This is a genomic window from Pedobacter suwonensis, assembly GCF_900111825.1.
GTDB classification, from domain to species: domain Bacteria; phylum Bacteroidota; class Bacteroidia; order Sphingobacteriales; family Sphingobacteriaceae; genus Pedobacter; species Pedobacter suwonensis.
This window is the reverse complement of record NZ_FOJM01000007.1, coordinates 57672-277668: the sequence shown is the minus strand read 5'-3', so window position 1 is coordinate 277668 and position 219997 is coordinate 57672. Positions and strand designations below refer to the sequence as shown.

Genomic DNA, 219997 nt, shown 5'->3' with positions numbered 1-219997 from the left:
TAACAGATTACAGTTTAATGAGGCTTACGGCTGAACTTGGTAACAATATTAAACAGTGGCCTTCAATAAAAAACTTTGTTTCCTGGTTGGGACTGGCTCCAGGTAAGCATCAGTCAGGAAAGATGAATAAAAGAAGTAAGAAAAAACCTGCAACCAGAGCGGGACAAATATTTAAACAGGCAGCCCAATCTATATTGTTAAGCAAACAGCCAGGGCTGGGAGCATTTGCCAGAAGACTTAAAGCAAAAAAAGGTTCTGGCATAGCTATAAAAGCTACGGCAAGAAAATTAGCAGAACTTTATTATAGAATATTTGATAAAGGGATGAATTATGTTGAACAGGGAGTAAAGAGATATCAAGAAAAGTTAAAAGAACAACAGATAATTTTCCTCCAAAAAAAAGCAGGTGAACTTAATTTGCAGGTTGTTGAAAATTAAACCATTATACAAATACGTCAATGGTAGCGGAGTCGAAGTTTTTTTTTACCGACGAACCTCACAGATGGTTTATTACCACGGAAACACAGAAAGCACGGAAAATACTTACTGTTTACCACTCGTTGATATGTCATCCTGAAGGGATAATTTATTTCGTAAAAATCTTATGAATGACAGATAAATTTTAAGTAGACAATGTCCATCGGGAAATCGTCATTCCCAACTTGATTAGGAGCCACGAGTGCTCATGAATACCATTGAATAAAAAACACTTATGAATAATCTTAAAACGCTCGCATTAAGATTCCCGCATGCGCGGGAATGACGACCTTACAAGTAAATTCTGTCAATGGTAGCCGAGTAGAAGGATCTTTTAACCACAGAATACATCGATCAATACAGATAGTTTATTGCCACGGAAACACAGAAGACACGGAAAATGAAAATCCAATAAAAGTTTAAAAATTTTCACCGAATAATGTTGTTTCCGAAGTTTTCAGATTGAGGGAAATACTGTCTGCTTTAATCAGCCCATCAATTTTATTTGAAGAGACCATAGCCTTATTAGCTGAAATCGTATTATTCGTTTTATTATAGGTGATTTTTGAACCACTAAGTTTAACACCATTATAAATAACCATCGCATCACCAAATAAATAAATGATGCTTTTATCCTTGCTCATTTTAACAGAATCCCTGGCAAGATATTCTACCTTCGCGTCGGCTTCGTTAAATGGCTGAACTAAAAGGGCATTTTTTAACTGCCGCTCTAAGCCAGGTTTCTTTGGATCCGCTGCTTTTCCGTTATCAGATGTCGCTTTAAAATTTCCATTTTTCAAATCAAAAACAATAACCGATGCTGTTAATGAATTTCCATCTTTGGTTTTTAGTACCGCATTTTTAGCTATCATTTTATTGTTTGGTTCATCCAGCTGTACATACTTAGCATTTAATCTGCAATCAACAATATCAATTACTGCATTTTCCATTAAAGAAACTTTTTCTTGTATGTATCCGGTTATTTTAGTAAAAGAGATTATTCGGGGTTTAACCGGTCGCGCTGATTCTTTTGAGTCCTTAAAACCAGGAAATTCTACAGCACCTTGTTTACCAGGTACCACATCACGCCTTTTTATATTTTTAACAGATCCCGCCATTAAATGCTTCGCAATAGTATCAGTATCATTTACTAATGATTGTCCAGGCTTGATAAAGCCTTGTTGAGATTTATTTTCAGTCCGGATTTGGCTAACAGCATACACAGATTTAACAGCAAATAGCCACAACAGCAGTAAAACCATAGGCAACATCAGGAGATAGGCATTTTTTTCTTATCTGGAGATTTTGAACTAAACAACATTTTAATGCGGGCTTTAATCGGGCTTTTCACAAAATTATGGATCAAGGGCATATCACTTTTGGCAATGGCCAGTTTCAATAACAGACTGGCATAAGCCTCACTTCCATAAGCTGCTGAAGTAAATTCATCTGCCTCATATTCATGCACCTGCTCTAAAGCTTTATCATATAGGTAAACTATAGGATTAAACCATAAAACGGATTTAAAAACCATTAAAATAATTTTATCTATCGAATGGTATTGCCTGGCATGCACCAGCTCATGTTTAAGTAAAACAGCTAAATCAGCATCACCTAATTTATCTCCATCAATAAAAACATAATTAAAGAAAGAGCAATTGGTAAAGCCAGCAGTTTTGTTGATCAGTTTTAAACCATCATCAGTTTCAGTATAGTTTCCAGTATATTTAATCAAGCCGAACAACCGCCAAATGCAAATAAGCAGCAAAACCAAAGTTATGGCGCCATAAGCGAAAGGAACTAAACTTAACCAATCTATTTCGGGCTTTGTTTCTGGTTGATATTCGACCGCTAAGGGTTGAATAAGCTGTAATGGTTTTTCAGCCATTTTCACTTCAGGCAGGTTGGCCACAGGATCTGTATCCACTGTCACCACTTCGTGCTTAATCTCAAATTGCAAAGCTGGAATTACAAAACTCAGTAGTAAAGTGACCAGCAGATAAAAACGATTGATTTTGAAGAAGGTAAGTTTTTGTAAAATCAATACATAAAATCCGAAGAATAATATAGTGCAGGCCGTAACTTTGAGCAGATAGAATAAAATCATGGTTTTGTATCCTGGTTAATGATTTTCTTAATTTCTTCTATATCTTTTTCACTTAGTTTTTCCTCTTTTACCATAAAGGATAACAAGCTGGTTGGAGAATTATCAAAATAACCTGAAAACAATTTGGAGAAGGTAGTTTTAGCATACTCATCCTTAGAAATGGCCGGAAAATATTCGTATGTTTTACCGTAAGCTTTATAGTTTACGTAACCTTTCTTTTCGAGCAAACGCACAATAGACGAAATGGTATTATAAGGCGGTTTAGGACTCTCTTCCAATTCATCTATCATGTCTTTCACGAATGCTTTCTGCAGTTTCCATAAAACCTGCATAATGCGTTCTTCAGCTTTGGTTAATTCTTCCATATCCAAATCTATAACTTATTTTTCAGTTAAACAACTAAAAAATAAGTTATACTACCTAAAAATCAGCTTACACACACAAAACACTGACTAACAGACAAATAGAATAATATATTTATTTCTTCCAGAAAAGCATCTATTCTACGTACCTAAACCCGATCGAAGCGGGATGCCGATTCTTCATCGGCAGAAGCGGGAGCGGGACCAAAGACCGCCAAAAGAAATGAACTGTTCATTTCCTAAAAACTGATATCTACTAAAGAATCTGCCAAGACCAAATCAAACTTCGTAAGTCTTTTAAAAAGAACTATTTACTTAAACCCGCCAGCGCATTGATCGTTAATGCTACAATTACGGTATTAAATATGAACGCAATTAAACTATGCAAAAGAGACAGCCGTCTGATTTCTCTATCCGAAATTTCAACGTCCGAAACCTGGAAAGTCATACCCAATACAAAGGAAAAGTAAGCAAAATCGATAAAATCAGGTTCATCACTGCCCGGAAACTCCAATCCTGAACCACCCTTTTCCGATTTTTCTTTCCGTTTGTCACCATAATATAAATGGGCATAACGCATCGTAAAAGTAGTATGCACCAAAAACCAAGATAAAAACATACCCAGTATGGCGATAACCAGATCAAGAGGCTCAACATCCTTGTTAATAAGCAGTAAAACTACGGCCAGTAAACCAGCAAAGGTAGAAACCACCACAATGGCGAAAATTTCTCCACGGGTTTCATCCTGCATTTTTGCTTTTAAATGCGTTTCGGCAGCAGAAGTATGAAAAAACATGTACCAATGCAGAGTATTGAGTACAAGGCAAAAAATATCCCACCCAAGCATAATATGCGTAAGGGCGTCCATTTTACTAAGAAACGAAAGCAGGTAGGCTGCAATGCCAGAGAAAAGGCTAATCAGCAAAACAAATAATGCCGATCGTTTTTGAATACCTGCCAGTTTTGGTTCCTGCATGGATAGTTAAAACTTAAGTTTAAAATGCTCTTTAGCCTGCCCCTTTTTGAAATACACCAAACCGATCCAAAACAAATCGATCGTCACGGTAACATCAGGGTGATTCTTAATTTCGGTCCAGGCTTCTTTCATACCTTCGCTCCAGTAAATATCATCAAAAATCAGCAACGAATTTTCCGTTACTTTTGGCAGGCACCATTTAAAATAATTTAAGGTAGCGTCTTTACGGTGGTTCCCATCAATGTAAACAAAATCCAGACTGGGCTGCCGGGCAATAATATCCGGCAAAATCAAATCAAAGTTCCCCACATGAAGTTCGATGTTTTCTAAATTCAGGTCCTGGAAGTTTTTTCTGGCAACCTCTGCGGTTTGTGGACACCCTTCTATTGTAATTACCTCGGTTTGGGCATCTGTTTTTGCTAAATAAGCAGTCGTAATTCCCAAACAAGTACCCAATTCGATCGCACTTTTTGCTTTGGTATTTTTAGCCAGCCGATAAATGAGTTTAGCTAATCTTGGGCTTTTTAACGCATTTTTGGCAATCTGACTTACCTTCTTTGTTCGGTTCTTATTGAGGTGAGACCCTGCACCGAGGTCGGTAACAGTAATGACGGAATCGTCATTAAAAAGTTTTTTTCGCTGCTCCTCTATATTTTTATATTCAGATTTATCGTTAAAATCGTAAATTACCTCATCAGCGAGCTTATACACAAATGGCGAATGCGTTCCGTGCCGGCTCTTAGCTGTTAAACGGTGTTTAAGGTAATCTATAATAAATTGAAATAACATAATATTGCAAAAGTAATTAAACACCGCAAACGTATGTATGTTTTATGGAAAATATCGCAGAGATAAGTGCTTTAGTTAAATTATTGGACGATCCCGACGAGGAAGTGTATCACCATGTGGAGAAAAAATTGCTTGAATATGGTGGTGAAGTTATCCATTACTTAGAAAATGCATGGGAACAATCCTTCGATGGACTGATGCAGGAACGCATTGAAAACATTGTTCATCAAATCCAGTTTAAAACGGTTAAAGAAGATCTAAACCTTTGGTATTTAAGTGGTGCTTTTGATTTATTGCAGGGCGCTTTGATCATAAACCGCTACCAATATCCTGACTTAGACGAACAAAAGGTAATTAATCAGATTGAAGAGATTAAAAGGGATATCTGGCTGGGCTTGCAATATGAAATGAGTTCGGTCGAGAAAGTAAAACTAATCAACCACGTTTTATACCAGCAATATGGCTTTAGTGGCAATACCAAAAACCACCATGATCCGCAAAACTCCTACTTAAACCAGGTTTTAGAAAGCAAAAAAGGCAACCAGATCTCTCTAGCCATTATTTATTCTACCCTGGCCCAAAAGCTAGACCTGCCCGTGTACGGGATCAATTTGCCGCAGCACTTTATTTTGGGTTATATTGATGACAGTAAGCAAGAGGGTACCGAGTATGGTGTACTTTTTTACATCAATGCTTTTAACCGGGGCAACATTTTTGGCAAACACGATGTAGATCAATTTTTGCGTCAGTTAAACTTAGAAGCTTTGCCCGAATATTATAAACCGTGCAGCAATACTGATATTATCCGCCGGGTGATCAGAAACCTGATTTCGGCTTATGAAAATGCCGGAGCCACTGAAAAAGTAGCCGAATTAAACGAACTTCAAGACATTTTAGCAGAAAAATAGTCCGTAAATACCGCCACCTGTGTTTAAAAATATCGGAAATCTATCCTTAATCTGTCTTTTAACGGCCTTCTCACTTTTCGCGGGCAATTTACAGGCACAAAAAACAGTTAAGCCAAATGTTATTGCTTACTATACAGGCCAGGGTTCAGTTATAGATAGTTTTCCGATTGAAAAGATCAGCCACCTGATCTATAGTTTCGGACACTTAAAGGGCGATAGTTTGAACATCAGGGCAGCCAAAGATTCGGCTTTGATTTCGAAAATGGTGGAGCTGAAAAAACGGAACCCCGACTTAAAGGTAATGATTGCCATGGGTGGCTGGAGTGGGTGCGCTACTTGTTCGGAAGTATTTGCCAGAAATAAAGGGCGAAAGACATTTGCCAAAACAACAAAAGCGCTTTTAGATTTCTTTAAGGCGGATGGGATAGACCTCGATTGGGAATACCCGGCAGTGTTGGGTTATCCCGGGCATCGGTATATGCCAGCTGACAAGCATAACTTTACTTTATTGGTTAAAGAACTCAGAAATAAACTCGGCAAAAAAGCAGAGATCAGTTTCGCGGCGGGCGGTACTCAAAACTGCATTGATTCTTGCTTCGAATGGGACCGGGTAATGCCACTGGTAAACCGCGTTAATGTAATGAGTTACGACCTGGTAAGTGGATATGCAACACAAAGTGGCCACCATACTCCTTTATATTCTACTCCGCAACAAACACTATCCGGAGATTATGCTGTAAAAGCTTTAATTGGTTTAGGTGTACCTGCACGGAAAATTGCTTTAGGCGCAGCATTTTATGCCCGTATTTTTGAAAACACTACAGATGCCGACCATGGATTATATCAGCCAACCAAGTTTTTAAAAGGTGTCTCTTTTAAAGATTTTGGCAAGCAATTTTCAACCGAAAATGGCTATACATATTTTTGGGACGGGACTGCTGAAGCACCCTATTATTATAATCCACAAACCCGGTATTTTGCTACTTTTGATGACCCTAAATCAGTTTCATTAAAAACCAAATATGCAATTGATCAGAAATTAAATGGAATCATGTTTTGGGAGTTAACTGACGATAAATATAATAATGGCCTGTTAGATGTAATTGACCAGACGATAAAAGATTATTTAGGACTCCCGAAAGTTACTACCCAATAATTTTTTGCCGTACCTACCCCTACCTCTTTACTTTTGGCATCCATCATGGCTTTACAATGGCTTACACTATTTTTCCATGCATTAATAACCTGATCCGCATCCGGATATCCTTTGGCTAAGTTTTCTGCCCTAAAATCGCCTTTGTAACCTGCGCTTGTTGCTCGTTCGGCGGGGGTACCGCCATCTGGAGACAAATGATCAAAATAGTTTTGCTCAGCCATATCTGTTGCATGTATGATTGCCGCATTTTGCAGCTGATTATTCACCGATAAATCAGCCACCGGAGGCATATATTCAACACCACAATTACATCCGCGCTGTCTTACCAGATTAATTTTGTTAACCAATAAGGCAAGACTATTTACCGGGGTTGTTATTCCATCTTTTTTGCACTGCACAAATAAAACGCAGAGTAATACAACGGCAAACATGGTCGAATATCTGTTCATATCTGATATGCTACAACGGAGGCAGCTTTACAGCTGCCTCCAAATTAGTTGTTGTTTAATTGACTAAAACGCCCGTTCTCTGCCCAGATAAATATTTCTACCAGTATAAATTGTATCGCCAGATGGACCAGGAGAGCCGCTGTCTCCTTCCATTTGCATATTGATGATTAACCACATCGGTTTATTTACCGAATTGCTCATGGTATGTTTGGCTACCCAAACATTATCGATATAATAATGGCAATCTACATCAGTTGCACTTACTTTGTTATACCAGCATTTGTAATTATGGTAAGAACCTGCATTGGAAACTGTTGTAAGTTTATTTTCCCAACCACCATCATAAGTGTTTTGCCAATTGGTGCTGTTGCCTTTAAATTCCATAATATCGCTTTCCGGAGGCCAGGAATTAACACCTGTAATCCAGAAGGCAGGCCAGGTACCTTTACTTGTTGGTACCGCAAAATCTCCTGAGATGGTATAACTCGGGAACTGATCGTTAATGACCACCTGCTGCTTGGCATGGCAAGCACCAGAGTTATACCAAATGGCCACATTGGTAAAACCATTAGCGGTACTGTTTCCTGGCGATGAAGCCAAACGGGTAGCTTTAATGGTTAATACACCTCCGCTTAAGGAGATTTGATTATGGTTAGAAGAGCTCCCTACCATACGTGCCGAGCCATTATGATCGGTACCCCATGGATAATTGTAATTCCATTGCGCCTCAAAATTAGCATAACTTGCAAAAGAGTTGCCGTCAATTAATGTTTCCCAGGCCTTAACCTGACCATTTTCAGATTTAATTTTAGTTTGATCTTTTTTACAAGATAAGAGGCTGGTAAACAGGCATACCAATAGCAGCCACCGTTTCATTGTTTCTGTTCTCATTTTTTTTAATTAGGTAAATATTTGGTTAATTATTTAAGTTTATACATGCCTAACCTTAAAAAACCTGAAATACTAATGCATGTACAGCTAAAAATTAAGCCCATTTGCAATTTACAGGTTTAGTCTTATTAGATCAACTATATTGTGCTACAATAAAATCACATCGATGTAGTCAAATATATACAAATCATTTCTAAAAAATAAGGGACGAAATCGTAAAAATAGAGTGGTAAAATGGGATTTACAGATTTTGGCTTGAAGAATCAAAAAACATTTTATTCAAAAAAAGCCTGACCAAAAATCATGATCAGGCTCTTACTCAAGTTAAAGCTATCTGCAGTTGTATGTCAATAAGAATTCTCCGGCGTAGCTTTCGGTTTCAACAGGTCCACCTGACGGATAAAACATAGAAGTATTGACGTAGTTTAAGGAGGTGGCATTTCCTTTGGCATCATATTGGTAAGTATAGGCCATGGTTTCATTGCTAAAAGGGCTACCATCCTGATCTACAGTTTTAGAAACGCTTTTAATCAATACATTTTTAGATTGCCTGCCAAAATATCCTCCGGGAAAATAATCAACATGATAAGAAAGAGGGTCGGAGATTTCGTACACGTTCATTGCAATTTCATTCGAGTAGCTGTAGGTTGTGGTTTCCTTATAACCTCCATGTGCCGCCAATGAAACTGCACTTACCAGATTACCATTTGCATAGGTCAGGTTATCAGTTGTGCTTAATTCGTTATTCAAATAATTCTTTACCTGAATTAAATATCCTTCAGCATTGTAGGTATATTTTCGCGAATAAGCATAAGAAATACCCCCTACTGTAACGATACCTTCAGCACCGCTTGAAATTGCCCGGCCATTCTCAAGCACAATTTCTGCTACTCGACCTGTTTCATCAGTAGCCGTGATTTTATTTGCGGCATAAACATAGGTATTGGTCTCTGCTCCACTGTTTAGCTTTGAAACACGACCTTGAGCATCATAGTTAAAGGTAATCGTATAGCTTCCCAATAAATCGATATCAGCCTTTAAACTCGCCAGCTGACAGCCATTCCCGTTAGGATTAAGCCTGGCATTCCAATTAATTTCTTTTTTACAGCCTGCCACAGCAATAATAGCAACCAGGGCTACCATTACATACTTGATTGTTTTTTGCATTTAAATTCCGGTTAAGAGGTTAAAATATCCGCAAAGATATTAAAACTTCTCCTTTTTTAACCAGCTGATCAGCAAGTTAAACCAATCCACATCAGAAGTTTTATTAATCAAACCAAATCCATGCCCACCGTTTTCGTATAAATAAATATCGGTATCAATATCGTGTTGCTTTAATGCCTCATTCATCAGTTTACTGTTTTCGTAAGGAACAGTTTTATCATCTTTAGCATGTACAAAAAAAACAGGAGGTGTTTTTTTATTTATATTTTCATTGGCCGAGAAATAACGTTTTAAACTATCGGCAGGATTTGGACCCAATAAATTCTTCATGGTACCGGTATGTACCGATTTTTCGAAACTGATTACAGGATAAATTAATGCGGCAAAGTTTGGTCTCAGATTAATCTTTTCAGGGTTAGAAATTTTAAGCTCTTTATAATGCGCCACTAAAGTTGAGGCAAAATGCCCACCGGCAGAAAAACCCATAATTCCAATCTTATTGGCCTTAATTCCATATTGCTTTGCATTTTTTCTCACTAAGTAAATGGCCTGCTGTGCATCCTGCAGCGGACCATAAGTTTTATCAACCATAATTTCATCGCTCGGCAAACGGTATTTTAATACAAATGCAGTAACGCCAATGGCATTGAAGCGTTTAGCTACATCTGTTCCTTCATGGCTAAATGCTAAACCACTATAACCACCGCCAGGGCAAATAATTACTGCCGTTCCGGTGGCAATTTCCTTTGGCGCAACAAAAACTGTCATCGTTGGTACTGATACTTTGGTAATGATTAGCGTACCATTGTTGCGCACTTCGGTATGCTCCACGTAGGTTGCCTGAGTAGGTTTTGCACCTGGAATGTCGCCAGTGTACAACGGGATTACTTCTTGGGCATTCGAATAGTTTATTGCCATGAGTAATAGCATTATAAGAGTGGATGATTTTCCCATTTGTTTTAGATTAAAACTCCATTAAATATGCCTTTAAAAAGTCGTTAATATCGCCGTTTAACACTGCATCAGGATTAGAGGTTTGGTAATTGGTACGATGGTCTTTCACGCGTCGGTCATCCAAAACATAACTCCTGATCTGCGAGCCCCACTCTATCTTTTTCTTCGATCCTTCTACTGCAGCAATGGCTTCGTTGCGCTTTCTTTCTTCTATTTCGAATAACTGAGATTTAAGTAAACGAATGGCATTTTCTTTATTCTGCAACTGCGAACGCGATTCCTGGTTTTTGATGATAATGCCAGATGGTTTGTGATATAAACGTACTGCCGTTTCAACTTTATTTACATTTTGTCCACCGGCACCACCAGCCCTGAATGTTTCAAATTCAATATCGGCAGGGTTAATATCAATCTGAATGGTATCATCAACCAAAGGATAAACATATACGGAGGCAAAAGAAGTATGTCTGCGGGCATTTGAATCAAATGGTGATATCCTAACCAAACGGTGAACACCATTTTCACCTTTGAGGTAGCCGTACGAAAAATCGCCATCAAACTGGAGTGTTACCGATTTAATACCTGCAATTTCCCCTTCCTGGCTATCCTGTTCTGTAATTTTATACCCGTTTTTTTCACCCCACATCAAATACATACGCATCAGCATATAAGCCCAGTCGCAACTCTCGGTACCACCGGCACCGGCGGTAATCTGCATGACGGCCGAAAGCTGATCTTCTTTACTGCGCAGCATATTTTTAAGCTCAAGATCTTCTACAGCTTGTTTACCGATTTCGTACTGCTCTTTCATTTCAGCTTCCGAAGCATCTCCGGACTGAAAAAAATCGAACATCACAGCTGCATCCTCAACCGCGTTATCGGTTTGGTTAAAACCATCAGTCCACTTTTTCTTTGAACTAATTTCTGCCAGAATTTTTTCTGCTTTTTTCGGATCGTCCCAGAAATTGGGTGCCATGGTTAATTTTTCTTCTTCGCGAATGGCGTAAAGTAGCTCATCAACGTCAAAGATACCTCCTCAGAGACGTTACCCTGTCTCTTAAATCCTGAATCTGTTCTTTCGTCATGAAACAAATATAGGAAATCGCTTTGAGCATAGCGCATGGCGGAAAGCGATTTCAATTAAAACTATCCGCCGACAGCTAACGGACTAGTTGATTTTCCCTGATCAATTATGCATGTAACAAATGAACTAACGCTTATCTCTTCATGGTCATATAATCCAGCGTAAGATTGGAAAGTAATTTGACGCCTAATACGAAACCACTTTCATCAAGGTAAAAATCGGGGGTATGATGTGAGGGCGCCTTTAAAGGATCTTTACCTTTAGGCATACCACCTAAAAAAACAAATAAGCCTGGTACTTTTTCCTGAAAGAAAGAGAAATCTTCTGCGCCGGTAACTGGCGGTTTTAACTTTACATGTTCTTTCCCTGCCGTTAACTGCATACTGGGCAGCATTTTTTCGGTAAGCGCAATATTATTGAAAGTAACCGGGTAATGGTTGCTGTATGGAATTTTTACTACCGCGGTTGCGCCCCCTGCCTCTGCAGTTTTGGTAGCAATGGTTTTGATCCGTTCAATAAACATGGCTTCATCTTCTTTGCTGAAATTGCGAACGGTACCCAGCATTTCTACTTTTTCAGGTATAATATTCGACCGAACACCACCGTTAATGGCACCGATGGTAACTACCCCTGGATTCTCGGTTACATTTAAATTGCGGCTAACAATGGTTTGCAGGTTATTGATAATCTGGGCAGAAACCACCACAGGATCAATACTGCTCCAGGGATATGCGCCATGAGCCTGCCTGCCGGTAACGGTAATCTTCATATCGTTTACAGCGGCCATGGTACCACCAGGACGGTAAGTTATATCGCCAACCTCAGTTTGTGAATTGATATGCAGACCGAAAATGACATCCACTTTTGGATTTTCGAGTACGCCTTCTTTGATCATTAAGGCTGCTCCGCCTTCCTCTCCCTCGGGCACTCCTTCTTCCGCAGGTTGAAAAATAAATTTAACCGTGCCTTGTATATCTTTTTGTATGGCGGCCAACACTTCTGCTACGCCCATTAAAATAGCCACATGACTATCGTGTCCACAGGCGTGCATTACCCCAACTTCCTGACCGTTGTATTGTGTTCTCACTTTAGAGGCAAAAGGGACATCAACCCGCTCGGTAACGGGCAAACCATCCATATCAGCTCGAAGTGCAACAACAGGTCCTGGCTTCCCTCCTTTTAATATGCCAACTACTCCGGTCTTTGCAATACCTGTTTTCACTTGTATACCTAAAGATTCTAAATGTTTCGCAATAATACCAGCTGTTCTTACTTCAGTATTTCCCAATTCGGGATGTTGGTGAAAATCACGTCTCCAGGTAATTACTTTTTGTTCTATGGCATCTGCTTTATTCGAGACTAATCGCCTTAAATCTGATTTTTGAGCGAAAGCATTTAATGCCAGGAATGAAAAACCGATCAGGTATATCTTCTTCATAAAATGGTAGTTTGGTTTAGGTGTTCTAAGCTAAACAATTTTATGGAGAGATAGAATTGCGTAAATGAACAAAAGCCATTCTGATGTAGAATGGCTTTTTAATAAATTTAGAAATCTAAGATGTTAACCCTTTTTAAATACAATTATCCTTCTGCCATAAACATCGCAGGCAAGAACATCTCCATTTGGCGCAACGGTTACATCTACTAAATTCAAAAATGAACCAGCACCTATTTTTTCTTGAATATCTCCATTCTCATCGGTTTTGATAATAACACTTTCGCCAGAATTGGCGATATAAATATTATCGCCAAAAGCACGTAGGCCAAAGAGGTAACCCTTTACAGCAAAAACTTTTAAGAATTTACCACTCTTGTCAAAAACTTCGATACGATTATTCCTTGTATCTGAAACATAAATTTTGTTTTTGAAATAGCAGATACCAAACGGGGCATCAAAGTCTCCTTCTGCTTTTCCCTGCTTACCAAATTTCAGCAATAAATTCCCATTCTGATCATATTTTTTAATCCGATGATTCACACCATCAACAATCCAAATATTTTGTTCATCATCAATGGTTAAACATTCGATATTCCCAAAGTTACTATCTCCTGTTCCGTAAGTACCCCATTCTCTGATTAATTGCTTATTTGAGTTAAATATCTGAACATAACTACTGCTCTGTGTTCGGGTAGCAACATAGTTTCCATTATCAAAAAATGCTATGGCTCTAGCCGCAGATCCAGTATAAAACTGCTCTATGAAACTTCCGGTAGCACTAAATTTAAGAACCCTATTCAGTTCTTCATCACTTACATAAACATTTCCGGTTTTATCAACCTCAATGTGCATATTAAATTTAAATTGTGAAGTACCATATCCTTCAGAGCCAAAAGTAAGCGCTTTATAATAGTTATACGCAGAAGTATAACCAAAATCTGCATCACTAAATCTACTAAACGACTTTATACCGTTGAAGGTTCTTACCTTATAAAAATTCTTGGTTAAGGATTTGCTAATAGTCAAATCATCAAAAGTTGTATCAGCTAACTCTTTAAGTAAAATATATTTCTGAGAAGTAACATCAAACTTAAATAATTGATATTTTTGAGCCAAGGGCATTGGTGTCCACGATACCGTAATACGCGAGCCATAAACACCTTTTGTTGCTTTTAAATTTATCGGGCGATCAACATCAAGGGTATCAATAATTCGTAAAGTATCTATTTTAGTTATCCCTTCTTTTTCGCATGAGGAGAAAAAGAAACAAGAAAAAAACAGCCAGCAGGCGGCCAAAAGAGAGAGCGATCTAAACATACTTTTATATTTTTTTACAAAGGTACTTATTTCAAAGCACGTAAAAGTAGGTATCTGATTTTTTTTAAAAAACTATTCGACAAACCTCTAAGGATTTCCCGCACTGAATCTCCCAGTTACATCATCCAAATTAGTCGACATATTATACATTGCGAAATTGATGAACCGCCAGCATTTTTTTTAGTTTATCATAAATTAAAAATTCTTAATGATTTAACACATTAAAAAGATCATTTTAAATTTTTGCTTTATTACTTTTACAAAAAACAAAGATTATGTTACCTAAAATAAATTTTACAGAAACTGAGGCCTACAAGTATTTAGCCGACCATTTTATAGATATTAATCAAAAGAGCATTAAAGATCTTTTTGCTGAAGATGCAGATCGTTTCAATAAGTTCTCTGTTTTTTTTGAAGATATCCTGCTTGATTATAGCAAAAACCGCATCAGCGACGAAACATTAGCCCTCCTGATTCAGTTGGCACGTGAGTGTAAATTAGATGAGGCCATAAAGTCGATGTACAACGGAGACAAAATCAATGAAACCGAAGACCGCTCAGTACTTCATATCGCTTTACGTAATTTAGGCAATACCCCGATTTTAGTTGACGGAAAGGATGTGATGCCAGAAGTAAATGCTGTATTGGCTAAAATGGAGAAGTTTAGCAACAGTATCATCAGCGGTGAATGGAAAGGTTATACCGGTAAAGCCATTACTGATGTGGTAAATATAGGTATTGGTGGATCAGACTTAGGTCCAGTAATGGTTACCGAAGCTTTAAAACACTATAAAAACCATTTAAATATTCACTTCGTTTCGAATATCGACGGTACGCACATTGCTGAAACTTTAGCCAACTTGAATGCTGAAACCACTTTATTCCTGGTAGCATCAAAAACTTTTACCACACAGGAAACCATGACGAACGCGCACTCTGCCCGTACCTGGTTTTTAGAAAATGGTGGTAAAGAAAACGATATTGCCAAACACTTCGCCGCATTATCTACCAATGCTAAAGACGTTTCTGCTTTTGGTATCGATACCGAAAACATGTTCGAATTTTGGGACTGGGTAGGCGGTCGCTACTCATTATGGAGCGCTATTGGCTTGTCTATCTCGTTAAGTATAGGTTTCGATAATTTTAAGCAACTACTAGCCGGTGCCCATGCTATTGATAACCACTTCAAAACTACAGAGTTTGAAAGTAATCTTCCTGTGATATTAGGCTTACTAGGCGTTTGGTACATTAATTTCTATAATGCAGAAACGCAGGTGATCTTGCCTTACGACCAATACATGCACCGTTTTGCGGCATATTTTCAGCAAGGCGATATGGAAAGTAATGGTAAACATGTAGATAGAAACGGTAATGACGTTGATTATGAAACCGGACCGATTATCTGGGGCGAGCCAGGGACAAATGGCCAACATGCTTTTTATCAATTAATTCACCAAGGCACCCGGATTATTCCTGCTGACTTTATTGCACTGGCACAAAGTTTAAATCCACTGGGCGATCATCACCCTATCTTATTATCGAATTTCTTTGCACAAACTGAAGCGCTAATGAACGGCAAGACCGCAGAAGAAGTAACTTCCGAGTTAAAGAAAGAAGGTAAATCTGATGCAGAAATTGAAAAAATCGCACCATTTAAGGTTTTCGAAGGAAACCGTCCGACAAACTCCATATTATTAAAGAAAATAACTCCTTATACATTAGGGAGTTTAGTAGCCATTTACGAACATAAAATATTTGTTCAGGGTATTATATGGAACATTTTTAGTTTCGATCAATGGGGAGTGGAACTGGGTAAACAACTGGCCAAAAAGATTCTTCCAGAACTGGCGGGCAACGAAGAAGTTTCGAGTCACGATAGTTCTACCAATGGCTTAATTAACCAGTATAAGGCCTGGAGATAAGCTTTTAATTAAATATTTATCCTGAAAGCCGTTCTGATGTAAAATCAGAACGGCTTTTTTTATTTTTTTATTACGGGCAACCATTCTGGATAAAGCCACGTAACGGTTAATATTTCAATTGTACCAAAATCAAACATCAGGATAGAAAAATGAATCCATCACTAGTTTTACTAATCGATTAACTATGAAAAAACAAAATGTAATCTTTTCGTTAGCCGCAATTACGGCCCTTCTTTTTGCCTGTTCTAAAAAACAAGCGGAAGAATTAAAACCAGCAACACCAACGGATCCAACCCCGGTAACGACAGCCAATGTAACCTATAGTAATTTTGCAGGCGCACTTTTTCAAACCAAATGCAGTAGCTGCCATGGTTCAAACGGAGCAATTGCATCAGTTTGGTTATTCAACGGCATAGCCTCGATAAAAAATGATGCGCGCGTAGTGAATGCTGTTCTGGTTACCAAAACAATGCCAAAAGGTGGAACAATAACCGCCAGTGAAAGAGCATTATTACAAGCCTGGGTTGATAAGGGTATGCCAGAATAACTCATCGAAATAACTCCGGTTTTTATTAGCAATTAAACATATTACAGATGCAAAAATTATTTTTCACATTAATAGCCCTGGTATTATGCACAGGTACAAAGGCGCAGATTCTGGTAAGTAAAAGCGTTAATTCTTCGTTTTTTTCTTCAACACCTGTAGAAGATATTGATGCCCAGAGCAAAACAGGCGCTTCGGCCCTTAATACCCAAACCAACGATATCATTTTTAAAATTAACAATACTTCTTTTCAGTTCAAGAAAAAACTGATGCAGGAGCATTTTAATGAAAATTATATAGAAAGTGATAAGTATCCGACTTCTGATTTCAAAGGAAAAATTGTAGAACAGATCGATTTTTCAAAACCTGGCACTTATCCGGTAACGGTTAAGGGTAACCTGCAGCTCCATGGTGTAACCAAAGCATATACCACAAAAGGATTAATCGTCATTACCGCCGACGAGGTGAAAGCTACTTCTGCATTTAATGTAAAACTGGCCGATCATGATATCAAAATCCCAACGATCGTTTTTAAACAGATTGCAGAAACTATCCAGGTAAAAGTAACCGCCATTTATCAACCCAAAAAATAAAATTTATGAAATTTCGTGTAAAATCTCTTTTATATCTATCCGTTATTCTTCTGCCTGCTTTGGCTTCTGCACAAGATTCGCTTGAGAAAGCACTGGAGCTACCTACCGAAAAAAGTAATGTAAAGGCAACTTTTAAAGCGCCCAAACTCATTAACATACAAACCAATGAAACCATTTATAAAAATGAGCTTGATTTTAGAGTAGATCACCGTTTTGGCGATATTGCCGGTAGTGCAGGTGGTACCAAAAACTTTTTCGGACTGGATCAATCGACAGATATCCGCATTGGTTTTGAATACGGGATCAGTGATAGACTTTCCGTAGGTTTAGCAAGGGCAAAAGGAGCTGGTGTAGTTACGCAGCTTTACGAAGGAAACTTAAAATACCGCTTGCTGGAGCAAACCGCTGATGATAAAATACCGGTGGCGGTAACTTTATTCGGGAGTACTACCGTTTCAGCAGCGAAAGCTTCAACAGATCCTACGGCTGCAAATGCATTTGACGGATTTAAAGACCGCTTGACTTATGTGGTGCAGGCGGTAATTGCACGCAAGTTTAACTCAAACTTTTCAATGCTGGTGATGCCATCGTATATACACCGCAATTTTACCGTTTTTGGCGACCAGAACGATATGCTTGCCCTATCCGTTGGCGGACGCATCAAAATTACCAAACGCATGGCTTTTGTGGCAGATTACACCATTCCATTCAGGGATAAAAATAAAGAAGCATATCTCGAAAACACATTGGGGACCAAATGCTACAAAACGCTTGGTGCCGGATTGGAATTCGAAACCGGTGGACATATATTTCACCTTAATTTCACCAATGCAACCGCCATTCAGGAATCGCAGTTTATTACCGACACCAATACTTCGTGGCTGAAAGGTCAATACCGCTGGGGCTTCAGTATAGCGCGAAGATTTTCATTTGATAAGAAAAAATCAAAATAGACCAAATTAAACAAAACTAAACAATTATGGAACGTAACGAATTTATTAAATCATTGGGACTAGGTGTTGCCATGGTTTGTACCGGAGCTTGCTTTTCTGCTTGCGGAAAAAAAAGTGATACACCAGAACCCATCCAGCCAAATGGCGGTGGTGTTCCTTCAGGCACTACAGCAAGTGTTGACCTGAGCACACAATTATTAACTGTTGGTTCATCTGTCACGGTAAACAGCATATTATTTATCCGTACTGCAACAGGAAATACCAGTACTTCATTTGTGGCTACACAAGCGGTTTGTCCGCACCAGGGAGGAGCATTAACATTTATTCAGGACAGTAATTACATTCAATGTGGTTTACATAGTTCGAGGTATACCACGTCAGGCAGCGTTTTAGCCCAACCGATTGGCGGTGGAACCACCAGCGCTTTAAAAGTTTATCCGATTACTGTTTCAGGAAATAAGCTGACCGCAACAGCTTAATTGGTTTTAAGGGAAAAGGGTTGTATCATAAATTGTAATTACTTGAATTTGTCACGTTGAGCCTGTCGAAACGCCTTATAAAATATTTAAAATAGGTGCTTCGACAAGCTCAGGGATGACAATTCTATATTTATGAGCAAGTCTCTTTTTTATGGAAGAACCTCTAGACCGTTACATTTTGTCCTTTAACATCAAAGGCATCACGTAAACCTATTGCAAGTACGTTAAAGGCATAAACCGTAAACATAATGGCTAAACCTGGTAAAATGGCGAGGTAAGCAGCATCCATAATAATATAGCCATAATGTTCTTTAATCATGCTTCCCCAGCTTGGCATAGGTGGCTGTGCACCAAAGCCTAAAAAGCTTAATCCGGTTTCGAGCAATATGGCCGATGCAAAATTAGAAGAGGCCACAACCAGTATAGGTCCGGCAATATTAGGCAATATATGTTTGATAATGGTTCTGGCTGTGCCAAAACCCAGGGCCCTTGCCGCTTCTACAAATTCTACTTCTTTTAAAGCCATTACCTGCCCTCGCACCAGTCTGGCCACATCTACCCAGGTTGATAAACCTACAGCGATAAATATCTGCCAGAATCCTTTCCCTAAAGCAAATGATATGGCAATAACGAGCAGAAGTGATGGCAGCGACCAAACCACATTCATAAACCAGCTGATGGAGGCATCTACCCGGCCTCCAAAATACCCTGCAATGGCACCTAAACTTACCCCAATAAAAAGTGAAATCAGCACCGCCATCAAACCTACAGATAACGACACACGGATGCCCAGAATCAATCGGCTTAACAAATCGCGTCCATAAATATCAGTTCCTAAAATATAGGTGCGAGTGTAGATGTTATTTTTTTCAAAAACTGCTTCTGGCGATCCTATTTTCGAAGGCAAAACACACCTTGGACATAAATCTTTAAGCTTGTATATCGTTTCTTTTGCTTTTTCATCATCCCCAATGTACTCCTGCACATAAACCGAATCACCTTCTATCTTATATGACGTGATCGGAATACCTTTAAAAGCAGGTGCTTGCCCATAGAACATCCGCTCCAAAAGGTTAACCTTTTCTACTTTTGGATTTCGACTGGTAATTAAGAATGTAAAGGTACTGCCCGGCTTCTTTTTGTTTAACTGGAGTGTTTGCACATTCGCATTTGGAGAATCATCAGGCATAATCAGATAGCCCAAAATGCCCATCAGCATCAAGAGTAAGATAAAGATCAGCCCGCCAAAGGCCAGCTTATTCCGCTTAAACTTTAACCAAACTTTTTTTGATGGGCTATTATCCATTACCTAACCATTCTGCCTTTCCAATTGTATTTTCCACTATTTCCGGCAATGCCGATATACACCATGTAAATTACATGGAGCATATTTAAAACAGGTATTAAAATGAGTAAACTGCGCCGCTTTGCAAAGCCCGTTACATCCCATAAAAATAGGGTTTCTAAAACCATTTTAACCAATAATTGATAAAATGTAATAACCAAAAAGCCAGGAATAAAAAGTCCGGTTATAAAATTTGCAAGAATAGAAAGATTAAAGATCCAAATCAGCACGCCCAAAACAATAATCGCCTTGTTTTTATAACGGGTACTTTTAGAGGCCCAGCGTTTACGTTGCTGGATAAATGCTCCCAGATTTTCTTTTGCATGGGTATACACGATGGCCTCTCTGTTTTTAAGGAAACCGATTTGATCTGGATATTTGGCAGCAATTTTATGCAGTAGTAATTCATCATCTCCTGATGCCAGATCATCTATACCCTGAAAGCCGCCAACTTCATAAAAAGTTGTTTTTTCATAGGCCAGATTTGCGCCGTTACAAGTTGAAGGCTGTTTATTTCCAATGGTGGAAGCCCCTAAACCAATCAGATAAAGAAATTCTAACGATTGTAAGCGCTCAAAAAAACTCTTCTCCTGAAAATAAGCAACGGGCGAAGAAATCATTTTATAGTTTTTCTCTTCATACAACTTTACAATCGTGGTCAACCAATTGGGCCCCATCCGGCAATCTGCGTCAGTAGTAATAATCAAGTCTCCGGTGCAGGTGCCAATAGCGGTTTGGATAGCTTTTTTCTTGTAGGAATTTAATGCCCGATCCTCATTCAACTTAATTAGTTTTACATTACGATCGGCATAACTTAGCACAATTTCTGCGGTCCTGTCAGTAGAATGGTCATCAATAATAATAATCTCCGTTAAAGCTTTTGGATATTTCTGAGCAATCAGATCATCAATCGTTTTGTTGATATTCTCCTCTTCATCTCTTGCAGCAACAATAATAGAAACCTTGGTTCGAGGATCAGATTTTTGTGGGCTAAAATATGTGAGGTTATGCCACCCCCTGATGAAGTTGAGCACCAAAAAACCATAAATTAAGGTCAGAGCAGCAGAAAATAAACTAGTTAGATTTAAGATTTCCAAAAAAATTGAGTTTAAAAACGAAATAAGTGCCTAAGATAGCAGGAATTATAATATTAATGAGCCAAATGCTGGCGGTACATGCAATAACGGCCACGTGCTGGTCGGTTACATGTTTAAAAAGCTCAACCGCAGTAACACTTCTGATGCCTACGTCAAAAAGATCAAGCGAAGGTAATGCCGACTGTACCAAAAATAGCAAACAGGTCATCATTACAATATCAGCATATTGCAGTCCCGGCACCAGCCAAACAAAAAGAATAAAGTACTGCGAACTGAATATCAGGTAACGGGCAAAACAATAAGTTATAATTTTAAAGAGTTCTTTTTTTCTGTAGCGGGCTAAAATGCTATAAAATTTTTTGTATTTCCGGGTGAATTTGAAAGACAATAAAATCCCGTTCAACCAACGGATATTAAAGTAAAAAACCAGAAAAAACAGACAAAAAATTAAAGCAAAGAAAACCAAAACGATAAACAGTACCCGATCAATCGGTATAAATCGATATACGAAAAAGCAGGTTGCAATAGCCCCAAAAACGTTGGTTAACACCAATTGACCGATGCTCCCTACACTCATGGCCACTATTCCAACAATTCTTCTTCGGGGAGAAAGAAAAAATACGCGACCACCATATTCGCCTAGCCTATTTGGCGTAAAAATAGCCAATGTTAACCCACAAAAAACAGATTCGACGGCCCTGTAAAAACTAATGGGCTCAATATGGCTCATCAGGTATTTCCATTTGCCAGCTTCTAAAAACCAGTTCACAAACATCAGCAGTACCACTACTCCGATTACCGTGATCATTTCTGCCTGGGGAATTCCCTCTAATAAGGTGCTAAAATCATGAAGATTTTTATTTGCAACGAGTTTATGGTAAATAAACCAAAAGGCAAATATTACAATTGCAACTTTGATCAGAATTGATACTATTTTTTTTTGCCTGCCAGTCAAGATTCTGTTTTTATTTGCAAATATGCTTAATATTGCCGTAATGTTGAACGAAAAAAAGGAACGGGTAATTATGGGCATCGATCCGGGCACTGCGGTGATGGGTTATGGCGTAATTCTGGAGAAGGGTAATAAAACGGAACTGATCAGTTTGGGCGTAGTTAAAATGACTCATTTAGACGATCCTTTTCTCAAGCTTCAGCGAATATTCGAAAAAACGGTAGTATTGATGGAGCAATATAAACCTGATGTATTGGCCATAGAAGCGCCATTTTATGGTAAAAATATACAGGTGCTGTTAAAACTTGGCCGTGCTCAGGGCATTGCCATTGCAGCCGCGTTATCTCGAAATGTGCCTGTAACCGAATATTCTCCACGCAAAATCAAACAATCCATTACGGGCAGCGGAAATGCCACCAAAGAACAGGTAGCGGCCATGCTGCAACGTTTGCTCAACTTTAAGGAAACACCTGAGTTTTTAGATGCTACCGATGGCTTAGCCGTTGCTGTTTGCCATTCCTTTCAGAAAATTACCGCAGGGGGTAAATCTAAAACCTATTCGGGCTGGGAATCTTTTGTAAGCGATAATAAAACAAAAGTGACCGGAATAAAAAAAGTAAATACTAAGCTAAAAGGTTAACCATAGCGTCTCAATCGTCATTGCGAACCGAAGCGCGGCATATGGTAAAGCGTGAAGCAATCTTTCCAGAGAAATAAAATGGTTCGTGCAGGACACGAACCATGGTGTATAAAATATCCCAATGTTAATTTTTAGCGCCAATCCGTCATTGCGAACCGAAGCGCTGGCTTATGGAAATAAAGCGTGAAGCAATCTTTCTGGGTAGAAAAACAATAACATGGTTCGTGCAGACACGAACCATGAAAAAAATTAAATCTGATTATTTCTAATTAGATTTTTTGTGGCCATTTTCCTGGCCATTTTGTCCTTTCTGATAAAATGTTTTATCACAACAAATATTAAAACACCTACTATTATCAACATCCAAAGGTTAGATACAGCAATAATAATCTCTTTAAAAATTGTCCAGCCATTTACAATTCCTAACCAAAGCCTGTTTATAAATGCCGGACGGTAATCATACAGGTTATCATTCGCCACAATCATGGTTTTTACCGTGTTATCCTGATAAAAATTAAGAGTAATGGTACTGAATTTAACCCGGTTATCAATCTGCATATTATCGATTCTTTTATCCACATAATCATCTTTGATGTAAAGCGATGATTCTACGTTGGCACTTTTCTTAGATGCTACTTTATTGATTTTTTCAATCGCATCTACTCTATTCTGCGCCTTTAGTTTATTGGCTAAATAAGCAATACTCTGATCATCCATTTTCATCGACTGATGATCGACAAAGACGGCGATTTTTGCAATCGTATTTGTAAATTCATCCAGCTTCTCAGATGGCACCTTCGCTACAAGATAACCTTGAGTGCGATAAGAAGTGATTTCTTTTAACGAATCGGTAGATTGTTTAATCTTATCAGTTTCCTGAATAGTGCTTTCTATAGAAAACTCAGCAACTGTTCCGCCTTCTGCTTTAATGGTTTGGCTAAGCTGCTCTTTGGTATTTTGAACATTTTTAACCCTAAACCGCATATCGGCAGTTTTGATGATTTTTTCAGCCGCAATGCTATCTGTAGGCACTCTTAATTCATTTGCATCGATAACGTCAGCGCTAGCATACTTTTCGTTCGATTTTTGGCAGCCAAAAATTGTTAAAACTATGGCTATAGCAATAATATTCCTTTTCATGATTGTGTGGTTCTAAATAAATAATCATTTTAATTATTTGCTTCAAATGGCCATCAGAAGTTTTGTGTTTTGGGTTGGTTTGTAACCCTCTTTCTCATTTAATACTATAATCTGCTTTAGGTAACCCAAAAACAAAATGTTTATATAACGATGTTACATAACCTGCGTTTCCATAAAGTAAAAAAAACGAAAATAGTAATTAACTTATAATCAGAAATTTACAAGTATATTTTTTTTTAAAAATACAGAAAGGTCTGCAAAAATACTTTGAACCTGACAGGAACCGGCATGAACGCAGTAAAGTAAAGCGGATGGCAGAGCTTCGGAACCGATAGAAACAGAAACCTACTTTCAAAAAAGAAGATTACATTTTTAATAACAAAACTGTTGATACCTGAAACCGTGGGTTGTTTTTTGGAAAGCAAATGCAGAAGCAATTGGGTTATAGCAGTCCCGCCTTTTGCTTTAGCCCTGATGCTATTTTAGTGCCGATTCATCGGTAAAGAATCAGGGGCTGCCGCTGCAGTCGGGTTTAGGATAGAAAGGTTTACCTAAGTAATTTAAACCTGACAGGAGCGGGCACGAACGCAGTGAAGTAAAGCGGATGGCAGGGCTTTCGGAACCGATAGCCACAGAAACCTGCTTTGCAAAAAAAGACGATTGTATTTCATCAACCTTACTGTTGATGCCTGAAACTATACGTTATTTTTTGGAAAGCAAATGCAGAAGCAGTTGGGTTATAGCAGTCCCGCCTTTTGCTTTAGCCCTGATGCTATTTTAGTGCCGATTCATCGGTAAAGAATCAGGGGCTGCCGCTGCAGTCGGGTTTAGGATAGAAAGGTCTACCTAAGTAATTTAAACCTGACAGGAGCGGGCACGAACGCAGTGAAGTAAAGCGGATGGCAGGGCTTTCGGAACCAATAGCCACAGGAACCTGCTTTTCAAAAAAAGAAGATTACATTTTTAATAACAAAACTGTTGATGCCTGAAACTATGCGTTATTTTTTGGAAAGCAAATGCAGAAGCGGTTGGGTTATAGCATTGCCGCCTTTTGCTTTAGCCCTGATGCTATTTTAGTGCCGATTCATCGGTAAAGAATCAGGGGCTGCCGCTGCAGTCGGGTTTAGGACAGAAAGGTTTACCTAAGTAATTTAAACCTGACAGGAGCAGGCGCGAACGCGGTGAGTAAAGCGGATGGCAGGGCTTTCATAACCGATTGCCACAGGAACCTGCTTTTCAAAAAAAGAACACTACGTTATTTAACAACAAAAAAGCCGATTATGAATGAACATAACCGGCTTTATATTTTGATAGCAGATCGCTTATGCGTCTAATATTTTGAATACACCTTTAATGGCAATAATTGCACCGATGAACAAAACAATCCAGGATGCTAAAGACACTTGCCACGAATCATAAGCGAAACGTGCGTAAGTACCCACTATGCAAACCAGTACACCAAAAATCATTAATTTATAAATTCCTGGCTGGTTAGCCGTTTTCATACTTTCTGTATTATGCTTTAATTCGTTGTTCTCCATAATGTTTATTTTTATGATGCAGCAAAAGTAATACTTATTGCTGAATATTTATAGAACTTAGTAACTTTTTAATCGTTCTAATCTTTGCTTTGCTTTATCCTTATCGCTTAGTTTTTCTCCCTGATACAAAGGCTTTTCCCAATCCCCGTACATAGGGTTCGGCAACATAATATATTTTGTTCCAAATAGGTTCTGGCTGGCGTTTACCTGATCGAAGGTATTTTTATTTTCGCGATAAAAAATGTTGCTGAAATCACTTAAATTGTCGCCACATAACAATAAAATATGGTGTGTTTCGCTAATCCGTTGGCGCCTTGGTTCTTTATTTGAAGTTCCTTTCGAAACCATTAAATGCGCATCATCAGCATAAGGGAAACCAAAATGTTGCAGATTTTTTAAAGTAGCTGCATAATCCTTTTCATCGCGGTTACTCACATAAAAAGTTTCAATGTTTTTTGATGCAGCAAATTTTAGGAAAGCCAATGCACCCGGAACCGTATCGGCCTGTGCCAGGTTGGTCCATTCGGTCCAGTCTGCAGGCACATAACTTAGTCCCTTTTTAATTTCATGGCCCTGAAAAGCGGAATTGTCTAAAACGGTTTCATCAATATCAACAATCACACACTTCGGCTTTTTACTTGTATCCGCCCATAGTGCTTCTTTTAATGATAAACGAGCAAAGTTGTAAGCCTGGAAACATAAGGCCCTGTATTCGCCCGAAGTTTGCTGCCAAAGCACGGCATTGGTATAATCCCTTGCCGGATTTTGAGCTTTAACAAAAAATGGAGCAGTGAATAAGATAAGGAGGATGTATTTTTTCATAACCTGAAATTAGGTTACAAAGATATGAAAAGGCAATAATTAAGCTAAAGATAAAATAGCCATCAATCACGAATTTAAAGAGATAAAAATGGAAACAAATACAAGTGAGTACATATCGGCCGACACCTACAGCTAATTATCCGGGTATATTTTTCATCAATTAAACCATTAGTTAAAAAATTTCGATAGCTTTGGAAACACACAAATAAAATCGCTACAATTATGAAATCTAACAGCTTTTTAGGGCTAGCTGTTGCCCTATTTTTCTTCGCGGCCTGCAAGAAGGATAACCCAGTTATTGAACCACCGGCAATTATTGAAAAAGAAGACGCTTTAGAATATGCTCGCGACAGCATTTCTTACAATATTGATGGGCTCACTTATAATTTTTCTGAATCCTCAAGTTTTTCCAGAGCAGGTAATCGTCAACCGCATTCAAAAGTAGATTCAATTGTCAACAACGCCTATTATATATCGGGTATTAAAGATTCTGTTTTATATTCAAGGAATTATGGAATGTATAATAATGGGAAAAAAGTCGATGTAACATTCATTAAAACTTATAAAAAAGCATCTATGTTACAATCAGTGATTTTGAGGCCAACAGATGTTATGGATTTGTTTACGGTGGGGACCAGAAATTACGTGCTTGATTACGGGAGAGACAATATACAAAATGGTATTGCGATAAGTATCTCCGGTGGATTTACGACATTTGGCTCAGATTCATTTAGTATGCCACCATTAAGTTCTGATGCCCAAAAGAATTCAAAATTTGAAATCACAAGTTTAAAGAAATTAAAATCTGGCACATATATACTAGAGGCGAAATTTAATGCCACAGTTTATAATTACCAAAATGTGAGTAAAAAATTAGAAAATGGATATTTAAGATTAGTTATGAAGAACTATGAATTAATCTGATAAATAAAGAGGGTACCCATCAAAATTTAAGAATAAGGACCTCAGTTTATCAAAGAATGATTTACCATTCAAAGGTCTCATTTTATCGTTTTTGACACCGATAATATTTCTGCTTTGAGATAGTATATTAAAAGTCGATAATTAAGCTCAGAAGTCCCAACAAACTGAAATGCAAATTAAAGATACTCCTTTAGGCATCCATTAACAAGCAGTAACAGAATACAAATCAACCAATCATGCCTAAAGCTATAATTTCAATAGCTTTAGGCAAACACAAATAAATCACCACATCATGAAATCTAAAAGCTTATTAGGGCTAGCTATTGCCCTATTTTTCTTTGTAGCCTGCAAGAAGGATAATCCGGTTATTAAAAAAGAAAACCCATTAGAATTACTTAAAGATTCAGCATCTTACTCTATTGATGGAAAAGCCTATCGTGCTATCGGCATTGAAAAGAATTGGACTTATACGACACAATCAAATCTTAAAATTACCTCTGGAGTAAACTTTAGGTATCAACTAGAAGGTGACAAAGATTCTTTATTATTTGTAAGAGAATATAGCATTAGAGCTTCCTACACTAACATTGCTATTTCATTTTTAAAAATATACAATAAACATGAAACAGAATTAACAAATGAAAACAATGGTGGCTATCTAAATTATCCAAAAAATAAAACAGATATATTTTCTCCTGGTTTATATAAATATTCAACTGAGTTTTTTAGAAGCAATTCTACTTCTGGAATCGCATTTACACTTATCAACCAACAAGGTGTATTTAAGTCATATAGCCAACCGGATTTAGGGAAACCGGCATCGGTTACACAAATTGATCAAAATGGATCTAAATTCGAAATTATCAGTTTACAAAAACGAAAATCGGATTATCTGTTAGAAGCTAAATTCAAACTTAATGTTTTTGATGAAAATAAAAAGCAACTAAAAATAGAAAATGGATATTTAAGAATAAGTATACTAAAATATTAATACTCTAATATAGTAGTCCACTTCAAATTAAGTGGTGGACTACTCTCTTTCATTGCCTGAACTTTTAACCATTCAAAAAACTTCCCCTATCGGTTTTCGATATCAACAATGTCTCTGCATCAGGGTAAGCATGTGTAAAGGTAAGCGGGATTTTATTTTTTCCCCTTTCGCTCCATTTAAATTCAACAGCCAAAAATTTCTCTCTTGTTTTTTCCACGTAATCTATTTCCTGCTGTTGTGTGGTACGCCAGAAAAAGCATTCAGCCTCTATCTGGTTCTGATGCAGAAACTTCATCCTTTCAGCAATCATATAATTTTCAAACAGTGCGCCAACGTCATTCCTATTGGCTAAGGAATTGAAATTTCGGGTAATGGCATTCACAATACCCGTATCGTAAAAATAGATTTTCTTATTTTTTTTAATCTCATTGCGCACATTGCCAGCAAAGGCAGGTAAACTAAACACCACAAACGCTTTTTCAAGCAGACTGATGTACTTATCAACTGTTTTCTGATCAGCCTTTACCAGCTGCGCCAGCTCAGAAAAGTTCACTTCACTGCCTACCTGCAGCGCTAAAGCTTTTACAATTTTTTCGAAAAGGAGTGGCTTTTTAACATCTTCTAAAGTAAAAAGATCCTTATACAGGTAACTATCTGCAAGTAACTTTAAATGTTCTTCTGCATTTTGTGGGTCATTAATAATTTCGGGATAAGAACCATAAATTAAACGTTGTTCCAAGGATCGTTCCTCAGTTATAAAATCTGTGTCACTTACCAGCTCCGCATACGAAAAAGGCAAAAGCATCATCTCGTACTTTCTACCGGTCAGCGGCTCGTTTATTTTACCCGAGAGTTCAAATGCTGATGAACCTGTAGCAATCACCTGAACAGACTTAAAACGATCTACAATAATTTTGATCAGCAAACCGACATCATTGATCCGTTGAGCCTCATCAATAAAAAGTACTTCGTAACCGGCGAGCATCTGCTGAACTTGTGCGGCATTCGGTTTGGCCAAAGTTTCCCTAACGTCTGCATCGTCTCCGCTTAGATATAATGTTCTTTTATCAACTTTTGCCAATAACAGTTCTACAAAGGTAGTTTTGCCGGTTTGTCTGGGTCCATATACAATAAAGGCCTTACCTTTAAAAAGCCTTTCCAGCGCATAAGCCAGCTGTTTCCTAACAATCATAAGTTAAAAGTATTCCACAAAAGTATAATAATTCTGGATTTAAATCCATAAATAACATAATAATTTTGGATTTAAATCCATAAATAACATAATAATTTTGGATTTATAACAGACTAAACAAAAAAAAACCCATCTCAGCTAAGAAATGGGCCTATATTATATTTAATTGTGTACTGCTAACTCAATATATAACTGTAAACTGTTATCCGTTCAATGCTGCTGCACCGCTTACAATCTCGGTTAACTCCGTTGTAATTGCTGCCTGACGTGCCTGGTTGTATGAAAGTTTTAAAGCTTTTAATAACTCACCTGCATTTTCAGTTGCCTTATCCATTGATGTCATACGTGCACCATGTTCAGAAGCATGTGAATCCAATACCGCTTTGTACAACTGGATTTTAATAGATTTAGGAATCAATTGTTCTACAATTTCTTCTTGAGAAGGCTCTAAAATATAATCAACGTTAGTTGTTTTCTTATCTACTTTTGTTTCATTTACAGGTTCAGCTTTTGGCAAAGGCAATAACTGTTCTGTAGTAATAAACTGTACAGCTGCGTTTCTGAAACGGTTGTACACCACCTCTACTTTATCAAACTCGCCTTTAACGAAACCAGCCATAATGGCATCGGTGATTTTGGTTACATTTTCAAAAGTTAAATCTGAAAATATTTCGTTATTGTTACCGATAACGTTGTACTTGCGTTTCTCGTAAAAATCCTGTGTTTTCTTACCGATAGAAATAATGCTCACATTACCGTTTTTCAACTGTTCGCTATACTTCTCAGCAATTAAATTATTGGCCGCTTTAATTACGTTCATGTTAAAAGCTCCAGCCAAACCACGGTTTGATGAAACAGTAACGATTAAAACCTTATTGGGCTCACGCTCCTGAATAAAAGGTGATGAAGAGCCTTCTAAACTTGCAGACAGATTACCTAAAATCTCTTTCAGTTTAGTTGCATAAGGACGTAAAGCGATAATTGCATTAGTGGCACGTTTTAACTTAGCTGCCGAAACCATTTTCATAGCCTTGGTAATCTGCTGTGTTGACTGTACCGACGCAATCCGGTTTCTTACTTCTTTTAAATTAGCCATTCTTTAGTTTTGCGTGGAGCGAAGGGCGTTGAGCGTCCGGCCATCGCCTAACGCTTAGCGCCCTGCACTTAGCTTATTAATATTTACTTGAAATTTCTTTTGCTACTGTATCTAAAACACCGGTAATGTTATCATCAAATTTACCAGCTTTTAAAGCTGATAGAGTTTCAGGATGACGCAATTCCAGCTGGTTTAAGAATTCAGTTTCAAATTCTTTTACTTTATCTATCGGAACATTACGCATTAAGTTTTTGGTACCTGCGTAAACAATTGCAACTTGCTTCTCAACAGTAAACGGAGAGAACTGCGCTTGTTTCAACATTTCTACGTTACGAGCACCTTTATCAAGTACCGATTTAGTTGCAGCATCCAAGTCAGATCCGAATTTAGAGAAAGCCTCTAACTCGCGGTATTGAGCCTGGTCTAATTTCAACGTACCTGCTACTTTTTTCATCGATTTGATCTGCGCGTTACCACCTACACGTGATACCGAGATACCTACGTTAATTGCAGGACGGATACCAGAGTTGAATAAGTTCGACTCTAAGAAAATCTGGCCATCAGTAATCGAAATTACGTTGGTTGGAATATATGCAGAAACGTCTCCCGCCTGTGTTTCGATAATTGGCAAAGCTGTTAATGAACCACCACCTTTAACGATGTGTTTAATCGATTCTGGCAAATCGTTCATGTTTTTAGCGATATCATCGTTAGCGTTGATTTTCGCAGCTCTTTCTAACAAACGGCTGTGTAAGTAGAAAACGTCTCCTGGATAAGCCTCACGACCCGGTGGACGACGAAGTAATAGAGATACCTCACGGTAAGCTACCGCTTGTTTAGATAAATCATCATAAACAATTAATGCTGGTTTACCTGTATCACGGAAAAACTCGCCAATTGCAGCACCTGCAAACGGAGCATAGAACTGCATTGGAGCAGGATCTGCAGCCGAAGCAGCAACGACAACAGTATATGGTAAAGCGCCATTTTCTTCCAGTGTACGTACAATGTTGGCTACAGTAGAATTTTTCTGACCAATAGCTACATAAATACAGAACACAGGCTGGCCTGCTTCATAAAATTCTTTTTGGTTGATAATGGTATCAATACAAACGGCAGTTTTACCAATCTGACGGTCGCCAATAACCAACTCACGTTGACCACGACCGATTGGAATCATTGCATCGATTGCTTTAATACCAGTTTGTAAAGGCTCGTTTACCGGCTGACGATAAATTACACCTGGTGCTTTACGCTCTAAAGGCATTTCGTAAGTTTCACCCAGAATCGGACCTTTACCATCTAAAGGCTCACCTAAAGTGTTTACTACGCGGCCAAGCATACCTTCACCAACTTTAATAGAGGCAATTTTCTTGGTACGTTTAATGGTATCACCTTCTTTGATCTCGTCAGAAGCACCCAAAAGTACCACACCAACGTTATCTTCTTCAAGGTTTAATACAATACCTTGCAGGCCGTTTGCAAATTCAACCAACTCTCCCGATTGAACTTTAGTTAAACCGTAAACACGGGCAATACCGTCGCCCACTTGCAACACGGTACCAACTTCTTCCAGTTCGGTTTCTGATTTGAAGCCCGCCAATTGCTGTCTGATAATTGCCGATACTTCGTCTGGTCTTACCTCTACCATAATTTTACTTTATATCTTTTTATAAATGTTTAGTGCTTAGCGCATGGCGCTTGGCGTTTTCCGTGCCATACGCTTATCGCAATATTCTTTGTGTTTGGAGGTTTGCGTTTGGCGTTTTAACGCTATACGCTTACCGCCTGGCGCTTACTGCGCAAATTCTTTTTTAAGTTTACTTAAACCGCTGGCAATACTGGCATCAAATTGCTTATCTCCAACTTTTAATATAAAACCACCAATCAGTTTCTCATTAATTTTTTCGTTAACTATAACCTGGTTGGCGCCTAATTCTTTTTTTACAATCGTTATAATCTGCTCTTTGGCCTCAGGACTTAAAGCAGCTGCAGTAGTTACATCAGCAGTAACAATACCTTTAATTAAATTATATTGTTGTATAAACTGTTTTGCTGTTGCAAATAAAATCGCCGAACGACCTTTGCTTACCACAACATTGAAAAAAGAGATGGTTAGTTTGCTTACTTTATCCGTAAAAATTCCGTTTAAAATACCAGTTTTCTTATCTAAAGGTACAATCGGGTTTTTTAATATTGCTTCTAGTTCAGGGGTTTCATCAACCACTTTCTCAAACAAAACCATATCATTATAAGCTGATTCTAACGCGTTGTTTTCAACGGCTAGGTCTATTAATGATTTGGCATATCTGCCTGCAACTTTAATTTCTGACATATATTTAGGTGTGAGATGGAAGATGTGAGATGTGAGATGTGAGATTGAGTATTCAGAGTAATCTCCTCTCTCATATCTAATGTCTCAAATCTAGTATCTCCTATCTATTTTCTCAAACTAGTTTAATTCAACGTCTTTTAACAAATTAGCCACTAAAGCTTCCTGTTTGGTTTTATCATCTAACTGCGTACGTAGTACACGTTCAGCAATTTCTAATGATAAAGTAGAAACCTGGTCTTTAACTTCAGCTAAAGCAGCTTTCTTTTGGTTTTCAATCTCGATTTTAGCTTTCTCGATCAATTTAGCACCTTCAACCTGAGCCTGTTTTTTAGCCTCATTTAAGATACTATCTTTTAAGGTTTTAGCTTCCTTTAAAATCTCATCGCGCTCCGCACGGGCCTGCTGCATTAAATCCTGATTCTGGCTGGTTAAACGAGCCATCTCCTGTTTAGCCAATTCAGCTTTGTTTAAAGCCTCATCAATGCTTTGCTCACGCTCGTGAATTGCACCTAAAATAGGTTTCCATGCGAATTTTCTAAGTAAGATCAATAAGCAGATGAATGCTAACGATGTCCAAAAAACCAATCCTATGCTTGGGGTTACTAATTCCATTTTTATCTAATTTTTAAAAACAATCTTTTTAATAAGGCGGGGTAAATAACCAATCGTTAAATACCCAGCCTGATTTTTTTCAGTGCTTATTAACCGTTTAAGCCTAATAATGCAACTACCACACCGAATAAAGCAGCACCCTCAATAAGGGCAGCAGCGATAATCATTGCAGTCTGAATTTTTGATGCAGCTTCCGGTTGACGAGCAATACCTTCCATTGCTTTACCACCTACTTGACCGATACCGATACCTGCACCGATTACTGCTAAACCGGCACCGATTGCCGCGATTGAACCTACCATAACTAATTTAATTTATATTAATTTGTAAAAAATAGTTTTCTGTTAATGATGTTCTTCTACTGCCATGCCAATAAACAGGGCAGTTAATAAGGTAAAAATAAAGGCCTGTAAAAATGCCACCAATAATTCCAACACATCCATAAACAATACGAACGCAACTGAAACCGGGGCAATAGCCAGTGTTTCGAAAATAAAGATTAAGGATATTAAACTTAATACGATAATGTGACCAGCTGTAATGTTTGCAAACAAACGCACCATCAAAGCGAAAGGCTTAGAAATGATACCGATCAATTCCACAGGAATCATAATCGGATATAACCAAAAAGGAACATCCGGTCTGAAAATATGTTTCCAATAATATTTGTTACCATTGATGTTAACGATAATCAAAGTACCTAAAGCCATTACAAAAGTTAGGGCAATATTACCGGTAACATTGGCACCACCTGGAAAAATCGGAATCAAACCGAATAAGTTATTAAATAGGATAAAGAAAAAAGTAGTCAACAAATAAGGCATAAATTTCGCGTATTTATGACCAATGTTGGGCTTAGCAATATCATCTCTTACAAAAAGAACTACAGGCTCAATAAAAGATTGCAAACCTCTTGGTGCTTTACCGGCGCGTTTTTTATAAGCTCCGGCAACCGAAATAAATACAATAAGGATAACCAGAATGGCCACAAACATCGCCGCAACGTTTTTAGTGATCGAGAAATCTAAAACAGCTTTACTTGCTTCCTCATCCACTTTACCATCAGCACCAACCACTTTAATATGATCCTCTTCTAAACGATAGTTATTGTATTTACCATTATAATCGTGTTCACCATGATGAAAATTACCTGATGAGAAAACCTCTAAACCATTAGGCGTATATAAAATTACCGGAAGAGGCAACGAAGTATGTCCCCAAAGATGCCACATGTGCGAGTCGGCAATGTGTTCCATAATTACTTTGGTAGGCTCGAATTTTTCTTTACCATGATTGGCCTCAGCTCCATGTTCTCCTGAAACAGCATGAGCAGATTCCGCAACAGCACTATCAACAGGTACAACAGCGCTATCAACTTGAGCGAAAGTATCAATTTTGATAGATAAAAACGCGATTAAAAGCGTAAAAACAATAGTTAGCCTTTTAACTTTAGACACAAAAACTCGGTTACAATCCATTTATTGGCAGTTTTTTACTTTAAATTTTGGTGGCGCAAGTTACGTAACAAACAGTAAACTTCAAAGACCGTAAACAATAAATATAAAGAAAAAAAATTAAGCAGAAACACAGACCCAATTCCCTTTGCTTTTATACTGTAAATCAACACGAAAGCCATACAAAAAATCATTTTCACAGCAATTGATCCCATTATAGCCATCACCCCCACTTCAGGATCGCGTTTTACACCGATATCAACCAACATGTAAGCGATATAAGTAATACCAGCCAAAAAGCCGAACATTACCCAAAAATTGTTTACATAAAGCTGCCTGGCCGGAAACACAAGGGATAGAACGGCGATCACACCTATTAACAGGCCTACGAAAATAAAATAGATACTGGTAAATTTGGCTAGGCTCAATGTATAATTTCTTAGCAGATAAAACTTTTTGCAAAGATAAGGTTTTTAGTATCAAGTAAGTAGTAACATAAGAAATATTGCAAAACTGCTTTGTTGTTTAACCATTTAACTGGTTAATCGGTTAACTGAAAACTGCTAACTGCAAATTGAAAACTGAAAACTGCCAACTAACCCCTGGTAACCTGTCTGATCGCCTGATAAAGTGCGATCCCTACGCCGGCCAGGGCAAAAGCTGCAGTAATTAAATTGGTTTTGCTGTTTCGGTGTTCATCAATTTTATAACCTATAAAAGTAAGCAGGCCTATGGTAGCGATCATCTGGAAACCAATGGCAGAATACTTTGCTGCTGCATTTACCTTTTTCTTTGTATCTTCTCCTCGCTGATTTTCCATTTTTTAATGCAATAATTAAATTAACTTTGAATAATTAAAATTTGTTACCAATTAAAATATTTTTCTATCTATATTGTTTATTATACATTACCTAAGAGATTGATCATACTTGAAAAATTACGCTGACAAAAACTTAAATCCCTTAATTATTCTCATCAGTATTTTTATTTATGGCTGTGTTGCAAATAAAGATACTGCAGTTGACCGTAGGTTTCAGAACTTAACCGCAAAATACAATTATATCTATAACGCCAATGTTTTACTAAGCGAATACAATGAGAGTTTGCTGCAAAGTTATGCGGATAATTACGAAAAGATTCTACCCGTCTACCTTGATCCTGAGCCACAGATAAATTTAGTACTCACACCCGGGGCTGCCAATAAACAGCTTGACGATGTGATTGCCAAAGGACAAACCATTATCAACGATAAAAGTTTCAGTAACTATATTGACGATGCCTACATGCTTTTGGGCAAGGCAAATTACCTTAAAGGGAATTATTTTATCGCATCAGAGTATTTTGATTACACGGCGAAAACTTATAATAGCGACCTGAAGACATTTATCATGGCTATGAACTGGAAAGCACGTAGCCAAATGGAACTCAACAATATGGTACTGGCCGATAAAATTATCGATACCATGCTACGCGCGTCCGATGAGTTAAAAAAGGACCTGGCCGAATCACTGGCTACAGCCGCCCAGATGCGCATATACCAGAAACGCAATAAAGAAGCCATCTTATTTTTAGAATCGGCCATTGCATTGCCTGCAGAAAAACAGCTACGCATCCGCTGGCGTTTTATATTGGCGCAGTTACAGGAAAAAGAGAAAAATATTCAGGATGCTTATGCCAACTTCACCAAAGTTGAAAAAAGCAATGCACCTTTTGAGATGTATTTCCATGCCAATTTAAACCGGATTAAACTGAAAGCACTGTTAAATGGAGAAAAACTTAATAAGGAACAGCAACTTTTAGCTTTATTGAAAGACGATAAAAATACTGATTATACCGATCAGATTTATTATCAGGTTGGAGAGCTTTTCTCGGCAGAGGGAAATTTTTTAAAGGCAGAAGAAAACTACCATAAGTCGGTTTTAAAAAGCACCAGAAACCAAACGCAAAAGGCGCTATCTTACTTAAGAATTGCAGATTTAAATTTTAAAGAATTCAACAACTATGTTAAAGCAAAACTGTACTACGATAGTACTGTGATGATTTTACCTAAAAACTTCCTTGATTATGATAACATTGTTAAAAAGGCAGATAACCTGCAATATTTAACAGACCGGTATACCATTATTGCAAAAGAAGATACTGCTCAGGCTTTTGCCAAACTTCCGGCTGCAGAACGGGAGGCTAAAGTAAAAGCTTATTTAACGCCAAAGGTTGAAGTGCGCGGTACAGAAGAGGTAATGAGCAACCAACTTTTAAATGATCCGGATTTTCCAAACAGAAGCTTAAATACGACAAACAATACCGTTGGCAACACTTTTTATTTCAATAATAATGCAGCAATTAGTAATGGTTTTGCTGATTTTAGAAAAAGGTGGGGAACAAGACAGCTAGAAGATAACTGGCGCCAAAGCATCCGGTCATCAGCACAGGAAACCAATCAGGTTTTAGCGGGAGGAAAGGTAGCTACCGAAATTATACCAGCAAATGGCCTAACCAACCAAACGGCAGCAGATCAAACCTCGCTGGAAAAGCAGTTTTTGGATGCTTTACCCACCACACCAGCACTATTGGCATTATCGGATCAAAAAATTATTGATGCCTATTTCGAAATTGCCAGTTTTTACCAACAAGAACTGAATGATAAGCAGGAAGCAAATAAAATATATCTGGAACTGATTAAAAGATATCCGGAAAATAATCATTTAGTTGCCATTTACTATAGTTTATATCTCAATTATAAAGGCATTGATGAAGTAAAATCTGAGCAGTATAAGCAATTGGTGCTGACCAAATTCCCGGAATCAAACTTCGCGAAGAATATTTTAGATCCATCGTACTCGGCCAAGCAAACACAGATGGAAAATATGGCCATTAACAATTACAACTCAACTTTCGATGCTTATATAAAAAAAGATTATGCCACCGTGGTAAAACAGGCTGATGACAATATCACCACTTTCCCTGAAAATGATCTGGCACCGCAATATGCTTATTTAAAAGCCATTGCTGTTGGACGTACAGCAAAGGTTGATCCGCTACTCACCGAATTGAACCTCATCACCAATCGCTATCCTAACGACAAAATTATTACGCCTTTGGTACGCGATCACTTGAAGTATATTGAGGCCAATCTTGACGAATTTAAACAGCGTCCTGTAGCCCTTGTTGATTTTGATGCAAATACGCCGCGTTTTGTAAGCCAGGCCGCCACAGTTTCAGTCCCAAAAAAACCGCTGGTGGTTGAAAATCCTGTAGCAAAAATAGCTGAACCAACTCCTGTAGCCAAACCAGTTGAGGTTAAGCCAGTTGATCCAACTAAACCTGCCAGTATTTTCAGTACGGCAAAATCAGAAGAATATTATTACGTAATAGACGTAGCTGACGCCACTTTAACCTTAAGTTCATCACGCTTCGGCATTGGCCAGTTTAACCGCGGAAATTATCCGGACAACGATCTGGAACATAAATTGGTAGAGTTGGATAACGATCAGTTGATTTACATTACCAGTTTTATCGATTTAGAGGATGCCAAACTTTACGAATCGAGCATTGTTGGTCAGTTAAAGAATATTATGAAAGTTCCGGCCAACCTGTATAAAGGCTTTATCATCAGTAAAGAAAATTTTGAAAAACTGACAGACAGAACAAGGATTAATGAATACCTGGAGTTTTTAAAAGACAATTACAAGTAAGCGAAAGTAAAATAACAAAACTCAAACACCAAAGCAAAAGGCATAAACACCAAAGCTTAAATTTGATTCTATAAAAAATTAATAAATTTGCATCCAAAATCACCTATCCTGGTGGTTTGGAAAATAACAACACAAAATGAACAAATCCCTTTCTCCACAGGATACAAAAAGATACAGTTTACTCATCTGGAAATTATTGATTGGTGGAATTGCCCTATTTGCTATTTTCATCTCCATGATCGGATTTGGGCTATTCGGTGCCCTACCCTCTTTCAGAGATATTGAACACCCGAAAAGCAATCAGGCATCCGAAATTATTGCCGAGGATGGCCGCCCTTTAGGTACCTATTTTGTTCAGAACAGATCGAATGTTACTTATAAGGATATTTCTGAAAATGTAATCAATGGTTTAATTGCGACAGAAGACACCCGCTTTAAAGAACATTCAGGTATCGATTTTAAACGTACATTTTCTATCATCGGTTATAATTTGATCGGTAAAAAACAGGGGGCCAGTACCATTACCCAGCAACTGGCCAAAAATCTTTTCCCACGCGAATCGAACCTTAATTTCTTCTCGTTGGTATTAACCAAATTTAAGGAGTGGATTGTTGCCGTTAAACTGGAGCGTAACTATACCAAAGAAGAAATTATAACGATGTATTTAAATACGGTTGATTTTGGTAACCAGGCTTATGGGATTAAATCTGCGGCAAGGGTTTATTTCAATACCACTCCCGATAAGTTGAATTTAACACAGGCTGCAACCCTTGTGGGTATGCAAAAAGGGATTACCATGTATTCGCCCACCCGCCATCCTGAGCGTTCCAGAGAACGCAGAAATACCGTTATGGCCCTCATGGTCAAAGCTGATCTCTTAAGCCAGTCAGAATTTGATCAGCAAAAGGAAAAACCTTTAAACCTGCATTTCAATGCCGCAACCGTTAATGATGGAATTGCACCGTATTTCCGTTCGGTATTGAAGAATGATATCAAAAATATTTTTCAGGAGCAATCCATTACCAAACCTGACGGTACGCCATACGATCTGGACCGTGATGGTTTGAAAATTTATACCACCTTGAATTATGATATGCAGGTATATGCCGAGGAAGCGCAAAAGGAATATATGAAAGTGCTACAGGCACAGTTTATCGCGAGTTGGAAGGGCAGAAACCCGTTTAAGGATAAAGCTTTACAGATTGAACAGGGAATAAAACGCTCTGATCGTTATAAAGCCTTAAAACTGGAAGGAAAATCGGATGAAGAAATCAAAGATGATTTCAACACCAAAACTGAAATGACCATTTTTACCTGGAAAGGTAATATCGATACGGTAATGAAACCGATCGATTCGGTACGTTATTATAAAATGCTGCTTAGGAATGCCATGATGACCATGGACCCGACCAACGGACATGTGAAAGCATGGGTGGGCGGAATTAATTACGAGCACTTTAAGTACGACCAGGTTAAGATGGGAACCCGCCAGGTGGGTTCAACAGCAAAACCATTTACTTACGCTGTAGCCATAGAAAATGGTTATTCGCCTTGTTATACCGTACCCAACGTTCCGGTAACGATTGAAGGTTATGGTGAGCCGTGGACACCCAGAAATTCGGGCAAACCCCTGCCAGGTAGTATTACCTTACAAAAAGCACTGGCCTACTCACAAAACTTTGTTACCGCCTATTTAATGAAACAGGTTGGTCCTGTGGCTGTATCTACCCTGGCTACAAAAATGGGTATTCCAAATGTTCCAGCGTTTCCGTCGATTTGTTTGGGCACATTCGATTCTTCTGTTTATAATATGGTGGGTGCTTATGGAGCTTTTGCCAATAAAGGAATTTATACCAAACCCATTTATTTATTAAGAATTGAAGATAAAAACGGTGTGGTATTATTTTCTCAAAAGGAAATACCAAAGCCCATTATGAGCGAAGAAGTGGCATATGTAATGACACGGATGCTTAAAGGTGTGGTAACCAACGGAACCGGATCGCGATTAAACTATAAATATAAAGTGAATGCACCAATCGGAGCGAAAACAGGTACTACTCAAAACAACTCCGATGGTTGGTTTATGGCCATTACTCCACAGTTGGTAACCGGTATCTGGACGGGTTGTGAAGACAGGGCTTTCCACTTCATCAGTACCAACCAGGGAGAAGGGGCCAATACAGCCCTCCCTATTTTTGCAGGCTTTATTAAAAGAGTATATGCCAATCCGGCTTTAAAAATCAGTCATGCTGATTTTGATGCACCAAAATCTGGCGTTTCGATTACTTACGATTGTAATCAATACCAGCAACAGGAAGAAGGAGCAACCGAATTGGATGAAAAGTTGGGTTTTTAGAAACTATTTACTCCAAAAGTTTCCACCTAAATTTTAGGAGATAAACATTAAATTTGTAATAGAAAATTGAAATATATGAGAGTTACACTGGAAATATCGGATTTTGATGAGATGAAAAAGCTTCTTTCTTTATTTCAGACCATGAAATTAGAGAGTATTAAAATTATTTCTCCTAAGAATGAGGCTAAGCCTAATATCTTGAAAGGGAACAAAACAATCAATCCAAAAGATCTTTTTGGCATTTGGAAAGATGCACCAAAAAATATAGAAGACATAAGAACTAAAGCCTGGGATCGTAAATAACAGTCATGGTTTTGTGCGATACTAATATTCTAATTCATGCATTTAATGGTAATGTGAATACCATAAAAGCTTTAGAAGAAATAGGCTTTGCAAACATTGTACTTTCGTCAATTACAACGATGGAGTTATTGCAAGGCATGGGAAATAAAGCAGAGCTAGCACAGATGAAGAAAAAGATTAAGTATTACGACATTATTCATTTTAATAGCCATATATCGCAGAAATCTATAGAACTTATCGAAGGTTTTAAGTTAAGTCATCATCTTCAAATTCCAGATGCAATTATTGGAGCAACCGCAATTGTTAACGAAATAGAATTGTTTACTTATAACAAAAAAGACTTCGATTTTATGCCCAATATTATGCTCTACTAAAATCACTTTAATTTTGCTCCATTAATCCCTTATGAGCAGTTTCGACCATAAAACAGCATTAACCACAATTCCACATAAACCCGGAGTATACCAGTATTGGGATGCTGATGGAAAGCTCATGTATATTGGTAAAGCGAAAGACCTGCGCAACCGTGTAGGTTCGTATTTTAACAGTGACAGGAACCAGTTTAATGGCAAAACAAGGGTATTGGTATCCAAGATCAGGAAAATCACTTTTACCATTGTTGATACGGAGATTGATGCCTGGCTATTGGAAAACAGCCTGATCAAAAAACATCAGCCAAAATTCAATATCAACTTAAAGGACGATAAAACCTACCCATGGATTATCGTAAAAAATGAAAATTTCCCGCGTATCTACTGGACACGCAAAGTGATTAAGGATGGCTCTACCTATTTCGGCCCCTATGGTTCTATAGGCATGATGCACACCATTTTGGATCTGATCAAAGAAACTTATCCTTTACGCACCTGTAATTTACCCTTAACGGAAAAAAACATAGATGAAGGTAAATTTAAAGTTTGCCTCGAATATCAGATCGGTAACTGCAAAGGCCCCTGCCAGAACTACCAGACCGAAGCTGATTACAATAAAAATATTGGCGAGATCAAGGAAATCCTGAATGGTAAAATCGGAAATGTCATCCGCGATGTTAAAGCAGTCATTAAATCCGCGTCAGAAAACCTCAATTTCGAACTTGCACATCAATATGCAAGGCGATTGGAAGTACTGGAAAAATACCAGAGCAAATCGACTGTGGTAAACAGTGCCATTACCAATGTGGATGTGGTGAGCATTGCTTCAGATGAACGTTACGCTTTTGTAAACTACTTAAAAGTGATGAACGGAACCATTATCCAAACCCAGACCATTGAGGTTAAAAAGCAACTGGATGAAAGTGATGACGAGATTTTGACCCTGGCGATGTTAGAGTTCAGAACCAAGTTCAATAGTACCTCTAAAGAAATTATTGTTCCTTTCGAACTTTCATTGGAAGACGAAAGTTTAAAATTTACAGTCCCCAAACTGGGCGAAAAGAAGAAGCTTTTAGAGCTCTCGCAAAAGAATGTACTATTCTTCAAAAAAGAGAAGCTTAACCAATACGAAAAACTAAATCCCGATTTACGCACTGATCGGATTTTAACCACTATGCAAAAAGATCTGCGCTTAACGCAGCTTCCGAAACACATCGAATGTTTTGATAACTCTAACTTTCAGGGAAAATATCCGGTTTCTGCAATTGTGGTTTTTAGAGATGCCAAACCTTCTAAAAAAGATTACCGCCATTTTAATGTGAAAACGGTTGAAGGCCCCAACGATTTTGCCACCATGGAAGAGGCCGTTTTCCGTCGCTACAGGAGAATGTTGGATGAGAACCAGTCTTTACCTCAGCTCATCATTATTGATGGTGGTAAAGGACAGCTTTCATCAGCGGTGAAGAGCTTAAAATTATTAGGCATAGAGAACAAAGTAACTGTTATCGGCATAGCCAAGCGGTTAGAAGAACTGTTTTATCCCGGCGATTCCTTTCCATTATATTTAGATAAGAAATCTGAAACCTTAAAAGTGATACAGCAACTGCGTGATGAGGCCCACCGTTTCGGAATAACCTTTCACCGCAAGAAACGCGACCAGGGCACACTTAAAACCGAGCTTGAACAGATTGAAGGTATTGGAAAAACGACTGCAGATAAACTGTTAACGCATTTTAAATCGGTTAAAAAGATTAAAGAAGCTACAGAAAAAGAACTGTCAGCAGTACTCAATAAAAAACAGGTGATTGCCTTACTTACCCATTTTAACGAAGTATAAATTCGTTAAAATAAGAGCAGTACAGCTGTAAAAATGTTAACATTTTGTTAATCTACATTGCAAAATATTCAAATTCTTTTCCTCTAATTTAGGGCTGTTCATACGCTCGTAAAAACATCCCTATTTACATGAATAATGAAATCTTGGCTACCATAAGCAAACTTTTGTTGGGCGTATGGTATTTTACTGAGTCTGAAAGCCCTTTTAAGGCAGCAGACTGGGGCAAAATTACACCTTCAGCACTATTGCAGAAAATTGCTATTCATTATAATGCTGATCCTTCCGATTTAAAACAAATCGATCAAGCTGCATTTTTTGATAGTTTAATATCAAACGTCGATAAAGCAGATGCACCAATGGTTGAAAATGCAGGCAAAATCGCCACTTGGTACACCTTTTTAAAGCAAAAACTATCCAATATTACAGTGGTCAGAGTAGAAGGCGCCAGCCGGATTCCTGTGCTTATTGTTGGTTATTTACCAGATGGTACCTGTATCATGATTGAAACTTTTGCTATCGAAACCTAAAACCCCTTACATCCTTTAAATAATCCTAAAAAAAATGAAAGCATTAAAAAAATTAAGCTTATTGGCTGTATTATGCCTTGGCCTTGCTGCCTGTAAAAAAGACGACCCAACGCAGCCGGGCAACAGCCAATTTGAGCAAAAGTTAAACAGTAAAGCAGCTACCGCTGGTACCCAGGCTGTAGTTTCTGGTTTCCCCGAAATATTCGAATCTGGCGGCAAAGGAAGTTACGCAGTTGGGTCAGTAACTTTAAGTAGCGGAAGCTGGAGCCTTGACGATGCCTTAATTGGAAATCTCGCTGGAGATGCTAAGAATGGCAGTCAATCAGTACGTATCCGTAACACGGGCACACTGAGCATGAATTTCAACGTAACTGGAGCTGATGTGGTAACCGTTGCTCACGCCAAATATGGTAGCGATGCCAATAGTACCTGGCAGCTTTGGTACTCTACCGATAGCGGTTCGAGCTGGCAACAAACCGGTAGCACCATTAGCACCAGCTCAACAACTTTAACTACCGCAACATTCAATGTATCCATTTCTGGAAATGTTCGTTTCCAAATCCGTAAAATAAGTGGAGGTACTGCCCGCATCAATATCGACGATTTTAGTATTTCAACCGGCGACGGTGGAACAACTCCTCCACCAACCACTTCTGGCGATGATAGTAACCTTTTACTGGGTAATCCGAGTAATGCTGTTGCCAGCACATCTTCTCCTGAAAATTACCTGATGGATCACACTTATTATACAAGTTCTTACAGTAGAAGCAGGGCTACACCAAACTGGGTCAGCTGGCATATTGGATCGTCTGATTTAGGTTCAAATTCACGTCAGAATGATTTCAGAGCCGATACTGCTTTACCTTCAGGTTGGTACGAGGTATCGAACAGCAGCTATTCGGGTTCAGGTTTCGATCGTGGCCATAACTGCCCATCTGCTGATCGGACTGCTTCCGTAACTTCTAACTCGTCCACATTCTTAATGAGCAACATGATGCCGCAGGCACCTAACAATAACCAGGGTCCTTGGGCCGACCTGGAAAATTACACGCGATCATTGGTTACAGCAGGTAACGAAGTTTATATCATTTGTGGTTCTTATGGTTCTGGTGGTACAGGAAGCAATGGAGGTGTTACCTATACCATTGATAATGGCCGTATTAACGTACCCTCAAATACATGGAAAGTTATTGTGGTATTACCAAACGGAAATAATGATTTAAGCAGGATTACATCTTCTACGAGAGTAATTGCAGTAAACATGCCCAATACAAATGGTTTAAATACCAACTGGAAAACATTCCGCACCTCGGTTAATTCAATTGAATCTGCCACAGGATATGATCTTTTATCGAATGTACCTACATCAATTCAAAATGTAATAGAAGCTGCTACTGATAACCAGTAGGCTAATTAGTCAAATTTAAAGCGGTAATCCATCGATTTGGATTACCGCTTTTTTATTTCATGTAATCCATATGTATCCTTTATCCTGATCAGATAGATACCCGATGAAATGAATTGCAAAGGACAAACTTATATTCTTCTGCCCATTTTATCAATTCAAAAGAAGTTAGTCATTTCGAATAAAGCGCAGTCGCAAATATTGGAGAAAGCGATCTATATCTAGGTAGATTTCTCGACTCCGCTTTAAAGCCAGCGAAGAGAAAGGGATTCATTGTAAACAAAAAGGCTCCGATGAAAATCGAAGCCTTTTTTATGAGATTAATATTCCCAAAGACCTTGTTCGTAATCCAGAACAGATTTTTTAATCCTTTCTGATTCATACAACCGCTCTTTAGGGTCTGCGATAATATCTCTGATTTTATTATCACCAGGATTCGATTCTTTTACAATATAACTGCTAAACAAGCGGCGGATAAAGAAATCATCGAAACTTAATGATGAAGCATCATTATTAGTATTAATCAGACGTTTCTTTGTCAAAATTTCCCTCGCTTCAGGATAGTACACCCAAAATACAGGCTGCCATTGTTTAGAAACCTCATTGTACTTTAATGGTGCGATGCCCACAATACGTGGCTCAAAAATAGAACGTTTTGTGTCGAAAATCCAATCTTCCTTTATTCTGAACTTTAAAAATAACTCCGGGTTAAAATCATTAACAACTGTAGTAACAGTTCCGGTTTTATTGTTCGAAACCTCCGCTGTACCTAAAGCTGATTTCGCAGCAGAGTCTGCAGACATTGGATTATTAAAAGCATCATCTTCATTTAAGGCACTATCAATTGGCGAGTATGCAGTTAGTTCATCTTTTTTAATTGCAGCAATCAAAACATCAATCAATCTTGATTTAGGCGATCTTAAAGCCGAGTTAACCGTATCACGTAAATCAATTTCTCTCCAGATCCGTTTTGCATAAAAAACATCCTCTTCCCTTACATCGGCCAAAGGAACCATCTCAGTACTGTCAATGTCCTTGCGGGCATAAAAACCATCTTTAGGTGGTACTTTGAGTTTCTTCTTAACCGTTTTAACAGGAGCTTTCACCGTATCTGCTGCAGGAGCAGCAGCCACCGGTGCAGCTTTTTTCGGTGCTAACTTCGTTGGCTTTTTTTGTGCATAAGCAAACGCGGTTAATAAAACTAAAATGGCAATACTTAAAATCCTTTTCATTTCTTTTATTTTACACTAAACGCTAATGAAGGCAATATCCTTTGACGCCCATCAGGCCCTACAGAAACAATATCTTCAAAAAACACCCTCGTACCAGGCGTAATTGAGTTCATGGCACCTTTAACTGCACCTGCAAAACTTCCACCGCTACCTGCAATGGTAACTGCATCTGAACGTGGTTTGATAATGGTTAATTTATAACGTTGTATTTTAAACTTAACATCAAAAGGAAAATCATCCAGATCTGCTTCAATCTCGGTTTCGCTTTTTAACTGCACCGAAGCAATATCGCCTCCCGCACGTCCGCCAACTTTTGCTACAGGCGCCGGAATGGCTTTCACCCTGAACTTTTGTGAACCAAGACTAACGGTTTTGCCTGCATTGTTTGCTGATACATTAATGGATACTTCCTGGCCTACCATGCTGCCCGGAACGTTTACATTGTAATTCCCGTTACTACCAGACATTGAACCTCCTGAAATGGAAGCACGAACACTTTCCAATGGAAAGCCTGCCGCTGACACGGTAAAGGGATTAGCAATACCTGCATAAATTACATTCAGTTTTGTTGAAGAAACAGATGCTGAAGGTTTCGCTACCTGATAAGTTTGTGGCTGAGTTTTGTATTCCTTCACCTGGCCATCAGTCTGGCGAACCCTGATCGTACCTACCCAGGTAAACTGTCCAACACTACCGGTACCACCGGTATAAGTTCCTTTACCATCTTTAACGGATAATTTATTTCCGTTAACCGTAATATCGGGCGTTGACCTCGAATCGCTGGCTGTTAAAAATACTTCGGCAGTATAAGGCTGCCCCTGAATTACGTAAGAAGTAGGTGCTACTGCAACCGCCGCAAACTGATCCAGGTTAACCTGGGCTTTATCCATATTTCCGAACAATCTCTTCACTACTTCTGCCTCAGCATTTTTAGTATCTGTTTGTAGTTTGGTTAAAATGGTCATGGCCGCGGTAAGTGGTGTTCCCTCACCAAAGTAAGTTTCCTGCCAATTTCCTTTTCTTTTGCTTATCGGGTCCTTAGCTTCAAGAGAGAACGAAACGTTCGCCCGATCGGCCGGATCTAATAAGGAGATTAATTTCTCTCTGGTGGCATTGATTCTCTTCTTTAATTCATCCGCTTTTTTTTGATTAATCATGATATTCTGTGCAATATCCTGATTGGATCTATTCACCAGATCTTCCGTTTCAGGGTCAATCCCGTCGCCCGCCTGAGTAAATTCTTTTTTAATGCTTTCGATGTAGTTATTTAAATCGTCAGCTGCCTTCTGCGCTTGCTTAGCCTTAAGGTAAATAGGCTGAGCACGTGCCGGCTCTTCTTTCAACTTCGAATTCTCGAAGGCAGAAAACAACTGATTAATACTTGTATTTACATTGTTTTTAGAAGTATCCAAACTATCGTTGATATTTTTGAATGCATCTAAAATGGTATCTGATACGTTTAAGGCGAGCATGGCCAACAATACCAAATACATGATATTGATCATCCGCTGCCTTGTTGTTTCTTTTCCGCCTGCCATGTTTGAGTAGCCTTTCCTTTAAAATTAAAAACTAAACAAATTATACACGTGGACCGTTCATGGCCGATAACATATTGCCATAAATTGCATTAAGCGATGACAGGTTTTTAGCCAGCTTATTCACCTCTTCTTTAAACTGTTTCGAATCTTCCATCGATTCGTTAAAGTTTTGCATGGTTAATGATAAGTTTGAATAGAATTTATTCATCGATTTTAAATGCGCGCTGGAATCTTGTAATTCCAATTCATAAACTGCATTTAAAGCCGATAAGTTCTTAGCTAAATTGTTAACCTGTTCGTGGTATGCCTGAGAATCTACATTGCTTTCGCCCATTGCTTTTAAATTGGCCGTTGCTTTTTCAAAAGATGCGCTCAAGTTATCAAAACCGGCTGATGCGGTTTTAATCTTACCGGTTAATTCGCTTGTTGCTGTAGATGCATCTGCAACATTTGAAATTGCAGCTACTTTATCGCCAAACGTGCGCAAACCGGTACCTAAGCTTTCAATTAACTCCGGACCAATTTTAGCTTCTGATAACATTTTATCCAAAGCTGCCGTATTAGACGGGGCCACTGCAGCAACAGGTCTGGCCGAAGCTGTTGGTAATTCTCCTTTATAATCTGCTTTTAGTTCAGGATAAACTCTTTCCCATGCCGGTTCTGGTTCTGGTGGAAAAAACCCGGTTAAAAAGAATAAAAATGCCTCTACGCCAAGACCAAGCCCAATCATGTAATTACCTAAAATCCCGCCGATGTGTAGGATTTTAAATAATGCTCCGATAATTACAATACTTGCTCCCCATGAAATTGCCACATGTAACCAGCCTGGTTGTTTTTTTGCTGCCATAAATTTGATGTTTTTCTTTAGTTTTAGTTGTTAGTAGGTTTTAACGTCTTAAATCAGTACCCGGGTAAGATGAAACGCATCTGAAACCAATATATGACCTTTGTGTATCCTGATATTCGTATGTAGCCACAGCATTTTGTAAAAAATAGCCTGTATCTTTCCAGGAACCTCCTTTTACCACTTTACGCTTTTTGTATTTGCTGTCGCCTGCACCAGCATCATAAGTAAAGTTGGGGTTTAGATCGTGTAATAGTGGGCTGGCACCTTTATTATAAGCAGTGATAGTCCATTCAGATACGTTTCCGGCCATATTGTACAGACCATAATCGTTAGGAAAATAAGATCTGACGCCTACCGTATAAATTCCACCATCGCTCGAATAATCGCCGCGGCCGGGTTTAAAGTTAGCCTGTAAACATCCTTTTGTATTCCTGATGTAAGGTCCTCCCCAAGGATATTTGGTTTTGGTATTACCGCCTCTTGCAGCATATTCAAATTCTGTTTCAGCCGGCAACCTGTAGTCTGATCTTGATCCAGCAGGCAGTTTCCTTGCTGTCGCAACACCATCGTACAATCTGGTTCTCCAGTGAGCAAAAGCTTTTGCCTGCTCCCAACTTACACCAACAACAGGATAGTCGTCATAGGAAGGGTGGTTGTAATAACCACGCACCATCGGATCGTTTTGTGAATAGGAATAATCTGTTTTCCAAACCATTGTATCAGGATAGATGGCAACCGTGTAACGATCGATATAATCCTGGCGTTTGCTGTTTGGATCTTTATGGCCAATAGCGGCTTTCTCCATATTTAATTCGGCATATGAATATTCGAATTTGCGAACATCCAGTTCTTTCTTACCTGGAAGGGCATCTAAGCCTGAATAGTACATACCGTCTAGCTGGCTTGCCTGGGCGGCCGCTGCCCCCCTGCCCTTATTACGCCAAATATTAACCCCGTTTGGGCCTACCTTTTTCCAATCGATGTATTTCTCTCCGCCAAGAGCCGTTGCCGCATTTCCTTTTGGGGTAATCATAAACTGTTGTGGATTGCCCATCATCACAATCGCAATAGAATCGCGTACCCAGTTGGTAAACTGGCGATATTCGGCATTTGAAATCTCGGTTTGATCCATAAAGAACGCACTGATCGTGGTCATTCTACTTGGTCCGTTCTGAGAAAAGGTGATATCTTCATCAGATCCCCCCAGTGGTGTATGCCCTGGTGGAATATAAACCATTCCTAACGGGATTCTATCGTTTTTAAATTTTCGGTTATAAGCGCCAACCAGCTCACCCTGGCCGCCATGGCCACAGCTTGCTAGCATTACAGTTATCCCTACAATAGCTAGAAGGTAGATTTTCTTCATATTTTCAAGGTTGTGCACAGCACGATTAGGAGCAATTTTATCAAAAATCACTGAAATTATCTACAAAAGCAAATATTTTACATGAAATCATTATCTAAACCCGGTTAAAGAAAGATTAACAATTGATCATCCGCCGATATGCGTTTTCAACAAAAGACATAACTCTCTTATTAACAGGAAAGTTATGCTTTTGTTGTGCTGACTTGAAAAAATATTTTTTATTGCTATTTATTAGATATTTTGATGTAATTCTCAATCGCCATGGTCATTGACGGAACACCTGGAGTTGGCGCGGCAATATCTACGATCAGATCCATATCCGTACAGGCTTTACTGGTATTGGTTCCAAAAGCCGCAATACGGGTATTGTTTTGTTTAAAATCAGGGAAATTTTTAAATAAAGATTGAATACTTGAAGGACTAAAAAATGCGATAACATCATAGAATACCTCGGCTAAATCGGATAGATCGCTCACTACAGTCCTAAATAAAACCGCCGGTGTAAAATTGTATCCGCTTTTTTCCAAAAACTTCATCGTATCTTCGGTTGCCACATCAGAACAAGGGTATAAAAATTTCTCGTTTGCATGTTTCTTTAACACTTCGGCCAAATCGGCTGCAGTTTGTTTACCAAAAAAGATTTTACGCTTACGATACTGGATATATTTCTGCAGATATAAAGCGATGGTTTCAGACAGGCAGAAATATTTTAATTCTGCCGGCACTTCATAACGCATTTCTTCGCAGATTCTAAAAAAATGATCTGCTGCATTTCGGCTGGTAAAAATCACAGCCGTAAAATCGGCCAGATTAATCTTATCCTTTCTAAAGTCTCTTGCGGGTACACCTTCAACGTGGATAAAAGACCTAAAATCAACTTTTAAGTTGTGTTTTTTGGCCAAATCATAATAAGGAGATTTTTCTGTTTCAGGTTTTGGTAAAGTAACCAAAATACTTTTTACTTTGCGGATTCTAGAGTCGTTCTTTTCTTGCATTTTTCCTTTTCCTGCTACAGTCCTATCGTTTTAATTAGTATGAGGACGGGACATATTTCAAGCGCGCAAAAGTACAAAAATAAATGCATTTTAGAAAACTTATTGTTAGAAAGTATCGTTACACCTGCCCTCAGGAGCTGAAAGGTAAAAATGACGCCTAACAACAAGAAAGCCAACACAATATAAACCGAACCGTATTTTAGCGGCGACAGGGCAAAAGCAACCACTAAGGGAATGAATAGCAATGACGCATTGAAGTAACTGAGATACAAAATTGAAATATATTCCCCTACTGGTTTCTGCACATTAAACAGATAACCTAAAAATCGTAAGATGATTAGTTTAAGGGCATAAAAAACAATAATCGTGATGGAAATACTAAAGAAAAACTTAAAGCCGTCTTTAGCTTGATACATATCATTCCACTGGGCAACCAGAAAAAAGAACATTCCAAAAACAAAACCAAATTGCACAAAAAGCAACAAAAACGGCCATGAACTAAACAGGTTATCTTCTTTGTTAATATTGTTCAAAATCCTGTTACTGAAAAAGGCCTGAACGATTGCCGATAATTGCTTAGAAAAAGCATTTTTTAAAATGGCAAAGATAATAAGCATACCAAAAATAAAGCCTAATAAGCCTACGTTTCCCTTCGGAATTTTGGTACCCAACTGGTAAGGATTTGCTTTCTTCTTTAAATGCTGATACTTTTTGTGCCATGCCCACAAATCCAGCTTCGGAGAAAGATATTCCTTTTCAATAGTATCCAGAAGCGCGTTTTTATTAATTAAGCGCTCAGGAAGTACCCAGGTATGATGAATTAACGAATCGGTAACATACCGCTGCCTGGCCAATGTTGCCGAATCGGGCCGGTATCTTCGATATTGGTATTGCTTCACGGCTACGCTATCTGTTTGAACAGGAGTTTCCTGTGCCGCTAAAAAATTAGCAGACCATACAAACGCGAACAAAAAGAAAATAAATTTTGGCATGCGGCAAATCAAAACTTCAAGATGCAAAAGTAGTTGAATAATCAGGGTTTACCTAAAGAAAATAAATTGATTGGTGAATATGCACAGTAAAGCCATTACTTAACATTACCAAACGAATAGTAAAGCTGTTACTTTACTTAGATTTGGAATTATATGCTGATGAGGCTTGTATATTATGACAATAAAGAAAAATTAACTTCGCTATCTTTGCAGCAATGTCCGGTATCTATATTCATATTCCTTTTTGTAAAAAGGCCTGCCACTATTGCGATTTTCATTTCAGCACTTCCTTAAAACATGCAGATGAAATGGTAGAAGCCATTTGTAAGGAAATAAAAATGAAAAAAGACCGGATTCACGGACAGGTTGGGAGTATCTATTTAGGCGGTGGTACACCTTCTATCCTATCTGAAAATGCGCTGCAAAAAATTTTTGATACGATTAACCATACTTTTTCGGTGGATGCAAATGCGGAAATTACCATCGAAACCAATCCCGATGATTTAACGGCCCGGAAATTAAAGGAGCTGAAACAATTGCCGGTTAACCGCTTTAGTGTTGGAGTCCAATCGTTTTATGATGAGGATCTGATCTGGATGAACAGGGCGCACCAGGCTCAGGAAGCCGAGGATTGCATCAGAAGAAGTCAGGATGCCGGTTTTGAAAACTTAACCCTCGATTTAATTTATGGTTATCCTTTGCTTACAGATCAAAAATGGCTGAGCAATATCCAAAAGGCCATTGAACTTGAAGTTCCGCACATTTCTGCCTACGCACTCACTGTTGAGCCCAGAACGGCTTTGGCCCATGCCATAACAAACAAAAAACAAACGCCCGTAAACGATAACCAAAGCGCTGCGCAGTTTGTAATTTTGATGGATAAACTGGTAAATGCCGGATTTGAACACTACGAAATTTCGAATTTGGCCAAACCAGGCCATTATGCATTGCATAATACCAATTATTGGAAAGGCATAGATTATATTGGCATCGGTCCATCTGCACATGGTTTTAACGGCCAAAACCGGTATATAAACCCTGCGAATAATGCCTCTTACCTGAAAGCTTTAAACCAGAATAAACTTCCTGAAATGGTTGAAGAATTAAGTGTGCATGATAGATTTAATGAATATATCATGACTTCGCTGAGGACAATGTGGGGAACTGATTTACAAAAAATAAATAGCGTTTTCGGAAAGGATTTTTTAGAAGAGACAAAATATAAGCTTAAAAATTTTGAGGATAAAGACTGGCTGGTGATTGATGGTGATCATATTTATTTAAGTCAGAACGGAAAATTGTTTGCCGATCATATTGCTTCGGAATTATTTATATTAGTAGATGAATGAGTAAATTGAGAACGATTGGATTGAAGAATAACTGAGTAGCGATCAAAACGACATTCACGCATTCAAAACTCAATCATTCAATAATTAGCAAAAATATGTCAAAAATTGTATGGATCACAGGCGCATCATCTGGTATCGGAGAAGCCCTGGTATATGAATATTTTAAAGCAGGCGATAAACTGATTATTTCAGGAAGAAACCGCGATGAATTATTCCGCGTTAAAGGAAATTGCCAAAATTCCTTTAATGTCCACGTTTTGCCATTCGATTTAAGCGAAACGGCTTCACTCGAAAATAAAGCAGCTGATGCCATCCGTATTTTTGGCAAGATTGATTTATTGATCAATTGCGGAGGTGTAAGCCAGCGAAGCCTGGCCCTGGCAACCAATCTACATACTGAACAGCAAATTATGGATACCAATTTTTGGGGTACGGTAGGGCTTAGTAAAGCGGTTTTACCCTCAATGATCGCCAAAGGTGGTGGCCAGATCGTAGTAATTAGCAGTCTTGTTGGTAAATTCGGTACGAAGTTCCGCTCTACTTATGCGGCCTCCAAACATGCGCTTCATGGCTATTTCGATTCACTCCGATCGGAGGTTTACGATAAAAATATTGATATCACGATTATCTGTCCAGGTTTTATCAAAACCAATGTAACCTACAATGCGCTCACTGGAGATGGCAACCCACTTAACATAATGGGTGATGCGCATGAAAACGCCATGACACCTGCCGAATGTGCTAAACAAATTGTGCAAGCTGCCAACAGCAAAAAAGAAGAGGTTTATATCGGCGGAAAAGAAACCAGGGCAGTATTATTGAAACGGTTTTTTCCAAAGATTTTTTCAAAAAAAGTGAGAACGGCCAAGGTGAATTGATAAGCATTTGGCGTCGGGCCGTAAGGGTGATCAGCGATTTGAGAAGCGCACAGATCACAAGTTTTGTAAGTACCGATCTTTTCATAAATAGGCCTAATCAGGCGACTCCATTTTTTTAATCGGATTAATGAAAACGTTAAAATACTTTCATATAAATCGCCAAAAACATCTTTTCAAAATTTAAAAATAAAATTTTAAACCGCTATTAATCAAAAACTTAATAGATAATTTTCAATTTCTAAAAACCAAGTATCTGTAAGCTGTCGTAAATGGAATCAAATAACAGAAACTTAAAATTAGAAATAATGAAAAATTTAATCTTATCCGCATTTGCCATCATTACCATGGCATTCACTAGTCAGGTTTACGCTCAAAAAAATCCAATGGTTGGTGGCGCTGCCATGTACACAACCAAGGATATTGTTGATAACGCGGTAAATTCAAAAGACCACACTACATTGGTGGCAGCAGTTAAAGCGGCAGGTTTGGTAGAAACATTAAAAGGTGCTGGTCCTTTTACAGTTTTTGCACCAACCAATGCTGCCTTCGATAAACTTCCTGCCGGAACCGTAGATAACCTGGTTAAACCAGAAAACAAAGCAACCCTTACCAAAATTTTAACTTACCATGTTGTTGCAGGCAAAATGGATAGTAAAGCAATTGCAAAAGCAATAAAAGCTGGTGGTGGCAAAGCAGAATTAACAACCGTAGAAGGTGGTAAACTTTGGGCCTGGATGGAAGGCAAAAAACTGGTGCTAAAAGATGAAAAAGGCGGAATGAGTACAGTTACAATTGCAGACGTTTATCAAAAAAATGGTGTGATCCACGTAGTAGACACCGTATTAATGCCTAAATAACATTAAAATACATCCTTATTATTAGCAAAAACGTTCTGTCGAAAGTAGGAACGTTTTTGTTTTTTAAACAGTTTATATCTACGCACCAGACATAACTATAATCAATAATTTAATACAACCTTATACCATTTGACTTTTTTTGATGAATTGTCAGTTTTTTTTCAAGTTTTTGTATTTGTCATGCTTAGTGTTCTTAACTATTTAATTTTGCCCAATTAATAGTTTTTTAACATGAAATTCCTTTTATCTCCTATCGATGTAGTTGAAGATATTTCCAAATCAGATTTCGAACTGAACTATCTTAAACCACGCAAACCTTTGGTAATAAAAAACATGGCCAAAAAATGGCCAGCTTACCAAAAATGGACGATGGAATACATGAAACAAGTAGTTGGGGATAAAACTGTTCCCCTCTACGACAGTTCCAAAGCTGATCCTTCCAAACCTATCAATGCATCTGCTGCCGAAATGAAATTTGGCGATTACATAGACCTGATTAAGGAAACTCCGACTGACCTACGCATCTTTTTATTTGATCCGATAAAGTTTGCACCTGAGCTGCTGGAAGATTACATTGCACCAAAAGATTTAATGGGTGGTTTTTTAGATAGTTACCCTAATATGTTCTTCGGCGGTAAAGGCTCAGTAACCTTTTTGCATTACGACATTGATTTAGCACACATTTTCCACACCCACTTTAACGGACGGAAGCATGTAATCTTATTTGATTATAAATGGAAAGAACGTTTGTATCAAATTCCATATGCCACTTATGCCCTGGAAGATTATGATGTAGAGAATCCCGATTTTGATAAATTTCCCGCATTAAAGGGTGTTCAGGGTATTGAAGCATTTTTAGAGCATGGCGATACTTTATTTATGCCTACAGGTTACTGGCACTGGATGAAATACCTGGACGGCTCATTTTCGATCAGCTTAAGGGCATGGGATAAAAGCTGGATGGTGAAAGCAAAAAGCTTGTATAACTTAACTTTACAGCGTAAATTTGACGACTTTATGAAAGCAAACTACCGCGAGAAGTACATGCAATGGAAAGAAAATCTTGCAGTTAAAAGAGCGGGCAGAGCGCTTGAGAAAAATTTACCGAAATAATAATGACTGAATCAATTTATCTTAAAGTTTCAAATATTCAGTCATTCACCTATCCAACATATGCATTCCAATATTCTAAAAATCCAAAAAGAAATTGAGCCGCTTAGGCAAGAGATTATCAACCATAAAGTATACTCGGCGATTAATGAGGTGGAAGATCTCCGCATTTTTATGGAACACCATATTTTTGCAGTTTGGGATTTTATGTCGCTGCTTAAATCCTTACAGATAAATTTAACCTGCACAAACTTACCCTGGTTCCCGGTAGGCGATCCCGTTACCCGGCAACTGATCAATGAAATTGTTGCGGGAGAAGAATCGGATGTGGATGCTGATGGAAACATAAAAAGCCACTTTGAACTCTATCTGAATGCCATGGAACAATGTAATGCAAATACTAAACCTATCCAGATCTTTTTGGCAGAACTGAAAAACGGAAAAAGCTTCGATGAGGCTTTTGAAATCGCCGGGGCACCAGCAAGTGCAAGGGATTTTGTGAATGCAACTTTCGAAACCATTAATAGTGGAAAAACCCATTTACAGGCAGCGAGTTTCACTTTTGGCCGTGAGGATTTAATACCAAACATGTTTTTTAGCTTGGTAAATGACTTGAATAGTACCCAGCCTGAACAGGTTTCGATCTTTAAATATTACCTGGAGCGCCATATAGAAGTAGATGGTGACCACCACAGCCATTTAGCGCTCAGTATGACGGAGAAGCTTTGTGAAAAAGATGAATCATTTTGGACAGAAGCCGAAGAAACTGCAAAAATGGCGCTACAAAAAAGGATCGAACTGTGGGACGCTGCCTATGCCGAAATGATCAAAAATAAAGTGGAGGCTTAATTATTAAATTGTTAAGTATTTACTAATTTTAGATTACGTGATTTTAGTCACATTTAGCTGTTAACAACAATTTTATAAAATAAAATTTACACATTTGTTGTTCGGCACAAATAACCGATTTTTAAAAGCATGAGTTTCATTTTAAAACCTGTTGATATCGTTGAGAGCATCACTCCCGAAGATTTTAAGAAAAATTATCTGAAAACTAAACGTCCGTTAGTAATCAGAGGCCTAACCAAAGATTGGCCTGCCAGAGAGAAATGGACGACTGAATATTTAAAGGAAATTGGTGGAGAACTCGAGGTGCCGCTTTACGATAACTCTAAGGCAGATCCGTCAAAGCCGATTAATGCGGCAACCGCACACATGAAATTTGGCGATTACCTTGACCTGATCAAACGGGAACCAACTGAGCTGCGCATATTCTTTTTTAATCTGTTTAAAAAAGTACCCAGTTTAATTAATGATGTTAAAATCCCCAAAGATTTAATGGGTGGCTTTATAGAAAGCATGCCTGCAATGTTTTTCGGCGGTTCTAACTCGGTAACCTTTTTGCATTACGATATCGATTTACCGCATATTTTCCACACACACTTTGGCGGCAGAAAGCACATCATCTTATTCGATTATAAATGGAAAGACAGGCTGTATTGCCTGCCAAATGCAACTTATGCTTTGGAAGATTACGATGTGGCCAACCCGGATTTTAAGAAATTCCCGGCACTAAATGGTGTTGAAGGTTATGAAGTGTTTTTAGAACACGGCGATACGTTATTTATGCCAACCGGAATGTGGCACTGGATGAAATATGTAGACGGTTCATTTTCGCTAAGCTTAAGGGCCTGGGATCAATCCATTACACGTAAAATCGCCAGTGTTTGGAGTTTATTTACCCATGGTGCCATTGACAGTCTGATTAAAATGACTTTCAAAGAAAAATATGCCCATTGGAGAGAGAAAAGAGCGGTTAAAATAGCCGAGAAGGCTTTGGCGAAAGGCAAGCCGTAAAATTAAAAAAAATTAAAATACAACGGGACATCGGTAAATGATAGTCCCGTTTTTTATTATTATTGCGAAAACACTTTAGCGGAATAAAAATCAGATTAGCAATGAACACCAATAAACTTACTGAAAAACAAAAAATGCTGAGTGGCCAAGCTTATCAGGCGGGTGATGCCGAACTGGCAAAAGAAAGATTAAAAGCCCGGGAACTGGTTTATGAGTTTAATCACCTGGCTCCCAAATTCATTAAACAACGCAAGGAATTACTAAAAAGGCTATTCGGCAAAACCGAAAGGATGTTTTATGTGGAACCACCCTTCAGATGCGATTATGGTTATAACATTGAAATTGGAGATAATTTTTACGCCAATTTTAACCTCGTTATTTTAGATTGTGCCAAAGTAAGTATAGGCAACAACGTTTTTATTGCACCAAATGTAGCCATATATACTGCCGGGCATCCAATCCATGCTTATTTACGTGATCAGGAATACGAATGGGCACAAGAAATTACCATTGGTAATAGTGTTTGGATCGGCGGAAATGTAGTCATTAATCCGGGCGTTAAAATAGGTTCTAATGTGGTCATCGGATCTGGAAGTATTGTTACCAGAGATATTCCGGATAACGTTTTTGCTGCGGGGAACCCATGCAGGATAATCCGCCAGCTAACAGATGCAGATAAAGATTATTATTACAAGGATTTTAAGTTAGGCGAATAGAGAATCGTCCCGATTTGCAATCGGGATGCGCGAGAATGGCGATTGTATCGCCTTAAAAATGACTCCCTTTCGCATTTGAAAATGCTAATCTCCCGAATCCCCGTTACAAACGGGGACTATAAAGGGAATGGCGATTGTATCGCCTTAAAATGACTCCCTTTCGCATTTGAAAGTGCTAATCTCCCGAATCCCCGCCAACAAACGAGGACTATTGGCTCATATATATAATCCGCCAATTAGTTGCAGATAAATTGTTATTAAATAGATTGTAAGTTAGACGAACACGAAATCGTCCCGATTTGCAATCGGGATGCGCGAGAATGGCGATTGTATCGCCTTAAAAATTATTCCCTTTCGCATTTGTAAAATGCTAATCTCCCGAATCCCCGTTACAAACGGGGACTATAATGATGATAATTTCACTTATGATTCAGCTCCTGTAAAGAGCATCCGGATTCTCGATTGCACTCCGCTCGAAATGACGACCCCTGGGAAATTTTTATTACCAACGCAACTTGGCCTCCATTTTACATCTTACTTCTTCCGTACTTAGCTACTATGATCAACAATTACTTTCCATTCGCCCTTAATTTTTTTAATCAATAAGGTAAAATATCCCTTAAGTTCATCCTTTTCACGTTTTACATTCCAGCTGCCGAGTACAAAAGCCAGATCAGGCCTCAAAAAATTGACCTTTTTTATGCCAAACACCAAAAACCCCATGGCAGATTTATCAGGATAACCCTTTTTATAATTATCCAATGTTTTTTGCCAGCCGTAAGTCGGTCCGCTTTTACCAACAAAAAGCAAACTATCCGATTTTTCATAACCTTGCATAAAGGCTTCGACATCGCCTTTGTTCCAATCGGTACGCTGCCTTTCAAGAAGATTAAGTATGGCCTGCTTATCTTTCGAATTTTGAGCAAAAGCGCCAAGAGAGGTAAAAATTAGTGCAATTAAAAGTATTTTTTTCATGATTATTGAAGTTAACGTAAAAATTAAAGATATGAAACAAATTATTTTGTTCCATGGGTAAAAATTCTTTATTTACAGCTCTATAAATCTACTATGCAAAATAAAGTAATTACAATTGGTGAAATACTCTGGGATGTTTTCCCAGAAGGGAAAAAAGCTGGCGGCTCTAGCATGAATGTTGCGCTCAATTTGCACAAGCAAGGTATGGAGAGCCAATTTATCAGCGCAGTGGGCAATGACGAAAATGGCAGAGCACTTCTTAGTTTTCTAACCGGTAACCACTTTGCAACTGATCTGATCCAAATTCACACCGAGTTACCCACCAGTACGGTTGTGGTGCAACTAGATGAAAACCATCAGGCTACTTACACCATAAAAAAGCCTGTAGCATGGGATGATATCAAAGTTACTGATGATAACACTAAGGCTGTAAAACAGGCTGATGCATTAGTATATTGCAGCTTAACCTGCCGGGAAGAAAAATCAAGAGAAGCCATCCTGGCACTTTTAGAAAATGCCAAGATTAAAATATTCGATATCAACCTCCGGGCGCCATTTTATTCGAAAGAATTAATCGGAGCGCTTTTGGCAAAAGCAGATATCCTGAAAATAAATGAAGATGAGCTGGTTTGGGTACAAGAATCGTTTGGTTTAACAGGCAATACTGACGAACAATTATTAAAACAGCTTTCAACTCAGTTTGATATCGGAATCATTTGCCTTACACTTGGCGATAAGGGTGCTTGTGTATTAAAGGAAGGCAAATTATTCAAACATGCAGGTTATAAAGTGCAGGTAGCTGATACAGTTGGCGCTGGTGACGCTTTTTTAGCCACCTTTATTGCCTGTTATCTGCAAGGTTATCCGATGGAAACCACTTTGGACAATGCCTGTAAGGTTGGCGCTTTTGTAGCTTCACAGCCCGGGGCAAATCCTGAGTATAATAAAAAAATTTATCATATGTCGCTCGAATAAACATTCTGCTTCCAGTTGACAGTTGACAGTTTTCAGTTTTCAGTTGACAGTTTTCAGATTCCAGTTCATCTTTCAATTTGTACCGATGGCATTTGCGTTAGGGATTGTAAGGGTTCAGTGCCGGTTCTTTACCGGTACCGAAGCGAAGCGTAGCCCTGAAAAGCCCGACCCTTGCGCAGCTTGGTGAAACGCCCAAACTAGTTTGAAACCTGCAATTTTCAGTTGGCAGTGGACACTTTTCAGTTTACAAATTTTTAGCATAGCTGTGCTTTAATCTTTCAGCTTTTACCTTTTGGCTTCATTCCAAATATGACACCGCGCTTAAATTAAAACAAAGCGAAACTTTTATCTTCGATAAATCGTTAATACAAACACATGAGAGGTTTTCGTTTTTCTGATTATAAGCCGGGCGATGCGCCGAAGGGCGGGTTTGATGAGTTGCTGAAATTATTTAGCGAACTGCTTAATTATACAGCGGGAGACGCAGCAGAGGCGTTAAGCTGGCTGAACGAACTCGACAAACAATACAAACTAACCAATAACGATTACGGTATCGGTAATTTTATCGACGACCTGAAAGATAAAGGTTACCTGACGGAAGACAATCAATCCGGAGCATTTAAAATTACTGCTAAAACAGAACAGACCATCCGAAAATCGGCCTTAGACGAGATTTTCGGCAAGCTCAAAAAATCTGGTCGCGGTAACCACAACAGTAATCAGTCTGGAATTGGTGAGGAAAAAAATGCCGACAGACGGGAATATAATTTTGGTGACAGCCTGGATCAGATCGACATGACCGCTTCGATACAAAATGCACAGATTAACCATGGCATTGGCGATTTCACTTTAACTGACCGTGATCTGGAAGTAGAGGAAAAGGATTTCAAAACCTTAACTGCTACGGTATTGATGATCGATATTTCGCACTCCATGATTTTATATGGTGAAGACCGGATAACACCTGCAAAAAAAGTCGCCATGGCTTTAGCCGAGCTGATTAAAACGAAATACCCGAAGGATACTTTAGATATCGTGGTTTTCGGAAATGATGCCTGGCCCATCAGCGTTAAAGACTTGCCTTATCTGCAGGTTGGACCTTACCACACCAATACGTATGCAGGATTGGAATTGGCTGCGGATTTACTCCGCCGGAGGAAAACCCATAATAAACAGATTTTCATGATTACCGATGGAAAACCAACCTGCCTGAAGGAAAATGGCAGATACTATAAAAACAGCATGGGTTTGGATAGGAAGGTCATCAACAAAACCTTAAATATGGCAGCTCAATGTAAGCGGCTGAAGATCCCGATTACAACATTTATGATTGCCAAAGATCCTTACCTGCAACAGTTTGTTCGGCAGTTTACCGAAATTAATGGCGGCAGGGCTTTTTATAGCTCTCTAAATGGTTTGGGCGAATACATTTTTGAAGATTACATTAAAAACAGAAGAAAAACAGTTAAGTAAGGTTGAAGGTAAAAGGCATAAGGCTTAAGGTAAAACCCATTGCCAGGTCCTGCCCAGATCAACCATAAAATATTAAAAAGGAAGATAGATATATGTAAGAGGCTTGTGCACTTGCAAACCTTATACCTTAAACCCTATGCCTTAAACCCAATTAAAAAGATGCAAAACACAACATTAGGCCAGTTAAAAACTACAGGATATACATCACGATCAGTAAAAGAAGAACTCAGGGAAAATCTGATCAAAGTTTTACGCGACAAAAAAGCGGAGTTTGAAGGCATTATCGGCTATGATGAAACAGTAATTCCTGAGCTGCAAACGGCCATTTTATCGCGTCATAACATTTTACTTTTAGGTTTACGCGGACAGGCAAAAACACGTATTGCACGTTTAATGGTAAACTTGCTGGATGAATACGTACCCTATGTAGCAGGAAGCGAGATTTTCGATGACCCATTAAATCCAATTTCCTGGTATGCAAAAAATGAGATTGCCACTAAGGGTGATGATACCGAAATTGCCTGGTTGCACCGAAGTGAACGATATACAGAAAAACTGGCCACACCGGACGTTACCGTTGCAGATTTAATCGGCGATGTTGACCCCATTAAGGCGGCGACCTTGAAGTTGACTTATAACGATGAGCGCGTAATCCACTTTGGATTGATTCCGCGTGCACACCGCAGTATATTTGTAATTAACGAACTACCCGATTTACAGGCACGTATCCAGGTGGCATTGTTCAACATGCTGCAGGAAAAAGATATTCAGATCCGTGGCTTTAAATTGCGTTTGCCGCTGGATATCCAGTTTGTTTTTACAGCAAATCCGGAAGATTATACCAACCGCGGAAGTATTGTTACACCGTTAAAGGACAGGATCGAAAGCCAGATTTTAACTCATTATCCAAAAACGGTCGAAATTTCACGCAAGATTACTTTTCAGGAAGCAAAATTAACGGCTGATCAGCGGACCAGCATAGAAGCCGATGGATTGGTGAAAGACCTGATAGAGCAAATTGCTTTTGAAGCGCGTAAAAGTGAATATATCGACCAAAAATCGGGTGTATCGGCCAGGTTGACCATCTCCGCTTATGAAAATTTAATCAGCACCGCTGAAAGAAGAATGCTGATTTCCGGCGATAAAAACACATTTGTACGTTTATCTGACTTTGCAGGAGTTATCCCGGCCATAACCGGTAAGATAGAATTGGTTTATGAAGGTGAATTAGAAGGGCCCGCACATGTAGCCACAACATTAATCGGCAAAGCTGTCAAAACCTTATTTGCACGGTATTTCCCCGACCCCGAAAAAGCAAAGAAAACAAAAACGGCTAATCCATATACCGAAGTAACCGAATGGTTTACTGATGGTAATAATATTGATGTTACGGATGCTTTAACAAATGTACAATACAAAAAAGCGCTGATGCTTGTACCAGGTTTATACGATCTGGTAAAAAAGTTTCATCCTAAGCTAAGTGAGAACCAAACTTTACTTTTAATGGAATTCGTGTTACATGGTTTAGCTGAATATTCACAACTGAGCAAAAACTTTTTAAATGGCGGCTTCGGCTTCTCTGATATGTTTGGCAGTTTATTTAATGCCGAATTTGATGAAGAAGAAGATGAAGACGACTTCAGATAAGCAAATGGAATTTAACGAATATCTCTTATCGCTAAGGTTAAAACAAGAGAACCTTCCTAATGGATATCCGTTTAATATACCTTGTTTAAAATCTTTTGAAACATTAGACTTCCACCCTAATGTTACTTTCTTAACCGGTGAAAATGGAGTTGGAAAGTCAACCATTATCGAAGCTATAGCCGTTTATCTGGGCTTTAACGCGGAGGGTGGTGGCAAAAATTTTAACTTTAAAAGTACTGCAACACATTCTGCTTTGCATAACCACCTTATGATAACAAAAGGATTTAAACAAATTAAAGACGGTTATTTTTTAAGGGGAGAGAGTTTCTACAATGTTGCGAGCGAGATTGATAAACTGGATGAGGAACCTCGCGGACCAAAAATTATAAATTCTTATGGCGGCGTATCTTTACATGAGCAATCGCATGGAGAGTCGTTTTGGTCGCTTTTTATGAACCGTTTTGGCAGTCATGGCGTTTATATACTTGATGAGCCCGAATCTGCGCTTTCTGCTACAAAACAAATCGCAATGTTATCCAAAATCAATAATTTGGTTAACGATAATTCGCAATTGATCATCGCCACACACTCGCCGATTTTATTATCATACCCGAAAGCCTGGATATATGAAATGACCGAAAATAAAATAGTGAGGGTTAAATATGAAGAATCGGAGGTTTACAGGGTCTACAAGGCCTTTTTAGATCATCCGCAACGAATATTGAATGATATATTTACTTCAAATAGTTAATTTAGGCGGATTAAATTAATTTATTTATACTTAAATCGAATAACCCGATCATATGGGAAGATTACCTTTCATTATTGCCGCTTGCATTTTCATTATTGCATTTGATATTTACTGCTTTAAAGCCATCATCGCCGTATTTAAAAAATGGAAACCGAATACTAAAAAGGTATTTACCATTGCTTATTGGACCTATAGCACCTTACTGATCATCGGTGTTTTTTGTGGCATTTACCTCAATCTTTTCCTAACCCTAAGGGCTATTATTTTAGTTGCTTTCTTTTTAACTGTAGCCTGTAAAATGGCGATGTTGCCTTTTTTAGTGTTAGATGATTTACGCAGGTTGTTCATTAAAATTTTCAGAAAAAATAAAACAGCCGAAGCTTCAACCATACCACAAAACGAACAATCTCCTACTGGTGACCATATTTCACGATCAGAATTTCTAGTAAAAGCCGGATTGGTAGCGGCTGCAGTTCCGCTAACATCATTGAGCTGGGGTATTATTTCAGGCGCTTATGATTATCAGGTGAGACGTATTAATTTGATCCTTCCTAACCTGCCCAAAGCTTTTGATGGCATTACCTTGGGACAGATTTCTGATATTCACTCTGGCAGTTTTTATAACAAAACCGCTGTGAAAGGCGGCGTAGAAATGTTATTGGGTGAGAAACCCGATTTTATCTTTTTCACAGGCGATTTGGTGAATAACCTCACTAACGAAGTAAAGGATTATCAGGATATATTTTCGAAAGTGAAAGCGCCGCTAGGCGTATATTCTTCGTTGGGCAATCACGATTACGGTGATTATTATTTTGGGAAGGAATCATCTCCGGCCAAAGTTAAAAACCTGAAAGATATGGTTGACGTGCATAAAATAATGGGCTACGATCTTTTGATGAATGAAAACCGGAGATTAAAGGTAGATGGGGAAGAAATCGGGATTTTAGGCATTGAAAACTGGGGAATGGGCCGTTTTCCTAAATATGGAAAAATGGAACTGGCAGTTCAAAATACAGATGATTTACCGGTTAAACTTTTACTTAGTCACGACCCATCGCATTGGCGAGGAGAAGTTTTACAGAAATATCCACAAATCGATGCCATGTTTAGCGGCCATACGCACGGCATGCAATTTGGCGTTCGTTTAAAGGAAATGCAATGGAGCCCGGTGCAATACATTTATAAAGAGTGGGCAGGCTTATACCAGGAGCAAAAACAACAGCTGTATGTTAACGTGGGATACGGCTTTTTAGGTTATCCGGGCAGGGTTGGTATTTTACCGGAGATTACAATATTTACTTTGAAAAGGGCTTAGTGTTATCTGACGTTACCATCTGACACCTATCTGAATAACTTAAAACCGCCAGATGGCAACACCTGACGGCATAAATATCTTACTTTGAAGAAGGCTTAGTGGTGTCTGATGTTACCATCTGACACCTATCTGAATAACTTAAAACCATCAGATGACGACATTTGACGGCACAAATAATCTTTATCCTGCATTAAAGCGATAACCTACGCCCCTAACCGTCTGCAGCAGCTGCGGGTTATCAGGATTCAATTCTATCTTTTTACGTAGGCGTACAATATGCATATCAAGCGTTCTGGTGTTCACGTCAGAGTTGTAGCCCCACACCACCAGCATCAGTTCATCACGGTTAATTACTTTACCAGGGTTACGCAAGAAATAAAGGAGAATACGGTTTTCCAATATCGTCAACTCGATTTTCCTTCCGTCTCTGAATAGGGTATGAATATTTGGATGGTGCTCCATATTGCCAAAACGATGAATCTCAGCCGAATCTTTATTAACGATAAATTTCACCTTGCTCTCCAACATGGCCACGAGTACATCCATATTAAACGGTTTGGTGATATAATCAGATGCACCAAAATTGTAGGCATCTATTTTATCTACGTCCTGCGCCTTTGCCGTCATCATAATCACCAGGTTTTCGAAACCCTGTTTACGTACATTCTCGCAAACTTCGGCGCCCTGCTTACCTGGCATCATCCAGTCTAATAACACAATATCAGGCTGATCGGCCAAAATCATCCTTTCACCCGCTTCACCATCGTTGGCTTCCAACACGGTATAACCTTCGGCCTTTAACCGGTGAGCAACCAGAAAACGAAGATTCTCATCATCTTCTACAATTAATATTTTTACTTCTTTAGACATTATGTGTGTGTTACATTGTAATGTTGAAACGTTGCAATGTTTGAAGGTTAATTTAACATTACAGCCTTCCAACCTTTAACTTTCCAATTCCTTAACTTAACTATTATAAGGCAGCACGATTTTAAATTCTGTACCACTCCCTACTTTACTTTTTACGGAAATTTCTCCATCCATAAAGTTAACCAGTTCTTTGCAAAATGCCAAACCCAGGCCTACACTGCCCATTTGGTTATATTCATTCTGGATCCTGAAAAACTTCTTAAATATATTGTTTAATTCAGAAGCCGGGATGCCAATTCCTTTATCAGCAAAACGGAAAACCAGTACTCCTTTTATCAGCTTTGCACTAATGTGCAGTTTTTTCTGCTCTGGTTTTGAATACTTGTAAGCGTTCTCTGCCAGATTATCGAACAAGCTACCCAATAGTACCGGATCGGTAATAAAAGTTTTAAATCCCAATACCTCATAAGTAATTTTAAAATCAGGATGTTTTAAGGTATGCGATTCAATTGTACTTTCTATAAAATCAACAATATTAACCTCTTCCTGGTTTAGTTTAATGGCTTTATTTTCAATTTGTGTAAAGGCCAGTAATTTGTTCATCAAACCATTCAGTTTATCGGCTTCTTCATCCAGTATCTTGCCATAAAGCTGCTGCTCTTTATGACTTAATGCCGGCGCGCTTTTAATATTGTTCCCCGCGATTTTAATTACACTAACAGGGGTTTTAAACTCATGCGTCAAGTTGTTTACAAAATCGTACTGCAACTTAAACATTTTACTGTTGATATTCAGGTTACGGTAAATCAAAAATGCAACCAGTAAAAGCACACCGTATACCAGCAATAACACCAATGCGATTGGCATGAAATAAATAAAAATTTCTTTCTTGATGTAAGATTTTGAGGAAATGAGGTATAATTTAAAATCAGAAAATGCACCAGGAAGGGCAATTTCAGTATTTATATTTTCATCTGAAGTATCAATCGGATCATAAGTCAGTGGTTCAATCCTGATGGTTTGGTACAGTAACGGCCTGGTATTGATAATCTTGATTTTATGTGCATCGAGATTAAAAACCATTATATCCTGTTGATATACAGGCGCCGGGCTTAACTTCCGCCTGATCATATCTTTATATATCCTTAAATCTTCACGGCGGGGAATATTTAAGTAAGTAATTTTATTTTCGTTGGAATTCACAATAGAAAAGTTGGTAAACAGCTCTTCTTGTGTGGGCACCGATGCGGTATCAAGATCCTCAACAAAAGTGGCAAGTTTAATGGCAATAGCATTAAAATCACTGCCTACGGTAAAAGATTTTGTATCATCCTCTGAATACAACTTTACCGAATCAGGCTTTATTCCTTTCCCGAACTGGAAAATAGATTTTGGACCGATACCCAAATGATTTGCATTAATCCCATCTTTAACCGGTACATTCTTCACTTCTGTATCGTAAAAAGTAACCTTTGAGATAAAGGGATATTTTAACATCACAGTATCTACAAACTTCGCTGCAGTAGAAGAGTCCAGATAGCCATTATAATAAGAAATCTCAGGCATTTTGTTCTGAAAAAAATCATTGTAAGGCTTAATACTTTGTTCCAGGACATTTACCTTCTCTGAAACAAAATCATTCTCTATCGTTTTTTTGCTATAGTTAAACGCAAGGAAAAGCGAAAGGATAAAAAGTATAGAAATGAGTGTAATAAAGGTTACACCTAAGGTAAAGTTTTTACGGTAGTTGCTTTGCTTTTCTAAGGCCATACCTATCTTTTACCTAAGTTTTCTTTTAAAAACTCTTCCAAGGCCTTGTACAAAGCTGTCCTGCTCTGCTGACGTACCAAAGGATCTGGACCTTCCTCTTTTTCAATATAAGTAACCTGAACGTTCCTTTTTTTAAGTTCTTTGATAAACTGTACACCTTCTGCTACGTTAACGCTTGGATCTTTGGGGTTCTGAGCGATAAAAACAGGCGATTTAAACCGGTCTGCATGAAAAACAGGCGAAGCAAATCGCATATAATCCGTATCGGTTATCGGATTACCTAAAATTTCATAATACATCTGCAATTTGGCCTTTAAAAATGGCGGAAAGGTTTTCAGATAGCTAAACAGGTTAATTACACCTGAATTTGATCCGCCACATTTGTAAAGATCGGGATTTTTATATAAACAATTTAAAGCAATGTAGCCTCCAAAACCATTGCCGTAAATGGCAATTTTTTTAGGATTGGCAATTTTCTCCTTAATCAGCCATTTTACGCCATCGTTAACATCATTCTGTATCTTATCGCTCCATTGCTTAAAACCCGCAGCATAAAATGATTTTCCATAACCGGTAGAACCCCGGTAATTTACTTGCAGAACGGCATAGCCACGGTTGGCCAAAAATTGTACCTCTGCATTGTAGCCCCAACTATTTCTTGCTTTAGGACCATTATGTGGCAGGACAACCACGGGTAAGCCAGCTGCTTTCTTATTTTTTGGCAAAGTTAAATAACCATTAATGGTTAGGCCATCGCGACTTTTGAAACTGATCGGTTTCATGGCATTCATATCTTCCGGGTTAATGGAAGGACTGACATCCGTAAGCTTTTTAAGCTTTTGATCAATTGCGGTATACAAATAATAAGAACCTGGATTTTTATCGGTAAAGGTACGGATCACAAACACTTGGTCTGTCTTATCCCTGTCCATAATGATCCATTCAGTACCAGGCAAAAGTTTATCAATCCTGGAGTAAGCTACCTTTACGCTGTCATCGAGATAAAATTTTTCTCTTTTCCAGGTCTCGCAGGTTGCAAAAAGCATTTTTTTTCTGAAACGGGAGTAGGTTGCATCCACCACGTTTAAAGTATCATTTGCAAAAAGAACCTCTTTTTCTTTCCCTTTTTTTAAATCAACCGCTACCAGTGCGTTTTTATCTCGGTTAATGCTCGAAATGGCATAAAGTACATTAGGCTGGTCTTCAGAAAATGCAATGGGCTGAAAAGTAGTTTCAAAATTATTGGTAATTACAGGCGCAAAAGATTCATTTTCATTTTCGCGGTACATTAAGGTCTCGTTCACCCCATCACTGGCAACAGCAATTTTAAGTACACCTTTACTATCCGTCATCCATCTGGTAATATTGCCCGGGTTTTTTGCGGCAATCTCCATTTTTCCATCCCGAACGTTTAATCGGTACACGTCGAAAACCGTTGAATCTCGCTTATTTGAAGCCACAATAATATATTTATCATCAATCAATTGGTCTTCAATTACCCTCAACCTGTTTTTCTCATTGGCACTCAGCTGCACCTGCTTGCTCCCATCTTTATTGATCACAAAAATATCGGATCTACGCTCTTTAGATCCATCTTCGGTATAATAAATCAGTTCATTATTGCTGGTCCAGAAATGAAAACTGATGTTCTTTCCGTTCAAATGTGTCAACTGAACAATATTACCCGTGGCAATATCTTCAGCAAAAAGGTCCAGTTTTTTATCATGAAGCTTTAAATAAGAAAGACTTTTTCCATCTGGAGAAATGCGATAGTAGGCCTTGTCTTGCGTTTTAAAAAAATCGTCTACAGGAATAGTATCATGTTTTGCGCCTTTACAAGCCCAAACCGATGCAACCATTAACAGTAGGAAAATTTTTTTAAGCATAAATAAATCCTTTACGGGATAACAAAAATAAGGATCGCAACAATTTTAACAGCGATATACACCAACAATGTTACTCATGCGATCAATAATAAGTAGTGGTTCAATTTAGTATTTATAAAATATCTACAAAATAAAATACAGGTAACATTTAAAATACGTTTAATTTCAAGTGCCGGTTTGGCTAAAGATGTATTAAAATATTACATTTAAAACTTATAATTTAGGGTTTATGAACCGTTTTTTTTTCATCATATCCGTATTGCTGTCGTTTGGAGCCAATGCACAAATCTTCCGCCCCAATCAGCAGATTGCACCTGATGAAAGCAGTCTGGCTATTCAGTATTATCAGGATGGCGCATATGACAAGGCCGTTGTGTTACTGGAAAAACTTTATTCTACTCCGAATAACGAAGTTTATTTTGATATTTACTTTAATACCCTGCTAAAATTAAAACGCTATGATGTAGCGGAGAAAACAGTTAAGAAAGAAATCAAAAAAGATCCAAAGAGCGACGTTTACCCAATCGCATTGGGCAAACTTTATCAGGAGAAAGGCGATGTGCAGGCTGCTGATAAAATCTTTAATGAGGTCATTTCAAAACTGCCAAAAGAAGAATTCAGGATCAGAAATCTTGCCAATAACTTTTATCGGTTCGAAAACTACGATTATGCAGTACAAACCTTTAAACAGGGCAGAAAACTATTTGGAGACGATCAGATGTTTGTCTTTGAATTGTTAAACATCTACCGTTTTAAAAAAGATAAGGCCATGCTCATGCAAGAGTACCTGGATGCACTTGCAACAATGCCCCAGTTATTACCACAGGCAGAAACTGTACTCGCTTCTATTTTTGAAGATAAAAACGATTATCAAATCTTTCAGGCGGCCATTTTAAAAAAAGTACAAAAAGCACCTGATGCCGAAGTTTACATTCAGTTGCTCACCTGGAATTACATTCAGCAACAGGAATTTGAAATGGCCCTGCGCCAGCTTATTGCATACGATAAACGGACTAAAGCAGATGGCGGTAGTTTGTTTAATGCCATTTATACCTTTGTTGACAATGGTGCCTACGAAACAGCGATTAAAGCTTACGACTACCTGCTCACCAAAGGAAAAGATAACCAGTATTATCTTCCTTCAAAAATAGAGATGCTGAATACCAGGTACAACCTACGTACCAGCGGAAAATATTCAGTTGCAGACCTCGATCTGCTCGCAAAAGATTATGAAACCTTGCTTGAAGAAAACGGCAAAAACAGGAATACCCTTTTTGCAATAAAAAAACTGGCCAACCTACAGGCTTACTATTTAAATAAACCGGCTAATGCAGAAAAAGAATTAGAAAATGCAATAAAAATGCCAGGCATAAACGACCAGGACTTAGGCCAGTTAAAACTTGATTTGGGCGACATTTATATTTTAACGAACCAACCCTGGGAAGCATTTTTAGTATACGAGCAAGTAAGCAAAAGGTTTGAAGGACAACCCATAGGAAATGAAGCCCGCTTCAGGAGTGCTAAACTTTCTTTTTATCAGGGCAATTTCGAATACAGCAATAGCCAATGTTTGGTTTTAAAAGCTGCTACCTCGCAACTGATTGCCAATGATGCATTGAATCTAAGTTTATTGATCAGTGATAACATCCAGACACCAGCCGATAGCAATGCCCTGAAAATGTATGCGGACGCAGAAATGCTTTTATTTAGAAACCTACCTGAAAAAGCGATAAAAAAAATGGACAGCATTGCCATTGCCTATCCTCAAAACAGCTTATCAGATGCCATGATGATGAGTAAAGCAAGGATTTTTATTAAAGCAAACGATTTCCAAAAAGCTGCTGATATCCTTAAAAAAGTAACGGAAGAATATAAAGACGGGATCTGGACAGATGATGCCTTATTTACCTTAGGTGATTTATACGAAAAGAAACTGAATGATATCACACAAGCGAAAGTGTATTTCCAAAAACTGATTACCGATTATCCCGGCAGTATGTTCAGCGCTGAGGCCAGAAAAAGATTTAGGAACTTACGGGGAGATGGGGTTAGTGAGTCAATGGTTCATTTCGTTAGTTCATTGGTTATTAGTCATTAGTTCATTGGTCATTGGTTTATTGGTCATTGGTTCATTGGTCATTGGTCATTGGTTTATTGGTTTATTGGTTTATTGGTCATTAGTTCCATTGGTAACTGCAAATTGGGAACCGTAAGCTACCGTATGGTTAATTGGTTAATATCTAAATCATTTAAAGAATAAAATATACATCGTTAATTTTTTAACGTTTATATATTAGTTACCTTTGCGCCATGTTTTTATATAATGTTACGCTCATCCTTGAAGATGCAGTAGCCGAAGAATGGCTACAATGGATGCAGGATATTCATATTCCACAGGTTATGGCAACGGGTATGTTTGTTTCTAACCGTTTATTAAAGGTTGTTGATTCGCCTAATGAAGGTGTAACTTACTGTTCGCAATATGTTGTAGAAACATTAGATCACTACAATAAATACCAGGAAACCTTTGCACCAGCTTTGCAGGCGGAGTTAAACGAAAAATACAAAAACCGTTTCGTTGCGTATAGAAGTTTAATGGAATTCGTAGCTTAGGCCTCGGACTCCTGACTGAGGACTTCCGACTTATTTAAGCTTCTCATTATTCTTATGCCTGTCGGCATCGCGGATGCTTTTTTTCTCCAGGTTCTTTTCTAAAGCTTCCGTTAAATTTATACCGGTTTGATTGGCCAAACAGATTAAAACAAACATTACATCGGCCATTTCATCAGCCAGGTTTACGGCCTCATCACTTTTTTTGAACGATTGCTCGCCATATTTACGGGCCATAATCCGGGCCACCTCCCCTACCTCTTCCATTAAAATTGCCGTATTGGTTAGTTCGTTAAAATAACGGATACCCGTGGTGTTAATCCAACGGTCTACCGTTTCCTGTGCTTCGTTAATAGTCATTTTTTTCTTCTTCTATTTCTGCTTTTATGATAGGGGTTACTTCGGGTTTTGCTCGTTCGAGTAAAAATACCCCTGCCCCTCTCTCTCTAGCATAGGGCGTTTTTATTTCACCGATTTTGGTAATCTGCTCAAAATAGGGCTGCTCTCTCTTACGGTCGGGGTCTTCATCGTTGGCACCAGTAATCATAATAAACGTTTTAACCGGTTTATCCATTTTAAACCAATAAAGATAATCGGCGTTGTACGAGACAGCATTGATATTTTTATATTTTGAGTAATAGTTAATCGCACCAGCCTGCCCGTAATTATCGGCACGTATTAGTAGGGTAGATTTATCTTTAACTTTTCCGTAAGCAACATCAACCAATGCGGCCAGTTCTTTCCAGCCCTGCATATCTGCATAATCCTGAGGCAGCGCATGATTTTCCCCGTCTTCCCAACGCAAAGCCCCCACCCGCTCGAACCTTTTATGATGGGCAATAATTTGCGCAGGACTATAAACCGGCATCAAAAGGGGCAACAGGTAAATAAATGAACAAATATTAAAAGCAAAAAGCAAGCCCGTTAATATATATTTCTTTGCTAAAACCCTGCTTAAATAAACCGCACCAAAAGCCAGTAAAACGGGATATAAACCCAAAGCATAATAATCTTTTGCTTTAAAATAGCTAAATACAATTAGCGTAATGAAATAAGTAAGAATAATCCAGCTGTGTTTCCTGAAGTCTTTATAAAAAACCAAACTACCAATCCCAGCCAGGAGAACAAATATCGAACTGATAAAAAAGAGAAACTGCGTGATGAAAAAATCAATCCGGTTTACATGTACCAGTTGTGTGGACTGCAAAAGTTTCATGTGGGTGAGTACAGGAAAGTGATGTGTTATTTGCCAGATTACATTTGGCGAGATAATTAAAAGTGCAAGTAAAATGGCTGGATAAAGATGCTTATCGATAAATATTTTTCGATTTGAAGTAATAATGATGGCAGGCAACAGACCAATGATCAGGAAAAGAACATTATACTTATTCAAAAAGCCCAAAGCCACAGTGATAGCAAAAGCATATAAATACCTGGCTTCATTCTTATCAAAATATTTCAGCAAATAATAAAATATGGCTGTCCAGGCTAAAACATCAAAAGAGTTAGGCTGGTAAAGGGTATTTAACCTCAGCAGAGCAGAACATAAAAAGGCTACGGCAACCAGGCATTTAGCCAAGAGGTTACCTTTTAAAAACCCGACAGTTTTCCAGCAGTAAAGTAGTGTTAAAGCACCCATTAAGGCCGGAAAAAGTTTAATCATAAAAACACAGTTACCCAAAGCTTTGATCAGCCAGGAAAAAAGTGAAGTTAATGGCGGAACCGAGGTGAAACCTGCCGCAAGATGATTGGCCTGATCTAAATGCAAAAATTCGTCGCGGTGTAATTCATAAACTGAATTAACAAACACAAAGGATAGCAACACCTTTAGAATCAGAAAAAACACAAGACAAGTGTATTCTGCCAGCCTTTTAGGATTTGGTTCCCCCATATTTACTTAAGTCTAGGTTTTTTCGCGATAAACAATGCTGATTTTTGACAGTCAGTTGCTTGATTAGTTACACGATGGCTATTTAAATTTTAATCATTCCTTATTTTTGGTGTCAATTATGATCGTAACCGGTCCGTCGTTTAATAAAGCTATTTTCATATCGGCACCAAAAATTCCGGTTTCAACTTTTTTTCCCAATAAAGCCGAAAGTTTATCAATCATTTTCTCATATAAGGGAATCGCGACATCCGGTCGTGCTGCCTTGGTAAAGCCCGGACGGTTTCCTTTCTTAGTAGAAGCAAACAAGGTAAACTGGCTGATCAATAAGATATCTCCACCCACATCAGCAAGCGCCTTGTTCATCAATCCGCTTTCATCACTAAACACGCGCATACCGATAATTTTCTGCGCCAACCACTCTAAATCTTCTACAGTATCTGCATCTTCGATACCCAACAATACCAGAAATCCGCTTTCGATGGCCCCTGTTATGTCACCATCAACGGTACAACTGGCCGCTGTAACCCTTTGTAAAACTGCACGCATTTTATACTATTTTTGCTTAAATCAATTCTATGCGCAAGATAAGTATTTTAGTCATCTCTGTATTTCTCTTTTTCGGTTGCAAACAAAAACCGGTTGTCAACCCTACTTTTTACTATTGGAGAACGGATTACCAGAATAAAAAAGCAGAAACTGACTATCTTGATCGATTTAAATCAAAATCTTTGTATGTGCGGATAATGGATGTAGATTTTAACCCAGATCTGCAAATGCCCGTACCCATTTCGCCTATTAAATTTTCAGACCCCATACCTAAACAGGTTAACATCGTCCCAGTGGTATTTATCGTTAATCAGGTATTTAATAAGATTGATACCATGCAGACTGCCGTAATGGCCAATCGCATTGCTAAGTTTGTGGCCGAAAAGGTAAAGCAGGCCGGAAAGGCAGACTATACCGAATTACAGATTGATTGTGATTGGACCAAAACCACCAGAAACAGGTATTTTAAATTTTTAGAGCAGTTAAGCGCCAACCGATTGTTAAAGGGCAAAACGATTTCGGTAACCTTGCGCTTGCATCAGATTAAAAATATTGTGTCAAGTGGAATTCCGCCGGTAAACAAAGGGATTTTGATGTGTTATAACATGGGCAATCTACGTAAATATGGCGATCAAAACTCAATATTGGACCTGCATGAAATGGATCAGTATCTTAAAGATTTTCTGCAGGAATACCCCTTACAACTCGACGTGGCGCTACCCCTATTTGAATGGGCAGTAGTATTCAGAAATCAACAATATGCAGGTATTTCGAAGCGGATCGGCAAAATACAGATTGAAGATAAAAAGCTTTTCAAACAGCGCGAAAATTCCATTCTGTACGATTTGCTGACTGATTACCCCGCCGCTGGATTGAAAAAAGGCGATGTAATAAGATGGGAACAGGTTTCTGCTGATGATTTACTTTTAAGCTCTAAATTTTTATCCCGATATTTAAGCCCCAAAGAACGAAACATCGTTTTTTACCATTTAGACATCGACCTTTTAAAACATTTTACCAATGAAGACCTTCAAAAAGTCATTGCTGATTTTTAGTGCATTCCTGATTACTTTTTTCGGCGAAATTGCTGTAAATCTTGCCTGTGGCGGTGAGATTGATCCTTATGATTATTATATTTCTTATTTCCATAACAATATTGAAGGAGATGAATATTCGCCATTTGCCTATAACCAAATGGTTTATCTAAACAGCGAAACGGACGTAGCAAGCGAGCCGGATATCAACAGCCGCGAATGGGCCCGATTCCTGCATGTTAAAAATGAGGATGTATTAAAGGTGATGTACAAAACAGACAGTGCAACCAATGTAAAACTGGTCAATTTAGATGGCAATATTTCACAGTTACCTGATAGCCTGCAAGAGAATAGTTTTATCCAGGCACTGGGCAAACGCAAAGCGTCTTTAAAATATTATCAGTTCGCTAAAAGCTGTGAACCATTGGCCAATGTGACATTTAACCTTTGGGATGCAACACCACGTGATACCACTGCTATGGCTGCAAAAGCCCGGGAAGGATTAAAATTAACAACTGCTGAAAAAGATGACTTTCTGAAACTACGTTATGCTTACCAAACGGAACGGATGTTTCATTTCGCTGGAATGCATGCGGAGAGTAAATCAACTTACGAAACGCATATTAAAACCAGTAAAATTAACAGTGCCGTTAAAGGTTGGGCATTGGCTTTATATGCAGGATCAATCCGCAGGTTAGGAAATCCGGATGAAGCAGCTTTTTTATTCTCAAAAGTTTTTGCCAGCAACCCCGAGCGGAGGATACAGGCCTACAAAAACTATTATTATACCAGTTCTCCTGTTCAAGGGGCTCTAAAATACGCCAGCACCAATAATGAAAAAGCCAATATCTGGGCAATTAATGGTTTTGGCAATGCAGATTCAGGGATAGAAAGCATGAACAAAGTTTACGGCTATGAACCCAAAAGCCTGCTAAACGGCACATTATTGGTACGCGAGGTAAATAAGCTGGAACAAAATCTTATTCAGGCAAATGACATAGCGAAAATTGGTTATAATTATTATTTTTCGGATAACGACAATCCTAAGTATAAAGACAGTTTAAAAAATGTTAATCTAAAACACCTAAACGAAATCAGAAATTTCGCCTTGAAACTGGCTGCGGAAAAGAAATACCCGCAACCTGAACTGGGTACTTTAATTGCGGCCTATTTATCATGGATGGAGAATAATGATCCTCTGGCATTAAATTACCTGGCTACTTTAAAACCAGAACAGCTATCGGAAAGATTACGTGATCAATACCGCATTATCGACCTGTTGATCAAAGCTAAAAACATTAAAAAAGGTAACACATTTAACGAAAACGGCTTACTACCAACATTAAAATGGCTGGACGAAAAGCGTTTTGCAGAAAACAAAAACCAACCTTACGAACAATATTACGATAATGCCGATAAACGGTTTAGCAGAACGACCAGGAATTTTTATCAGCAAATATTAGCGCCTGCTTATTTAAAAATGGGCGACACCGCTAAAGCAGCACTGGCAATGGTTAAAGGTGATCTGAACCGCAAAACGCTGAAAGAAAATTCCCTTTTCCAGAACATGAGTTACGAGAGCATTAATTTTTGGCAAAAATACCTAAGCCCGAAAAGTATGCAGGGTTTAGCGGTTTATAAAACAAAAGCGATGGGCAATGATGTTACCGCCCTGTTGGCTTCGGCTTTAAACCAATTGAAAAACGACGATTTTTATGAGCTTTACGGCACCACTTATTTGCGTACACATCAATACGACAAAGCTGTTCAGATGTTTGCAAAGGTTTCGGTGGGTTATCACTATTTTGCTCCTGAAAACTGGTACGGAGATGGGGAAAACACTAAACTTTACGCCAATCCATTTATCGAAACCATTAACGATTTTCCAAAAAAGTATGTAACAGCCAAAGCATCTATTACTAAAAAAACTTTTGCTGCAGAAATGCTTCGTTTACAGAAGTTAACGGTTAGCGACAAAAAAAATGCCGCGCTTTACTATTATAGAATGGCGAATGCGGTTTACCAAACAGGTTATTTTGGTAACAGCTGGTTTCTAATCAGTTACGATTGGTCATCTTACGACAATAGCAACCCGGCGAAATATGTTTATGATGGGGATTATAAAAAAGCACAGACCGCAAAGGCGTGGTATTTGAAAGCGAGGGCATTAAGCACCAATGCCGATTTTAAGGCAAAATGTACCTTTATGCTGGCCAAATGTTTGCAAAAGCAGATCATCATGAATGCCAATCCACTATCATTTTACTATTATGATAAAAAGGATATAAAATGGAGAAACTTTATTAAGGCCAATTATAATAATCCTTATTTGAAAGAATTAAGATTCGACTATACTAAAACTCCTTTTTATGCCATTGCAGCAAGCGAATGCAGTTATTTAGGTGATTTTATCAGGCCTAAATCGCAATAAGTAGCGTCGTCCCGATTGAAGCGCAACGAAATGCCTGCCTGTACAGGCTGGGAAAGATCTATCGAGCAGATTTCTCGACTCCGTTGCACTTCGCTCGAAATGACGAATCTACAGCTACCACCTGATCAGCGCACTGGCCCAGGTAAAGCCAGATCCAAATGCAGCAAGGCAAACCAGATCGCCATCTTTGATTTTACCCGCCTCCCAGGCTTCGCATAAGGCAATGGGAACAGAAGCAGCTGTGGTATTCCCGTATTTTTGAATGTTGTTGAATACCTGATCGTCATTTAAGCCCAATAACTGCTGCACATACTGACTGATACGAAGGTTTGCCTGGTGCGGCACCAATAGATCGATATCTTTTTCAGTTAAATGATTAGCTGCCAAAGCCTCTTTTATAACCTCCGGAAATTTTACTACTGCTTTTTTGAAAACAGCAGGTCCATCCATATAAGGTAAGGCGGCGCCACTTTCTAAAATTTCGGGTGTCATAAACAATCCGCCCAATTCCTGTTCCGGATAGGCTGGTTTATCATTTAGCCATTTATTGGCATGCGAACCTGGGTAATACATCGCCAGAATTTCTGCATCGGCACCATCACTATGTAAATGCGTACTTAAAATTCCTTTTCCGGTTTCATCCGTAGGCTGTAATACAACAGCACCTGCTCCATCGCCAAAAATTACCGAAACATTGCGGCTACGGGTCTCAAAATCCATAGCGAAAGAATGTTTCTCGCTTCCTACCACCAGCACATTTTTATACATGCCGGTTTTCACAAACTGATCTGCTACCGAAAGTGCGTACACAAAGCCTGAACATTGATTCCTGATATCCAAAGCACCGATTTCTCCCATACCCATTTCCCGCTGCAACAATACCCCACATCCCGGGAAATAGTAATCGGGACTTAGCGTAGCAAAAACGATAAAATCGACATCTTTCGCCGTAATACCGGCTCTTTCGATGGCGATTTTTGCCGCCTCAATACCCATGGTAGTAGTGGTTTCTTCATTACGATCGGCAAAACGGCGTTCTTTAATACCCGTACGTTCCTGGATCCAGGCATCATTGGTATCCATAAACCGGCTTAAGTCATCATTGGTATACACGTTTTTCGGAACGTAGTAACCTATTCCTGCAATTTTAGACTGGTGCATGCTCGTATATTATTCGGTTAACAAATGTATTAAAAGGGATGTAAGATGTATAAGGTAAGATAAAAAATGTAATACAAAGGCTAAAAAATCTACTTCTATTGCCTAAAATAATCACAACTATCTTCTATTTAACCTATTACATCTTACATAAAAAATAGTTATTTTTGCACCATGTCTACAGAAACCAAAGAAGAGACCTTTACGCTCGAAGAAATCTTAACTTCCTTAAAAACCGTACATCGCCTTATTTTGTGGAATGATGATATCAATACATTCGACCACGTGATTTATTGCATGATGAAATACCTTGATTATAACGAATCGCAGGCGGAAAAAATTGCATGGAAAGTGCATAATGAAGGTAAATGTCCTGTTTTAGAAGGATCTTTCACCGAAATGGAAGTATACCGCAAAATTCTGCAGCAAGAAGGCCTGACAGTTTCTGTTGATTAGGGTATTTTCTAGCGAATCGTCTTGCTGAACTTGTTTTACAAGGAGAAATAGTATTTTCAATTGCCTTGTAGCTACTTCGTGGCCAGCAGCTACTTAAGCAGAAGACCCTGAAATAAATTACCTTCGGTGAGCTCGCTAAGGCTCGGTTCAGGGTGACGACCATGTAAAAAGAGACAATAAAATTACCCCTCCAATCCTTTTATAAGTGTTAATAAGCCAGCCTGTGTAGTTTGCGTTTTATCTTTAGCATACCAACCGTGAAGTTTTTCTGCTAAAACCGGCATTTCGGAAGTTTCCGCCCTCCATTCTTTTAATAGTTCCTGCAAAACCTGTGGCCTTGGGCCCCAGGTTGCCAAAACCTGGTCGGCCGATTCATTTAATACAATTAAAACCGGAATTGCTCTTCCCCCATTGGTTAAATGCGCATCAATTAATGGAAGATTTTTATCTCTAAGTACAAATCTCAGTTCAATTTTACCTAACGATGCCGTTGCGATTTTATTGAACAGTGGGACAATCTGCGCGGCATCACCACACCAACCCTCAGTAATAACTAAAAATTTATACTTTTCTTTAAGATGATCGATCGTTGATACCAACTCATCATTTAGGCTAATTGTTTTATCTACACGGTTCATACGCTGAACATTCATTTTAGTATAGTGCAGATCGTAAGCTACATCACCAGTAGCTTTTCCCTCCAATAGAAGTTGATCAATCAAGGCGCGATAGGTTTGATAATCCATTCCCTGCCCGCTGAAAATTTCGCTGTAATTAACCATGATGTTTAATATTATGCTGCAAAGGAAAGGAGAAATTAGATGAAAATAATCATGATTTTGCAAGAAAACGCAGGTGACTGATTGCATAATTCTTGGGCTGTTCAGCTAACTGCAAACAACAAATTAGTATTTCTGAACATCCTAAACCTAACACTCAGTATTTCCATCCATTAACCTGATTCAATAGCCGTTGGATAAGATGTTAAGCCTGCAGCGAAGTAAAAGCAATGACTGTGATAGCAACGGCAAACGGTTAAACACTACAGACCGATATTTTGCAAATTATGCTACTTGCTGACTATTAAGAATGTATACCTGGCTTATTTGATGACGGACACCAGCGAACAAATGCCGATGTGCTTTAATGATACTTAACATGGCATTAATAAAAAAGGTTCTACAAATTAATGCAGAACCTTAAGTGGTTAATTTGATGGGGAGGTGCGTTATTATTTACTGTTTAATTTATCGGCAAGCAGTTTCATGTAAAAACCGCCCACCACACTTCTGGCTTTGAAATTATCGCGGATGCCGGTATTTGAATCATAAAAATCATTTAAAGGCACTCTCGATTCAGTTTCGATAGCATGCTTGTAAACCGGATGAACCAGCGCCTCGAATTCCTTTTGTGTTGGTGCAAAAGCAGCGGTCCACAAAATCCAGTCATTTTTAGTATAGGCCTTTCTGCTATCTAATGGAATACCGTATTTATTTTGTTTCGTCAGGTAATATTTGGTTTCGGTATCATATATTTTTTGAGGGAATAAATTTAAATTTAAGACCTTATCCCAAACAAGGTTATATTTCTGGCTCCATGTATTCTTATTATCGAACGTTAGCGCATAATGATCGCCGGCATCGGCCATTTCCATCCATTTTGGCACCATACTTTCGGCAATCGCCCTATATTTTTTAGCGATATCATCGTATCCCAATGTTTGGGCCATCTGGGCATAACAAGCTATACCTACAATTGCTTTTACCGATAAATTAGCATTGCGAGCCAGGTGACCGGCAAAGTCATCGGTACATAATTGCGTTTTTGGGTCTAAGCCCTCTTTGGTCAAATAATCAACCCATGTGGTTAAAGTTTTCCAGTGTGCTTTGGCATAATCGGAATTTCCCTGTGCTTTGGCAATTGCAGCAGTTAAAATGATCATGTTACCTGATTCTTCAACAGGCATTGGCTCGCCATATGTTTGCCCGTTGGCCAATGGATAAGTACCAAGATCGTGTGCTGCCCAGGGATGAGGATACTTTCCACTTTCGCTGAAATAGAAAATACCATTTAACATCCCTTTTAATAATTCTGGATTATATATCAGGTATAAGGGTGCCGATGGATAAGTTACATCTACCGTGTTGATAAAACCACCACTGTTATTTTCTTTTGATAACCATAAAATTTCGCCCTGCGGACTCTTTACCAGGGTGTGGGCGGCAATGCTCTGGCGATAACCCAGAACACATAAATCGGCATATTCCTTACCACCAGATTTTAAGGCATCGGCATACAAAGCCTTATTAAAAGCTTCACACTTCTCTACTACTTTTTTATATTCGTCTGCCGCAGCAGTTAATTGTGCCTCAATGGTTTCTTTACCTGAGGTATTCCACCAAGGTCTTAAATTTTTATTGAAATACTGAATACTGTAAATTTCATCATAACCCAGTTCAACATATTTCTCAACGGCAGTTTTGCCTACAGTGCCGAAAGGGATAATGGTATTTAAGGCAAGCATTTTACCTTGTTTGGCAGTTGAAGCGGAATTACCTTGTCTAAATGCATCAGCTGCATTTTTTTCAGTTGTTACAAACTGGATGGCATTACTGGTTTTTGGCGCAGCTACATAAAAGTAACCCCAATCAATACGCATATCATCACTTGCTTTTTGAAGAATCGGCTGCTCTACCGTACCTGTTTTCAATACCGATAATTTGGCTGTGCCGTATTTAGTGGCTGTAACTTCTTGCGTAGGGCGATAAACAGCAATGTTTGACGCTGCGCTCAGATATACCTTTACCTGATGTGTTTTGCTATCATTTGCCTTTACCTGGTACGAAACATAAGAAACCGGGCGAGCAAACAAACCCAAATCATTCATCAATAAGGGTGAAGTGAAAGTTAATTTGAGATCTATCTTACCACAAGTAAAGTTATAAATGGTTTGCGTAGCATTAATTTCTACACTTTTTTGCTTAGCGATCTGAACTTTCCCGGCATTATCCTTTAATTTATCTACCAGACCAAAATCAAGGAACCGACCGCCGGCAGTATTTTTAAGGTGGATGGCCATTACATTTGATCCTGCTTTTAAAGCACTTTTATCGCTATTGCTTAATGCAATATATTTGAAATCATTGGTCCAGCCTTCTTTTGTGTAGATTCTTTTTCCATTCAGGTAAACCTCGATATTATCGTCATGATTAATTTTTAAAAACAGCTCGTTTATTGACGTAGGGTTGGCGACATTGAAAGTTCTCCTTACCCATATATCGTTTGATTTCCATAATGTTTTTACATTTTTGGCATCGTCGCCTACAGGTGCATTACCCGTTTGCCAGTTGCTGGCCGCGTAGCCAGCGGCCTTCCAATCTCCCTGAGGCTCAGTTTCAGTATATTTTACCTCATACAATTTTTCATCTGATGCAGGTACAACGGTTTTATAGCTGGTACTTTCTTTACCTAAAAAGCGATAAATACTACCGTCAACATTGATCATTCCTAAAAGCGAATGATCGGCACCTGTCCAGTGTTGAGTAGCAGACTCATTTAATTTATCGGTTGTAGACCAAATGCTGAAATAGGTATTGTATGTAATTAAGGGATAGGCCGGGGCTTTCCGTTCCTGTGCCTTTAATAAACTGCCTGCAAACATACAGCCGAGTATGCCTATGGCTTTTAATATTTTGGTTCTGTTCATAGTGTGTGTTGAAATCCGGTAGTATATATGGTTAGATTAATATTAGTTAAACGTTTTACTAAAGTATAAAATATAATTTGCTTTATGAAAAGAAGTCTATTTTAATTGTCTAATCGACAATTAAAGTAATAGTCTAAAAAAATACATGAAGTTTTCAGGCTTCATGTATTTTTCAGATGTGTAGAGCGCTATTTATTAAGGCTGTTTTTTATTGATAGTCCACTCTGATAACTGGAATAAACGGCTTCCCCTATTGGCTTTGATATAAAGGCGGTAAAATTTATAGGCTACAAAATTGTCGAAATAATACCTTTTGGTTACGCGTCTTTCACCTGAATTGGCCCAGGGGCAAGAGGTTACCGTATGTAAGTCGGTATACTGAATACCATCTATTGACCCCTGTAAAATCCAATACCGTGGGTCCCTGTCTTCGGCATCGTTGCCCGAAGTTAAAGTGTAAGCGCCAACCACCTGCGGCGTTGTGAGTTCAAATGTACATCTTTGCGTACCATCAAAACCTGCCTGTAAAAATTTGGTTGTAATGTCGCCATCCACCAGTTTTTTCGACCCCTCATTAGAATCGGGTCCGGCACCAGCTTCTAAGTTTACCGAAAATATGCCTCCAATAGTGCGCATATAATTTTCTCCGATTTTGGTAGGGTCGAAATTGGGATCAACAATATTTAAAATCACTTCTTTTGCGGCAGAATAACCCTGGCCATTTCTGGTGGTTAATGTTACTTTATATTTACCCGGGAAACGGTAGGTATGTTTTGGATTAACTAAAACCGAAGTACTGTCATCTCCAAACTGCCACAATAAAGTTTTGTAATTTGTAGAGGTACCGGTGAACTGATACTCTAAAAACTTTACCGTATCAGGCCTCACATAGGTAAAACCTGCTGTTGGTTTAGGTTCGTCCACTACAGGCACAACCTCTTCCGCATCTTTCTTACACTTTACTGTGGTAATTACAATAAGTATTAAAAGAGATAGGAGAGTAAATAATCTTTTCATGTTATTTTTCATATCTGATTAATATTTAAGGTGTTGGGAATAACTGAGATTTTGGTATTACCCTTTTGGATAAAATATTTGGCACTTCAATTTCTAAATAAGCTTGCTGACCGCCCACATTTTCACGGTGATGTGCCTCAATGGTGTAACGTTTTCCGCGTTCTAAAAATATGGTACCTTTACGTGAGTCCTTATCCCATTGAGTGGTATAATCATCAACCAAAGCAACACCATTTACATATAGTCTGGAACCATCATCCCAACGGGTTTGATAAAAAGTGTAGGTACCACGTACGGGCGCCAAAAACTCGCCTTTCCATTTGCTGGCAAAATTATCCCGGCTTAATTGTGTCCCCGAGGCATTTTTTACATTATCTGGCCATCCATCGCCACTAAAGTTAATGGTCTCATCTATCCTTGTTACAAATGGTGCGCGTCCATCATCCGGGTCTAACTGGGTGTTGGTATAATATCTCGCGGTTAAACCGGTACCGTTTCCAGTAATGTAAGAGTTATTATCCAAATTTACGTTAGGATCCACCACCACAATTAACTTACTTTTTGTAGGGTGAATTACATGATTGTTTGCCTCGCTAATACTGAAGGCGAATGCAAATTTCTTATTGGCAACAATGTTGGCATCAAAAACCGGCCATGGGATCTGAAGCCGCACCACTGCACTGGAAGCGCCTGTGGCAAAGCGAACCAAAGTATCAACACTATAATCTTTGGCAGCCAGGTGTATGGCATCAGCAGGCAACGTTCCGTTACCTACCAGCGTACTAACGGTATCAATATTTTCTTTGATTTTAATATTGAAAGCTGTTGATGGCTGATTTTCTAGATTTACAATGAGCGGAATGGTTACCCCTGCAGGTCCCACTATATAATCTCCCTGATATACCACATTGTAGATACCTGCGTTTTTGAATGTTAAGTAATGTAAATCGGTAGATTTCAGCAGATCAGAAGTATTGATGATTACCATGATGGTAGATTTACCGGCAGCAATTTTGTTTCCTTTACCCGGAGCTGAAAGCTTTAATGCAAAAACAACTTTTTTACCATAATTGCGCTCCAATACGGACCGCCGGACAATGGCAATACCTTCACTGTTATCGGTACCATAAGCCACATTGATTACATTTGGATACTCAACTGCTGTAGACGGCATGAGTACCGCGTTGGTGATGGTTCCATTATTAATTAACTGGGCAACGGTATCATTATTTAAAGTTAAACCCACCTGGAAGGCCTCTTCTGCAACGCCGGTTAAAGAAATTTTAAAAGGCACCTTAACGTATTCGTTATCTATGGAAACCTTTCCGGCAACAATACCTTCCCCTGTTATACTACGGGTATTGGGATCGGGCAATGTTAAGTCTTCAATTTTTGATTTGCGACAAGAATAAACGCCAATGATGGCTAAACTTATCAATGCGATATATATAGTTTTTTTCATTTTATGCTATTTTAAATGGTCAGCAAATCTGTTATTGATCTAACCAAACGCGGCCATCAAGTTTCCAGGTTTGTTTATTGGCAATTTTTAACCAGTTTATAATCTGCGCCGGGATATCTGCTGTTTGCGGAACAAATACGGCCAGTGTTTCCGGAGCTGGCGGGCAGATCAGATCATTAAAACTCTCCCAGTCATACGTTCCCTGAAATTTAAAATCATGTGCCTGCGAACTGATATCTGCCATGATATTGCCATTACCATCTGTTGCAGGCCAGTACCCTACCAGAAAATTAAAGTATGGATGACTTTGATCTATTGAAGTTTGACAGGCATAGTTACCAATCATTCCATCAGGAACAGAGAATTTAAAAAAGCGGATGTCGCTGACATATACATCAGGCGAGCCGTGGCCATTTCCGTTCAAAAATCCCAGTTTTAAAGGATTGGAATTCGCCAATGAACCTGAACCGGTAATTTCGAGTTCATTGTTAAAGGTACCATTGGTATAGGTGCGTACAAAACGCTGTCCGTTACGCACTTCAATTTTTGCAGTCAGGTTTGTCCATTTTCCTTTAGCAAAACTTCCGCCCCTGCATTGGTGATAATCTCCATCTTTAGTGCCCCGCCACTCAAAATACCAATAGTCTTCTTCTAAATAGATTACCCAACCTACGCTTGGATGGCCGCTGGACCACTCGTTACGCTTGCCGAGCACACTTGGCCAGAAAAACCTGTCTTCATTCTTTTTAACCTTTAGCTCAATGGTCACCTTTGTTGTATCGTCAATATTATAAACATTGGCATCAGCAGCGTCAACCTGTGCCCTCACGTTCTCGCCCTTAAAACGGATGGTTTTGCCCAAATACCGGTTACCCGTAAACGGCTTTGTTAAAATTCGTTTGTTGTAGGTTGGTGCATAATAAATTACAAATGCATTTACTTTGGGTTGGCTAAAAATGGTCTGGTCATCGGCATTTGCAGGTAAGGTATACTGCCCACCAGCACTTGAGGCAATAACCACCAACCATTGTTCATTGTTATAATTTGGGCGTTTTTTTAATGCTGCAAGAATTTCACCTACACCGGTATCAAATTTTTCTATCGCTGCTTTATATGCCGGAAAAGAAACATCATATCCAGAGGCTGCCCCTGCTGCATTAACTCCTGTAAAATGGCCTACAATAACTGATGCGGTATCACTGCCGATATTGCTGATCAAACCTGCTTTAACTGCATCATCATCTGCCACCAGATTACTGGCATCAGCCCCCGTGTTTAACGATTTAAAAACCGCCGAAGGCGTATAGGTAACAATTTTCGATTTTGCACTTGCCTCTTTGATCCTGTTGAAGATTATCGGGTAATTCTGCAGATTGTTGTTCGTTAATGCATCACTGTTAACCTTATGCTTCTCCTTTTTAACCCCGGTTAACATATTTGCCCAATTAGTTGCATTTGCCGTTGCATCAGGATCACTTAAACCAACCCAGGTGTAGATTGCGTGCGGTAAAATGGCATCGATATTTGGCGTATTGGCATCTAAAACCGATTGCCCCCTAGCGCCATCAACTATTAAATAAAGGACCTTGCGGTTTCCGTATTTAACGGTTGTAGTATCACTTGCATTTTTATCCCCAATGGTTCTCTCGAATTCTTTATTGCAAGAAAATATGGCTGTGGCGGTTATTGCTGCGATTAAGCCAATCAATAATCTATATTTTTTCATCATACTCATCTTAATTTATATCTGGTTAGCTTAATCTGTTATTCGATGGTTACTCTAATCATATTGTATAATGGTAAATTATCAAAACGGCTAAACCCACCGATTAGCAATAATGCTTTTTTACCATCTGCAGATTTGGTTTCAATTACATCAGCTAAGCTACCACTAAACGGACCGGTTGAATTGTATCCTTTCGCCAATGTTCCTGTTGGGGTTAAAACCATAAACCCATTTCTGGTGATGCCATTATATTTGATAAAATAGCCACTTACCACAATTAACCCGTTGCTAAGCTGTTTGGCAAAATCAGCTTGCCCTCCTTCGAAGTTCAGCGATTTGAATGATTCGTCTAAAGTGCCGTTATCGTTTAAAACGGCAACACCTAAAGCTGCTTTACCGTTATAGTGCGTAAAACTTCCGGTGATCACGTATTTTTTTGTGGTTACATTGTAAGTACAGGAATATATGCCATTATCTGCACCGGTGCCAGGCGTAAAAGTAGGGTCAATGCTACCATCAGCATTTAACCGGATGATGCGGTTAGCTTGCTGACCATCGAAAGTGGTAAAATTACCAAACACCACCAGTTTTTCTAACTTCTCAGCCTCAGTATGCATGTAAGTATCGATAGGTCCGTTTGCACTTTCTTTTCCCTTATTTGTAGCGGTATTAAAACGGAATGTTTTATCAAGGCTGCCATCTAAATTAAAGCGCAAAACCTGGCGGATTTCTGTACTATCCAAAATTACCGTATCTCTTGATAGGTCATAGTTAAACTTATCATAAGTTCTTTTAACATAATATCTAAAATCACCGGTAGCCAGAATTTTCCCTTGATGCGCATATACGCGATTGATAAAACCATTGGTGCCACCGTTAAACCTCGGAAACCATTTTTGGGTAACGGTATCAGTTACCGTTGGCTTTCTCTTTGTTTGGATTTTTACGGTGTCGATTGCTCCGCTGGTGAACAAACTGGTAATATTGCTGATGTTTTCGGTACGCTGGTTAAATCCGCTAAAACCACCTGCTATAATAAAACGGCCTCCAATCTCTAAAATCCTGGCCAAACTACCGTTAGCCCCCCTTCCTGTACGGAAAGTACGGTCATATTCTCCATCCAGTGATGTTCTTGCAATCCTGTTAATCGGAACCACACCGCCTTTGTTATCAAAATTTGTAAAATTACCAACTACGATATTCCTTCCATCAAGCATTTCGTATACCTGACTTACAAAACCGTTGGTGCCTGCTGTGGCTTTAAAAGTGGGATCAATCTTAATAAGCCCCGTTACCGTAAAAGTAGGACCAATAAATAACTGATCGCCAATGGCGATGGATGTTACGCCTGTACTTCCGCTTTCCGGAACTTTAACCGTAATTTCTGTTGGCGTTACACTAACTACCTCCGCCTTTTCACCATTGAACATAAAGGTTAACTGATCTTTATATTTATCAAAGCCAGAAGCTTTGATCACCACGGAGGTACCAACATTACCAACAGCAGGAACAGGTACATCAGTTTGTGAAATGGCCACCCCTAAAGGCGATTTGGCATCGGCGTATGGATCGGGAATCACATCGTCGGCCTTTTTACATCCCTGAAAGCTAAAAGCCAGCAGGGTGATTATTGCGAATATTAATTTAATTTTTTTCATGGTTTAATTTCTTGAGGTCACTCCAAATGCGATTTTATTTCGAAGAATCAGACGGTGTTAGTCCACTGTAATACACATCACTAAAAAAATCGCGCTCGTTGAAACCGAAATAAGCGCCACCTCTTGTTTCATTATAGGCCAAAGTGTGCACAACGCCATTGGTAGGTTTTATATCAGATGACGCTACCTTATTGATGTACCAGTTATCATTAGGTTTTGAAGCATCAGGGATATAGGTCAGATTTAACTGGCGGTACCCGATATACTTGATATTATTTGCGGTGCCATAGGTTACCCCGATATTTGAGATATTACCCCCTAGAGAATAATACAAACCGCCTGGATAAACACTTTTAACATCAAAATCGATCTGTTGATAGTCCTTTAATTTATTCACACCCTTAAACATATAGCGTTGCAAATATCTCTTCCAGATTACCGGACTAATCTGATCCAGCGTTTTAACAGTATCTTTTCCTGAATAAAAGAGAAAATTATTCAATCCACCGGTTTTAACTGTACCAATTGTTTTCTTAATTACCTCATCATCAGGTGCAAAAAATGTAAAGTCTTCATTAGAAAAGGTGCTTTCCATACCCGCCAGTTTTACAATTTGGGCTATGGTATCAAATGGTACTTTTTTAGCCTGTAAATATTGAAGCATGTTCCCGTTAAAATTAGGATTGGCCAGACCTCCATCCCGATAATATTCATCACGTTTACAAGCATTTAACACAAGCAGTAAAGCAGCACAAGCAAAAATTAGCTTTTTCATATGTCTTTTATTATAATTAATTACCACCATTAACCCAGTAATCATTCAATTTCATAAATGGGTTGTTGTTTAGCGCATTTTGGTTAATTGGCCAGGTCCAGGCACCACGACTAAATTTATCGGATGTAAGTACGTTGTAAGAATACTGACTGTTCAAGATTCTCTTCGTTCTAACAAGATCAAAATAATGGTGTCCCTCGCCAATCAGTTCTCTTGAACGTTCGTAAAAGATAAATTCTTTAAGATCTCCGTTTGAAGAGGTATAGGGAGATGCACCAGCACGGTTCCTAACCATATTTACGAGTTTTATGGCTTCGGCATCCTCATCGATATTGGCCAGCGCCTCTGCTGCAAGCAAAAGCTCACCCCCATATCTAAAAATCATAAAGGTATTATCCGGATTGGCATCTTCCTCCCCTACGATAAAAGAGTTTTTGGCATATTTTAACATCATGAACTTACCATTGTCGGCAAAAATATCTTCATTAAACCAGGTAGTAATCCTTTTATCACCACCGTCCTGAAAAAGTTTTTGCATGTACTCGCCCCGGTAATAAGCAAAACTTACGCGGTGGGTATATTCAGGCCTTTTGTATGGATAATGCAAAAACATATCGGCAATAGGTGCTACGTTCAGTACGGCATCACCATAATTTATACTTTGATAAAATTCGAATAAGCTTTCATCCGAACGGCCTTTGATTACTGTTGACCAATCTGAAAGTGGTAATAACCGATAGGCATTACTTGCAACCAGTTCTTTCCCTAAATCTGCGGTAGCCTGGTAATATTTTTTTGCGTTGGCGCCATCGAAACCTGCATTCCACATGTTCATCTCCATCATTAAGGCAATGATACTTCCTCTGCTTGCCCGAACGCCTTTTAAAGCAGGGTCGCTATAGGTAAATGGAATCTGATTTTTGTAACTATTTAAATCGGCAATACATTTATTTAATACGGATACGAAATTCTCGCGGGGTAATGATGTAGAGTGAAATGCATCGGTATAATATACTACATCGCCAAATAACCGCACCATGGTAAAGTAACAAAGCGAGCGGATAAATGCGGCTTCGGCTTTAAACTGCCCTTTTTCTGTATCCGTAATGCCCGGAACACCCTCATCCAATTTCGCGATGAGGATATTGGCGCCCTGGATTGCCCTGTAATAACCGGTCCAGTCTGTTATTCTGTCAAAATTGTAATAATCCCAGGGCTGCCCTCTTCTGATCAGGTTTAACAGATCGTTTCTACCTAAATACTCCACATATTCCCGTGAAGGAGCATTATCAGACTGGCTTTCGTGCAATACTTCGCCCGATCGGTATTCTCCCACTGCGCCAACATAATGTGTTTCGTTTATTTTGCTAAAAACAATCCTCGACAGATCATAAATATTAGCAACCACATCATCTTTAGACTGGAAATAGTTGTTTCCTGTTAATTTATCCAAAGGCTGTACATTTAAAAACTTTTTACATGAAGGCAAGCAAAAACATGCTGCAATAACCAAAGTGTAAATAATAACTTTTCTCATAATAAATATTTTAGTTGCCAGTATTAAGTTCTAAGTTTAAACCAATGTTATAGGTACGTGGCACAGGATAACCGTTAGAAATATCGCGACCTAATGAGGTTACGTTTTCCGGATTGGGGCCACTATACTTAGAAAATGTAATTAAGTTATTGGTTGAAGCAAATATCCTTAAATTGGCCAGCCCATATCTTTGGATCATCTTCTTATCGAACATATAGGAAAGCGTTAAATTATTAATTTTCAGATAGGTACCACTTTCCTGCCATAAAGTTTGATCGGCCCTTAGTGGTTGAATGTTTCCATAACGGCTAAAATCATAAGGGTATGGGTATTTAGCTACATCACCGGGGCGCTGCCAGATATTTAAATCACCTAACGGCACTACCGCGTTCAATGCATAAGGATCTCTCATAATGGCAATACGATCAGCCAGGGCATTATTTAAGATTGTTCTGTCAGCGGTGTAACTGGCATATACGTTTAAACCCCACTTTTTATACCTCATGGTTAAGGATAAACCACCTGTTAACAAAGGTTGAGAGTTTCCGGTAATTTCATAATCGCGGCCATCCAGAATATAATCGCCGTTTACATCTTTCAAAATCGGGTCGCCGCCATAAAAGAAAGTATTGTTTGTTTGGTACCTTTTTCCGGTAACCGGATCTACCGGTACATCAGCATCTGTTTTATAAACCCCCTGGTTAATCCGCAGGTAGTTTGACAGGGTATTTCTGCCTACACGGAAAACATTATGCTGAAGGTAACCAGAACCATCGAAACGGATATACTGTCCGTTATATTCTGCTGGCAATTTTAACAGCACATCGCGGTTATACGCGCCATTTATCGAAAAAGATAAATCAAAATCCTTGCTGGTAATGGCTTTTACGATTAAGTTTACCTCGGTACCATAGTTAGCGATCCCCAAATCGTTACTCGCCAGTTTATTAAAACCTGTAGTATTTGATAAAACACGATCGAACAATAAGTTATCTACCTTTTTGAAATAACTATCTACAACGATCGAGAATCTGTTTAGAAAACCAATATCGAAACCAATATTGTACTGGCTTGTGGTGGTTGGTTTTAATGCCGGATTCGGAATTAAATCGTAGTTGATACCGATGGTTTGCGTGTTGTTGTAATTTCCATTTAGGTTGTAGATACCATAAATACTTTGAAGATTACCTGTAGGGACAATATTTTGGCCCCATGTTAACCTTAAACTACCATAGTCCAGCCATTTTTGATCAATTAACCAGTTTTCTTTGTTAAAATTCCATCTTAAACCAATTGAAGAATTTTTAGAATATGGATTTTCCAAACCACTGGATGAGGTACCGTCTAAACGATAGGAAAACTCGGCCACATATTTTTTGTCGTAATCGTAAGATAGCGATCCTGCAAAGGAAGCAATTGTGGCATTTTTATAGGTACCTAAAACACCGCCGCCCCTTGAGTAATAACCGTCGTAGCCAAGTGGCCCCTGAAGCTGATCATTCGGAATTCTTTCCTGCCTGCTGATGGATGATTGGGCCCCCAGTTTATAAATTTCGTTAAAAGTATTGATGAAGATATTGTGCTTTTCGCCTAATGTTTTAGCATAGGTAATTGCATTTCTGTTGTACAACTGAAAATTTCTGCCATTGTAATCATAAAGTTTGGCAAATGATCCATTGGCCGCAGCAGGTGTAAAAGTAGTTTCTGTATCTGATGTATAATCGTAACTTAAGGTAGACGATGCTGCCAAACCTGGTATAAATTCGTAACGGGCATCGATATTTGCCCTTAAATTTCTGGAGTTATTATCGTTCAGTGTTTGCAAAGCAGATAACACTCCGCCAGAGGCCTGATAAAAAGAAGGAGGCGGTAAAAGCGTTGAAGCCTGGCCGTTTGCTGCTACACCCGATTGAAGTAAGCCTGCGCCGTTACCTTTATTTTGTTTACCCACCGAGCCATTAACAAAACCGAAAAACCTAAATTTATCGTTCGGTTTAAACTCCATGTTCATATTTAAATTATACCTGTTATAACCCGTATTTTTAATTACACCTTTTTCTGCATAGTAGCCCATGTTGGCTTTGTAATTAAACTTTTGGTCGCCACCATCTAAGGCCAGGTTATGGCTTTGGTTAAAGGTGGTTTGATAAAATACATCCTGCCAATCGGTAGAGTTATTGTAATAAGCATTTAAACTATCGGCAAGGAAAGGTGTATTGCTGATTCCCCTGATTTGATTAATCGTTTCGGCATTTAAAATAATCTGCTGGATCTTTAACTGACGTTCAGAATTACCGCCTAATGTTTCGCGTAGTTTAGGAGGAGCATTTACGAAAAAGTTTGATACATATCTAATCCGTGGCACTTTAGAGTTACCTCTTTTAGTAGTGATGATGATTACCCCGTAGGCCCCTCTTGACCCGTACATGGAAGTGGCCTGCGCATCTTTCAGGATCTGAATATTTTCAATATCCTCCTGAGGGATCAAAGAGAGCGGACTCACGCCAGGCCCCTGTGTTTGAAAACCAAACTCCGCTGCCTTATCTGCATCTAATGGCACACCATCGATGATGTATAATGGCGAAGTAGGCTGTAAAAAAGAATCGTTACCGCTACCCGAGATACTTAAGCTGGATAAACCACGAAGCTGTACCGATCCCCTAAAACCAGGGGCACCGGTATTATTCTGGATATTTAAACCCGGAACCTTACCCTGTAAAAGCGTTTCAATATTTGACACTGGAACATCAGCAACATCCTTTGCACCAAGTACTTGCACCGATCCGGCAGTTGTTTCTTTTGGTCTGTTCTGGTAAGCTACGATAATTACATCATTCAGATCTTTACGGTTTTCGCTAATGGTAACCGTAATATTGGTTTGACCGGTAATTTTGGCTGATGCCGTATTGTAACCTAAAAATTTAAAAAGCAATGTTTCGCCAACAGGTACGTTAACCGAAAATTTTCCATCGCCATTGGTTTGCGTTAAGCCTTTATTTGTGCTTTGCAAAATAACGGATACGCCTGGCACCCCTTGTTTGGTGTCTTTATCGAGTACCCTACCATTTACAATAATGTTTTTTTCTTGCGAATAGGCATTCGTACAACATATTATACATACTATAAGTAATGTATATAAAAGTATATTTCTTTTCATCGTAATTAACTTTATGGATCAACTATTCGTTAGCAAATTTTGGGTTCTCATTTTTGAAATGAAAAACGATTTCCCAGTCGCCGGCCTTGTAAATAGCGAAATCGATACCGAAACTGCCTACTGTACGTGTACCCCCAAAACCAATCCGGGAGTAGCTCAGTTCTGCTTTTGCCCTTGACCCGCCTCTGGCGTAAGATGTAGGGATTTCAACCAATGGAATTGGATAAGCAACATCATACTGCACATATTTGTCGGTTTTTTGGATATTGAATCCATGGATCATCTTATCCCAAACCGTCTCATTAAAAAACTTGGGATCGATCGGTAAAGAATCTTTACCCAAAACCACAATACGCAGGGAATGTCCGTTACCGCCAGATGTAAACGGGCGGATGTATACTACTGCATCCTTTTTATCATTGTTGCTCACCAGATTTAAATTTGAGGTAGCACCGATTACATTATTCAGATAAGGGCGGATGTAATCCCTCAGTTTTTTGTCTAACGGAAACTTTGGATCAGGCGCAGGCAAACCCGTGTAGGCATTAAAATCATTCGAAGGTTCGTAAGGGCGCTCTCTGAACGGCCTGATCTGAAAATCCCTGATCAGACGCTCGCCACCCGAATTTTTAACCTTTACATCAAAAAAGCGGGTATCCTGAGAAAAGTTGGTACTATCTGTTGGACGAGGTTTTAATATCTGATTAGTTGCCGATGGCCATAAAATAAATTCACCTGATGAACGTATCTCGAATATGGGATGTGTTTCAATTTTTCTTTTGGCTTCAATTTCGGCCAGGCTTTTTTCCAGACCGGTATAAGGAGCTGTCCACACATAAGTTGGCGCAGGTGTAAAAAGATCGTTCACCGGCTTTCCATCACCAAACCTCACATTTACAATTTCAAACGTAATCGGATTGGTGGAGTTATCGCTGTTAAAGCCACCGATAAGATTGGTTCTTCCGATGATCGGCTCCAGAATTTTATTGCTAAAATTTACATTGTTGCTGATATAATCTTTCTCATCAGGTAGATCAAATATCTTTTTACAGCCGCTAAAAAGGATTGCAGCGAGTAACGGGAGCGCAAAATATTTATATATGATCGATTTCATCGGACTATTTGGTTTAATTTTTCTATTTCGCATCACTTATTTCGTTTTGTTTATGGTAAACTCAGCCAGCTGGAATGTGCCGCTGTTTCTAAGCTCGGTGATCACAATGCGGTAAAATTTGTAAGCCACTGTGTTGGTACACCTAAATACCTTTTGCTGATACCTTTCTTCAAAGAAGAAATTAGATCTTCTATCCAACTCTACCCAGTTCGAGCCATCCATTGAACCTTCGTAAGTCCAGGCTTTTGGATCCCGCTCGTTGGCATCATTTGCAGATGTTAAGGTATATACTGATGAAACTGCCGGCGTTTTAAGTTCAAACCGCATCCATAGTTCGCCCTGTAAGTCGGCCAGGAATTTAGTATGGTCATCGCCATCAATTACCTTTCTCGAATTTTCTCCACTGGTTATACCTCCACCATTTTCGCGGTTGGATGAAAATATTCCACCAATTTCGAGGTAAAGGTTTGGTGGTGGCGGCACAAAAGTTAACCGGGTAACAAATTCATTAAAACCAAATACATGATCGGCACTGATAACGTGCACAATACCATTTTTGGTCCGGATGTTATTTGACGATGTGGTACTGGTTGCCCAGTTACGAACGAATTTGCTTTTTTTGGTATTATCGAAATTGATAACCTCCGGTCCGGCGCCTACTTGTCCAGAAGCAGACATTTTGGTTACACTTGCGTGCATAGGGTAACCGATGCGAACACTTTTTAAGTCTAAACCATCCTGAAGTTTTAAAGAATCGGTTGTTTTTCTGCCCCGTACAATGTAATAAGAGGTCATTGTATCTAACTGAACAGCATCAATGTTTGCCAAAAAAAGCGGATCTTTATCTGATAGCCTCCGTAGGGTATTTAAGTTCCGTAAAGCCAGCTGAAAGCTTGGATTACTTACTGCAAATAAGGTAACATTGCTATCGGTTAAGGTCTTTTTCAAACCCATCCTGTCGATCGCTACAATCAGCGAATCAAAAACCCCCGGTTTACTTTTCAAATAATCGTAAGTATTTCCAGAAAAAGTTACATTCTGATCTGGTGCATCATAAAATCCCCCATTCTTTTTGCAGGCAGAATTGATGAGTGTTAGCAATGATAAGATTGCCAATGCACCTATATATTTTATTGAATTTTTCATATCTGTGATCATTAGCGCCAGTAAGCATTTTGGGTTAATAAACTATTTTGAGAAAGCAATTTTCTGGATATTGGCCAGTAGATGCCACCAGAGTTAATGAGATTCATAAATTTGGCATCGTTTTGTTTGATTTTGTTATAACGGATCAGATCATACCACCTGGAGCCTTCGCCCAACAATTCACGGTGGCGTTCTTCGAAGATTAGTTTAATCACATCACCACCGTTGATCGCATCAATCAAAGCCGTAACATCATCGTATCTTCTGCTTTGCACAACCAGCAACTCATTTAAAGCGCCATTTTGATCGCCCAATACGGATAAGGCCTCTGCACGCAGCAAAATAATATCCTCCAGGCGGGTAAAAACCAAAGCACTGGTAAAATACCTGAAGTTTGGATCTGTTCCGCCTCCCTGTATAACTTTGATTTTGCTGAAAATGGGATACTTACCATTGAGGTTGGTAAAATATCGTCCATCGTATTTGGCCTGCCCCAAGGTATCAACAGCAAACCTTTGGTCTTTTGGAAGGTTGAAATATTTCAGGATCGAATCTTTTGGAAGATAAATATCCGGAACCGACTTGGTCATCACCGGTTCAGCCAAAGTCAACTCTTCAATATGCCCGGTTGATGAACCATCCACGTGGCCATAATCGGAGTTGAAACCGAACATCTGCCTGGTATTTTTATTATAGAAAAACCCATTGGAGTTAGACAAATCGGCACTTCCGGTAAAACCGCCTGCACTTCTGCCATAATTATCTTCCACGAATTTTGCATATTTAGAAACGTTGGTATAATCGCCATTCCATGCTGCCAAATGAGCTAAAACGGCATATGCCGTAACTTTTGTAGCCAAGGCACCGCCCCATCTTCCCGAAGTTTCATTGTAATAATCAGTCGGCTGTTGCACGTCGCCGCCACTGTAAATAAAGGGCAGATCAGCAGCTGCTTTAAGCATTTCCTGTTCGGCCCACGCTAAAATCCTGGCCTGGCTTTCGCGGGGTTTATTGGTAAATTTACCTTCGTCTGATGAGGTAATGAATGGGACATCGCCCCATATTCTTACCATGTAGAAATAAGCAAAAGCCCTTAAGAACCTGGCCTGCGCAATATCAACCGTCATGTTATTGCCCGTATAACGTTTATCTGTTTCTCTTACATGCGCAATATTTTCCAGGAAAACATTGGCACCGTTTACAATAGCGTAAAACCTTGTCCAATCAGATAAGGCTTCCATTACAGGGTATGCCGCATTTAAATTATTGCCGATCACAGCCTTCAAATCCTGTCTTTTCGGGCTTAAAAACTCTCCTGTTCTTACATCACCATAAATCCAATGACCATTGTTATCTGATAATGCAGCACGCGTTAAAGCATAAACACCTAAAATTCCGGATCGGGCATCTTCTACTGTATTCCAGGCATTTTTTTCGCCAACAACCCTGGTAGAATCTGTTTCCAAAGCTTTATTACAGCTTGAAAAGGCTATTACAGAAAGCAGCAATACGTAAAATATATTTTTCATCTTGGCTGATGTTTTGTTCGTTCTTGTTTTCATCTTATAAATCCATTTTAACACCCAGGGTATATGTTCTCGGAATGGGCTGACCATAACCGGTATCAATACCATCATAATTCACCAGTTCGGGATCCTGGCCGGTGTAAGGCGTGATGGTGAAAATATTGCTTACTGCACCGTAAACGAAGAATTTGTTGATTTTGATGTTCTTCTTACTTAATAGATTACCCAGTTCGTAACCCAATGAAACCTGCCTTAATTTTAAGAATGACGCATTTTCCAGGAAGAGGTCCTGATCTGCGCGATATGGGATTACGGTACTCCAAGGATTGTAAAGCGGATATTTTGAGTAATCGCCACGTTTCTCCCAGAAAGTAATTTCTTTAACAGAACTGATATCGGTATTCCCCTCGCGGTTAACAAAATCAAAACGGTTGGCCATTTCCTGGTTGATGAGCTTTCTGCCTAAATTAAAGTAGAAACTCGTACCCAAACTCCAGTTGCCATACTTAAAGTTGTTATCAAAACCTCCTGAAAGGGTTGGTAGAGCGTGGCCCTTTAATCCTTTGTCGTTATCATCAATGGTGTTATCTCCATTTTGATCTTTCCAGCGTGGATCACCTGCCTTTAACACAATTCCCTTATATTTTAATTTTTGCCCGTTAACCGCCGGCACATCTGCATCCGCCGTATAAATGCCATTGTTTTCCAATAACCAATACTGATCTACGGGCTGGCCAACTTTCAGGAACCTGTTACCCACCACCAACTGACCCAGTCCTCTGGGCAATGCTTTTAATTTGTTAGCATTGTGGTTAAAATTTAAAGCTGAATTCCACGAGAATTTACTTTTTGCAATCACCTGGGCACTTAAGGTAAAATCGACACCCATGTTGTTTACCGACATGCCACTTTCGATGGCTTGTTTATAACCATACTCTGCATAAGCGGGGATACCAATCAATTGGTTTTTATCAGTTTTGCTATAAAGATCAACTGAAACGTGCAAACGGTTTTTCAACATCGCTACATCAGCACCAATATTGAGTTGATCTGAATAAGACCAAGGAACGCCGTAACCTACCCAACCAAACTGGTAAGGGCGGGTTAATACCCCGAACGCATTATAACCCGGTACCGTTAAGTTACCGGTGTAACCAACTGAGGCGGTATATTGTGGGCCCTGGGTATAGTTATCGTAACTAAAGGTACGCCCCATTCTGCCCGCACTTGCACGCAATACCAGATCATCAACCAAGCTGTTCTCTTTTAAGAATTCGTTTTTAAGACTCCAGGCGGCAGAAATAGTTGGCGAATAAAACCACCGGCTTGTAGGCTGTGCATTTGAAGAGCCGTCTAAACGTAATATGGCTGATAAAAAGTATTTATCCGCGAATGAGTAATTAGCTTTTCCATAGAAAGACAATAAGTTATCTTCAGTTTTATCTAAAAACCGATACGTTAACTCTCTTGGAAAGGCTACAGGCGTTAAATAACCTCCATTATCTGAACCATCATCGTTTTTAGGTTTAGAATCAAGTAAGTTGATTTTGATATAATCGTTAACGCCTTTATAAGCGTAGGCATTACTGTATTTATAAATATCCCATTGCATGGTTTGCCCTAACGCAAAATGAAAATCGTGGATTTTATTCAGGTTCATATCATAGGTAACCTTGTTATCCATCATTAACCTTTGGCTAAAGCCATAGTAATTGGATGCATAACTGTTTCCCTGCAAAAGCGTTCGGGCATAAAAAACATCCCTGTAGCCCTCACTGTAATCTGCGTTAAATGACGACGTTACCTTGAACTGTCCGAAAGTTCCTTCTAATTTGGCATAACCTTGAATGGAGTTTGTTTTATTATCATCAAAACCTTTCTTGTATTGCTGGAGATATGAACCATAGAAATCTTTATTTGGTGGCAGCGGTGCACTCAAATCAGGGAAATAATTAAGTTGTGCAAAGCGGTCGCGCAAGGTTTTATTTCTATCGCGGTTCAAACGGTTTGCATTAATCATCGTTGAAAACAGCAACCACTTGGTTGGCTTCATGTTGATATTAAAAGTAGCGCTATACCGGTCAATACCCGTTTCATCGGCTACACCTTCACTTTTGGTATTACCCAATGCAAACCTGAAGTTAGCACGATCTGTACCACCTGCAAGCGAGAAATTAATACCATACACTAATGCATTTTTATAGTATAAGTCGGTCCAGTCTGATTTACCACTATATACATTGTTTAGTGAATCGCTTAAATATACCGGATATTCTTCATCGTCAGAATACCTGCCATTTGTGGTATACACGCCATAAAAGCGTTGCCTGAAGTCATTTTCATATTTACCATTGATGGTATTTACGAATGGCTTTTGCACCATACCGATGTAAGAATTGAAAGATATCGCGCGGTATTTGCCAACGGCTGTTTTTGAGGTTAACACAATCACACCATTAACACCCCTTGGTCCATAAATAGAGGTTGAACCCAGATCTTTAAGCACTTCTACCGATGCAATATTATTCATATCGATGCCCGCCAGCAGGTTGGTAGCCGGACCAATCCTATTGAAATCAAACTGTTGGATATCAAAGGCAAAAGGATGCTCTCTTACCAAAGGAATACCATCGAGCACCACCAATGGCTGGGCATCGTACAAATCCTTTTTGGATAATAATGGCATTGCAGCCCCTCTGATAAACATATTCTGCATAGAACCAGGTTCACCGGAAGGTTCCTGAACGTAAAGACCGGCAAAATTGCCCTTTAAATTCTGTTGCAATGAAATAGCCGGAAAGATTGCTAAATCTCTGGTATCTTTTTGTACACCTCCAGACAATTTGTTGTAAAGTGTTTTTTTCCTGATCTGTTCAAGACTATCCTTCCGCAAAGAGTCTTTAGGCGATACGATCTTTATTTTAGTTGTATCCTGAAAGATCAAATAGTTAATTGTAAGGCCTTTATACTTTTTTTTGCTTGCAGCATAATTTGGTAAAACGTTTAACGTAAACGCTGCAAAAAAAGCAAGGCACGCCCATAAGTATCGCATAGTTAATGGATCTTTTAATTGGTAAAAAAATGATTACTAAAACTTATTTTTTCGGAAACGGCGAGACATGTCTGAAGTTAAAAGGACAAGTACTCTGGCGGTAGTGGTTAGGGATTCTCATAATTTAGTTATTTGGTTAATTCAAATATATAATATGCTAAAACGTTTTAATAACGAATTGTCATTTTTATGAAATTTTTATTAAATAGAGGGATAATATTGAATTATGACAAAATAAATGTCAACCAGACAGATAAAAAAATAAATATTGCTAATATTTCTTATCAAAGTAACACACTAAAAAACAGTGCGTAAAGATTTTTTTAGCCAAGGATACAATAAATTAAACATTTTTTTGTTGCGATTTAACCGAAATACTTAAACGTTTAAGTTGAAACAGGAAATTTGGATTCGCCTTAGTTTAAACACCAGTACATCATTATCTTGTGATGGCTCAAACAGCATCTTAAATCAAGCTTAGCTTTGGCCATAAGACGAAACTACTTCATTCTATTTTTCTGTTGCTACCATATAGATGGGATCTTCTATAATATTTACCGTTATAATCTGATCAGCATTTTTTAGCAGGCGTTTGCAGTCGCTGCTCAAATGTTTCAATTGAAGTTTTTTATCTACTAAGCGGTAACGTTCAGTTAGTTTATTCAGCGCATCAATACCCGACATATCAAAAACACGGCTGTGCTTAAAATCGATTATTATCTGTTGCGGATCTTGGCCTACATCAAACAATTCATTAAAATGAGTAACCGATCCAAAAAACAAAGGTCCGTATATCTCATAGATTTTTACACCACTGGCATCGGTATGTTCATTGGCCCGTATCCGTTTAGCGCTTTCCCAGGCAAAAACAAGTGCCGAAATAATTACACCAATAAGTACGGCGAGTGCCAGGTTATGCAGCCAAATCGTAATAACAGCCACCAGGATACCAATGATAATATCCTGCGCAGGCATTTTATTGATTACTTTAAAGCTCATCCATTCAAAAGTACCAATGGCAACCATCATCATTACACCAACCAGCGCAGCCATAGGTACACGATCGATTACCGGGGCACCCACCAAAATGATCAACAGAACGGTTAATGCTGCAATAATGCCCGATAACCTTGCTCTGGCACCTGCCGAGAGGTTTACCAACGTTTGGGCAATCATCGGGCAACCGCCCATGCCCGTAAAAAAACCATTTGCAATATTCGCAATGCCTTGTGCAATACTCTCCCTGTTCCCATTGCCTTTGGTTGCCGTCATTTCATCAACCAGGTTTAGCGTGAGCAAACCCTCTGTTAAGCCCACACCGGCCATAATGAGCGAATAAGGGAAAATGATCTTGAGCATATCCAGGTTTAGCGGTACTCCAGGAATGTGAAAGGGCGGAAAACCACCGCTTACTGAAGCAATATCCTTAACCAGTTTAGTATTAATCCCAAAACATAATACAACGAGAAAAACCACAATAATAGCCACCAGTGAGGACGGAATGGCTTTGGTAATTTTGGGAAGAATAGTCACTATGGCAATGGTGAGCAATACCAAGGCCAGCATAATATACAAAGGCATACCGCTTAACCATTCTACCTTGCCGTTAACAATGGTTTTGAACTGTTCTAATTGCGACATAAATATAATTACCGCCAAACCGTTAACAAAACCGAACATAACAGGCTGCGGAACCAGCCTCACAAATTTGCCCAATTTAAACAAACCCACCATAATCTGAATCAGCCCTGCCAAAGCCACTGCAGCAAAAACATATTCTATGCCATGGCTTTTCATTAACGCAATAAGTACAATTACCGTTGCACCTGCCCCACCCGAAACCAAACCCGGTCTACCGCCCAAAACAGCAGTAACCAGCCCCATAATAAAAGCAGCGTACAAACCAGTTAAGGGAGGGAAACCTGCAAGAATAGCAAATGATAGCGATTCGGGGATCATCGTCATAGCCACCGTTAAACCTGCAAGCATTTCAGTTCTGTAATTTATTTTCTTTGAAAAATCGAATAGTTGCAGGTAAGGCTTCATCTGTAAAAATTATTAATCAGCTGCAAATATCTAAATTATGAGAACAATAGTACTATAATAAACTTACAGGTGTTGAATAAGTTTAGTATCAGCGAGAGAAAATACCCCTGTTCCTCTGCTTTACTCTTTTAAATCTGCGGGAGAAACGAAATAATCAGTTTGGTGTAGCGTTTATTGCTATCTTATCGTTTTACAAAGACAATCATCTAGATCACAAAACCGCTATGAAAAACCTACTATTGTTATTACTTACTGTTTTCACATTTGTTTCCTGTAAAAAATCAGAAAGATATGGTCCGCTGAACTTAAAAAACGGACAGGAGGTGGAATTACTGGTCAGCCATCGTTATGGTTCAGATAACGACCTGCTATTGAAATTGCCTGGCAATGTAGATGCCGGCGCTTCACTTTCGGGTTTTGATCAGCGTGAACCGGGTTATACTTACCGGGTTAAAGCGAGGTTCAATCGCGATGAAGTACCTTTGCAGGATGGGCCTGAGTACTATTTTGTTTTCGAAAAGATATTGAGCAAGGAGCAGTATAAAGGAAATGAATCTTTTACGGTACAACTGATTACTTCATATGTGCCTGGAGGACCGGTGATAAAGCTGAGCAAAACAGGAAATGAATATTACCTGATTCCAGGCAAATTACAGCTCACTTATGCAAACAGTAGCATTCAAAACGAGCTGGAAGAAATCTGGTTAAACGTACAGGAAATCCGCGCAAACTCAGTAAAAGGGCAACGCCCGAAATGGAAAGCCATTAAAGCTACGGTAGTACACGATCCACAGCAATTTGGGAAAGCCTATATAGTACAACAGATACAGTTTGTGAATTAACTAAAAAATCGGACTGAGGTAAAATGGATGATTTAAGATGGATGATGTAAGATGGACGTAAGGCCTCAATCTAATGGAATTGAAGCCCTAAGTTGAAAATCTTCATTTCGTCGCACTTCAGTAGAGATGACGTCCCTAACGCTGCGTGCTTTGCGGCTTTGCTTCGTGATCTTGGCGGCACAAAACAGAAATATTAACTTTTTTGATCTGCATAGGCAACATCATAGAGATGATTAGGCTTTAAGTAGATGACATTGTTTTGAAAGTCAAAAACCGTATTGAACCTTTTCAGAATATCGTTTCCGAGGTAGTGAACGTTAGTGCCTGGCATGGGTTTATTCTGTTCCATCACCTGCGCCGGAACGTTTTTCAGTTCAAAATTACCGATTTTCAGGCTTTGAAGTTTTACCGTAGTTACCGGCACTTCATTGCCGTTTACCCCACGCATCATTACCTTTTTTATCACCTCCATCTTTTCGGCAGGAAACTTCATTTCCCGCAGCAGGTCACGATCAAGCATAACGGTACGCTGATATCCTAAATCAAAGAAAAACAGGCTTTTATTTTTAGTTCCGTCCTGAGAAATTTCACTTTCTATAAAAGGTTTATTTTTGATATAAGTGATCTTAAACCTGGTGTATTGCTTATCCTGTAAAATCTCTTTGGGCATCGTCGAATGCACCATCATTTTATTTTGATCATAATCCAAAGCTACAATCATACCATCAAATATATCCCACCCTAACAAACCGTCAGTTTCGTTCCCGGCCAACTCAATATCATAAATTTTGCTTTTGTAGGTATGGTTTCCAATTTTGATATCATAATCGGTGTGGTAAAGCTTGGGCTTCGATTTCACTTTTGTTGCCAGTGCAGCATTGGTAAGATCGATGTCATTTGCACCCGAATCAAAATTCATTATTAGCGAATCCGTGCCATTAAAAATGATCGGCAGAAAATTCGTATTGTATTTGTTTACAAAAAAGGGTACAGCGTCATGAATTTCAGGCGATACCTTACTAAAGTTTTTTAGTACTGGAGCGGTGATTTGCGTCAGGCACGAATCTTTTCCATTCAATAGAACAATAAATTCCTTTTTTTGCCCTGGACTAATATTAAAAACGATCGAATCGACATCCGTTTTGAATTTTATCCTTTTGGATTTTGTAAACTTACCCATAGTATAAACATCAAGTTTAACTTTGGGATTGATATGCCAGCGTGAAATTGCATGAGGCTCTTCGTAAATTTTTGCCTGACCTGCATTTGCCTTTACCACTTGTAGTTTGTTTTGAGCAAAGACAGAAAAGGGAAGCAAGAGGGTTAAAACAGGCAGTATTCGTTTCATGATCTATGAATGGGTTGAAAAAATAAAGATAAAAAAGAATCATCAAGCTTTGTCATATTCCATCCATTTAAAATTTGAAACGGCACCTATACCCCTGGATTTTTAAGTGAATAGGTATCATAAAGTCGCGTTTTACCCCTAAACTTGTCTTTTTTGTACACGAACAGCTATAGGCGATGCCGTTATCTTTGAATAACTAAATAAGAAAACCAATATGGCAACTCGAATTTTTGTAAACCTGGCAGTTCAAGATCTTGACCGATCTGTAGCATTCTTTACTAAACTGGGTTATACTTTTAACCCACAATTTACCAACGAAAAAGCAACCTGCATGGTCATCAGCGATACCATTTATGTGATGCTACTCATCAGAACATTTTTTCAAACCTTTACCGAAAAAGAAATTGTAGATGCCCGTAAAGCCATAGAGACCTCCATTGCAATATCCGCAGAAAGTAAGGAAGCGGTTAACGAAATGGTAGATAAAGCAGTCGCTGCCGGTGCCACCATACCCAATCCGGCTACTGATTATGGTTTTATGTACCAGCATAGTTTTGATGATCTTGATGGACACCACTGGGAATATGTATGGATGGACCCAAATGGCATGCCGGAACATCTGGGTTAATTAGATATGACTTTAAGTAAAGCAAGTAGGGTAAAATCCTTTGCTTGCTTTTTTAGTTAGAACGGGCAGGTAAACCAAATAAGTTAAAAGCATAAAAATATAATGGACTAAAGAAAACGCCACGTTACAGATCAATTTATGATAGCAGTATTGCCAATGTGCCCATGTTTTACCAATGATGCCAAAATAGCGGCTGATTATCCGAAACCTGTAGCTTATTTGCTGCTAAAAAATGAAGGCGGTTACTTTAGGGAGCAAAGCAGGTGCTGGCTTGCGTACGCCTGTATTATGCTTTAATTCCTCCTGCGCGATAAAACGCCGGTCACCTTTTGATACATCAGTTCTTCGTCAACCGGCTTATTAATATAGTCATCGGCTCCGAGGCCAAAAACCCTGTCTTTAGTACTTGTGGTTGTATCAGCAGTAATTACAATAATTGGAATCGTTGTTTTGTTTATACCGGTTAAGTTATTTCTGATGGCAGAAATGGCCTCGTAACCATCCATAACAGGCATTTGCAAGTCCATTAAAATTAAGTCAATGGTGTCATCACTCTTCAGCATCTTCAGGCACTCCAATCCATTATCGCAGATACTTACCTTTGTATTTTTCCAGTCTTCAAGCATCATCTGAATGATCATTTGATTCATTGGGTTATCTTCAACAACCAAAATATGTTTTCCTAAAAGATCATGCTCATCGTCTGGATACAGATTAATTGTTTTGATGGTTTCCTGAACAGGATAAGCGAGCAGAATTTCACAGGTAGTGCCCATATCTGCTGCGCTATCAATATTTATTTTACCCTGATGCAAACCAATCAAAACTTTAACGATACTTAAGCCGATGCCAAAACCACCGTGTTTTCTTTTATTGTCAGACCTGTTTTGAGAAAATAAACTAAAAATAATTCCCAGCTTTTCTTTAGGAATGCCGATCCCTGTATCTTTAATACTAATCTGCAGGGTCAATATGTTTTGTTCTATGGCTGAGTTGACTTGCATTGTGACATTTCCCTGGGAAGTGAATTTAATGGCATTGCCAAGTACATTGTGAATAATTTGCTCAAGCCTGACCGGATCGCCAAGCAGCATAATGTTCTCATCCAGCGACTTTATAAAGCTAAATTTCAGGCCTTTATCTTTACACTGTTTCTCTGCGCTTAATGAAAGTTTATTTAAGATATTAACCGGATTAAAATTTACTTTTTCGAGCTTTAGCTCACCTTTTTCAACCTTTGAGAAATCAATAATATCATTTACTGAGGAAATTAAACCATGTGAAGCATATTTGATGATCTCACAATTTGCGATTACCCTCGGGTCGGTACTATCTTTTTCCATGATTGAAGCAAGCCCGAGAATTGCATTCAAGGGCGTTCTTAGTTCATGGCTCATATTGGAAAGAAAGTAAGATTTCATATCGCTCATTTCTTCTGATTTCTGTAGTGCGAGGATCTGAAGCTCTTCCTTTTTATTTCGGAGCATTCGAATTCGGTTTGCCATGGAGAGGGATAAGGCAACGATTTCTAAACCAATTCCAATTTTGGTTATATTGTTAATAGAAAGGTCGTCGGCTAAAATACCGAATCTTGTTATTATTCCCGTAATAATGGTTAAGGCCAGAATTACAATACCTGTAGTATAGAATAGATCAATTGGCTGTCTTTTGTAAAGGATTACACTAATGGATAGAAAAATGATAAGCAGCCCAAGCAATATTATAATATTGATAAGCAGATAGCCATATTTTAATAGGACCGGGCATAAAATAATACCAATAAGCAAAAGTTCTAATGAAATATAAAGCGGGGTAAAAACTTTGTTAATTCTTTGATTTTTTCGCTTGATTTCCAAAAATTCCTGACTGTATTTTGCGAAAAAAAAGCTACAAAGTATACCAGAAATGATGACCGCATGAAGGCTGAGCCAGGAATTTCCGGTACCGATGTATTGATGATAAAAACCATCCAGAGCAAATTGGCAAAGGCCTACAGAAACCACATAAAGCGCATAATACAGGAAGGACGATTCCTTCATGGCCAAGTAGAAAAAGAGGTAAGTAGTAGCAATTACGGTAAGTATGCCATAAAAAATACCCATTATCAAATATTCACCAGCCGTGCGTTCGAGCAAGCTTTGCTGGCTGATCAGCAACAATGGCAGACTGTTTTCCTGTCCATCATTTCTAATGTCTGCAAATGCCTTCTTTGTTTCGCCCGGTTCAAGGAATATCTTAAAAATTGTTTGCCTGCTTTTCACACTTCTGCTTGAAAAGGGTAAATCATCACCACTTTTTTGAGATTCAATTTTGTTATGGGCATCAATTAAATAAAGATTTACCTGATTTGTTGAAGGTTCTGCTATTTGTAGGTAATAGGTTAAGGGCGTTTTGGTTGTGTTTTTTAATTGAAATATTAGCCAGTAATTGCAACTCGTGAAACCCAGATTACCTAATTTTCCGCTTAACTTTTTGAAAGGAAGCTTTCCGCTGTTACTAACGATTTCATTTAATGTTACCGTTTTTGAGCCGGTATTGAGTATTCGCGCATGATTTAGTATCGATAGTTCTTCAGGTAAATTATCTTCGCGAAATTGGTATTGGGCTTTAGCTTTTAATAAGCAAAGCAATAAAAGCGATAAGGTAAATAGTATTCTCACAATAGACCATTGGAGTGAGGCTAATGTCCTGCCTACTCACGCATTAAAAAATTGAATTATTACAGCAATTGAATTGGATCTTTAAGGATATAAATAAGCAGTAAATGTAATAGAAAATTTGAAAACTACTGTTGGCATTTTTTAGATTGTCTGCGGCACAATGAAAATTTCCCTGGAAATCAGTTGCTAAAAAAATTAATTGAATTTGGTTATAATTTAATACGGTTTTGGTAGCCAGATAAACAGAATTAAGTAAGAAAAAAACACCCTATGCGCTCTACCTAATATACGTATCCTACCAAACTCAAATTATGCCTTCTCTCTTTAGAATTAAATTTCAATAATGTAAAGTTTTAACCTTTTTGATAGCTGATGCTATAATTTGATGCATATCATAATACTTATATTCAGCTAAACGCCCCCCAAAAATAATATTCGACTCACAGTCTGCAAGTTTCTGATATTTTTTAAACTTATTGTTGTTATATAGATCATTAACTGGGTAGTAAGCTTCATTTCCCTTCTTCCATTCTATAGGATATTCTTTAGTAATTACAGTTCCGGGTTGTTTCCCAAATTCGAAGTGTTTATGCTCAATAATACGGGTATAGGGAATTTCCTTTTCTGTATAATTTACAACTGCAACACCCTGATAGTTATTTATGGGACGGTATTCAGTTTCAAATCTTAAGCTTCTATATGCCAATGAACCGAATCTATATTCATAAAATTCGTCTAATTTCCCAGTAAAAACCATTAATTGAGCTAATTCAGAAAAGTGACTGCGTGCTGAAAAAAAATCAATTCCTGTTCTCACTTCAATACCGTTTAATAAACTATTGATAAGCACATTATATCCTCCTACTGGTACTCCCTGATACCTATCATCGAAATAATTATTATCAAAAGAATATCTGATAGGTATACGTTTGATGATGGAGCATGGTAATTTGCTGGCCTCTCTTCCCCACTGTTTTTCCGTGTAGCCCTTTATGAATTTATTAAATACTTCTTCTCCAACCATCTTTATAGCATGTTCAGCCAAATTTCTAGGGTTAATTTTATTGAATCCAGATGTCTGATTTTCAATGTATTTTCTAACTTCAAGAGGTGATTTAATTTTCCATAGTTGATAAAATGTATTCATATTAAAGGGCAGATTATATAGCATCCCTTTATAATTTGCCATAGGAGAATATACAAAGTGATTAAATTCACAATGAGTATTTACGTAATCCCAAATGGCTTTGTTATCAGTGTGAAAAATATGAGGTCCATACCGGTGAACATTGATACCTTCGATATATTCGCAACGTAAGTTTCCGCCTGCTTCTTTTCTTTTATCAATTACTAAACATCTTTTCCCTTTATTAGTCATCTCTCTTGCAAAGACGGCTCCGTAAAGGCCCGACCCGATAATTAAATAATCATAATCCCTTATCATTTGAAATGCTTTTTTTGAAATAACTTCTCTAAAAAATTTGATTAGCCCATCCACGTTATATTCGAAACTAAATCATAGCTTCTTATTTTGAATATTCATTCCGAAGTCTCCCATAAGCTCAACGTCTTTTAAACTTAAAGCCAAATCGTTAATTAATTTCCAGTTCTAATAAATCTAATCAAATAAGAAATTGGCCTTCTTATAAAATGAAATTGATTAAAGATCGGCGTAATTGCAAAAGCAACGCTCTTCCTCACTTAACTATTAGCCTTCTTTACAGTTTGCAACTTCACAGGATGATAAAGTAATGGCTCCCACATTTCATTTTCCTCTATTACAGGGCGATACCGCAAACTTCCAGTTCTCATACTGCCTGAAGATTCGGCGTATGCTGCTCTGTAGAAAAAATTCTGGCAACCAGGAAGTACATATTTTCCCTCACCTCCAAATTCAGCAAACTTAAATCCCCCTGACTTTAATAAGCTTGGTAACAATACCTCAAAGTGACCAGAATACCCCCTCGCGTGACACTTGTCAATAAAGTTTAAAGCCGATCTGGAAATTCGAAAAATAGGGTTAAATGATCTTATAAAATCAATATTGGGTTGTCGATCCTCTATGCGCAAACTTTTCCACCAATACCATTCTGGTTCATCTTCAAAATCTCTTACATGGCTAGCAATAAAATCTGAAGAAACCCTATTAATTAGGAAATAAGAAAAAAATGTATTCCAACCTTGTAAACATCTGATATCATCTTCCACATACCAATAGAAATCATAATTAGGGTATTGTCTGAAAAACTTAATTAATGGAAAATGATTGCTCCCGTCTAGTTTTGACCCTATAAAAGGTTCATATCCAAGTTCATTTAGAATATCATCGGTAAAAACAAAAATTTCATCATCGGAAAGTGCATCAGGAATTGTTTCATTAAGGGACCGATGATACAACATTTTTACGCTGGCATGATCTCCTGTTTCTCGTTTAAGCTTATTAAATTGTTCGATGATTTCTGTGTCACTTTTATTTGTTAAAAACAAAACAACTTGATTTACTGGGTCTAAATCATAACTAACAGGGTTAGAGATATATTTTCCTTCTGAATAAAGTATATCCTTGTCAATTAAGTCTAGTACATCCTTATCGATGTTTTCATCAAACTTTCTTGCAAACATAGCATGACTTTGCTGAATTAAAAGAAAATCTTTCAAACCAAGTGTTCTGGGATGGAGATAAGGAGGATCCCATTTAATCAATCTTAAATTATCACAAACAAGAGATTTCCCTACGAAATCTTCTCCGCAATTGTGGAGTAATGTCTGAAAAAAACTTTCATCAGGTATGGTTACCACTTTAAAATACTCCAAATAGTCTGGATTATGAGCTAAAAAATTTAGAATAAACCGTGCAACTTTAATTGGAAATGACCACCATTGAGAACCCCCATAAATGCTCATTGTTTCATTAATCTCACAAAAATTCGGAAATCTGTCTACCCCTTTAGCGTACCATTTTTCGTATGGAATTTTAAAATATTCGATGAAGATAGATTCACGATTTTTGTCGAAATACGATTCAATTTCCTCAACCGATTTAATAGGATAATCGCTTCCACTCAACAAGATTATGCGGTCAGCAATAGAAATGTGATTAACCACGTAGGCCATTGCATTTAGGGTGGCCTGTACCAGGCCAAATGAGCCCCAATGAGAAAAACACCTCTCTTTAAGTATGACTACTTGTTTATCGCTATCAAAAGCGACTAAAAAGTCCTCAACAGGTATTGACTTATCTACATGAACAACGAAATTGGCATTCACACTTTTTAAGGTATTAATTAACCTGATTAATCTGTTGGGGCTATCATGAGCTAAAATAATGTAAGTTATATTAATCATTCAACGGCTACGGATTGTTAACTATAATTTTTAAGTTTCTAAGGATACGACTTAACCAAGAGCTTTCCTTAGTGACAATCTCTGCATCAGCCAGCATTCCATTCTTTAATGTGATAGATAATTCAGGGTCTTTATGTTCAAATTGCTCAAAGTCTACTTTCGCTATAAAAACGCTATCATGGACTGCCACGTCTGAGATATAGCTGATTTTTCCTCTAATTACTCCAAACTGCTCAAAGGGATAACCATGTACCTTTATTAATGCCCGCTGACCTAAGCTAACCTTACCCATATTGTATTGTGGGATTCGAATCTCACCAAAAAAATTAGTATTATCAGGTTTGATCATGAAGACTTCCTGATTAGCCATAACAGTTTGATTTTCCTGTATTATACCAGCATAAGTTACCGAACCATAAACAGGAGCTTTTAAAACATATTGATTTACCCAGATATCAATGTCAGATATTATTTTACCTAAGCTTTGCATGAATTTTGCGTTTTCATCTTCAATGGTGTGTTTCAACTCCAATATCTCCTTTTGCTTACTTAAATAAACACTTCTGTTAGTTAAAATAGCTGTTGAAGTCTGTTGTAATGGATAGTTTCCAGAAAGGTATTTATTTTCCTGCTGCCTGTATTCATTTTTAGAAATGACGCCTTTCTCCCGTAATTTCTTATAGGCATCAAATTCATCCTGAATATTTTTTAGTTCCATAGTTTGCAATGCCTGCTGACTAAGAATTTGTTGTTTCAAATTGTTAATTTCAAGCAGATCGCGTTTCAGGTATTTTTTTTTATTTTGATAATATCCCCCTTCTCGTGTTGATATAAATTGTAGATATTGCTGATAAAAATTTTGATATTGCGACTGTAATTCACCTAGATTTAAATCTTTCAAAGTTAATTTGACAAATCTTCCTGCTTTAGTAAGACTATCATGCATAATAATTAATGACTGGCGAAGTTTGAGTACATCGCGATAACTGGCTGTACTCTCCATAAAAGCAAGGGGTGTGTTTGGAGATACTTTTGCTCCTTCTGCGACTAATAGGGAAATTATTTTCCCAGTTTGTTTGGCATAAACTGGTTTAGGGGCGTTTAATGAATTAACTTTCATACCTGTTTTTATAATATCTGGATATTGAATGAAAGAGGAAGCGGTAACAATAGATACTAATACTAAAAACACCAAAGAAATGCCCCATTTTAATATCCAGGAGGGAACTGAAGTTATAATCTCCTGAACCTCTTCGCAATTTATCTGGTTACTATCTAAAGATTCTTTAACTGTATTCATAAAGCTTCAAATTTCTAACTCCAATTGATTTTTTACCAGTTCATAATATTGACCTCTTGCATCTGTCAGCTCATGATGTGTACCTTGTTCTACAACTTTTCCCTTATCCAAAACAATGATGTTATCAGCGTTTTTTACTGTACTTAAACGGTGAGCCACAACTAATACAGTTCTTCCTTTGAAGAAATTTTCCAGATTTTGCATTATTACTATTTCATTATTTGCATCTAAGGCATTTGTTGCCTCATCAAAAAAGATATAATCCGGGTCTTTATATACAGCTCGCGCGATAAGGATGCGTTGCTTTTGCCCTTGACTAATTCCGTTACCGGATAATCCAATTATGGTATTTAGGCCCAAAGGAAGATTATTTACAAAATCATGAATATTAGCCAAATGCAAAGCATGCTGAAGTTTGGCCATATCAGGATAATCATCTCCGACGGCTATATTTTTTGCAATAGTATCTGAGAATATAAAACCATCCTGCATAACAACTCCGCAGCATCCCCTCCAAAATCGATAACCAATATGCTGTAAATAGTTGTTTCCTACTTTAATATCGCCAATTTGAGGCGCATAAAAACGCAGCAATAACTTTAAAATGGTTGTCTTTCCGCTTCCACTCATGCCAACTATAGCAGTTGTTTTACCTTCAGGAAAATTGATATGAATATCCTTTAAAACTGGTTCATTTCCGGCTCCGGGATAGGTAAAGGTAATATTATGGAGTGCTATGCCTTTATCGGAAGGTAATTCCGATAAAAATTTCATTTCAAAAGGTTCTTCATCTTTTAGTTCATGAATCTCACTTAATCGCTCCATGCTGATTTTTGCATCCTGGTAGGATTGCAGAAATGTAAAAAGTTGTTCAATGGGACTGTTTAATTGACCAACGATATATTGAACGGCCATCATTGCTCCGAGTGTTAATTGCCCATCCACTACTGATTTTGTTACCATAAGGGTGATTAGGATATTTTTGCCCTCATTAATAAAAAATGTTCCAAATTGTTGATATTGTCCAAGTGCTAGGCTCTTTATACTGAATTTGAATAAAGAAGCCTGTATACGCTCCCATTCCCATCTCTTCTGCTGTTCACAATTATTTAATTTTATTTCTTGTATTCCACCGATTAGCTGAACAATATTATTTTGGTTTTCAGAAGAAATATCAAATCTTTTAAAGTCTAGTTCACGCCTTTTCTTAAGAAAAAATACAACCCACATACCGTAAATAAAACTGCTAATTGCAAAAATGAGGAATATAGAGCTGTTGTAATAAAGCAATACAAATGCAAAAACTACGAGGTTAAAAAGAGAAAAAATAGTATTAAGTGAAGAACCTGTTAGAAAATTCTGAATTCTCCCCTGATCACTCATACGCTGCATAATATCACCTGGCATTTTTGTCTCAAAGAATTCCATTGGTAACTTTAACAATTTAATAAGAAAATCAGTTAAAATGGAAATATTTATCCTAGTGCTCATGTGTAGTAATATCCATGAACGAATGAAGTCAACACTCATTCTACCTAAAAACAACATGGTTTGCGCAATAACAACTACATAAATAAAATTGAGGTTTCGTGTATTAATACCAATATCAACTAATGACTGTGTTAAAAATGGTAAAATCAATTGTAGCATACTTCCAACGCCCAATCCTATAAAAAGCTGTATAATAAGTCCTTTATATGGCATAAGATACTTTGCCATATATGCAAAGTTCAACTGTTTAACTTCATCATCATCATTAAGGAAAAATTCAGGAGTAGGCGAGATCAACAATGCTACTCCTTCTTTATTTTCACTAAACTTATTACTTCTCCAATACCTGATAAATTCTGGTTCATTAAATTGGACAATTCCCTTTGCAGGATCAGCTATCAAATAACTTTTTCCTCTATAAGTACTTTTATTAACTCTTATTAGAACCACAAAATGATTCTGGCTCCAATGCAATATACAAGGTAATTCTACTTCTGAAAGTTTCTTTAGATCAATCCTTACACCATTACATCTGAAACCGATTTTTTCTGCAGCTTCACTGATACCTAAAAATGAAACTCCGGCCCGGTTAATCCCCGAGATTTCCCTTAAACGTTGTAAACTATAATTACGGCCATAATATTTCGCTATCATACGTAAACACGTTGGTCCGCAATCCATCTGGTCCGGTTGAATGTAAATAGTAAATTTCTTGCGCATTTATCAAAGTTTAAAACGTTTCCAGTATAATAACTTACCTAACTTACATACTAAACAAAATATTTTATATCGTCCAGTTGATAAGGCTCAGTTATCTTGAAACCATTTAGCAGGATTGTGGGTGTATAAGTAATCTCTGCTTCATAACACCATCTTCTTTGCCGATCTAATATTATTTCTATATTTGAGTCAAGATCTATAGGATATCGTCCTGACCACTTTATATAATCTTTCTCCTCTGACTGATACCAGTCATTCAAAGCTTTTACTGTAATTTCTTTCCTGTATAAACCTAATGCAATAGCATGCCTAGCCACGGTAGTACGTTGATCAGATTCCTCGGTACTTGTTGCGAATATGATGTTAACCCGAATATCGCTTCTTTGCTTAAGCCATGTCTCTAAAGTTTGATGTGCTTTTGCACAAGGGCCACAAAACGGATTGCTAACCATCGTGATAACATTTTTTGCTTCAGGATTACCTAAAACAATAGGTTTCAACTCTTCATGGATTTCCATTTTCTTTTGACTACTTATTAAACCGTGAAATAGCTTTGTATTATATTTAAACTTCTTGAGTTGATCTTTTAAAGGAGTTACTTCCTCAGATCTCGATAGTACCGGCTTGATAAAAGTCCATACGGCTACCGGGGCCAGAAAACATAAAATAAATGTAGATAACGATGTTAAAGAATAATTGATCAACAATTGAGGTAAACCATGGTGACTTATAAAGAAAACGATGGCCTGAGTCCACAACAATACCTGAACTGAACAACATAAAATACACCAGTTTCTGATTTTGATCTGATACCCTATGGAATATACTGTATAAGGCAAGCTTATCAAGTTTAACCAACTTATAAAATTCATACTTGACGGATCAATAAGCAGACAGATTAGTGTTCCCGTAAAATAAAACATTCCTACTTCGCTCCAACTAAGCCAACTGGTTACATTTGCTGCATCAGATTTCAAAATTGCGTTACAATTGTTTTTTTTACCCAAACTGCATAAATTTTGTACAAATATGTTCTTTGCATTAATGCTATGTATTAATAAAAGTGTACATACAGCTATTCCAGCCATTGTTATCAATAGCATTAGCAAATAATCGAAATGAAAAGTATTTCTGCTAACCATTAAAACCAAAGAGAGAACTAGAGTTGAGACTAAAAAGGGAATACGGGCTTGATTAACAATCCCCCTTAAAAATGCCTGTTTGAAATCGGCCTCTCCACTTTCTTCATCTTTCTCTGCGTAAAGCACAATACCATCCCAATGATTTAAAAACTTTTCTTTTGATATTTTTCCATGCCGGGTATGCTCATTTGAATAACAGAAATTTGTACCTTCAATATTTTTAACGAGTAGAAACTGACCGCCGTCGGTGTCTACACGAGCAATAAAAGGGAATGGCAGATTCTGCAAATCGCACTCCCATTGATTAATTTTAAATGCCTGATTCGGTACATTCCAGGAAGTTAAGCAATCGCTTAAGGAAAGCATACTAGGATAATTTGGGTGTGACAAAACCTCCCGGTTTATGGTAAAAGAAGTCACAGAAATGCTTAGTTTTTTTAATAGAGAAATTAACACGAAGACCGCATTAGGTGTTTTTTTGAGCGAATTTATCATATTAGCTTTATGGTTGTTTGGTTAAATTAGTTATAAAAAACTAATGACTAATTAAATAGAAATGACTTAGTGGATTGCCTCACCATATAGTCTCGCTATTTTAGAAAGATGAATGAGTCTTTTTTCAGACACATCAAAAGGTATCGGTTTTTCATGACCAGATGAATTTAGATGCCGTTTTGAAGATACAAATGGCAAAATGACCATTTTGTGGCTTGTTAGTCTCGATAAACTTTCATCCACAGTATTTTCATTATGAAATGGCTCAATTAAAAGTTCATCTAGTATTGACCGGAATAAAACGATAAAGGAAGTTCCTTCAAAAGAGTCGATCCAGAATTGCTTTGTAGATAAAGGTATAGCCTGGCCAAAAGCACCAATCCCTCCTAAAAGAATTTTTGCTCCTTTCTTGGCAGCGTCTATGATTCCTTCATATAATATTTCTTTATTGTAAGATTCTGTGAAGATATGATCATCCCTGCAAATGATAATTAACGATTCATTGGTTAACATAGCATCCTTGCATACTTCACGAATTCCTTTCCAAATCATACTGTCATCACTATCAACATCTATGAAATGAAGATCAAATTCATCCTTGCCTGTAAACTGATTACTGATATTTTTTTTTACTTCTCCATCTCCTGAAGGTGTTAGAATATATGTATTTATACAAAAATCAGGTATATGTTGACCTCGCTCCATTTATTCTACTTTTTAAATAACGCGTAATAATCCGATACTTTAGCCAGATGCATGAGCTTTGTATTTCGTTTTTCAAAAAGTTCTGTCACGTGCCCATGATCATTATTTTTAACAGTTACATCTGAGTATCCAAATTCTTTTTGCACAGATATAAATGGAAACATCACAAAAATGCTATCGGTAACTGAAGAAATCTTCATATCTATGATATCATGTATCTGAAAGTCGAAATTAAGTATGGTTTCATAATACTTCTTAAAGATTAGCATAAACTGTGTACCATTAAAACGATCAACCCAAAACAAGTGTTTGTTCACCTGCAACACCTGATCAAACCAACTTACACTACCGAGCAATACATCGGCCTCTATTTTGATGCAGCTATCTATAGCAAGTCGAAATTGTGCGAAATCATACTCTTCCGTAAAGATGTGATCATCTTCGCAAATTAATATGTAATCTAAGGATGTCTCGTTAGCGTGCTTTACAATTCCGTGAACAGTTTGCCATAGTCCAAATGATCCTACAGAATGCTCAATTGCAGGGACAATGGTTAAGCTAAATTCTTTTCTATTCATAAATTCCGCGAGCAAGCTTTTTTTTCTTTCGCTCCTTTTGCGCAGATTGATACCATAAGTGGGGATTTGAGAATATTTCATTTATTTCTATTGTCTTATTTATTGACCGCAATATTTTTTTCCTGGTAATAGAGGTCGCCATTAGAGGCAATCCCCTCAATCTTTATTTTAAAAAGACCGGTTTGGTCACCCGTGTAAAAATTAAACCGATTAGGTTGATCTGCCGAGAAAACGGTAAAATCTTTCCAAAAAAGTGTTGATAGATATTGTTTCTCCTCCACATTTTTTAATTTCTGAGAATCCATGCCATAAAACTGCCGAGCAGTGTATATAGCTAGCTTTTCTTTCTCAAACACACAACCTTGATAAATAATCTCTCTTACATCATAACCTCCTGATGAGGAAGGGTACATTAATAGATATTTCTTCCCCTTTACAGGGGGTGGATTATTATCAGGGGAAAAAGCAGAATGAGCTGGGCAATTTAAATAACCACCACTGCATACATAGTCTCCACATTCATTAGCCCTATATCCATATGCTCTCGCTATATTTTGTCTTGCGCTTATTTTAACTTCATTAAGCTGATTAGATTGCTGAAAGCTGAAAGAATTTGACACATGCAGATTATTTCGGTTCAGGTCATATTCAACTAAAGGCCGCTTGCTGATATTTATTAAGGTATTAATCAACTGCTCCATCGGATTTGCAACCTGCATGGTTGGATTGACTAACTTACCCCTTTTATCAAAAAGTTTGACATCCAATTGCTTGTTTTCGACGACCGTGATATCCTCAGGTTTCGGGTAGATATAACCAAATTTATCCGTCGATAGCATACTCCAACTACTATCACGCCGGATAGTTACAGTCATCGCTTCTTTCAGACTACCACCGTCGGCAAACCTGAACAATGCATGTATATTCACGGAATGGTACTTAATAGATTTTTTTGAAAAAGTGTCTGCTTTCATGATCCTTTGCCAGAGGTAACGTCTCCAGCCACTAACCATCAATACCTGCTTTAAACGTTCCTTTTTCCCTTCCAAACTGATGCTACTGTTAAGAAAACTGTACGGATCATTCTTTACAATCGGATTCATGTAATAACATGCAGCGAGATCCTGTCGGCTAGCCGTATCCAACCGGGAAAGCTGCACACAGGAAATGGTAAAAAGTCCGCCACTCGCTTGCTTTCCTGCACTGTCAAGTGAAACATTTACATTTACTTTTTCCCGGGTTTGATAACTGTTCTTGTCTGTAACAACTACAGCCCGCACGCCGCCGGTAAAATGCGCAAAGAACAATTCTTCTGCAACAGGCCTCCCTTGTTGATCAATTAGCGTTATCGTGTTCAAGCCTTTTCTGATCTCCGCAAGGGGAATATTTAGTTTTTTCACACCCTTATCCAAGCTAATTAATGGTGTCATCACCGATTCTCTGGTATACTGATTGGTAACCACAATGTTTACGTCAGCAGCTTCAGTCACAGAAATTTCTATGTTTAGAGTGTCACCAGCCAAAGCATCAGCAATATGCAATACAAAACCAGATGGCAAAGCGTCAGGCAGAGAATACTCTTTTCCTTTGATATTTCCATTCCCATCCAGTAAATTTACAGCGTATTTTATCCCAGATTTTGGCCTCAGCATGAATACACCACACCCATCAATATTAGTACTGATCGTGTCGATCACCTGACCATTTTCCAATAACAAAGCTTTAACCTTTGCATTGTTTCCATAGCTGTCCAACACCTGAAATGCTACACGGCTCAACAAACCTAAAACCAGGTCACCTCCCTCAGGATAAAAGCCAAATCGGAACTCATTTGGCTTTTGAAGAGGTAATCGCAAAGCGAATGGCTGCTGACTATTACCAATATGCGTGGTAGTATGCAAAAGTGGGCCGAAACGCTGAAGTGTTTTCTGTGAAAAAGCCATCACAGCACTACCATCAAAACCATACTTAACCTTCAGAGCGTCATTTTCGCCTAAACGGTAAACCAGATGTGAATTGAGACGTTCAGCTGCGGTAACACCGGCCGGGAAAACAGCCTTCGCAAGCACTAAAACTGAATCTTTGCCTGGCACCTCTTTTATCTCAAAATCTACAGTTATTGTTGGAACAGCTCCGGCCAGTATCCGGAGTGTTTTGCGGAAAACATGGACAGGCTCACCGTTTTCACCTACAATATTGCTACAGGCCAGCAGTAAGTAGTTACCGGGCTCAATCTCTTCAGGAAGTGTTAGGCTACCTGAACATGTCCAGTTCTTTATCAGGTAGTTCTTCCGTAATGAAACACCCGACGTATCTTCACGTAACAAGGCAACCGACAAGATAGCGGGACGCACAAGTGTATCTATATGATGCATCATCACATAAGCTGCAAACCAAATGGTTTCAGATGGCAGATAAACATTCTTGTCTGTAGTTACATAAAGCATATCCGCAGGATGTGAAAAATTATATCGTTCAACCTGACTGGAAATACTGTCTCTGCTTATCGCCTGGCCAGATACGCTGGCACAGGCGATAAAAAACAGACCAGCTATCAAGAATAATGTTCTATTCATTGATCCTATGTCTTGTATCGAAATTAATTATTTAAATTCTTGTTGAGCCGAAGCACTGATATCCGCCGGTTGTATACTGACACGTATCAAGTGATGATGGACAGCACCCTAAAGTACTGCCGTGGCATTGCTGGTATATCGGGCGATCTGCACATCCCGTATTTGAACTCCCCTCCCCCGGGTATGGTATACATTTACCTCCGCTACAATACGCCTGACCACCAGTCTTTTCCCAGCAATCCGGATCATTTGTACAAGATTGTCCAAAGCTTCCGGCACCACCCACAACATATTTTAATTGATCTCTAGTTAGAATTTCTTCTACTTTGATAAGGTCTATTTTAATTTTTTTCATGTTTAATTTGTTTAAAAACGTTTAATAACTTTTTGTCATTTCTATTTACTATAATCCATCTGATGGATGACAGAATACCATCTATTATTGAGCCTGCTTACCTCCTTTTTAATGTTTAAAGAAATTATTAACTAAGAATTATATACAAAGGGTAGGGAAGATAAAAATCAGGAAAAACGGCAGTTGTGCATCACAGAAATAAAAGAATATTTTTTTTTAAAAGAGAATGTACTATGCCCGTTGCAGCCAAGAGACTGATATAGATTAGGCAAAAAAATAAGTTGAAAAAAATGAGAGGAGCGCATGAAGTTATTTGGTTAATTATGAGTAAAGCAAACATAATTTGCTTGTTGATTAATCAAATTTAATCTAATGTTATAGTTAAAACTAAACGTATTTTAATCAGTTTACAATATATTTTAACCATATCTAGATAACGTTAAAATTGAGTTCACATTTATTTGATCAGCGAAGAAACATAATAAGATAGATTTTATAATCCAATAAATGAGATAAAAGCCAGCCTCATCCGGTTTACAGGAACAAAGTAATGCTTTTTAGCGTTCTTGATTTAATTTAAACTATAGTTACGAACACGATGAAGTAGTGTAAATCTCAAAAGAAGAATTTAACGATCAAAATAATCTTTTGTTCAAAATAGACTTTAAACAAAAAACCCACAACTTTCGTTGCGGGTTTTGCTCCTTCTGCTGGGCTCGAACCAGCGACCCTCTGATTAACAGTCAGATGCTCTAACCGGCTGAGCTAAGAAGGAATCCGGCAATCCAAAAAAACAGAGGATTTTAACTTTTCAGTAAATATATGCTCGTTCGTTTTGGGAGTGCAATATTAGCGGTTTTAAATTATTTATCCAAAAAATTATTCAATTATTATTTGCAAAAAAGCTCTTCTGTTTAAAACAAAGAAGCGTTTTACTTATTTAACACTGGTTATCAGCATATTAAAAATCAGAACAACAATCCATGGTGATTAATATTCCGCTCGGTTATATATTCACTCAGTTAAACAAAAAAACGGCCTGACTTGTTCAGGCCAGACCGTTATAAACATTTATTTAAAAAAGATTAGAAACTATACCTTAATCCCAATTGCATCTGGTAACGCGAGGCAAAGAAATCTTTCGAATAAGAGGTTACATCTTTTTGTGCGAAAGTATAAACCGGATAAGTAGTTGGCGTTCCTGCGGTTGCAACTTTAATACCCATACTGGCCATTGAGTTATAAGTATTAGGAGAGAAATACTGAATTCCCCAGTTTTTATTCACCAAATTGGTCAGGTTAATAATATCATAGGTTAATGTAAGTACATGAGGGTGTTTTCCTTTGGCAACTTGTAGATCCTGAGCGAAACGGAAGTCAGCCTGTACGTTCCAAGGGGTACGCGCACCGTTACGTTCTGTAAAATCGCCACGACGACTGCTTAAGTATTTATCTCCGTTGATATAGTTATCAAACGCAGCTGCCTGTGCAATCCCATCGGCTGTGTTGGCAAAGAATTTCTGTGTTTCGCCCACTGCAGGTACATACATTAAACTTACTGTTTGTCCTGTTCCGTTGATCCTGGTATTTACTAAACCCAATGAGTATGGAGAACCCGACTGACCGCTGAAGAATAATGAAAAGTTAGACACATATTTGCCGTTTTTAGCCCAGTCCAATCTATAGTTTATGGTTGAAATGATCCTGTTGCGGATATCAAAGTTTGAATAAGCCAATCCCGGGTTATTGGGGCTAAGCGCCTGGTTTAACTGCCAGTTAGATTCCATTGAGTTACGGATTCCATTGGCAATATCTTTCGATCTTCCGTAGGTATAGGCCACCATCATATCTAAACCGAAAGGAAGTGATTTACTTACCTGTGCAGTTACGCTATATTTGTATCCTTTATCGGTATTCGATAATAAATAGGCATTGGTATACAACGGGTTGATTTTAGTACCTGAATAAATAGGCTGTTGTTTTTGGGTATCATAAACCATGTATTTTGGATTATCTACATAGTTGATCTGTTGGAACTGCACATCCTTAATTACCTGGCTAAAAATACCTTCTAAGGTAAATTTCCATTGATCATCTGTTTTATAATCGAAAGCCAGATTACTTCTCCAGGCTTTAGGCATTTTAAAATTGTTGTCAACCAAATCTACCTGCGTAGCACCACCGGCGTCTTTCACATTTACCCCTTGTTTAGTTACATAACCCGCCTCGCCATTACCGGTCAAAGCATCTCTGACCGGATCTGAGCCTGCTGCCGGTGTAGTGATTTTGGTCGGATCTGCATTTGAATAAACGTAAGATTTATCAAAAGCACCATAGTTTACACCATTATTATAATAGGCATAACCGATCCACGCAAAAGGCACACGACTGGTAAATAAACCCGTACCACCGCGCATAACCAGGCTTTGGTTACCCAATACATCGAAGTTAAAGCCAATACGTGGAGAAATCTGGATTTTGTTTAAGAATTTTCCGGTAATTAATGATGGCTGCGTATAAGTATATGTTGTACCGTAATTGGGATCAACAGGAGAATTGGTGGTTTTTGAACTTAAAGATGGCATAGTAGGTAAATCTGCCATATCAAAACGTAAACCCGGTGTTAATTTAAAACGGTCACCTATACGGATTTCGTCCTGACCATAAATACTGTACATATTTACATTAAATTCAGCCGTTGGGTTATTAATGATGTTATCACGGGTATTGTCGTCATAATTATAACTTGCACGTACCCTGTTTGGCCTGTTTGCCAGGAAATCGGCAATACTGCTGTAAGCCACACGACCGTTCCATGCGTTTACAAAACCATAATTGATGTTGTAAAATTCGTTGTGCGTACCAACGGTAAAGGTATGGATACCAGAATTGTAAGTATAGTTATCGGTAAACTCGAAAGTATTCTGTTTCATATTGAAGATACTCGCCTCACGATCTGTACCTAAAAACAATGTCCCTCCGTTCGAAGCAATCTCGATCTGTGGTAAAGCCGGGTTAGAAAGCGGATTGCGGTAATCGTGCACTGTAGAATAACCAACAATTAAGTTATTGGTAGCCGAATTACCAAAGCGTGTTTTCAGATCGGCAACCGTTGAAGTCTGGTTATTGTTCTGTCTGAAATCGATGCCACCAAACCTGAAGTTAAGCTGGTCTCTTTCCAAATTTGTTGCTTTAGAAATAATGGTATTATTTCTGATGGTTAATTGAGTGCTTTCGCTGATATTCCAATCCAAACGGTTAAAGAATTTGTTAGATTGTGAATAGATATTGTAATTGCCGAACGAACCTGCATCAACACCATAAGCGGTTTTCATGTAATCAGAAATCTGTTGAGCATCCGTTGCCGTAAGCAATTTCATATCAGATGATCCGGCACCTAAAATTACCGGATCCTGGCGGCGCGTAATCTCCTCATTGGTAAAGAAGAATAATTTATCTTTTATAATCGGGAAACCCACACGAAAACCGGTTTGATAATCGTGAAACGCTGAAGGCTCTTTGCTGTTATCGCCGATTTTATTTCTACCGATTAACGAGGCATTACGGCCATAACCATAAACCGATCCTACTACCTCATTGGTGCCACCACGCGTTACGGCATTAATACTACCACCTAAAAAGTTACCCACTTTAACATCGTAGGGCGAAAGTAGAACGGTAACATCCTGGATCGCATCAAGCGAAACCGGGTTTGTACGTGTACTGCTTCCCGGCATACCCGAACTTCCGCTTTGTCCCCCCAATGAAGGGCTAAAACCGATCGCATCGTTATTAATGGCACCATCAATGGTTACGTTGTTATACCTGAAGTTGGTACCACCAAAAGTATTGTCTTTACTACCCTGCGGTGTTACGCGGGTAACATCCTGTAAACTGCGGTTCATAGTTGGCAGGGTTTTAATCTGCCCTTCGCCAATACTGGTACCCGCACCAGATTTTGTACCGCCTTTTTGGCCTTTAACACTTACCTCGGCCAACTGATTGCCCTGCTCCTGAAGATCAAGGTCAAGTTTTACATCTGAACCAAGGGTTAAATAAATATTTTCTTTTACGACCGGGCTATAACCTACAAAGGTTACGGTGATTTTGTATGGCCCGCCAGGATTTAAGTTACCGATACGGTAAAGCCCTGATTCGTTTGAGGAACCCTTGGATACCGTGCCGGTAGGAACGTGAACCATAACAATGGTGGCTCCAGGAATAATGCCTTTGTTATCCTTAATCTTTCCATTAATACTTGATGTTGTAACCTGTGCCTGAGCAAAAGTGAACAGGAGGACAAGAATACTTACCAGAGATAGTATACGTGATTTCATTTTTTGTTGTTTTATTTTGGCACAAAACAACAGTCTTAATGTTAATTAAATATTAACACTAAATTAAGTTTAACCTTAATTTAACAATATGAAAATCAGAAAAAAACAATAAGAAAACAATTTCTTAACAGCCATTTTGAAGCCGGAATGTGACGAAGAGCAATATGCTCAAATATCAGAGATGAATATGAAGATTTAATGAAGATTGCGTTCATGAGTCCGAAGTCCACAGTCGGAAGTCCGGAGTCTATTAACCGATTTGAAAGGTTGAGCCTGGGTGGTTGGTTCAGTAATAATTAACCAGTTAACAATTTTTAGTGTACTGGATAGCATTCAGCCTTGGATAATGATCAAACCATCTGTTCACTTAAAAGGCTGTCGGGAACGCATACTGCTGTCTCTGAACCTTATTTACCCGAATAACCCGGAGCATAGCGAGGACTATAGTGAAAGCAAGACTGCAAGCTGCCCAGAATCACAATACAGTCATTTCCTAATTCTGTTTCAGCTGGCAACATCAACTGATTGACTTAGTCTTGGGCGGTTAAGACTTAGTGATAGTTAGCAATTAACTACTTTACAGCCAGACCTCACGCCAGCCAATAAACTATTGACAACTGAACTAAGAAACCCATTCCCTATCTTTGCACTCATGATAATAAGATTAGCCGTTACAGAAGATATACCGCCAATTATGCAACTGGTTCGCAAAGTTGTGCCTTTAATGCGTGTTGCAGGAAATTTCCAGTGGGGAGATGATTATCCGAATCCTGAAGTATTTTCCAGCGATATTGCCATTGGACAGTTATGGGTAGCTGAACTGGACAAAGAAATTGTCGGTGTTTCGGCTATTACCACAGATCAGGATCCCGAATACGCCGATGCAGGCTGGGACATTACCGAAAAAGCCATTGTTACGCACCGCCTGGCCGTCGATCCGGATTGCCAGGGCAAAGGCATTGCCAAAGCTTTAATGAACCAGGCCGAACAGGTAGCAAAAAACTCTGGTATTTCTATCTTACGGGTAGATACCAATAGCGAAAACTTGGCTACTCAGGCACTTTTCCCTAAGCTTGGCTATCAGTTTAGTGGCGAAATCGGCTTGGCCAAGCGCCCTGGATTACGTTTCTTTTGTTTCCAAAAGATACTGTAACCCAAAGCCTATAGAAGGATAATGTAGTATAAAATGCAAATTTTAAAATTAAATCCTACAGGTAAACAAACACAAAAACGACCATATTGTCAGATGGAAACACCTGAAATCACCAAGTAAACGCTAGACCGCTCGTGGTGGCAATGGCCCTGAACTAATCGTTCAATCCTTTGCCGCTCAAAATCTGCGGTATGCATTTCTCAACCCTTGCTTCACGGGTTTTTGCTTGTTTAGGTGCAGAAAAATGCAATAAATAAGCTCTTTGACGGCCTGGAGTTAAGGCTTTGAAAGCAGCCTTCAAATCCGGGATGCGCTCTAATTTACTTTGAAATTCGGCGGTGACAGTGTATTCAGTTGTTTTTTTCAGTTCAACTTTCAATCCGGCTTTTTCAACCTCGATGGCCTGCAAAATGTATGCCTTTAAAATGGCTTTCATTTCTACAATCTGCAATGCACTGACAAAACGGATCTGCCTTGCTGATTGCACGTGCTCCGTTTGCTGGATCAATATATGATCATGATCTTTTAATAAAACACCTTTAAAGAACAAAAAGGCACAATATTCTTTAAAATCATGAATTAAAACGATATTGTTTCCACTGTAAGTGTAACAGGGATGCCCCCATTTCAATTCCTCAGTAAGCTCACAATCAAGCGCAAGCGTTCTTAACAGGTTTAACGATTCCTGCCACTTGCTTGCTTTATTAAAATAAAAATCAACTTTAGGATTCATCATATATAGTACTTTGAACAATTTTCCTTTGTACAGGTCTTGAATAAGTAGAGCAGGTTTATAACAAGATCAGCAACAACAATACGAAAGAAACTGCTTCAGAAACGGGAATAAAAACCTGCGTAAACCTCCTGCATCAGTAACCAGCCAGCCATGATTAACCTTTTTATTTAAGCCATTGAATACTATTCTGGAATGTAAACCGTCCTAACCGTATCAACCTTTAATCGGCCTTTCAACCAGTAACGGATCCTGGCCTGGTTTGCCTGAAACGGTACTTTTGATACTTCTGCACTGAAAAGCGTGAGCGTATCCCTGCTTTGGGTATCCAACCTGTTTATCACAATATTGGAAAGCGAGTAGCTTTTGATTTCAGGAAATAAGGCAATTAATTCTGACCTGATATCAGGTAGCGGCTGGGAAAGCTTATTGATTTTAATAGAATTGACCGGTTGGTTTCCTTTTTTAAACACATCTTCCATAATACTGGCCTTTATCTGTGAAAAATCGACCTCCTGCCTTGCATTAAGCCCCTGCCTTATCCTCAAAGTTGCTCCATCCAGCTTATAATCTTTAAGTTTCGCCTTTATGGCATTTATAATGTTATCATCTAATTGGGCGCCAATTAAAAGCAGATCGATCTCTTTTTCATCTTTCGAGTAACGCAGGTTTCGGTTGATGACCTGGGTTGTGGTGAAATCGAACTGCTCACGGATAAATTTCTGTGCATTATTTTCAAAAATACTTTTCTGTACAATATCATAAGCAAAGTATATACTGGGAATAATGGTAATAAGTACAGTGAAAAGAATATATCTGGACACTTTTTTTTCTACGCCCGGATCTTCGAAATGTTTTTTATCAAATTTTAAAAAACGTACAATCAGATACGTGGAGATGCAGATGAAAAGACTATTGATGAAAAACAGATACAATGCGCCAAAGAAAAAAGGCCAGTTACCCATGGCCAACCCATAACCTGCAGTACATAATGGCGGCATTAAAGCCGTAGCAATGGCCACGCCTGGAATAACGTTACTTTTCTCCCTTCTGGTAGCCGCAATAATTCCGGCTAGTCCACCGGTAAACGCGATGAATACATCCCATATAGATGGTGTAGTACGGGCAAGAAGCTCGCTCTGTGCTTCATGCAGTGGCGTAATGTAAAAATATATGGAAGAAGTTACAATACTGATAAATGTGGCGATAAGCAGGTTTCTGCCACCCTTTTTTACCAGTTCAAAATCATTGGTACCAATGCCCAGCCCGATTCCCATAATTGGCCCCATTAACGGCGAAATGAGCATAGCGCCAATAATTACGGCTGTTGAATTTACGTTAAGACCAACCGAGGCTATAATGATTGCAAAGATAAGCGTCCATAACGGGCCGCCAACAAATATCGAATTTCTGGAAATGGAATCCACCACTTCACTTTCATCGGCCTTATCAATCTGTAGATTGAAGCGCTTTGAAATAAAAGCTTTAACAGCGCCCCGTACATCGTCATTTTTTCTCCCCATACCTGTATCCAATTTTTTCTTTGGTTATCGTTTAACCCTCTTCTGTCTGTTCGCTGCCTTCTGATTTCCCAATGCGCTTGAGTACGATGGTGCCCAATAACCCGGCCACGATAGAGGCAACCAGAATCCCATATTTGGCCTGATCAATAAATAGAGGATTATCGAAAGCCAGTCCACTGATAAAAAGCGACATGGTAAAACCTATCCCAGCCAATAATGCAACCCCGGCAATATGTTTCCAGTTGGCGCCCTCCGGAAGCTTTGATATGCGAAACTTCACCATAATCCAGCAAAATAAAAGAATCCCGGTAAACTTGCCGATAATCAATCCGCCAGCCACACCTACGGATACAGGATTTATGATTGAATCAAAAAAATCAGCTGTGATGACAATGCCGGCATTGGCCAGTGCAAACAGTGGCATAATCCCAAAGGCCACCCATGGGTGTAGTGCATGCTCAATCGTTTGTAAAGGAGTTTCGGCTGCCATGCTGAGGGTTTTTACCTTTTGGATGGTTTTGTTTTGCAAGGGCGTAATTAAGCTCCCCCGCTCAGGTATGTCGGCCTCGAAATCGTATGAAAGTTTTCTGAGGTTACTGGAATAAATTTGTTCGTCAATTCTGGTAACAGCCGGAATAGTAAAGGCAACCAAAACCCCGGCAATTGTAGCATGCACACCCGATAGTAAAAAGCCGATCCACACACAAATGCCAAGCAAAAGGTAAAACATAGCACTTCTTATTCCCACTTTGTTTCCGATCATTAGCAATACCAAAAATCCTCCAGCAACTGCCAATGGCATAAAGTTGATTTCTTTAGTATAGAAAAATGCGATAACCAATACTGCGCCAAGGTCATCGGCCACTGCCAGGGCAGACAGAAAAACCTTTACAGAGACCGGTATGTGCCTGCTGGCCATAGAAAGCAGCGCAAGTGCGAAAGCTATATCTGTAGCCATAGGAATTCCCCAGCCATGGGATGCGTTGGTGCCGCGATTAATAAAAAAATAAATAGCTGCAGGAACTAACATTCCGCCCAGCGCTGCGGTCATTGGTAGTGAAGCCTTTTGCAGCGAAGAAAGCTCTCCTTCCATGAATTCACGCTTAAGCTCAAGACCGATTACAAAGAAAAATATGGCCATCAAACCATCATTGATCCAAATATGAAGCGGCTGGCTGAGTAAAAACTTATCAAACCCTACAGAAAAATTGATATGCCAGAGATGTTCATAGAAATCGTGAAAAGAAGAATTAGCCCAGGCAATGGCAATAACCACACTGATTAGCAGCACTATTCCACTGGTGTATTCCAAGTGAATAAAGCGGCTCACCGGAGCCATAATTTTTTCTATAGTTGTTTTTTCCATGTCTTTCAAAATCCCAAATATAACTTTTTAATAGAACCCATGTCTGCGATTGTGAAGTTATTATGCTATTTTGCAGAAAACCGGTACCGCGAAAATGATCAGAGCGAACGACAAATTACGGAAAAAACTATATATCATCATCTTCCGTTCCGATACGAAAGCAGGAAAAAGTTTTGATGTATTGTTGCTAATATTGATTCTGCTGAGCATTCTTTCTGTATTTCTGGAAAGTGTAGGCTCGGTAAGGGAAAGATATTATCATATAATCCATATACTGGAATGGGTATTTACGTTTTTATTTACGATTGAGTATTTGCTCCGGATCTATGCCAGCCACAAACCGCTTCGATACATTTTCAGTTTTTATGGGATTGTAGATCTCATTGCTTTTATGCCTACCTATTTAAGCCTTTTTTTTATCGGAACCCAATACCTGATCGTTGTTCGCGCTTTCCGCTTACTACGCGTATTCAGGATCCTTAAGCTCACACGGTTTCTTTATGAAGGCAACATCCTTAAAAGTGCACTTAGGGCAAGCCTTTATAAAATCGTTATGTTCCTATCAAGCGTAATTACTCTGGTTACTATAATCGGCACACTAATGTATATTATAGAAGGAGAAAAAAGTGGTTTTACAAGCATTCCTATGTCTATATATTGGGCAATCGTAACCATTACAACGGTGGGTTATGGCGATATCTCCCCTCAAAGCCCGCTTGGCCAAATTCTTGCCAGCATATTAATGGTGATCGGTTATGGCATAATAGCTGTTCCGACAGGTATTGTATCTGTTGAGATGTCAAAGGCGACCGAGGCAGCAAAAACCAAATGCCCGAACTGTTACGCAGGACTGCATAATGAAAAAGACAGGTTTTGTTCCAATTGCGGTCATCAAATGAAAAAGTAAATGAAAAGTTAGTTCGCTTACTTCTGGTCATGGTGCTTACCTCCAATCGGCAAACAAAAAAGGGACTGCTTTGTCTTATATCGAAACCCGAACATGAATATTCTTCAACGAGCATTAAAACACTCTACTTTCAAAGCTGGAATCATGGTACCCAGTTTGATATTTATCATAACGGTAACGGTAGTATCAAGCTTCTTTCCTACACAAACTGGTGCCATACTGAATGTGGTCAAAAACTGGATCTTTGTGAACCTGAATTGGATTTATGTTTGGTCTGTCACCATATTTGTAATTTTTCTGCTTGTTCTCACCTTCAGTAAATATGGCGCTATCCGTTTGGGCGATGATGACGAAAAACCGGAACATTCCTTTTTCTCCTGGATATCGATGCTTTTTGCTGCAGGAATGGGAATCGGACTCATGTACTTCGGAGTGGCAGAACCCATGTCGCACTATACGGAAAAGGCTTTTTCCGGCCTGTATCAGGTAGAGCGCGCTAGAAATGCACAATTATATACCTTTTTCCATTAGGGAATTCATGCCTGGGCAGTATATGGGATTGTAGGATTGTCCCTGGCATATTTTACCTTCAGGTTCAAATTGCCACTTTCTCTGCGGAGTTGTTTTTATCCGGTATTAAAAAACAGGATCAAAGGCGCTGCAGGTGATGCGATTGATACCTTCGCCCTTTGCAGCACTTTTTTCGGCATTACCACCACCTTGGGCTTTGGCGTAGTACAGCTTAACGCAGGGCTGGTTGAGGTTGGTATTTTGAAAGATACAGGTTTTTGGTATCAGGCTGTAATTGTACTCGTTATCATGCTTATCTCTGTATTATCTGCCACTTCGGGAGTAAATAAAGGGGTTAAATACCTGAGTCAGCTTAATATTGTAGCCGCGATCACCCTGATGATTTTTATCTTGATCCTCGGACCAACGGTTTTCCTGCTCGGCTCTTTCTCTGAAGGGATTGGCAACTACTTAATGCAGTTTTTCAATCTTACGTTCAATACGCATGCGTATGAAGAGAACACACAGTCGTGGTTTTTTAATTGGACAATTCTTTATTGGGCCTGGTGGATCTCGTGGTCCCCATACGTCGGGCTTTTTATCGCCAGGATATCCCGCGGAAGGACAATACGTGAGTTTATCGGGGCGGTACTGATCATACCAACTTTTTTCAATCTGTTGTGGATGACAGTCTTCGGTAATAGTGCAACCTGGCTTGATCGCACAAGGAATGGTGTTCTGAGCAATATAGCAGGCGATACCGATAAACTATTGTTTGAATTTCTCGGACAATTCCCAATCTCTTCCATAACAAGCTTTCTCGCAATATTTATTATATTTATTTTCTTTATCACTTCGGCAGATTCGGGAATATTTGTGATGGATAACATCGCATCTAATAACGCTAAAAATTCGCCTAAGTGGCAATTGGTTTTCTGGGGCATCCTATTAGGCTTATTATCGCTGGTATTGCTTAATGCCGGTGGACTCCAGTCCCTTCAAACTATGACCTTGATTACTGCATTACCATTTTCATTAATCATGTGCATGTTCTGTTATTGTTTAATTATAGGCCTCCGGATAGACTATTCTTATTATAAAAAAGGCTATTCACCAGCGGCAACTAACTGGTCAGGTGAATTTTGGAAAGAACGACTCAACCATATTCTCTCGTACAAGAACAAGGATGCCGTGAACGATTTCATCGCTGGCAAAGTTAAACCAGCGCTGGAAGAGCTGGCGGCAGCATTTCAGGAAAAAAAATCGGCGCATCGGTAACGATTTCTCAAAATCCTTATGCAGCGGAGATTACGATTAAACATAAAGTGATCGAAGATTTTAAGTATGGCGTTAAATGTCAGTCAAAATTAATATCTGAATTTCTGGTTGATGAAATAAACCTACCAGGCATCAGAAAAAACAGCACTTTTGTTCCAATCACCTATTTTGGCGATAGCAGACCCGGCTACAATATCGAATACTTTAGTGAGAGAGAAATCATAGCGGACGTTTTAAAGCAATACGAAAGATTTATCGAACTTTCTTCAGATGTCAAGAACGAAATGTTTCTGGATAATACGCTCAAAGATATAAGCTAAACAGCTTTATTAAATATAAATATTACTTATTGATTGATGGAGACTGGCGATAACAAGCGTTTAAGTATCCCGGTTTCCAGGGTTGACTGCTAAACCGCTGAGATCAAAATTGAAATCAACTCCAAAATTTTTATTTGATCCAGGATCCAAGACGATCGCATTTGTAGAAATGCATTAAAAAGCAAAAGGCCCGGAAAATCCAGGCCTTTTTGCTTATCATATATTTGGTTAGTTGATTCTTATGTTTTCTTTCAACAATTCGCCTTCTCTCTTATTTCGAAACAAATGCAAACCTCAAACAATTATGTGTTTTGCAGGATTATTGCAGTGTTTTTGTTTTGTGGTTATAAAGATAAGGGAAATTTTAAATTTGTCAAGCTTTTTTTAACTTTTTTTTTATTTCTTTTGCGACCACTTGTCCAGAAATGATGGCAGGCGGCACCCCAGGCCCCGGAACAGTTAATTGGCCGGTATATAAAAAATTTGTTACTTTACTTTTCATTTTGGGTTTTAGAAAAGCGGTCTGTTTCAAAGTGTTTGCTAATCCGTATGCATTCCCCTTAAAGGCATGATAATCTTCTACAAAATCTTTCATGGCATAACTGCGTTTAAATAAAATGCTTTCGCTTATATCGTTTCCGGTCATTTTTTTAAAGCGATCCATCAATACATTGAAATATTCTTCTCTTTTGCTTTCGCTATCTTCCAGATCCGGTGCAAGCGGAATTAAAAAGAAAAGATTTTCACAACCTTCCGGTGCTACGCTTTTATCAGTTATTGAAGGGCAACAGGCATAAAACAGAGGCTTTGATGGCCATTTTGGGTCGCTGTAGATTTCTTTGGCGTGTTCATCAAAATTCTCATCAAAGAACAAGTTGTGGTGTAACACATTGGTTAGCTTTTTATTTAAACCTATGTAAAATAAAAGACAAGACGGCGCCATTGTTCGTTTATCCCAGTAATTTTTGTCGTAATTACGGTAAGGTTGATCAAAGAGATATTGGTCGATATGGTGATAATCTGCATTACCGACCACAAAATCGCTTTTAAAATTTCCCTGATTTGTGATTACGTGCTCTGCCAGATTGTTTTTTACCTCAATTTTGGTTACTTCTGTATTGAACATGAATTTTACGCCCTGTGCCTCCGCAATGTTTTGCATGGCAGCTACAATTTGATGCATACCGCCCATTGGGTACCAGGTACCTAAAACAAGATCAGCATAGTTCATCAGACTGTATAATGCGGGAGTATTTTGTGGCGTAGCACCTAAAAATAATACAGGAAATTCCAGAAGTTTCTGCAGTCGCTCATTTTTAAACAGTTTATGCACATGCTTGCGCATATTTCCCAAAAGCTGTAGTTTTATTCCGCTGATGGCTAGCCTGGGATCGAAATATTCCATTACGCTATGTGAGGGCTTAAAAACATATTCGTTCATGCCTACATCATATTTATATTTAGCCTGATCAAGAAAATATTTGAGGTTGCTGCTGCTGCCCGGCTCAAGTTTTTCAAACAAGGCATATAAATCGTCTAATGTGGCAGGAACATCAATAATATCGTTTTGACCAAAATAGATACGGTAAGATGGACTAAGTCTTTTCAGTGTATAAAAATCGGAAGTAGTTTTGCCAAATAGGTTGTAATAATTTTCAAATACATCGGGCATCCAGTACCAGCTAGGCCCCATATCAAAAAGGAAGCCGTCTTTTTGCCAGGTTCTGGCCCTGCCACCCGCCATTTCGTTTTTTTCGATTACGGTAACATCAAAGCCATCTTTACCCAATAAAGCTGCTGCAGCCATGCCTGCAAAACCGGCACCGATAATGGTAACCGAGGTTCTTTTTTCCATGGTGTAAATAAAGGAATTTTATTGCGTTTTGTTTTGGTTTTTTATCATTCTGTATCTGTCATTCTAAATGCAATGAAGAATCTTTTTTTATTTATTAAATTTTAATCAGTTAGTTTTGAACCCATTGATCTGGAGTTCAGTATTTCATCAGTTGAAGATCCTTCGCTGCGCTACCATTGACGTTATTTTGTAATTACCTATTAATGAGCAGAATGCGGCATCATGCATTTCCGTATAGCTAGGCCATAGCACCGTATCACCGTTCTACTTAAAACCGGCCTAATAAATTTTTCGGACTGCACTGTTCTAGCCATAACACTGGCTTTGAAAGAAAAATTTTCAGCCGGCATTTTTTGTTACTTTTTGATGCCAAAAAGTAAGAGCCCTTCGGCGGCGGTGAGCCGAGGCAAGAATTGTGCGAAGGAAAAAACGTCAATCATATTGATTTTTATATCATAAATTATCCCTCAGGACGACATTGACGGGATTTTTATTAAAAATCCTTCCTTAGCTTATTACAACAGCGCAAACAAATACGCTAAGCTTTTGTTACATTTGCCACCATCTCATGATTAAACTACATATTTTATTTTTCATGCTGTTTGCCATAGGCAACGCTACTTACGCACAACTCTCTCCACAGGAAATTGCGACATTGAAAGCCAACATGGTTAAAGCAGTAGAAAATGCTAAACTTACTGATTCGCTGTTTGACAGGCTGAATAAACTGCCCAATAAAACCGCGTTGGTTACCGGTTACTTAGGCACTTTGGAAGCACTCAAAGCTAAACATTCCTGGAATCCATATAACAAGATTAAATATGTAGGCCGATCACTAAAAACCATGCAGAAAGCAATTGATATGGATGGAGAAAATATGGAAATCCGTTTTATGCGTTTTTCAATCGAATTTTACACGCCATCCTTTCTTGGTTTTAGTAAAGATTTAGCGGTAGACAAAAAAGAGATTGTTAAACATTACCAAAATGGAAATTTCGGTCTTGCTGATGCAGAGCTGGTTAAAAACGTAGCTAAATTTATGATCGATAGTAAAAAATGTACTGCCGCTGAAGTTAAAATCTTAACCAAATACCTTTAGAATGAATTATATATATTTAATTATCAATATAGCCGTAATTTTTTTTCCGCTGGTTTTATCGTTTGATAAAAAGGTCCACTTTTTTAGCAAGTGGAAGTTTATATTTCCAGCCATACTCCTTACAGGAGTTATCTTTTTAATTTGGGACATTTTATTTACCAAGCTTAATGTCTGGTCTTTTAATCCGGATTACATCGTAGGGATAAATCTTTTCGGCTTACCCTTGGAAGAGATTTTATTTTTTTTAACTGTGCCTTATGCCTGCGTATTTATTTACGAATGTTTAAACGTCTATTTTCCCAAAAACAAGCTTCAAAAGTATAGTCTCGCCTTAAGTAACCTATTTCTGGGACTTAGTGTGGCCATTTTGTTTTTTGCTTATAACAGGTGGTATACATTAATTAATTTTGGCTTTTTATTAATCGTGCTGGCTTACGTAGAATATGTGAATGTAAAACTCAGGTTTATGTACAGGTTCTACAGGGCTTACCTGGTTTCGCTTATTCCTTTTTATATCGTAAATGGTTTTTTAACCGCTATTCCGGTGGTGATGTATAATAATAAAGAAAATATAGGTTTTAGGGTAGGTACAATACCTTTCGAAGATCATTTTTATTTAATGAGTTTGTTGTTAATGAATGTTTTCCTGTATGAGCTTTTTAAAAGCAGGGCCGATAAAGCGATCTCATAAGATTGTAATAGCCTATGACTTTTTTTTAGGAAATGTACGTGCAGTAGCTCTTGGCATCTTTAGCCCCGCTTTGCGCTTTACTCCGTTGCACTTCGTGTTCGCTTCAATCGGGTTTAGGAACAGTGGTTTCTGCACTCTGCAACCCCAAAAATGAAATGCTGTCGCGGCCAGCTAGCCCCGGTTGAAGCGATACCCTGCAGCAACGAGGTACGAGGCAGCGAAGCGTATAAGTGTAAAACGGGAACACACTTATTGATTTGTACACGTATTGCGCTCTAAAATATGAAGATCGATTTATAAATATTGAGGTAAAGGTTTTCAAATTCACTTATAATGAAGGCTTTGCGCTTGTGTTTGCTTAAAAAATAATAACTAATTAACTTACGGGCATTAAGAAAATATAAGCTTGTATGCCCTTATATTTCTTATATGGTTAAAACCTTTTGATTATCTTCAACCCGAAATTAATTTAAATGGATTTACCAGGCTATACCAAACAACAGCTTGCGTTGCGTAACGGACAGGATAAGCCTCAAATCTGGGTGGCTTACAAAGGTCTGATCTATGATATGACAGATAGCAGATTATGGAAAAATGGTAAACATTATGAGCATTGGGCGGGGCAGGATCTGACTGATGAACTTGCAGATGCACCACATACTGAAGCGGTTTTTGAAAAATTTGTGCCAATAGCCATACTTGTACAACCGAATTAATTTTGGTAGCCTCCAGGTTTCGATAACCATTTGCCCAATAAAAAAGCCGCATTATTTAAGCATTACACTTAAAATATACGGCTCAATTTATCTGTATGATGTAACTGATAACTGGCTATTGAAAACTGTTAACTGATTACGCTTCTATCGTGAAAGAACTTAAGCTTACAAATTCCTGAATTCTCGCTGCAACTTCTTCATCAGTTAAATTCAACAACTTTTCCGTTCCAAATTTTTCTACACAAAAGGAAGCCAGGGCAGAGCCATAAATAATTGCATTTTTCATGTTATTGAAGTTGATAGTACCCACTTTTGCCAGATAACCGATAAATCCGCCTGCAAATGTATCGCCAGCGCCTGTCGGATCGAATACCTCTGCCAATGGTAAGGCTGGAGCCGAGAAAATCTGATCTTCGTGGAACAACAGTGCCCCATGCTCCCCTTTTTTAATGATCAAATATTTTGGCCCCATTGTTAGGATTTTCTTGGCAGCTTTCACCAATGAGTATTCTCCTGATAGCTGACGTGCTTCGGCATCGTTAATGGTTAATACATCTACCATTTTAATGGTTTCTAATAAATCATCCATCATAATATCCATCCAAAAGTTCATGGTGTCCATTACGATTAATTTAGGGCGGTTTTTAAGACGTTTAATGACCGTTTGCTGTACTTGGGGCGTTAGGTTGCCTAACATCAGGTATTCGCAGTCCTGATAGCTTTCCGGGATAATCGGATCGAAATTTTCCAATACATTCAATTCCGTTATCAAAGTGTCCCGGCTGTTCATATCGTTATGGTATTTACCCGACCAGAAAAATGATTTTTCACCAGCTTTAATCTGTAACCCTTCTGTATCAATACCGTGGTTGGTGAAGGTGTCAATGTCTGATTGATGAAAGTCATCGCCCACCACAGCCACAATTTTTGCTTTATTATAAAAGTAAGAAGCGGCCAAACTTGCGTAAGTTGCTGCACCACCAACAATTTTATCTGTTTTTCCGAAAGGAGTTTCAATAGCATCAAAAGCTACAGTACCTATGATTATCAGGCTCATATATATGTATTAAATTTTTTTAAAATTTTTTCACTGCAAATATTGCATAAATAATTTAAAAGCCCTAATATTGCATTCCCAAAACGAACAAGCGGATGTCTGCTGAAAAGTTAAAATCTTCTGTTTTTTTGGATAGCCGGATTCCTTCTTAGCTCAGCCGGTTAGAGCATCTGACTGTTAATCAGAGGGTCGCTGGTTCGAGCCCAGCAGAAGGAGCAAAACCCACAACGAAAGTTGTGGGTTTTTTGTTCATAGTCTATTTTGAACAAAAGATTATTTTGATCGTTTACGAGTAATACTCATTCTAGGTAGCCCAACCTCATTTGTTTTTTGTACTTATGACATACTATCTGTATATTTTATATTCTAAAATGGCTAACCTTTACTATGTTGGATACACCAGTGATTATGTCCGCCGACTTGAGGAGCATAACAACTTAGCTGTTAGTACATTTACCTCAAAGCACAGGCCATGGCATTTGAAAGCTGTGTTCTCTTGTGGGCATGTAGAGGCTGAAGCAATGCGTCTGGAAAGATTTATCAAAAGCCAGAAAAGCCGGAAGTTGATTGAGCGTATGGTTAAAGGGGAAATTCTGACTGGAATTTTGGCTCAGCTGGTTAGAGTCCCGCACGTGCGGGATTAATCAGAGGGTCGCTGGTTCGAGCCCAGCAGAAGGAGCAAAACCCGCAACGAAAGTTGTGGTTTTTTTGTTTAAAGTCTATTTTGAACAAAAGATTATTTTGATCGTTTACGAGTAATACTCATTCTAGGTAGCCCAACCTCATTTGTTTTTTGTACTTATGACATACTATCTGTATATTTTATATTCTAAAGTGGCTAATCTTTACTATGTTGGATACACCAGTGATTATGTCCGCCGACTTGAGGAGCACAACAACTTAGCTGTTAGTACATTTACCTCAAAGCACAGGCCCTGGCATTTGAAAGCTGTGTTCTCTTGTGGGCATGTAGAGGCTGAAGCAATGCGTCTGGAAGGATTTATCAAAAGCCAGAAAAGCCGGAAGTTGATTGAGCGTATGGTTAAAGGAGAAATGCTGACTGGAATTTTGGCTCAGCTGGTTAGAGTCCCGCATGTGCGGGATTAATCAGAGGGTCGCTGGTTCGAGCCCAGCAGAAGGAGCAAAACCCGCAACGAAAGTTGTGGGTTTTTTGTTTAAGGTCTATTTTGGACGAAGGATTATTTTGGGATCAAGCGGAATTCGGATCAACACCAAAAGTTGGGATCAGAACCAAAACCTGTGGACCAAGCAAAACATTTGGTTTGCCTTAAAAGGAAAAAAAAAGAATCAAGCGGAATTATCGATGGGCATTTACTTGCAATTTGTCAAACTGACAAATATGCTGTCTAATTTAAATATCGAGCAGAGATCTTGAAACAAGCTTTACACATCGAATTTAAAAGATCTCGCTAACATTCTCGAAATGGCGATACATTAAAACTATCCATCCCCCTTGGATAACAAACCACTTAAAAAGTTGACCCTAACAAAAAAGGCCCAGATTAATCTGAGCCTCTAATTCCATAATGAATGTATCTTAAGCTAATTCTGCTGTGGCAATTTCTTTTGAATATGTTTTAAGGTATTTTTTCAAAATCCCCCTTGCCACATGGATGCGTGTTTTAACAGTTCCGATTGGAATCTCTAACATATCAGCAATTTCATGATATTTATAACCTTCAAAGTAGCGGATAAAAGGCACATAATATTCTTCAGGTAATTGTGCTAATGCTTTATCAATATCGCCTAACACAAATTTACTCTCTGCATTATTTTTGGTAGCGCTATATGATAGATTTGCAGAAGAAATATCCTCGCTCTGTGTAATTAAAGTATTCGTTTTAACCAATCGACGATAATTGTTAATGAACGTATTTTTCATGATGGTAAATAGCCATCCTTTTAAATTAGTACCTTCTTTAAACTTATTATAATAAGTAATCGCTTTAAGCATCGTATCCTGAACCAAATCATTTGCGTCTTCTGCGTCTTTTGTAAAATTTAAAGCATAAGATCTAAGTGATACCGAGTGATGATTAACTAGATGGTTGAATTCAAATTTTGTCATGATATTTAGCTTTAGGAGATTAAAAACAAATCAATTATTGTTCATTCTCTTTAACTCAAACAAACTTAATACCAAAATTTTCAGGAAAGCTATCTACAATGTCTAACTACCTAACAATCAATGTTCGTCACAGAATATTTACTTCTCTTTCCAAAGTGACTCCAAAAGTAGACTTTACACTGTCTATTATTTGTTCAGAGAAATGATACACTTCTGCTCCTGTTGCCTGCCCATGATTAACCAAAACCAACGCCTGGTTTTTCCAGGTACCGGTTTGTCCAACCACTTTACCTTTCCAACCGCATTGCTCAATTAACCAGCCAGCAGCCAGTTTAATTTTATCATCTGCCGTAGGGTAATGCACCACATCGGGGTGTTTTGCCACGATATCTGCAAATTCATGTTTTTCAATCACCGGGTTTTTGAAAAAACTACCGGCGTTTCCGATGGTAGATGGGTCGGGCAGTTTGCTCACCCGTATATGAGATACAGCAGCGGAAACATCTGCAATAGTAGGTTGTACTATGCCCCTGCTTTGCAATTCAGTTTCAATAGCACCATAAGAAGTATTTATTTTTGGCACAGCCGATAGCCGGAAAGTAACAGAAGTGATAATATACTGCCCCTTTAATATGCCTTTGAAAACACTTTCGCGGTAGCCAAAATGACAATCATGATAAGTAAAGGTTTTAATTTCGCCGGTTTTGATTTCAAATGCCGTACAGCTTTCGAAAACGTCTTTCAACTCTACCCCATATGCACCTATATTCTGTATTGGTGATGCACCCACCGTTCCCGGAATCAGGCTTAAATTTTCCACACCAGCAAAACGGTGCTCAACACAGTAGTTTACAAAATCGTTCCAAACCTCACCGGCGCCAGCGGTTACCATAACCTTATCATCAATAACTTCAGATTGAATACCTTTGATACTAATTTTAATCACCAAACCATCATAATCATGCGTAAAAAGCACGTTGCTGCCGCCTCCAATAACAAGCAGTTTTTGCGTTTTTACCAGTTCATCCTGAAACAACGACCGCAACTCGTCTTCAGAAAAAATTTCGGCAAAGAACTTTGCCTTGGCATCTATACGAAAGGAATTGTATGGTTTTAGTGAAATATTTTCCTGAATTTGAAGCATGGTGATTTTGTATGATGCTGCAAAAGTAAAATAAAAAACAGTTAAGGAACGATTTTGGTAATTTCCTTATCAAAATTAAAGCTTACAGCTTTTTGCTTATCACCCGCTACGGATACACCCAAAAGTTTCCAGCCGATAAATTCTGGTTTGATTTTCTTTAGATCCAACAGGCGGTATCTTTCTTTTGTGAGTTTAGCACTAATTAACCCTACACTGTCCGATTCTGCCTGTCCCTGGTGTTCAATCTGGCTCTCTAATTCGGCCAGCATAACATCCAATTCATCTCCCTTTTTTAAACTATCGGCATAAGCCTGAGGAGAAATATTATATAAGCTATCCAGTTTTGCCTCATCGAAATTCAAATCCTGATTAGTTTTTTCATATTTTGATTCTACGAGCGCGATGGCGCGGTCTTTATTAGTTTTTTTGCCACACGAATACAAGCTTAAAAAAACAATTCCAATCAAAAAGGACAGGTGATAAGATTTCATTTGATATAATTTAGCTTTTTAATACTGCTTTCCGCACAAACAACAAACCAAAAGCTTTTCCCTTTTCTTTCCCCCTGTTTTTATGGTGGATTTTATGTGCTTTCCGTACCGCCTGCAAATAAGCATTATTGCTTTTAAAAGTTTTAAAACGTCGGTGTACAAACCAATCGTGTATCACAAAATAAATCAATCCGTACAAAGTAATACCCAGCCCCACAAAAAACCGATAACCTAAGTTATCCTGATCAATATACATTAAATACAAAGATGTGGCGGCAAACAACACTGCAAACAAATCATTCCATTCGAAAAATGATTTCGATTTCTCGTGGTGACTTCTATGCATAAACCAAAGCGGCCCATGAAACAGGTACTTGTGTATAAACCATGAAATACACTCCATCGAAATGATGGTAAAAAGTACGGTGAGGATGTTGATCAAAACTGACAATTTTTCTAAATAATTGGTTTGTAAAGATATATAAACAGTAGAACAATTAAAATTATGTCATAAGATTGTAAGCTTAATTCGGTTTGAAATCAATTTTCATGACAAATCATTTTTTAGCACTATTTTTGACTAAAATATTAAAAAAGTCAGAAAGTAGAAAAGTAAAATGATTGTAGCTGATAAAAAGAGAGAACAGATTATTGATGGTGCGATAAAACGCTTTATCCATTTTGGCATTGGTAAAACCACCATGAATGATATTGCCGAAGATCTGTCCGTATCAAAACCATCTCTTTATTATTATTTTCCTGATAAAAAACATTTAATTTTAGGAGTAATAGAAAGGGTATTTAACGATTTCTTTGAACTGATCAAAAAGAAACATAATCCTGATTTACCACTACAGGAAATTCTTTTTAACATCGTTGATGTACGAAATACATTTTTCCAGAAGTATTATATGCTCCGCATTACGGAAGGCATCCCGGATTTACTGAATGATGATGTAATTAAAGGCAAGTTGCGTACATTAAAAGAATCAGAAAAGGATTTTTTCGCAGAGATTTTTGGTCAGGCCAAAGCAAAAGGAGAAATTGAACATGAGGACACTGAACATGTTGCCGAATTGTATCTTGAAAGTTTAATGGGCCTTTCCACCATGTGTATTATGGAAACCGGAAAAGATCTTTTTCCTGATAAAAAGTCATTAAATAGAATGACTTTAAAACAAAAAAACCTGACCACCATATTTGTAAGAGGCTTAAGATGTGCGGATTAAACTTAACATTGGCAGAAACAAATAGCCTCAACTTAAAGGCTGAATAAAAGAGAAGAACCCAAAAACAAAAAAAACAATAGATTATGCTTAGAATCAATGCGGTAAGATTAATGCTCATTGTTATTATCGGCTCGGTTTTACCGCAGCTGGCAATTGCACAGCAGCAAATTACCTTAAAAGATGCGCTTACCTTTGCGCTCCAAAACAATACTAAAGTGCGCAATGCCAGGTTAGATATTGAAGGTGGAAAATATAAGGTGCAGGAAGTTAGGGCACAAGCTCTGCCACAAATTACCGGAAATGTGGGTTTAACTTACAATCCAATTATCGGTCAGCTGGTTGCAAATATTGGCGGCGCAACACAATCGTTTAAATTAGGCCAGAACTGGAATTCAACCGCAGGGGTTCAGCTTTCACAGCAATTGTTTAACCAACAGGTTTTTACCGGCCTGCAGGCTGCACGATCAAGTGAAGAATATTACGCGCTTACCTCGCAGTTAACTGAAGAACAAATTATCGAACTGGTAGCCAACAATTACTATCAGGTTTTAGTAAACAGGCAACAGCTTAATGTCATCGACACCAACATTAAAAATGTTAAGATAGTTGAAAAAATTGTGGGCACGCAGTATAAAAATGGCTTGGCCAGAAAGATTGATGTAGACCGGATCAGCGTAAACTTAACCAATCTGAACACACAACGCGAGCAAGTCATTAATGCGATTACCCAATTGGAAAACCAGTTAAAATTTTCGATGGGAATGGCGGTTGCAACCCCAATCAGCCTACCCCCTACCGAATTAACAGAAGTAACTACATTACCTATGTTTACAGATTCTATCGATCTGGCCAACAGAACTGAAGTTAAACTTTTAAATAACCAGGACAAACTGCTATCCTTACAACGGAAAGCCTATGTGGCGGAATATTATCCCAGCTTATCTTTAACTGGAAATTACACCTATTCGAGCCAGAGCAATAGCTTCGATTTCCTTAACTCCAACGCTTCGGCCATCGGTTTTGGTTCATCGGCAATTGGGTTAACCCTGAGGGTGCCTATTTTTAACGGTTTCTTAACCCGCTCTAAAATCCGCCAGGCAGATGTGGATATCAAAAAAGCCAGGGAAAGCAGAAGAGAAACCAATAACGCCTTAAATCTGGCTTACGAAAATGCAAAAATACAGTTGCGCAATAACTTAAATACCATTAAATCGCAACGTAAAAATGCCGATTTAGCTCAAGAGATTTATAGAAGTACCCAAAATAACTATAATAACGGCTTAGCTTCACTAACCGATCTTTTGGATACCGAAAACGCACTTACTTCGGCACAAAACAGTTATACACAGGCTTTATTAAATTATAAGATAGCCGAAATACAATTAATCAAATCAAACGGAAACATTAAATCGCTAGTACAATAGAAATGAAAAGAGTAATTACCATAATCATCGTAGTTGTTGTTGCCCTCGGTGCAATAGCTTATGTTTTAAGCAACAATAAAAAGAAGAACGAAGAAAAAACTGCTTTCATTGCTAAAGGTGGTGGCGCTGTTGCCGTTCGGGTTGCTCAAGTAGAGAAAAAAGCTGTAGATTTAGATTTCAGCGCAAACGGAAATTTTATTCCTAAACAGGAACTTAACTTCTTATCAGAAAATGCGGGCCGGGTTAAAGCTATTTACGTAGATGAAGGCGACAGGGTAAGCAAAGGACAGGTTTTGGCCCGTGTTGATGCAGAAATCATCAACACAGACAGGGAAACTGCTGAAGCCACTTACGAAAATGCAAAAAGAGATGAAGCCAGATACCAAAGCTCATTCCAAACTGGTGGCGTTACCCAACAACAGTTAGATCAGGCTAAACTGGCCACAAAAAATGCAAAATTACGTTTACAGGCTTCGCAAAGAAGGTTAAGCGATGCAAACATTAAATCGCCGATTAACGGTATTGTAAACAAAAGGTACATTGAAGTTGGTGCGTTTGTAACAGCTCAAGGCACACAGTTATTCGAACTGGTGGATGTTTCTAAGTTAAAACTGAAAGTTAATGTGAACGAATCGCAGGTGGCCAACCTTAAAATAGGTGACCAGATCGAGATCAAATCTTCTGTTTTCCCAACGGATAGCTTTTCCGGAAAAGTAACCTTTATCGCTGCTAAGGCCGATGCAACGCTGAATTTTCCAGTTGAAATTGAAGTGGAGAACAGCCATAAAAACACTTTAAAAGCTGGTATGTATGGCACTGCAGTATTTAAGTTCCCTAAACAGGCACCAAGCATTCTTATCCCGCGTACATCTTTTGTGGGCAGTGTGAGCAGTAACCAGGTTTTTGTATTGGATAAAGCCAGCAATACAGCTAAAACGCGTAATGTGGTAGCTGGTCGTATCTTAGGGGATAACGTTGAAATTCTGGATGGCCTAAAAGAAGGTGAAACTGTAATTACCAGTGGACAGATTAACTTAACCGAAGGTACTCCCGTTAGTATCGTAAAGTAAGTTAGCGGAATTTTCAGCTTTTAAAAACGCGATATGCCAATCGCACAACGCAACACGAATTAAAATGAAGATAACAGACATATCTATAAAAAGGCCTTCGCTGGTTATTGTGGTATTTACCGCACTTACCTTGCTTGGCTTATTAAGTTACTTTTCGTTGGGTTATGAATTACTTCCAAAATTCTCTAACAACGTAGTATCTATTTCAACCATCTACCCTGGTGCTTCGCCGAATGAGGTTGAAAATACCGTAACCAAAAAAATTGAGGATGCGGTATCATCGATGGAAAACATCAAAAAAATCAATTCGGTATCGTTTGAGAGTTTATCAACCGTAACCATTACGCTAACAGATGCAGCAAATATCGATATCTCGTTAAATGATGCGCAAAGAAAGGTTAATGCCATCCTTTCTCAATTACCGGAAGATGTAAAAACACCATCATTGAGTAAGTTCTCGCTTGATGATTTACCGGTAATTACCATGACGGCTTCTGCCAATATGGACGACGTAAGTTTTTACGATTTAATTGACAAACGGATTGCCCCGGTAATTTCGAGGGTAAATGGTATTGCACAGGTAAATTTAGTGGGTGGTTCTGAACGTGAAATTCAGGTTTCACTTGATGCCAATAAACTACAGGGCTATGGCCTTGCGGTTCCACAGGTACAACAAATGATCCTTTCTTCGAACCTGGATTTCCCTACAGGAAGTGTTAAAACGCAGAACCAGGATGTATTGATCCGTTTATCGGGTAAATACAGAAGTATTGATGAATTGAGAAACCTGGTATTAACCACAGGCAAAGATGGTGCACAAATCCGCTTAGGTGACGTGGCAGACGTTCAGGATTCGCAGAAAGAAACAGAGAAACTGGCACGTATTGACCGCAAAGCATCTATCGCTATCCAGATCATTAAACAAAGTGATGCGAACGCTGTGGAGGTAAGTAAAGGTGTACACGCCATTATTGCCAAACTTAAAGCAGAATATGCAGCCAATAAATTAGACATGAGGATTGTAAACGATAGTTCAATCTTTACTTTAGAGTCTGCTGATGCGGTAATTCACGATTTAATCTTAGCGGTTATCTTGGTAGCCTTTGTGATGCTTTTCTTCCTGCACAGTTTACGTAATGCGTTAATTGTAATGGTATCCATTCCGGTTTCGCTAATCGCTACCTTTATCGGTATCAGCTTATTTGGCTTTACCTTAAACTTAATGTCGCTGCTCGGACTATCACTCGTGGTAGGTATCCTGGTGGATGACGCGATTGTGGTACTGGAGAATATTCAGCGGCACATGGAGATGGGTAAAAATAAAGTAAGGGCAGCCTCTGATGCAACAAGAGAGATCGGTTTTACGGTTGTATCCATTACTTTCGTAATTGTAGTGGTGTTCTTCCCGATCGCAGTAAGTACCGGTTTAGTATCTAATATTTTACGTCAGTTCTGTATCGTGGTAATTATTGCAACATTACTATCATTGTTAGCTTCATTTACCATTGTACCACTTATCTTCTCCCGTTTCGGTAAGTTAGAACACATAGAAGGCAAAAATGTATTTGGCCGTTTTATTCTCTGGTTCGAAAAACAATTGAAGAAATTTACACTTTGGATCACCAGCATTTTAACATGGTCTTTAAATCATAAAGCGTTAACTTTAGTTGCCGTGGTGGTGATGTTCTTAAGTTCATGCGGATTATTGGCTGGCGGTTTTATAGGGTCAGAATTCTTCCCTAAATCAGATAAAGGTGAATTCCTGGTGCAATTGGAATTGCCAAAAGATGCTTCTTTAGAGCAAACCAACTTCCTTACTCAAAAAGCAGAAGCATTCTTAGATAAACAACCTGAAATTACGCAGCTGATTACTACTGTGGGACAATCAACAGGTGATTTCGGTGGTACACAAGCTACAGCCTATAAATCGGAAATTAACGTAAAACTGGTTGAACGCGATCAGCGTAAAGGTGTTTCTTCAGATATCTTCGCCACAAAAATGAGCCGTGCACTGGCTAAAGAACTGGTAGGCGCAAAAGTAAAAACTGTGCCGATCAGTATTTTGGGTATCGCAGAAAACGCGCCCATCCAGTTGGTGGTAATGGGTTCTGATTTAGACAGCGCCTTGAAATATGCTGAAGGCGCACAAAAGGTTCTTGCCTCTATTCCTGGTGCTACTGAGATTAAATTATCGGTAGAGAAAGGAACACCAGAAATTAACGTTCAGGTTGACCGTGATAAAATGTCGGCTGTGGGCTTGACCTTGCAAACCGTAGGATCAACTATGCAGACTGCTTTCGCCGGTAACACCGATGGTAAGTACCGTAAAGGAGAGTACGAATACGACATTAACATCCAGTATCAAAACTTTAACCGCCAGAACATTGACGATGTACGTAACCTTATTTTTGTGAATAATGAGGGTAAACAGATTAAGTTATCACAGTTTGCAACCATTACAGAAGGTTCGGGTCCAAGTCAGCTGGAGCGTTTGAATAAATCAACTTCAGTATCGGTTAAAGCACAATCTATCGGTAGACCAACAGGTACCGTAGTTGCAGAGTTTCAGGCTAAACTGGAAGAGCTGCAGGAAAATGGCAAGCTTAAGGCACCGGTTGGTGTAAGTTATAGCTGGGCAGGAGATCAGGAAAACCAGAGCGAAGGTTTTGGAACTTTGGGTATTGCTTTATTGGCTTCAATCATTTTGGTTTACCTGATTATGGTTGCACTTTATGATAGTTTTATCTATCCCCTGGTAGTAATGTTTTCACTTCCTTTAGCGGTAATCGGAGCATTATTAGCACTGGCTTTAACCAATAACTCAATCGGTATCTTCACCATTTTAGGATTAATTATGTTGATGGGTCTGGTAGCAAAAAATGCGATTATCCTGGTCGATTTTACCAACCACTTAAAAGCTGAAGGTAAAGAAACCAAAGAAGCGCTTGTATTGGCCAACCATGCACGTTTACGACCAATCTTAATGACAACCATTGCCATGGTATTCGGTATGCTTCCAATTGCATTGGCCAGCGGCGCGGGTGCTGAGTGGAAAAATGGCCTGGCATGGGTAATTGTTGGTGGATTAACCAGCTCATTGTTCCTAACTTTAATCGTGGTACCAGTAGTATACTTAATATTCGACAGGATGTTAGAGCGCTTTGGCTTCAACAAAAAAGGAAAAACCATAGATGAGTTAATGGTTGAACCGTATGACCATAAAGATGTGAATGAATACGATCTAGATCACGGACATTAATTATACCTCCAAATTAACAATCAATTAGCCCCGACCCCAAATCGGGGCTTTTTTATGGTTTCAAAACTCATGAACTGTATTTCATAAGTACACGAATGCCTTCCTGTAGTTCCTTTTTTTCGAAACGGTGTTTTTAAGTCATTCTACAATACCGCGGCCAAACAAATATTAATCAGCATTGTATATTATTGATTATGTTCAAAATCATTTTTAGCCTGTTGCTGATCTGTTCTACACTCCTCGTAAAAGCTCAACACCCACCTGTTTTTGCAGCAATGCGTACCGATTCAAACTTTGTCAAGCTGTACGATCTGGATATCACATTGGTAAAATATAGCTATAAACCCAACGGCGTAAAGTTTCTAGTGGTACATGATAATGAAGACACCGGGGTAAAGGCTGGTTTTGATTATATCCGCTGGTATGGGGGCGAACTCATAGACAGCCAGTACGGAGCGGTGAGGGATTATTATTTCACGTATATGGACGACCAGTACCGCATAGACCCCAATGCGATATATACTGAAGTGGGGGTTAATACCCGGTTAAAGAAAAACCAGTTTAGCTCTAACGAAGTTGAAAAAGCTATACTAAGCACAGGCAAACAGATTGTAGATTTTTATGATCCAAAAACTACGGGTTATTTTTTAACCCTTCACAACAATGCTGATGGTGGTTTTGGCATTTCTTCCTATTTACCAGGTTACGATTTATCCAGTACTGCTGATTCTGTTTACATCAACTTCCAGATGGATGGCGACGATCTGATTTATGTAACCGAGCCGAGGTTGTTCAGCAGTTTAAAAAAGGCCAATGTGAATGTTATCCTTCAATCTAAATTCGCAACCAACGATGGTTCCCTTTCGGTTTATGCCATGCAAAACAATATCCCCTATATCAATGTGGAAGTACAGCATGGACACCTGGAAGAAAACTTCAGGTTAATTGAGCTTGCGGTAGCGGCCTTAAAAGAACACGGATTGATAAAGAAAGAGTAGCATAGCAGATTCGACAGAGACATACTGTGGTCATCGTCACGCTTGTACCGAGCCTTAGCGAGCCCACCGAAGGTAATTTATTTAAGGGTCTTTCCTGCTAAAAAGATACTGACCACGAAGGAGCTGAAGGCCATTAAAATATTTTTTATACCTGCAAAACAAGTCCAACATGACGAATGGGTCAGGATGGATCGTTTATAAGACAATATTTTAATTAAACATTTATTCAGTCCAGGTTTAAGCTGTTTTTCCAAAAATTAGTCCGTATTATTATATAAGACCTTTCAATAAATATAAGTTATATGCATCTTACATTTCTCATATGGTTGAACACGGGGAAATGAGCATTCAGCAGTTCCTGGCAGTTCGTAGTCCCACTCATTACAAGTCCTTGCTATGCCCTGGGCTTTTCATTGCATCCTATGTCTATCGAACCGGGTTTACGAAGAATGGTCGGCGCACCCTGCAACCCAAAAAAAGAAACACTGTTTTGGCCAATTAGCTCCGGTTGGAGCCTCAAAGAAACATAGATTCGTCAGGAAGAAGTAGGTGATAGTTTATAACTATTATCATAAAATTTCACTAAATTTGGATATGAGCATATTCGTAAATACAAAAAATGAACAGGAAGAAAAAGTGCTAATTGCTTTTTTAGATAGTTTAGATTATAAATATCAATCAGATATTAGCGAGGAGCCAGCTGAGATTGCAACGGTATTTCTAGATCAGTACGATCAGGAATTGGATCAAGCGGATAAAGAAATTGAATCGGGAAATTTTATTTCTCACGGAGCTGTAGAACAGCTTTTCCAAAAAAGGCGTAAGGCTATTTAATGTAATAATGAAAAAAACTTGCCAGTCCAAATAGTAACGTCGCTTAAATGAATGAAAATCAAGTGGAATAAACTTGCGGTGAAACAACTGTTGGAAATTATTCAATACCTTGAGGATAATGCTCTGATTGATTATGCTGAAAAATAGAAGTTAAAATTTTATCAAAAATCAAGTCTCTTCCAAATCATTTAAACACATTTCAAATAGACCGGTTAAAAAAGAATAACGATGGCAGTTTCTTTGCTTTTGAAATTGACAGATATAGGATATCATTCAGAAAAACCGACAAAGAAATTAGAATTCTTAGGATTAGACATTCCAGCAGGCGGCCTTTTACCCGTTAAATCGCTGATTAACAGACCTATTAATTTATCTCTCTAATTTTCGTTACCAAAAAGATAATCTGCGAAATATTACCCTATAGGTTGGGTGTCTCACCGATCGAAATAAGTTAAGATATATTTAGTATCTTAAGAATTGGAAATGAGCATACACCAGTTCGTGGCAGTTTGTAGTCCTGCTTTCCATTACAATTCCTCACTAAGCTCCGGGCTTTTCATTTTAATCGGGTTTACGAAGAATGGTCGGCGCACCCTGCAACCCGAAAAAAGAAACACTGTTTTGGCCAGTTAGCCCCGATTGAAGCGGTACCCTGCAGCAACGAGGTGCTAGGAAGCGAAGCGTACAAGCAAAAAGCGGGAAGAAACGCTATTTTACGCTCAGGCACTGCGCTCAATAATCGATATATTTTTTTTTACGAAATGGAAAGCCTAATTGATCTCTCTAATCTTCGTTACCAAAGAAATAATCAGTAAACCAAATACAGAAATAATTCCGAAAGAATAGCGTAAGCTGGATAGCTGCGAAATATAACCTATTAACGGCGGACCAAACAAAAAAGCGAAATAACCGATACTTGAAACCATGGTGATGGCTTTGCCAGCGGGTACTTTTTTATTATTTCCAGCTATGCTATACACCATGGGTACAATACTTGAAACTCCCAGACCAATGAGCATAAAACCAAAAATGGCAGTAATTAAATAAGGAAATATGACGGCAAGTGCCATACCTAGTGATATAATGGCACCGCTGATTTGCAAGAGATTTTTCCGCCCGAATTTACCGATTAAATATACGCCCATAAATCTTCCGCTGGCCATCATAAACATGAACGATGCATAACCGATAATAGCTTTATTATGGGGTAATTTCACCACATCCTCAAAATAAATAGCGCTCCAATCGAACATAGTACCTTCGGTGGCCATGCTACAAAACGCAATAACGCCCAATAATACCAAAATACCTTGTGGCATGGTAAAAAACTTCGTTTTTTCCACTACAGTATCGGGCTTATTATAATTGAGTAGTTTTTTAGCGTTAAATAATACATTGGTTAAAGATATTAAGGCAATCATCCAAAAATGGGTATACATACCCATTTTTAAGTTCACTAATCCAAGCGCAATTAATGCACCGGTTAAATTCCCGATACTCCAGGCGCCATGGAAAGAACTCATAATCGGTTTGCCGTAATAGTTTTCGCCAGCAACACCCTGTGTATTTAAGGCAATATTACACAGGTTACCCGTAATGCCGAATAAAACCAAAAAAGCAGCCAATTGCCAGCCAGTAGTAGCCAATGCTAAAAAAGTTAAGGCAATGGCATAAAGCGGTGCTGTTGCCCTTAACATTTTCTTACTGCCAAAATGCGTGGTCAGTTTTGCAGAAAAAAACATGGTTATAATCTGTCCGGCAGGTAATGCAAAAAGTATAGAACCCAATTCTGCATCATTTAAACCCATGGAGGATTTAAAAGTTGGAATTCTGCTGGCCCAACTGGCAAAACAAACCCCTTGCATAAAGTAAAAGGCAGATATGGCTAAACGTACTTGCTTTGGAGAGCTTTGCTTTAATGCAGGTTTATCATTTTGTTTAATTAAAATTTCCTGTTCTTGCGTGCGCTCTTCCAATGTAATGTCCTAAAAATTATAAAACAACAAAGTTCTTTAAATCTATTGGAAATACCGACATGTTTTTAACATTTTATCAAAATTTTTTGCTGTTTATCAGATTAGAATATTAAATTTTCCATTTTTCCGTTTCATAAGCGCTGTCCCAGAACATCCATTCTAAACGGGTTGCCATTTCAAAAGCATCCAGCATGTTCTGCCGAGTTGCAGCATTCGCTTGTACGGCCAGTTCATCTGCAATATCAATTGCCTTTTCTACTGCAGCAGCAAATTCTACGCCCGCATACACATCAATCCTCCTTTTATAAGGATCTTCTTCTCCTTTTTGCCGGGCGAAAATGTGATCTCCTACTGCCTTATAAATCCAAAAACATGGCAAAACAGCTGCTACGGCTATTTCTACATTGGCATAGGCCGCCTGACTAAGGATATAACTGGTATATAAAAGCGCAGATGGCGTGGGCTTAACTTCGCTGGGTAAACCAAATTCTACAAAATAACTTTCATGCAGACTGCGCTCGGCAAATATAGCGCCTGTAGAAAAGCCGGCAAAAGCCATCACTAAATCTGCATTTTGCATTCGTCCGCTAATCGCGCTTAACGTCCGCCCGAATGCTAAAAGGTAATAGGCATCCTGTGCTAAATAGAAAATAAATTTTTCTTTTGGTAAGGTGCCATTGCTCAGCTCTGTATTAAAGGGCATCGCTAAAATTTTGTTATAGATGGGTTCAACCCTTTCCCATGCCTGTTCGCTCCACTTCATTGGATAATCAATTTTAAAGGTTCAAAAAAGTGATTTAGAGGTCCGTTGCCTTCTCCTGTTTTTACTTCAATACCAGCTTGTAAAGCCTGCCAGATGTAAGTTTTTGCAGTTTTAATGGCATCAAGCATCATTTTGCCTTTAGCCATTTCGGCGGCTATAGCTGATGAAAGTGTACAACCGGTTCCATGCAGATTTTTAGAGGCAATAAAAGTACTTTCGAGTATAACGGGTGCATCGCTTGCACCAATAAAAACATCGTAAATTACCGGGCCTATTAAATGCCCGCCTTTAATTAAAACAGCTTTTGCACCTTTTTCGATAATTTTCCTGCCCGCGGCAACCATATCATCAAGATCATGAATGGCCTGATCGGCGAGAATAACGGCTTCATCAATATTGGGGGTAACCAGGCTTACCAATGGGAACAATTTGCCTATCAGCTGCTCAACAGTATCAGGTGCGATCAATTTATGTCCACTGGTAGCTACCATTACCGGATCTAAAATAACAGGTACATCCGCAGCGTAATTTTTAAGTTCTGTTTCAATTACATCAACTACTTCTGCCCGGTTGATCATGCCGATTTTAATAGCCACGGGTTTGATATCATCCAGTACTGCCTGTAACTGATCTTTAATTATCGTGGCGGGAATACCGTGAACGGAACGCACTCCTAATGTATTCTGCGCGGTGACGGCAGTAATTACAGAGGTGCCAAAACAACCCAGGGCCGAAAAGGTCTTTAAATCTGCCTGAATGCCTGCACCGCCGCCACTATCTGAGCCAGCTATTGTTAACACCTGAATATAGTTCATTGCTAAAGACTTCATTTTGTTGTACAACTTCAGGAGTCTTCAAATGCCGAAGGCATTTTTATGCAAATACTGCAGACAAACTAATTTCCTACGCCGGCATGATCCGGATCAGGTCCATTCGGGGTTGATGGCTGGAGGGTTTTAAGGTTGAAGGAAATTACCCTCTACCTTTTTACCTTCAACCTTTAACCTCAAAAAGGGTATATTCTCAGCCAACTTATTTGAAGGCACCCCTAAAGTTTTTTTGTGATGCAATATAGGGCTTAATTTTAATTCTTTGTTTATAGAAATGAATTAAATAAGAACCGATTCGATTAATATTATGCATTTTGATTAGTTTCAGCCTCCTTTTTCCTGTGCTAATCGAAGGTTAAGAAGAGTTGTCAACTTAATAGCGAAATACCTATTAAAGTTGACAACTCTGAAAGCAAAAATCCCGATATCAGTACCGGGATTAAAAATCATCATTAATAAATAGATTGAGCGACTACATTTTATCGGGTTGATAGAACCGAACGGTGCCATCACCCTCATTTGAAACGATTAATAAACTTCTGCCGTTGGGGCTATCTTTTGGTTTAACAAACATCAAACCTTCGGGCGCATCGCCGGTAGAGAATAACTGAACAAATTTTGGTGCTGCCGGATTGGTCACATCATAAATAGCAATTGCATCTGCACGTTCCATGCCAATAAATGCCAGGATTTGTCCGTTTACCTGGGCAACCGTTACACTTTCTACTTCTACACCTTTATTATCTGAACGATCGTCGTCGTATTTTCCGGCATCAATTACATGTTGCTCAAGATCTTTACCAATGTTGGCAACCAAAGCTCCCGTATTTGCATTCAGGATACTCACACTTCGCCCCCCGGTCGAAAACAATTCCTGGTATACCTTATTTGTACCAACCATGGTAAAACCAGCGGTGTTGGTTACGGTAAGCCTTCCGAGATTTGCATCTAACTGCAAGGTTGCAGCATTAGGAAATTTAACCGGATCTAAAATAAGATCTTTTACACGCACCTCTTCTTTTGATTCTTTTGGAGTATAATCCTGACGGGTATCACCTTCATTGGCCAAGGCTAAATAAGTCGCACCGTTAGATGTGAAATAAGATATGGCATCTGGCAGGTAATAAGCTTTTATTGGCCATGTACCCAATACTTTTTTACCATCTTTATCACTAACATCAAAAGCATTTTCGGTTAGGCTGATATCTCTTGTGCCCAGCGGAATAATCTTCGTAATGGTTCCGGCTAAAATATCTACTTCGGCAACACCGTTATTTTCCTGAAGCGTAACAAAGGCCTTTTTGGAATCGCTGCTTACTGCAATATATTCCGGCTCAATATCCTGGGTAAAACTGGCATTGTAACCATAAATTCTAAAACCATCAGCAAGCAATGCAGCTTTCTGCGATTCAAAAGCTGAAAAATCTATTGTTTTTATCGAATAATTATCTTTGATACTGATAATTGAAATGGTTCCTTTTGGATCTACCGTGTAGGCCGGATTGGGCTCGCCTTCGTTTGCCGATAAAATATAATTTCCATCCGGACTAAAAGTTACCATATCTGGCATAGCGCCCACCGTAATTTTTTTAACTTCAGATAAATCTAAAGTCTTAAGTACAACAACTTCGCCATTTCCCTGCTTATCGGCGCCATCTAGAGCAATTGCCAATAAACCGTTATTTACGGCAACGCTATTAATCCCAGCGTTAGCTGCATAAGTTAAGGTTTGCACTTTTGTAACTGTTGGGTATTTACTCATATCCACAACGTCAACTTTGGCACCTCCATCATTACTGGCTACAAACAGCTTTTTGGTTAAAGGATCATAGGCAGAAATTTCTGAAGCGAATTCACCGCCTAAATCAATAGCTGCAGTTTCTTTAAAGCTGTCTATTTTTTCTGGAACAACAGCTTCTACCGGAGGATCTACAATCGGATCATCTTTTGAATCTTTTTTACAGGCAGCAAATGCCAGCGAAGCAATAAAAATTGCACCAAATAGTTTTTTACAGTTCATGGTTTGTTTAATATCTGAACCGCAAAAATAAATTCGAATCATGCTGTTTCTTAAGCCACCTATATTATGATTTAGTTAAGAAAATGTGAAGGAGGTAGAAAATTCAAAACGTAATTTTCTGGATCAAGGGCATTTTATAGATAGAGCGCTACACTCCTCTCGAAATAGCGCTCAAACAAAAAAATCCCGGCAAAATACCGGGATTGCTAATCATTTTAAAAACAGATACTGAAACAAGTTCAGTATGACGACCGATAAATAATTAAATATGTATCGCTCTGTTCTCAGTTGCAGCAAGTGCCGCCTCTTTTAACGCCTCTGTATAAGTTGGGTGCGCATGGCAGGTACGTGCAATATCCTCAGCAGATGCGCGGAATTCCATTGCGATAACCGCTTCAGCAATCATATCTGCAGCACGCGGGCCAATCATGTGTACGCCTAAAACCTCATCAGTTGCCGCATCGGCTAAAACTTTGATGAAACCGTCGGTATCCATACTCGCTTTTGCACGTCCGCTGGCTTTGAAAGGAAACGAACCTGCTTTATATTTTATACCTTTTTCCTTTAACTGCTCTTCGGTTAAACCTACAGAAGCCACTTCCGGCCAGGTATAAACTACTCCAGGAATTAAGTTATAATTAATATGTGGTTTCTGACCGGCAATGGTTTCGGCAACATAAATCCCTTCATCCTCCGCTTTGTGTGCCAACATCGCACCTGTAATTACATCTCCAATGGCATAAACACCCGCAACCGAAGTTTCTAAATGCTCATTAACCGGAATTTTTTTACCTCTTTCTTCAACGGTAATCCCAATTTTATCCAAACCTAAACCTTCGCTGTAAGCAGTACGGCCAACAGCCACGATGCAATAATCAGCATCAAAATTTACGGCTTCGCCCTTTGCATTTTCTGCAGTAACCGTTACTGTTTTACCATTATTTGTAGCACCGGTAACTTTATGATTCATAAAGAATTCCATGCCCAGGTTTTTCTTTAATACGCGTTGAAGTTCTTTACCTAAACTTGCATCCATTGTTGCAATGATAGATGGCAAAAACTCAATTACTGAAACTTTTGTACCTAAACGGGCGTAAACAGAACCTAACTCCAAACCGATCACTCCGCCACCAATTACAACCATCGACTTTGGAACTTCTTTAATATTTAAAGCCTCTGTTGAAGTGATGATCCGTTTTTTATCGATCGGTAAAAATGGTAGAGCTGTAGGTTTAGAACCCGTAGCAATGATTACATTTTTTGCAGTCAGGGTTTCCGTAGTACCATCAGCTTTTGTTACCAGGATGGTATTTTTATCTACAAAAGAGCCTACACCTTCGAAAGAATCGATTTTGTTTTTTTTGAACAGATACGTGATACCGGCCGTATTTTGCGCAACAACATCGTCTTTACGTGCGATCATTTGCGGCATATTTACTTTAAGGCTTTTCAAATCGATACCGTGAGTAGTAAATGTATGAGCAGCATTGTGATAATGCTCCGATGAGTCTAACAAAGCCTTAGATGGAATACAACCTACGTTTAAGCAAGTTCCTCCAAAAGTTTTATATTTTTCTACTACTGCAGTTTTTAAACCTAACTGAGCACAACGGATTGCGCCTACATAACCGCCCGGCCCTGAACCGATAACAACGACATCGTATTGCATAATTTCTTGAGTATTTTAATTAGCCAAATGTATGGAAAAAAGGCGGAAAGCTAAAAGTAGAATAGGGCAATTGTCTTCCACTTACAATCCTCAACGTATAGGTTAAGCAACCCATAATCATAAATCCAGGTTCATTGCTGAGACCATTAGACGATAATCCCGAAAAGTTCAAATATCCAAATGTGATAAGCATATAAATATTTTACTTTAAGACTATAAAATATCTGATTGGCTCAGTTATGAACCAGAGAGGTTATCTTAAGTGATTGGAATTATACATAACAATCATGAGATCTACCCTAAATTAACGTGAGTTATGGGTGTTTGCAATTGATTATCAGATTTTTACAAGATAATCCGTCATTGCGAGGCGGGATATGAGCGAGCCGAAGCAATCTATCATGTAATTTATGATCAAAAAAGATTGCTTCACTCCTGTGCGAAGTCCCTTCTTCAGTTCGCAATGACGAAGTTAAGAGCCAAAACTTACGTTAAATTATATACTAATAATCAACGAATTATTGACGAACAAACAAATGAACCATTTACTAATAAACTATTGACCAATGAACCATTGACCAATAAACCTCAAGCCCCTTGTCCGAAAGTAAGCAGATTGTTATCCGGATCAAGCATAGAGAATTCCTTTTGCCCCCAAGGTTTCGTTTGCAAATGTCCATTAGGGTGAATGCTTTGGTTAGTATCCAGCATCCATTGGTACAAAGCTTCGATATCATCTGTGCGCAGATAAACCTGACCATAGTTTTCTTTGGGATCAAGTGCTTCAAATAAAAAAAAGTGAATCTGAACATGATCTTTTTGCACCATAAGGTAATCCTTAAAATTGTCGGCCCCAATATCTTTAAAGCCTAATTTATTCACATAAAAATCTCTGGTGATTTCTTTATCACGCATTGGAAGTTTCGGATTGATTGCTGTCAGCATATTTTTTTTATTTCAAAAATGAGGAATTTTCTGAAAAGCAGCACTTGATCGAAATCAGGAAATTCAACAGTTAGCCCTAACCCTGCTTAAGGTTTCGGGCGTTATTTTAAGATATGACGCGATGAGTTTAACTGGAAAAACCTGTACAATAAGTGGCTTTGACTTTTTAATGTATTGGTACTTTTCTGCTGGACTTAACGCATTATCGAATAGATAAGTCCTGTGGTTAGCCTGGTCAAAAATCCGACCGAAGCTTAAAAAGGATTGTGATCTAGCAATCAGTTCATGCAGGTGGTATAAACTCAATTCAATCACTTCAGCATCCTCAAATGCTTTAATTGTTGTATCTGATGGCTTCTGACCTATTAAACTTGAGTGATTGTACATCCATTCTTTGGGTAGATGAAGCTCGATGATTGTTTCGGTTTCATGATCAGATTGAAACTGAACAAAAGATCCGGACAGGATGAAATAAACAGATCGGCAAATCTCACCCTGGCGCAAGACCATATCGTTTTTCCTAAATATCTTTCGCGTGGCTTTTTCTTCAAAAAGAAGCAGATCATAGGATGAAAATGAGCCGACGCCAGATAAAATTTCCTGAGCTGATATCATATAAAATTCAGTTATTTGAATAGATGGAGCAACCAGACAATTTATGGATTAGTGGTTTTACTGTTGATTAGATAAGCAATGATCAAATTCGGAATCCAGCATAACCAGGCAACAACCAGGTAGGCTTTAAAAAAATCACCGAACATAATGGTCAAAATTGGCAGCCAGATCCTTAAGGTTACCGCCGCAAAACACGCAGCATAACTGAAAACCATCATTTTTTGATGTTTCACAATTTCGCCGCTTTTAATATGTAAATAAGCCTTTAATGTAGTATAAAACCAAACGACGCCTAAACAGATAAATCCAGCTGAAGAAACCCACCCGCCTGTTGCAAAAAAGCCGATATAAATGCCTGCCAAGGCGCTAAGCAGCACCGAAACCACGTAAGCTTTACCCAATTTCCGGTGCAATACCATTCGACTGTTTCTCATTTTCGGACTAAATTGTGTCCAGCCGATCAATAAAGCTAATCCTCCTAAAATAATATGCGTATAAAAACCAATGTTCCAGAAAGTATTGCTTAACAACGCTACCGACTTCGAACCTAACAATCCAAATTTTCTATCGATTAAAAAGTAAATAGTTGGATAAAGTCCAATCAGCAATGCGAAAGTTGCAAATAAAATCCATAACCCTTTTTTAACCATATTAAATCCCGTTGCTTATTACTAAGCTAGTTAATTTTGGAGAACTAGATTAGTTCCTTATGTAACATAAATGCTTTGGCATTCGAAAAACTGAGAAAAAGCTCATCGGCTATTTTTAGTTTTTGATGTGCACGCACATTATTTTGTATAGCATAACAGGTAATACCGGCGGCCAGGGCAGATTTAACCCCATTTAAGGTATCTTCAAAAACGATGCATTCTTCTTTAGCTAAGCCCAGGCGTTCCACACAAAGGTTATAACTTTCGGGATCGGGTTTAGATTTGCTTACATCTGTTCGGGTGATAAACAGACTAAAATATCTGGCCAAACCATTGCGCTCGAAAACAGCTTCCACATCAATCTTCGGACTGGCCGTAACCACTGCAAGCGTAAGTCCTTTCTCGTAAGCGAATTGCACAAACTCTAAGGCATAAGGCATTAAGGCTATATCGGTTGTTCTAAAACCATCAAAGGTTATCTTTTCTCTTCTTTCAATAAAGCTGGCTAAATCTTCATCAATTTTATAGCGATCTATAATCGTTTTTGCATTTTTCGGCAGCGGAATCCCAGCATAATTACTTAGCCAATCTTTAAATTCGATATGTACATTATAGGGTTCTAAAAAGGTATTCCAGCAATCAAAATGAAACTTTTCGGAATCAATCAATGTACCATCTAAATCGAAAAGCAGGGCTTTTATTTTACTCATTATAAATTTTTAACTGAATTGGTTTACGGGATAATCTCGAAAAGGAAAAACTGTTGCAACTGCGTTTTACTGAAATTATTATCTACACAAAATATCAAAGAACGGTGTCCGTTTGCAAGTTTCGGCCCAAAAGTTACCCCTTCAACGTTATCAATGTGCATATTTAAGGTATCAAAATCGAAAAGTAGTTTTTTGCTGAGCGGCTTCGGTGGATTTTTTGCGAAAGATGGATTATCAATTTCATTTTCTGCACCATTCAGATCAACGAGGTAAAGTTTTAAAAAAGTATGGTCATCATGGCCTTTTGCCCAGGCCCTCTCTAATACCAGAAGCGTGTGATGGTTAACGGCCAGTATTTCGGAAATCCCATTCACATTCCAATCATTATCTACAGTAGGCTTAACAGGTAAAGCGCCAAGGTTGTAGGCATATTGCGCAACATTCTTTTTAGTCGCCATATCAAACTTTAAAATCCTTGTTAAAGCCTTATCATATCCAAAAGCGGCCTGAGGACCATCCTGGTAAAGTGGTTCTTCTAAACTGGCATATAAAGCTCTGTAATCATCCGCATAAGTCAGGCCTTCAAACAAAGCATTTTTCCGTGGGCCACTCTGCGTTTTTGTAAAATGAAAACCTTCCGGCAACGGAAGGTTATCCAAAAATTTACCGGCTGTAGAAATAAAAGTTAAACCGGGCTGAACAATGGTCGTATCACCATTTTTAAACAATCTTTCGCCTTCACTGCTCCAGATCAGTTGTTTCGCAACCGGATTATAACGAACAGCTTCTCCATCTGGCTTCACGCTTTTATCTGTGCCGTATTTGGGGTATTGGCTCCCATTTTCCTGTAAAAGAAAATTAACTCCCGTAATCCGGATGGTATCTATTTTATTTTCTTTGAGATCGATCTTTGCGATGTAAATCCTCGCTGGACTAAATTGCGACGGATCATCACTGATCATATAATATTGGTTCTGTTTTACATCATAATCAATCCCCGATAAACCACCAACAACCGTATTTTGAAAAACAGGGTTTAAGGGCATGACATATTCATCCAAAAACTTTATAGCTGAAATATTAGCCTCATCCTGTTTAATTTTAACATGCTTAGTTACCGAACAGGAAGAGAGAATAATAGCAAAAAGAGCATAGATGATGAAGTATCGCTGTATGAATTTCAAATCGAAATGTTTAGTTTGCAAAAATATGTTTTTTATGTGCAACAATTTATAATTTTTGCCACGGAGGCTAAGATGGGTACGGAATAATCTATTTTGTGGTGTTAGCTGTTATCAGCTGACACACATAATTATAATGATAGAAACTTGCAATTAAGCCTTCTTTTCAAAACAAAACAATCGGATGGTAACATCCGACTGCACATTAAATACTTGCAAAACCAAAGAGTTGTCAACTTTAATATCCGGACGGACGGAAAGTTGACAACTCTGAACTGCTAAAACAACTTACCGATTACGCGGTAAGTAATGTTATTTCCATCAACTACCTCTTCATAATACACATCATCAGGCGAGACAAAATATTTTTCATTTTTAATGGTCACCTCTCTGCACCCTTCAGGCAATTGGTCAATAATATCGCCAATATTATGCGTATTAGCCAGGCCATTTGCGGTATTTAAAACGCCATCTTTGCCAGCCACCACATATACGGTTTTACCTTCAGCATTTTCCTTTTGGGTGTAATAAACTCCTTTGTATTCGTAATAATCAACTCCGTTAATGGTTACCCGGTTTGCATCCGAAGGTAAATTTGGAACTTCGGCACCAACTGGTGGTGTGACCACTTCGTATTGATCATTATTTTGTTGATAAAACAATCCACCGGAATAATAGAATTGGGTTGGCCCATACCAGAAAGGATAATAACCATAGGGTAATACATTAATCCTCACACCTAAAAACGGTCTGTAAAAACTGTAATAATTGTAGTATGGTCTGTAATAAGGTCTCCCGAAACCTACTCTGTAACCATAATATGGCCTTCCATAGCCCATCCGATAACCCGGTCTGTAATAACTGTAACTTGATCTGCCAGAGCGGACACCGGTAGAAAAACCACCTCTGCCTGGTCCGCGCAAAGTTGGCTGATGGGAAAATCCACCACCTCGTGATGAGCCAACTGAGCCGGATCTGCCGCCGCCGAAAGAAGCACCGCCTCCGCTCCTGCTTGGCCGCTGTGCAGAAACACTTTCGATACTCCAGGTTGTTATCATCGCTGCTGCAGCGAAAACAACCAATACTTTATTGAATAACCCATTCATTTTTTTGTGTTTAAGTCAATGAACTATATGACGGTAAAAACGCATAAAAGATTATCCTTGAAGCACATTTAACTAAATTTTGATAAAGTAATGACGAATAGAAGGTTAAGCTATAAAAAATACGCAATACAAAAGAATGCCTCATCCATTTTAGACTATCGACCATAAAAATGCAAAACTCTCTTGCATACCATACCTCTGCCCCTGGTCTTCCTACTTTCGGACTCTTCCATTTTCCATCATACCTCATTCCCTCTCCCATGCTAACAAACCTTTTACGCGCTATATTTTTCTTATCAATCGTTAATCACCTATATTTAAATTTTATTCCTAAAAGCCAGCTCAAATGAACCTTACCAAAGTTTTCAGCCTTTTATTTTGCCTGTTTATTTCCAGTGAATTAACGGCTCAACAAACCGATTCGGCTTACGTGAGAGAAAACTATATCAAAATAGAACGCCAGATCCCTATGCGCGATGGAATAAAGCTATTCACCTCCATATACATACCGAAAAACCAATCCAAAAAATACCCGTTTCTGATCAACCGTACACCTTATACTGTTGCCCCATATGGCGAAGATAAATATAAGCTTAGCCTAGGGAATTTTCCGGCCATGATGCGCGAAGGATTTATTTTTGTTTACCAGGATGTGCGGGGCCGCTGGATGAGTGAGGGTACTTTTGCCGACATCCGTCCACAACTGACTGGTAAAAAATCTAAAACAGCGATTGATGAAAGTACGGATACTTATGATACTATCGATTGGTTGGTTAAAAACGTAAAAGGAAACAACGGAAATGCTGGTATTTATGGTATTTCGTATCCTGGTTTTTATTCTACCGCCTCATTGCCAAATGCTCACCCGGCATTAAAGGCTGTTTCTCCTCAGGCACCCGTTACCGATTGGTTTATGGGTGACGATTTCCACCACCGCGGCACATTATTTCTGATGGATGCTTTCAGTTTTATGAGCAGTTTTGGTGTCCCGAGACCAAAACCGATTACACCAGATAAAGGGCCTAAAGGTTTTCAGTTTCCTATTCAGGATAATTATCGCTTTTATTTAGAAGCCGGATCTGTCAAAAATTTAAAAGAACGTTATTTTGCAGATAGTATCAGATTCTGGAACGATTTATTTAAACATCCAAATTTAGATACCTTCTGGAAAGCACGTTTAATTACACCTCACTTAACTCAGGTTAAACCTGTAGTAATGGTGGTGGGGGGCTTTTTCGATGCCGAAGATGCTTATGGCACTTTTGACACTTACAAAGCTATTGAAAAACAAAACCCGGGTGCCAACAATATCCTTGTCGCGGGACCTTGGTTCCATGGTGGCTGGGTACGTAGTGATGGCTCCTTTTTGGGCGATATCAACTTTGGAAAAACCACCAGTATTGATTATCAACAGCAGTATGAATTACCTTTTTTTAAACATTATTTAAAAGGTGAGGGAGATTTTAATGCGGCAGAAGCCAATATTTTTGTAACCGGCAGTAACGAATGGAAAAAATTCAGCACCTGGCCGCCACAAGAAGTAGAAAGCAGGAATCTGTATTTACAGCCCAACGGAAAGCTCAGTTTCGATAAAGTAGGCAGAACCGATAGCTGGGATGAATATGTGAGCGATCCAAATCATCCTGTTCCTTACCAGGATGGTATTCAGGCCAGACGTACCCGGGAATACATGATAGACGATCAGCGTTTTGCAGCCCGCCGCCCCGATGTTAAAACTTATCAGACTGATGCCTTAACCGAAGATATTACCCTAACCGGACCAATACTGGCCAATCTGGTGGTTTCTACTACCGGTACCGATGCCGATTATGTAGTTAAATTGATTGATGTTTATCCTGAAGATGCACCAAACCCGGTACCGAATCCCAAAAACTTAATTATGGGCGGTTACGAAATGTTGGTGCGCGGAGAAATTATGCGCGGAAAATACCGAAACAGTTTCGAAAAACCTGAAGCATTTGTTCCCGGCCAGATTACAAAAGTAAATTATCCACTGCCAGATATCGCGCATACCTTTAAAAAAGGACATAAAATTATGATCCAGATCCAAAATTCATGGTTTCCTTTGGCCGATCGGAATCCGCAGAAATTTATGGATATTTATCAGGCCGAACCACAGGACTTTCAAAAAGCAACACACAGAATTTATCACGATGTACATAACAGTTCTTTCCTTACCGTTTCTGTATTAAAATAAAGCCGTTACGTATCACCAATGCCTTGGTTCGTGCGCCATGAAACGAAACACAAAACAACTTACTTATCCTTAAAAAATGAAATACTTAAAACTAATCCTTATCCTGCTTTCGGCATCCACAGCTTTCGCACAAAGCGATACAGGATACCCAAAAACAAACTATACCAAAAAAGAGGTGTATATCCCTATGCGCGATGGCACTAAACTTTTTACAGCCATTTATACGCCAAAAGATGCATCAAAGGATAAAAAGTATCCGATGATTATGCAGCGTACCTGCTACAGTGTTGCCCCTTATGGCGAAGATAAATTCCCGGCACGTTTAGGGCCGTCCGATCTGATGATGAAAGAAGGTTATATTGTAGTGATGCAGGATGTACGCGGACGCTGGAAAAGTGAAGGCACCTGGACCAATATGACGCCGGTTATCGACAATAAAAAATCGAAGAAAGATGTGGATGAAGGTTCTGATACTTATGATACCATTGATTGGTTAGTCAAAAATGTGGCTAATAATAATGGTAAAGTAGGCCAATGGGGTATTTCTTATCCTGGCTTTTATACCGCAGCGGGGATTTTAAGTAATCACCCTGCGTTAAAGGCATCATCACCACAGGCGCCCATTTCCGATTTCTTTTTTGATGATTTTCACCATAATGGATCATTTTTACAAAGCTACTTCTTTACTTTCCCGGTATTTGGTGTACAAAAAACGGATACAACCTCAAAACCTTGGTACAATAACCAGATGATTTTACCAAAAACCAAAGATGGCTATCAATTTGCGCTGGATCTCGGCCCATTAACTAATGCCGATAAGTATTATAAAAACAATTTCTTCTGGCAGGAAACCGTTAACCATCCAAACTACGATGAATTTTGGCAAAAACGTGGTCTGCTAAAACATTATGGTGCCATTAAACCGGCGGTGATGGTAGTGGGCGGCTGGTACGATGCGGAAGATTTATCAGGCCCTCTGAACATATATAAAACCATCGAAAAGAAAAATCCAAATGCTTATAATACCATCGTGATGGGGCCATTCGGACATGGCAGATGGAGCCGCGAAACTGGCCACACCATGCATAGCAACGTATTTTTTGGCGATAGCATTGCTACTTTTTACCAGAAAGAAATTGAAGCCAAATTTTTTAACCACTTCTTAAAAGGCAATGGTGATAAAAACAGCGGTTTGCCAGAAGCTTATATGTTCGATACCGGTAAAAAACAATGGGAAACCTTTGATCAATGGCCAACAGAAAAAGCAAGCAAACAAAAATTATACTTGGGTGCAGATGGAAAATTAAGTATGACCGCTCCCCAATCGCCCGGCTCAGTAAATTACATCAGCGATCCTTTAAAACCAGTTCCTTACACGGAAGATTTAACCACTACCCTAGGTTTTACGCCGCATAATTACATGAGTGAAGACCAGCGTTTTGCGGGCAGGAGACCAGATGTACTGGTTTACCAAACCGATATATTAGATAACGACATTACTTTGGGTGGCGAAATCATGTCGCACCTTAAAATAGCCACTACTGGTACCGATGCAGATTTTATCGTAAAACTGATCGATGTATATCCGGCCGATGAGCCGAACAATCCTTATATGCCAAATAAAAATATCACCCTGAGCAATTATTGGCAAATGGTACGTTCGGAAGTGATGCCCGCCCGTTTCCGCAACAGCTTTGAAAAACCAGAAGCCTTGGTGGCCAATCAAAAAACTGGCGTAAATTTTAAATTGCAGGACGTATTACACACCTTTAAAAAGGGACATAGAATTATGGTTCAGGTACAAAGTACCGCTTTTCCGCTATTTGCCCGTAATCCGCAAAAATTTGTAGAGAATCCTTATAAGGCTACTGAAGCAGATTATATTAAAGCCACGCAAACTGTTTTTAACGACAGTTTTATCGAAGTTGACGTCATTAAATAAGCGTTATTACACGCTCGTCTCTGACGAGCGTGTAATAACCATTCGTTTTTAACGATTAATAAAATCTTTCCTGCTTCGGTTCGTATCGCTACGTGCCTAAAGCACTAGTCAAACAACAATGAAAAAACTATTTATCCTTTTCGCACTTGCGTTTAGTATTCCAACTGCACAGGCACAACTGCTAGGCAAAAACCAAATCAATTCACGGGCCGATAGTCTGCGTGGAACACTTACTCCTTTACGCACTTGTTACGATATCAACTATTACCACCTGGACGTAAAAATCGATATCGATCAGAAATCAATTGTCGGAAGCAACGAATTTGCATTTACCGCTACACAGGATTTCACTAAACTGCAGTTTGATCTTTTTGATAACCTCAAAGTAGACAAAGTAGTGTATAAGGGTACTGATTTACCTTTTACCCGAGAATACAATGCTGTTTTTGTAACCTTTCCTAAACCGGTAAAGAAAGGAAGCAAAGATAAATTTACCGTTTTCTATTCCGGTAATCCATTAGTAGCAAAAACGCCGCCCTGGGATGGTGGTTTTATCTTTAAAAAAGATGTTGCTGGCAATCCTTTCGTTTCTGTAGCCTGCCAGGGTTTAGGTGCAAGCGTATGGTGGCCCAATAAAGACCACCAGAGTGATGAGGTAGACAGTATGCTCATCAGCATTACTGTTCCTAAAACTTTACAGGAAATATCCAACGGAAGATTAAGAAATACGGTAAATCTACCCGATGGTCACAAACAATACAATTGGTTTGTTTCCAACCCCATCAATAACTACGATGTTACGTTTTACATTGGTAAATATGCCCATTGGCGGGATAGTTATGATGGCGAAAATGGGAAACTCAGCATTGACTATTGGGCACTACAAACAGACAGCGCCAAAGCACGCCCTCATTGGGACGCCGATGTTAAACCGATGCTTAAATGTTTCGAATATTGGTTTGGTCCTTATCCGTGGTATAAAGATGGCTACAAACTGGTTCAGGCACCGCATTTAGGCATGGAACATCAAAGTGCGGTTGCTTACGGCAATCAGTTTAAACCAGGTTATTTAGGTAAAGATTTAAGCGGAACCGGACATGGCCTGAAATGGGATTTTATCACCATTCATGAGAGCGGCCACGAGTGGTTCGGGAATAATATTACTGCAAAAGATATCGCCGATATGTGGATCCACGAAGGTTTTACCAATTATTCGGAAGTATTGTTTACAGAATGTAACGAAAGTAAAGTTGCTGCTGAAGAATATGTAATCGGGCTACAGAAAATTATTCAGAATGATATACCTTTAATCGGTCCTTATAATGTAAACAAAGAAGGTTCAGGCGATATGTATCCGAAAGGTGCAAATCTGGCAAGTATCATCCGACAGCTTATTAATAATGATGAAAAATTCAGACAGATTCTCCGCGGGTTGAACAAAACCTTTTATCATCAGACAGTAACTACTGCGCAGGTTGAAAATTACATTGCCAAACAGAGCGGCTTAAAATTAGATAAAATTTTCGATCAGTATCTTCGCCATACCAAGCCACCTGTTCTGGAATATAAAATCAGTAATGGTGTCCTGTCCTATCGTTGGTTAACTGATGTTAAGGGCTTCGATATGCCCGTACGGGTAACCTTAAAAGCAGGTGCGTATACTTTAATTAAACCAACCAATGATTGGCAAACCATTAAAGTAGATGCCGGCATAAATGCAGATAATTTTAAACACGATCCATTGTTTTATATCAATACAAAAAAATCGGGTTAGATCTCAAAGAAGTCAAGTTTTGACTTCTTCCTTTAGGCAAAATAGAAATTACTGATAGAGAGAATTAAATTTCGTGTTACGCAACTTTTTGAAAAAACCAACGTCTTATAGAAAAAGCTCATTATTTATCTAAAAAAACAAAATCTATAACCATGAAAAAAGTATTCGCCATATTATTAGCCTCTTTAACATTAAGCTTTAGCCTTAATGCCATTGCAAAAGATCAGATCAGCATCAACGCTTCTAAAAATAACAGCGACGAAAGAGTTGTGAAAAATTTTAATGGTGTTGCTGTAGCAGGCCCTATCAATGTAATTGTAACTTTCGGGAACAACGAAAGCTGCCGTTTAGAAGGTGATGCGGAAGCACTGGCCACAATTGTTACCGAAGTTAAAAGCAATATTTTAGTTATCCGTCCGCAAACCAGCATCACCAGTTGGTCTAGAAAATACGAAGGCAAAAAAATAACGGCTTATGTATCAGCAAAAGAGTTAGCAAGTTTAACGGTTAGCGGTGATGGAAGTTTAGTCGTAAATGGAAAAATCAGCACAGGAAGCCTAACAACAACCGTTAGTGGTTCTGGAAATATTAAGGCAACAGCAGATGTAGATAATTATAGTGGTGTAATCAGCGGCTCAGGATCAATCAATATTACAGGTGGTGCAGACCACTCAAAAGTAGTAATCAGCAGTTCTGGCACTTTTGCTGGTAAATCTTTTTCTACAAAAACATTAACCAGTACCATTAGCGGTTCAGGAACGGTGAACATTGCAGTTAGCGAAAGCATCAGGGCTGTAATTAGCGGATCAGGAAGCGTTAACTATACTGGTAATCCTACTGTAGACAAAACAGTTATTGGCTCGGGTAGCGTAAGAAAAGTATAGGATCAGATTCATCATAGAAGGAACGCCCCGGAGAAATTTGGGGCATTTTTTATTCTTTACAGATTTTTTTCTTGTGGAAAGCAAATACAGAAGCTGTTGGGTTACAGCAGTCCCGCCATTTGCTTTAGCCCTGATGCTACTTTAGTGCCGATTCATCGGTAAAGAATAAGGGGCTGCCGCTGCTGTCGGGTTTAGGATAGAAAGGCCTGCCCAAGTAACTTAAACCTGACAGAAGCGGGCACGAACGCAGAGAACTAAAGCGGATGGCAGGGCTTTCGGAACCGATGTACACAGAAACCTGCTTTCCAAAAAATTGTATTTTCAACAGATTCAAATGCCGATACGGCATACCAAAACATTTATCATGATGCAAAAACACATGATACAAAGTGGTATTCAATTCAAAAAAATTATATTCGCTTATCACTTCCTTACTATGAAAAAAATATCATTAGCACTTTTATTTGTCAGCATAACCTACCTTGCCTATTCGCAGGAAGAAACACTCAATAAAAAATACCGCCCTATAGTTATCGCTTTCATCAATGCTGTTAAAAGTGGGGATGTAGAGAAACTGAGCAGCAAAATTAAGTATCCCTTAAACAGAGCCTACCCTATTCCGCCGATTAAAAACAAACAGGAATTTGTAAAACGTTACAAAGAAATATTTGATGATAATCTGGCTAAAAAGATCGTTAATAGTACACCCGAAACCGATTGGAGTGACGTGGGTTGGCGTGGCATTATGTTGCTACGCGGCGAATTATGGCTTGATACCGATGGAAAATTAATTGCTGTTAACCATCAATCGAAGCTGGAAGCAGAAGAACAAGCCAGATTAATCAATGTAGAAAAAAGCAGCGTTCATCCGTCAATTGGCAATTTTGAACAACCGGTACTTGTTTTAGAAACTGCTCAGTACCGGATCAGGATTGATGATCTGGGCAACGACAACTACCGATATGCCTCATGGCCAATAAAAAGTAAAATGAGCGATAAGCCTGAATTAATTTTAACCAATGGGAAATTTAAGCCTGACGGCAGTGGCGGCAACCACAATTACCAATTTAAAAGCGGCGACTATATATACACCTGCTTTATCATTGTAATGGGCGAAAAAGGTGCTCCTCCCGCACAACTAGTTGTTACGACGGCGGGAAAGGAAATATTATCTCAACCAGCAAAAAAAATCAACCCTTTATTGCAATAAATGCTTACCGAAACACTAAAAAAACTTTTTAACCGGGATCTTAGCAAGCTGAAATCTGAAATTGAAGCTTACCAAAATGAGAAAAATCTTTGGCGGACAGGCCATGGAATTGCAAATTCCGCGGGGAACCTCTGCCTCCACCTCGTTGGCAACCTGAATACTTACATCGGCGCTACTTTAGGTGGCACCGATTATGTAAGGAACCGCGAACTGGAATTTTCCCTAAAAGATTTGCCAAAGCAGGAATTAATCAGCATGATCGAAGCAACCATCACCGTGGTGAGCAAAACTTTAGATCGGGTAAGCCAGGCGCAGATGGATAACGAGTATCCGACAAAAGTATTAGAGGAAAAAACCTCTACCGAATTTTTTCTCGTTCACCTCAGCACACATTTAACTTATCACCTGGGGCAGATTAATTACCATCGGAGGCTGTTGGATAGGTAATTGAAGCAGTTGTGAGCGATGAGCAGCCTAACCTGAATCACAGCGATCCTAATGATTCAGGAAGAAATCTTTGGCTATGAAAAATCTTCCCTTAGCTAATGAGCCTAATGCATTAGCACGATGAAACTTCCGTGCTTTTTCTGTGTTTCCATGGTTATTATAAATCAGGTATCTTAAACAAAAAAAGAGGCCTCAACCTCTTTTAATTCGTATTAAAACTGGACCCCGAACAGCCAGATATTTTCAATGTAATTAATCTTCTGACTCGCATGGTCATATTCATCCCAACCTGTGGTGTGCACATTTGTTAAATTCGTGGCACCAAATTTTGTGGTATTCTGCAGGTAAACATTTCTCCAGATATAAAATTTAAGTCCAACTTTTGCCGAAACGCCATAACCTGAAATGCTGAAATGGTTATTTCTACCCTGGCCGAAAAGGCGTACATCTGATCGTGGCACCATTAATCCGCCACCCAAACCTGTTTCTAAAGTCAAGGAAGTATTGCCTCCGGGTGCAACCCAGATATCATCATAACGCTCAATTTCAATATTAGCATAGTTAAAGCCATCAGTATGCTCATAAGTGAGCATATTCTCTTTCACGTTAATATTTTGCCCGTTATAATCGCCAGCCAAGCTTCCGGTGGGTGTGTTTGTAGGCGAAATATTGGAACCAATATGACCATCAATCGTAACAGTTTGCGGAATATCCATCACATACTTCATGTGGTCCCAACCTATTGAAATGCTGTAATTATCTTTTAGAAAATATCCAACGCGTATATCATACTGTGGCACAGTTATTAAACCCGGATTTAAATAACTCCAGCTCAATTTCGATTGTCGATCGTGTGCAGCAACATCTTTTAAAGTAAAATCATAATTAGGCCCCTGAAACCTGATATCGCTCTTGCCGTACCAGGAGCTATTATACCCCCAGTTGAAAAAGAAATCGCCTTTACGCGAAAAATTTCTTCTATGCATAGGGTTGAATAAGCTTTTAGAAGTTGATATACGGTCTGTTGTAACGCTTTGAATTTCTTGTGCCTGCATCCGCTTGCCAAACAAGAATGCCAAAAAAAGAATGGTTATTTTTTTCACGTGGCAAATTGAGCAAAAAGACGAATCATTTACAATAGGTTTAACACTTCGCCGCGGCTTGTCAGGTAAAAAATGACTTTAAAACATTAAAACCTGGTGTATATGGCAAACTGAATAATGTTATTGACCGTATTGTTTGAAAGGCCATGTGTAGCCTGGTTCATATAACCAGCTTCCAGATCGAGTTGCTTCGAAAAACGATAACCTGCGGCAAGGTATAATCTGTTCTGATCAAACACACTGTTATTGATTTTGCTTTTGTTCTGAAGATTTAAAAAAACTTCGTTTTGTAAAGCCACAAAAGCCCCCTTGGTAAAAGCAGGCTGCGTTTTCTGTAGGGGCTGAATCAACCTCACAAAATAACGGAACCGCTGCGAAAATACATCCTCTCCGGTTCTGCCGATAAAACGTTGCTCAACCCTAAACCTATGACTTGCAAATACCGAACTGAGTTTATGATTGTAAATGTATTGTTCAAAAATACGGTGTTCGTGAAGGGTAAGATCGGCACTTCCCGTCATTTCTGTTGTGGTGGTCTGCCACAGATACCCTAATGCAACATTACTTTTGTTATTGATGAAATACTGCAACGCAGGCCTTACCAAAGTATTCCGCACATAGCCCCAATCATCGGCGGAACGGGCTTGAAAGTCAAATTGCAATCCCAATTTATCATTAAACCTGGTGTTATTTAAAAACATAAACCAACCCGAATTTTGATGTTGGGTTTGCGCATATAGCTTTCCTGAAGCCATGATGAGTACCATCACGGCAGATAATAGTATTTTTTTCATAATAGATAAACCGGTTTTACCTGTGTGCCGCTAAATTAGTAGAAATATATGAGAGTCCGAAGTAAGGGGGATGAAAGTCGGAAGTCGGAGGTCCGGGGTCAGAAGTCCAATCGCCTGAATTATACCCCCAGCTTGGCGTTCTTTGCGAAGACCTCTGCTCACTTTGCGGTTAAAAGAGTCGAAAGTCAGGGGACCGGCATCAGAAGTCCAATCGCCTAAATTACACCTCCAGCTTGGCGTTCTTCGCGAAAAACTCCGCTCACTTTGCGGTTAAAAGAGTCGAAAGTCAGGGGGCCGGCGTCAGAAGTCTGATCGCCTAAATTACACCTCCAGCTTGGCGTTCTTCGCGAAAAACTCCGCTCACTTTGCGGTTAAAAGAGTCGAAAGTCAGGGGGCCGGCGTCAGAAGTCTGATCGCCTTAATTTAAAATTCATTTAATGTTAAACAATTAAAAATATATCTTCGTTAAAGATTTGGGCATTAAGGCGTTTTACATCACCTTAAAACTGCGCTTATTTTAACATTACAAAACGTAAAAAAGAACAAAAATGATTATTGAACCTAGAATGAGGGGCTTTATCTGTTTAACCGCACATCCTGAAGGCTGCGCGCAAAACGTAAAGAATCAAATTGAATATGTAAAATCTAAAGGCGCGATCAACGGCCCGAAAAAAGTATTGGTTATTGGCGCATCAACTGGTTTCGGTTTAGCATCGCGTATTACTGCTGCTTATGGCTCTGGCGCTTCTACCATTGGCGTATTTTTTGAAAAAGCACCTTCAGAAGGTAAAACAGCATCACCAGGCTGGTATAACACTGCAGCCTTCGAAAAAGAAGCTCATGCTGCAGGTTTGTATGCCAAAAGTATCAATGGCGATGCTTTCTCTAAAGAAATTAAAGACAAAACCATCGAGCTCATCAAAGCTGACCTTGGTCAGGTGGATCTTGTTATTTATAGCCTGGCTTCGCCTGTAAGAAAACACCCTGATACCGAAGTATTACACCGCTCTACCTTAAAACCTATCGGTGGTACCTATACCAATAAGACTGTCGATTTCCACACCGGTAAGGTGAGCGAGATATCCATTGAGCCAGCTACGGAAGAAGATATTGCCAATACCGTTGCCGTAATGGGCGGAGAGGATTGGGCCATGTGGATTGATGCCTTAAAAGCTGAAAATCTGCTTGCCGAAGGTGCAACCACCGTAGCTTATTCATATATAGGTCCTGCTTTAACTGAACCGGTATACCGCAAAGGGACAATTGGAAGAGCCAAAGATGATTTAGAAGCAACTGCATTTAAAATAGCTGATAAATTAAAAGATATTGAGGGCAAAGCCTATGTATCGGTTAATAAAGCATTGGTAACGCAGGCAAGTTCTGCAATTCCGGTTATTCCGTTATATATTTCATTGTTGTACAAAGTGATGAAAGCAGAAGGCGTTCACGAAGGTACAATTGAGCAGATCCAACGTTTATATGCTAACCGGTTATACACAGGCAACGCCGTTCCTGTTGATGAAAAAGGAAGAATCAGAATAGACGATTGGGAAATGCGTGAGGATATTCAGGCTAAAGTGGCTAAACTTTGGGAAGAAGCTACAACTGAAACCTTGCCTGCAATAGGCGATTTACCTGGTTACAGATCTGATTTCTTAAGTTTATTTGGTTTCGAAATTGATCAGGTTGATTATCAAAAAGATACCCAGGAAGTGGTAGAAATTGAAGGTTTGGTAAATTAAATCACTAATTCATAATATATGTGTCATTCCCAACTTAATTGGGAATCGTAATGCTAGGGGCTTTAAGATTTCCAGGTGCATGGAAATGACGAATTTTTAAAAACACAATCACAAACGGCTGGCCGAAAAGCCGGCCGTTTTCATTACAAATAAAATGAGTTTCGATTTACAGCCCACGCTAGAACACGATTTGATCAAGGTAGTTCCATTAAAGGAATCTGATTTTGAAGCGCTTTTTGCTGTAGCTTCGGATCCTTTAATTTGGGAGCAGCACCCCAATAAAGACCGGTACAAAAGAGCGGTATTCGAAAATTTCTTTAAAGGGGCTATAGCATCAAAAGGTGCCTTTATCATTTATGAAAACGGAACGGATAAAATTGTGGGCAGTTCCAGGTACTACGATTTAGATGAAAATGACCATTCAGTTGCCATTGGCTACACTTTTATTGCGCGTGAATTTTGGGGCAAGGGACATAATAAGGCTTTAAAAACGTTAATGTTCAATCATGCTTTTCGATTTATAGATAAAGTAGTATTACATATCGGTGCGACTAACTTTCGTTCGCAAAAATCAATTGAAAAATTAGGAGGTGTGAAAATCGCTGAAATAGAGGTAGCCTATTATGGCGAGCCACTAAAATGGAATTACGTATACCAGATCGACAAGCTATACTGGGAGACGTTGCAATAATATTTTAGCCATAGCGTTTAATATATAAAAGAAACTGTAGTTAACGATACTTACCCCCACGCCAGCCCGGCAAAACATCTTGCTCTAATCTTGTGTTGTTAACTCTAAATAGAGCGCAACACCGAATAAAATCGTGTTTGTACTTTAGTATTGTTATCTTTGTATAATTCTCCTTTCCACTCACCCTTCAAAAACAAAACAATTAAATAAAATATGGCTAAATCTCAGGCAACATACAGTAAAAAAGAGAACGAAAAAAAACGATTAAAAAAACAAAAAGACAAACAAGAAAAAAAAGAAGAACGTCAGGCTAATGCTAAAAAAGGCTTAACGCTTGAAGATATGATGGCGTACGTTGATGAAAACGGGAACATCTCTTCTACTCCGCCAGATCCGAAGAAAAAGAAAGTTATCAATACAGAAGATATTCAGATCGGCATTTCAAGACAAGAAGACATCGTTGATGAAAACCCGGTAAAAAAAGGAACAGTCACTTTCTTTAACGACAGCAAAGGCTACGGTTTTATTAAAAACACTGAAACACAAGACAGTATTTTCGTTCATGCAAACGGTTTAATCACCCAGATTAAAGAAGGTGATAAAGTTACGTTTGAAGTAGAAATGGGCCAAAAAGGACCAACGGCAGTTAAAGTATCAAAAGTTTAACCGCTAACACGCTATTCGCTTTGCAACTCCTAATTGCAAATACATGATTAAAATTTTGCAGAAAACTCTGCTGCGCCAGGTTTTATAACCACTTTATAATTCCGTCTATTTAAGCATAAAACCTTGCGCATAATTTTTTTCATACATTCATTTTAACTATATTTGATTATGAAATTTAATCAAGATCATAAAAGAAAAAAAGTTAATCCATTGAGAATTGAAATCATGCAATCAATGCTTGCATCATTCAAAATTGAAGGTATTTCCATTTCTAGTGAATCTGCAACCGCTGCTTTAAAAAAAATTGAAGTTAGTCTGGAAAAATAAAATCTATCATCTTTTCCATCAATCGATATTCACCGTCTGTAGCCACTTGTATGGCTAATACATAATTTTTAAATTCATCTTCACCAATCTTCTCAAATTTTAGCGAACTGAAACCAGCTTTTCGGCACATTAAGTTAGCTAAAATCCTTGCTGTCCTGCCATTTCCTTCTCTAAATGGATGGATTAACAGGAGTTCTGCATGTACTTTTGCTATATTGGATATTAACTGTTTCCTATCTATATATTTTTTGGGTAGTTCTTTTAATATTTCCTGTTCAAATTGTTTCATTGTTTCATTCAAAAACCTCGCCGCGGCAAATGGAAAACCTCCTTTGGAAATATTAACGTCACGATATTTACCTGCAAAACTATACAAATGAGATAATGCTAGTTTATGAATACCAAGAATATAGGAGACGCTGAATTTTGTACTCGGTGTTAATCTTTCTGACAGTATAATCTCTGCCTTTAAAAAACCTTCAAATTCTGACAGATTGATATCTGTTAAACTTGTTAATCCTAATTTATTGGGCAATACTTCATTTTGATCATTTGGAATCTGATATTTCATAATATTAATTTAATAAAATAATTTTAATTAAATTAACAAGCCAAGGCACTCCTACTAACTTAGTATCTGAATATTCATAGCTAATTCAATAAAAAATCATAAAAAAATAAAATCTCGGTGTGGAATTTGTACATGATTTACATCATTACAGTACACACAAAGAAAAATAGATATGAAACCTGCATAAGCACAAAAGCTAAATACAAAAAAGCTTATGCAAGCTTCATAACAGTTAAAAAACACTACAAATTATGAAAAAGTTAATAGCACTAGCCCTGGTTGCATTTTTAGGTTTATCCTCAGCAATGGCCCAACAAGTAGATTTACGTAGAAAAATAAGCGTAAGCGGTACCTCAGAAACAGAAGTTACCCCCGATATCATCTACATCGGTATTTCACTTAAAGAATATTTAAACGGAAAGAAAAAAGTTGATATTACAGAGTTGGAAAAACAATTGTATGCCGCAGTACAAAAAGCAGGTATTGCAAAAGAGAATCTAACCATTAGCAACTTAAGCAGCTGGAATTATGCTACGGAAAAGAAAAAAAATCCTGATTTCCTGGCCAGTAAACAGTACCGTTTAAAAGTCAGCGATTTAAACAAATTCAACCTTATATTAGAATCTTTAGATGCTAAAGGAATTGCCAATACGAATATTGAAAGTTACGATTATTCTAAAATCGAAAACTTAAAAAAAGAGCTTAAAGTTAAAGCCTTATTGGCCGCAAAAGAGAAAGCAACATATATGGTAGAGGCACTAGGCGATAAATTAGGTAGTGTAATTGAGATACAAGACGGCGGGGACAATGTAATGCAACCTGTTTACAGAAATTATGCAATGAAAGCTGAAATGGCCGACGCTTCCAGTGCACCTGAAATTGATTTCAAGAAAATCAAACTGAATTTTACAGTAAATGCGGTTTTCGAGATCAAATAAGAATTTCAATAATAAATTAATGCTTTTAAAACCTACCAGAACATTTTGGTAGGTTTTTTGTTACCTAGAGATTGAACACTAAAAAATTAGATATTATGAAAAAATTCATCTACACACTTGCGCTGGTATTTGCTTTAGGCATTAGCTTTAATTCAGCTCAGGCAGCTGACAAACCTGCGAAAAACCCAACAGAATTATCTGCAGAACAAGCAGTGAAACTGGAAAAAATTAAAACCCGTGTTGAAGAAATCAGAGACATGGACAAATCGAACTTAACCAGAGCAGAGCGTAAGGCTTTACGTAGCGAGTTAAAAGAATTAAAAGGTCAGGCCCGGGCCATTTCTGGTGGAGTTTACCTTTCAGTTGGCGCAATCATCATCATTATTTTGTTATTGATCCTGATTTTATAATCTCAAGAAACACATCTATCTATAAAAACAAAAAGCTTTGCAACGTTGCAAAGCTTTTTTTATTAGAAATATCGTCATTGCTGTGACGATTCATCGAAAACTAATCAATCCTATCAAAGCCGGTATACTTCACTAAAGCTTCCGGAATTTTAATTCCATTTTCAGTTTGATAATTTTCTAAAATAGATGCCACGATGCGGGGCAAGGCCAATGCGCTTCCGTTTAATGAGTGGGCCAACTGCGCTTTTCCCTCTTTGCCTTTAAAACGTAATTTCAAACGGTTACTCTGGTAGGTTTCAAAGTTTGATACAGAAGAAACTTCCAGCCAGCGTTCCTGGGCAGCACTCCATACCTCCATATCGTAGGTCATGGCAGAAGTAAAGCCCATATCACCACCACATAAACGCAAAACGCGGTAGTGTAATCCCAGTTCTTTCAATAAAGATTGCACATATTGGCTCATCTCTTCTAAAGTTTCATAAGATTTATCCGGATGGGTAACCTGAACCACCTCAACCTTATCAAACTGGTGTAAACGGTTTAAACCACGTACATGAGCACCGTATGAGCCTGCTTCCCTACGGAAGCAAGGCGTATAAGCTGTATTTTTAATCGGTAAATCTTCTTCTTTAAGAATGACATCACGGTACAAATTGGTTACCGGAACTTCTGCTGTCGGGATTAAATATAAATCATCAACAGTTGAATGGTACATTTGCCCTTCTTTATCTGGTAACTGGCCAGTACCAAAGCCTGAAGCTGCATTAACCAAATGCGGTACCTGCATTTCTTTATAACCCGCAGCTGTTGCATGATCTAGAAAGAAATTGATCAGCGCCCGCTGTAACCTCGCCCCTTTTCCTTTATAAACAGGAAAACCAGCACCAGTGATTTTTACGCCTAATTCGAAATCGATAATATCATATTTCGCAGCAAGCTCCCAATGTGGTAACGCTTTGCTTGGTAACTGAGCAGGCTCGCCATGTGTTAAAACAACCTCGTTTTCTTCTGCAGTAGACCCCTTTTTTACCAGGTGATAGGGCAAATTAGGCAATTGAACAATCAAATTGTGCTGAGCAGTCTCCAACTCATTCAATTGATCACTCAGGTTTTTAATATTTTCCTTGTGAGAAGCCGTTTGTGCCTTAATGGCCTCCGCTTCTTCTTTTTTACCCGTACGCATTAAATCGCCAATCTGCTTGGCAGCTGCGTTAGCTTCAGCAGAAATGCTATCCAACGAAGTTTGAGTGGAACGACGTTCTTCATCAATTTTAATGATTTCGTCTACCAGTTCTGGTTGTTTAAAATTACGGATACTTAAACGTTCTAAAACTTTCTCTCTATTTTCGCGGATATAGTTAACTTGCAGCATTATTTAATTTTTTAAGCAAAGATAATAATTAAGTCGTCATTGCGAACGCAGTGCGGCAATCTCTACACAAAAAGATTGCTTCGTCGTTCCTTCTCGCAATGACGAACACAGAAAAATATGGATGGCAAACTCTTTCTCGTACCAACGCCCATAGGCAATCTGGAGGATATGACCTTTAGGGCAATCCGTATATTAAAAGAATGCGACCTGATCCTCGCCGAAGATACCCGTACAAGTGCCCCGATGCTCAAACATTTTGGGATCGACAAAAGAGTTTTCTCACACCACCAGCACAATGAACACAAAGCCACTTCAGAAATCATCAGGTTTTTAAACGAAGGTCAAAAAATTGCCCTTATCTCTGATGCCGGTACGCCCGCCATTTCAGATCCTGGTTTTTTTCTGGTACGCGAAGCCCTGAAAAATGATATCGCGGTAGAATGTTTACCAGGTGCAACAGCTTTTGTTCCTGCCCTGGTTAACTCGGGTTTACCTGCTGATGCATTTTGTTTCGAAGGTTTTTTGCCGGTTAAAAAAGGCAGGCAAACCAAATTTAAAAAATTGGCTGAAGAGGAACGTACCATTATACTTTACGAAAGTCCGCACCGTTTATTAAAAACTTTAGAGGAGTTTGCGCAGTATTTAGGTGCCGACAGGCAGGCATCCGTAAGCAGAGAGCTGACTAAGATGTTCGAAGAAACTGTTCGCGGAACCTTGCTGGAAATAAAATCACACTTTGAAAACAATACTTTAAAAGGAGAATTTGTAATTTGCATAGCGGGGAAACCCCATATTAAAAGCAAAAACAAATATGAAGATGCTGAAGATTAGCATCAAAAATCTAAACCACAATACAATTTTAAAAATATCATGATGAGTATAGATAGATTTCTGAGTGACGAACAAGACCCAAAAGCGGTTGAAAAAGTTATTGGAAAATTAAACGACCTGCTAACCACAGGCGAAGAACTTTTATATTTAGCCGTACAGAAAAAACCAGCGGTAAACTTGTTACCAGACAGCATTGCGATCTCCAATAAGCGGATTTTCTATTGCGAGCCTGGTAATTTGGGCTTAACGATGAATTTCAAAGATATTTCGTGGAAAAGCATTAAAGAAGTTTCGTTTAAAGAAGAATTTTTTGGTTCTAAATTTATATGTGTTCCGCAACATGGCGAAAATATCGTAACCGAATTTATCCCGAAAGTGCAGGCACGTAAATTACATCAGGCTGCCAATCAGCAATTAGAAGAGTATAAAGAAATGCTGCGCCAGCAAAAACTGGAAGAAAATCGTGCAACAGCCTCTCCTATTAATTTAACTGCCCAGCCTATTGCCGAAATACCTGCTTATGAACCCGCGCCAGAGCCTGCACAACCTGTAATCCAAATTGCTGAGGTGGTAGAAGAGCCGGAAGACGAAACCACGTTAAAGTTGCGGAAGCTAAAAACTTTATACGATAAACACCTGATTACCCAGGAAGAATATGAGGCTAAAAAAGCAAATATTTTAGATAGTTTGTAGATGAAAAACTGCTGTCATGCTGAGGCACGAAGCATCTTTAACATACCCCTAATGTACTACGTTAGCAAAAACAAAGTCAGTTTTCTATCGCATAGAGATTCTTCCTGCGTCAGAATGACAAGTATTTTCATATGAAATCTAAACAAACCTATCTCCTCGCTCTCTTAAGTGCATTCTTACTTTGGCTGGCCTGGCCACCAATGCCTTTTACTACACCGCTGTTATTAATTGGTCTGGTGCCTTTGTTCATTGCACTAAATGCCATTTCAAACGATTCCGGAAAGAAACAGGGTAAAAGAATTTTCCTAACGGCAGGTTTAACTTTTTTAGCCTGGAATACAGCATCAATTTATTGGGTTTATAATGCGATCAGTGCTTATAATGGCCCGCTTATAGCCCTACCGGTCTCATTAATTCCATTTGGATTGGGTGCATTGTTAATGACTTTTGCTTTTTGGTTATACTATAGATTAGGCAAGTATGTAAATAAAAAGATGGCTTATCTGGGCTTGATTTCCTTTTACATCGCTCTAGAATATTTGCAGCAAACCTGGGATTTAGCTTTCCCCTGGATGACCTTGGGTAATGGCTTGGCAGGTATGCACCAATTGGCCCAATGGTATGATTATACCGGTGTTTATGGTGGTTCACTGTGGATTTTATTGAGCAATATCCTGGCTTTTGAAGCTTATCAGAAATTCAGATCGCAAACCGGCTATTTAAGGTTCAGAGCAGCGGGTATCTGGGCTTTGGTAGTGATTATTCCCATCAGCATTTCGTTAACCAAATACTCTACTGCCACACAAAAAGGAACACCAAGTAATGTAGTAGTGGTTCAGCCAAATATCGATCCTTACCAAAAACTGGAAAATATACCACCAGCCGAACAAATCAATATATTAACACACTTATCAGATTCCATCGGGCAAACCAATACCGAGTATTTTATCTGGCCGGAAACGGCTATTCCAAATTACGCTGATGAAGATCGGATCAGGAGCAATAACGATTTCATCACGCTGCAAAACTTTTTATCAAAGTATAAAAACGGAACATTGATTACAGGAATAGAAAGCATTAAAATTTATCAGGATAAAAGGACAATAACCTCAAAATTTGATAACCAACGGGGTATTTATTTTGATAATTTTAACACCGCCATGCAGGTAGAAAATTCTGCCAATGTTCAGTTTTACCATAAATCCAAACTGGTTCCCGGGGTAGAAAAAATGCCCTTCCCAAAAGTATTTTCGTTTTTAGACGGCGTTTTTGCTCAGTTGGGCGGAACTGTTGGCGGATGGGGCTGGCAAGATAAGCCGAGTGTGTTATATGCGCAAAGCGGCATTGGTGTTGCGCCTGTGGTTTGTTATGAAAGTTTGTGGGGCGATTGGATTGGTGAACAGGTTAAAGATGGCGCACAATTTATCGCGATTATCACTAATGATGGCTGGTGGGGAAATACTTCAGGGAAAGACCAGCACATGATGTATGCCAAACTCAGGGCAATTGAAACCCATCGTGATGTAGCTCGCTCAGCCAATACCGGAATATCCTGCTTTATCAATCAACGCGGCGATGTAACCCAAAAGACCAAATGGTGGACCAGAACTGCATTAAAGGCCAATATCAACCTGAATGACGAGATTACCTTTTATGTAAAAAGCGGAGATATTATTGCAAAATTACTGAGCATTACCGCCGTTCTTTTAGCTTTAATTATTCCATATAGAAAATGGATCAGGAAAACGGGCCATGCTTAAACAACAATACGATTTCGTTTTATCCTCCAGGAATACCCTTTTAACTTATGTAGGGCAAATTTCAGAACATGATTTTTTAACCAATAACAGTTCGTTCGGCAGAGGCTCCATCAGAAATTTGTTGGTTCATATTTGCCAGACCTATTGCGCATGGATTGGCGAAAGGGCCTTAGGCATTGAACAGGAGTTTTTACCTTTCGAAAGGTACCAGACTTTAAACGACTGCCAAACTTATTTTGAACAGGCAGATGAATATATTGCTTTATTTGCAGAAAAATTTAAAGGAAATGAGTTGCATAACATGGAATTGGTCAAAAACGGAGCGATTTTAATCGTAAATCCTTTACAGTTGTTCACCCATGTCATTACTCACGAGTTTCATCACAAGGGGCAAATCATGTCGCTAAGCAGACATTTGGGCTACACACCGGTAGATGCCGATATTATCAGATAAAATTATGCAAAAAATAGAAAACCTCCGCTGGTCGATATTACTCTTATTATTAGCCCTAAATTTTAGCTGCGATCAGTTTTCTAAAAGAATTGTTCGTAACGAGATCAGCGATTACGAAAACATCAGCATTATAAAAGACCATTTCACCTTAACCAGAGTAGAAAACACCGGGGCATTTTTGAGCCTGGGCGATAACATGCCCTACATTTTCAGGCTCATTATTTTAACAGGTTTACCCCTATTATTTTTGCTCTACGGTTTATATTTTCTATTTACCAAACGTAACTTGCCGATGACCATGCAAATTGCTTTGTGTTTTCTGATCGGCGGTGGTGTAGGCAATTTATATGATCGGATTTTGCATGGATCGGTTACCGATTTTATGCACATGGATTTTTACCTCTTCCAAACAGGTGTTTTTAATTTTGCCGATATTTCGATTATGATAGGTATAAGTATATTGCTTTTTCAATCGTTAAGAGGTAAGATGATTCAGGAAGAACCAATGGATAAGGCCGGATAATCACATGATTTCTTAACAAAGAATTGCCAGCTTTACACAAACATATTTTTATCTTTAGGTGTTAAACAATCTAAAAATAAAATCCGATTATGAAAAGAAATGCAACAGCCGTATGGCAAGGTTCTATCAAAGAAGGCAGTGGTAACATCACTACACAAAGCACTACTTTAAATAACACTCAATATTCTTTCAATACCCGTTTTGCAGATGGTGTGGGTACAAATCCAGAGGAATTAATTGCTGCTGCACATGCAGGCTGTTTCACCATGAAACTATCTGCTAACTTAACTGAAGCAGGGTTTACAGCCGATAAACTGGAAACAAAATGTGAAATCAACCTTGATCCGTCAAAAGGTGAAATTGTAGAATCGCATTTAACTTTAACAGCTTCCGTACCAGATTTAACACAGGAAAAATTTGATGAGCTGGTTGCAGATGCAGAAAAAAACTGCCCGATCTCTAAATTATTGAATACAACCATTACAGTTGATGCTACTTTAGCTTAAAATGTAACGGTGAACCCCTAATCGTCATTTCGAGCGGAGTGCAACGTAGTCGAGAAATCTATTTAAAAGATCTCTCCATTCCGCTACGCTTCACTCGAGACGACCTTTCTACAATTCACAGTTTCAACAACTACCAGTTTTCAGTTTGTAATCCACAGTTTAACAATCTCAGCAATTCACCAATTAAACAACCTAAACCATATATTTCCCTACAATTGGCATTCTTCTGCCCATGCCAAAGGCTTTGGGCGATACCCTTAAAATAGGTGGCGTTTGGTAACGTTTAAATTCGGCAATATTAACCATCTTTAAGATACGTAAAACCAATGCCTCATCAAAGCCCTGAGCAATAATCGCTTTTGAGCCTTGTTTCCTTTCAATATGCTGGTATAATATTTTATCGAGGATTTCATATTCAGGTAAAGAATCAGAATCTTTCTGATCAGGCCTCAATTCTGCTGATGGTGGTTTAACAATGGTATTAACCGGTATAATTTCCCTTTCCTTATTGATGTACTTCGCGAGTTCAAAAACCTGCATTTTATATACATCACCAATCACACCAATTGCACCGCACATATCGCCATACAAGGTACCATAACCTACTGCACATTCGCTTTTGTTTGAGGTATTTAATAAAATATAGCCAAATTTATTGCTCATTGCCATGTTGATAATGCCGCGGATCCGCGCCTGGATATTCTCTTCAGTAAGGTTAAAAGGCAAACCTTTAAACGCTGGCGCCAATATGTTGTCAAACGCTTCTGTAACCTCTTTAATAGGCACAATTTCGTGCATACAACCAATATTGTTCACCAAATCCAAAGCGTCCTGAACAGAATGGTCGGAAGAATATTTAGAAGGCATTAAAACGGCCATTACATTTCCGGGGCCTAATGCGCGACAAGCCAGGGCACAAACCACCGCCGAATCAATTCCGCCAGACAAACCTAAAACGGCTTTACTAAATCCAGACTTCTCAAAATAATCTTTTATGCCTAAAACCAGTGCATCATGAATCTGTTCAATATCTGTTAATCTTTCCGATTGCGGATACTTATTGCGTACATTTTCAACCTCTTCAAGATCAAATACCTGAAGATCCTCTTCAAAATATTTCATCTCTGCTTTCATGGCTCCATCAGCATCAAAAACCAAAGAACCGCCATCAAAAATAATCTCCGTCTGCGCCCCAACCTGGTTTACATAGAAAACTGGCAGGCTGTACTTTTTTGCATTATCGGCCAGTACTTTAATGCGTTCATCATCATGGGTATAAGAGAAAGGTGATGCTGCGATATTAATCATTACATCTGGCTGCTCTTTAATCAACTCATCCATTGGATTTGATATATACAATGGATTATCGTTAATATTCCAAAGGTCTTCACAAATGGTCAAGGCAATTTTTTTACCTTTAAAATCGATACAGTTAAATTGTGTGGCCGGTTCAAAATAGCGATATTCATCAAACACATCATAAGTTGGCAACAATGCTTTTCTCACTACTGCCTTAACTTTTCCATCCTCAATGAAATAAGCTGCGTTATAAAGGTCTTTCCCCTGCAATAGCTCATTTTTAACAGGGAGCCCAACAATACATGCAATATCAGTACAGGACTTTGCTATTTCATGGGCCGCGGTTTCACACAACCCAATAAATTCATCAAACTCCAGAAAATCTCTCGGCGGGTAACCACAAATAGCCAATTCGGCAAAAACAACCAGATCTGCACCTTTGTTTTTTGCCAATTGAATATTTTCAGTTATTTTTCTGGTGTTGGCCTCAAAGTTCCCGATGTGGTAATTAAGTTGTGCTAGTGCTATTTTCATGTTAAATGTGTCAGGTAGTGAGTATCAAGTAGTAAGTATCTGGTATAAAGTAGTGAGTATCTGGTATCAAGTAGTGAGTATCTGGTATCAAGTAGTGCGTATTGAGTATTAAGACCGCTATTCGGGTTAAAAGAATACGCCGAAATTAAGTGCTAAATAGTGATTTCTAACATCTCTGGTTTTATCGGTTACAATATTAGTGAAACCGTTATTAAAAGTTAACCCGGCCACTATACTGGTATTGCCCGAAATATCAAATTCCCCACCGCCACCAATAATTAATCCGGCGCGATAAAATTTGATGTGATCAGACACATTTAAATTATCGCCAACAACCATACCATCGGTAACCGCATTTTGTTTTGCACTAATATTAATTGAATTAGACAATCCAAACTGACCATACCAGCGTTTTCCATCAGTTTTCACAGTCTTAAGCTTAACAGTTAAAGGCAGCTCTACGTATTGTAGCTTATATTTTAAATCGTAAGCTTTTGGTGCTGCACTGCCACTTGCGGCATAATAAGGTGAAACATTGGCCTCTGTGCTTTTACCATTAACAGAAGTAATAGTTAAGGCCGTAGAAAAACTATAATTTGGAGCAAAATTAAAGTCACCAATCAATCCATATGAAAAGCCCAGGGCTACTCCCTCAGTTTTTCCCTGCTCAGGTTTAATCCAGCCAAAAGTTGGACTTGCGGTTAATCCCAACCTAAAACCGTAACTGGTTAAGGGCGAATTTTGTGCCCAGACGCCGAAACTTAAAACAGATAAAATTAAAATGGTTGATATTTTTTTCATGCTATAGGTGTTTATATATTTGTGTTACATGATGTATAACGTAAAACACTGGCAAATTTATCTAATTTTTCTTTTTGCCATCACATTTATTTCCTGCAAACATAGCAACCGGCCCGATGTTAGTAATATAGAGGTAAACATCAAAATTGAAAGATTTGATCAGGAACTTTTTAAAGGAAAAAATAAAAATGTACTTGAAGTAGATAACCAACTTGCTTCAAAGTATGGGGTGTTTTATGACGATTTTATCCATCGGATTTTAGACAGTAAATTTTCCAACACCGAATCGTTGACCAATTTATACCATGATCAGGCCTATACCGATTTAAGCAAGGAAGTGGATAGTGTTTTTCCAGATTTAAAAGTACAGGAAGAGGGATTAAAACAGACTTTTAAATACATTAAATATTATTATCCAAAAGCGAAGATTCCAAAATTCATTTCTTTTGCCTCAGGTTTTGCTTACCAGATGCCTGTTGGAGATAATTATCTGGGCATCGGTTTAGACATGTTTCTGGGTAAAGACAGCAAATTTTACAGGGCAATTGTGCAAAGTGTACCTCTTTACCTTTCGAGGAGGTTCACGCCTGAATATATTGTGCCACGTGTAGCCGAAACTTATGCCCATGAAGAACTTTTTGCGGAGCCTGATGATAACAGGACTTTATTATCTAAAATGATTTTTCAGGGAAAGATTTTATACTTTCTTGATCAGGTTTTACCCGAAAATGTAGGTGATTCGACCAAAATCGGATATACCCAACAGCAATTAGACTGGGCGCAAAACTTTGAAGGGGACATTTGGGCATATTTTCTGGAGAATAATTATCTTTTCGAAACCGACTATCAAAAAATCCAGGTATTTTTATCAGAAGGACCTTTTACGCCAGGTTTAGGCGAAAACAGAGAATCGGCACCAAAATTGGGCGTATGGATAGGCTGGCAAATTGTGAGGAAATATATGAGTACGCATCCAGATGTTACTTTGCAACAGTTAATGGTTGATAACGATGTACAGAAAATCTTAAATCAATCGAAGTATAAACCAAAGCAACAGAGGTAGTTTACCATTAGCAGTAACCAGTTATATCAAAATCAGTTCAAATATTAACCTAAGGAAAAAATGAAAGTCGGCATTGTATTATCGGGCGGAGGTATTAGGGGAATCGCGCATTTAGGTGTTTTGAAGGCCTTCAGTAATTTAGGGATTACTTTTAGCCACATTAGCGGAACAAGTGCAGGCGCCATAGCGGGATCTTTTTTTGCTGCCGGCATAGACCCAGAAGAAGGGTTAAATATTTTCCTTAAAACAAAGCTTTGGCGCTTTGTACGTCCGGCGGTAGGTTCGCTAGGATTGATTAATATTGAAAATACTGCTTTGATTCTGAAGGAATATTTTCCTGAAGATTCTATAGAAAAGCTAAAGATACCTTTAACCATTGCTGCCGTAAACTTTAGTGAAGGCCGGTTGGTTTACTTTACTAAAGGGCCACTCATCAGGGCTGTCCATGCCTCAAGCTGTATACCCGGTATTTTTAAACCCATCATGATTGATGGCCAAATGTATGTAGATGGTGGCATTTTAAACAATTTTCCGGTTGAACCTTTAATGGATGACTGCGATTTTATTATAGGCTCATCCTGTAACCACCTTAAACCAGTTGATAAAATTACCGGTATTACCAATTTGATGGGCCGCGCAGGAATCATGTCAATCAATCATGATATGGAAAGAAAAGCTAAATTTTGCAATGTACTGATCGAACCTAAAGGTCTGGGGGCCATTAGTACATTCGACATGAAACGTGCAGAAGATATTTACTGGCTGGCGCATGAAGAAGCCTTAATTACCATTAAAAACAGTCCGACGATTTCTGAATTAATTACAAAATAAGAAACTAATCTTATAAATATTTTTAAGAAAAAGTAATATAACTCATGTCTAACTATAATTTATTATTCAGGGAAATTCCTTGTTATTAGCTGAAGATATCAATCTGGCAGTCCCATTATATAAACTTTCCGGTTTAGAAATTGGCTGTGGAATAAACAATATCAAGACTTACCCCGGTGTAGATAAAGCCTATTTATTATAATACCCGATCAATCCTCTCATTGTCCTCGTTTGCAACGAGGATAAACGAGAATGGCGATTGTATCGCCGGGGAGGAAACATTTCTATATGATTGATGCTATCACATTACCAATATGGCACCTCACAAGCCTCATTGAAAACGAGAAGTATATTAATTAGTTTTTAAGGCTACTAAACGTTCGCCCACTAGTACCGGGATTGTTTTGCACAGATTCAGCTGCAAACAAAAAACAACATCTTCTTCTATATTCAGCTGGGCCAAGCGATGGCTATGTGATGATTTGTGGAGATATTTCCTTAAATCTCCTTTAGCTAAGGCATACAGATCTTCAGCTGCCACACTGGAATCGTCAAAATGTTCAAAATTCTGACGCAGATTGCTTACTATAGCACCTGCAAAAAGCGTATCCTCTAAATTGAACTGATCTTTCCAACCTGCGCAAAGCAAAAGCACATTTTTATCCTGACTTTTCAGATAATGACAAATTGAATCTAAGTTTAAGAAAGATCCTATTAAAACCTGGTAGGCTCTTTTCTGTGCCAAATGTAAAGCCTTGGTGCCATTTGTAGTGGTTAGCACAACCGTTTTTCCATTTACTTTTTCTCGCGTATAAGAAAATGGCGAGTTGCCGAAATCATAACCTGCTACAACCTCTCCATTTCGTTCGGCTGCCAATAAAAATCCACTATCACGATAATTTAAACAATCCTCTACCTGAGCTACGGGAATAATTGCTTCAGCTCCGTTATCTATTCCGTAGGTAATGGAAGAGGTAGCCCTCAAAATATCGATCACCACCACAATGCTCTGCTCAATATCGTATAAATCGATCAAGGCCGGCGTTAAACAAACTTGTATTTTTTTCGACATTTTAAGAGATTTATTTATTAATTATTTCCTTTACCTTTTCTTCCAGAAGTTTTTGATCAGGTAGATAGAGTTGATATTTGGAGACGAATATTTTATTAGAAAGTCCCCCTGTGGCATATTTAACCAAAAACTCATTTTTATCTGCAGCAATAATAATCCCAATTGGGTCATTATCTCCCTCAACATTTTCTTCTTCTTTAAAATAGTTAAGGTAAAAGTTCATTTGACCGATATCTTAGTGCTTTACCTTTTTTGTTTTCAGATCAATAAGTACAAAGCATCTTAATATCCGGTGATAAAAAACGATGTCAACAAACATATGTTCATTATCTACAGTTATTTTAAACTGCCTGGCTACAAATGAAAAGCCTTTACCAAGCTCCAATAAAAATTTCTGTAGATTATCAATAAGTTTTTTCTCGAGTCCTGATTCCTTAATTACACTTCCCATAGGGATATTTAAAAACTCAAATACATAAGGATCCCGTACCAAATCGTCAGTACTATGGAGCATCTGACCTTTCTCGGCCAAAGTCAGTACACCGTTTTTATCTTTACTGAGCGCAAGCCTTTGAAATAACGCTGAATCAATTTGCCGCTTCATCTCCCTAAAACTCCAATTTTCTTTTATGGCCTGGGTTTCATAGAAATTTCGGGCTAGGTCATCAGAAACGGTTAGAAGCTCAGCATAATGACTCCAGCTTAGTAAAATGCCAGACGATGTTTGGCTATGTGGCAATTCGCCAGACACTGTCTGGCGAATTAAATTCTGATCTGTTAATGACTGAAATTTAGGATATTTAATATAGAACAAGCGCATCAGTTGCAAACTCGAACGGCTAAAGCCTTTCCCAAATTTTAACTTCAGATCTGCAGAGAGGGTCACTAATAACTCCTTCCCATAATCAGCCCTAGGCTTGCCTTGCTGTTCAAAATCAACAATATAGCGTCCAATTTTCCAATTAGCAGTAATCAATTCAGTATTAATTGCTTTTACCGCATTTTGCCTGGCCGTTTTTAAGGTAGATTCTATTTGATAAAGCAGCTCATAATATTTATTTTCTTCCGTTTTCATAAGTTCAAAAATATTGCTGCTTTAACTTTAAACCTTATTTATAAAAAGGAAACTTAACTACTTTAGCTTTAATTGGCGTATTGCGGATCAAAATAAAAACTTCAGTTCCTTCTTTAGCGAAATCTTTTGCAACGTACCCCATACCGATTGCCTTTTGCAAAGAAGGTGCCTGGGTACCAGAAGTTACTTTACCAATGACATTTCCTTCAGCATCAGCAATTTGATAATCATGGCGCGGAATACCACGGTCGATCATTTCAAAACCAACTAATTTCTTTTGAACGCCAGCTTCTTTTTGCGCCAATAATGCTTCTGAATTGGTGAAAGATTTAGAAAATTTAGTAATCCATCCTAAACCGGCTTCAATTGGCGAAGTCGTATCATCAATATCATTTCCGTATAAACAAAAACCCATTTCTAAACGTAAAGTATCACGGGCACCTAAACCAATTGGCTTAATATTGTATGCTGCACCCGCTTCAAAAATGGCATCCCAGATCTGATCAGCGTATTGATTTTCGAAATAAATTTCGAATCCACCTGCACCGGTATAACCTGTTGCAGAAATTACCACATTTTCAACTCCTGCAAAAGTACCTTTTACGAAAGTATAATATTCCATTGATGCTAAATCAACTTCGGTTAAACTTTGTAACGCATCAGCTGCCTTTGGTCCTTGAATGGCTAACAGAGAAGTTTGATCAGAAATATTATGCATTTCTACGCCTTCTGTATTAAACTGTTGTATCCAGTTCCAATCTTTTTCAATGTTCGATGCATTTACCACCAACATATAGGTTTTATTATCTATCTTGTAAACCAAAAGGTCATCAACAATACCACCATCTTTATTGGGCAAGCAAGAGTACTGCACTTTTCCGTCATATAACTTAGCGGCATCGTTACTGGTTACTCTTTGAATAAGGTCTAATGCATTTTCACCTTTAAGAATAAATTCACCCATGTGGCTCACATCAAAAACACCTACTCCATTACGAACTGTTGCATGTTCGGCATTAATACCTTCATAAGTAACAGGCATATTATAACCTGCAAATGGAACCATTTTAGCGCCTAAAGCGATGTGTTTTTCTGTTAATGCGGTATTTTTCATCCGTAAATTTTATTTTTTATGAATAATGAAGCGATTACAATTTTAACCCCAATTATGGCGATTTTATGCTTATTCTTCGCGGGGCAAAACTACTAAGAAAAAGACAAAATTTTGAGGTAAATTTTATAGGCGTTTTTTAGACTGAAAACTGATTTGATGAGGAACTTCAGGCTTACAAAATTATATTACTTTACTGAAGAGCAATTGACAATAATAACAAATAAAATGTAGTATAAGCAAACGAAGTGCAGCTATGCTTAAGGGCGGAGAAATACAAAATTTGATTTGGAGCGCAAAGTCCGTGTAAAGCCATAAATTTCATCCCGTTTTTCGCTTTTACGCTTCGCTTCCTCGTGCCTTGTTGCTGCAGGGTAACGCTTCAACCGGGACTGGAAACCCAATACAGCGTTTCATTTTTAAGGTTGCAGGATTTAGAAGCAGACACCACTTAATCCGATCAAAGCTATTCGATAGAATGGTTTCAGTTGCTCAGTATAAAAAACAACCTAAGGGGTACAAATCATGTTATGCACTAACCAATTCCTCATAAATTTTTAACATTTTACCGGAAATTAATCGAACGCCATGATCATTTTCAACTGTTTTCCGTGCATTCTCTCCTATTTCTACCCAGCGTTTAGGATTGATGACACATTGTAAGATGGAACGGTAAAATTCATCCGCAGAATCAGCAATTAAGATATCATGTCCGTGCCTGCAGTTAATCCCCTCAGCTGCCGTGGTTGTGGCAATGATGCATTTTTTCATTGCCATACCTTCGATAATCTTAACCCGCATACCTGTACCAGAAATTAGTGGCACAATCATAATGGCTTTGGAGTTCATAAACTCTACGGCATCAAACACCTCTCCCTCTACAATCAGGTTCTCAGAATCGTATTCAAAAAAATGTTTCTGCATGTTTTTCCCGGCGATGTAAAACCGGAGATCCTTATTCAACTTCTCAATATCTGGCCAAATATCGTCTAAAAACCACTCTAATCCTTCCTGATTGGGCCGCCAATCCATTGCCCCTAAATGAAAAAGTGTAGGAAAACTGGTTTTGGTCTTGTCTACCTTATATTTTTCCAAATCGATGGCTACCGGAAAAACCGACATCGGGACTTCGCAACCAAACCTCAATATGCTTTGGCGATCGGGTTCGGAAATAGCAAAAATGTGGTGAAAGCGATTAATCTGATCAGTTTCATAAGCTTTAAGCCGTTGTGCCAGGAAAGCCAGGTATTTGCGTCGAATAAGAAACTTTTCTGAATGCGAAAGGCGTTCCCATAACGTAAACTCGATATTATGCGCCCGGTAAATCAGCTTAGCATTACTATTTGCCTTAACCACATCCAGATAGGGAACCACAAAGAGACCTTCGAACTGGATGATATCGAATGCATTTTCTCTTAAAAGATTTTCCAGCTGCCGGGCAGCGTCTTCACTGTAGTACCGGGAAACATTATAAGATTCGTTAGTGAAAATATTAAAAAAAGCAGACCATACATTTACATCTGTATCTAAATCGCAGGTATGGTATTCAATCTCTTCAAAAACAGGGTCATAAATATCTTCAATATCAATACGCCCTTTTGTTGGGTTAAGGCTAAACAATGTAATATCTGCGCCAAGTTGCAGCAAACCTTGTATGGTATTGTATACCACAATCGGATAACCACTGTTTGGCGGAAAGGGAATCCGCTTAGTAATCAACAAAATTTTCACAACGTGGTGAAAATACGAAATTTCAGGCGTTTTTTGAAAACAGTTCCAACTGCGGGGCGCTCACATTAAAAGTTTTGCGGTGAAAAGGCGATAAGCCCATTTCGAGTACAGCTTTACGGTGTGCAATGGTTGGATAACCTTTATTTTGCTGCCAATTATAATGAGGATAACCTACATGCAGGTTGGTCATATATTCATCCCGATGTGTTTTGGCCAATATGGAGGCCGCTGCAATATTGAGGTATTTACCATCTCCTTTAACAATACAGCTATGAGGAATCTGAGGATAGGTTTTAAAACGGTTTCCATCAATAACCAGGTACTGTGGTGGTGTTTGCAATTTTTCAATGGCCCTGTGCATGGCCAGAAATGATGCATTTAAAATATTGATGCGGTCTATTTCTTCATGATCGCAAGAGGCTACTGCCCATGCCAGCGCTTCCTGTTCGATAATTGGCCTTAACAGCGCCCTTTGTTCATGAGACAGCTGTTTAGAGTCGTTTAAACCCTCCAGCACAAAACCCTTAGGCAATATCACCGCAGCTGCAAAAACAGGGCCCGCAAGGCAACCTCTTCCCGCTTCGTCACACCCGGCCTCTAATAATTCTTCCTGATAGCAGTTTAACAACATGTTGCAAATTTACTGAAATAGCGATAGTAAGAAAATTATTTTGTCCAACATCTTTTAAACATTAATTTTAAGGATAAAGGATTTACAATGCATATCATTAAATTAACTCTTATTTTTTGCCTGTTATGTTTTACGTGTTTTGCACAAAAGAAAAAACATGCAACTCCCGCTCCGCCACCGATTGAACCTCCATCAGAAGCAGATTATAATGTTTTAGAAAAACGCATGGCTTGTTTGTACCGTAATAAATATTCTTCCATCGAGCGATTAAAGTTCTTTCCTTTTAACCAAAATAAAACGGTGATGCTAATCTCTTTTGAACCGCCCGATATCAGCGCCGAGATTATTTATAAAGATACCTTTAAAGATACAATCAATACCCAGGTTAAGAACGAAGTTCATGATGCATTGCTACAAAAAAAACAAAAACTAGATCTAGCAAGATTGAAAGAAAAAAAGGTGTTGTCAGCTTTGGAATTAAATAAACTTACTGATATCCTCTATAACTTTAGTTATACCTCTACCAAAAGCTACAAAGGATTACTGATAGCAGAGTCAGATGGATACCGCTGTTACGAGCCACGAAATGGAATCGTATTTTTAGATGAAAATGGACTGATTGCAGAATACATAGAAATCTGTTTTGAATGCCATCGCAGAAGAGATAGCTCTGAAAAAATGAATATTGGAAAATTTTGCACAGAGAAATATGATCTGATCAGGAAATATTTCCGAAATAATGGCATTAAATATGGCACAACTAAACTGACTGAATAAATTAAACCGTGAGATACAACGAAACCCTTGCCCTCCGGGTGGCTGAAAGACTGATGCATATACCTGATATAGAAGAAAAACTGATGTTTTCAGGATTGGTGTTTATGGTAAATGGCAAAATGTGCATCGGTGTTTCCAAAGCCGGTATGATGGTCCGGATCGATCCAAATGCTTTAGAAAACTTATCACATAAAGATGGCTGGGAACAAATGGTAATGGGTGGCAGACCGATGAAGAGTTATATTTCGGTATCAGAAAATGTTTTAGTCAGAAATGATGAACTTGATTTCTGGGTTAAACTTGCCCTCGATTTTAACCCCTTTGCAAAAGCGTCAAAAAAGAAATAATGAGTGTAAAGCCTAAAAGATTGACCAAAACAACTAATTTATATTAAGCCGTATTTTTTGATTAATTTTACCTTTCTAATCAAATTTTATGAAAAAAGGAGCTGCTCTAGCGGTATTTCTGCTATTTATCTCATTAATTGCTCTGGCTCAAATTAAAAAAAACGCCACATCACCTGCAATCAAAGCAACAAATACACAACAATTAAAGGCGCAGGCACCCGAAGGGCATTATTGTGATTATTGCAACTGAGTTATCCTGAATCGCATTTCCCATGCATCATGAAATCCATTAAAGGCAAACTGGATGTAACAAGCGGAGAAATCAGTTTTGTAGCCGGGCAACCTATTGGTGGCATAGTGGTAAAAGCAGTTAACATTCCGGCAGGTGAGGCAACTAACCTTGTAACTAATCAAAATGGAGAAATAGAATTTAACAACGCCATCACAGGGAATTATAAATTTATTATTATGGTTCCTTCAAATAATCCCAGATCGCGGGTAGCCGGATCACCAATTGGCGGTATTATTGTTAAAGGCGGTAAGAATCCTGGCGGAAATTTAATCACCCTAATTACAAACGAAAATGGCGAAATAGAACTGAATAACCTGCCTGCAGGCACCTATAAATTCACGGCCATGGGGGCTTCCGAAACCGAAAAAAATAATCCCTTATATAAATCAAATCATTCTGAAAAGATAAATCCTTAGTTAAAAACTAAAACCATTTGATTTAAGTTTCGTTCTATTTTTGGCACTATTATGGAATCTTTCAAATCTGTGCATCTTTAAATTGTTACTCATTTAAAACACACATGATGAAACGTTTAAATTTAATATTGAGCTTTGCATTTCTTTCGATCGGATTTCAATCTTTCGCCCAAACCGACAAAGAAACTACAATTAAAATTGTAGCAGATAAAAATTACAACTTTATAGCTAACACAGCCACGCCAATGGCCAACAATGACATTAACAGAATATTGGCAGCAATGCCAGGCAGTCAGGCAGGTTCTTCAATAAACCTAACCGGATCTCAATACGATGTTAAGGTTACCAAAGACAGTATTGTGGCTTATCTACCTTATTTTGGCAGGTCTTTTTCTGCTCCGATGGATCCGACACAAGGCGGAATTAAATTTACTTCAAAAAATTTCACCTATAAAGAATCCAAAAATAAAAAAGGCATGTACACCATTCAAATTGAAACAAAAGATGTAGTAAGAGAAAATTATCGGTTTACAATCAATATTTCTACCAACGGATATGCTTCATTAACGGCCAGCAGTATAAATAAACAGCCCATCTATTTTAATGGATATCTGGAAGAGCCCAAGAAAAAGGATTAAAACTTTGTTATTCTTAAAAAGAATATATTTTATAAAAATAAAATAAGTGACAGATAAATTTTATTTGGTAGTATCCTTCGATCGATCGTCATTCCCAACTTGATTGGGAACCATAAAGAGCCTACGAATGCCCCTGAATAAAAAAACCACTTATCAATAATCTTAATGCAGGCGCTTTAAGATTTCCACAGCGAAGAATCTAAAAAGAGTCGCCAGGCTAATCAGGGAAAGACAAACTTACGGAATACATTTTTGTGTTCTTTAAGAGTTTCCCTAAAACAATTTCAACATCAAAACGATTATCTATGTAAAATCTTAACGTTATGATAGACCCAGAAAACGATAATTATTCGAACGATCCTAATGATGCTTTACGCAGAGAGGATGATGTAGAAAACATCAATGAAATTAGCGGTGATGATACGAGCATTGAATACGATAAAGATTTGCTGGAACAAGCCGATGAAGCTTCAAGAGCCTCTTATGAGTTGAACCTAGATGATGAGGTGGATGAAGATGAACTAGAAGATTAACAAAAAGCCTTTCAGATGCGAAAATCCGAAAGGCTTTTTAAATATTCAGGCCCGATGTTATGGTTCAGCCTTAACCTTATACCCTTTACCTGAAACCACTACTTAGCTTTATAAGTTTCAGGATCGACTGCTGCTCTTGTCCACCCTTTCAAAAATGAGGTAATTTTCTTTACATCATGTCCTACTTTCTTTTTACCGTTAGCACCAACTTCTTCCGTTTCTAAATAAGATGAATTTTCAATGTGTAATACTTTGCCTTTACCATCAAGAATTACGAATACCGGAAAACCAAAACGTTGGGGATAGCCTAAACCAGCCAGAACACTTTCATTTTTATTTTCAGGGCTATAGTTAACCAGCACCGTCTCGAAATTATCGTTGATGTATTTTTTTAGCGTTGCTGTGCTATCAATCAGGTTATGAAATGCGATACACCAGCTGCACCAGTTACCGCCAACCTGTAACAAAACATGCTTATTTTCTTTGGATGCTTTTGCAACCGCAGCAGCAATATCCGCTTTAGCATTTGCCTGCGGGTTATAGATGTGAACACTTTCCTTTTTTGCCTGGCTAAAAGCCGCGGTCGAAATCAATATTGTCGTTAATAAAATAACTAATTTTTTCATGATTTTTAGAATAATAAGCAAAGATAATAAAGTCTATAATTTTAATAGATTATTCGCAAATTCTTTACAGAGGATCAACATTATTGGTCATTGGTCATTGGTCATTGATCATTGGTCATTGGTCATTGGTCATTGGTCATTGGTCATTGGTCATTAATAGAACTTGGTGTTGCGGAAAGGTTTAAAACCATTCGCATTTTTCCATTAATCCTTTTACATCGTCCATTTTACATTTAACTATCTTTGCATTAGAAATGGATTTCCTAGATATACATACCCATAAAGTTGCCACTCAAAATGGAGTAATCAGCATTCAAAGCCTGTCACTAACCCAGGATATCTTTTTAGCCTTGCCGAAAACGAAACCCATTTCGGTTGGTTTACATCCATGGTTTGCTAAAATTGAACATCTTGACCAGCAGATGAAATACCTAAGTGTCGTGGCCAATCAAATCAATGTAAAACAGATTGGTGAGTGTGGTTTGGATCGATTAAGGGGCGAAAACCTGGAGAATCAGATCATAATTCTGGAAAAACAGATCGAATTGGCAGAAAAGATCAGAAAACCTTTGATTTTGCATTGTGTTAAATGTTTCGCTGAATTAATCGAGATTAAAGATCGCTTAAGGGTTAAAGTACCTATGATTATCCATGGCTTTAATAAAAACGAGGAACTTGGCAAGCAACTGCTGGATAAAGGATTTATACTTTCTTTTGGTTTGACTATCTTGAAAGAAAACTCCGGTGCAGCGAAACTGATTCAAACCACCAGTAATTTTTTCCTGGAAACGGATGATGCTGATATTTCGATTGAGGAAATTTACCGGGCAGCAGCCATTTTAAAAAAATGTACTGTAGATGAACTCAAAGCTCGTATTTTTACAGACTGGAATAAACTAAATTTAATATAGCGCTGTCATTCTGAGCCTGTCGAAGAATACAGCTAAATACACAAATATGTCTGATGTTAGCTGGCTTTCGCGCTCTGCCCTGCTTGTAGGTAATGATGGGATAGATAAACTTCAATCAAAACATGTTCTGGTAATCGGCTTAGGTGGGGTGGGTTCTTTTGCCGCCGAATTTATCTGCCGTTCCGGAATTGGAGAAATGACGATTGTTGATGGTGATGTGGTTGACCCCACCAACCGAAACAGGCAATTACCTGCTCTGGCTACCAATCATGGAGTAAGCAAAGCTGCCATTATGCAGGAACGTTTATTGTCCATAAATCCTGAATTAAAACTGCATGTAGTTAATACCTTTCTTACGCCAGAGAAATGCAGGGAAATTTTAGAAGCCGATTTCGATTACATTATGGATTGTATTGATAGTGTGATGCCTAAAATTACATTGTTAGGAACCGCTTTGGAGAAAAATATTCCCATTGTAAGTTCAATGGGTGCTGGTGGCAAAATGGATCCTACCCGTTTAAGAATTACACTGCTTCCGGATACTTATCAATGTGTTTTTGCCAGTTATGTGCGGAAACGCCTGAATAAACTTGCAAACGCGGCAAAAATAAAAGCTGTTTTCTCTACCGAAGAAATGGATAAAAATTCCATGATTATGACTGACGGGAGCAATTTTAAACGCTCTGCTTATGGTACAGTTTCTTACCTGCCTGCAGCATTTGGTGGTGCATGTGCTTCGGTAGTAATCCGCGATTTGCTTGGCCTCCCAATTGAAATGGCCGAACGGCCTGCAAGGATCAGCCATAAAACATTAGCCAAAAAGAAGAAAAAACCGTAAATGGACACATTGTTGATATCATGATTTCGGAAAAATTTTAAATTGTTGTAGTTTAGGATAGTGTAACAACCCGAAGCAAAAACATGAATGATATCAATAACTCCTTCCGATCTAGGCGCCCAGCATTCCCCTCTACCAGAGGGGTGTCCGCAGGACGGGGTGTTGAAAGAGACGTTACAAAAAGATATTATAATTAATGGAACAACGCTAAAGCCAGCACCAATAATCAAGTTACCTTATCAACCTCGACTAAAAGAAAGGGCAAAAGCACTTAGGCAAGCTGGGAATTTACCTGAGGTATTATTTTGGATGCAGGTAACCAAAAAGCAATTTCATCAAATAGATTTTGACAGGCAGCGTATAATTGGAAATTATATCGTTGATTTTTACATCAAGCAACTTGGTTTAGTAATTGAAATTGATGGCAGCAGTCATGATGATAAACAGACTTATGATAAACGGAGAGAAGCATATTTAACTTCATTAGGATTAAAGATTTACCGGATTACGGTTGATGATGTAATGAAACAAATGGATTTTGTAATGATGGGTTTGGAAGAGTACATTATTAAAGAATATGGAACTCAACTATCCTAAACTATTAAATAAAAGAGATTAAACCACCCCGCCCTTCGGGCACCCCTCCAAAGGAGGGGAATAAATACAACATTATGCCCCAGCCCCTCAAAATTCTTCAAGCCTCTGCAGGTTCAGGTAAAACGTTCAGTTTAACCGCACATTATCTTACCCTGCTTTTTAGCAGCGAGAATAAATATCGGGAAATTTTGGCCGTAACCTTCACCAATAAGGCTACAGAAGAAATGAAAACCAGGATACTGGAAGTGCTACTTGGACTGGCAAAAGGCGACTCATCAAAAAAAACTGATGACTATCGGAAACTTATTTTACAAGCCTATCCGATATTAAGCCCACAAGAATTACAGATCAAGGCAGATAAAATATACCGTAAAATCCTGCATGACTATAGCCGTTTCTCGGTAAGTACCATTGATGGTTTTGTTCAAAAAGTAATCAGGGGTTTTGCTTTTGAGCTGGGCTTAAATGCCGATTATAATTTAGAAATGAATTATGACAAGGTAAAAGATGATCTGGTAAACAAACTGGATGAAGCTTTAGATCATAACAAACAGCTGTTACAATGGATTATCGACCTCGCCATTGAGCGCATTAGCGATAACAAGAGCTGGAACTATAAATTCGAACTTTACAATCTGATTGGCGAAATTTTCTCCGAACGTTTCCAGATTTTTGAAGATGCGGTTAACACGCTTGGCTTAGAAAACATTGATGAATTATTTAAAAAATACATCAGCATTACCAAGGCAGAGATAAAGAACTTTGAAGAAGAATTAGTTTCGCTGGCAACCGAGGCAAACGAAGCTCTAGATGTAATCGGGGTGGAAACCGAGCACCTGAAGGGAAAATCGAGAAGTCCGCTGGCTAAAATTATTCTTGTTGTCAGGGGCGATTTTTCGAAGATTGAGCCACTTTTTAACCTGATTGATGAACCTGATGAATGGTTTCAAAAAAATGCAAATTTCCCTGAAGCCTATGATACGGTAAATCCAATATTAAAAAAGTTAAAAACGCATTATTTAACCCATTTACCAAACTACAGTCTGGCGATTGCCTTTAATAAAAATCTTTATTATTTAAGGTTAATGCAGGAAATTGCCATGCTTTTAAAAGAATACAGGGCCGAAAATGATAACCTGCTGATCAGCGATGCACAAAAACTGATTTCCGGAATTACAGAAGATGCCGGAGATAACCCATCCTTTATCTGGGAAAAAGTAGGCAACCGTTACCGCAATTTTTTGTTTGATGAATTTCAGGATACTTCTACCAGTCAGTGGGGAAGCTTTAAATCCCTACTGACAAATGCTATGGCTACACCGAGCCAGGATCTGATCGATCACCTGATAGTTGGCGACACCAAACAATCTATTTACCGCTGGCGCAACGGCGATTGGAACATCTTGCACAAACATGCTAAATTAGATGTTGGTGCAGAAAATGTATTGGAAGAAAGTTTAGCTGAAAATTACCGGAGTGCCGAAAACATCATCACATTTAATAATTTCCTTTACAAGGCCATTCCCATAACCTTGCAGAATAAACTGAATGAAAATCTGGCCACCAAACCTGAAAGCATTGCCAACTGGTGGCAAGAACAAAATTACCAGCAGATTATAACTGATATTTATAGTGGCTCTACCCAGAACTTTGCTACGAATACCTTAAAAGGTGGAACAATTAAGATTAAAAAGTTTGGCAAAGACCATGCACCAAATGAATCGCGTTTCACAGAAACCATTTTTAGGGATATTGCATTAAACGATATTGTTGAAGAAATAAATGATCTCAAAAACCAACAGCAATATGCATTAAAAGATATTGCCATTTTAGTTCGATCGAACAGCGAAGCACTACTTACTGTTAAAAAATTAATGGAGCATAACTTACCTGTTTTGTCAGGAGATGCCTTATTGATTTCCAACAATTCGGCCATACAGCTCATTATCAATACACTAAAAGTATTAATTGGTTTAGAAGCACAAACAGCATTATACAAAGCCAATTGTATAGCACTTTACCACACCCTACATGAAAAAGAGATTGATGCCAGTTACTACCTCAACCTTACCAATAAACCTTTAAGCACGCTTACCACGGTTTTACCGGTTGCTTTATGCGAAAACTGGCAAAGCTGGTTACAGCTACCCCTGCCTGAACTGGTAGAGATTTTAATTGAAAGTTATGGATTAAAAAATCTCACCACCAACCTACCTTACCTACTTGCGTTTAGAGATTTAACCGCCTCAGCCGCAAAACTTGGTGAAAAAGGTATTCTTTCATTTTTAACCTGGTGGGAAGAAGATGGCATTAAAAAATCATTGCCTTCTCCGGACGGGGCTGATGCCATACAGATCATTACCATCCACAAATCGAAAGGCCTGGCTTTTAGGGCGGTTTTTGTCCCTTTTTGTAATTGGGAAATCAAGGGCAAAGCCAATGGCAATTTCTGGGTATCTTCAGAAGAAACGGTTTACAAGGACCTAAAAGGCATTCCACTAAAATACAATGAAGAGCTGGCTGATTCGGCAATTGCGAAAGCCTATTACGAAGAGCTGCTTTACAACAACATGGATGCATTGAATATGCTTTATGTAGCCACTACACGATCCAAAGATTATCTTTACATTGCTACGATGGCTAAAAAGGAATTGAAATTATCCAATATGGGCGATGCCATCAATTTCACTTTTGATGAGCAGTTTGATGAAAGCGGCGTGTACGAAATTGTAGAGCCTGTAGTTGTTGAAAATAAGATGAAAGACGCTAATTTCATCAACCTAAATAGTTATCCAACCACAACGCGCCTATCAGAACTTTATATCCCATCTGAAGACAAACACTTAAAGCATTTGGTAAATATTGAAAAATCAGGAAGAAAAGGTTCGTTGCTGCACGATATCCTGGCCAGCGCCAGCACACAGAAAGAAGTTGATGACTATACCGCCAACCTTGTTTTGCAGGGAATTATCAAGGAAGAAGAAAAGCAGAAACTAAATAGATCTGCACTTGAAGTATTGAACAATCCCGAACTTAAAGAAATTTTAGGTAACGCAAGCGAAAGCATTGTAGAAAAAAACATTATCGATGCTAATGGGAAATTGCACCGCCCTGACCGGGTTTTGATTAATGAAAATGAGGTGATTATCCTTGATTATAAATTTACCCTGGAAGAAAGCGATAAACATATTGAACAGGTCAATAATTACAGGGTTTTATTGACTGAAATGGGTTACCAGAATATCAAAACCTATCTTTTCTATGCAGTTAAAGGCAAATTAAAATTAGTATAATATGCAGATTAAACCATTTTTACAGGAAGTTGCCGAAGATTTAGTTGCCCGGTTTGGAAATCAGCTGGAGAACTGCGCCATCGTTTTTAACAATAAAAGGCCATCGGCCTATTTACAGAAACACTTTGCAGATATTATCGGCAAACCATTTTTCAGTCCGTCTTTTTTTACCATACAGGAGTTCTTTGCCAGTTCTACAAGTTATAAAATAGCCGACTTTTACCTGCAGTTTTTTACGCTACACCGCATCTATAATCAACTACTTGCAGAAGAAAAACTGGAAACTATTTCCAGTCATAAGTTTTTTCCGTTGGCAAAAATTATCTTAAGCGATTTTAATCAGATTGATGCCGATTTGGTTGATGCAGAAAAATTATACAGAGATCTGGAAGATATATCAGTTATCAATAAAGATTTCGATTATTTAAGCCCGGAGCAATATGAGTTTCTTGCCCAATTCTGGACTTCTTATTCCGAAGGAAAACATAAAAAGCAGCAGGAACTGTTTATCAAGATGTGGCGCAGGATGCCGAAACTTTACCATAAATACCACGCAACACTTAAAGAGCAAGGTTATTTAACCAATGGTTCTGTTTACAGGTATCTGGCTGATGACATTACCCGTCATCAGGAATTCATCTCGAATTTTGATAAGGGCAAGATCATTTTCATTGGATTTAACGCTTTGAGCAGTGCCGAAGCTAAAATATTTACCCAGTTACAGGAAGCAGATAAAGCGCTATTTTATTTCGATGCTGATACGTATTATTTAGATGATATTTCGCAGGAAGCAGGCTTGTTTCTTCGTAAAAACATCAATCAACTTGGCTTGAAGAATGAGTTTGCCAATCAGGAAAGTTTAATGAAATCTGCTCCGCACCAGGTAAATGTTTTTAAGGTGCAGGGGCAATCTGCGCAGGCTAAAATACTAAATAATATTTTAGAAGAAGATTATACCAGCGCGGAAACGGTCGGAAAAACAGTTGTGGTTTTAGCAGATGAAAGCCTGTTGATCCCCACACTGCAAACGATCCCCACTAACCTGAATGGAAAAGCGATTGACCTCAACGTAACTATGGGTTTTGCGTTATCAACTTCAAGTATTTTTGGTTTGGTTGATTTGTGGTTGATGAGTCAGCTGGAGATTTTACAGCGGGATAAAGTAAGTTACAAAAATGTAGAAGCTTTTTTAACACATCCGCTAACGGGCCTTAGCCAAAAAATGCGCGATAAAATTTTAACCGCATTATTGGAAGAAAATCAGGTAGAGATCGATCACAAACGCCTTTTACGTCAAAGTGGGCTGTTCGAAGCTTTTTATAAGAAAATCGATGATCCACAGCACGTGGTCACCAATTTGTTAGATGTACTGGATTATGTGTTAACCCGGTTATCAAATGCAAAAACACTTAAAAAAATCGATGCGGAATTATTTGTAAAAACTATACAAGAATTAAACAGGCTGCATGATACTTTTAGCAGCCACATCGGTAAAGAAGAAATTCCTTTTGTAATTTACCTTGTACAAAAATCACTACAGGCTATTGCAGTACCGCTTTCAGGCGATCCTTTAAATGGCATACAAGTAATGGGACTGCTTGAAACCAGGAACCTGAATTTCGATAAGGTGGTGATTTTGGGTTTCAATGAAGGTATTATTCCTAAGTCATCCATTGGCAATAGCTTTATTCCAGATTCTATACGTCGTGTTTACGGCCTGCCGGTTCTTGAAAATCTTGATGCTATTTCAGCCTATATGGTCTATCGTCTATTACAACGCGCAAAGAATATCAATTTTGTCTATAATAGTTTAACCGACGAATCTACTTCAGGTGAAGCCAGCAGAATTTTAAAGCAACTGGAGTACGAAAGTGGTTTCGATTTTACCTATAATGAACTTAATCTGGAAGTAAAAACCGAGCCTTTTAAGGAAGTAAAAATCGAGAAAACCAGTAACGCCTTTATTCAGGAAACACTTCAAAAATACCTGGATAAAAAGAAGGTGCTATCCCCTTCTGCACTTACCCAATACATTTCTAATCCCATAGATTTCTTTTTCAATTACATTGCGGGTATTAAAGAACCTAAAGAGATCAGTGCAGTGGTAGAAGCCAACGAAATCGGTTCCATTCTGCACAAAGTGATGGAGTATTTTTACGAGGATCTAAGGTCTGCTGAAATTACTGCAGCGCATATCAAAGAGAAACGTAAACAGGTACCAGCATTGATCCAAAAAGCATTCAATGCTGTCATGTTCAAAAACCCTGACATGATCATGGAATACAAAGGCATGCAAAAGGTTATTTTATCTATTGTAGAGGCTTATGTAAATATCATTTTAAATCAGGACGAAGCACAAACCCCATTTATGATCATTAGTCTTGAACAAAAGGTAGAGGCCGAGATCAGTTTCCCGTTACGAGGAAAAGAAGCCAGTATCAAAATCTTTGGCTTTATTGATCGTGTGGATGTTAAAGATGGCGTGACGAAAATTATAGACTATAAAACTGGCAGCGACAAACTCACGTTTAAAGATATTCCCGAGTTGTTCAACTCTGATGGCAAACATATCAATAAAGCACTGATCCAAACCTTATTATACACCTATGCTTACGAACAGTTCTCGGGCAAAAGTTTTGTAGAACCAAATCTGTATGTGGTAAAAACCATGAGTGTAGACGGCGTATGGTTTAAATCGGGCAGGCAAACGCTATCAGGAGCTTATTTGGAAGAGATTAAACCGGAATTTCTTGATGAATTAAGAAAAAAGCTGACCGAACTCTTCGAAGCTCCCTATTTTGTGGCCAGCAAAGTTGAGGAAAACTACAAATATTCTATTTATAAAACTTTGTTTGGGAAATAGTTGCAACCGCAAAGAAATGAAGTAAACCGCAAAGAGCGCTAAATCCAAAGTAAAATAACCACCGAGCACACTGAGGAAGAAGCACAGCGTACACCGTGTTGAATTGAAATATTAGCTTAATGATCTCTGTGTTCTCTGTGGTAAAACAAACTTTGCATACTTTGCAGTAATCTCTTAAATTTAAAAATGCTAACTTTAAATTTCACCAATTTTCCTATACTCGAAACCGAGCGCCTAATTCTTCGCGAACATGACCTTAACGATGCCGAGGCTCTCTTTAACATGCGTACGAATGAGACCGTAATGAAGTATATTGATAGGGAAAGACCAAAAGATATTTTTGAAATTAAAGATTTTATTTCCCGTTTTAGAAATGGCTACGAAAATGGGGATAACCTGGCCTGGATAATAGCCTTAAAAGATGAGCCGGGGCAAATGATTGGTTCTATCGGATATTGGCGTACCGACTTCGCCAACCATAGGGCAGAGATTGGTTATATGCTACATCCTAATTATTGGCGGCAGGGAATTATCTCTGAAGCCTTGAAACGAACCATCGATTTTGGATTTAATGAAGTTAACCTGCATACCATCAGTGCAAATATTAATGTAGAAAACGATGCTTCCAGACAGATGCTGATCAAACATGGCTTTAAAAAGGAAGCACATTTTAAACAAGATTATTATTTCAGAGGCCGGTTTCTTGATAGTGAAATTTATGGATTATTGAATCCAAACCACTAGTGCTAAATAATGTAGTCGTCATCATGGCTGAAATGAAGGACGCACAGTAACTTTAGCTTCGCTGCCCACTTCATGGTTCGCTACCTCATTGCAATCCGCTCCAAATAACTGCAGTGCAAGAGGTAGTTATTTCGTAAAAAGTACCAATATTAATACAAAAAAGCCCAACAAAAACGGAATTGCCCAATAATATTTCCTCATTACAGGAATTATTAAAAAAATCGGTTAAAAAAACATCAACTAATTAGACAAAACACTTATAATTATTACAAAACATAGGCATTTTAGCCTTTGGTTTCAAAGCGATTAATAATTATATTTGCCACCGTTATTAAAATTTACAATGAGAGAAATCCAATTTAGAGAAGCACTTCGCGAAGCCATGAGCGAAGAAATGCGTAAAGATGACCGCGTTTTTTTATTAGGTGAAGAAGTAGCAGAATATAACGGTGCATACAAAGTAAGTCAGGGTATGCTTGATGAATTTGGCGCAAAACGAATTATCGATACCCCGATTGCCGAATTAGGTTTCGCAGGTATTGCAACTGGTGCAGCTACAGCTGGCCTTATTCCAATTGTAGAGTTCATGACATTTAACTTCTCTTTAGTTGCGATCGATCAGATCATCAACGGAGCGGCTAAAATCTTATCAATGAGCGGTGGTCAGTTTTCATGCCCTATGGTTTTCCGTGGTCCAACCGGTAACGCAGGTCAGTTAGGTGCGCAACACTCTCAAAATTTCGAGAACTGGTATGCTAACACACCAGGTTTAAAAGTAGTGGTTCCGGCTACTCCTTACGATGCAAAAGGTTTATTAAAACAATCAATCCTTGATCCGGATCCGGTTATTTTTATGGAATCGGAAGTGATGTATGGCGATAAAGGCGATGTTCCTGCAGAAGAATACTATATCGAACTTGGTAAAGCTAAAGTAACCAAAGAAGGCACAGATGTAACCATTGTAACTTTTGGTAAAATGTTAACACGTGTGGTAAATCCTGCTGTAGAAGAGTTAGCCAAAGAAGGAATTAACGTTGAAGTGATTGATTTACGTACAGTACGTCCTATTGATTATGCAACCATTATCGAATCGGTTAAAAAAACAAACCGTTTGGTTGTGGTAGAAGAGGCTTGGCCGTTAGCGTCCCTTTCCGGTGAGATTGCCTTCATGGTACAAAAACATGCATTCGATTATTTAGATGCACCAGTTCTACGTATTACCTGTGCAGATGTTCCACTTCCATATTCACCAACTTTAATTGCAGCGAGTCTACCAAATGCAGAACGTGTTGTTAAAGCGGTAAAAGAAGTAATGTACGTTAAAAAGTAGAATATCATCCGATAGTTTATTGGTTCTGAGCATAACGAAGAACCTATTTAGATATAAATCCTCCAAGCAACTTGGGGGATTTTTTTTTTACAGTAACATTAAAATATCAAATCATCCCAACTTATTAACCAGTTTAAGGAATAATTCTTTGCGTTTAAAAAAAAATGATTTATTTGTGCAACCAAAAAAGCGCTTATGAAAACTATTAAAATTTGTGTTGCACTTTGCTTATTCATCCTAACTATCAATGAAAATCTATTTGCTGCTAACAAATTAGTAAATCGTTTTTCCAATACGCAAGCGTCTGAAGTTTATGCCCTTATAGAACGTATTTTGCCTGGTAATTCAAACTCCTTCCTAATCGAAACTATTGCTGATAAGAAAGGGGTTGATAGTTTCTATTTAGCTAGTCAGGATGATAAAATTTTAATTAAAGGAACTAATGCTTTATCGATAGCTAAGGGCTTAAACCATTATCTTAAAACATATTGTCATACATCAATAACATGGTATGCGAATGATAAAATCGAAATTCCAAAACAATTCCCAAAAGTTTCAAGTCCGGTTGCCGAAGTTTGTAGATTCGAAAATCGGTTTTTCTTAAATTATTGCACATTCGGCTATACTACTTTATGGTGGAAATGGAGAGATTGGGAGAGACTAATTGACTGGATGGCACTGAACGGTATAAACATGCCTCTTGCGATAACCGGCCAAGAATATGTCTGGCAGAAGGTATGGAAGAAATTTGGCATGACGGAGGCCCAAAGCAGGGCATTTTTTACTGGTCCATCTCACTTGGCATGGCAAAGAATGGGCAACCTGGACAGGTGGTTAGGCCCATTGCCACAAAGTTTTATCGATAATCAATTTGAGCTTCAGAAACAGATCTTGAAAAGAGAGCGTAGCTTCGGAATGAAACCAGTTCTTCCTGCTTTCGCGGGCCATGTTCCATTTGACTTAAAACAAAAGTTCCCAAATATTAAGTTAACAAACCTGGGTTCGTACGATACAGGGAAACAAAATGATGCCTATTTTCTAGATCCGATGGATCCGTTGTTTATTAAGATACAGAAAGCATACCTGACAGAACAACAGAAGTTATTTGGAACTGACCACTTTTACGGTGCTGATCCGTTTAATGAGATGGATCCGCCAAGCTGGAAACCAGGCTATTTAGCAAATGTTGCAAGAACCATTTATAGTGGAATGAAAGCGGTTGATAAAGATGCGGTTTGGATCCAAATGGGTTGGACTTTTTATTATGACCGAAAGCATTGGAACAATCCTACTTTAGAAGCTATGATAAAGGCGGTACCGAAGAACAAAATGATAATTTTAGAATATTTTGGAGAGAAGGCAGAGTTATGGAGAACAACAGATGCCTTTTTTGATGCTCCTTATATTTGGTGTTATCTGGGAAATTTCGGCGGAAATACTCAGTTAGCAGCTCCATTATTGAAAGTATCAAAGCTTCTTCCAGCTGCCGAAAAAGATCCAAACAAAAGACAGATGGCAGGTATTGGAACAACACTTGAAGGTTTCGGAGTGAACGATTTTATGTTTGAATGGTTATTTGACTATGCATGGAATGCTGATGCAGAAAATACAACAAAGTGGATTAAAGATTACGCAAACAGCCGCACCGGAAATAAAGATGAAATTATTGAAGCAGGTTGGGCTAAATTACTTCCATTGATTTACAACAGCCAGGTATCTGGAGTTGGTCTGGGCAATATCATCCAATCCAAACCGATGTTAAAAAGAAATGGATCATACTCTTCTTTAAGCAGTTATGATTATTCAGCACTAGCCTCAATTTTACCAGTTTTCCTAAAAGCAAATGAAGAGTCGAATAGGAACGCTCGCTTTGAACGTGATTTGGTTATGCTAGAAAAACAGGTACTGGTAAATTTAGCATTATCATTTAGAGATACCATTGCAAAGGCATACTACGCAAAAGACGAAAAATTATTTAACCAATACACAAAACATTTTTTATCACTATGTGATGATGTGAATAGCTTGACGGCAACGCAAAGCGAATTAATGCTTGGAAAATGGATAGACGATGCCAGGAGCTTCGGAAAAACTGATGAAGAGAAAAATTACTACGAAAAAAGTGCAAGGGTACTCGTTACAACCTGGGGTGGCGAAGGAAATGGAATTACAGATTATGCAGCAAAAGATTGGTCAGGTTTAATAGCCACTTACTATAAACCAAGGTGGGAACTATTTTTCGATGAATTAAGAAAGACTATTAAATCAGGAAATGAACCCGACATGGCTAGTTTCGACAAAAAGCGTGCAAAATTTGATTGGGAATGGACCGATAAAAATCACAGTACGCAATCTTTTTCTCCAACCCGCGCTCCGAACGCTATTAAAGTTTGTGAAGATTTATATAAAAAATGGATACCATATCTTTAAATTGAACAGGGTTTAAATAAAACCGCCTACAGGATGATGGAGAAAACAGAACCAAAAACCATCGACGAATATATTGCACTATTTCCAATAAAAACGCAGGAAATGTTACAGCAGATTCGAAAAAGCATACAAAATGCAGCACCGGATGCAGTGGAAGTAATCAGCTATAAAATGCCGGCCTTTAAGCAAAACAAGGTTTTGGTATATTTTGCTGCTTATGAAAAACATATTGGCTTTTATCCCACTGGTGATGGAATCGAGGCCTTTAAAGCTGAATTTTCCGACTTTAAATGGAGTAAAGGTGCTGTTCAGTTTCCTTTGAATGAGCCTTTACCTTTAGACTTAATTACCAGAATCACAAAATTTAAAGCGGAAAAAGATTTGGAAAAAGTAAAAAAATAAAATCATCAAATGATAGGCTACCTTATTAGCAAATTGGATAGCGGCCTGTTAGCACGATGGTACAATGTTTAAGGCGCTGAAATATATACACGATGACGATCATTAATCACATCAAGATTATTATTCTTAACATGTTCCCTTGCAACCATAACATGATATTGAAATATTGATTACCCGAAAAATATCTTTTATTTTTTTCGCCTATTTTTCTTCTCGTTAGTCTTCACAGCATTTTCAGTATCTAAATAATCTTTTCCTGTTTCCGACTTTATCCAGGCATACCTGGCGGTCACGCAATGAGGGCAAAAATATTTTTTAATAGGAAGGAAAAAAAGTAGATTTTTTATTAACCAAGGCCTGGGTATTTGATAGTGATATGGTGTGTTGCATTTCCAACATCGGGGATATAAATTAGACATCAATTTTTAAAGTTATATATTCGGTTAGCCCGATTTGGAAAAACAAATACTGTGCCAATAGTAGAATCGCGTTAAAAGATCTTAATCATATCTATCTAAACTGTTTTTTATACAACTGAACTTTTCCACTACTGTTCGTGGAAAAATTGGTCTCAAAAATCCCGCAAATCCTGATTAGCTTTGCTACCTTAATTTAGGATATGTTAACTCACCATAAAATAATTGCAGCCGAATTAAAAGTTGCAGAAAAACAAATAACTGCAACCATAAATCTATTAGATGAAGGCGCAAGTGTTCCGTTTATTTCTCGTTACCGTAAAGAGGCGACCGGCAGCTTAGATGAGGTCGAGGTGGCCGCAATCCGCGATCGGGTTTTGCAATTACGTGATTTGGACAAACGCCGCGAAGCGATTTTAAAATCGATGACCGAGCTAGGCAAGTTAACACCCGAACTTGAGGAACAGATTAACCAGGCGGAAACCATTTCGCTTCTTGAAGACATTTACCTGCCTTATAAGCCGAAACGTAAGACACGTGCATCGGTTGCAAAAGAAAAAGGATTAGAACCTTTGGCTTTACAAATTCTCGAACAGCGCAACTTTGACCTTGCTGCTGAAGCCAATAAATTTGTCGATCCCGAAAAAGCAGTGAATTCGGTTGATGAAGCTTTAGCTGGCGCAAGAGATATTATTGCCGAGATGATCGCTGAGAATGCAGAGGCGCGCAACAAAATGCGGACTTATTTCCAGGAAAAGGCTGTTTTTAAATCAGAAGTAATCAAAGGCAAAGAAGAGGAGGGTATTAAATATAAGGATTATTTTGAATGGAGTGAGCCGGTTAAAACAGCCGCATCCCACCGTGTTCTGGCCATGCGCCGGGGCGAAAAAGAGCTGATTTTAAGACTAGATGCACTTCCACCGGTTGAAGAGGCCATCTCTATCCTCGAAAACCAGTTTATTGCAGGCAATAATTCGGCTTCCAAACAGGTACAGCAAGCTTTAGAAGATGGCTACAAGCGCTTACTTGAGCCTGCCATGGAAACAGAATTGCGTGTTTTTACCAAACAAAAAGCAGATGAAGAAGCCATCCGCGTTTTTGCCGAAAATGCACGCCAATTGTTATTGGCAGCTCCGATGGGACAAAAAAATGTCATGGCTATCGATCCAGGATTCCGTACCGGTTGTAAGGTGGTTTGCTTAGATAAACAAGGCCAGTTGTTAGAGAATACAGCAATTTATCCGCATACCGGACAGGGAAATGTGAAAAACGCCGAATTTACTATCCGGCAACTTTGCGAAAAGCACAATATTGAAGCTATCGCGATTGGTAACGGCACTGCCGGAAGGGAAACTGAAGCTTTTGTCAGAACATTAAATCTACCTAATATTACCATAGTGATGGTTAACGAAAGTGGTGCTTCAATTTATTCGGCATCAGAAGTGGCCAGAGAAGAGTTCCCTACGCATGACATTACCGTGCGTGGAGCCGTTTCAATTGGTCGCCGTTTAATGGATCCGCTGGCCGAACTGGTTAAAATTGATCCAAAATCCATCGGCGTTGGCCAATATCAGCACGATGTTGATCAGAATAAATTGCAGGCAAGTTTAGATGATACCGTAATCAGTGCGGTAAATGCGGTGGGAGTAGAATTAAATACCGCTTCAAAACAGATCTTAGCATACGTTTCCGGCTTAGGGCCAACTTTAGCGAAAAATATTGTTGATTATAGGAATACCCATGGTGCTTTTAAAAACCGCGAAAGTTTAAAAAAGGTACCGCGGTTAGGTGATAAAGCTTATGAGCAGGCTGCGGGTTTCTTACGTATCCGCAATGCCGAAAATGTTTTGGATACCAGCGGCGTACACCCTGAACGTTATGCAGTAGTAGATCAAATGGCTAAAGACCTTGGCACTACGGTATCTGCTTTAATGAAAGATACGCAATTGCAAAAACAGATTAAACTACAGCAATATGTTACAACCGAAATCGGTTTACCAACATTAACAGATATTTTAAAAGAATTGGCAAAGCCGGGCCGTGATCCACGCGAACAGTTTGAGGCTTTTAATTTTACCGATGGGGTGAATGAGATTTCTGATTTGAGAATAGGGATGAAACTTCCAGGCATTGTAACCAACATTACCAATTTTGGAGCTTTTGTTGATATTGGCGTACACCAGGATGGCTTGGTACACACCAGTCAGCTGGCAAACCGTTTTGTCGCTAATCCAAATGACGTAGTAAAGGTGCACCAAAAAGTCGAAGTTACGGTGATGGAAGTTGACGTAGCCCGTAAAAGGATTTCGTTGTCAATGAAGACTGAGGCTAATCCGAAGTCAGAAGCCCGGAATCGGGAGCCGAAGGAGCAGAAGCCTAAGCAGAATTTCAAATCAAATAATAATAACAAACCAAACTTCAAGCCGCGTAATGAACCAAAAGATGCTGATGGCGATTTACAGGAAAAATTGGCAAAACTGAAAGGGATGTTCAAATAATTTAGTTACTGAGCGGCACAGTCAAGCTTGTGCCGCTTCAGTTAGAGAATTACTGGAGCGCAATTAATAATCGAACTGGTGGGTATAATCTTTATTAACATCAACGGTAACCCCATCATCATTGGTAACCACTTTGCCATCAATCTCCGCTTTATAACTGATCTGATAACTGGCATTAAAGTTAATACACTGCGCACTTGCACTAATCACATCAACTGGCAATATGGTCTCTATTACATAGGTTTTGGTACTCCCCGTAAAATCGTCTTTACCTAAAGAAATAGCAGCCTCATTGTTTCTGGTTACGCCATTTACCTTCCAGATGGTTTTAGTGCCTTTAGTATCACCGCCTACAATTACGAAAGAAACGTAATCGTCTGTTGCATTCACACCGTTTGCAGTAATGGTAAATTTTGCAGTTTTACCACTTTTTGAAGGAGTTGTTTCTGAATCCTTTTTACAAGAAAACAGTAGCGAAAAAACAAGAGCAAGAGATAATAATGTTGAAATTTTTTTCATAGGTTTTTAGTCTTTTTCTTAGCATTTATGCCAATTAAGTGCCAAGACTAATAACTATAATTAAAATACTCTGTTCCCGGTAAACGGAACTACCTGTTTTTAGGTAGTTTTTCGATAACATCTTATTATTTAATGTTTGTTATGACATACAATGTCCTAAAATTACAGTTGCGAAAAACGGATTTACAATTACTATCCCAGGCTCAACAGCTGCTAAAAGGTTTAAATCTGCCATGCGAATTGAATAATTACCCGTTCTGTTTGATTTTTAAACTACAACCTCGCAAACTTATCACGAAGCTCTAATCTTTTTTTAGGTAAACTATCAGGATAGTTTTTCTGAATAAAAGCAATCATTGCTTCCCTTACATAGCACCTTAAATCAAAAGCCCTCGACGAATTCGAAGCACTCATCAAAAAACGAACCTCGATGGTTCCGTCTTTAATACTGTCGGTAACCTGTACAACATTTACCCTTTTATCCCACAAAGGATTTTCATTCAACAATCTTGTTAATTCCTGTCGCATTGGTTCAATCGGAATCGTATAATCAAGGTATAAAAAAACTGTTCCGAGCAGATCAGCCGAAACACGTGTCCAGTTTTGGAATGGCTTTTCGATAAAATAGGTAATTGGCAGAATTAAACGCCTTTGGTCCCAGATATTAACGACTACATAGGTTAATGTAATTTCTTCTACCTTACCCCACTCCCCTTCCACAATCAATACATCATCAATTCTTATCGGCTGGGTAAAGGCAATCTGAAAACCGGCCAATAAATTACCAAGCGATTTCTGTGCTGCAAAACCGATGATAATCCCTCCTATACCAACGCCTGTAAGCAGCCCCGCCCCGATTTTTCGCATGCTTTCAAAACTCAACAGAATAATAGCAATAGTAACCAAAATAATAAGTGAAACAATAAACTTTCGCACAAACTGCAACTGTGTTCTTATCTTACGCTCTTTTAAATTATTTTCTTTGTTTAGATCATATTTCAGGTAAAAATAGTCTTCTAAAACGTTAATGGCCCGCACCAAAATCAGCGCAAAAATAATTGTGAGGGCGATTTCCAATGCCTTGCTTATTGGAAGGCGGTAGGCTGGCGGCATCTCCATCAGCGTTAGGGAAAAATTGAGGAACAGTAAAGGAATAAAAAAAGCAATAGGCCTCTTCAAATGCTTTACTGTAGATTTAATAATAATAAAATCCCACCAGCGGGAAAGCAGGATAAAAGTTTTATGAATAATAAACCTGATTAAAATACCAAGAAATACCGCTATAAAACCAATAATAAGGTTCTTGAAAAACAAAGGAATAGGGAAACCGAAAAGCTGGTCGAGATACTGCATAAACGAAATTTGCTGGTTAATAAATGTGGCGGTAAGCCATTTGACATTGTTTATAACAGCCAGATTTTTGGATTGTTTGTCAATACAAAACCATTAGACGCAAATAAATTAGCTACATTAGCATTTTATACATCCTCAAAAGATAAACATGGATTTCTTCGATGCCCACAGTATATTTTTCACAGTTTTTGGCTATAAATTGAGCTATCTGGAATTTTTCGCTGTAATTACGGGAATCGTTTCTGTTGTCCTGTCAGCAAAAGCCAGTGTCTGGAGCTGGCCCGTAGGTATTATAAATGTATTTCTATCCGCCTTTTTATATTATCAAAGTCAGCTTTATCCTGATATGTTTCTAATGGTTTTCTTTTTTGTAACCAACATAATGGGCTGGTGGCGATGGACAAATCCAAAACCCGAAGAAGAAGATAGAAACAAGGAGCTTAAAATCAGCTTTATGCCCCTAAGGCAATTTACGTATTTATTGGCCGTTGGCATTTTTGGCACATTATTAATAGGCACTTTGGCTGGTCAGCTCCACAATTGGCTGCCTCTATTATTTAATTTGCCCAGTGCTTACCCTTTTGTTGATTCATTTATTTTTGTAATGAGTATAATCACCACTTTCCTAATGATCCAAAAAAGAGTAGAATGTTGGATCATCTGGCTGATAATTGATATTGTTGCCACCTATCTCTATTTCCTAAAAGGGATTAAATTTATGGGAATTGAATATTTCATCTTTACCATTATTGCAGGCTTTGCCTTATGGAACTGGATTAAGGAATACAAGGGT

189 protein-coding genes, 2 tRNA genes and 2 pseudogenes (1 of these 193 running past the window's edge) are annotated in these 219997 nt (G+C 38.5%); 91 read left to right on the top strand and 102 right to left on the bottom strand.

All coding sequences use genetic code 11. The features are described from left to right. A partial coding sequence (locus BM107_RS11345; protein WP_139222288.1) for a transposase occupies positions 1 to 437 on the top strand: 437 nt, incomplete at its 5' end. A 458-nt stretch (positions 438 to 895) separates the two neighbouring features. Here the strand turns inward: BM107_RS11345 and BM107_RS24680 are convergent. The 5 genes from BM107_RS24680 to BM107_RS11320 all read right to left on the bottom strand — a co-directional run bounded on the left by BM107_RS24680 (position 896) and on the right by BM107_RS11320 (position 4710). Next, the gene (locus BM107_RS24680) at positions 896 to 1426 is read right to left on the bottom strand and encodes a hypothetical protein (protein ID WP_159435230.1); all 531 of its coding nucleotides are present in this window, start codon (positions 1424 to 1426) and stop codon (positions 896 to 898) included. 320 nt (positions 1427 to 1746) lie between these two features. Then, on the bottom strand, positions 1747 to 2583 hold the full coding sequence (locus BM107_RS11335) for a M56 family metallopeptidase (protein WP_090983308.1): 837 nt from the start codon (positions 2581 to 2583) through the stop codon (positions 1747 to 1749). Then, positions 2580 to 2948 (bottom strand): BlaI/MecI/CopY family transcriptional regulator, encoded by a 369-nt coding sequence (locus tag BM107_RS11330; RefSeq protein ID WP_090983306.1) that lies wholly within the window; start codon positions 2946 to 2948, stop codon positions 2580 to 2582. Before BM107_RS11330 ends, BM107_RS11335 begins: the two co-directional genes overlap by 4 nt. A 304-nt stretch (positions 2949 to 3252) precedes the next feature. Beyond that, entirely contained in the window at positions 3253 to 3921 is a 669-nt protein-coding gene (locus BM107_RS11325) for a DUF1345 domain-containing protein (protein ID WP_090983304.1), read from the bottom strand. Positions 3922 to 3927: 6 nt separating this feature from the next. Next, positions 3928 to 4710: an O-methyltransferase gene (locus BM107_RS11320; RefSeq protein WP_090983302.1), complete on the bottom strand. Its 783-nt coding sequence runs from the start codon at positions 4708 to 4710 to the stop codon at positions 3928 to 3930. Between the two features lie 44 nt (positions 4711 to 4754). Here BM107_RS11320 and BM107_RS11315 point away from each other — a divergent pair, with 44 nt between their 5' ends. Continuing rightward, positions 4755 to 5618, top strand: a complete 864-nt coding sequence (locus tag BM107_RS11315) for a transglutaminase-like domain-containing protein (RefSeq protein WP_090983300.1) — start codon at positions 4755 to 4757, stop codon at positions 5616 to 5618. 19 nt (positions 5619 to 5637) lie between these two features. After that, a complete protein-coding gene (locus BM107_RS11310) occupies positions 5638 to 6774 on the top strand; it encodes a glycoside hydrolase family 18 protein (protein ID WP_244278795.1) in 1137 nt (378 codons plus the stop codon). Here BM107_RS11310 and BM107_RS11305 read toward each other — a convergent pair. From BM107_RS11305 to BM107_RS11275, 7 genes are all read right to left on the bottom strand, one after another. After that, complete coding sequence (locus tag BM107_RS11305; RefSeq protein WP_090983296.1) at positions 6741 to 7223, bottom strand: CAP domain-containing protein; 483 nt, start codon at positions 7221 to 7223, stop codon at positions 6741 to 6743. The genes BM107_RS11310 and BM107_RS11305 overlap by 34 nt on opposite strands. A 63-nt stretch (positions 7224 to 7286) precedes the next feature. Next, positions 7287 to 8114 (bottom strand): glycoside hydrolase family 16 protein, encoded by an 828-nt coding sequence (locus tag BM107_RS11300; RefSeq protein WP_090983294.1) that lies wholly within the window; start codon positions 8112 to 8114, stop codon positions 7287 to 7289. A gap of 330 nt (positions 8115 to 8444) precedes the next feature. Beyond that, a complete protein-coding gene (locus BM107_RS11295) occupies positions 8445 to 9281 on the bottom strand; it encodes a DUF4595 domain-containing protein (RefSeq protein ID WP_090983292.1) in 837 nt (278 codons plus the stop codon). Between the two features lie 39 nt (positions 9282 to 9320). After that, positions 9321 to 10199, bottom strand: coding sequence for an alpha/beta hydrolase (locus BM107_RS11290; protein ID WP_244278794.1), 879 nt, complete (start codon positions 10197 to 10199; stop codon positions 9321 to 9323). A 46-nt stretch (positions 10200 to 10245) separates the two neighbouring features. After that, positions 10246 to 11320 (bottom strand): peptide chain release factor 2 gene (gene prfB / locus BM107_RS11285; protein WP_134204712.1). Its coding sequence is split into 2 segments (ribosomal slippage): positions 10246 to 11259 and positions 11261 to 11320, totalling 1074 coding nucleotides; the frame shifts between segments, so codons are not numbered across the junction. Between the two features lie 132 nt (positions 11321 to 11452). Continuing rightward, complete coding sequence (locus BM107_RS11280) at positions 11453 to 12757, bottom strand: amidohydrolase (protein ID WP_090983286.1); 1305 nt, start codon at positions 12755 to 12757, stop codon at positions 11453 to 11455. A 123-nt stretch (positions 12758 to 12880) separates the two neighbouring features. Continuing rightward, entirely contained in the window at positions 12881 to 14074 is a 1194-nt protein-coding gene (locus tag BM107_RS11275; RefSeq protein ID WP_090983284.1) for an NHL repeat-containing protein, read from the bottom strand. 275 nt (positions 14075 to 14349) lie between these two features. On the opposite strand from BM107_RS11275, the gene pgi reads away from it, so the two are divergent. From pgi to BM107_RS11250, 5 genes are all read left to right on the top strand, one after another. Next, on the top strand, positions 14350 to 15996 hold the full coding sequence (pgi, locus tag BM107_RS11270; protein ID WP_090983282.1) for a glucose-6-phosphate isomerase: 1647 nt from the start codon (positions 14350 to 14352) through the stop codon (positions 15994 to 15996). Between the two features lie 184 nt (positions 15997 to 16180). Beyond that, positions 16181 to 16543, top strand: a complete 363-nt coding sequence (locus BM107_RS11265) for a cytochrome c (protein ID WP_090983280.1) — start codon at positions 16181 to 16183, stop codon at positions 16541 to 16543. 47 nt (positions 16544 to 16590) lie between these two features. After that, positions 16591 to 17133, top strand: a complete 543-nt coding sequence (locus BM107_RS11260) for a YceI family protein (protein ID WP_090983278.1) — start codon at positions 16591 to 16593, stop codon at positions 17131 to 17133. A gap of 5 nt (positions 17134 to 17138) precedes the next feature. Then, complete coding sequence (locus BM107_RS11255) at positions 17139 to 18086, top strand: DUF5777 family beta-barrel protein (protein WP_090983276.1); 948 nt, start codon at positions 17139 to 17141, stop codon at positions 18084 to 18086. A gap of 26 nt (positions 18087 to 18112) precedes the next feature. Next, complete coding sequence (locus BM107_RS11250) at positions 18113 to 18565, top strand: QcrA and Rieske domain-containing protein (RefSeq protein WP_090983273.1); 453 nt, start codon at positions 18113 to 18115, stop codon at positions 18563 to 18565. A 163-nt stretch (positions 18566 to 18728) separates the two neighbouring features. Here the strand turns inward: BM107_RS11250 and BM107_RS11245 are convergent, their stop codons facing one another. The 3 genes from BM107_RS11245 to BM107_RS11235 are packed head-to-tail and all read right to left on the bottom strand — an operon-like array spanning position 18729 to position 21962. Continuing rightward, positions 18729 to 19871: an ABC transporter permease gene (locus tag BM107_RS11245; RefSeq protein WP_090983271.1), complete on the bottom strand. Its 1143-nt coding sequence runs from the start codon at positions 19869 to 19871 to the stop codon at positions 18729 to 18731. Then, a complete protein-coding gene (locus BM107_RS11240; protein WP_090983269.1) occupies positions 19871 to 21007 on the bottom strand; it encodes a glycosyltransferase family 2 protein in 1137 nt (378 codons plus the stop codon). Before BM107_RS11240 ends, BM107_RS11245 begins: the two co-directional genes overlap by 1 nt. Beyond that, positions 20985 to 21962: a lysylphosphatidylglycerol synthase domain-containing protein gene (locus BM107_RS11235; RefSeq protein ID WP_090983267.1), complete on the bottom strand. Its 978-nt coding sequence runs from the start codon at positions 21960 to 21962 to the stop codon at positions 20985 to 20987. Before BM107_RS11235 ends, BM107_RS11240 begins: the two co-directional genes overlap by 23 nt. A 40-nt stretch (positions 21963 to 22002) precedes the next feature. On the opposite strand from BM107_RS11235, the gene ruvC reads away from it, so the two are divergent. Then, complete coding sequence (ruvC, locus tag BM107_RS11230) at positions 22003 to 22599, top strand: crossover junction endodeoxyribonuclease RuvC (protein ID WP_090983357.1); 597 nt, start codon at positions 22003 to 22005, stop codon at positions 22597 to 22599. Between the two features lie 249 nt (positions 22600 to 22848). Here ruvC and BM107_RS11225 read toward each other — a convergent pair whose 3' ends face one another. The 3 genes from BM107_RS11225 to BM107_RS11215 all read right to left on the bottom strand — a co-directional run bounded on the left by BM107_RS11225 (position 22849) and on the right by BM107_RS11215 (position 26102). Continuing rightward, complete coding sequence (locus BM107_RS11225; protein WP_090983265.1) at positions 22849 to 23739, bottom strand: DUF4349 domain-containing protein; 891 nt, start codon at positions 23737 to 23739, stop codon at positions 22849 to 22851. Positions 23740 to 25061: 1322 nt separating this feature from the next. Beyond that, a complete protein-coding gene (locus tag BM107_RS11220; protein WP_090983263.1) occupies positions 25062 to 25280 on the bottom strand; it encodes a hypothetical protein in 219 nt (72 codons plus the stop codon). Between the two features lie 57 nt (positions 25281 to 25337). Beyond that, complete coding sequence (locus BM107_RS11215) at positions 25338 to 26102, bottom strand: 5'-nucleotidase, lipoprotein e(P4) family (RefSeq protein WP_090983261.1); 765 nt, start codon at positions 26100 to 26102, stop codon at positions 25338 to 25340. Between the two features lie 222 nt (positions 26103 to 26324). Here BM107_RS11215 and BM107_RS11210 point away from each other — a divergent pair, with 222 nt between their 5' ends. Both BM107_RS11210 and BM107_RS11205 read left to right on the top strand, forming a co-directional pair. Further along, positions 26325 to 27026 (top strand): hypothetical protein, encoded by a 702-nt coding sequence (locus tag BM107_RS11210; RefSeq protein WP_090983259.1) that lies wholly within the window; start codon positions 26325 to 26327, stop codon positions 27024 to 27026. Between the two features lie 292 nt (positions 27027 to 27318). After that, the gene (locus BM107_RS11205) at positions 27319 to 28017 is read left to right on the top strand and encodes a hypothetical protein (RefSeq protein WP_090983257.1); all 699 of its coding nucleotides are present in this window, start codon (positions 27319 to 27321) and stop codon (positions 28015 to 28017) included. Between the two features lie 64 nt (positions 28018 to 28081). On the opposite strand, the gene BM107_RS11200 is transcribed toward BM107_RS11205, so the two are convergent. The 9 genes from BM107_RS11200 to BM107_RS11160 all read right to left on the bottom strand — a co-directional run bounded on the left by BM107_RS11200 (position 28082) and on the right by BM107_RS11160 (position 35526). Then, positions 28082 to 29209 (bottom strand): ATP-binding protein, encoded by a 1128-nt coding sequence (locus BM107_RS11200; RefSeq protein WP_090983255.1) that lies wholly within the window; start codon positions 29207 to 29209, stop codon positions 28082 to 28084. Between the two features lie 202 nt (positions 29210 to 29411). After that, positions 29412 to 30305 (bottom strand): ATP synthase F1 subunit gamma, encoded by an 894-nt coding sequence (atpG, locus tag BM107_RS11195; protein ID WP_090983253.1) that lies wholly within the window; start codon positions 30303 to 30305, stop codon positions 29412 to 29414. Positions 30306 to 30381: 76 nt separating this feature from the next. Then, the gene (gene atpA, locus BM107_RS11190; RefSeq protein WP_090983252.1) at positions 30382 to 31956 is read right to left on the bottom strand and encodes a F0F1 ATP synthase subunit alpha; all 1575 of its coding nucleotides are present in this window, start codon (positions 31954 to 31956) and stop codon (positions 30382 to 30384) included. A gap of 144 nt (positions 31957 to 32100) precedes the next feature. Next, positions 32101 to 32640, bottom strand: coding sequence for an ATP synthase F1 subunit delta (gene atpH / locus BM107_RS11185; protein WP_090983250.1), 540 nt, complete (start codon positions 32638 to 32640; stop codon positions 32101 to 32103). 117 nt (positions 32641 to 32757) lie between these two features. Then, positions 32758 to 33252 (bottom strand): F0F1 ATP synthase subunit B, encoded by a 495-nt coding sequence (locus BM107_RS11180; RefSeq protein ID WP_090983248.1) that lies wholly within the window; start codon positions 33250 to 33252, stop codon positions 32758 to 32760. A gap of 89 nt (positions 33253 to 33341) precedes the next feature. Continuing rightward, on the bottom strand, positions 33342 to 33554 hold the full coding sequence (atpE, locus tag BM107_RS11175) for an ATP synthase F0 subunit C (protein ID WP_025144011.1): 213 nt from the start codon (positions 33552 to 33554) through the stop codon (positions 33342 to 33344). A gap of 42 nt (positions 33555 to 33596) precedes the next feature. Continuing rightward, positions 33597 to 34730, bottom strand: coding sequence for a F0F1 ATP synthase subunit A (gene atpB / locus BM107_RS11170; RefSeq protein WP_090983246.1), 1134 nt, complete (start codon positions 34728 to 34730; stop codon positions 33597 to 33599). A gap of 14 nt (positions 34731 to 34744) precedes the next feature. Next, positions 34745 to 35134, bottom strand: coding sequence for a hypothetical protein (locus BM107_RS11165; RefSeq protein WP_244278793.1), 390 nt, complete (start codon positions 35132 to 35134; stop codon positions 34745 to 34747). Positions 35135 to 35301: 167 nt separating this feature from the next. Next, a complete protein-coding gene (locus BM107_RS11160) occupies positions 35302 to 35526 on the bottom strand; it encodes an AtpZ/AtpI family protein (RefSeq protein WP_090983244.1) in 225 nt (74 codons plus the stop codon). A gap of 109 nt (positions 35527 to 35635) precedes the next feature. Between BM107_RS11160 and porW the strand changes: the two genes are divergently transcribed. The 7 genes from porW (at position 35636) to BM107_RS11125 (ending at position 45200) form a co-directional block, all read left to right on the top strand. Further along, positions 35636 to 38398: a type IX secretion system periplasmic lipoprotein PorW/SprE gene (porW, locus tag BM107_RS11155; protein ID WP_090983242.1), complete on the top strand. Its 2763-nt coding sequence runs from the start codon at positions 35636 to 35638 to the stop codon at positions 38396 to 38398. A 136-nt stretch (positions 38399 to 38534) separates the two neighbouring features. Next, positions 38535 to 40754 (top strand): transglycosylase domain-containing protein, encoded by a 2220-nt coding sequence (locus tag BM107_RS11150; protein ID WP_090983239.1) that lies wholly within the window; start codon positions 38535 to 38537, stop codon positions 40752 to 40754. A 75-nt stretch (positions 40755 to 40829) separates the two neighbouring features. After that, positions 40830 to 41057 (top strand): hypothetical protein, encoded by a 228-nt coding sequence (locus tag BM107_RS11145; RefSeq protein ID WP_090983237.1) that lies wholly within the window; start codon positions 40830 to 40832, stop codon positions 41055 to 41057. Between the two features lie 5 nt (positions 41058 to 41062). After that, positions 41063 to 41431: a type II toxin-antitoxin system VapC family toxin gene (locus BM107_RS11140; protein ID WP_090983234.1), complete on the top strand. Its 369-nt coding sequence runs from the start codon at positions 41063 to 41065 to the stop codon at positions 41429 to 41431. A 31-nt stretch (positions 41432 to 41462) separates the two neighbouring features. After that, on the top strand, positions 41463 to 43265 hold the full coding sequence (uvrC, locus tag BM107_RS11135; protein ID WP_090983231.1) for an excinuclease ABC subunit UvrC: 1803 nt from the start codon (positions 41463 to 41465) through the stop codon (positions 43263 to 43265). Positions 43266 to 43393: 128 nt separating this feature from the next. Next, positions 43394 to 43792, top strand: a complete 399-nt coding sequence (locus BM107_RS11130; RefSeq protein WP_090983229.1) for a nuclease A inhibitor family protein — start codon at positions 43394 to 43396, stop codon at positions 43790 to 43792. 34 nt (positions 43793 to 43826) lie between these two features. Beyond that, positions 43827 to 45200, top strand: coding sequence for a DNA/RNA non-specific endonuclease (locus BM107_RS11125; protein WP_090983227.1), 1374 nt, complete (start codon positions 43827 to 43829; stop codon positions 45198 to 45200). 317 nt (positions 45201 to 45517) lie between these two features. Here the strand turns inward: BM107_RS11125 and porN are convergent, their stop codons facing one another. The 6 genes from porN to BM107_RS11095 all read right to left on the bottom strand — a co-directional run bounded on the left by porN (position 45518) and on the right by BM107_RS11095 (position 52167). Further along, positions 45518 to 46429: a type IX secretion system ring subunit PorN/GldN gene (gene porN, locus BM107_RS11120; RefSeq protein WP_090983226.1), complete on the bottom strand. Its 912-nt coding sequence runs from the start codon at positions 46427 to 46429 to the stop codon at positions 45518 to 45520. A gap of 5 nt (positions 46430 to 46434) precedes the next feature. Continuing rightward, on the bottom strand, positions 46435 to 47967 hold the full coding sequence (gene porM, locus BM107_RS11115; RefSeq protein ID WP_090983224.1) for a type IX secretion system motor protein PorM/GldM: 1533 nt from the start codon (positions 47965 to 47967) through the stop codon (positions 46435 to 46437). Positions 47968 to 48007: 40 nt separating this feature from the next. Next, on the bottom strand, positions 48008 to 48814 hold the full coding sequence (gene porL, locus BM107_RS11110) for a type IX secretion system motor protein PorL/GldL (protein WP_090983222.1): 807 nt from the start codon (positions 48812 to 48814) through the stop codon (positions 48008 to 48010). Positions 48815 to 48854: 40 nt separating this feature from the next. Further along, positions 48855 to 50180: a T9SS ring complex lipoprotein PorK/GldK gene (gene porK / locus BM107_RS11105; protein WP_090983354.1), complete on the bottom strand. Its 1326-nt coding sequence runs from the start codon at positions 50178 to 50180 to the stop codon at positions 48855 to 48857. Positions 50181 to 50404: 224 nt separating this feature from the next. Then, positions 50405 to 51175 carry a uroporphyrinogen-III synthase gene (locus BM107_RS11100; protein ID WP_090983220.1) on the bottom strand — a complete coding sequence of 257 codons (771 nt, stop codon included), beginning with the start codon at positions 51173 to 51175 and terminating at the stop codon, positions 50405 to 50407. 14 nt (positions 51176 to 51189) lie between these two features. Beyond that, positions 51190 to 52167: a DUF4271 domain-containing protein gene (locus BM107_RS11095; RefSeq protein ID WP_090983218.1), complete on the bottom strand. Its 978-nt coding sequence runs from the start codon at positions 52165 to 52167 to the stop codon at positions 51190 to 51192. A 215-nt stretch (positions 52168 to 52382) separates the two neighbouring features. On the opposite strand from BM107_RS11095, the gene hemW reads away from it, so the two are divergent. From hemW to BM107_RS11060, 7 genes are all read left to right on the top strand, one after another. Continuing rightward, entirely contained in the window at positions 52383 to 53516 is a 1134-nt protein-coding gene (gene hemW / locus BM107_RS11090) for a radical SAM family heme chaperone HemW (protein WP_090983216.1), read from the top strand. A 95-nt stretch (positions 53517 to 53611) separates the two neighbouring features. Beyond that, the gene (locus BM107_RS11085; protein ID WP_090983213.1) at positions 53612 to 54394 is read left to right on the top strand and encodes an SDR family oxidoreductase; all 783 of its coding nucleotides are present in this window, start codon (positions 53612 to 53614) and stop codon (positions 54392 to 54394) included. A gap of 305 nt (positions 54395 to 54699) precedes the next feature. Then, positions 54700 to 55251, top strand: a complete 552-nt coding sequence (locus tag BM107_RS11080) for a fasciclin domain-containing protein (protein WP_090983352.1) — start codon at positions 54700 to 54702, stop codon at positions 55249 to 55251. A gap of 231 nt (positions 55252 to 55482) precedes the next feature. Continuing rightward, the gene (locus BM107_RS11075; RefSeq protein ID WP_090983211.1) at positions 55483 to 56364 is read left to right on the top strand and encodes a cupin-like domain-containing protein; all 882 of its coding nucleotides are present in this window, start codon (positions 55483 to 55485) and stop codon (positions 56362 to 56364) included. 60 nt (positions 56365 to 56424) lie between these two features. Next, positions 56425 to 57210, top strand: a complete 786-nt coding sequence (locus BM107_RS11070) for a DUF3050 domain-containing protein (RefSeq protein WP_090983209.1) — start codon at positions 56425 to 56427, stop codon at positions 57208 to 57210. A gap of 129 nt (positions 57211 to 57339) precedes the next feature. Beyond that, positions 57340 to 58218, top strand: coding sequence for a cupin-like domain-containing protein (locus tag BM107_RS11065; protein ID WP_090983207.1), 879 nt, complete (start codon positions 57340 to 57342; stop codon positions 58216 to 58218). A 101-nt stretch (positions 58219 to 58319) separates the two neighbouring features. Then, positions 58320 to 58934 (top strand): sugar O-acetyltransferase, encoded by a 615-nt coding sequence (locus BM107_RS11060; RefSeq protein WP_090983205.1) that lies wholly within the window; start codon positions 58320 to 58322, stop codon positions 58932 to 58934. Positions 58935 to 59483: 549 nt separating this feature from the next. Here BM107_RS11060 and BM107_RS11055 read toward each other — a convergent pair. Then, positions 59484 to 59909 carry a YybH family protein gene (locus BM107_RS11055; protein ID WP_090983203.1) on the bottom strand — a complete coding sequence of 142 codons (426 nt, stop codon included), beginning with the start codon at positions 59907 to 59909 and terminating at the stop codon, positions 59484 to 59486. A gap of 93 nt (positions 59910 to 60002) precedes the next feature. Between BM107_RS11055 and BM107_RS11050 the strand changes: the two genes are divergently transcribed. The 5 genes from BM107_RS11050 to BM107_RS11030 all read left to right on the top strand — a co-directional run bounded on the left by BM107_RS11050 (position 60003) and on the right by BM107_RS11030 (position 66070). Continuing rightward, entirely contained in the window at positions 60003 to 60884 is an 882-nt protein-coding gene (locus tag BM107_RS11050; RefSeq protein ID WP_090983202.1) for a carbohydrate kinase family protein, read from the top strand. 375 nt (positions 60885 to 61259) lie between these two features. Beyond that, positions 61260 to 62357, top strand: a complete 1098-nt coding sequence (locus BM107_RS11045) for a vWA domain-containing protein (RefSeq protein ID WP_090983200.1) — start codon at positions 61260 to 61262, stop codon at positions 62355 to 62357. 159 nt (positions 62358 to 62516) lie between these two features. Beyond that, the gene (locus tag BM107_RS11040; protein ID WP_090983351.1) at positions 62517 to 64004 is read left to right on the top strand and encodes a P-loop NTPase family protein; all 1488 of its coding nucleotides are present in this window, start codon (positions 62517 to 62519) and stop codon (positions 64002 to 64004) included. Next, positions 63973 to 64755: an AAA family ATPase gene (locus BM107_RS11035; protein WP_244278791.1), complete on the top strand. Its 783-nt coding sequence runs from the start codon at positions 63973 to 63975 to the stop codon at positions 64753 to 64755. Before BM107_RS11040 ends, BM107_RS11035 begins: the two co-directional genes overlap by 32 nt. A gap of 52 nt (positions 64756 to 64807) precedes the next feature. Beyond that, the gene (locus BM107_RS11030) at positions 64808 to 66070 is read left to right on the top strand and encodes a metallophosphoesterase (RefSeq protein ID WP_090983195.1); all 1263 of its coding nucleotides are present in this window, start codon (positions 64808 to 64810) and stop codon (positions 66068 to 66070) included. A gap of 180 nt (positions 66071 to 66250) precedes the next feature. Here BM107_RS11030 and BM107_RS11025 read toward each other — a convergent pair whose 3' ends face one another. The 3 genes from BM107_RS11025 to BM107_RS11015 all read right to left on the bottom strand — a co-directional run bounded on the left by BM107_RS11025 (position 66251) and on the right by BM107_RS11015 (position 70596). Continuing rightward, positions 66251 to 66940, bottom strand: a complete 690-nt coding sequence (locus tag BM107_RS11025; RefSeq protein WP_090983192.1) for a response regulator transcription factor — start codon at positions 66938 to 66940, stop codon at positions 66251 to 66253. A 96-nt stretch (positions 66941 to 67036) separates the two neighbouring features. Further along, entirely contained in the window at positions 67037 to 68710 is a 1674-nt protein-coding gene (locus BM107_RS11020) for a sensor histidine kinase (RefSeq protein ID WP_090983190.1), read from the bottom strand. A gap of 2 nt (positions 68711 to 68712) precedes the next feature. Next, positions 68713 to 70596, bottom strand: coding sequence for a S9 family peptidase (locus tag BM107_RS11015; RefSeq protein WP_090983188.1), 1884 nt, complete (start codon positions 70594 to 70596; stop codon positions 68713 to 68715). A gap of 229 nt (positions 70597 to 70825) precedes the next feature. Between BM107_RS11015 and BM107_RS11010 the strand changes: the two genes are divergently transcribed. Together BM107_RS11010 and BM107_RS11005 are read left to right on the top strand one after the other, a co-directional pair. After that, a complete protein-coding gene (locus BM107_RS11010; protein WP_090983186.1) occupies positions 70826 to 72694 on the top strand; it encodes a tetratricopeptide repeat protein in 1869 nt (622 codons plus the stop codon). A gap of 212 nt (positions 72695 to 72906) precedes the next feature. Then, positions 72907 to 73209, top strand: coding sequence for a DUF4286 family protein (locus BM107_RS11005; RefSeq protein WP_090983184.1), 303 nt, complete (start codon positions 72907 to 72909; stop codon positions 73207 to 73209). Positions 73210 to 73239: 30 nt separating this feature from the next. On the opposite strand, the gene BM107_RS11000 is transcribed toward BM107_RS11005, so the two are convergent. The 3 genes from BM107_RS11000 to dtd form a co-directional block, all read right to left on the bottom strand. After that, positions 73240 to 73566, bottom strand: a complete 327-nt coding sequence (locus BM107_RS11000; protein WP_090983182.1) for a nucleotide pyrophosphohydrolase — start codon at positions 73564 to 73566, stop codon at positions 73240 to 73242. Then, the gene (locus tag BM107_RS10995) at positions 73556 to 75097 is read right to left on the bottom strand and encodes a glycosyltransferase family 39 protein (protein ID WP_090983181.1); all 1542 of its coding nucleotides are present in this window, start codon (positions 75095 to 75097) and stop codon (positions 73556 to 73558) included. Before BM107_RS10995 ends, BM107_RS11000 begins: the two co-directional genes overlap by 11 nt. A 93-nt stretch (positions 75098 to 75190) precedes the next feature. Further along, the gene (gene dtd, locus BM107_RS10990) at positions 75191 to 75643 is read right to left on the bottom strand and encodes a D-aminoacyl-tRNA deacylase (protein WP_090983179.1); all 453 of its coding nucleotides are present in this window, start codon (positions 75641 to 75643) and stop codon (positions 75191 to 75193) included. A gap of 29 nt (positions 75644 to 75672) precedes the next feature. On the opposite strand from dtd, the gene BM107_RS10985 reads away from it, so the two are divergent. Together BM107_RS10985 and BM107_RS10980 are read left to right on the top strand one after the other, a co-directional pair. Beyond that, complete coding sequence (locus tag BM107_RS10985) at positions 75673 to 76698, top strand: hypothetical protein (RefSeq protein WP_090983177.1); 1026 nt, start codon at positions 75673 to 75675, stop codon at positions 76696 to 76698. Beyond that, on the top strand, positions 76664 to 79108 hold the full coding sequence (locus BM107_RS10980) for a hypothetical protein (RefSeq protein ID WP_090983174.1): 2445 nt from the start codon (positions 76664 to 76666) through the stop codon (positions 79106 to 79108). The genes BM107_RS10985 and BM107_RS10980 overlap by 35 nt, the downstream gene beginning before the upstream one ends. Positions 79109 to 79222: 114 nt before the next feature. Here BM107_RS10980 and BM107_RS10975 read toward each other — a convergent pair whose 3' ends face one another. Beyond that, complete coding sequence (locus BM107_RS10975; protein ID WP_090983172.1) at positions 79223 to 80269, bottom strand: 3-oxoacyl-ACP synthase III family protein; 1047 nt, start codon at positions 80267 to 80269, stop codon at positions 79223 to 79225. A gap of 171 nt (positions 80270 to 80440) precedes the next feature. Between BM107_RS10975 and BM107_RS10970 the strand changes: the two genes are divergently transcribed. Then, positions 80441 to 80722 carry an ATP-dependent Clp protease adaptor ClpS gene (locus tag BM107_RS10970; RefSeq protein ID WP_025143968.1) on the top strand — a complete coding sequence of 94 codons (282 nt, stop codon included), beginning with the start codon at positions 80441 to 80443 and terminating at the stop codon, positions 80720 to 80722. Between the two features lie 182 nt (positions 80723 to 80904). On the opposite strand, the gene BM107_RS10965 is transcribed toward BM107_RS10970, so the two are convergent. The 14 genes from BM107_RS10965 to BM107_RS10900 form a co-directional block, all read right to left on the bottom strand. Further along, positions 80905 to 81504: a thioredoxin family protein gene (locus tag BM107_RS10965; RefSeq protein ID WP_090983170.1), complete on the bottom strand. Its 600-nt coding sequence runs from the start codon at positions 81502 to 81504 to the stop codon at positions 80905 to 80907. A 449-nt stretch (positions 81505 to 81953) separates the two neighbouring features. Further along, positions 81954 to 84428: a glutaminase family protein gene (locus BM107_RS10960; protein ID WP_090983167.1), complete on the bottom strand. Its 2475-nt coding sequence runs from the start codon at positions 84426 to 84428 to the stop codon at positions 81954 to 81956. A 195-nt stretch (positions 84429 to 84623) separates the two neighbouring features. Next, positions 84624 to 85445, bottom strand: a complete 822-nt coding sequence (locus BM107_RS10955) for a PKD domain-containing protein (RefSeq protein WP_159435229.1) — start codon at positions 85443 to 85445, stop codon at positions 84624 to 84626. A 25-nt stretch (positions 85446 to 85470) separates the two neighbouring features. After that, positions 85471 to 86907 carry a PA14 domain-containing protein gene (locus tag BM107_RS10950; RefSeq protein WP_090983163.1) on the bottom strand — a complete coding sequence of 479 codons (1437 nt, stop codon included), beginning with the start codon at positions 86905 to 86907 and terminating at the stop codon, positions 85471 to 85473. A 31-nt stretch (positions 86908 to 86938) separates the two neighbouring features. Further along, complete coding sequence (locus tag BM107_RS10945; protein WP_159435228.1) at positions 86939 to 88636, bottom strand: DUF4983 domain-containing protein; 1698 nt, start codon at positions 88634 to 88636, stop codon at positions 86939 to 86941. Positions 88637 to 88671: 35 nt separating this feature from the next. After that, a complete protein-coding gene (locus tag BM107_RS10940) occupies positions 88672 to 90291 on the bottom strand; it encodes a DUF5008 domain-containing protein (protein WP_090983159.1) in 1620 nt (539 codons plus the stop codon). 34 nt (positions 90292 to 90325) lie between these two features. Next, the gene (locus tag BM107_RS10935) at positions 90326 to 91066 is read right to left on the bottom strand and encodes a fasciclin domain-containing protein (protein WP_159435227.1); all 741 of its coding nucleotides are present in this window, start codon (positions 91064 to 91066) and stop codon (positions 90326 to 90328) included. Positions 91067 to 91082: 16 nt separating this feature from the next. Beyond that, positions 91083 to 92603 carry a RagB/SusD family nutrient uptake outer membrane protein gene (locus BM107_RS10930; protein WP_090983155.1) on the bottom strand — a complete coding sequence of 507 codons (1521 nt, stop codon included), beginning with the start codon at positions 92601 to 92603 and terminating at the stop codon, positions 91083 to 91085. A 10-nt stretch (positions 92604 to 92613) separates the two neighbouring features. Next, entirely contained in the window at positions 92614 to 95760 is a 3147-nt protein-coding gene (locus BM107_RS10925; RefSeq protein WP_090983153.1) for a SusC/RagA family TonB-linked outer membrane protein, read from the bottom strand. 22 nt (positions 95761 to 95782) lie between these two features. Then, on the bottom strand, positions 95783 to 96874 hold the full coding sequence (locus tag BM107_RS10920) for a DUF5007 domain-containing protein (RefSeq protein ID WP_090983348.1): 1092 nt from the start codon (positions 96872 to 96874) through the stop codon (positions 95783 to 95785). A gap of 36 nt (positions 96875 to 96910) precedes the next feature. Next, positions 96911 to 98020 carry a discoidin domain-containing protein gene (locus BM107_RS10915; RefSeq protein WP_090983346.1) on the bottom strand — a complete coding sequence of 370 codons (1110 nt, stop codon included), beginning with the start codon at positions 98018 to 98020 and terminating at the stop codon, positions 96911 to 96913. A gap of 11 nt (positions 98021 to 98031) precedes the next feature. Continuing rightward, entirely contained in the window at positions 98032 to 99549 is a 1518-nt protein-coding gene (locus BM107_RS10910; RefSeq protein WP_090983344.1) for a RagB/SusD family nutrient uptake outer membrane protein, read from the bottom strand. Positions 99550 to 99583: 34 nt separating this feature from the next. Then, positions 99584 to 102598, bottom strand: a complete 3015-nt coding sequence (locus BM107_RS10905) for a SusC/RagA family TonB-linked outer membrane protein (RefSeq protein WP_090983151.1) — start codon at positions 102596 to 102598, stop codon at positions 99584 to 99586. 510 nt (positions 102599 to 103108) lie between these two features. Continuing rightward, positions 103109 to 104644 (bottom strand): SulP family inorganic anion transporter, encoded by a 1536-nt coding sequence (locus BM107_RS10900; protein ID WP_090983149.1) that lies wholly within the window; start codon positions 104642 to 104644, stop codon positions 103109 to 103111. 224 nt (positions 104645 to 104868) lie between these two features. On the opposite strand from BM107_RS10900, the gene BM107_RS10895 reads away from it, so the two are divergent. Further along, complete coding sequence (locus BM107_RS10895; protein WP_090983147.1) at positions 104869 to 105486, top strand: hypothetical protein; 618 nt, start codon at positions 104869 to 104871, stop codon at positions 105484 to 105486. A gap of 193 nt (positions 105487 to 105679) precedes the next feature. Here BM107_RS10895 and BM107_RS10890 read toward each other — a convergent pair whose 3' ends face one another. Further along, on the bottom strand, positions 105680 to 106834 hold the full coding sequence (locus BM107_RS10890; protein ID WP_090983145.1) for a retropepsin-like aspartic protease: 1155 nt from the start codon (positions 106832 to 106834) through the stop codon (positions 105680 to 105682). A gap of 214 nt (positions 106835 to 107048) precedes the next feature. On the opposite strand from BM107_RS10890, the gene BM107_RS10885 reads away from it, so the two are divergent. After that, entirely contained in the window at positions 107049 to 107462 is a 414-nt protein-coding gene (locus tag BM107_RS10885) for a VOC family protein (RefSeq protein ID WP_090983143.1), read from the top strand. A 293-nt stretch (positions 107463 to 107755) separates the two neighbouring features. Here the strand turns inward: BM107_RS10885 and BM107_RS10880 are convergent, their stop codons facing one another. From BM107_RS10880 to BM107_RS10825, 12 genes are all read right to left on the bottom strand, one after another. After that, positions 107756 to 110122 carry a hybrid sensor histidine kinase/response regulator gene (locus BM107_RS10880; protein WP_090983141.1) on the bottom strand — a complete coding sequence of 789 codons (2367 nt, stop codon included), beginning with the start codon at positions 110120 to 110122 and terminating at the stop codon, positions 107756 to 107758. Between the two features lie 337 nt (positions 110123 to 110459). Next, the gene (gene glf / locus BM107_RS10875; RefSeq protein ID WP_244278790.1) at positions 110460 to 111620 is read right to left on the bottom strand and encodes a UDP-galactopyranose mutase; all 1161 of its coding nucleotides are present in this window, start codon (positions 111618 to 111620) and stop codon (positions 110460 to 110462) included. Positions 111621 to 111823: 203 nt separating this feature from the next. After that, positions 111824 to 113467 carry a beta-1,6-N-acetylglucosaminyltransferase gene (locus BM107_RS10870; RefSeq protein ID WP_090983139.1) on the bottom strand — a complete coding sequence of 548 codons (1644 nt, stop codon included), beginning with the start codon at positions 113465 to 113467 and terminating at the stop codon, positions 111824 to 111826. Between the two features lie 7 nt (positions 113468 to 113474). After that, positions 113475 to 114767: an HlyD family secretion protein gene (locus BM107_RS10865; RefSeq protein WP_090983137.1), complete on the bottom strand. Its 1293-nt coding sequence runs from the start codon at positions 114765 to 114767 to the stop codon at positions 113475 to 113477. 6 nt (positions 114768 to 114773) lie between these two features. Next, entirely contained in the window at positions 114774 to 116978 is a 2205-nt protein-coding gene (locus BM107_RS10860; protein ID WP_090983135.1) for a peptidase domain-containing ABC transporter, read from the bottom strand. Positions 116979 to 117028: 50 nt separating this feature from the next. Then, a complete protein-coding gene (locus tag BM107_RS10855) occupies positions 117029 to 118615 on the bottom strand; it encodes a thioredoxin domain-containing protein (protein ID WP_090983133.1) in 1587 nt (528 codons plus the stop codon). A 66-nt stretch (positions 118616 to 118681) separates the two neighbouring features. After that, entirely contained in the window at positions 118682 to 119320 is a 639-nt protein-coding gene (locus tag BM107_RS10850) for a hypothetical protein (RefSeq protein WP_090983131.1), read from the bottom strand. A gap of 5 nt (positions 119321 to 119325) precedes the next feature. Next, entirely contained in the window at positions 119326 to 119979 is a 654-nt protein-coding gene (locus BM107_RS10845) for a hypothetical protein (RefSeq protein ID WP_090983129.1), read from the bottom strand. A gap of 14 nt (positions 119980 to 119993) precedes the next feature. Beyond that, the gene (locus BM107_RS10840) at positions 119994 to 122474 is read right to left on the bottom strand and encodes a hypothetical protein (RefSeq protein ID WP_090983127.1); all 2481 of its coding nucleotides are present in this window, start codon (positions 122472 to 122474) and stop codon (positions 119994 to 119996) included. 108 nt (positions 122475 to 122582) lie between these two features. Further along, a complete protein-coding gene (locus BM107_RS24675) occupies positions 122583 to 122765 on the bottom strand; it encodes a hypothetical protein (RefSeq protein WP_090983125.1) in 183 nt (60 codons plus the stop codon). A gap of 765 nt (positions 122766 to 123530) precedes the next feature. Further along, positions 123531 to 123604, bottom strand: a tRNA-Asn gene (locus BM107_RS10830). A gap of 310 nt (positions 123605 to 123914) precedes the next feature. After that, positions 123915 to 127166, bottom strand: a complete 3252-nt coding sequence (locus BM107_RS10825; protein ID WP_090983123.1) for a TonB-dependent receptor — start codon at positions 127164 to 127166, stop codon at positions 123915 to 123917. A gap of 652 nt (positions 127167 to 127818) precedes the next feature. Here BM107_RS10825 and BM107_RS10820 point away from each other — a divergent pair. Next, positions 127819 to 128319 (top strand): GNAT family N-acetyltransferase, encoded by a 501-nt coding sequence (locus tag BM107_RS10820; RefSeq protein ID WP_090983121.1) that lies wholly within the window; start codon positions 127819 to 127821, stop codon positions 128317 to 128319. 154 nt (positions 128320 to 128473) lie between these two features. Here BM107_RS10820 and BM107_RS10815 read toward each other — a convergent pair whose 3' ends face one another. The 3 genes from BM107_RS10815 to nhaA all read right to left on the bottom strand — a co-directional run bounded on the left by BM107_RS10815 (position 128474) and on the right by nhaA (position 131941). Beyond that, positions 128474 to 129055 (bottom strand): YdeI/OmpD-associated family protein, encoded by a 582-nt coding sequence (locus BM107_RS10815; RefSeq protein WP_397239146.1) that lies wholly within the window; start codon positions 129053 to 129055, stop codon positions 128474 to 128476. Positions 129056 to 129237: 182 nt separating this feature from the next. Beyond that, a complete protein-coding gene (locus BM107_RS10810) occupies positions 129238 to 130575 on the bottom strand; it encodes a TIGR00341 family protein (protein WP_090983117.1) in 1338 nt (445 codons plus the stop codon). 31 nt (positions 130576 to 130606) lie between these two features. Then, the gene (gene nhaA / locus BM107_RS10805) at positions 130607 to 131941 is read right to left on the bottom strand and encodes a Na+/H+ antiporter NhaA (RefSeq protein ID WP_244278789.1); all 1335 of its coding nucleotides are present in this window, start codon (positions 131939 to 131941) and stop codon (positions 130607 to 130609) included. A gap of 94 nt (positions 131942 to 132035) precedes the next feature. Here nhaA and BM107_RS10800 point away from each other — a divergent pair, with 94 nt between their 5' ends. The 3 genes and pseudogenes from BM107_RS10800 to BM107_RS25085 all read left to right on the top strand — a co-directional run bounded on the left by BM107_RS10800 (position 132036) and on the right by BM107_RS25085 (position 134956). Next, positions 132036 to 132848, top strand: a complete 813-nt coding sequence (locus BM107_RS10800) for an ion transporter (RefSeq protein ID WP_090983115.1) — start codon at positions 132036 to 132038, stop codon at positions 132846 to 132848. A 93-nt stretch (positions 132849 to 132941) separates the two neighbouring features. Continuing rightward, a pseudogene (locus BM107_RS10795) lies at positions 132942 to 134636 on the top strand (BCCT family transporter). Between the two features lie 47 nt (positions 134637 to 134683). Next, positions 134684 to 134956 carry a hypothetical protein gene (locus BM107_RS25085; RefSeq protein ID WP_244278788.1) on the top strand — a complete coding sequence of 91 codons (273 nt, stop codon included), beginning with the start codon at positions 134684 to 134686 and terminating at the stop codon, positions 134954 to 134956. Positions 134957 to 135329: 373 nt separating this feature from the next. On the opposite strand, the gene BM107_RS10790 is transcribed toward BM107_RS25085, so the two are convergent. Continuing rightward, positions 135330 to 136811, bottom strand: coding sequence for a phytoene desaturase family protein (locus BM107_RS10790; RefSeq protein WP_090983112.1), 1482 nt, complete (start codon positions 136809 to 136811; stop codon positions 135330 to 135332). A 568-nt stretch (positions 136812 to 137379) separates the two neighbouring features. Between BM107_RS10790 and BM107_RS10785 the strand changes: the two genes are divergently transcribed. The 3 genes from BM107_RS10785 to BM107_RS10775 all read left to right on the top strand — a co-directional run bounded on the left by BM107_RS10785 (position 137380) and on the right by BM107_RS10775 (position 139317). Then, positions 137380 to 137910: a hypothetical protein gene (locus BM107_RS10785; protein WP_090983110.1), complete on the top strand. Its 531-nt coding sequence runs from the start codon at positions 137380 to 137382 to the stop codon at positions 137908 to 137910. A gap of 1 nt (position 137911) precedes the next feature. Next, on the top strand, positions 137912 to 138601 hold the full coding sequence (locus tag BM107_RS10780; protein ID WP_090983108.1) for a lycopene cyclase domain-containing protein: 690 nt from the start codon (positions 137912 to 137914) through the stop codon (positions 138599 to 138601). A 473-nt stretch (positions 138602 to 139074) separates the two neighbouring features. Further along, complete coding sequence (locus BM107_RS10775) at positions 139075 to 139317, top strand: cytochrome b5 domain-containing protein (RefSeq protein ID WP_090983105.1); 243 nt, start codon at positions 139075 to 139077, stop codon at positions 139315 to 139317. A gap of 136 nt (positions 139318 to 139453) precedes the next feature. Here the strand turns inward: BM107_RS10775 and BM107_RS10770 are convergent, their stop codons facing one another. After that, positions 139454 to 140374, bottom strand: coding sequence for a PfkB family carbohydrate kinase (locus BM107_RS10770; protein WP_090983103.1), 921 nt, complete (start codon positions 140372 to 140374; stop codon positions 139454 to 139456). Positions 140375 to 140516: 142 nt separating this feature from the next. Between BM107_RS10770 and BM107_RS10765 the strand changes: the two genes are divergently transcribed. The 3 genes from BM107_RS10765 (at position 140517) to BM107_RS10755 (ending at position 141481) form a co-directional block, all read left to right on the top strand. Continuing rightward, a tRNA-Asn gene (locus BM107_RS10765) sits at positions 140517 to 140590 on the top strand. 122 nt (positions 140591 to 140712) lie between these two features. Beyond that, a complete protein-coding gene (locus BM107_RS10760; protein WP_090983101.1) occupies positions 140713 to 141018 on the top strand; it encodes a GIY-YIG nuclease family protein in 306 nt (101 codons plus the stop codon). A gap of 157 nt (positions 141019 to 141175) precedes the next feature. Further along, positions 141176 to 141481: a GIY-YIG nuclease family protein gene (locus BM107_RS10755; RefSeq protein WP_090983099.1), complete on the top strand. Its 306-nt coding sequence runs from the start codon at positions 141176 to 141178 to the stop codon at positions 141479 to 141481. Between the two features lie 451 nt (positions 141482 to 141932). On the opposite strand, the gene BM107_RS10745 is transcribed toward BM107_RS10755, so the two are convergent. From BM107_RS10745 to BM107_RS10730, 4 genes are all read right to left on the bottom strand, one after another. After that, positions 141933 to 142463, bottom strand: coding sequence for an RNA polymerase sigma factor (locus BM107_RS10745; protein ID WP_090983094.1), 531 nt, complete (start codon positions 142461 to 142463; stop codon positions 141933 to 141935). Positions 142464 to 142590: 127 nt separating this feature from the next. Then, complete coding sequence (gene murB / locus BM107_RS10740; protein ID WP_090983092.1) at positions 142591 to 143607, bottom strand: UDP-N-acetylmuramate dehydrogenase; 1017 nt, start codon at positions 143605 to 143607, stop codon at positions 142591 to 142593. A gap of 41 nt (positions 143608 to 143648) precedes the next feature. Further along, positions 143649 to 144098: a hypothetical protein gene (locus BM107_RS10735; protein ID WP_090983090.1), complete on the bottom strand. Its 450-nt coding sequence runs from the start codon at positions 144096 to 144098 to the stop codon at positions 143649 to 143651. Positions 144099 to 144108: 10 nt separating this feature from the next. Continuing rightward, complete coding sequence (locus BM107_RS10730) at positions 144109 to 144540, bottom strand: sterol desaturase family protein (protein ID WP_244278787.1); 432 nt, start codon at positions 144538 to 144540, stop codon at positions 144109 to 144111. A gap of 175 nt (positions 144541 to 144715) precedes the next feature. On the opposite strand from BM107_RS10730, the gene BM107_RS10725 reads away from it, so the two are divergent. From BM107_RS10725 to BM107_RS25315, 7 genes are all read left to right on the top strand, one after another. Further along, complete coding sequence (locus BM107_RS10725) at positions 144716 to 145327, top strand: TetR/AcrR family transcriptional regulator (RefSeq protein WP_090983088.1); 612 nt, start codon at positions 144716 to 144718, stop codon at positions 145325 to 145327. Positions 145328 to 145410: 83 nt separating this feature from the next. Continuing rightward, positions 145411 to 146751: a TolC family protein gene (locus BM107_RS10720; RefSeq protein WP_090983086.1), complete on the top strand. Its 1341-nt coding sequence runs from the start codon at positions 145411 to 145413 to the stop codon at positions 146749 to 146751. 2 nt (positions 146752 to 146753) lie between these two features. Next, complete coding sequence (locus tag BM107_RS10715; RefSeq protein ID WP_090983084.1) at positions 146754 to 147821, top strand: efflux RND transporter periplasmic adaptor subunit; 1068 nt, start codon at positions 146754 to 146756, stop codon at positions 147819 to 147821. Positions 147822 to 147885: 64 nt separating this feature from the next. Beyond that, positions 147886 to 151080 carry an efflux RND transporter permease subunit gene (locus tag BM107_RS10710; protein WP_090983082.1) on the top strand — a complete coding sequence of 1065 codons (3195 nt, stop codon included), beginning with the start codon at positions 147886 to 147888 and terminating at the stop codon, positions 151078 to 151080. Between the two features lie 194 nt (positions 151081 to 151274). Then, entirely contained in the window at positions 151275 to 152078 is an 804-nt protein-coding gene (locus BM107_RS10705; RefSeq protein WP_090983081.1) for a hypothetical protein, read from the top strand. 594 nt (positions 152079 to 152672) lie between these two features. Beyond that, a complete protein-coding gene (locus BM107_RS10700) occupies positions 152673 to 152912 on the top strand; it encodes a hypothetical protein (protein ID WP_090983079.1) in 240 nt (79 codons plus the stop codon). Positions 152913 to 153055: 143 nt separating this feature from the next. Beyond that, a complete protein-coding gene (locus tag BM107_RS25315) occupies positions 153056 to 153256 on the top strand; it encodes a type II toxin-antitoxin system RelE/ParE family toxin (RefSeq protein WP_134204916.1) in 201 nt (66 codons plus the stop codon). A gap of 426 nt (positions 153257 to 153682) precedes the next feature. Here the strand turns inward: BM107_RS25315 and BM107_RS10695 are convergent, their stop codons facing one another. The 11 genes from BM107_RS10695 to BM107_RS10645 all read right to left on the bottom strand — a co-directional run bounded on the left by BM107_RS10695 (position 153683) and on the right by BM107_RS10645 (position 165377). Continuing rightward, positions 153683 to 154888, bottom strand: coding sequence for an MFS transporter (locus tag BM107_RS10695; RefSeq protein WP_244278786.1), 1206 nt, complete (start codon positions 154886 to 154888; stop codon positions 153683 to 153685). 109 nt (positions 154889 to 154997) lie between these two features. After that, on the bottom strand, positions 154998 to 155651 hold the full coding sequence (locus tag BM107_RS10690; protein WP_090983077.1) for a TenA family protein: 654 nt from the start codon (positions 155649 to 155651) through the stop codon (positions 154998 to 155000). Continuing rightward, positions 155648 to 156481, bottom strand: coding sequence for a bifunctional hydroxymethylpyrimidine kinase/phosphomethylpyrimidine kinase (gene thiD, locus BM107_RS10685; RefSeq protein WP_244278785.1), 834 nt, complete (start codon positions 156479 to 156481; stop codon positions 155648 to 155650). The genes BM107_RS10690 and thiD overlap by 4 nt, the downstream gene beginning before the upstream one ends. Positions 156482 to 156953: 472 nt before the next feature. Continuing rightward, a complete protein-coding gene (locus BM107_RS10680; protein ID WP_090983075.1) occupies positions 156954 to 158501 on the bottom strand; it encodes a choice-of-anchor I family protein in 1548 nt (515 codons plus the stop codon). Positions 158502 to 158763: 262 nt separating this feature from the next. Then, positions 158764 to 160170: a dihydrolipoyl dehydrogenase gene (lpdA, locus tag BM107_RS10675; RefSeq protein WP_090983073.1), complete on the bottom strand. Its 1407-nt coding sequence runs from the start codon at positions 160168 to 160170 to the stop codon at positions 158764 to 158766. A 588-nt stretch (positions 160171 to 160758) separates the two neighbouring features. After that, the gene (locus BM107_RS10670; protein ID WP_090983071.1) at positions 160759 to 161115 is read right to left on the bottom strand and encodes a bleomycin resistance protein; all 357 of its coding nucleotides are present in this window, start codon (positions 161113 to 161115) and stop codon (positions 160759 to 160761) included. Positions 161116 to 161178: 63 nt separating this feature from the next. Continuing rightward, positions 161179 to 161730, bottom strand: coding sequence for a Crp/Fnr family transcriptional regulator (locus BM107_RS10665; RefSeq protein WP_090983069.1), 552 nt, complete (start codon positions 161728 to 161730; stop codon positions 161179 to 161181). A 41-nt stretch (positions 161731 to 161771) separates the two neighbouring features. Beyond that, positions 161772 to 162380, bottom strand: coding sequence for a DUF2306 domain-containing protein (locus BM107_RS10660; RefSeq protein WP_090983067.1), 609 nt, complete (start codon positions 162378 to 162380; stop codon positions 161772 to 161774). A 44-nt stretch (positions 162381 to 162424) separates the two neighbouring features. After that, complete coding sequence (locus BM107_RS10655; protein ID WP_090983064.1) at positions 162425 to 163090, bottom strand: HAD family hydrolase; 666 nt, start codon at positions 163088 to 163090, stop codon at positions 162425 to 162427. A gap of 23 nt (positions 163091 to 163113) precedes the next feature. After that, positions 163114 to 164274 carry an esterase-like activity of phytase family protein gene (locus BM107_RS10650; RefSeq protein ID WP_134204677.1) on the bottom strand — a complete coding sequence of 387 codons (1161 nt, stop codon included), beginning with the start codon at positions 164272 to 164274 and terminating at the stop codon, positions 163114 to 163116. A gap of 275 nt (positions 164275 to 164549) precedes the next feature. After that, on the bottom strand, positions 164550 to 165377 hold the full coding sequence (locus BM107_RS10645; RefSeq protein ID WP_090983060.1) for a DUF6515 family protein: 828 nt from the start codon (positions 165375 to 165377) through the stop codon (positions 164550 to 164552). Between the two features lie 346 nt (positions 165378 to 165723). Here BM107_RS10645 and BM107_RS10640 point away from each other — a divergent pair, with 346 nt between their 5' ends. The 6 genes from BM107_RS10640 (at position 165724) to BM107_RS10610 (ending at position 173852) form a co-directional block, all read left to right on the top strand. After that, positions 165724 to 167595 carry a CocE/NonD family hydrolase gene (locus BM107_RS10640; RefSeq protein WP_090983058.1) on the top strand — a complete coding sequence of 624 codons (1872 nt, stop codon included), beginning with the start codon at positions 165724 to 165726 and terminating at the stop codon, positions 167593 to 167595. A gap of 76 nt (positions 167596 to 167671) precedes the next feature. After that, positions 167672 to 169537 carry a CocE/NonD family hydrolase gene (locus BM107_RS10635; RefSeq protein ID WP_090983056.1) on the top strand — a complete coding sequence of 622 codons (1866 nt, stop codon included), beginning with the start codon at positions 167672 to 167674 and terminating at the stop codon, positions 169535 to 169537. A 118-nt stretch (positions 169538 to 169655) separates the two neighbouring features. Next, entirely contained in the window at positions 169656 to 171311 is a 1656-nt protein-coding gene (locus BM107_RS10630) for a M1 family metallopeptidase (RefSeq protein WP_090983054.1), read from the top strand. Positions 171312 to 171463: 152 nt separating this feature from the next. Continuing rightward, positions 171464 to 172195 (top strand): head GIN domain-containing protein, encoded by a 732-nt coding sequence (locus BM107_RS10625; protein ID WP_090983052.1) that lies wholly within the window; start codon positions 171464 to 171466, stop codon positions 172193 to 172195. 436 nt (positions 172196 to 172631) lie between these two features. Further along, a complete protein-coding gene (locus BM107_RS10615; protein ID WP_090983331.1) occupies positions 172632 to 173405 on the top strand; it encodes a hypothetical protein in 774 nt (257 codons plus the stop codon). Further along, entirely contained in the window at positions 173406 to 173852 is a 447-nt protein-coding gene (locus BM107_RS10610; RefSeq protein ID WP_090983048.1) for a DinB family protein, read from the top strand. A gap of 212 nt (positions 173853 to 174064) precedes the next feature. Here the strand turns inward: BM107_RS10610 and BM107_RS10605 are convergent, their stop codons facing one another. After that, positions 174065 to 174838 carry a hypothetical protein gene (locus BM107_RS10605; RefSeq protein ID WP_244278784.1) on the bottom strand — a complete coding sequence of 258 codons (774 nt, stop codon included), beginning with the start codon at positions 174836 to 174838 and terminating at the stop codon, positions 174065 to 174067. Positions 174839 to 175041: 203 nt separating this feature from the next. After that, a complete protein-coding gene (locus BM107_RS10600) occupies positions 175042 to 175749 on the bottom strand; it encodes a DUF2490 domain-containing protein (RefSeq protein ID WP_090983046.1) in 708 nt (235 codons plus the stop codon). 548 nt (positions 175750 to 176297) lie between these two features. On the opposite strand from BM107_RS10600, the gene fabV reads away from it, so the two are divergent. The 4 genes from fabV (at position 176298) to BM107_RS24670 (ending at position 179175) form a co-directional block, all read left to right on the top strand. Then, positions 176298 to 177491, top strand: coding sequence for an enoyl-ACP reductase FabV (gene fabV, locus BM107_RS10595; RefSeq protein WP_090983044.1), 1194 nt, complete (start codon positions 176298 to 176300; stop codon positions 177489 to 177491). Between the two features lie 154 nt (positions 177492 to 177645). Beyond that, entirely contained in the window at positions 177646 to 178182 is a 537-nt protein-coding gene (locus BM107_RS10590) for a GNAT family N-acetyltransferase (RefSeq protein ID WP_090983042.1), read from the top strand. Between the two features lie 213 nt (positions 178183 to 178395). Then, a complete protein-coding gene (locus BM107_RS10585) occupies positions 178396 to 178848 on the top strand; it encodes a cold-shock protein (RefSeq protein WP_090983040.1) in 453 nt (150 codons plus the stop codon). A 168-nt stretch (positions 178849 to 179016) separates the two neighbouring features. After that, positions 179017 to 179175, top strand: a complete 159-nt coding sequence (locus tag BM107_RS24670; protein WP_159435225.1) for a hypothetical protein — start codon at positions 179017 to 179019, stop codon at positions 179173 to 179175. On the opposite strand, the gene BM107_RS10580 is transcribed toward BM107_RS24670, so the two are convergent. Then, complete coding sequence (locus BM107_RS10580) at positions 179159 to 179746, bottom strand: Fic/DOC family protein (protein WP_090983037.1); 588 nt, start codon at positions 179744 to 179746, stop codon at positions 179159 to 179161. The genes BM107_RS24670 and BM107_RS10580 overlap by 17 nt on opposite strands. A gap of 251 nt (positions 179747 to 179997) precedes the next feature. Between BM107_RS10580 and BM107_RS10575 the strand changes: the two genes are divergently transcribed. Together BM107_RS10575 and BM107_RS10570 are read left to right on the top strand one after the other, a co-directional pair. Beyond that, entirely contained in the window at positions 179998 to 180684 is a 687-nt protein-coding gene (locus tag BM107_RS10575) for an SIMPL domain-containing protein (protein ID WP_090983034.1), read from the top strand. 95 nt (positions 180685 to 180779) lie between these two features. Beyond that, a complete protein-coding gene (locus BM107_RS10570; RefSeq protein WP_090983032.1) occupies positions 180780 to 181094 on the top strand; it encodes a hypothetical protein in 315 nt (104 codons plus the stop codon). Positions 181095 to 181194: 100 nt separating this feature from the next. On the opposite strand, the gene serS is transcribed toward BM107_RS10570, so the two are convergent. Continuing rightward, positions 181195 to 182466 carry a serine--tRNA ligase gene (serS, locus tag BM107_RS10565; protein WP_090983030.1) on the bottom strand — a complete coding sequence of 424 codons (1272 nt, stop codon included), beginning with the start codon at positions 182464 to 182466 and terminating at the stop codon, positions 181195 to 181197. Between the two features lie 117 nt (positions 182467 to 182583). Here serS and rsmI point away from each other — a divergent pair, with 117 nt between their 5' ends. The 6 genes from rsmI to BM107_RS10535 all read left to right on the top strand — a co-directional run bounded on the left by rsmI (position 182584) and on the right by BM107_RS10535 (position 187233). Continuing rightward, complete coding sequence (gene rsmI, locus BM107_RS10560) at positions 182584 to 183297, top strand: 16S rRNA (cytidine(1402)-2'-O)-methyltransferase (RefSeq protein WP_090983027.1); 714 nt, start codon at positions 182584 to 182586, stop codon at positions 183295 to 183297. 39 nt (positions 183298 to 183336) lie between these two features. Then, the gene (locus tag BM107_RS10555; protein ID WP_090983025.1) at positions 183337 to 183990 is read left to right on the top strand and encodes a PH domain-containing protein; all 654 of its coding nucleotides are present in this window, start codon (positions 183337 to 183339) and stop codon (positions 183988 to 183990) included. 131 nt (positions 183991 to 184121) lie between these two features. Next, complete coding sequence (gene lnt, locus BM107_RS10550; protein WP_090983023.1) at positions 184122 to 185750, top strand: apolipoprotein N-acyltransferase; 1629 nt, start codon at positions 184122 to 184124, stop codon at positions 185748 to 185750. Further along, positions 185743 to 186204, top strand: a complete 462-nt coding sequence (locus BM107_RS10545; protein ID WP_090983021.1) for a DinB family protein — start codon at positions 185743 to 185745, stop codon at positions 186202 to 186204. The genes lnt and BM107_RS10545 overlap by 8 nt, the downstream gene beginning before the upstream one ends. Before the next feature lie 4 nt (positions 186205 to 186208). Next, entirely contained in the window at positions 186209 to 186727 is a 519-nt protein-coding gene (lspA, locus tag BM107_RS10540; RefSeq protein WP_208864376.1) for a signal peptidase II, read from the top strand. Positions 186728 to 186816: 89 nt separating this feature from the next. Further along, positions 186817 to 187233, top strand: coding sequence for an OsmC family protein (locus tag BM107_RS10535; protein ID WP_090983017.1), 417 nt, complete (start codon positions 186817 to 186819; stop codon positions 187231 to 187233). A gap of 192 nt (positions 187234 to 187425) precedes the next feature. Here BM107_RS10535 and BM107_RS10530 read toward each other — a convergent pair whose 3' ends face one another. Beyond that, the gene (locus BM107_RS10530) at positions 187426 to 189066 is read right to left on the bottom strand and encodes an NAD+ synthase (protein WP_090983015.1); all 1641 of its coding nucleotides are present in this window, start codon (positions 189064 to 189066) and stop codon (positions 187426 to 187428) included. 126 nt (positions 189067 to 189192) lie between these two features. After that, positions 189193 to 189867 carry a porin family protein gene (locus BM107_RS10525; RefSeq protein ID WP_090983013.1) on the bottom strand — a complete coding sequence of 225 codons (675 nt, stop codon included), beginning with the start codon at positions 189865 to 189867 and terminating at the stop codon, positions 189193 to 189195. A 28-nt stretch (positions 189868 to 189895) separates the two neighbouring features. Here BM107_RS10525 and gldB point away from each other — a divergent pair, with 28 nt between their 5' ends. Continuing rightward, positions 189896 to 190930 carry a gliding motility lipoprotein GldB gene (gene gldB / locus BM107_RS10520; RefSeq protein ID WP_090983011.1) on the top strand — a complete coding sequence of 345 codons (1035 nt, stop codon included), beginning with the start codon at positions 189896 to 189898 and terminating at the stop codon, positions 190928 to 190930. A 60-nt stretch (positions 190931 to 190990) separates the two neighbouring features. Further along, positions 190991 to 191761: a patatin-like phospholipase family protein gene (locus BM107_RS10515; protein WP_090983009.1), complete on the top strand. Its 771-nt coding sequence runs from the start codon at positions 190991 to 190993 to the stop codon at positions 191759 to 191761. 352 nt (positions 191762 to 192113) lie between these two features. On the opposite strand, the gene BM107_RS10510 is transcribed toward BM107_RS10515, so the two are convergent. The 5 genes and pseudogenes from BM107_RS10510 to BM107_RS10490 all read right to left on the bottom strand — a co-directional run bounded on the left by BM107_RS10510 (position 192114) and on the right by BM107_RS10490 (position 197381). Next, on the bottom strand, positions 192114 to 192833 hold the full coding sequence (locus tag BM107_RS10510; protein WP_090983007.1) for a 2-phosphosulfolactate phosphatase: 720 nt from the start codon (positions 192831 to 192833) through the stop codon (positions 192114 to 192116). Between the two features lie 10 nt (positions 192834 to 192843). Then, positions 192844 to 193908 (bottom strand): annotated as a pseudogene (locus tag BM107_RS10505) (PDDEXK nuclease domain-containing protein). A gap of 34 nt (positions 193909 to 193942) precedes the next feature. Beyond that, a complete protein-coding gene (gene gcvT, locus BM107_RS10500) occupies positions 193943 to 195022 on the bottom strand; it encodes a glycine cleavage system aminomethyltransferase GcvT (protein WP_090983005.1) in 1080 nt (359 codons plus the stop codon). 525 nt (positions 195023 to 195547) lie between these two features. Continuing rightward, positions 195548 to 196750, bottom strand: a complete 1203-nt coding sequence (locus tag BM107_RS10495; RefSeq protein WP_090983003.1) for a glycosyltransferase — start codon at positions 196748 to 196750, stop codon at positions 195548 to 195550. A 22-nt stretch (positions 196751 to 196772) separates the two neighbouring features. After that, positions 196773 to 197381, bottom strand: a complete 609-nt coding sequence (locus tag BM107_RS10490; RefSeq protein ID WP_090983001.1) for a ribonuclease HII — start codon at positions 197379 to 197381, stop codon at positions 196773 to 196775. An 87-nt stretch (positions 197382 to 197468) separates the two neighbouring features. Between BM107_RS10490 and BM107_RS10485 the strand changes: the two genes are divergently transcribed. The 6 genes from BM107_RS10485 to BM107_RS10465 all read left to right on the top strand — a co-directional run bounded on the left by BM107_RS10485 (position 197469) and on the right by BM107_RS10465 (position 200384). Then, positions 197469 to 198158 (top strand): hypothetical protein, encoded by a 690-nt coding sequence (locus BM107_RS10485; protein ID WP_090982999.1) that lies wholly within the window; start codon positions 197469 to 197471, stop codon positions 198156 to 198158. Between the two features lie 8 nt (positions 198159 to 198166). Then, positions 198167 to 198505 (top strand): TfoX/Sxy family protein, encoded by a 339-nt coding sequence (locus BM107_RS10480; RefSeq protein WP_134204673.1) that lies wholly within the window; start codon positions 198167 to 198169, stop codon positions 198503 to 198505. An 88-nt stretch (positions 198506 to 198593) separates the two neighbouring features. After that, positions 198594 to 198755 carry a hypothetical protein gene (locus tag BM107_RS24665; protein WP_159435224.1) on the top strand — a complete coding sequence of 54 codons (162 nt, stop codon included), beginning with the start codon at positions 198594 to 198596 and terminating at the stop codon, positions 198753 to 198755. Between the two features lie 29 nt (positions 198756 to 198784). Next, complete coding sequence (locus tag BM107_RS10475) at positions 198785 to 199213, top strand: SpaA isopeptide-forming pilin-related protein (RefSeq protein WP_090982995.1); 429 nt, start codon at positions 198785 to 198787, stop codon at positions 199211 to 199213. Positions 199214 to 199317: 104 nt separating this feature from the next. Beyond that, entirely contained in the window at positions 199318 to 199851 is a 534-nt protein-coding gene (locus BM107_RS10470) for a DUF4251 domain-containing protein (protein ID WP_244278783.1), read from the top strand. A gap of 323 nt (positions 199852 to 200174) precedes the next feature. Beyond that, positions 200175 to 200384, top strand: a complete 210-nt coding sequence (locus BM107_RS10465; RefSeq protein ID WP_090982993.1) for a hypothetical protein — start codon at positions 200175 to 200177, stop codon at positions 200382 to 200384. A gap of 98 nt (positions 200385 to 200482) precedes the next feature. Here BM107_RS10465 and BM107_RS10460 read toward each other — a convergent pair whose 3' ends face one another. After that, complete coding sequence (locus BM107_RS10460; RefSeq protein ID WP_090982991.1) at positions 200483 to 201010, bottom strand: thioredoxin family protein; 528 nt, start codon at positions 201008 to 201010, stop codon at positions 200483 to 200485. 254 nt (positions 201011 to 201264) lie between these two features. On the opposite strand from BM107_RS10460, the gene BM107_RS10455 reads away from it, so the two are divergent. From BM107_RS10455 to BM107_RS10410, 10 genes are all read left to right on the top strand, one after another. Further along, positions 201265 to 201921, top strand: coding sequence for a TatD family hydrolase (locus BM107_RS10455; protein WP_090982988.1), 657 nt, complete (start codon positions 201265 to 201267; stop codon positions 201919 to 201921). Positions 201922 to 201967: 46 nt separating this feature from the next. Then, on the top strand, positions 201968 to 202759 hold the full coding sequence (locus BM107_RS10450) for a tRNA threonylcarbamoyladenosine dehydratase (RefSeq protein ID WP_090982986.1): 792 nt from the start codon (positions 201968 to 201970) through the stop codon (positions 202757 to 202759). Positions 202760 to 202846: 87 nt separating this feature from the next. Continuing rightward, positions 202847 to 203356, top strand: coding sequence for an endonuclease domain-containing protein (locus BM107_RS10445; RefSeq protein ID WP_090982984.1), 510 nt, complete (start codon positions 202847 to 202849; stop codon positions 203354 to 203356). A gap of 74 nt (positions 203357 to 203430) precedes the next feature. Further along, positions 203431 to 206649, top strand: a complete 3219-nt coding sequence (locus tag BM107_RS10440; protein ID WP_090982981.1) for a UvrD-helicase domain-containing protein — start codon at positions 203431 to 203433, stop codon at positions 206647 to 206649. A gap of 1 nt (position 206650) precedes the next feature. Then, positions 206651 to 209512, top strand: a complete 2862-nt coding sequence (locus tag BM107_RS10435; RefSeq protein WP_208864373.1) for a PD-(D/E)XK nuclease family protein — start codon at positions 206651 to 206653, stop codon at positions 209510 to 209512. Between the two features lie 186 nt (positions 209513 to 209698). After that, complete coding sequence (locus tag BM107_RS10430; protein ID WP_090982979.1) at positions 209699 to 210256, top strand: GNAT family N-acetyltransferase; 558 nt, start codon at positions 209699 to 209701, stop codon at positions 210254 to 210256. Between the two features lie 343 nt (positions 210257 to 210599). Continuing rightward, positions 210600 to 211586, top strand: a complete 987-nt coding sequence (locus tag BM107_RS10425; protein WP_090982977.1) for a pyruvate dehydrogenase complex E1 component subunit beta — start codon at positions 210600 to 210602, stop codon at positions 211584 to 211586. A 195-nt stretch (positions 211587 to 211781) separates the two neighbouring features. Beyond that, positions 211782 to 214016 carry an alpha-N-acetylglucosaminidase gene (locus BM107_RS10420; RefSeq protein WP_090982975.1) on the top strand — a complete coding sequence of 745 codons (2235 nt, stop codon included), beginning with the start codon at positions 211782 to 211784 and terminating at the stop codon, positions 214014 to 214016. Between the two features lie 33 nt (positions 214017 to 214049). Next, positions 214050 to 214418, top strand: coding sequence for an iron chaperone (locus tag BM107_RS10415; RefSeq protein ID WP_244278782.1), 369 nt, complete (start codon positions 214050 to 214052; stop codon positions 214416 to 214418). Between the two features lie 619 nt (positions 214419 to 215037). Next, positions 215038 to 217332 carry a Tex family protein gene (locus tag BM107_RS10410; RefSeq protein WP_090982973.1) on the top strand — a complete coding sequence of 765 codons (2295 nt, stop codon included), beginning with the start codon at positions 215038 to 215040 and terminating at the stop codon, positions 217330 to 217332. Positions 217333 to 217395: 63 nt separating this feature from the next. On the opposite strand, the gene BM107_RS10405 is transcribed toward BM107_RS10410, so the two are convergent. After that, positions 217396 to 217851: a hypothetical protein gene (locus BM107_RS10405; protein WP_090982971.1), complete on the bottom strand. Its 456-nt coding sequence runs from the start codon at positions 217849 to 217851 to the stop codon at positions 217396 to 217398. Positions 217852 to 218124: 273 nt separating this feature from the next. Continuing rightward, the gene (locus tag BM107_RS10400; protein WP_090982969.1) at positions 218125 to 219204 is read right to left on the bottom strand and encodes a mechanosensitive ion channel family protein; all 1080 of its coding nucleotides are present in this window, start codon (positions 219202 to 219204) and stop codon (positions 218125 to 218127) included. Positions 219205 to 219352: 148 nt separating this feature from the next. On the opposite strand from BM107_RS10400, the gene pnuC reads away from it, so the two are divergent. After that, positions 219353 to 219997, top strand: the 5' portion of a protein-coding gene (pnuC, locus tag BM107_RS10395) for a nicotinamide riboside transporter PnuC (RefSeq protein WP_090982966.1). The gene runs 36 nt beyond the window's last position; only the first 645 of its 681 coding nucleotides appear in the window; the start codon lies at positions 219353 to 219355; its stop codon lies beyond the right edge, outside the window.

Coding starts and splice junctions, on each gene's coding strand:
- BM107_RS11305 (WP_090983296.1), bottom strand. CDS start 7,223: ATGAACAGATATTCGACCATGTTTGCCGTTGTATTACTCTGCGTTTTA.
- BM107_RS11140 (WP_090983234.1), top strand. CDS start 41,063: ATGGTTTTGTGCGATACTAATATTCTAATTCATGCATTTAATGGTAAT.
- BM107_RS11050 (WP_090983202.1), top strand. CDS start 60,003: ATGCAAAATAAAGTAATTACAATTGGTGAAATACTCTGGGATGTTTTC.
- BM107_RS10780 (WP_090983108.1), top strand. CDS start 137,912: ATGAATTATATATATTTAATTATCAATATAGCCGTAATTTTTTTTCCG.
- BM107_RS11040 (WP_090983351.1), top strand. CDS start 62,517: ATGCAAAACACAACATTAGGCCAGTTAAAAACTACAGGATATACATCA.
- BM107_RS11100 (WP_090983220.1), bottom strand. CDS start 51,175: ATGCAAGAAAAGAACGACTCTAGAATCCGCAAAGTAAAAAGTATTTTG.
- BM107_RS11200 (WP_090983255.1), bottom strand. CDS start 29,209: ATGATTGTTAGGAAACAGCTGGCTTATGCGCTGGAAAGGCTTTTTAAA.
- BM107_RS10400 (WP_090982969.1), bottom strand. CDS start 219,204: ATGCAGTATCTCGACCAGCTTTTCGGTTTCCCTATTCCTTTGTTTTTC.
- atpA (WP_090983252.1), bottom strand. CDS start 31,956: ATGGTAGAGGTAAGACCAGACGAAGTATCGGCAATTATCAGACAGCAA.
- BM107_RS24665 (WP_159435224.1), top strand. CDS start 198,594: ATGAAAAAAGGAGCTGCTCTAGCGGTATTTCTGCTATTTATCTCATTA.
- dtd (WP_090983179.1), bottom strand. CDS start 75,643: ATGCGTGCAGTTTTACAAAGGGTTACAGCGGCCAGTTGTACCGTTGAT.
- BM107_RS10955 (WP_159435229.1), bottom strand. CDS start 85,445: ATGAAAAGATTATTTACTCTCCTATCTCTTTTAATACTTATTGTAATT.
- BM107_RS10885 (WP_090983143.1), top strand. CDS start 107,049: ATGGCAACTCGAATTTTTGTAAACCTGGCAGTTCAAGATCTTGACCGA.
- BM107_RS10700 (WP_090983079.1), top strand. CDS start 152,673: ATGAGCATATTCGTAAATACAAAAAATGAACAGGAAGAAAAAGTGCTA.
- BM107_RS10600 (WP_090983046.1), bottom strand. CDS start 175,749: ATGAAAAAAATACTATTATCTGCCGTGATGGTACTCATCATGGCTTCA.
- pgi (WP_090983282.1), top strand. CDS start 14,350: ATGTTACCTAAAATAAATTTTACAGAAACTGAGGCCTACAAGTATTTA.
- BM107_RS10900 (WP_090983149.1), bottom strand. CDS start 104,644: ATGAAGCCTTACCTGCAACTATTCGATTTTTCAAAGAAAATAAATTAC.
- BM107_RS11325 (WP_090983304.1), bottom strand. CDS start 3,921: ATGCAGGAACCAAAACTGGCAGGTATTCAAAAACGATCGGCATTATTT.
- BM107_RS10475 (WP_090982995.1), top strand. CDS start 198,785: ATGAAATCCATTAAAGGCAAACTGGATGTAACAAGCGGAGAAATCAGT.
- BM107_RS11250 (WP_090983273.1), top strand. CDS start 18,113: ATGGAACGTAACGAATTTATTAAATCATTGGGACTAGGTGTTGCCATG.
- BM107_RS11095 (WP_090983218.1), bottom strand. CDS start 52,167: ATGCCAAAATTTATTTTCTTTTTGTTCGCGTTTGTATGGTCTGCTAAT.
- BM107_RS10930 (WP_090983155.1), bottom strand. CDS start 92,603: ATGAGAAAAGTTATTATTTACACTTTGGTTATTGCAGCATGTTTTTGC.
- BM107_RS10630 (WP_090983054.1), top strand. CDS start 169,656: ATGAAAAAACTATTTATCCTTTTCGCACTTGCGTTTAGTATTCCAACT.
- BM107_RS10530 (WP_090983015.1), bottom strand. CDS start 189,066: ATGAAAATAGCACTAGCACAACTTAATTACCACATCGGGAACTTTGAG.
- BM107_RS10625 (WP_090983052.1), top strand. CDS start 171,464: ATGAAAAAAGTATTCGCCATATTATTAGCCTCTTTAACATTAAGCTTT.
- BM107_RS10580 (WP_090983037.1), bottom strand. CDS start 179,746: ATGAAATATCAGATTCCAAATGATCAAAATGAAGTATTGCCCAATAAA.
- BM107_RS10985 (WP_090983177.1), top strand. CDS start 75,673: ATGCGCAAGATAAGTATTTTAGTCATCTCTGTATTTCTCTTTTTCGGT.
- BM107_RS10825 (WP_090983123.1), bottom strand. CDS start 127,166: ATGAAATCACGTATACTATCTCTGGTAAGTATTCTTGTCCTCCTGTTC.
- BM107_RS10645 (WP_090983060.1), bottom strand. CDS start 165,377: ATGAATGGGTTATTCAATAAAGTATTGGTTGTTTTCGCTGCAGCAGCG.
- hemW (WP_090983216.1), top strand. CDS start 52,383: ATGTCCGGTATCTATATTCATATTCCTTTTTGTAAAAAGGCCTGCCAC.
- BM107_RS10915 (WP_090983346.1), bottom strand. CDS start 98,020: ATGAAAAATTCAATAAAATATATAGGTGCATTGGCAATCTTATCATTG.
- BM107_RS10610 (WP_090983048.1), top strand. CDS start 173,406: ATGCTTACCGAAACACTAAAAAAACTTTTTAACCGGGATCTTAGCAAG.
- BM107_RS11255 (WP_090983276.1), top strand. CDS start 17,139: ATGAAATTTCGTGTAAAATCTCTTTTATATCTATCCGTTATTCTTCTG.
- BM107_RS11330 (WP_090983306.1), bottom strand. CDS start 2,948: ATGGAAGAATTAACCAAAGCTGAAGAACGCATTATGCAGGTTTTATGG.
- BM107_RS10940 (WP_090983159.1), bottom strand. CDS start 90,291: ATGAAAAAAATTAAATTAATATTCGCAATAATCACCCTGCTGGCTTTT.
- BM107_RS10405 (WP_090982971.1), bottom strand. CDS start 217,851: ATGAAAAAAATTTCAACATTATTATCTCTTGCTCTTGTTTTTTCGCTA.
- BM107_RS10845 (WP_090983129.1), bottom strand. CDS start 119,979: ATGAAATATTCTCAAATCCCCACTTATGGTATCAATCTGCGCAAAAGG.
- porM (WP_090983224.1), bottom strand. CDS start 47,967: ATGGCAGGCGGAAAAGAAACAACAAGGCAGCGGATGATCAATATCATG.
- BM107_RS10815 (WP_397239146.1), bottom strand. CDS start 129,055: ATGATGAATCCTAAAGTTGATTTTTATTTTAATAAAGCAAGCAAGTGG.
- BM107_RS10665 (WP_090983069.1), bottom strand. CDS start 161,730: ATGATATCAGCTCAGGAAATTTTATCTGGCGTCGGCTCATTTTCATCC.
- BM107_RS10440 (WP_090982981.1), top strand. CDS start 203,431: ATGCCCCAGCCCCTCAAAATTCTTCAAGCCTCTGCAGGTTCAGGTAAA.
- BM107_RS10515 (WP_090983009.1), top strand. CDS start 190,991: ATGAAAGTCGGCATTGTATTATCGGGCGGAGGTATTAGGGGAATCGCG.
- fabV (WP_090983044.1), top strand. CDS start 176,298: ATGATTATTGAACCTAGAATGAGGGGCTTTATCTGTTTAACCGCACAT.
- BM107_RS11080 (WP_090983352.1), top strand. CDS start 54,700: ATGAAAAATTTAATCTTATCCGCATTTGCCATCATTACCATGGCATTC.
- BM107_RS10660 (WP_090983067.1), bottom strand. CDS start 162,380: ATGGTTAAAAAAGGGTTATGGATTTTATTTGCAACTTTCGCATTGCTG.
- BM107_RS10920 (WP_090983348.1), bottom strand. CDS start 96,874: ATGAAATCGATCATATATAAATATTTTGCGCTCCCGTTACTCGCTGCA.
- atpH (WP_090983250.1), bottom strand. CDS start 32,640: ATGTCAGAAATTAAAGTTGCAGGCAGATATGCCAAATCATTAATAGAC.
- lnt (WP_090983023.1), top strand. CDS start 184,122: ATGAAATCTAAACAAACCTATCTCCTCGCTCTCTTAAGTGCATTCTTA.
- BM107_RS11130 (WP_090983229.1), top strand. CDS start 43,394: ATGAATAATGAAATCTTGGCTACCATAAGCAAACTTTTGTTGGGCGTA.
- BM107_RS24680 (WP_159435230.1), bottom strand. CDS start 1,426: ATGGAAAATGCAGTAATTGATATTGTTGATTGCAGATTAAATGCTAAG.
- BM107_RS10555 (WP_090983025.1), top strand. CDS start 183,337: ATGATGAGTATAGATAGATTTCTGAGTGACGAACAAGACCCAAAAGCG.
- porL (WP_090983222.1), bottom strand. CDS start 48,814: ATGGCAGCAAAAAAACAACCAGGCTGGTTACATGTGGCAATTTCATGG.
- BM107_RS10710 (WP_090983082.1), top strand. CDS start 147,886: ATGAAGATAACAGACATATCTATAAAAAGGCCTTCGCTGGTTATTGTG.
- BM107_RS10425 (WP_090982977.1), top strand. CDS start 210,600: ATGAGAGAAATCCAATTTAGAGAAGCACTTCGCGAAGCCATGAGCGAA.
- BM107_RS10420 (WP_090982975.1), top strand. CDS start 211,782: ATGAAAACTATTAAAATTTGTGTTGCACTTTGCTTATTCATCCTAACT.
- BM107_RS10960 (WP_090983167.1), bottom strand. CDS start 84,428: ATGAACAGAACCAAAATATTAAAAGCCATAGGCATACTCGGCTGTATG.
- atpE (WP_025144011.1), bottom strand. CDS start 33,554: ATGGTAGGTTCAATCGCGGCAATCGGTGCCGGTTTAGCAGTAATCGGT.
- BM107_RS11205 (WP_090983257.1), top strand. CDS start 27,319: ATGAAATCTAAAAGCTTATTAGGGCTAGCTATTGCCCTATTTTTCTTT.
- BM107_RS10755 (WP_090983099.1), top strand. CDS start 141,176: ATGACATACTATCTGTATATTTTATATTCTAAAGTGGCTAATCTTTAC.
- BM107_RS11070 (WP_090983209.1), top strand. CDS start 56,425: ATGCATTCCAATATTCTAAAAATCCAAAAAGAAATTGAGCCGCTTAGG.
- BM107_RS10775 (WP_090983105.1), top strand. CDS start 139,075: ATGGATTTACCAGGCTATACCAAACAACAGCTTGCGTTGCGTAACGGA.
- atpB (WP_090983246.1), bottom strand. CDS start 34,730: ATGGATTGTAACCGAGTTTTTGTGTCTAAAGTTAAAAGGCTAACTATT.
- BM107_RS10525 (WP_090983013.1), bottom strand. CDS start 189,867: ATGAAAAAAATATCAACCATTTTAATTTTATCTGTTTTAAGTTTCGGC.
- nhaA (WP_244278789.1), bottom strand. CDS start 131,941: ATGGAAAAAACAACTATAGAAAAAATTATGGCTCCGGTGAGCCGCTTT.
- BM107_RS10910 (WP_090983344.1), bottom strand. CDS start 99,549: ATGAAAAATATATTTTACGTATTGCTGCTTTCTGTAATAGCCTTTTCA.
- BM107_RS11160 (WP_090983244.1), bottom strand. CDS start 35,526: ATGGAAAATCAGCGAGGAGAAGATACAAAGAAAAAGGTAAATGCAGCA.
- murB (WP_090983092.1), bottom strand. CDS start 143,607: ATGCTTCAAATTCAGGAAAATATTTCACTAAAACCATACAATTCCTTT.
- uvrC (WP_090983231.1), top strand. CDS start 41,463: ATGAGCAGTTTCGACCATAAAACAGCATTAACCACAATTCCACATAAA.
- BM107_RS10785 (WP_090983110.1), top strand. CDS start 137,380: ATGATTAAACTACATATTTTATTTTTCATGCTGTTTGCCATAGGCAAC.
- BM107_RS11025 (WP_090983192.1), bottom strand. CDS start 66,940: ATGTCTAAAGAAGTAAAAATATTAATTGTAGAAGATGATGAGAATCTT.
- thiD (WP_244278785.1), bottom strand. CDS start 156,481: ATGAAGTCTTTAGCAATGAACTATATTCAGGTGTTAACAATAGCTGGC.
- BM107_RS11125 (WP_090983227.1), top strand. CDS start 43,827: ATGAAAGCATTAAAAAAATTAAGCTTATTGGCTGTATTATGCCTTGGC.
- BM107_RS10735 (WP_090983090.1), bottom strand. CDS start 144,098: ATGAAATCTTATCACCTGTCCTTTTTGATTGGAATTGTTTTTTTAAGC.
- BM107_RS10790 (WP_090983112.1), bottom strand. CDS start 136,811: ATGGAAAAAAGAACCTCGGTTACCATTATCGGTGCCGGTTTTGCAGGC.
- BM107_RS11060 (WP_090983205.1), top strand. CDS start 58,320: ATGAACACCAATAAACTTACTGAAAAACAAAAAATGCTGAGTGGCCAA.
- BM107_RS11290 (WP_244278794.1), bottom strand. CDS start 10,199: ATGGCAATAAACTATTCGAATGCCCAAGAAGTAATCCCGTTGTACACT.
- BM107_RS10670 (WP_090983071.1), bottom strand. CDS start 161,115: ATGCTGACAGCAATCAATCCGAAACTTCCAATGCGTGATAAAGAAATC.
- BM107_RS10760 (WP_090983101.1), top strand. CDS start 140,713: ATGACATACTATCTGTATATTTTATATTCTAAAATGGCTAACCTTTAC.
- BM107_RS10745 (WP_090983094.1), bottom strand. CDS start 142,463: ATGACAAAATTTGAATTCAACCATCTAGTTAATCATCACTCGGTATCA.
- BM107_RS11300 (WP_090983294.1), bottom strand. CDS start 8,114: ATGAGAACAGAAACAATGAAACGGTGGCTGCTATTGGTATGCCTGTTT.
- porN (WP_090983226.1), bottom strand. CDS start 46,429: ATGAAAAGGATTTTAAGTATTGCCATTTTAGTTTTATTAACCGCGTTT.
- BM107_RS10655 (WP_090983064.1), bottom strand. CDS start 163,090: ATGAGTAAAATAAAAGCCCTGCTTTTCGATTTAGATGGTACATTGATT.
- ruvC (WP_090983357.1), top strand. CDS start 22,003: ATGTTGAACGAAAAAAAGGAACGGGTAATTATGGGCATCGATCCGGGC.
- BM107_RS11145 (WP_090983237.1), top strand. CDS start 40,830: ATGAGAGTTACACTGGAAATATCGGATTTTGATGAGATGAAAAAGCTT.
- BM107_RS11020 (WP_090983190.1), bottom strand. CDS start 68,710: ATGGCCTTAGAAAAGCAAAGCAACTACCGTAAAAACTTTACCTTAGGT.
- BM107_RS11010 (WP_090983186.1), top strand. CDS start 70,826: ATGAACCGTTTTTTTTTCATCATATCCGTATTGCTGTCGTTTGGAGCC.
- BM107_RS11265 (WP_090983280.1), top strand. CDS start 16,181: ATGAAAAAACAAAATGTAATCTTTTCGTTAGCCGCAATTACGGCCCTT.
- BM107_RS10605 (WP_244278784.1), bottom strand. CDS start 174,838: ATGCATAGAAGAAATTTTTCGCGTAAAGGCGATTTCTTTTTCAACTGG.
- BM107_RS11210 (WP_090983259.1), top strand. CDS start 26,325: ATGAAATCTAACAGCTTTTTAGGGCTAGCTGTTGCCCTATTTTTCTTC.
- BM107_RS10905 (WP_090983151.1), bottom strand. CDS start 102,598: ATGCGATACTTATGGGCGTGCCTTGCTTTTTTTGCAGCGTTTACGTTA.
- BM107_RS11075 (WP_090983211.1), top strand. CDS start 55,483: ATGAAATTCCTTTTATCTCCTATCGATGTAGTTGAAGATATTTCCAAA.
- BM107_RS10430 (WP_090982979.1), top strand. CDS start 209,699: ATGCTAACTTTAAATTTCACCAATTTTCCTATACTCGAAACCGAGCGC.
- BM107_RS11245 (WP_090983271.1), bottom strand. CDS start 19,871: ATGGATAATAGCCCATCAAAAAAAGTTTGGTTAAAGTTTAAGCGGAAT.
- lpdA (WP_090983073.1), bottom strand. CDS start 160,170: ATGCAATACGATGTCGTTGTTATCGGTTCAGGGCCGGGCGGTTATGTA.
- BM107_RS11035 (WP_244278791.1), top strand. CDS start 63,973: ATGAAGAAGAAGATGAAGACGACTTCAGATAAGCAAATGGAATTTAAC.
- BM107_RS11280 (WP_090983286.1), bottom strand. CDS start 12,757: ATGAAGAAGATATACCTGATCGGTTTTTCATTCCTGGCATTAAATGCT.
- BM107_RS10965 (WP_090983170.1), bottom strand. CDS start 81,504: ATGGTTAATTACAGCGAAATTTTCAGCGGGCAGGGAATGGATTATCAA.
- BM107_RS10715 (WP_090983084.1), top strand. CDS start 146,754: ATGAAAAGAGTAATTACCATAATCATCGTAGTTGTTGTTGCCCTCGGT.
- BM107_RS10890 (WP_090983145.1), bottom strand. CDS start 106,834: ATGAAACGAATACTGCCTGTTTTAACCCTCTTGCTTCCCTTTTCTGTC.
- BM107_RS10410 (WP_090982973.1), top strand. CDS start 215,038: ATGTTAACTCACCATAAAATAATTGCAGCCGAATTAAAAGTTGCAGAA.
- BM107_RS10895 (WP_090983147.1), top strand. CDS start 104,869: ATGAAAAACCTACTATTGTTATTACTTACTGTTTTCACATTTGTTTCC.
- gcvT (WP_090983005.1), bottom strand. CDS start 195,022: ATGAAAAATACCGCATTAACAGAAAAACACATCGCTTTAGGCGCTAAA.
- BM107_RS11055 (WP_090983203.1), bottom strand. CDS start 59,909: ATGAAAAAAATACTTTTAATTGCACTAATTTTTACCTCTCTTGGCGCT.
- BM107_RS11150 (WP_090983239.1), top strand. CDS start 38,535: ATGAACAAATCCCTTTCTCCACAGGATACAAAAAGATACAGTTTACTC.
- BM107_RS10690 (WP_090983077.1), bottom strand. CDS start 155,651: ATGAAGTGGAGCGAACAGGCATGGGAAAGGGTTGAACCCATCTATAAC.
- BM107_RS10840 (WP_090983127.1), bottom strand. CDS start 122,474: ATGAATAGAACATTATTCTTGATAGCTGGTCTGTTTTTTATCGCCTGT.
- BM107_RS10680 (WP_090983075.1), bottom strand. CDS start 158,501: ATGAACTGTAAAAAACTATTTGGTGCAATTTTTATTGCTTCGCTGGCA.
- BM107_RS11335 (WP_090983308.1), bottom strand. CDS start 2,583: ATGATTTTATTCTATCTGCTCAAAGTTACGGCCTGCACTATATTATTC.
- BM107_RS10415 (WP_244278782.1), top strand. CDS start 214,050: ATGATGGAGAAAACAGAACCAAAAACCATCGACGAATATATTGCACTA.
- BM107_RS10925 (WP_090983153.1), bottom strand. CDS start 95,760: ATGAAAAGAAATATACTTTTATATACATTACTTATAGTATGTATAATA.
- BM107_RS10615 (WP_090983331.1), top strand. CDS start 172,632: ATGAAAAAAATATCATTAGCACTTTTATTTGTCAGCATAACCTACCTT.
- BM107_RS10575 (WP_090983034.1), top strand. CDS start 179,998: ATGAAAAAGTTAATAGCACTAGCCCTGGTTGCATTTTTAGGTTTATCC.
- BM107_RS11015 (WP_090983188.1), bottom strand. CDS start 70,596: ATGCTTAAAAAAATTTTCCTACTGTTAATGGTTGCATCGGTTTGGGCT.
- BM107_RS10970 (WP_025143968.1), top strand. CDS start 80,441: ATGTCTACAGAAACCAAAGAAGAGACCTTTACGCTCGAAGAAATCTTA.
- BM107_RS10770 (WP_090983103.1), bottom strand. CDS start 140,374: ATGAGCCTGATAATCATAGGTACTGTAGCTTTTGATGCTATTGAAACT.
- BM107_RS10590 (WP_090983042.1), top strand. CDS start 177,646: ATGAGTTTCGATTTACAGCCCACGCTAGAACACGATTTGATCAAGGTA.
- BM107_RS11045 (WP_090983200.1), top strand. CDS start 61,260: ATGAGAGGTTTTCGTTTTTCTGATTATAAGCCGGGCGATGCGCCGAAG.
- BM107_RS11085 (WP_090983213.1), top strand. CDS start 53,612: ATGTCAAAAATTGTATGGATCACAGGCGCATCATCTGGTATCGGAGAA.
- BM107_RS11315 (WP_090983300.1), top strand. CDS start 4,755: ATGGAAAATATCGCAGAGATAAGTGCTTTAGTTAAATTATTGGACGAT.
- BM107_RS10720 (WP_090983086.1), top strand. CDS start 145,411: ATGCTTAGAATCAATGCGGTAAGATTAATGCTCATTGTTATTATCGGC.
- BM107_RS10490 (WP_090983001.1), bottom strand. CDS start 197,381: ATGTTGTTAAACTGCTATCAGGAAGAATTATTAGAGGCCGGGTGTGAC.
- BM107_RS10470 (WP_244278783.1), top strand. CDS start 199,318: ATGATGAAACGTTTAAATTTAATATTGAGCTTTGCATTTCTTTCGATC.
- BM107_RS10980 (WP_090983174.1), top strand. CDS start 76,664: ATGAAGACCTTCAAAAAGTCATTGCTGATTTTTAGTGCATTCCTGATT.
- BM107_RS11275 (WP_090983284.1), bottom strand. CDS start 14,074: ATGTTTAGATCGCTCTCTCTTTTGGCCGCCTGCTGGCTGTTTTTTTCT.
- BM107_RS11065 (WP_090983207.1), top strand. CDS start 57,340: ATGAGTTTCATTTTAAAACCTGTTGATATCGTTGAGAGCATCACTCCC.
- BM107_RS24675 (WP_090983125.1), bottom strand. CDS start 122,765: ATGTTGTGGGTGGTGCCGGAAGCTTTGGACAATCTTGTACAAATGATC.
- BM107_RS10465 (WP_090982993.1), top strand. CDS start 200,175: ATGATAGACCCAGAAAACGATAATTATTCGAACGATCCTAATGATGCT.
- BM107_RS10585 (WP_090983040.1), top strand. CDS start 178,396: ATGGCTAAATCTCAGGCAACATACAGTAAAAAAGAGAACGAAAAAAAA.
- BM107_RS11225 (WP_090983265.1), bottom strand. CDS start 23,739: ATGAAAAGGAATATTATTGCTATAGCCATAGTTTTAACAATTTTTGGC.
- gldB (WP_090983011.1), top strand. CDS start 189,896: ATGATGTATAACGTAAAACACTGGCAAATTTATCTAATTTTTCTTTTT.
- BM107_RS10640 (WP_090983058.1), top strand. CDS start 165,724: ATGAACCTTACCAAAGTTTTCAGCCTTTTATTTTGCCTGTTTATTTCC.
- BM107_RS10820 (WP_090983121.1), top strand. CDS start 127,819: ATGATAATAAGATTAGCCGTTACAGAAGATATACCGCCAATTATGCAA.
- BM107_RS10485 (WP_090982999.1), top strand. CDS start 197,469: ATGCATATCATTAAATTAACTCTTATTTTTTGCCTGTTATGTTTTACG.
- BM107_RS11030 (WP_090983195.1), top strand. CDS start 64,808: ATGGGAAGATTACCTTTCATTATTGCCGCTTGCATTTTCATTATTGCA.
- BM107_RS10460 (WP_090982991.1), bottom strand. CDS start 201,010: ATGAAAAAATTAGTTATTTTATTAACGACAATATTGATTTCGACCGCG.
- atpG (WP_090983253.1), bottom strand. CDS start 30,305: ATGGCTAATTTAAAAGAAGTAAGAAACCGGATTGCGTCGGTACAGTCA.
- BM107_RS10635 (WP_090983056.1), top strand. CDS start 167,672: ATGAAATACTTAAAACTAATCCTTATCCTGCTTTCGGCATCCACAGCT.
- BM107_RS11215 (WP_090983261.1), bottom strand. CDS start 26,102: ATGAAAAAATACATCCTCCTTATCTTATTCACTGCTCCATTTTTTGTT.
- BM107_RS10445 (WP_090982984.1), top strand. CDS start 202,847: ATGATATCAATAACTCCTTCCGATCTAGGCGCCCAGCATTCCCCTCTA.
- BM107_RS10935 (WP_159435227.1), bottom strand. CDS start 91,066: ATGAAAAAGCTAATTTTTGCTTGTGCTGCTTTACTGCTTGTGTTAAAT.
- BM107_RS10865 (WP_090983137.1), bottom strand. CDS start 114,767: ATGAATACAGTTAAAGAATCTTTAGATAGTAACCAGATAAATTGCGAA.
- BM107_RS10705 (WP_090983081.1), top strand. CDS start 151,275: ATGTTCAAAATCATTTTTAGCCTGTTGCTGATCTGTTCTACACTCCTC.
- lspA (WP_208864376.1), top strand. CDS start 186,209: ATGCAAAAAATAGAAAACCTCCGCTGGTCGATATTACTCTTATTATTA.
- BM107_RS10995 (WP_090983181.1), bottom strand. CDS start 75,097: ATGGGGGAACCAAATCCTAAAAGGCTGGCAGAATACACTTGTCTTGTG.
- BM107_RS10850 (WP_090983131.1), bottom strand. CDS start 119,320: ATGGAGCGAGGTCAACATATACCTGATTTTTGTATAAATACATATATT.
- BM107_RS10860 (WP_090983135.1), bottom strand. CDS start 116,978: ATGCGCAAGAAATTTACTATTTACATTCAACCGGACCAGATGGATTGC.
- BM107_RS11260 (WP_090983278.1), top strand. CDS start 16,591: ATGCAAAAATTATTTTTCACATTAATAGCCCTGGTATTATGCACAGGT.
- BM107_RS10725 (WP_090983088.1), top strand. CDS start 144,716: ATGATTGTAGCTGATAAAAAGAGAGAACAGATTATTGATGGTGCGATA.
- BM107_RS10810 (WP_090983117.1), bottom strand. CDS start 130,575: ATGGGGAGAAAAAATGACGATGTACGGGGCGCTGTTAAAGCTTTTATT.
- BM107_RS11005 (WP_090983184.1), top strand. CDS start 72,907: ATGTTTTTATATAATGTTACGCTCATCCTTGAAGATGCAGTAGCCGAA.
- BM107_RS11295 (WP_090983292.1), bottom strand. CDS start 9,281: ATGCAAAAAACAATCAAGTATGTAATGGTAGCCCTGGTTGCTATTATT.
- BM107_RS10570 (WP_090983032.1), top strand. CDS start 180,780: ATGAAAAAATTCATCTACACACTTGCGCTGGTATTTGCTTTAGGCATT.
- BM107_RS24670 (WP_159435225.1), top strand. CDS start 179,017: ATGAAATTTAATCAAGATCATAAAAGAAAAAAAGTTAATCCATTGAGA.
- BM107_RS10800 (WP_090983115.1), top strand. CDS start 132,036: ATGATCAGAGCGAACGACAAATTACGGAAAAAACTATATATCATCATC.
- porK (WP_090983354.1), bottom strand. CDS start 50,180: ATGAAGAAAATCTACCTTCTAGCTATTGTAGGGATAACTGTAATGCTA.
- serS (WP_090983030.1), bottom strand. CDS start 182,466: ATGCTGCAAGTTAACTATATCCGCGAAAATAGAGAGAAAGTTTTAGAA.
- BM107_RS10945 (WP_159435228.1), bottom strand. CDS start 88,636: ATGATGAAAAAATATAGATTATTGATTGGCTTAATCGCAGCAATAACC.
- BM107_RS10870 (WP_090983139.1), bottom strand. CDS start 113,467: ATGATTAATATAACTTACATTATTTTAGCTCATGATAGCCCCAACAGA.
- BM107_RS10435 (WP_208864373.1), top strand. CDS start 206,651: ATGCAGATTAAACCATTTTTACAGGAAGTTGCCGAAGATTTAGTTGCC.
- BM107_RS11180 (WP_090983248.1), bottom strand. CDS start 33,252: ATGGAATTAGTAACCCCAAGCATAGGATTGGTTTTTTGGACATCGTTA.
- BM107_RS10535 (WP_090983017.1), top strand. CDS start 186,817: ATGAAAAGAAATGCAACAGCCGTATGGCAAGGTTCTATCAAAGAAGGC.
- BM107_RS11220 (WP_090983263.1), bottom strand. CDS start 25,280: ATGGAGAACAACGAATTAAAGCATAATACAGAAAGTATGAAAACGGCT.
- BM107_RS11320 (WP_090983302.1), bottom strand. CDS start 4,710: ATGTTATTTCAATTTATTATAGATTACCTTAAACACCGTTTAACAGCT.
- rsmI (WP_090983027.1), top strand. CDS start 182,584: ATGGATGGCAAACTCTTTCTCGTACCAACGCCCATAGGCAATCTGGAG.
- BM107_RS10455 (WP_090982988.1), top strand. CDS start 201,265: ATGGATTTCCTAGATATACATACCCATAAAGTTGCCACTCAAAATGGA.
- BM107_RS10950 (WP_090983163.1), bottom strand. CDS start 86,907: ATGAAAAAAACTATATATATCGCATTGATAAGTTTAGCCATCATTGGC.
- BM107_RS10545 (WP_090983021.1), top strand. CDS start 185,743: ATGCTTAAACAACAATACGATTTCGTTTTATCCTCCAGGAATACCCTT.
- BM107_RS10855 (WP_090983133.1), bottom strand. CDS start 118,615: ATGATAAATTCGCTCAAAAAAACACCTAATGCGGTCTTCGTGTTAATT.
- BM107_RS11000 (WP_090983182.1), bottom strand. CDS start 73,566: ATGACTATTAACGAAGCACAGGAAACGGTAGACCGTTGGATTAACACC.
- BM107_RS10975 (WP_090983172.1), bottom strand. CDS start 80,269: ATGCACCAGTCTAAAATTGCAGGAATAGGTTACTACGTTCCGAAAAAC.
- BM107_RS10450 (WP_090982986.1), top strand. CDS start 201,968: ATGTCTGATGTTAGCTGGCTTTCGCGCTCTGCCCTGCTTGTAGGTAAT.
- BM107_RS10510 (WP_090983007.1), bottom strand. CDS start 192,833: ATGTCGAAAAAAATACAAGTTTGTTTAACGCCGGCCTTGATCGATTTA.